The organism is Thioclava sp. F42-5 (assembly GCF_002213195.1).
Taxonomy (GTDB): Bacteria; Pseudomonadota; Alphaproteobacteria; order Rhodobacterales; family Rhodobacteraceae; genus Thioclava; species Thioclava nitratireducens.
In genome coordinates this window covers 55,669-273,732 of record NZ_NBNZ01000006.1, presented here as the reverse complement: position 1 = coordinate 273,732, position 218,064 = coordinate 55,669, and the positions used below count along the sequence as shown (strand labels likewise).

The following is a 218,064-nucleotide window of genomic DNA, read 5'->3' as shown; positions in this document are numbered from 1 at the left end:
AAAGTATCGAGAACGGCATCCGAAATGCGGTCACAGACCTTATCGGGATGCCCCTCCGAAACGGATTCGGAGGTGAAGACGTAATTCGCGCGTGCCATGAAAGGGTGCTCCGTTGTTGATATCCCCACCCCGTCAGGAAGCCGTTGGGGTGGTTCGGCTTTCTAGCTAGGAGCGCCTGCCGGTCGGGTCAATCGAAATACGCGTAAAGAGTGAAAGAAGCGCCAAAGCTGCAACAATCAGCGCGATGAACGGTGCGTCGCCCAGCTTGGAATAGAGCGTCGGCGGCAGGCTTGGCGGCAGCGCCACGTCGAGCTTGCCCATCCGGTCGAGTCCGAGGCTGGCCGTGATCCGCCCCTTGGCGTCGATCATCGCAGTGACCCCGGTATTGGCGTCGCGCGCAAGCGGCAGGCCCTGTTCGATCGTGCGGAGCCGCGCCTGCGCGAAATGCTGATAGGGCCCGCTGAGCGTGCCGAACCACGCGTCATTCGTGACCTGCAAGATCCAGTCGGGCCGCTGCGGGAAGCCGCGCAGATCCTGCGGGAAGATCGCCTCGTAGCAGATCAGCGGCGCAACATGGCCGAGCTTGCCCAGATCGAGCAGTTTCTCCCCCGGCCCGGACGAATAGCCATTGCCGACCTGTGCGGCGAAGGCGGTGATCCCGATCTTCGCCAGCGCATCGCCGAAGGGCATGTATTCGCCGAACGGCACGAGATGGGATTTGTCGTAAAGCGCCTCGATCCGGTCATCGGGGGTGATGACGGCGAGCGAATTGAAATAGCGGCTGCCTTCACTGCGCTGCACCCCCATCGCGAGCGGGATGCCATTCGCCGCCTCGGTCGACATCTCCAGCCCGCCCTGCGGATGGTCGAGCAGGAAAGGCACCGCCGTCTCGGGCCAGACGATCAGGTCGGGCTTGGGCTGACCGGGCGCGGGATCGGCCTTCGTCAGGTCCAGCAGGCGCTGGAAGAATTTCATCCGGTATTGCGGCAGCCACTTCAGGTTCTGCGGCGCATTGGGCTGCACCAGACGCAGGGTGATCGGCTCGGGCCTCGGCGCCACCGGCGCGTTGAGCCGCGCCACCCCGCCGAGCCACAGCCCGACCAGCACGACCAGCGCCGCGCCCACGATTCCGAGGGCGGCAGGCATCCGCATCCCGCGCGTCATCGCGGGTGCGCTCGCGATCAGCAAGGTGATCAGGCTCAGCCCCAGCGGCCCGACAAAGGCCGCCGCCTGCGCGACGGGCGAGCCGATCCAGATATGGCCGACCAGCACCCACGGAAACCCGGTGAAGACGTAAGAGCGCAGCGCATCCGAGGCCGCCATGCCAAGCGCGATCCCGAGCGCACGCGAGCGCGGCCCCTGCCCCGCATAGGCCCCGAGCCCGTATCCGATCGCCCAGAATGCGCCCATCCCTGCGGCCATCAGGACCAGCGCGAAAGGCGCCATCCAGCCATAGACATCGGCCTCGACCATGAAAGGCTCGACGATCCAGAACATCGCGGCCAGCGCATAGCCGAAGCCGGTGGCGAACCCGATCCAGATCGTGGAGGCGCGCCAGCGTTCGGCGGAGGCGAACCAGACTGAGGCCGCCAGCGCGGGCAGCGCGATCCACCACAGACCGAGCGGCGCCTGCCCGGCGGCGAACAGAACACCGAAAAGCGCTGCCAGAGCCAAGCTCTGCCAGCGCGGGCGCAACGGTGCGCGAAAGCCCTCTCGGATGGTCGCGATCATGGGCGCGTCATAGCCCGCTCACTCGGCGGGCGCCACTCCCGGCAGACGTACGCGCAGACGTTTGATCCGGCGCGGATCGGCATCGACCACCTCGTATTCGACGCCGTTCTCGGTCACCACGACCTCGCCGCGCGCGGGCACCCGGCCAAGCTGCATGAAAACCAGACCGCCCATCGAATCGATCTCGTCATCGGCCTCCTCGTCGGAGAGCCGCATCCCGATCTGCGCTTCGAACTCGTTGACCGGCGCGCGGGCCTGCACGACCCATTGGCCGGGCTTTTCCTCGCGCCAATAAGCGTCGTCGGCCTCGTCATGCTCGTCCTCGATCTCGCCGATCACCTGTTCGATCAGGTCTTCTAGCGTGAGCAGACCGTCGACCCCGCCATATTCGTCGATCACCAGCGCCATATGGGTGCGCTGCACCTGCATCTTCTGCAAGAGCACGCCGATCGGCATCGACGGCGGCACGTAAAGGAGCGGACGGATCAGCTTGCGCAGCGAGAACCGGCCATTGCCCGATCCGAAGCCGTATTCCAGCGCCAGGTCTTTCAGGTGGACGAGGCCCAGAGGCGTATCCAGCGTTTCCTTGAAGACCGGCAGGCGCGAATAGCCGTGCTGGCGGAACTTCTCCACCAGCTCGTCGCGGGTGATGGAGACCGGAACGGCCTCGATCTCGACTTTGGGAATGGCGACATCGCCCACCCGCATCTTGCGCAGGTTCCCCAGCCCCAGCGGCGCTGGCGCGGGTTTGGGCGGCATTTCTACCTGTGGGGCCTCTTCTTCCATTGGGCGTTGCCCGAAAAAGCGGCTGAGCAACCCGCGCGAAGCGGGCTCCGAAGACTGACCGGGTTCTGCGTTTTCCGAACTACCGGTATTGGCGGAGGTAACTCCGTCGGCGACCTGTCCCATTGTTCCTTTCCGAAAGATGACGCGGAATGCGCCTAGTCTTACACATATGGGTTACGAATTCCTACGCTTTCAAGAAGCCGGATTTCGATTTGTTCCATAACTTGCGCATCTTCGTCGCGAATATGGTCATAGCCCAACAGGTGCAGCACCGCATGGATGAGCAGATGCAGCGTGTGATCTTCGACGGATTTGCCTTGTTCTTCGGCCTCCCGGGCGCAGGTTTCATAGGCGATCGCGAGGTCGCCGAGCTCGATCTCACCGAAGACATCGGGCGCGGGCGGTTCGGGGTGCGCGCCGGGCTCTTCCGCGCCGCGTTCTTCGGCGGGCCAGCTGAGCACATTGGTGGGCTTCGCCTTGTCGCGATATTCGCCGTTCAGCTCGGCGATGCGCGCATCGTCGCAGGCGAGCACCGAGAGGCGGCAGAGCTCCGTCTCGATTCCGCGATCCTCCAGCACCAGTGACGCGGCGCGGGTCATCAGGTCTTCGAGCCCGACCGTCTCCCAGCGGGGGTCTTCGATCTCGAGGTCAATTTCCATCGGAATTCCCGCCCTCCGTGCCAAGCGTCAGATCGCCCACCTTCTGCCCGGCCTTGTCATAGACCAACACCTGCCCCCCATCGGTCACCACCACAGTATAGTTGCGCGCGAAGGTCACGGCCTTGGCCTGTGCGCCCTCGGGCAGCGTGATCGCGGCGGGCAGTTGCGGCAGCGGATTGGGTTGCTGCAAGCGGATGACAAGCAGCGCCACGATCGCTACAAGCCCGACGATCATCACCGCCGCAAGCGTGGTCACCAGTATCTTGAGAAAGCGAAGATCGGGTGGCAGCGTGGTGGCAGGCTCTTCGTCAGGCAGGTCGGACATGAATAAGGAAATCCTCAGCATCGAGATCGGACCCGGCATGGGTCCCCGCCTTGATAAGGCCTTGGCGGCGGCTGTGCCAGAGGAAGCGGCGCTCTCGCGCTCGCGCTTGGCGAAACTGATCGCGGAGGGCTCGGTCAGCCGCGAGGGCGTGGCCGTGACCGATCAGAAGACCAAGGTCGCCGAGGGCGAGGTCTATCAGATCGCGCTGGAGCCTCCGAAAGAGGTCGAGACCGTCGCGCAGGACATTCCGCTGGAAGTGCTGTGGGAAGACGATGACCTGATCGTCGTGAACAAGCCCGCGGGCATGGTCACGCACCCCGCGCCGGGCACGCCCGAAGGCACGCTGGTCAACGCGCTGCTGCACCATTTCGGCGGGAATCTCTCGGGGATCGGCGGCGAGGCGCGCCCCGGCATCGTGCACCGCATCGACAAGGACACATCGGGCCTGCTCGTCGTCGCGAAATCGGACCGGGCGCATCACGGGCTCGCCGCGCAATTCGAGGCGCATACGGTTCATCGCCATTACCGCGCGCTTTGCCATGGCGTCCCGCAGGCTTCCGATCCGCGCCTTCGCGGGCTCAACGGTGTCAGCTTCGAGCAAGGCGGCGTGCTGAAGATCGTCACGCAACTCGCCCGCCACAAGACCGACCGGCAGAAACAGGCGGTGGTGGCCCATGGCGGGCGGCATGCCGTCACCCGGGCCCGCACGATCGAGGATTTCAACGGAACGGCGGCGCTGATCGATTGCTGGCTCGAGACCGGGCGCACCCATCAGATCCGCGTCCATATGGCCTATGCGGGTCACGGGCTGATCGGCGATCAGACCTATGGCGGCAAGCGCAAGATCTCGGAAAAAGCGGTGGGCGCGGCTGCGGCAGAGGCCGTGCGCGCCTTCCCGCGGCAGGCGCTCCACGCGGCGACGCTTGGCTTCGTTCATCCCGTCACCGGAGAGGAACTGTCCTTCGAGGCGCCCCTGCCCGGTGACATGACCGACCTGATCGACGCGCTGCGCGCCGCCTCGATGCCCCCTGCAGGCGGCACCGCCCCGTGAACGTCTGGTGGGCGGAGCTTCTGACGCTGCTGTTTCACTTCGGCAGTCAGGCGCTCGCGCTGCTGCGCGTGTTCACCCGTCCCGACAAGCCGCCCGCGGTGCGCGCAAGCTGGACGGTGCTTATCCTGTCGGTGCCGTTCCTCGGCGTCATCCTCTATATCCTGATCGGGGAGACGCGGCTCAACCAGCGCGTCGCGCGCAAGCTGCAGGCGACGGTCGCCGCCCTGCCCGCCCCCGATCCGGTCGAGCCCGCAGACCTCGAAGCCATCTCCCCGGCCTATCGCGCAGCCTTCGCCCGGGCCGCCGCGATCAACGGCTACGCGCCGAGTAGCGGCGATGCCATCGCCTTCCTGCCCGACCCTGCCGATCAGCTCGAACCGCTGATCGCCGATATCGACGCCGCCAGCCGAAGCGTGCACCTCATCACCTATATCTGGCTGACAGACCTGACCGGCATCGCGATGGCCGAGGCGCTGACCCGCGCGGCCGAACGCGGTGTGACCGTGCGCGTCCTCGTCGACGGGCTGGGCGCGCGCGGCTTCATCAAGTCGCGCCACTGGAAGGCGATGAAGAAGGCCGGAGTGAAGACCGCGATCGCCTTTTCCTTCCGCTGGCCGCTGTTCAAGCTCGCGACGATGCGGATCGACCTGCGCAACCACCGCAAGCTCGCCGTGATCGACGGGCATGTGGCCTATACCGGATCGCGCAACATCGCCGACCCGGAGTTCCGCATCAAGGCGCGCTTCGCGCCGTGGAAGGATGTCATGCTGCGGATCGAGGGGCCGCTCGCCGCCCAGCACCAGCACATCTTCGCGACCGACTGGGTGACGCATAGCCGGGAGGAAATCTCGGACCTCGTGATCCCCACTCCCGCCGCGCCGACCGCGCGGCCCGGAACGGCGGTCGCCTTCGCCACGGGGCCGATGCTGGACACGCGCGGGGTGCCGGATGTGTTCCTTGCGGTGATCGGGGCCGCGCGCGAGACGCTGACCCTCTCCACCCCGTATTTCGTGCCGGGCGAGGAAATCGCTTCCGCCCTGCGCGCCGCCAAGCGCCGGGGGGTGCGGGTGCAGGTGATCGTGCCGAGACGCAACGACTCGCGCTTCGTCGCCCATGCCGCGCGCAGCTTCTACCCGGTGCTGGCCGAGGCGGGCGTCGAGATCTGGGAGCACGGGCCGGGCCTGCTGCACGCCAAGACCCTGCTGGCCGATGGCCGCGTCGCGATCCTCGGCTCGGCCAATCTCGACCGCCGCAGCTTCGAGCTGAATTACGAGAATTGCGTGCTGATCGAGGACCACGAACTCGGTCTCGAACTGGGCGAACGCCAGCGCCACTGGATCGCGCAGGCCCGCCGCGTCGGACCGGAGCGGATCGCGGAATGGCCCCTGCACTGGAAAATCATCAACAACCTGATGTCGGTGCTCGCGCCGATCTTGTGAAGCGTCAGATGTTTTTTTACACATCCGCGACGGAAATCCCGTTACGATACGTTGATCTTTCTATGCGACTGCGTCAGGGCGGCTTTCGGTGAACCAATCCGCACTGCCTTGCGTTTCTTGAAAGAACGGGGGGCGATCCCCATATCGAGCAGCCGCCAAAAGGGAGACATGGGAGACGATGACGAGCTACACGAACCTTCCGGCCCCGAGTCCTGAGCAGGGGCTGAACCGCTACCTTCAGGAGATCCGGAAGTTCCCGCTTCTGGAGCCGGAACAGGAATATATGCTGGCCAAGAGCTGGGCCGACCACCAGGACACCGATGCCGCGCACCAGTTGGTGACGTCGCACCTGCGTCTCGCCGCGAAGATCGCGATGGGCTATCGCGGTTACGGCTTGCCGCAGGCCGAGGTGATCTCGGAGGCGAATGTCGGTCTGATGCAGGCCGTGAAGCGCTTCGATCCCGAGAAGGGCTTCCGCCTTGCGACCTACGCTATGTGGTGGATTCGCGCCGCGATCCAGGAATACATCCTGCGCTCGTGGAGCCTCGTGAAGCTGGGCACCACCTCGGCGCAGAAGAAGCTGTTCTTCAACCTCCGCAAGGCGAAGTCCAAGATCGGCGCCTATGAAGACGGCGATATGCGCCCCGAGAACGTCAAACAGATCGCGTCCGATCTGAACGTGACCGAGGAAGAAGTGATCTCGATGAACCGGCGGATGTCGGGCTCGGACGCCTCGCTGAACGCACAGATCGGCGCGGGTGACGAAGGCGGGGCCGCGCAGTGGCAGGATTGGCTCGAAGACGAGGATGCCGATCAGGCCGAGGCCTATGCCGAGACCGAGGAGATGGAAGCCCGCCGCGAGATGCTGATGGACGCGATGGACGTTCTCAACGACCGCGAGAAGGACATCCTGATGCAGCGCCGCCTGCGCGACGATCCCGTCACGCTGGAGGAACTCTCGGGCGTCTATGACGTCTCGCGCGAGCGTATCCGCCAGATCGAGGTGCGCGCCTTCGAGAAGCTGCAGAAGCGGATGACCGAACTGGCACGGGAAAAAGGCATGAACGTGCCCGCGTAACCCGCGAACAGTAACGAGTGCGAAAGTATGTCGCCGCTCCCTTCCCGGGGGCGGCGATTTTCTTTGCGCCGCGCCGCATAAGCATTACCTTCGCCCCGGATACGAGCACGAGAAGAGGGAGAGAGACGATGCAGGTGTTGAACTGGGGAATCCTCGGCGCCGCGAAATTTGCGCGCGAACATATGGGCCGGGCGATCCACGCGGCCGAGGGCGCGCGGCTGGCGGCGCTCGCGACGTCGAGCCCGGAAAAAGCCGATCCCTTCAAGGCCTTCGCGCCCGATCTCAAGGTTCATGACAGCTATGACGCGCTGCTCGCCGACCCCGGCATCGACGTAGTCTATATCCCGCTGCCCAACACACTCCATGTGGAGTGGACGAAGAAGGCGCTGGCGGCAGGCAAGCATGTGCTGACGGAAAAGCCGATCGCGATGAAGGCCGAGGAGATCGACGGGCTGATAGACGCGCGCGACGCCGCCGGCAAGTTCGCGACCGAGGCCTACATGATCGTGCATCACCCGCAATGGCGGCAGGTGCGCGACTGGCTCGATGCGGGTGCAATCGGAGAGCTGCGCCACGCCGATGTGGCCTTCACCTTCAACAACCCCGACCCCACCAATATCCGCAACAAGGCGGATATGGGCGGCGGCTCGGTTCCCGATATCGGCGTCTATGCCTATTCCTGCGTGCGCTTCGCAGCCCGGGCCGAACCGGGCGATCTGCGCGCCGTCATCCATCGCGAGAACGATGTCGACACGTTCACGCAGGTCACCGGCGAGATGGTCAGCGACAAGGGCCGCTTCACCTATGGCGCGCTGACCTCGACCCGGCTGCATCCGCGCCAGGAAGCGGTCTTCCAGGGCTCTGAAGGTTTGATCCGCCTCACCTGCCCGTTCAACGCGAATGTCTTCGATCAGGCGGAGGTCACGCTGATCCGCAAGGGCAAGCCGGACGAGGTGGTCCGCTACCCGGGCGTGAATCAATATGTGATCCAGGTGGAGGCCTTCGTGCGTCATGTCACCGAGGGCGCGCCCTATGCGTGGACACTTGAAGATGCGCGCGGCACACAGGCGATGATCGACAAAGTGTTCGCCAGCGAACAGGGATAGCGCAGGCTCGCACAGGGAACAAAGCACGTGTGACGGGGTTCAGGACGAATGAAATCAGACAGTTCCCAAAGTGACGCGCAGGGCGGGTCCGACAACGGCAGCGGAAAAGCCCAGAACAACGCCGTGCGCGAACGGCACGAGGAGCGCTCGGTGAAGCAAGCCTCGCGCCTCTCCGCGCGGTTGATCTACGCCGTGATCCGGCATGACGGCGACGAAGAGCTGAACCGCCCGCTCACCTCTCTCGTGTGGTCGGGGCTCGCGGCGGGCATCCTGATCAGCCTCTCGGTCATCGCGCAGGCGAGCCTGCATGCGCGGCTGCCCGACGAAAGCTGGCGGATTCTGGTCGAGTCCCTCGGCTATTCGGCCGGGTTCATGGTGGTGATCTTCGGGCGGATGCAGCTGTTCACCGAGAACACGATCACCACCGTCCTGCCGGTGGTGGCCGAACGGTCGCTGACATGCCTGCTGAAAATGCTGCGGCTCTGGGCGATCGTGCTTGCGTCGAACATTCTTGGCTGCGCGATCGCCTCGGGGTTCCTGAGCATCCCCCATGTCATCCCCAACGAGATGACCGACAGCCTGCTGGCCGTGGCGCGCCACGCGACCGACGGCGACATGGGACAGAACTTCTACCGCGCGATGCCGGCGGGCATCATCATCGCCGCCGTGGTGTGGATCATGCCCGCGGCGCAGGGCAGTTCGTTCCTCGTGATCCTCGCGATGACATGGCTGCTCGCGGCCTCGGGCTCTGCGCACGTCGTCGCGGGCTCGGTCGAGGCGGGGCTGCTTGTCTGGAGCGGCCATATGAGCCTAACCGAGGCGATCAGCCGGTTTTTCTTCCCGGTTCTCGCAGGCAATGTCGCGGGCGGCACGGCAGTCTTCACGCTGCTGACATGGGGTCAGGTGAAGAACGAGGTGATCGGCGAGCACGACGAGGCAGACGACGAGTCCTGAGCCGCCCCGACCGAGTTTTTCAAACCATATGCGAAAACCGCCGGGCGCGCCTCAGCGCAGCTTCGGCGGCTTGCTCGGATCCATGCCGGGGGCGGAACCGGGCCGCAGTTCCTGCACCTCTTCCTCGACCGGCTCGGGGACATGCAGCACGAGCCCCTTGTCCAGCAGAAGCTGCGCGGCCTTGTCCTCAGGCTCGAGGAAGGTCACGTCCAACTCGCCCGCATCCAGCCCCGAGAAGGTCAGCGCCTCGCCCATTGCCTTGGCGATACCCGCGCGGAAATGCTCATGCGCGCCGATCACCGCGAGCACATGGCCCCGGTGGCCGTCCTCGTAGGTGACGCCGCCCAGCACGGCAGCCTGCGCGATCCCGGCAAGCTGGTCCAGCTTGGCCTCGAAGGCGGGCAGCAGCAGCGCGATCACCGCGGGCGACAGACCCGGAGCGGTGAATTCCACCGGACGGCCCTGCGCCTCCAACGGCGTATGCGCGAGCGTCTCGGTCAGCCAGTCCAGCGCCTCGGGCGGCAACAGCATCGCCGAGTCCGCAACACCGAGATTGACGCCCAGCCCGATATTCTCGCCCACCAGATGCTGCGCGATCACCCGGCCCGGCAGCGCCGCGTAGGGCTGCGGCCCGTCCGCGAATTCGCCGAGACGGTCTTCGGTATCGAAGACGAGAACGAACTCGCCCTCTTCGGTGGAGAACACCTGCGGCTTGATGTTTTCGTCCTCGGGCTCTTCTTCGAGCAGCAGGAACAGCTCGGCATCGGCGAGACGGTCGAACACGGCAAGGCGCTTGGCCTCGTTCTCCGGTTCGGCTTCCATCGCGGCATGGGCGCGGTCATAGGGGGTCATGTCAGCTCCTTCACCCGGGCGCGCAGGACCGGCAGCAGGTCGGCCTCGAACCACGGGTTTTTCTTCAGCCATCCCGTATTGCGCCAAGACGGATGAGGCAAGGGGAAGAGGCGCGGCGCGTGGTCCCGCCAGCCCAGCACGGCCTGCGTCACGTTGCGTGTGCCCAGATGCCAGCGCTGCGCGGCGCCGCCCACAAGAAGCGTCAGATCGACCGGGCCGATTTCCTCCATCACCCGGTCGCGCCACGTCTGGGCGCAGATTGCGGGCGGCGGCAGGTCGGCCCCCTTCGCGTCATAGCCCGGAAAGCAGAACGCCATCGGCGCGATCGCGATGCGCGAGACGTCGTAGAAGGTCTCGCGATCAACGCCCATCCAGTCGCGCAGCCGGTCGCCCGAGCGATCGTTGAACGGCACGCCGGTCTCGTGCACCCGGATCCCTGGCGCCTGCCCCACGATCAGCACGCGTGCGCCGGCGGCGAACCACGCGACGGGACGCGGCGAATGCCCGGTCGCGGTCGCGCGAAACCGCGCCGCGCAAAGGCGGCAGTCGCGGATCTCGTCTTGCACGGGGCGGGTCATCGTTTCTCCTCTAGTGTCAATGTGTTCGTCATTGCATAACCCTCCCACAACTGAACATAATGCTGCCCAAATCCAAGGTTAGGCGGGTTCTCACACTGCTGCCCCCGTGATTTAGTGGCGAGGCGCGCACAGATGGAGACCCGGGCCAAAAAGTAATGATCGTATTCGAGAACGTCTCCAAATCCTTCTGGACCGGCAAGCAGCGCAAGGTGATCCTCGAACGCGCCAGCTTCCGCGTGGAGCTGGGCCAGAGCCTCGGCATTCTCGCGCCCAACGGCACCGGCAAGACCACGATCATCAACATGATGGCAGGGCTGGAAAAGCCCGACGAGGGCGAGATTCGCCGCACCAGCCGGGTCTCGTTCCCGCTGGGCTTCATGGGCGGCGTCGTCTCGAAACATTCGGCGCGCGAAAACGCACGCTTCATCGCGCGGCTCTACGGGCTCGATCCCGACTATGTCGAGGCCTTCTCGCGCTGGCTGACCGGGATCGCGGAATATTTCGACCAGCCCGTGGGCACCTACAGTTCGGGGATGCGCGCGCGGTTCACCTTTTCCCTGCTGCTCGCGCTGGAATTCGACATATACCTGATCGACGAGGGGATGCCCTCGACCACCGATGTGGAGTTCAACCGCAAGGCCGGCTCGATCCTGCGCGACCGGCTGCGTAATTCCACCGTGGTCGTGGTCTCGCACCAACCCTCCACGATCGAGAAATTCTGCAATCGTGCGGCGGTGCTGCGCGACGGGCAACTTTACCAGTTCGACACTCTTGAAGAAGCGAAGCGGTTGTATGACTACCAGTCCTAAGGCCCCGAAATTCCGTATCCGCCGCGATGGGCCGGTGATCACGGGGAGCGACGGCTCGCTGCAGCTGGGGGCGATGCCGCTGAAATCGGGCCCCGGGACGACGGGAGAGCCGACCACGCCGCGCGCCTCCAACGCCTCTGCGGCCTCCGCCGCGCAAGCCGCACCCTCTTCCGACACGCCGGAACCGCAACGGCAACGGCAACGGCGGCACAGAGACAGCGATCCCTCCAGCATGTTCGAGCCGCAGGATGACGGGTTCGGCGATCAGAAATTCCCGACGGCGGAGCGCAACGGCGCCGAGGTGATCGATGCGGGCCAGCGCACCCCCGAGGAAGAAATCGACGCGATCCGCGCCGAGGGGCTGACCGGCCGCCAGTTGCGCCTCGCCCGCCGGATGGCGCAGAAACACGGCGTGCAGGCCAGTTCCGATTTCGAGGCCGTGCTGCTCCTGCGCCGCCGCGGGATCGATCCGTTCGACCGCTCGAATATCGTGGCGATGGTGAAACCCGGCGAGGCGGAAGCGACTTCGCGGGCGCTGGCGCGGACCGACGGGCCGGGCGCGGATACCCGCGTGAACCTGCCGCAGACGATCAAGAAAGGTCAGCTCCCCTCGACCGAGGTGATGACCGAGGATCGTCGCGCCGCCGAGATCCTGCGCATCCAGCGCGACATCGCCAAACGGCGCCGCCGCAAGCTGATGCTGCTGGGCGCGCGGCTGGGCTTCTTCGTGGTGCTGCCGACGCTGATGGCCGCCTATTACTATTTCGCGATGGCCACGCCGATGTATGCGACGAAATCGGCCTTCGTGATCCAGAAGGCCGAAGGGCTGGGCAATTCCGGGCTGGGGTCGCTCTTCTCGGGCACGCAGCTCGCCACCAATCAGGACTCGGTGACAGTGCAGTCCTATCTGCAGTCGCGCGATGCCATGAAACGGCTCGACCGCGATCAGGGTTTCAAGAAAATCTTCGAGGATCCGAGCATCGACCCGCTTCAGCGCCTGCCGAAGGATGCCACCGACGAGCAGGCCTACCGGCTTTACTCGAAAATGGTCGAGATCGGCTACGACCCTTCCGAGGGCATCGTGAAGATGGAGGTCATCGCCCCCGATCCGCAGAAATCGCAGCAATTCTCCGAGTCGCTGATCTCCTATGCCGAACAGCAGGTGGACCAACTGACTTCGCGGCTGCGCGACGACCAGATGAAGGGCGCGCGCGAAAGCTATCAGGATGCCGAGGCGAAGGTGTTCGCCGCGCAATCCAAGGTGCAGCAGCTTCAGGAGAAGGTCGGCGTCCTCGATCCCGTCAGCGAGAACTCGGTGGTGATGGGCCAGGTCGCCAATCTGGAAAACCAGTTGCAGCAGAAACGGCTCGAGCTGGGCCAACTGCTCGACAATGCGCGTCCCAACCAGGCGCGGGTTTCGGGTGTGCAGGGCGACATCAGGCGCATTCAGGCGCTTCTCGAAAAGACGCGTGGCCAACTCACGGCGGGGCGCCAGGCCACCGGGGGCGAGTCGCTCGCCGCCGTCACCGGCCAGTTGCAGATCGCCCAAGGCGAATTGCAGACCCGCCAGATGCTGCTCTCTGCCGCTGCGCAACAGATGGAAACCGCCCGGATCGAGGCCAACAAGCAGGTACGCTATCTGGAGATGGGCGTACGCCCCGTCGCCCCGGACGAGCCCACCTATCCGCGCGCTTTCGAGAACACGCTGTTGGCTTTCCTGATCTTCTCGGGCATCTATCTGATGCTGTCGCTCACAGCGTCGGTCCTGCGCGAGCAGGTCTCGAGCTGAGCTAGAGCGGCCCGTCACAGGCTGCGGAGAGAGAAATGAAAGACGTGAAAATCGGCGGGCTGACCGTCTCGAACGATCGCCCGCTGACGGTGATCGCGGGTCCGTGCCAGCTCGAAAGCCGCGACCATGCGATGATGATCGCGAAGGAAATGGCCCGCGCCTGCGACCAGGCGGGCGCGCAGTTCATCTTCAAGGCGAGCTACGACAAGGCCAACCGCACCAGCCTCAAAGGCAAGCGCGGCCTCGGCATCGACGCGGGACTGAAGATCCTTGAAGAGGTGCGCGCAGAGATCGGCTGCCCGGTACTGACCGACATCCACGACGCGGAACAGGCCCGCATCGCGGGCGCCGTCGTCGACGTAATCCAGATCCCGGCCTTCCTGTGCCGCCAGACCGATCTTTTGCTGGCCGCGGGCGAGACCGGCTGCGTGGTGAACATCAAGAAGGGCCAGTTCCTCGCGCCGTGGGACATGCCCAACGTGGCCGAGAAGGTCGCCTCCACCGGCAACGAGAAGATCCTGCTGACAGAGCGCGGCACCTCCTTCGGCTACAACACGCTGGTCGCCGATATGCGCGGCCTGCCCGAGATGGCGAAGACCGGCTACCCGGTGATCATGGACGCGACCCATTCGGTGCAGCAGCCCGGCGGTCAGGGCGGCTCCTCTGGCGGTCAGCGCGAATTCGCGCCGGTGATGGCGCGTGCGGCGGTGTCGCTGGGCATTGCGGGCGTGTTCATCGAAACCCATGAGGCGCCCGATAGCGCGCCCTCGGACGGGCCGAACATGATCCCGCTCAACCAGATGCCGAAGCTGGTGCAGACGCTGATGGAGTTCGACCGGATCGCCAAGGACGACCCGATCCGGCTGTAATCGCGTATGAGAAAGGGCGCGCGAGTGTTCCGCGCGCCCTGCCCTGTTCGCAAGGACCTGCCTCAGGCGTCGGCCACGACCTCGGCGCGCTGCTGGCCCAGCCCTTCGATCTCCAGCTCCACCACATCGCCCGGACGCAGGAAACGCGGGGTCTCCATCCCCATTGCGACGCCCGGAGGGGTCCCGGTCGAGATCACGTCGCCCGGATGCAGCGTCATGAATTGCGAGAGGTAGCTGACCAGCTTCTTCACGCCGAAGACCATCGTCTCGGTCGAGCCGTTCTGCATCACTTCGCCGTTCACGCTCAGCTTCATCGCCAGCTTCTGCGGATCGGCCACCGCGTCGCGCGTCACCAGATACGGTCCGAGCGGGCCGAAGCTGTCGCAGCTCTTGCCCTTGGTCCACTGGCCCGAGCGGTCCTTCTGGTAGCTGCGCTCGGACACGTCGTTGGCGAGCACGTAGCCCGCGACGTAATCCATCGCATCCTCTTCCGAGACGTATTTCGCAGGTTTGCCGATGACGATGCCCAGCTCGACTTCCCAGTCGGTCTGCTCGGCGCCGCGCGGAATCACGATCGGATCGTTCGGGCCCTGGATCGCGGAAGTGGCCTTCATGAAGATCAGCGGCTCCGGCGGCACCATCGCGCCCGATTCCGCAGCGTGGTCGGCATAGTTCAGCCCGATGCAGATCATCTTCCCGATGCCCGCGATCGGCGCGCCCAGACGCGTGCCTTCGGGCACAGCGGGCAGCTCGGACACGTCCAGCGAGCCGATCGCCGCCAACCCGTCATCCGAGAGCACCGCACCCCCGATATCGGCGACCTGGCCCGACAGGTCGCGGATCACACCCTGACCGTCCATCAGCCCCGGTTTTTCGGCTCCGATAAGCCCGTGACGCAGAAGTTTCATGTAATGTCCTCCATAATTTGGCGGCATCAAGCCTGTGCGGCGACGAAGATGCAAGAGTGTCAGGTGACATGCAGGATGAAAATCCCGAGCAGAACCAGAAGCGCGATCACCAGCGCAAACAGCACCAGCTCGGGCCAGTTGGTTCCTTGGCTGTCCGGGGCCTTGCCGCTTTCGATCGCGGCGCGCAGCATCCGCATGCGCACGAAGGCGAGGATCACCACGACCCCGCCGCTCAGCACCATCGCCAGATCGGACCATTGCGGAAGATCCGTCCGGGTCAACTTCGCCGCGGTGAGCCCGACCCCGACGATCGCGACGGCCGTGCGGAGCCACGCGAGGAAGGTCCGCTCGTTGGCGGCGTGATCCTTGAAGTTCTCGTTCACGGCCACTCTCGAGCCTGCCTTTCCATCGCATCTCGCGCGATCCGCTGCGACACGCCACGCAAGGCGGCGCGCACCGCGCGCTCCTGTATCGGAATCGCATCTGCGGCCCGATCGGTTCCCCTATCCCCGGAAGCGGTCTGCCGCCCTGCCCCTTGGGGAACCCCGCCCCGCTTTCAACTCATCTCACGGCAATCGTGAGCCGCGGATCACGAGATCGTTGCCCCGATCAGCGCTGCGGGAGCGCCTCGCGAGCGTCCCGCCAGCGGATTTCCGCCCGAAAAACAAGGCCCGGCTGGCGCGTGCGCTTTCCGCCGAGGAAAGCTCTCCGAGCGGCTCGTTCAACCAAGATCATCATCGCGTGAGGAGAGGTGGTCGCGCCCCCGTGACTGCATCATTCTGGGCGCTCGCGAACATCCGGCGCCCGCGCCACATGGTCGTGATCGTCCCTCGGCGGGCGTCGGTGCGCCCGACATCTGCATACATCTGAATGTTTGGAACAGATCACTCCGCCATGCATTGTTCGTGAAAACGACGTGAACAAGAACCGACCGACCGGGCTAAAGGGAGAATGGAACAGTGACGAGCATCCACGCGTCGCACCGGCTCGGCCCGGGTCAAACCTGACACCGGAGCCAGCCAATGCAAATCACCGAAACGCTCGGCCTGCTGCTCGCCCTCAGCTTCGTCATCTCGCTACTGGCGTTGACGATCCTGATCTGGGCGATCGCGAACAAGCAGGTCCACACGCCAGACGCCGACGATGCGCGGACCATCTTCGAGCCCGGCGAGGGCGCGGATACCGACGCGCCGAACGACCCTCACCACTTCAACGCGGCGCGCGCCGGTATCGACGCGAGTTCGTCCAGCGTCGTGATGTGGCTCATCGCGGCGGCGGTGTTCTGGCTGATCTACGGCTCGCTGCACGGGCTGGCCGCCTCGCTGGAACTGCACCTGCCCGATCTGATGTCGGGAACTGCGCAGATGACCTTCGGGCGGATGCGCACGGTGCACCTGAACTCGGTCGCCTATGGCTGGGCGAGCCAGGGCGGCCTCGCTGCCGTCTGCTGGATCCTTCCGCGTATCTTCCGCACCGAACTGCGCATGACGGGCCTTCTGAAGACCGGGATCGTGCTTTGGAATATCGGCCTCGCCGCAGGCGTGTTCGCCATCGCGAACGGCTGGACCGACGGGCTCGAATGGCTCGAGATTCCGTGGCAGATCGACATCGTCCTCGCAGCCGGCGCGGCCTGTTTCGTGGCCCCGCTGATCGCGACCGCGAAGCACCGCAACGTCCATCACATCTACGTCTCCGGCTGGTATTTCCTCGCCGCGGTGCTCTGGTTCCCGGTGCTGTTCGTCATCGCCAACATTCCCGGCGTCCATCACGGGGTCGAGCAGGCCACGATGAACTGGTGGTACGCCCATAACGTGCTGGGCCTCTGGTTGACGCCGCTGGGCGTGGGCGCGGCCTATTACTTCATCCCGAAGATCATCGGCAAACCGGTCTATTCCTACGCGCTCTCGCTGGTTGGCTTCTGGGCGCTGGCGCTGTTCTACAGCCAGGTCGGCATCCACCACCTGATCGGCGGCCCGGTCCCGACCTGGCTGGTGACGCTCTCGGTCGTCCATTCGGTGATGATGTTCGTTCCCGTGATCGCGGTGGCGATCAACCAGCACGTCACGGTGGCGGCCAATCTCTGGGCGCTCAAGGAGTCGATCCCGCTGCGCTTCATCTCCTTCGGGGCGGTGATGTACACGCTGGCCTCTTTCCAGGGCTCGATCGAGGCGCTGCGCTCGGTCAACACGATCACCCACTTCACCCATTACACGGTGGCGCACGCGCATCTGGGCGCCTATGCCTTCGTGTCGCTGGTGCTGATGGGCGTGATCTATCAGGTCGTGCCGCGCGCGACCGGGAAATACTGGCCCTTCCCGCGGATGATCGCATGGCATTTCTGGCTGAACGTGATCGGCTTCGCGATCTACTTCTTCTCGCTGACAATCGGCGGCGTGCTGCAGGGCCTTGCCCAGCTCGATGCGACGAAGCCCTTCGCCGACAGCGTGACCCTGCTCAAGCCCTATCTTGAAGGCCGTTCGCTCGGCGGCGGGCTGATGACGCTGGGCCATGTGCTGCTGGCGATCAACCTCATTGCGATCGGCTTTTCCAAGAAGACCCGTGAGACCGAAACCGACAACATGGTGGCTGCAGAATGAACCGCTATCTTCCTCTCGCAATCACGGCGCTGGCGATCCTCGCGCTCGCGACCCTGTTCCTGGTGATCGCGCCGGGCATGCAGATCAGCGCACAGGGACCGACGACGGGGCTCAAGCCTTACACCGAGGCCGAGGCGCGCGGCCGTGAGGTCTATGTCTCGCTGGGCTGCCTCTACTGCCACTCGCAGCAGCCGCGTTCGCTGGCACAGGCCCCCGATGCCGAGCGCGGCTGGGGCCGGGCCTCGGTCGCGGGCGACTACGCCTATGACGCCCCTCACCAGCTGGGCACGATGCGCACCGGGCCGGACCTGATGGATATCGGCGACCGCATGCCCTCGCAGGCATGGCAACTGACCCATCTCTATCAGCCCCGCGCGATCTCCAGCTGGTCGATCATGCCCGCCTATCCCTACCTCTTCACGCATAAGGACAAAGCCGGGCCTGACGATGTGGTGGTCAAGCTGCCCGCGAAATACGCGCCCAAATCCGGTGTGATCGTGGCCAAGCAGGATGCGCTCGACCTCGTGACGTATCTGCAAGGCATGACACGCCAATACGCTCCGCCGAAGGACGGTCTGCGCGACAACGGCTACGCGCTGATCGCCGAGAAGCAACGCGAAGCGACCGATGCCACCAAGGCCTCGAACTGAGACGACGGAGACAAGAATGACCGACAAGAAACCCGATCCCCGGCGTCCCGACGAGACTTTCGAGCCGTTCGAGGCAACCCGCCGCATCCCGTGGCCCGTCTATTCGATCGCGATCGCGCTCGCGATCTGGGGGGTGATCATGCTGGTCCAGACCAGCACCGCCGTTCAGGTCGCGGACAAGGCGCAAACCGAAGCGGCCAAGCAAGAGCCCACGAAACTCGCGCAGGCCGCCGCGCCCGATCTCGACGCGGGCAAGACGCTGTTCGCGGACAATTGCGCGACCTGCCATGGCGATGCCGGTGAAGGCGTCACCGGCGCCTTCCCCCCGCTGCACGGTTCTGACATCGTGAAGCTGGGCGGCGCCAAGGCGGTGACCCAGATCGTGATGCGCGGCATCGGTGGCAAGCTCAACGTCAATGGCGAGAGCTACGAGGGCGAGATGCCCGCCTTCGGCTCTGTTCTCAGCGACACCGAAATCTCCGAAGTCGCATCCTATGTGGCCACCGGGCTCAATGACGACGCCAAGACCATCAGCGCCCCGGAGGTCGCCGATATCCGCAAGGTGGCGGGCGACATGGACCCGCTCGATGGCGGCGCCGGCCTCGCGGGGCTGATCAACAACTTGCCCGCGCAGCCGGAATCCGCAGCTGCCGAGAAAGGCCCCGGGTCCGAGCGCGTCGCGCAGCTCGTCAGTCAGGGCTCGGGCACGGTCTGGGCCTGCGCAAGCTGTCACGGCGACAAGGGCGAAGGCACCGAGACCGTGCCGCGGCTGGCGGGCCTTCCGGCGCCCTATCTGGCCAAGCAGTTGCGCGACTTCCAGAAAGGCACCCGGCCCAACGACTCGATGGCCTATGTGGCCAAGGGGCTGAGCGATCAGGAAATCGTCGAACTGGCGAACTACTACGCCACGATGACCAGCCCCTCGGGCGCGAAGCCTTCTCTGGAAGGCGATCTCAAGCGCGGCGCACAGCTTGCCAAGGAAGGCGACTGGTCGATCGGCGTTCCGGCTTGCTTCACCTGCCACGGGCCCTCGGGCGTCGGCGTCGCGCCGAATTTTCCCGGGATCGCCGCGCAGCAGCCGGCCTATGTCGCGCATCAACTCGCGATGTGGGCAGGCGGCGCGCGCCATAACTCGCCGCTCGGCCTGATGGCGGGGATCGGCAAGGCGCTGAACGATGCGGATCGGCGCGCGGTGGCCGATTACCTCGCCTCGCTCGCCCCGATGCCGGCGATGGACAATACCGAACTGGCCGCGATGGAAAGCAACATCCCGGTGCGTGAAGGAGTGGATCAATGAGTAACAAGCACCCGTCCGACATCCCTCCGCGCGGAGAGACCGACCCCTCCCGCGGCAAGACGGCCCTGCGCGCGATCCTCGCGGTAGGCGGTGGCCTCGCACTGGTCGTGCTGGGCTCGCTGCTGGTAAATTTCGGCCTCGCACCCAGCTGGTTGACCGGCGCCACGCGTGACCAGAGCGAAGCCGAGGCCGCCGCGCAGCAAAGCGGCGGCGACACGCAGCAGGCGAAGCTTTTCACCCCGCCTGCGGAGAGCACCATTCCCGACGACGATTTCGGCAAGTCGGTCCGCCGAGGCATGGCGATTTTCAACGATACCGGCACCAACGCGCATGACTTCGTCGGAAACGACCTGTCCTGCTCGAACTGCCACCTCGACGCGGGCCGCCAGGCCTTCTCCGCGCCGATGTGGGCCGCCTACCCGGTCTATCCGAAATATCGCGGCAAGAACAAAATGGTGAACACCATGGAGGACCGCATCAAGGGCTGCTTCACCTATTCGATGAACGCGCAAGGTTCGCCCTCGGGGGGACCGCCGCCCTATGGCTCGGATGTCTATCGCGATCTGCAGGCCTATTTCTTCTGGATGTCGAAGGGTCTGCCCACGGGCGAGAAACCGGAAGGCGCAGGCTTCGGCAAGATCGACAAGCCCGCGAAAGAGCCCTCGCGCCAGCGCGGCGAAGCGGTCTTCGCCCAGAACTGCGCGGTTTGCCACGGCGCCGACGGTCAGGGTCAGAAGGACATCAACGGCAAGGTCGTCTTCCCGCCGCTCTGGGGGCCGAACAGCTTCAACTGGGGCGCGGGCATGCACAAGATCAACGCCGCCGCCGCCTTCATCAAGCATAACATGCCGCTGTCGGAGCCGAATAAACTGACCGTGCAGGAAGCCTGGGACGTGGCCGCCTTCGTCGACAGCCATCCGCGCCCGAACGACCCGCGGCAGATCGGCGACGTGACGGTGAAGGACGCCGTCGACAAATGGCACCACAACCATCAGGGCTTCTACGGCAAAGAGGTCGACGGCAAGCTGATGGGTCCGGGATATCCCTCCAGCGATCAGGCCTCGGCGCCTGCGCAAAACGAAAGTTCGGGAGGCTAAGCCTTTCCATTAGACCTCCTAGAACGGGCCGGCGCAGCAATGCGCCGGTCTTTTCCTTTTGAGCCCTTCCCGCGGCGGCCCGCGCTTGCCTTTGGCGATCTGCGCTGCAATATGTCTGGTGAAACATATCGAAGGAGGCCCCATGTCCCTGCCCCGCATCCTCGCCCTTGCGCTTACGACGGCGAGCCTCGCGCTACCCGCCCGCGCAGAGGAGGTCACGATCTTCGCCGCCGCGTCGATGAAGACCGCGCTCGATCAGGTAGCGAAGCTCTGGGAGACGAAGACCGGCGACGTGGCGCATATTTCCTTCGCCGGGTCCGGTGCGCTGGCCCGCCAGATCGCCGCCGGAGCACCGGCCGATATTTACATCTCCGCAAATCCGGGCTGGATGGAGACGGTCGCGAAGACGGGCCGCATCAAGGTGCAGGAGGATCTGCTGGCCAACCACCTTGTGCTGATCGCCCATGATCCAAAAGCGAAACCGGTGACGATTTCTCGCGATCTCGATTTCGACGCGCTTCTGAATGGCGGCAAGCTGGCCATGTCGCTGGTGAACGCGGTGCCCGCCGGGCAATACGGCAAGGCGGCGCTGGAGCATTACGGGCTCTGGTCCAAGGTCGAGCCCGAAGTCGCGCAGGCCGATAACGTGCGCGCGACACTTGCGATGGTGGCACTTGGCGCAGCACCCTACGGGATCACCTATGCGACCGACGCCGTGGCCGAGCCGCGCGTGCATGTCGTGGCGACTTTCCCCGAAGACAGCCACCCACCGATCCGCTACCCCGCCGCCCGCCTCACCGATAGCGACGCGGCGAAAAGCTTCTATGCCGAGCTGAAATCCGACGCCGCCGCGAAGATCTTCCACGAGCAAGGCTTCGAGACACTGAAATGAGCTGGCTGTCGTCCTCCGACTGGCAAGCAGTCTTTCTCTCGCTGAAAGTGGCAGGCTGGGCGACGCTACTGTCATTGCCGCCCGGGCTGTTCGTCGCCTATGCGCTGGCCCGCTGGCGCTTTCCGGGGCGCAGCCTCGTCAACGGGCTGGTGCATCTGCCGCTGATCCTGCCGCCGGTCGTCACTGGCTACCTGCTGCTGATAGGCTTCGCGCCGAACGGGGTGATCGGGGCGGCGCTGGCGCGGGTCGGGATCACGGTCGCCTTCTCGTGGCGCGGCGCGGCACTGGCCGCCGGGATCATGGCCTTTCCGCTGATGGTGCGCGCGATCCGGCTCGCGATCGAGGCGGTGGACCCGAAGCTGGAACAGGCGGCCTCCACCCTCGGGGCGTCGAAGTTTTCCTGCTTCGCCACGATCACCCTGCCCCTGATCCTGCCCGGCATCCTTGCGGGCGCGATCACCGCCTTCGCCAAGGCGATGGGCGAATTCGGCGCGACGATTACCTTCGTCTCGAACATCCCCGGCCAGACCCAGACCCTGCCGCTCGCGATCTATTCGCAATTGCAGGTGCCGGGCGGCGAGGTCGAGGCCGCGCGGCTGGTGGTGATCTCGGTCACGCTGGCGCTTGGCGCGCTGTTGGTCTCGGAGTGGCTGGCGCGTCGGATCGCGGCGCGGATCGCGGGACAGAACTGATGCTGGAAATCTCGCTCAGCCATCGCCTGCCGGCGCTCGATCTCGACGTAGACTTCACCGCGCCTGAGGGCGTGACCGCGCTGTTCGGCCCGTCCGGCGCGGGCAAGACGACCGTGGTGAACGCGGTCGCGGGGCTGCTGCGGCCCGACCGGGGGCGGATCGTCGTCAATGGAGAGGTGCTGCTCGAGACCGAGGCCGGGATCTGCCTGCCGCCCCACAAGCGACGCATCGGCTATGTCTTTCAGGACGCCCGGTTGTTCCCGCATCTGAGCGTCAGATCAAACCTACTCTACGGGCAGCGTTTCAACAAAACCAAGACCGCGCCGGAGTTCGACCGCATCATCGATATGCTCGGCCTCGGCGCGCTGCTGGAGCGCCGACCCGCCGCGCTCTCGGGCGGTGAGAAAAGCCGCGTCGCGCTTGGTCGCGCGATCCTGTCGAACCCGCGGATGCTGCTGATGGACGAGCCACTCGCCGCGCTGGACGCTGCGCGAAAATCGGAAATCCTTCCCTTTATCGAGCGGTTACGGGACGAAGTTAAACTTCCCATCCTCTATGTCAGCCACGCACCGGCCGAGGTCGCGCGTCTCGCCACCTCCATCGCGCTGATCGAGGCCGGCCGGCTGCGCGGCTTCGGCCCCGCGCGCGAGATTCTGTCCGATCCGACACTCGCCCCCGCGCTCGGGCAGCGCGAAGCGGGGGCGGTGATTTCGGGACGTGTCATGGCGCAGGAAGCCGACGGCCTGACCCGGATCGAAACCGCAGGCGGGCCGGTGCTGCTGCCATATCGGGAAGGTCAGCCCGGCCAATCGCTGCGGCTGCGAATCCATGCGGGGGACGTAACGCTTGCGGTTGCGCGGCCCGAAGGCCTCTCTGCGCTCAACATCCTGCCGGTGACGGTCACGGAGCTGCGTCCTGCGGCTCCCCCCAGCGTCTATGCCCGCCTGAAGATGGGCGACGAGCATCTGCTGGCCCGGCTCACCACCCGCTCGGTCGCGGCGCTTGGCCTGACCGAGGGGAAGAGGTGCCACGCGATCATCAAGGCGATGTCGGTGGCCTCCGAGGATGTGGGCTAGCAGGCTAGCGGGGCTTACCCCGCCAGCAGCGCCGCGTTGCCGCCCGCCGCGGTGGTGTCGACGCACAGATGCCGCTCGTGGAGGACATCGGCCTTCTGCACCGCGCCGGTGGTCAGCGTCAGGATCGGGCCCTCGCGCTTTGCAAGCGCTTTGACGAGGGCGCGCGTATCGTGGCCCCACCAGATGGCGCCCGCGATATCCTCAAGCGTTTCAAGCACTTCCGGGGCGATCTTGCCATCGGCACCGACGGCCACACCGCCCAGCTTCTCGACTTCCTTGATCTGCGCGACCTGCGCGGCTTCACCCGGCCCGAGGCACAGGATCGGCCCGCGCGAATAGCGACGCAGCGTGTTAGCCTCGCCCGTCGGGCCCGGCAGTTCCAGCGCCTCGAGCGGCCCCGCCGCCTCGGCCTTCGCCGCCGCTTTCGCAAGCTTTTTGCGCAGCGTGTCGAGATCGGCCTTGTGGCCCCATTCGCCGTTTTTCGACGATGCCTCAGGCGCCATCGCGAAGCGGGTCAGGTAAAGCGGTCCACCCGCTTTCGGCCCCGTGCCCGACAGACCTTCGCCCCCGAAGGGCTGCGAGCCCACGACCGCGCCGATCTGGTTGCGGTTGACGTAAAGGTTGCCGACATGCAGCGCGTCCGAGACCTCCTGCACGCGGTTGTCGATCCGGCTGTGCAGACCGGCGGTCAGCCCGTAGCCGGTGGCGTTGATCGCGTCGAACACCTTCTCGATATCCTCTGCGCGATAGGTCGCGATATGCAGAACCGGGCCGAAGACCTCACGCTCCAGCGCCTCGATGCCGGAGATTTTCACCAGCGTCGGCGCGATGAAATGGCCCTTCGACGGCGCATCGAGCTTGTGCAGCACGCGGCCCTCTTTCTCGGCCTTTGCAATATAGCCCGCGATATCCTCCTGAGCTTCGCTGTCGATCACCGGTCCGACATCGGTCGACAGATACCACGGATCGCCCAGCGACAGCTCGTCCATCGCGCCCTTGATCATCGAAATCAGGTTCTCGGCCACGTCTTCCTGCACATAGAGGCAACGCAGCGCCGAGCAGCGCTGACCCGCCGACTGGAAGGCCGAGGCGATGATGTCGCGCGTCGCCTGTTCGGGCAGCGCGGTCGAATCCACGATCATCGCGTTCAGACCGCCGGTTTCCGCGATCAGCGGCGCGGTCGGATCGAGATTGTCGGCCATCGCGCGGCGGATCATCTTCGCCGTCTCGGTCGAGCCGGTGAAGGCGATGCCCGCGATCTTCGGGTTGGACGACAGGGCTGCGCCCACCGTCTCGCCCTGACCCGGCAGCAGTTGCAGCACGTCGCGCGGCACACCCGCCTCATGCATCAGGCGCACGGCGATGGCGGCGACGAGCGGCGTCTGCTCGGCCGGCTTCGCGATCACGCCATTACCGGCAGCCAGCGCCGCCGAGATTTGTCCGGTGAAGATCGCCAGCGGGAAGTTCCACGGGCTGATCGCCGCGAAGATGCCGCGCGCCGTCGGGTCGCTCTCTTCGGCCTGCGCCGAATAATAATGCAGGAAGTCGACCGCCTCGCGCAATTCGCCCACGGCGTCGAGCTGGCTCTTGCCCGCCTCTTTCGCGAGCACCGCGAAGAAGGGGCCGAAGTTTTCCTCGTAAAGCTCCGCCACGCGACGCAGCACAGCGGCGCGCTCAGCGACCGGGGCAGCCCACGGACGCGCAGCGTCGATGGCGGCCGCGACACAGGCCTCGTCGGCCTCCGTGACCTTGGCCACCTCTTCGCCGGTCGAGGGGTTGATGACGGCCACGGCTTGCCCCGTCGCCTCGCCCGCCACCAGCGGACCCGCATCCGGGATCGCCACATTGCGGGCGGCGTCGATGCGCGCAAGCGTGCCCTCGTCGGTCAGATCGAAGCCCATGGAATTCTCGCGGGACTCGGCGAACACCTCCGAGGGAAGCTTGAGCATCGCCGAACGCTCGGCCGTCTCGAGTTGCACGAACGGGTCTTCCGCGATGGTCTCGGGCGCCACGTCCTCATCGACGATCTGGTGCACGAAGGAAGAGTTCGCGCCGTTCTCCAGCAGGCGGCGCACCAGATAGGCCAGCAGGTCGCGATGCGCGCCGACGGGGGCGTAGATGCGGCAGCGGGTGCCCTCTTCGCGGTGGACGATCTCGTGCAGACGCTCGCCCATGCCATGAAGGCGCTGGAACTCGTAGGGACGGCCCTCGGCCATCTCGAGGATCGCCGCGACCGAATGGGCATTGTGGGTCGCGAATTGCGGATAGATGCGGTCGGTGTAGCTGAACAGCTTGCGCGCATTGGCAAGGTAGCTGACATCGGTCGCCGCCTTCGTGGTGAACAGCGGGAAGTCCGGCAGGCCTTCGACCTGCGCGAGCTTCATCTCGGTGTCCCAATAGGCGCCTTTCACCAGACGCACCATGATCTTGCGGTCGAGCTTTTCCGCCAGCGCGCCCAGCCAGTCGATCACGAGGCTCGCGCGTTTGCCGTAAGCCTGCACGACCACGCCGAACCCGTCCCAGCCGGCAAGCTCGGGGTCGGACAGAACCTCCTTGATGATCTTGAGCGAGATCACCAGACGGTCCTGCTCCTCGGCGTCGATGTTGAGGCCCATGTTCCCGGCCTTCGCGGCCTTCGCCAGATCTTTGAGCACCGGCACGATCTCGGCCATCGCGCGCTCTTCCTTGGCGACCTCGTAGCGCGGATGCAGCGCCGAGAGTTTCACCGAGATGCCGGGATTTTCGGCCACAGGGCGGTCCTTGCAGACCTTCGTGATGGCGGCGATGGCGTCGGCGTAATCCTTCGCGTAGCGCTTGGCATCGCGCGCGGTGCGGGCGGCTTCGCCCAGCATGTCGTAGCTGTAGGTATAGCCGCGATCTTCGAGCTTCTTGGCTCGGCTCAGCGCGTCCTTGATCGTCTCGCCAAGGACAAACTGGCGGCCCATCTCCTTCATCGCGCGGCTGACGGCAGCGCGGATCACCGGCTCGCCCAGACGGCGCACGGCCCCGCGCAACACGCCTGCCATGCCGGGCTTTTCGTCTTCGAGCACGCGGCCCGTCAGCATCAGCGCCCAGGTCGAGGCGTTGACCATCGAGGACGAGGCCGTGCCCATGTGCTTGCCCCAGTCCGACGGTGCGATCTTGTCTTCGATCAGCGCGTCGATCGTCTCGGCATCGGGCACGCGCAGCATCGCCTCGGCGAGGCACATCAGCGCCACGCCTTCCTGCGTGGACAGGCCATATTCCGCGAGGAAATGCTCCATCAGCGTCGGTTTGGCTTCGGTCCGGATACGGCGCACGAGCTTCGCCGCGCGGGCGGAGATCTGCTTGCGATCACTCTCGCTCAGTTCGGCCTGGCCCTTTAGCCGCTCCAGAAGCGCGGCTTCTTCGGCGAATTTCGCCTGTGTCGTGAACTGATCGAACGTGTCGCCCATGCGATCCTCCCTTGAGTCTGATTGTCCGATACTATTCGATTTCCCCTAGGCGATTGGCGCAAAGATTTGCTAAGCGATGGTCTCTGGAACTTATTTTTGGAGACTCTGTAGCCCATGAGTGAAGAGATCGATGCGATCGACAGGCGAATCCTCAACGAGCTTATCGCCGATGCACGCCTTCCCGTGGCTGAGATAGCGCGCAGGGTCGGCTTGTCGAAGACGCCGGTGGCCGCGCGCATCCGCCAAATGGAGGAAACCGGGCTCATCAAGGGCTACCGGGCGATGATCTCACCGATCAAGCTGGGGCTGACCCATGTGACCTATATCGAGCTGAAATTGAGCGATACGCGCGAGACCGCGCTGAAGGCGTTCAACGCCGCGGTGCGCGCGATCCCCGAGGTCGAAGAGTGCTACATGATCGCCGGGGGCTTCGATTATCTAGTGAAGATCCGCGCCCGCGACATGGCCGATTACCGGCGGATCATGTCGGAAGAGCTGTCCACCCTGCCCCATGTCCATTCCTCGTCGAGCTATGTCGCGATGGAGACCGTGGTGGAGGCCAGCGCGCCGCCCTTGGAGTGAGGTTACAGAGGGCAGCGCCCGATCGCCGGGCGGGCGTCCCTCGTCATGTGGTCCGTACTTAATCGCGGCCAAATCCGGATGACCTCGATCCGCGCGCTGACGTCACCCAAGCGCCCGCCCGAGGGGGCGGTCGGGCGCTGCCCGGGCCGCTTCGCGGCTGTTCCGGGCAAGCAGATTGCGTTCGTTCAGATCGAGGCCCTCTCTACGCTTCCCTGTCCCTGCACGCGCATATTGGCAATAGTTGTCCACTTGGCACAGGGCGACCAGCCCCGGGCCGCGCCCGACCCTCACCACATTAGGCGCAATAGAAAAGGCGGCAGGTCTCCCTACCGCCTCTCGATCCGATCAGGTCGAACTCACTCGCCCTGTTTCTTGATCCGCCCGTCGAGCTTGGGTGCGACCGTCCCCTTGCCCTCGATATAGGTCATCACGTCATTGGCCATCAGGTTGCCGTTGCCGGCGTTCACGATGACCTTGCCGCCGCCGAGCGACGTGTAGCCGTCGCCGCCGCCCAGCATGTAATCGTTGGTCGCGACCTTGTAGACCTTGTCCTTGTCGAGCGGCTGACCGCCCACCTCGACCGAGACCACGCGCGACCCGGCCGGTGCGGAGGGATCGTAGACCACGCTCATGCCCGAGATCTGCGGGAAACGGCCCGCACCGTTCTCGACCTGGCTGAAGCCGTTCTCCAGCGCGCTCAGGAGCTGCGAGCCGGGGATCTCGGTCACCACCGTCTTGTTCCCGAAGGGCAGCTCGGTCAGCACGTCCTTGCGGGTGATCTTGTGGCCCGCATCATAGGTCGTGTCGCCCCGGATGCCGCCGCCATTGATCAGCGTCACATCGGCCTTGGTCGCGGCGCGCAGCGCATCGGCGATCAGATCGCCCATCGTGCTCTCCTGCGAGCGCACCACGTTGCGCCGCGAGTCCAGTTCGGTCTCCGACGTGCCGATCTGCTGGCCGAGATTGTCGTCGAGTTGCTGCTTGAAGCCGTTGACCAGCTTCATCGATTCCGGATCCGGCGTCACATTCGCGGTGTCGATCCAGCGGAAATCCGGGGTCCAGCTGATCTTGCGCTTGCCGTCCTTCTCGGAGATGTCGACGGTCAGATCGACCGGCATCAGGTAGCGCGCGTCGATCGAGGTCTCCACATAGGCCGTGATCCCGTCATAGAACATCGCATTGAGGTGGTCGTCGCCCGAGATGATGACGTCGAAATCCTTGCTCGCGATCAGGTCGCGGTCGTTCGACTGATCGGTCTGCACGACCCCGATCACCAGATCCGCGCCATCCTCGCGCGCCTTCTTGGCTGCTGCGATCGCGCTGTCCACGGTCGGCCCGAATTTCAGATCGCCCGAATTGGCGACCTCGGGCGTCGTGTCCTGCGCGACCGGAACGAGCGCGACCTTGAGACCGGCGATCTCTTTCATCATCACGCCGCCCAGACCCTGAACCGGCGAGCCGTCTTTCTGGGTGATGTTGATCGCGGCCCACGGGTATTTCGAGGCTTCCATCTTCTTCTCGAAATTCTGCGGGCCGAAATCGAATTCATGGTTGCCCGGCACCGCGATATCGAAGGGCACGATATTGGTCAGGTCGATCGTGTTCTGACCTTCGTCGATCCCCGACAGAAGCGAGGGCGAGAGCATGTCGCCATCGAAGACATAGAGCGTGTTGGGATTGTCCGCGCGCTCCTTCTTGGCGACCGCGTTGAGCCGGGCGAACCCGCCGCGCTCGCCGTCACCGTCGAAATTGTAGATATCGCCAACCCCGAGGATCGTGAGCTTCACCGTCTCGGCCTGAATGGGCCCGGCGGCGAGAAGCCCGGTGGAGGCGGCGCCCAGCATGAGGGCAGCCAGACGGCGCTTGAAATCGGACATTTCGGTCTCCCTGCGGAATGAATTTATTCATAGACCCCGAACGGCCGCATGGCCCGGGGCGTGGGAGAAAGCTTAGCCGCACTCTGTCATCGCGCAAACCTCAAGTCAGATGACCTCGCGTTCACGATCGGGCGCGCGCCTCTTTTCGCGTCACCCCGCGCAGATCAGCGCGCTGGGTACGCTTTCAGACCAACACGCCCGCCAAGCGCGCGAACAACGCATGCGCCGCCGCCTCGTCGATCAGGTCGACGGTGAATTGCGCGAAGGTCAGGCCGGTCTCCGGCGCGCTGGAGAACATGACGCGGACGTCCTCGCCCGACTCGGTGATCATGTCGAGCTGCCCGCCGAAGACGGTCGTGTAGCTTCCCGCGAACCCGGACATCATGGCCTCCAAAGCCTTGGCGCAGGCCACGATCTCGTCCGACGACCCTTTGACGGGCCGCAAGATCCGGTCGCTGGGGCCGATCCGCCCGGCAAGCTGCAGCCCCTCGGGCAACTCGATACCCAGTCGGAGCTGCGTGGTGGCGAGAAGCAGCGGGCTTTCCTGCTCCACCGGGGCCTCCCTCTCGGCCTCGGTTTCAGGCACGACGCCGCCGGTGACATTCGGCCCCGGCTTGAGCGCGGGCTCTCGAACGGGCTCGCGCGCAGGATCGCGAAGGGGTTTCGACGCCCGCGTGACACGACGTGGCGACACCTCGGGCGTGCGGTCGACGGGGTTCGGGTCCGGCCGATACTCGGGCTCGGCCCCGGGGGGCGCAACCGGCGCGACCGGCGCGCCCGAATTTGCGGGCTCGGAGCTGCGTTTACGCTCCCCGGGCGCGCGGAACGGCAAGATCGCCCCGCCATGTTCCGAGAGCAGCGGGGACGGCGCGTCATGGGCCCCGATCGCCAGATCCGCCTCGGTCTCGGGATCGAGCGCGTCGAGCCCGGCCACCGCGCGCCCTGTCATCGCCCCGAGCGCCGCGATCAGCGCCGCGCCGCCGCTACGCTGGAACGCTTCATCCGAAGTCTCGGCGGCACGCAACAGGTCGCGCGATCCGTGCAGAAATGCGATCCGCGAGAAATACGCCGCCGACTCGCGCTGAACCCGTGCCTTCAGCTTCGCCCGGTCCCTGTCGTTGCGCAGCTTGTCGCCACGCGAAATCGCGAGCAGGCAATCGGACGGGCGCGCAGACCCCAGACATTCGATCAGAGTCTTTTCGGTCAGCCGCCATGCCTGCGAGGCGATCGTGACCCAAATCATCACGTCGCAGGTGGCGATCAGGCCGACCTGTCCTTCGTTGAGATCCTCGGCGCAGGTCAGCGGCACCTCGACGAACTCGAACCCCTGCAGATGCGGCTGCGCGGAATAGACATAAATCTCGGAGGGCACGGCGCCGCCCTCTTCGACCTCCGCCGCGTCGATCTCCCGCCCCGTCGCGTCGCGCATCACCACGCCCGGCGTCGCACGGTAGCGCGCGACGACCGTGGGTCGCTCGGTCCGGCCCAGATTGTCGCCGATGCTGCGCGCGCGCAAAATCGCGTTGAGCACCGTGGACTTGCCGGAATTGACCTCGCCGCAGATCGCGACCCGCAACGGTGCGCGGACCGGATCGGGCGGTGCCTGATCGTGGCGGAGGTCTTGTTTGAAGATCATTTGCTTCCTTGTCCTCACGCCGCGCGGGATGCGGGCTTGCGCCGCGGCATCATCGTGCTGCTGACGGCGCTTTCGATCGCGCCGAGGTTGATCAGGCGCCGTTCCAGAACTTCCAGCTTGCTCTGGATGCGCGACGCCATCCGGCTTTGCTGGGCGGGATCACGCGCCAGCCGTTCCAACTCGGCCCGCTCCTGCTTGAGCTGCAGGGTCCGCTCGCGCACGACCATCTCCATCATCCGAACCATGACCCGCAGTCGCGACCCGCCCGCGGTCGCGCGCTCCACCAGCGTCTCGCCATAGGCTTGCAGGATCTTCTCCACCGCAGGGCGCAACTCTTCCGCCGCGACGACGCGCAGACCCTCGAGCGTCTTCTCGATATTCACGGTCGGTCCACGCCAGAAAGCCCAGCCGCGCTCCAACGCGAAATTGATCCGCAGCGCGCGCCGGGTCAGCGTCAAGGTCGAGGTGAAGGTGTCATGCGGCATATCCGCGAGGTCGATCTCTTCGCTGGGATCGTCGAACCGGTCCACGATGGTTGTGCGGCAGGCATGGATCGCATTGTCGAGCAGCACGTCGATCGCGGCCCGTGAGCGGGCGTAGCTTTTCGTCACTTCGCGTTCGAGCGCGATCTGCAACGCGGTCGTATCGGTCTCGAAGCTGCGCGGCGGACGGCCGTCGCGGATCCGATTGGTGCGCAGAACCTCCTCGAACCGGGCACGCTGACTGTTGACGAAATCCTCGATGCTCTTGTTGAGCCGCGTCTCCAACGCCGACCAGCCTCGGTTCAGCACGGATTCGATCTGGTGTTCGGCGCTCTCGACATGGTTTTCGAGCGCGCCGCGCAGCGCCTCCGTCGCCTCGATCTCGCCGGTCATCTCCTCGATCGCGGCCTCCGCCACGTCCGAGCGAATGCTCTCGATCTGCATCTGCAGCGTATCGCGTTCGCGGCGGGCGACGAATTGCATCCCCGACAGCTCCGCGCGCAAATCGCCCCGCAGCTGGGCGAGCTGCTGACGCCCCACCCCGCCATCGATCACGGCAGAGAGCACGTGTTTGACCTCTTCGACGCCCGAGGCCAGCAGAAGCCGATCGATCGGATCTTCGGGCACACGGCCGAAACGCGAATACAGATATTGCGCCAGCTCCATCGAATCCATCTCGGCGCGCGCCCAGGCGGCTTCCTCGTCGGAGCGCTGGGTGAGATCGGCGAGATAGGCACTGCCCGCGACGATCTTGAAGTCGATGTCGGGGATCGCCGCGCGCAGGCGGCGCGACACATCGGCAATCACGCGGGGCACTTCGACCGCGTAATCGTCCAACTCGTCGATCCGGTTGAGGAAGATCAGCACGTCCTTGTCGTCCTGCCGCGCGAGGATACGGATCAGGGCGAGGTCCACATCGGTCAGCGGCTGATGCGCCGAAAGCACCATGATGAACACGTCCGAGCGGTCGAGCGAGCGGCAGGTAAACTCGTCGCGCACGAGGAACGGGTCGTTCACGCCGGGCGTGTCGGTGATGATCGTCGGCACCTGAAACTCGGGTAAGCGCATGTAGATATGGGCGCTTTTCGTCAGCGCGGCGAACCGGCCAAGCGCCTCGCGATCCAGCCCGTCATCCGCGCCCGGCCCGGCACAGACATAGCGCTGCAACAGGTCGGGGGCGAGGAAGTCGTAGTCGTGCTGCTGCCCCAGAAGCGTGTGGTAATGCTTGCCGAGCCGCCGTTGCGCGCGCCGGCGCATCTGCTCGGACTGCTCGCGCAGGATGTCGGTATCGAATCCCGGCAGCAGCTCTTCGGTCAGTTGCCGGATGCGCGTGCCACCATTGATGATCTCGTCCCAATCGGCTTCCGAGAAGAACTCGAACCGGGCCCCCGTCACCGGATCTTCCGGCAGGTTGATGCGCATGTTCGTCACGACCGAGGTCCACGGATTCACGTCCGAGGGCAGGAAGTCATGCTGGTGCAGGAAGGCGTTGAGGAAGGTCGACTTGCCCGCCTTCACCTGCCCGATCACCGCCACGCGCGCCGCCCAGTCATGCAGCCGCAAGCGCAGATCGCGGATGCGCGGACGGGCGCTGCGTTCGACGGCGGTTTCCACCTGGTCGAGCGTGCCGTCGAGAAAGTCGAGTTCCTTACGCAGTTGCGGGGCGATCTTCATGGCGTGCTCCTCCTCGTCGCGTAGGCCGGCTCGGGTTCGTCCGCGGCTCTGGCATCGAGCCGGTCAAGCAGATGTTCGACATGGGCGAGGACATCTGCGGCATCGGTAAAGGCGTGACCCGCCGTGAGTTCCTCCCACAGCGCGCGGGCCGGGCCCGGCATCGAGGCGGGCTCTGCGGGCGGGTAGTCGGGCAGCGGCGAGTCGAGGATCAGCGGCTCGGCATCGGTCACCTCGGGCAGCTCCGCGCCCTCCGCCTTTATCAGGCGCGCCGAGCGCAGACGGCGCGGCTTGACCGGCATGCGCGGCTTCGGGAAAGCGATCACGTCGCGCTCGCGCACGAATTTGGCGACCGTCTCGTTGGTCTCTCCCGATGGTTGGCCGATCTGGCCGATCAGCCGCTCGATCTCGCGCCCGATCTGCGCGACGTCCTGCGCGTCGGTCAGTGCCGCCAGACGGATCGTCGGGAAAACCTCCCCCGCCTCGCGCTGAACCCGGCGCATCAGGCGCGCGCGGGTGCGTTCGTCGGGCAGACGGTCGCCATGGGTCACGACGAGCATCGGCTGCTCGAGAAGCGCCTGGGGCATCGCGTCCCAGACCGCCTTCTCGCTTTGCCGCCACGCCTGCGTAGCGTTGGTGCACCAGATCACGAGATCGGCATAGCGCAGCATCCGCTGCCAGCTTTCCATCGGCATGTTCGGGTCCGACGAACCGGGCGTGTCGATGATGTCGATCCGCTCGAGGATCGGCGCACCATGCGCGATCACGCAGTAGCGCGCCTTTTCCAGATTGAGCTGCGCCAGATCGCAAAGCGGGCGCGCGACCTCCTCCTTGTCGATCCAGATCTGCCCCCGGTCCCTGCCGTGCACCAGCCAGATCGGCGGCAGGGCGGTCGCGGTGACATGCGAGGGCAGCACCTTCTCGCCCAGCAACCCGTTGATGAGACTGGTTTTGCCAGCCGAGAATTCGCCCGCCACCAGCACCCGCAGCTTGCGCGGTTTCGCGGCTGCTTGCGGGCTCTGGGCACTCGTGAGGTCCGGCAAGGCAGGGCGTTCGCGTTTGCGCATCGAGTTCATGCCGAGAGCCTTTCCTTGTCGTGTCCCGCCGCGCCCGAGAGGCAGCGCTCGCGCACCGCCTTGCAGAACTGACCCTGATCGAAAACGAAGCGCTCCACGATCTCGCGGCTGCGCGCGATGGCGGGGTCGAAATACTCGGTCATCAGGTCTTCGATCAGCGGCGTGGTTTCCGCGATTATCACATCGCGGTAGCGCGCCTGTGCCGCGCCCTTGCGATTGAACCGCCAATAGCGACGCCACCACGCGCCCTGCATATCCAGCGTGATCATTCGCGCGAGCACCGTCGGCGCGCGATGTTGCGGCTGTTCGGGGAAGCGGCTCACATCGGCCTCGCGGATCACGCCGAACTCGGCAGCGAGGAAGCTGTCGATCCCGTCGCTGACCATGTCGAGCGCCGCCTCGCCCTTGCGCCGCAGCCGCGCGCAATTGGACGCGAAGGCGGTCTTCATCGCCATGCGCAGCGAAGTCGGATCATGGGTCCACGCGCCGATCTCGCCATAGGTGTCGATATGCGACTGCAGCGCCTCTAGCGCCGAGGCCACGAATTGCTCCTGCGCCCGGTCGAGCCGCTCGCGCAGCTCCGCACGAAGGTCCGCGGCATCACGGTTGAAGGCGGAGACGGCCTCTTCCTCGATCTCGGCAAGGCGCATCATCAGTTTGGACTCGCTGAGGATGGTGGAGGGATCAGCCACGCGGGCGACGCTATCCACGGTCTCGGCGCGCTCGATGATGCGCTCCAGCTCGTCCTGCACATCGCCAAGCACCGCCTGCCCCGGCCCGTCGACGATCCGCTTGACCACCGCCTGCATCAACGCACCGATCCCGGACGCTTCCATCGCCCGCTGGCGCAACTCGGTCTCGCTGGTGGGCGTGGGGCCGGTCATCTTCTCCAGCGCCGCGCGGCTGGCGGGCGCCATCTCGTTCACATCGCCCATAGCGCAATTGGCCCAGTAGCCCGAGCCGAACAGGATCTCGATCTCCTCGCCCAGCCCCATGCGCCCCAGCGTCTTGCGGATCGAGCCGCGGATCGCGGCCTGCGCCCCGCGCGGGTCTTCCAACTCGTCGATGCGGTTGACGAAGATCACCACCTCGCGCGCATCGATCGCGCAGATGATGCGCAGCAGCGCGAGATCCATCGTGGTCAGAGCCTGATGGGCGGAGAGCACGACGATACAGGCGCGGCTGTCGCCGATGGCATTGAGCGTTATCTGCTCGCGCATCATGAAGGTGTCGTTCACACCCGGCGTGTCGCGCAGACACAAGCCGCGCGGCAGATGCGGCAGATCGAGATAGAGATCGGCGGATTTCGTCAGATCGGCATAGGTGCCTTCGCTCGCGCCCTCGGCCAGATCGTCAGGATCGCCGTAGCAGATATATTGATCCAGCACCGCCTTATCGAGCGTCGGGAAGGCGCGGCTGGTGCCGAGAAGTTCCTCGAACTGCTCGCCAAGCCTCGCCTCGGTCGCGTTGCGCATCGCGGTGACCTGTTTGCGCACGCTCTCGGCCTCGGTCTCGAAGCCCGCGCGGTTGGCCATCTCGCCCAGACGCCCGCCGGTCGCCACAAGCCGATCCCATTCGTGACGGTCGAAGAAACGAAACAGCGCGCGCGTGTCCATCGGGCGGTGGCGCGCGTTCAGATGCAGCGCCGTGATCACCGAGGTCCAAGGGTTCACATCCGAGGGCAGCATCCCCGGCTTGCCGATCAATGCGTTGAGAAGTGTGCTCTTTCCCGCTTTGACCTGGCCGATGACGCTGACGGTCGGCTCGAACGCGTCGATCATCTCGAGCACGCTGTCGAGCTGGTCCTCGACGAAGCCGAGATCGGCGTCCGAGACATCCTTTACGGCCTGTTCGAGCTGGTCGAGCGTCTCCCAGTATGAATTGAGCGCCTCGAAACCGCGGCGATGCCAATCAAAGATGGAATTCGCTTCATACACGAGGGGCACTCCTTTCCGCAGGGGCGATGCGGTCTTGGGCGGAAACGGTTCGGCACACCCCATGCCGCCCGAGACCGCCAACGTTACAGGGACGGCGCGCGCCCCCTTCTTGGCGACGCACCGGCTGGGTCGGTTCGTGCTTAAGTTCTGTTGTGCACTCTTGTCCGAAATGCGGCAGAGATTATGGCAGAGCGACCATAATTGCCGTCCGGGGCAGCGCGCGGCGCATTTCCCCGATCACGATTTTTCGCCTGTTTTCTTTGCTTTGCTGGGTCGATGCGAAATATGTGACGCAAGGGAAGTCTCGTTTCGGCCCTATTTCCCTGCGTATTCACGAATTTGTGAGCGTTTCCGGTTATCGCGCGTTACCGCAGGTTTTCCGTGGATTGTTTACACATGATCCGTCTATCGCGCACCGTCATCAAAGCTTCACTTGATCCGACTCTCTTATTTCGTAAAACCTCGAAATATGGACGAGATGACACCCCAACGGCTCACCGTGCTGGGCCACGCGCAACGCCTAGCGATCTTCCGGCTGCTGATGCGCCGGTATCCCGACCGGCTGCCCGCAGGCGAAATCGGCGCGGCGCTGGGGCTGAAACCCTCCACGCTCTCGGCCTATCTCGCAGCCCTCGCCGAAGTCGGGCTGATCGGTCAGACGCGGGCCGGCACTTCGCTGCGCTACGGGATCGAGATGGAGACCGTGCGCAACCTCTTCGACGCGCTTCTGATCGACTGCTGTCAGGGACGCCCCGATATCTGCTCTCCCCTCACGCAACCCGATCCCAGCGGAGACAGCCGCATGACGCAATCTGCAACGGGCCGAAAATTCAACGTGCTTTTCATCTGCACCGGCAATTCGGCGCGCTCCATCCTTGCCGAGACGATCCTGCGAGACCGGGCGGGCGACCGGTTCAAAGCCTATTCGGCGGGCACGAAACCCTATTCAGAGCTGAACCCTTTCGCGGTGCAGGTGCTGCGCGACAAGGGCCATGACGTGGAGCCGCTGCGCGCGAAAAACATCTCCGAGTTTCAGGGAGAGGACGCGCCGGTACTCGATTTCGTCTTCACTGTCTGCGATCTCGCCGCCAACGAGGAATGCCCGCCCTGGCCCGGCCAGCCGATCAGCGGCCATTGGGGGATGCCCGACCCGGTAAAGGCGACCGGCACCGAGGCCGAACGCGCGCTGGCGTTCCAGCAGGCCTATGGCGCGCTTCACCGCCGGATCGAGGCCTTCGCCGCCCTGCCGCTTACCACGCTCGACCGCATCGCGCTGCAATCCGCCGTCGATGACATTGGCCGCAACTGAAGGACTGACCATGACCACCTACGCCCTCAATGGCCTCGGCCGCATCGGAAAACTCGCCTTGAAGCCGCTGCTGGAGTGCGGTGCGAAGATCGCATGGATCAACGACGCGGTGGGCGATGCGGCGATGCAAGCGCATCTGCTGGAATTCGACTCCGTTCATGGCCGCTGGGACGCGGAGTTTTCGAGCGACGCGAACAGCGTCACCATCGACGGCACCCGCCTGCCCTTCATCGGCACGCGCAACATCGAGGACCTGCCGCTGGACGGGGTCGACGTGGTGATCGACTGCACCGGCGTCTTCAAATCCGAAGCCGCGCTCGCCCCCTATTTCGCCGCCGGCGTGAAGAAGGTCGTCGTCTCGGCCCCGGTGAAGGACGGCCCGACCGCGAATATCGTCTATGGCGTGAACAATGACGCCTACGATCCGGCTGCGCATAGCATCGTGACGGCGGCCAGCTGCACCACCAATTGCCTCGCCCCGGTGGTGAAGGTGATCCACGAGAACCTGGGGATCAAGCACGGGTCGATCACCACGATCCATGACGTGACCAACACCCAGACCATCGTTGATCGCCCCGCGAAGGACCTGCGTCGCGCGCGTTCGGCGCTCAATTCGCTGATCCCGACCACGACCGGCTCGGCCACCGCGATCACGCTGATCTACCCCGAGCTGAAGGGCCGCCTGAACGGCCATGCGGTGCGCGTGCCGCTTCTGAACGCCTCGCTCACCGATTGCGTCTTCGAGGTCGAGCGCGAAACGCGTGCCGAAGAGGTCAACGCGCTGTTCAAAGCCGCCGCTGAGGGCGAGCTGCACGGCATCCTCGGCTACGAGACGCGCCCGCTGGTGTCGTCTGATTACACCAACGACATCCGCTCCTCGATCATCGACGCGCCCTCGACGATGGTCGTGAACGGCACGCAGGTGAAGGTCTATGCGTGGTATGACAACGAGATGGGCTATGCCTACCGGCTCGCCGATGTCGCACTGATGGTGGGAGCCTCGCTGTGACCGACCACCCCGCCAGCCGCCCCGAAGGCTTCTCCGCCTATATCGCGGTGACGGCGGCCTATTGGGCCTTCATGCTCACCGATGGCGCGCTCCGGATGCTGGTGCTGCTGCATTTCCACACGCTCGGCTTCTCGCCGGTGCAGCTGGCTTACCTGTTCATCCTGTATGAAGTCGCGGGGATGGTCACGAACCTCTCGGCGGGCTGGATCGCGGCGCGGTTCGGGCTGGTTTCGACGCTCTATGCGGGGCTGTCGCTGCAGGTCGTGGCGCTGATCGCACTGGCGCAACTGAACCCGGGTTGGGCGATTGGCGCCTCCGTCACGTATGTGATGATCGTGCAGGGCCTCAGCGGGGTCGCGAAGGACCTTGCCAAGATGTCCTCGAAATCGGCGGTGAAGCTGCTGGCGCCCACCGACAATGGCGGGCTCTTCAAATGGGTCGCGGTGCTGACCGGGTCGAAGAACGCAGTGAAGGGCGTGGGCTTCCTGCTGGGCGCGGCGCTGCTGGCGGCGCTCGGCTTCGATTACGCGGTGGTCGCGATGGCGGTGGTGCTGGCGCTGATCCTCGCCGCAATCGTCGTGGCGATGCCGCCGGGCCTGCCGCGCGGGCGCAAGGGCGCGAAATTCTCCGAGGTTTTCTCGAAATCGGCCAATGTGAACTGGCTCTCCGCGGCGCGGGTTTTCCTGTTCGGCGCGCGCGACGTCTGGTTCGTCGTCGGCATCCCGATCTATTTCTACGCGGTTCTGTCGGACGGGACAGACGCGGGCGACCGCGCGGCCTTCTTCCTCGTGGGCACCTTCATGGCGCTCTGGATCATCCTCTACGGCGCGGTGCAGGCCGCCGCCCCGCGCATCCTGAAGGCCAAATCCCGCCCCGAAAGCGCACTGATCGGGGCCGCGCGGCACTGGGCGCTGGCGCTGCTTGCCGTGCCTGCGCTCCTCAGCGCCGCCGTGCTGATCGACCCGACGCCATCGCTGTGGCTCAGCACCGTGCTGGTCGTGGGTCTGCTGGTCTTCGGCGCGATCTTCGCGGTGAATTCCTCGCTCCACTCCTATCTCATCCTCGCCTTCACGCAGGCCGAGCGGGTGACGATGGATGTGGGCTTCTACTACATGGCCAATGCGGGCGGGCGGCTGATCGGCACGCTGCTGTCGGGGCTGAGCTACCAGATGGGTGGGCTGGGTGCCGTGATGATCACCGCGACGGGGATGGTGGCCTTCAGCGCGCTGGCGGCGGGGCGGCTCTCAGCGCAAAGCCCCGCATAAGCCTGTGAGCGGAGATGGACATTCCCGGCTCTCCGCGCTTTTCTGAGCGGCGGAGGAAAGCGGCCCCCGCGCCGCTTGCAAAATGGGAGGAGAGCCGGTGCTGTCACGCGGCAAGGATTACGCGGCCACGCGGGCTGCGTTTCGATGGGACATACCCGAACGCTACAATATCGGCGTCGACACGTGCGACAAATGGGCCGCGCGCGAGCCTGACCGCGTCGCGCTGATCGAGGTCGAAGAGGATGGCTACGGCGCAGTGCGCGAGACCACCTTTGGCGCGTTGCGCGAGGCCTCGAACCGCTTCGCCAACGTGTTGGCCGGGCGGGGCGTAGGCGGCGATGGGCGCGAGACCGGCGACCGGGTAGCGATCCTGCTGCCGCAACGCCGCGAGACCGCCATCGCTCATATCGCGGCCTTCAAGGCGGGCTGCGTCTCGCTGCCGCTGTTCACCTTGTTCGGCCCCGAGGCGCTGCTGCACCGGCTGCGCGACAGCGGCGCGCGGGTGCTGGTGACCGACCCGGCGAGTTACGAGGTGATCGCCGCAATCCGCTCCGAATTGCCCGATCTGGAGACGGTTTTCGTCACCGATGGCGGCGGGACGCAACCGGAAGGCGCCGCGGATTTCGACGCCGCTCTCGCCGAGGCTTCGCCCAAGTTCACCCCCGTCGATACCAGCGCCGAAACCCCCGGCGTGCTCATCTACACCTCGGGCACGACGGGCAATCCGAAAGGCGCGCTCCATGCCCATCGGGTGCTGCTGGGCCACCTGCCCGGCGTCGAGATGAGCCACGATTTCCTGCCGCAGGCGGGCGACCGCATCTGGACGCCCGCCGATTGGGCGTGGATCGGCGGGCTCTTGGACGTGCTGCTCCCGGCGCTGCATCACGGTGTGCCGGTCGTGGCTTGCCGCTTCCGCAAGTTCTCGGCGCAGGCGGCGGCCGATCTGATCCGGCGTCTGGGCGTGCGCAACGCTTTCCTGCCGCCCACCGCGCTGAAGATGATGAAAGCCGACCCGGAGAGCCTGTCTTGGAGCCTCAATATGCGCTCAGTCGCCTCGGGGGGCGAACCGCTGGGCGCGCAACTCCTCGACTGGGGGCGCAAGGCGCTTGGCGTCACGATCAACGAATTCTACGGCCAGACGGAGTGCAACATGGTGGTCTCGTCCGCCGCGAGCCTTGATGCGCCCGAACCGGGTGCTATGGGCTGGCCGGTGCCGGGCCACGAGGTCGCGATCGTCGACAGCCAGACGGGTCAGATCCTGCCCGATGGCGAAGAAGGCGCGATCGCGGTGCGCGCGCCCGACCCCGTGATGTTTCTCGGCTATTTCAATCAGCCCGAGGCGACAGAGGCGAAATTCGTGACCGGCCTCGACGGGCGCTGGCTGCTGACCGGCGACCGGGGCGTCAGCGGCGCAGACGGCAGGCTGCGCTTCATCGGGCGCGACGACGACATCATCTCGACCGGCGGCTACCGTGTCGGCCCCGCCGAAATCGAGGATTGCCTGATCTCCCATCCGGCGGTGCAGATGGCGGGCGTCGTAGGGCAGCCCGATCCGCTGCGCGGCGAGATCGTCGCGGCCTTCGTCACGCTCTGCCCCGGCCATGCCGATACCGAGGCGCTGCGCGACGACCTTGCCGCCCATGTCCGCGCACGGCTCGCGAAATACGAATACCCCCGCGCGATCTACGTGATCGACGACATGCCCGTGACCACCACCGGCAAGATCATCCGCAACGCGCTACGCGCCCGCCTACCCAAGGAGCCCGCCCAATGAGCCCCGTCCTATTCGAGACCCGCGGCAACATCGCGATCATCACCCTCAACCGCCCCGAACGGCGCAACGCGATCAATGCCGAAGCTGGCCACGCTTTGGCCGAGGCGGTAGCCCGTCTGGAAGCGGATGACGCGCTACAGATCGGTATCCTTCGCGGCGAAGGCGCGGTGTTCTGCGCGGGCATGGACCTCGCCGCTTTCGCCGAAGGTAAGGTCGAGGAGTTACTATTTGCTGAAGGCGGTTTCGGCGGCCTGACCCAATCCCACCGCAGCAAGCCGATCATCGCCGCCTGTCACGGCGCGGCGCTCGCGGGCGGGTTCGAACTCGCCTTGGGCTGCGACATGATCGTGGCGGAAGACGGCTGCCGCTTCGGCCTGCCAGAAGTGCTGCGCGGTCTGGTTGCGGGCGCGGGCGGCGCGTTGCGGCTGGCGAGCCTCATCCCCCCGGCCCGGGCGCGCGAATTGCTGCTGACGGGGCGGCTTTTCGACACGGCGGAGGCGTGGGAGCTGGGCCTGATCGCCCGCCGCGCCGAGGCCGGGCAGGCATTTGACGCGGCGCTCGCGCTGGCCGAGGAGGTCGCGAAGAACGCGCCCTTGGCCCTGCGCGAAACCCTGCGGCTGTCGCGCGAGATCGAGCGCCGCGCGGTCGATCCTCTCTGGGAGGAGAACGCGCGGACCTTGAAGGCCGTGATGGAGAGCGAGGACGCCGCCGAAGGCGCGCGAGCCTTCCTCGAGAAACGCGCGCCGGAGTGGTCCGGGAGATAAGGGCCGCACCCGAGCCTTGGGGTGAGCCGCGTCTCGGAAGGGTTCCAGTGGAAGGCTTCAGCGGCGAACGCGCCGCGCGGCGCGGCGCACGGGGCGTCTGTGTTTGGCGAATAGGGACGCGCCCGAGCCTCGGGTGGGCGCTTCGTTCCCGTCGACGCTCGGCACTTTATCTCGCAAGCCCGGACGACGGTAATGCCCGCGATGACATCGCCAATGCGCCCTCTCGGGGGGAGGACCGGCCGCGGCCCGGGGCTGGTCGCCCCGTGCCAAAATCAGACCTGAGAGCGTTTCACAAAATGAAAAGGCCCGAGGCGCATCGCCCCGGGCCCCTTTTCTTAACTCCGAACGGTACTCGAAAGCGCCGCCCGGCCCTTATGTCTCCGCCGCGGCCAAGAACGCCTTTCGGCGTTCGACCCGCTCGCGGATCTTTTCGACATCGGCGATCGGCGTCGCGGCCAGCAGCGTCTTGGTATATTCGTGCTGCGGATTGGCGAAGATCTGATCGCGCGAGGCGTATTCCACCACCTCGCCCGCATTCATCACCATCACCTCATCCGCGAAATAGCGCACGACCGAGAGGTCATGGCTCACGAAGATATAGGACAGGTCGAACTCGTCCTGCAGGTCTTTGAGCAGGTTCAGCACCTGCGCCTGCACCGACAGATCGAGCGCCGAGACCGGCTCGTCCAGCACGAGGATCTGCGGGTTCAGCATCAGCGCGCGCGCAATCGCGATCCGCTGGCGCTGGCCGCCCGAGAACATGTGCGGGTAGCGGTTGTAGTGCTGCCGCTCGAGGCCGACCTTCTCCAGCATCTCCTCGGCGCGCTTGCGGCGCTCCTTGGCGGGGATGTCGGTATTGATGATCAGCGGCTCGGTCAGCACCTCGCCCACCTTCTGGCGCGGGTTGAGCGACGAATAGGGGTTCTGGAAGACGATCTGAACCTTGGCGCGCAGTTCGGACGTCACCTTGGTTTCCTTGATGTCGATCTTCTCGCCCTGGATATACAGATCGCCCGAATTGGCCGGGTCGATCAGCGTCAGGATACGCGCCAGCGTGGACTTGCCGCAGCCGGACTCGCCGACGATGGCCAGCGTCTTGCCCTGCTCGAGCGAGAAGGAGATGCCGTGCAGCGCCCGGATCGTCTTCGCCCCGCGCAGGAACCCGCCCGAGACGATGTAGTCGCGCGTGATGTCGCGCCCTTCGAGGATCACACTCATTGCACGCCCTCCCAGCCATCGGCGACGGTCAGCAGACGGTCCCCGGTCGCGTTCTCCGGCAGCGCGGCCAGAAGCGCGCGCGTATAGGGATGCTGCGGGTTCTCGAAGAGTGAGAGCACGTCGGCCTCCTCCAGTTTGCGGCCCTTGAACTGGACCGAGACCCGGTCGGCGGTCTCGGCCACGACGCCCATGTCATGGGTGATCATGATCAGCCCCATGCCGTATTCTTCCTGCAGGCTCATCAGCAGATCGAGGATCTGCTTCTGGATCGTCACGTCGAGCGCGGTCGTCGGCTCGTCGGCGATCAGCAGGCGCGGCTTGCAGGCGATGGCCATCGCGATCATCACGCGCTGGCACTGCCCGCCCGAGAGCTGGTGCGGATAGCTGTTCAGCCGCCGCTCCGGGTCGGGGATGCCGACCTGTTCGAACAGCTCCAGCGCGCGTTTGCGGGCATCCTTGCCCTTCAGGCCAAGATGACGCGTCAGCACTTCCTCGACCTGGAAACCACAGGTGAAGGAGGGGTTGAGCGAGGAGATCGGCTCCTGGAAGATCATCGAGATTTCCTTCCCGATGATCTGGCGACGTTCGCGGCCAGACATTTTCAGCATGTCGCGCCCGTCATAGGTGATCTCGTCGGCGGTGATCGTCGCGGTGGGCGGCAAAAGCCCCATCACGGCGAGCATAGAGACCGATTTGCCCGAGCCGGATTCGCCCACGATGGCGAGCACTTCGCGGCCGGAGACCTCGACATCGATCCCGTCCACGGCGCGGAAAGCGCCCTGAGCGGTGTCGAATTCGACGGTGAGATTGCGGATTTTCAGCAAGGACATTGGCTCAGCTCCGCTTCAGTTTCGGATCGAGCGCGTCACGAAGGCCGTCGCCCATCAGGTTGATCGCCAGCACCGTCACGAGGATCGCGATACCCGGGAAGGTCACGACCCACCATGCGCGCAGGATGAACTCGCGCGCTTCCGACAGCATCGTGCCCCATTCCGGCGTCGGCGGCTGCGCCCCCATGCCGAGGAAGCCGAGCGCCGCCACGTCGAGGATCGCGTTCGAGAAGCTCAGCGTGCCCTGCACGATCAGCGGCGCGAGACAGTTCGGCAGCACCGTACGGAACATCAGGCGCATATGGCCTGCGCCCGCGACCTGTGCGGCCATGACGTAATCGCGGTTCTTCTCGGACAGCACCGCGGCCCGCGTCAGGCGCGCGAAATGCGGCTGGTAGACGATGGCGATGGCGATCATCGCATTGATCAGGCCCGGGCCGAGCACCGCCACGAAGACGAGCGCGAGCAGCAGCGACGGGAAGGCGAGGATGATATCCATCACCCGCATGATCACGGTATCGACCCAGCCGCCGAACCAGCCGGCGAGCAGGCCGAGGAGCACGCCCACGGAGAGCGCGAGCAGCACGACCATCACGCCGATGAACAGCGAGAAGCGCGCGCCGAACAGCAGGCGCGAAAGGATGTCGCGCCCGACCGCGTCGGTGCCCATCAGGAACGTCCCGTTCGCGTCATGGGTCAGCGGACCGGCCAGAAGCGCGTCACGGAACTGCGTATCGGGATCGAAGGGCGCGACCAGCGGCGCCGCGATCGCGGCCAGCGCGATCAGCACGAACACCACCAGACCCAGAACGGCCCCACGGTTTTCCTTGAAATAGAACCAGAACTCGGCGAATTGCGCGCGGCGCGTGCCGGCCGGGATATCGGTTTCGATCACTTCGGACATGTCACTCACCTATGCCGGATACGCGGATTGATCAGACCGTAGAGCAGATCCACGATCAGGTTCACGAACATCACGATCAGCGCGATCATCAACAGCCCGCCCTGCACGGAGGGGTAGTCGCGCCGCGAAATCGAGTCGACCATCCATTTGCCGATGCCCGGCCAGGAGAAGATCGTCTCGGTCAGGATCGCGCCCGCCATCAGCATGCCGACCTGAAGGCCGATCGTGGTGATGACCGGGATCATCGCATTGCGCAGCGCGTGGACGCCCACGACGCGGCGCGGCGGCATCCCCTTGGCGCGTGCGGTGCGCACGTAATCCTCGCCCAGCACTTCAAGCATGGCCGAGCGGGTCTGGCGCGCGATCACCGCGAGCGGGATCGTCGCCAGCACGATCGCGGGCAGGATCAGGTGGCTCAGCGCCGAGGTGAGCGCGCCGGACTGCCCCGACATCAGCGCATCCCAGATCATGAAGCCGGTGCCGTTGGGGAAGTAATACATCAGCGAGATGCGCCCCGAGACCGGCGTCCATTGCAGAATGCCGGAGAAGAGGATGATGAGCAGCAGGCCCCACCAGAAGATCGGCATCGAATAGCCCACCAGCGCCGTGCCCATCGTCGCCTGATCGAACCACGAGCCGCGCTTGATTGCAGCCATCACGCCGATCGGAACGCCGATCACCACGGCGAGGAACATCGCGCAGACGCCCAGCTCCAGCGTGGCCGGGAAGAGTGCGAAGAACTCACCGAGCACGGGTTTGTGGGTCACGAGGCTGTCGCCGAGATTGCCATGGGCGAGTTGCCAGATGAACTCGAGATATTGCTGCCAGAGCGGGCGATCGAAGCCCAGCTGATGCGCCAGCTCGGCATGGCGTTCGGGGCTCAGCCCGCGCTCGCCTGCCATCAGCAGCACGGGATCCCCGGGCAGCACCCGAACGAAGCCGAAAGCCACGATCGTGATGCCGATCAGCGTAGGGATCAGCCAGAGGATCTTGCCGATTATGAAACGTAACATGTCACCGGTCCTGTTTGCGGTTCTCTGCGGAACCTTCGTGGAGCCCCTGCCCGCCGCACACTGTCGCGCCCGCGGTCATCGGTCTCCGATGTTTGGCCCCTGAAAGTATTGCGAGGCGCCCGGTCTCCCGGACGCCTCAATCAGACGGGTATTCTCAGGATCACTCCGAGATGTCCACCCCATAGAAGTCGTGACCGCCCAGCGGGCTCATCACGTAGCCGGTGACCTTCTTGGACATCGGCATGAACACGGTCGAGTGGGCGATGGTGTCCCACGGCGCCTGTTCCTTGAAGACTTCCTGAGCCTCTTTGTAGAGCTTGGTGCGCTCGGCCTGATCGTTGCTCTGACGTGCCTTGGTGATCAGATCGTCGAATTTCTGATTGCACCAGAAGGCACGGTTCGCACCGCTTTCGGCCGCCGAGCAGCCCAGCAGAACCGCGAGGAAGTTGTCCGGGTCGCCGTTGTCGCCGGTCCAGCCGAGAATCACCGCGCCGTCACGGCTCGGGTCTTTCGACTTCTTCAGGTACTCGCCCCACTCGTAGGAGACGATGTTCGCCTTCACGCCGACCTTGGCGAGATCCGACTGCATCAGTTCCGCGGTGCGGCGCGCGTTCGGCATGTAGGGCCGCTGCACGGGCATCGCCCAGATGTTCATCTCGAGATCCTTCACGCCGGCATCCTCGAGCATTTTCTTAGCCTGCTCAGGATCGTAGGCGTCGTCCTTGATGTCCTTGTTATAGGACCACATGGTCGGCGGGATCGGGTTCTTGGCAACCTGGCCCGCGCCCTGGAAGACCGCGTCGATGATCGCGTCCTTGTTGATCGCCATGTTCAGCGCCTTGCGGACTTCGACCTTGTCGAACGGAGCCTGCGTGGTGTTGTAGGCGAGGTAGGCCACGTTCAGACCGGGCTGCTCGTCGACCTTGATGTTCGAGTCGTCCTTGAGCGCCTGGATGTCGGCCGGCGCCGGGTACGGCATGATCTGGCACTCGCCCGCCTGCAGCTTCTGCATGCGCACCGCCGGATCGGGGGTGATCGCGAAGATCAGGTCGTCGACCGGGGTCTTGCCCTTGAAGTAGTCCGGATTCGCCTTGTAGCGGATCACGGCGTCCTTCTGGTAAGCCACGAAGGAGAACGGGCCGGTGCCGACGGGCACGTTGTTGATGTCGGCCTTGCGGTCTTCGCCGGCGAGCTTGTCGGCATATTCCTTCGACAGGATCGACGCGAAGTCCATCGCGAGGTCGGCGAGGAACGGCGCGTTCGGCTCGGACAGGGTGAACTTCACCGTGTAATCGTCGACTTTCTCGATCGATTTGATGATCGTCGGCATATCCATGCCGGCATAGTATTCATAGGAAACGCCCGGCGCGTAAGCGTAATAGGGGTTGTCCTTGTTGCCCTGACGGTCGAACGAGAAAATCACGTCATCGGCGTTGAAATCGCGGCTCGGGGTGAAGCCCTCGACCGAGTGGAATTTCACGCCCTTGCGCAGGTTGAACGTGTAGGTGAGGCCGTCATCCGAGACTTCCCAGCTTTCCGCGAGGCCCGGTTCGATCTCGGTCGTGCCCGGCTTGAATTCGACGAGCTGGTCATAGACGGGGTGCGAAGAGGCGTCGAACGTCGTCCCCGAAGTATAGGGCGCGGGATCGAAGCCTTCCGGCGACGCTTCCGAGCAGTAAACGAGCGTCTTGGCGCCGGCCCCGCCTGCGGTCATCATCACCGCGGCAGCCCCCGCCAAAAGCATCGAGCGAATGGTCATGGTCTGTCCTTCCTGTTGGTTGGTCTTTTCGTGTGTGCCGCCGCCCCCTCAACGGTCGCGCGGACGCGACATCGTGGGACGGTTCAAACACAAACTGGTGAGGAGTAAATCGTGCTTTGATCACGTGGTCAATGAATGCCGTGACGTCGCGGGTCACGAGCGGGTGAAGCTTTCGTGCGTCCGAGGCACGGGGTCACGCCGCAGCGCGCCGTTCGCCGCCTCAATCGAGCGGGATCACGTCCACCGCCTGCGCGCTTTGCTGACCGCCCGCCCCGCGCATCGCCCCGCGCAAAGGCGGCACGTCGTCATAGTCGCGCCCATAGCCGACGGTGATGTAATCCTCGCCCGCATATTGATCGTTCGTGGGGTCGAATTCGATCCAACCGGTCTCCGCGCCCGCCCATGCGCGCACCCAGGCATGCATCGCATCCGCGCCTTCCAGACGCGGTTGGCCGGGCGGCGGATAGGTTCGCAGGAAGCCCGAGACGTAGCCCGCAGGGATGCCCACCCCGCGCAGGCAGGAGATCATGATATGGCTGAAATCCTGGCAGACGCCGTGGCGGTTCGCGAAAGCCTCCGCCGCAGGCGTGTTGACATCGGTCGCGCCCGCATCGAAGCGCATCTCCCGGTGCAGCGCACGCCCCAATGCCTCGATCGCGCCACGCGCGGTCTGGCCCGGCTGCAACTGCGCCCGGGCGAACTCGGTCATCGCCTTGGTCGGCGAGGCGCGGCGCGAGGGCGCGAGGAAGTGATGCGGCGCGTCGGGCGCGAGGCTGCGAAATTGCGCGATCTCCTGCGCCAGTTCCTCGCGCGGCGACGACAGGTCCAGCCCCGGCTCCGCCAGCCCGCGCTCAATCTTGGCGTTCAGCGTCACTCCGATCTCGGCGACCGGCGCGTGCCAGACCGCCGAGGTCATGCCATTGCCGAAGAAATCGCGCGACTCGTGACGCTCGTCGGGCGGAGGATCGAAGCTGAGCACCCGCGATGTGACGGTTTGCAGCCCCGCGATGTCCGAGGGTAGCACCCGCAGCAGGGTCCGCGCATGATCCGATGGCGCGTTATACCTGTAGGTCAACTTCAGCTTCACCTCGTAACGCATAGGATCACCTCAGATATTTCTGCGACACGAGATCGGAGAGCCGGAACAGGTCCGACCGGATCTGCTGTAACATCTGCAGCGTGACCTCCTCGGGCTCGATCACCGAGAGCTGGGTGCGCAGCGGCATGAGCGCGCGCAGCAGATCGCCCGGACGCCCGGCGACCTCCGCACCGGGAAGTTCATCAAGAAGCGCTTTCAAACCGTTGATATGGAAAAGAATTGCGCGCGGATTGGCGGCGTCGAGCACCAGCAGGTCCAGCACCGTCTCCAAGTTGGTGCGCACCCGGTAGCGGCGCTGGTGGGTGATGACGCTGTCGGCCACCTCCACCGCCAGATCGAGCGCTCCTTCCGGTGCGTCCTCGGCGGTGAAACGGATCAGCAGCGCGGCCAGCCCGTCGGCGCGCTCCAGCGCCCGCCCGATCGACAGGAAGCGCCAGCCCTCGAAGCGATACATGTTCTCGTGCACGAGCCCGGAGAACCCCGTGATCTTGCGCAAAAGCACCCCCATCGCGCGGGCCGCATCGTCGCCGGGGCGCGCGGTATTCACCATCTCCCGGGCGGTCTTCGACAGATCCTTCAGCGCGAGCCAGCCATCGGTCGAGAACCGGTCGCGTACTTTCGACGCGCAGGCCTGCGCCGCATCGAGCCGCTGCAACAGCGCGTCGGGCACCGGTTGCGAGATGTCGAAGCCATGCGCTCCGAGAAATTGCGCAAGCCGTGCCAGCCGCGGGTCTTCCGGGCTGCCTGTCGCGGCGAGGCGCAGGTGATAGGCGCGGATCACCCGGATCGAGTCTTCGCAGCGCTCGATATAGCGGCCGAGCCAGTACAGGTTGTCGGCGGCGCGCGCAGGCAGCGTGCCGGGGATCTTGCGCCGGAAGGTTCCAGTCTGGCGCGGCGCGATACTTGCCGAGGGCACCGGCTTATCCGAGACGATCCAGACATCGGCCACCGCGCCGCCTTGCTGCATCGAGAGCGCGGTCGCATCGCCTTCTGGCCCGATCCGGGCATAGCCGCCCTTCATGAACTGCCAGCCCTGCGGCGTGCGCGCCGCAAATACGCGGACCGTCATCGGACAGGGCCGGATCGCGCCGCCGCCCTGCCCGTCGTCATGCCATGCGGGCGTCGTCGAAAGCGTCACCGCCTCCTGCCCCACGAGCTTGCCGCCCTCGGCCTCCAGCCAATCCGCGATCGGCGCCTCCGCCCCCGAACGGAACTGCCCGCCCAGCGCGGTCGCGGCATCCAGATCGAACGGGAGATCCACCGCCATCGCGGGGCCGATCATCATGTTGGCCGCATTGGCGCGCACATGGGCACGCTCGGACGCGCCGCCGCACCACCATGTCGCGATATTGGGCATGGCGAGCGGCTGACCGGTCAGCACCCGCGAGATCTTCGGCAGGAAAGCCATCAGCGCGCGGGTTTCCAGCACCCCTGCGCCCAGCGCATTGACCATCGCGAGATTGCCTTCGCGCACCGCCTCCATCAGGCCGGGCGTGCCGATCTGCGTGGCGGGATCGAACTCCAGCGGATCGACGAAGCCCGCATCCATCCGCCGCCAGAGGGCACCCAGCGGCTGTGGCCCCTCGATCGTGCGGACCATCGCCTCGCCGTTCTGGACCAAGAGATCCTCGCCTTCGAGAAGCGAGAGGCCGAGGTAGCGCGCGATATAGGTGTGCTCGTAATAGCTGTCATTGGCCGGGCCCGGCGTCAGGATCGCGGCGCGGCGCATATCTCCCTCGCCCCGCCCCGCCAGCGTCTCCAGCGCGGCGCGGAAATCGCCGAAGAAGGTGGCGAGCTTGTGGATATGATCGCGCGGGAAGCTCTCGGGGAAGATGCGCCCCGTGGCCATCCGGTTCTCCAGCGCGAAACCTGCCCCCGAGGGCGCCTGCGTCCGATCCCCCAGCACGAACCACGACCCGTCCGGCGAGCGCCCGATCTCGAAGGCGAGGAAATGCAGGTAGTTCCCCCCCTTGGGCTGCACCCCCACCATCGGGCGCATCCAGTGCTTATTGCCCGCGATGAGTTCCGGCGGCAGGTGTCCGTTGGAGACCAGCGTGCCAGGCCCGTAGAGATCGGCCATCACCGCCTCCAGCAAATCGGCGCGCTGTGCCAGCCCCTCGCAGATGCCGGACCACTCGCTTTCATGCAGCACGACGGGAATATGGCTAAGCGGCCATTCGCGTTCGGCCAGAACGTCGTTGGAATATTGCCGGTAATAGACGCCCGCGTCGCGCAGGTATTGATTGCCGCGCTCGAACCGCTGGGGGATTTCCCCCGGTTCGAGCTGCAGGAACTTCTCCACGAAGGGCCGCCAGACCCGCCGCATCGCGCCGGAGCGTTCGAACAGCTCGTCGGCCACGCCGGGCACAGGCGCATAGCCCGCCAGAAGTGGGTGCTGTTCGAGCGGGCTCGCAGCGTCGGGCGTATCGGGGCTTTGCATAGGGTCTCCGTTAGGCTCGGATCAACTCAGCCCGACAGGACGTCGCAGGTCAAGCGTCAGGGGAAACTCCGGATGCGGGGTCTCCGGTTCCGGACGATAGGCCCCCGGCGTGTGACCGTGCCCCTCGAAGCGCGCCAGTCGGCGGGCTTCCGCCTCGTTGCCGTTCACCGGGAAGGTATCGTAGTTGCGCCCCCCCGGATGGGCCACGTGGTATACGCAGCCCCCGATCGCCCTGCCCGTCCAGTCGTCATAGATGTCGAAGGTCAGCGGCGCATTGACCGGCAGCGTCGGATGCAGCGCCTCTGCAGGTTGCCATGCCTTGAACCGTACCCCGGCGACCGAGACCCCGCTCTCCTGCGTCCGCGCCAGCGGCACGGGGCGACGGTTGCACATCACCTTGTAGCGGTCCTGATGGAGCGAAGTCATTTTCACCTGCAGACGCTCCACCGAGCTGTCGGTATAGCGAACAGTACCGCCAATGGCGCCGGTCTCCCCCAACACATGCCACGGCTCCAGCGCCTGACGGATCTCGAGATGCACGCCTTCCGCCTCGATCTGACCGCAGAAGGGGAAACGGAACTCCGATTGCGCTTCGAACCATTGCGGATCGAGATCGAAACCGTGGCGGCGCAGATCGGCGAGCAGATCGGTGAAATCCTCCCACAGGTAATGCGGCAGCATGAAGCGGTCATGCAGCACCGTACCCCAGCGCACCGGACGCCCCTCTACCGGTGCATTCCAGCACCGCGCGATGATGGCCCGCAACAGAAGCTGCTGGGCCAGCGACATGCGCGGGTCCGGCGGCATCTCGAAGCCGCGAAATTCGACGAGGCCAAGTCGCCCCGTGGGCCCGTCGGGCGAGAACATCTTGTCGATGCAGATCTCGGCGCGGTGCGTGTTCCCGGTGACGTCGGTCAGCATGTTGCGCAGCAGCCGGTCCACCAGCCACGGCGGCGGGACGTTGCCTGCCTCGGGCGGATGGATCTGGCTCAGCGCAATTTCCAGCTCGTAGAGCGTATCGTGCCGCGCCTCGTCGATCCGCGGGGCCTGGCTGGTCGGACCGATGAACAACCCTGAGAACAGGTAGGACAGCGACGGGTGCCGCTGCCAGATCAGGATCAGCGATTTCAGCAGATCGGGGCGACGCAGGAAGGGGCTGTCGAGCAGCGTCTCCCCGCCGACAACCACATGGTTGCCGCCCCCCGTGCCGGTATGGCGCCCGTCGATCATGAACTTGTCGGCCCCCAGCCGGGACTGGCGGGCCTCCTCATAGATCGCCTCGGTGGTGGCGACGCAGTCCTCCCAGCTATGAGCGGGATGGATATTCACCTCGATCACCCCGGGATCGGGCGCGACCCGGATCACGTTGAGGCGCGGGTCATGCGGCGGGGCGTAGCCTTCGATATGGATCGGCAGCCCCATCGCCTTGGCGCTTTCCTCGGCGGCGGCGATCAGTTCGAGATAGTCCTCCAGATCCTCGGTCGGCGGCATGAAGACGCACAGCCGCCCGTCGCGCGGCTCGACCGAGATCGCGGTGCGCACGACGCCGTCGATCGTATCCAGATCCTGCTCCACGATGGTCTGGCCCGGCTCGGCCGATTGCGCCTCGGAGACGGGCTGGCTGTGTTCCTCGGTGGGCTTGTCGACCAACCCCTTCGCGACGGCCTTCTCCATCTCGGCATGGAAATCGGGCAAATCGCCTTTGGGCAGCGAGGTATCGGTGACGTAGTGATAGGGATATTGCGCGGGCGGGACATAGGGCAGCGCGCCCAGCGGCAGACGGAACCCGGCAGGGCTGTCCCCGGGGATCAGGAACAGCTTGCCGCGCCGGGTCTTCCACTTCTCCGAGCGCCAGCGATGGCCGGGCTGCGCCTTGGCCTGCCAGCGCTGCACCGGCAGGATGTAGCCCGTGGGCGTCTCCAGCCCGCGATTGAAGACCCGGGCGAAACGGGCGCGATCCTCGGGGTTCTTCAGCTTGCTGTCTTCGGGCGTGACGTTCTCTGGCAGGTTGCCTTCCTTGAGCATCCATTCAGCCGGGTCTTCATAGGCGGGCTGCGCGTGATCGGGCTCGATCCCCAAATGCTCCGCGATGCCGCGCATCAGCGTGCCGGCTTCCTCCGGGCCCGCGCCGGTCTTGTCGCCCTCCTTGGCGATCAGATCTTCGTCGCGCCAGATCGGCTTGCCGTCGCGCCGCCAGTAGAGCGAGAAGGTCCAGCGCGGCAAGCTTTCGCCCGGATACCATTTGCCCTGCCCGTAATGCAGAAAGCCCCCCGGCGCGAAGCGGTCGCGCAGTCGCCGGATCAGCTCATCGGCCAGCGCGCGCTTTTGCGGGCCCACGGCGGCGGTGTTCCACTCGTCGCTCTCGAAATCGTCGATGGAGACGAAGGTCGGCTCTCCCCCCATGGTCAGGCGCACATCGCCCGCCTTCAGGCTTTCATCCACCTTGCGCCCCAACGCATTGAGCCGCTTCCATGCCTCGTCGGAGAACGGCTTGGTGATGCGTGGATGTTCGGCCACCCGGTCCACCGTCATGTCGAAGGCGAAACTCACCTCCGGGCTGCCGACCGAGGAAAAGCCCCCCGAGATCGGGGCGGCGTTGCGGAAATGCGGAGTGGCGGCCAGCGGGATATGGCTCTCCCCGGTCAGAAGGCCCGATGTCGGGTCAAGCCCGATCCAGCCCGCGCCGGGGATGAACACTTCGCACCACGCGTGCAGGTCGGTGAAGTCGTGGTCGGTGCCAGACGGCCCGTCGAGCGCCTCCAGATCGGGCTTCAGCTGGATCAGGTAGCCCGACACGAACCGCGCCGCGAACCCCAGATGCCGCAGCACCTGAACCAGTAACCACGAGCTGTCCCGGCACGAGCCAGAGCGTTTCTCCAAGGTCTCCTCGGGCGTCTGCACGCCGGGATCCATGCGGATCGTGTAATCGACGACCTTCGAGATATGCGCATTGAGCGCGACAAGAAAATTGACCGTCCCTTTGATCGTGTAGTCGATCTCGCCGATGAACTGCGCCAGACGCGGGCCTTCCGGCTCGGGCGTGCGGTAGATCGACAGATCGTCGCGCAGCTCCTCGGGATAGTCGAAGGGCCATTCCTCGGCATATTCCTCGGTGAAGAAGTCGAACGGGTTGTAGACGGTCATATCCGCCGTGAGGTCCACTTCGATCTTCAGCTCGGTCACCGGCTCGGGAAAGACGAAGCGCGCGAGCCAGTTGCCATAGGGGTCCTGCTGGTGATTCACGAAATGCCCGCCGGGCGAGACCTTGAGCGAATGCGAGATCACCCGGGTGCGCGAATGCGGCGCGGGACGCAGGCGGATGATCTGCGGGCCGAGCGTCACCGGGCGGTCATATTGGTAATGGGTCAAGTGATAGATGCTGGCATGGATCGCCATAAGTCTCGCTCCCGCAATAGGATGTCGCGTTTCTTCACGATGACGGAGCGAGGCCACCGGTGAAAGGAACAATTTCGAAAAATACGCCCTGCCCCTGCTTATTGCGAAATCGAACGCCCAATAATGAGGCAGGAAGCGCGCCGGCAAATTATTTCCGATTATTTCACTCAGGCATTGACGCCTTCGTGAACCGCCGTTACCTCTTCGCTCACGAAAACGCGAATGGAGACTTCAATGACCCGGACCCTCGCCCTCGCCCTGATGGGCACGGCCCTCGCCACGCCGACGCTTGCGGATGTGAACATCTACTCCCACCGCCAGCCCGAACTGATCCAGCCCGTGCTCGACGCTTTCACCGAAGAGACCGGGATCGCGGTGAACATCGCCTATGTCGAGAAAGGCATGGTCGAGCGCCTCAAAGCCGAGGGCGACCGCTCCCCCGCCGACCTGGTGCTGACCGTCGACATCGCGCGGCTGAGCGAAGTGGTGAATGCCGACGTGACGCAGGCGGTCGAGGCCCCGGCGCTGCAAGACGCGATCCCGGCCGAATTCCGCGATCCGGAGAACCACTGGTTCGGCCTGACCTCGCGGGCGCGCATCGTCTATGCCTCGAAAGAGCGCGTGGCCGATGGCGAGGTGACGACCTATGAAGACCTCGCCTCCGAGAAATGGAAGGGCCGCATCTGCACCCGCTCCTTCACCTCGGATTACAACGTCGCGCTGACCTCCGCCTATCTCGCCCATCACGGCGAAGAGGCGACCAAGGAATGGCTCGAAGGGCTGAAAGCGAACCTCGCCAAGACGCCCGAGGGCAATGACCGCAGCCAGGTGAAATCGATCTGGGCGGGCGAATGCGACATTTCGCTGGGCAATACCTATTACATGGGCCAGATGCTCGCCGATCCCGAGCAGGCGCAATGGGCCAATTCCGTGCGCATCACCTTCCCGGTCTTCGAGGAAGGCGGTACCCATATGAACGTCTCGGGCATGGCGATGACCAAATCCGCGCCAAACCGCGACGACGCGCTCAAGCTGATGGAATTCCTCGTCTCCGATGAAGCGCAGGAAATCTACGCCCAGACCAACCACGAATTCCCGATCAAGCCGGGCGTTGCGCGGTCCGAGCTGGTGCAAAGCTGGGGCGAGTTCACGCCCGACACGCTGGACCTCGCGAAGCTGGCGGAACTGCGCCCGACCGCGCTGAAGCTGATCGACGAGGTCGATCTCGACGGCTGATCGCAAGCGTGCCTCCGAAAAGAGAAAGCGGCGTCCAGAAGGCGCCGCTTTTTTCATTCTCGCAAAGGAGCGAACCGAACCGTTTACTGGGCGGCGATCTGCAACGCTTCGTCGGGGCCGATGCGCACGCCGTCGATGGCAGCCATCTGCTCCAGATCCTGCTCGTAGCGGCGCTGCAGCGAGACCCGGTCGAGCGCGTCGAACTCCGCAATCGGCGTGCCCTGCGGCTGATGCTCGTGGAACCGCGCCAGACGGCGTTTCTGCTTCGGCCCGATCACGACGCCCGAATGATGCAGACGCTGCATCATCGCAATCACCGTATCGGAATGGTTGGGTTCGGCATCGGGCGCGGGCTCGAGCGACGCGCCCGGCACCAGCGCCGCCAGCGCCTCGCCGATCTGCGAGCCATGCGGCAAGACGATGATCTCGCGGGGATCGAGCCCCGCCTTCAGATCACGCACCACGTCGACCCAGCGACGCGGGCGCGCCATCAGGCGCGGCGTCAGCTCGGCGAAGGGCTTGAGCGGGCGGCGGGCGGCGAGGTCACGCCAGAGCGCCGGGTAATAGTCTTCGTAGCTCGGCGCGTAGAGCACCACGCGACCGACCGTCCCGGCCAGCGCTGCGCGAAACCGCTCGGCCCGTTCCTGGGCTCGGGCGAAGAGGTGATAGAGCCCCGCCGCCGCATCGCCGATCAATTGCGAATCAAGATGGACACGGCCACTGGCTGCTGCACCGATCACGGCCTGCCCATAGCCTGCGCGGGCCAGAGCGTCCTGTCCGCAGCCAAGCGTGCGGGCCATCCTGCCACTCATCCCCCCCGAAGCGGGCGCTGCAATGAAAACGTGATGCTGGTTCATGTCTGGGTGTCCTTCCCTGCAGCAATTTGTCTAAAGACCGAATGTGGCCAAATGTGGCCGGTGGCTGGAAAGCTTCGGGGCGAACACACGCATAGGTATTGTTGATTTGGTGCGCCTCACCGTCATCCACCCCCATATCTGGACATCGCCGCGCCACCGCGCCAAGGTCGCGCAGAACCCACGAAGGAGGCGAGCATGGCGCGCAAGATCATCATCGACACCGATCCCGGACAGGATGACGCGGTGGCGATCCTGCTGGCTCTGGCCAGCCCCGAGTTGGAAGTCCTGGGCATCACCTGCGTCGCTGGAAACGTGCCGCTGCCGCTGACATCCAAGAACGCGCGCGTGGTGTGCGAACTTGCCGGACGCACGGATGTGCCGGTCTATGCGGGCTGCGACCGGCCGCTCGCGCGCGAACTGGTCACGGCGGAATATGTCCACGGCAAGACCGGGCTCGACGGGATCGAACTGCCCGCGCCTCAGATGCCGCTGCAGGACCAGCACGCGGTCGACTTCCTGATCGAGACCCTGCGCGACCATCCCGCCGGCAGCGTGACGCTCTGCCCGCTGGGCCCGCTCACCAATATCGCGACCGCCTTGCGCCGCGCCCCCGATATCGCCGAGAAGATCGCCGAGATCGTGCTGATGGGCGGCGCCTATTTCGAGGTGGGCAACACCACGCCCGCCGCCGAGTTCAACATTCATGTCGACCCGCAGGCCGCCGAGATAGTGTTCACATCCGGCGTGCCTCTGGTGGTGATGCCGCTCGACGTGACGCATAAGGCGCTCACCACCCGCGCCCGCGTCGAGGCGTTCCGCAATCTCGGCACCCGCGTCGGCCATGCGGTCGCCAGCTGGACCGATTTCTTCGAGCGCTTCGACATGGCGAAATACGGCTCCGAGGGCGCGCCGCTGCACGATCCCTGCGTGATCGCCTATCTGCTCAAGCCCGACCTGTTCACGGGGCGGCATATCAATGTCGAGATCGAGACGACGTCGGAGCTGACCATGGGCATGACCGTCGCCGATTGGTGGCGCGTGACCGACCGGGCGCCGAATGCGATGTTCATGGGCGATCTGGACGCGGAAGGGTTCTACACGCTCCTGACCGAGCGCATCGCGCGGCTGTGACAGCTGGGGGGGGTGCTGCCCCCGCGCTGACGGCCCTTCGCTTGCGCTTCGGGCGTTCGCCGGGGCGCCTTCCACTGGAAGGCCGCTGATCCCGCCTCACCCCCCGGGATATTTGGGCCAAGCCGAAAGTGACTGCCTGCGCATGAGAAAGGGGGCCGAAGCCCCCTTGCCCGTCTTACTTGTCTTCCACCGTCGCCTTGACGATGTAATCGGGATCCTCGACCACGCCGTTGCGCGCCGCGTCGCCCTTCTTGATCTTGTCGACCACATCCATGCCGCTCACGACATGACCCACGACGGTATATTGACCGTCGAGATGGGGCGCGGGGGCGAACATGATGAAGAACTGCGAATTTGCCGAGTTCGGATCGGCGGAGCGGGCCATGCCCACGATGCCCCGCTGGAAGGAGATGTTCGAGAATTCCGCCGGAAGGTCGGGCAGATCGGAGCCGCCCATCCCGGCCATCGAGGTATCTCCGCCCTTCTTGCCGAATTGCACATCGCCCGTCTGGGCCATGAAGCCGTCGATCACGCGGTGGAAGACGACATCGTCGTATTTGCCTTCCTTGGCGAGCTTCATCAGGCGCTCGGCGGCTTTCGGGGCCTTGTCGGTGAGCAGGTCGATCACGACCTTGCCTTCGGTCTGACCGCCGATCTGCAGCACGAGCTTCGGCCCGCCGGTATCCGGCACGCCAGAGCTGTCTTGCGCGAAGGCGGCGGGCGCCGAGACGACGAGACTCGCGGCGGCGGCGAGGACGGTGCGGCGCAGGATATTACGCATCGGCGGCCACCTTCACCGAGATCATCCGGTCGGGGTTCGCCGGCGGCTCGCCGCGCGCGATCTTGTCGACATGCTCCATCCCCGAAATCACGCGGCCATAGACCGTGTATTGACCGTTCAGGAAGTGGTTGTCCTTGAAGTTGATGAAGAACTGCGAATTGGCCGAGTTCGGGTTCTGCGAGCGCGCAGCGCCCAGCGTCCCGCGATCATGCGGCAGCTTCGAGAATTCCGCCGGAAGGTCGGGATATTGCGACCCGCCCGTGCCCGCACGGCCCGGATTGTAGTCCTTTTCCATATTGGCGTTCGCGACATCGCCGGTCTGGGCCATGAAGCCCTCGATCACGCGGTGGAAGGCCACGTTGTCATAGGCGCCGTCACGGGCGAGTTGCTTCATGCGCTCGGCATGTTTCGGGGCGACGTCGCTGAGCAGCTCGATCACGACCGGCCCGTCCTTGAGCTCGATGATGATCGTGTTCTCGGGATCCTTGATATCGGCCATTGGGTCCTCCGTTGAAATTTGGGCCGACCATAGGAGCGAGGCCCTTGCGCGGCAAGGACAAAGCGCCGCAGTTCGGTCCGCCGTGTTGACGCGACCCATCGCCGCAGGCAAGAAGAACGCAAGCCGCGGGAGCGGGCCACATTCGCGATGGCCCCCTGCGCAGATTGGGAGAGTGATATCATGGCTTGGAAAACCCTCGACGAGGTCGATCTGGACGGCAAGGTCGTGCTGGTGCGCGTGGATATCAACGTGCCCGTGGAGAACGGAAAAGTGACCGACGCGACGCGGATCGAGAAGATCGTGCCGACCGTGCAGGACATCATGTCGAAGGGCGGCAAGCCGGTGCTGCTGGCGCATTTCGGGCGCCCCAAGGGGCAGGTCGTGCCGGAGATGAGCCTCGAGCCGCTGGTGCCCGCGCTGGAGAAGGCGTTCGGCTTTCCGGTGAAATTCGCAAAGGACTGCATCGGCGGCCCCGCGAAGGAAGCCGTGGGCGCGCTGCAGAAGGGCGAGGTTCTGCTGCTGGAGAACACCCGTTTCCACGCCGGCGAAGAGAAGAACGACCCCATGCTGGCCGCCGAGATGGGCGCGCTTGGCGAGGTCTATGTCAACGACGCCTTCTCGGCCGCGCACCGGGCGCACGCATCGACCGAAGGCATCGCGAAGATCCTGCCTGCCGCGGCCGGTCGCCTGATGGAGGCCGAGCTGAAAGCCCTCGAGGCGGCGCTTGGCGATCCCGAGCGTCCGGTGACGGCAGTCGTGGGCGGGGCGAAGGTCTCGACCAAGCTCGACCTGCTCGGCAATCTGGTGGCGAAGGTCGATCACCTGATCATCGGCGGCGGCATGGCGAACACCTTCCTCGTGGCGCAAGGCATCGACGTCGGCAAATCGCTGGCCGAGCGCGACATGGCCGACACGGCGAAGGAGATCATGGAGAAGGCCAAGGCTGCGGGCTGCAAGATCCACCTGCCCGTCGACGTGGTCGTGGCGCGCGAGTTCAAGGCGGGGGCCGAGAACGAGACCGTGGCCAATGACGCCTGCCCCGCGGATGCGATGATCCTCGATGCCGGACCGAAATCGGTCGAGGAAATCAGTAAGGTATTCGAGAACTCGCGCACGCTGATCTGGAACGGCCCGCTCGGCGCCTTCGAGATCGCACCCTTCGATGCGGCGACCAATGCGGCGGCGGCGACGGCGGCCGAGCTGACGCGCGAGGAGAAGCTGATCTCGGTCGCGGGCGGCGGCGACACGGTGGCCGCGCTCAACAAGGCCGGTGCGGCGAAGGATTTCTCCTATATCTCTACCGCTGGCGGTGCCTTCCTCGAATGGATGGAAGGCAAGGTCCTGCCCGGCGTGGCGGCGCTCGACCAGCAAAGCTGAGCCGCGCGCCCTGAAAACGGGCGGGAGACAGGAAAGAGCAAACGGATCGGGCCGGGGCTGCGAAAGCACCCCGGCCTTGTCTTTTCGCGCAGCGTTTCAAGGCGCGCGAGGGCGGGGCCGGCGAGGACACGCCAAAATGCGCGCCGTTTCGATATGTTAGCGTCACCAGCGTTGCATCGCCCCGGCGCGGAAACTATCCCTTCAGACGACCCTATATCCCGCAGGAGGAATTCCCATGTCCAACGCCAAGCAGACCGAGCAGATGCGCGAGGGCAACGGCTTCATCGCGGCCCTCGACCAGTCGGGCGGCTCCACCCCCAAGGCGCTGCGGCTCTACGGCATCGAGGAAGATGCCTATAACAGCGAAGACGAGATGTTCGACCTGATCCACCAGATGCGCTCGCGGATCATCAAATCCCCCGCCTTCACCGGCGAGAAAGTGGTGGGCGCGATCCTGTTCGAGCAGACGATGGATCGTGACATCGACGGCACCCCCACCGCCACCTATCTTTGGGAAAAGCGCGGCGTGGTGCCGTTCCTGAAGATCGACAAGGGCCTCGAGGCCGAGGAGCACGGCGTGCAGCTGATGAAGCCGATCCCGAACCTCGACGCTCTGCTGGAGCGTGCCGTGAAGGCGGGCATCTTCGGCACCAAGGAGCGCTCGGTGATCTCCGCGGCCAATGTCGGTGGCATTAAGGCGATCGTCGATCAGCAGTTCGAGCTCGGGATGCAGGTGCTCAGCCACGGACTCGTGCCGATCCTCGAGCCGGAAGTGACGATCTCGATCTCCGACAAGGACGAGGCCGAGCAGATGCTGCTGGCCGAGATCCTGAGCCATCTCGACGCAGTGCCCGAGGGCAAGCAGGTGATGCTGAAGCTCTCGCTGCCGACCGAGCCGAACCGCTACAAGCCGCTGGTCGACCACCCGAAGGTGCTGAAGGTCGTGGCGCTCTCGGGCGGCTATTCGCGCGACGAGGCGAACGAGAAGCTGGCCAAGAACACCGGCATGATCGCGTCCTTCTCGCGCGCGCTGACCGAGGGCCTCTCGGCCCAGCAGTCGGACGAGGAATTCAACGCGATGCTGGAAGATGCGATCACCTCGATCCATGCGGCGTCTGTGGCCGGGTAAGATCGGTTACCGATCAGGGGGCGCTGCCCGATTCATAGCTGCCGGTTGGACACCTCCGACGCCGTGTCGGAATGGAGGCAACGGCATGCGCATACCCGCTGCCGCGCCGATGGGATCGGTGGGCAGACGATGAACGCTGAGAGGGCGCGGAACCTACCGCGCCCTCTTTTTCTTCCTACCAGACCTAAGGCGCGGCAGCCCCTTTTCATTCTCGGCGAGCCTCCATGCGAAGCCCGCGCAAAGCGGGTCTGTCGTGTCTCTTGCGGCGCGTTCGCCTTGGGGTTCGCACCGGTGAAACAGCGCAGGGCGCTGGCGTGGTCGCCGCCGCCACGCATATCCACTCCCCTTGCACCGCGATTCCGCGCGGTTTCGTTTCTCCGATCGAGACGGCGGCAAATTCAGCGGCGTTTTTAGGGAAGCCTTAAGGCGGCGTTGCTATGCCTCGTGTGACCGCTTTGTTCCCGGCCCAAGAAACACGAGGTCTCGTTCATGCAACCGACTCCCGATGCCTCCGGCTCGACGTTACGGGGCTGGCGCCTCCGCAACTTCCCCGATTGCGCCGCGATCTCGGTCGCGAGGCTCCGGTCATCTCTTTCCGCGCGCGCTTTCCGAGACGCCTTCGAATTCCGACTGAGGTTTCAATAGATGACACGCAGTATTCTGGTGGTCGACGACTCCCTGTCGGTCCGACAAATGATCGCCACGACCTTGAAGAGCGCTGGCTACGACGTGGCCACTGCGGTGGACGGGCAGGACGCGCTGGACATCAGCCGGACCCGTAGCTTCGATGCGGTCATCACGGACCAGAACATGCCCCGGCTCGACGGGCTGGGGTTCTGCCAGGCATTCCGGGCACGACCCGCCAACCTCGGCGTGCCGATCGTCTTCCTGTCGACCGAAACCGCAGCCGCGATCAAGGACAAGGCCCGCGCGGCGGGAGCCATCGGCTGGATGGTGAAGCCGTTCGACCAGCAGAAACTCCTTTCGGTAATCGGCAAGGTGGTGGGGACATGATGGACGAAGACTCTCTCGACACCTTCCGCGCGGAGGCCGAGAGCCTCGTGGAAAGCCTGGAGCAGCAGTTGCTGGCCTTGCAGGACGCCCCGGGGGACCGTGCGCTGATCGACGGGGTTTTCCGCGATCTGCATACCCTCAAGGGATCCGGCGCGATGTTCGGGCGCACCGACATCGCCGGTTTCCTGCATGACTTCGAGACGGCATTCGTTGCTGTACGTGAGGGGACGGTGCCGGTGGACGAAGACCTGATCACGATCAGTCTCGCGGCACGCGATCACGTTGCCGGCCTGCTATCCGGGGCTGCGCGCGATGACGGCAACGCCATCCTCAAGCGGCTCGCCGACCATCTCACCTCCGACGCTCCGCCGGGCGCGCCCGGCAGGCACCTGCGTTTTTTCCTGCCACCGGACACGCCAACGCTGGGCGGCCGACCAGAACTGGTACTGGAGGAATTGCAATGCCTTGGCGCGGCGCAGATCCTTGCCTTGACCGACGAGATTCCGCCCCTCGATGCGCTGGACCCGCTGCAGCTCTACCTCGGATGGGAGGCGTGGATCGCCTCAACCGCGACCGAGGACGATATCCGCGGCGTCTTCCTGTTCCACGAGAACGGCCTCCGCCTCGAACTCGAGTCGTCGGAGCCGGCGGGCCCCCTGCCCCCGCAACGCGCGAGCCAGGAATCTGCGGCTCCGGAACAGGAACCCGCAACCGATCCGGCGCCGGCCCGGCCCGCGGAGGGGGCTAGCCGCGGCTCCGGTGCGCTCATGCGGGTGCCGGCCGAGCGCCTCAACGACATGATGGACCGTGTCGGGGAACTGGTGATCGCAGAGGCCCGGCTGATCGAACTGGCCTCACAGTCCGGCGACCCCGGGCTGATCGCGGTGGCCGAAGACATTCAGCGCCTGACCACGGCGATGCGCGACACGACGATGTCGATCCGCATGACCCCGATCGGCGCGATCACGGGACGCTTCCGCCGGCTGGTCCATGATCTGACCGGCAGTCTGGGGAAGTCGCTCACTTTCACGGTCGAGGGCGAGGAGACCGAGCTGGACAAGACCGTTGTCGAGCGGTTGACGGACCCGCTCATGCATATCATCCGCAACGCCGCCGACCACGGCCTGGAGGATGCGGCGACCCGGCGCGCGATGGGTAAGCCCGAGACCGGAGAAATCCGGCTGAAGGCCCGCTACTCCGGGGCCGAGGTGCTGATCTCGCTTGGCGACGACGGACGCGGTCTCGACCGTGCCGCGATCCGCGACCGGGCCGTGGAGCGCGGGCTGATCGCCGAAACCGCCGAGCTGAGCGACGACGCGCTCTTCCAACTCATCTTCGTCCCGGGCTTCTCGACAGCGGCCACGGTGACTGAGTTGTCGGGGCGCGGAGTCGGCATGGACGTGGTGCGGCGCACGATCGAGGCGCTGCGCGGGACGCTCGAGGTCACGAGCGAACCCGGCCACGGCACGACGGTTACCCTGCGCCTGCCGCTGACCCTCGCCATCGTCGACGGTCTGCTGATCGAGGTGGCGAACGAACGTTTCGTGATCCCGCTGGCCGCAGTCGATGAAATCGTCGAGCTTCCCGCCGAGATGGCCATGCCCGACAGCGGCAACGCATTTCTCGACATTCGCGACAGCCTGGTGCCCTTCCTGCGCCTGCGCCATCTGCTGGACAGCCCCGGCGCACCCGGCCCGCATCAGAAGGTGATCGTCGTGACCAGCAGCGATGGCCGCGTCGGACTGGTGGTGGACCGCATCATCGGCACCAATCAGACCGTCATCAAGCAGCTCTCGCCGCTGCATGCCGGGCTCAAGGCATTCTCCGGCGCGACGATCCTGGGCGATGGCGCGGTGGCGCTGATCCTCGACGTCCCGCAACTGGTCGCGCGCGGCCATAGCGAGGCCGAAACCGGTCAGGAGGCGGCATGACCCTGAACAGCGACCCCCGCGCGCTCGACGGTGATCTCGTCACCTTTCACCTCGCCGGTGAAACACTGGCGGTCCCGACAGCGCAGCTACGCGAGGTACTCGAACCGGGCGCCATGACCCGCGTGCCCGGTGCGCCCGATTTCGTCGCCGGGTTGATCAACGTTCGCGGCGCCGTGGTGCCGCTCGCCGACCTGCGGGTTCCGCTGAGAATGCCGCGCGCCACCGGGGGGATCGCGGCCCGTGTTCTGGTCCTCGATCTCGATCTCGAAGACCAGCGCAGCATTGTCGGCATCCTCGCCGACAGCGTGCATGAGGTCACGCGCATCCCGCCCGAATCCATCGAACGCATACCTCCGGTCGGCAGCCGCTGGCCGCCCCGCTACGTCGCCGCCGTCGGACGCTGGTCCGGCCGCTTCGTCACGATACCCGACCTGTCGACGATCTTCGGCGATTTTCTCATCGGGCGAACCGCCCAACCAGAAAGGCCCGGCGCAACGTCCGCGGGGTCCACACCGCAACCGGAGCATGCCTGATGCGATTTACCTTGAAACTCAAACTGGCCGCCACATTCATTCTTCTGATTGCCCTCGCTGGCACTGGCCTCGCATTCGCGATCCGCGATCTCGGACGCCTCAACGATCGTTTGGGCGAGCTGGTCAACAACTCCGCGCGCAGGATCGAATTGTCCCAGCAACTGAATGCTGAGCAGTTGCGCATCCAGCGCAACGTGCGGGAATATCTGCTGAGCGAACGCGCTTCCATGCGGACCGAATTGCGCAGCGAACTCGCAGCCGGGCGAAAGGCCCATGACGCGTTGGTCACCGACCTGCTTGCCCTGGCAACACCCGAGGGAAAGGCGGAAATCGCCACCTATACCGACATCAACGCCAAGCTGCGCGACATCAACAATCGCGCGATGGTCATGGCCGACAACGACGGGGCTTTGTCGGGCTACCGGCTCGTGTCGAGCGATGGACAAGCCCAGTGGACCGAAATGCAGACAAGCCTCGACGCAATTCTGGCTTCCAACCATGCCATCATGGCCGAGGCGATCCGGAACACCGATGCGCTCTACGCCAAAGCGCGACAGACCGTGATCGGGTTGATGATCGCCGCCGTGGTGCTCGGCGCCCTGACAGCCACGTGGATCGTGATGACGATCTCGCGCGGGCTGAATCGCTCGATCGAACTGGCGCGCCGCGTCTCGGACGGCGATCTGACGCAAACGGCCACGTTGCGCGGCAACGACGAGGTGACCGATCTGCTGCGCGCGCAGAACATCATGGTCGAGAAGCTGCGCGACATCGTCGGCGAAGTTACCGGCGGTGCCAGCAACGTCGCCTCGGGCGCCGGCGAGATGGCGAGCACGTCAGAACAACTCAGCCAGGGCGCGACCGAGCAGGCCTCTTCGACCGAGGAAGCGTCGAGCTCGATGGAGCAGATGACCGCCAGCATCAAGCAGACGGCCGAGAACGCGTCCGAAACCGAGGGCATGGCCAAGAAATCGGCCGAGGACGCCCGGGCTTCGGGCTTGGCGGTGTCGCGCGCCGTAACTGCGATGCAGACCATTGCCGAGCGCATCATGGTGGTGCAGGAAATTGCGCGCCAGACCGACCTCCTGGCTCTCAACGCGGCGGTCGAAGCCGCGCGCGCAGGTGAACATGGCCGAGGCTTCGCCGTGGTCGCTTCCGAGGTGCGTAAGCTGGCGGAGCGCAGCCAAACCGCGGCCGGGGAGATCAGCGGACTGTCTTCGGACACGGTCAAGGCTGCCGAGGATGCCGGCCGGATGCTCGACGGTCTGGTCCCCGACATTGAACGCACCGCCGAACTGGTCAGCCAGATCAGCGGCGCCAGTCAGGAACTGGCCACCGGCGCCACACAGGTGAATCTGGCGATCCAGCAGCTGGACAAGGTCACCCAGGAAAACACTTCGGCGTCCGAGCAGTTGTCGTCGACCGCCGAAGAGCTGTCGGCTCAGGCCGAGACGCTGCGCGCGACGATGTCGCTGTTCCGGCTGGCTGACGGGATGGCCGCTCCCGCTGGGCACGCGGCGTCGTCCACGTCCACCGGCCGCAAACCGCAACGACGGGCATCGGCCGCGCAGCCCAAATCGCCACCCAAGTCCGGTGGTTTCGATTTCGACATGACCGTCAGCGAGGACGAGCTGGATGCTCAGTTCACCCGGGCCGGCCGCAACGCTGCATGATCAGACACAAGTCCCACAGCAAGGATGCGAAGACATGACACAGAACCACCGTACCGTCGTCACCTTCGGACTGGCGGACACGCTTTTCGCTCTGCCCGTTGCGCCCGTGGTCGAAATTCTGGACGTGCGGCCAATCACTCCACTGCCCCGAACGCCCGCACATCTGCTGGGGCTGATCGACCGGCGCGGCGCTTCGGTACCGGTGATCGATCTGCGCCGTCTTCTGGGACGCCCCGACTGCGATGACGCGCCAGATACGCGGATCATTGTCCTGGGGCTGCGCGGCGATGGTGACGCCGATCACAGTGTCGGGCTCCGGGTCGACCAGGTAATCGAGGTGACAGAGCTCGACGAGGCTGTCACCCGGCCGCTGGCCGAGGCGGATTTGCTGAAATGGCACGAATCTATGGTGGCCGGCATCGGTCGGCGTGACGGCGCCTTCGTGACAGTGCTGGATGTCGAAGGGCTCTTCGCGGACGACGTCGCTGTTCTCGCGTCAGCCGCGCTCGCCGCCTGACAATGGTAGACGCGGCAACCAGCACCAGCCACGCCAGGCTCGATCGGTTCCGCGACCTCGTTCACGAGGTCAGCGGCATCCGGTTGCGGGAGTCTAAAAACGTGATGATCGAGTCGCGCCTGCGCAAGCGTATGGTCGCGCTCGGCCTCCCCACGCTGGACGCATATCTCGGTCACCTGTTCGACGATGGAGCAATGCGCGAAGAATTGCCCCGGATCATCGATCTGATAACCACCAACAAGACCGACTTCTTCCGGGAGCCGGCACATTACCGCTTTCTGGAGGAGCGTATCATTCCCGAATGCCTCGCGCCTGCGCCCGCTGGACGGACGGTCCGGTTCCGGCTCTGGAGCGCGGCAGCCTCGACCGGGGCCGAAGCCTGGTCGGCGGCAATGCTGCTGGCCCGCGCGGCACAGGCTGATCGCCGGCTGGATTGGGCCATACTCGGCACCGACATCTCTCACCGGGTGCTGCAGATCGCGCAAAACGCCGTCTTTCCGCTATCGGATCTGGAGCCGGTCCCCCCGGCATTGCGCGACGCCTATCTCATGCAGGGCAGGAAAGGCCCGGTTCGGCAGGCACGAATTGTGCCGGAACTCCGTGCGCGGGTTCGGTTCGCGCCGATGAACCTGATGGAGATACCCTATCCGATCGAAACCGGTCTGGACGTTGTCATGCTGCGCAACGTCCTGATCTATTTCGACCCGCCGACGCAGCACCGGGTGCTCGCCGCGCTGGCCCGACACCTGCGTCGCGGCGGCTACCTGATCGTCGGCCATTCCGAGTCCATGATCGTACAGGTGCCTTCGCTCGTTCAGATGGCCCCCGGCGTGTTCCGCAACGAAGGAGCAACATGATGGCGCAGATCAAGGTTCTGATCGTCGATGACAGCGCCTCCGCGCGAAAGGCGCTGTGCGAACTTCTGGGCGCGGATCCGGCCATTCGGGTGACCGCGACCGCCCGCGATGCTTTCGACGCGGCCGAGAAAATGCGCGATGCGCTGCCCGATGTGATGCTGCTGGATCTGGAATTGCCGCGTATGAATGGGCTGACTTTTCTCGCCAAGATAATGGCACAGCACCCGCTGCCCGTCGTCGTCTGTTCGAGCCATACCGATGCCGGCTCGCATGCCGCGATGCGCGCGCTGGAAATTGGGGCCCGCGAGGTCGTGGGCAAGCCGCGCCTGACCACGCCCGAGGCCCGGCAGGAAGCACAGATCCGGCTCTCCGATGCCGTACGCGCCGCTGCGAAGGCAGGCGGACTTCGCGGCTTCGGCGATCGCGCGTCCGCCCGACTGAAGGCAGAGCCGACCCAGCTCTCGCCTGGGCCGAAACTTACGGCCGACGTCATCCTGCCTCCGCCACGTCCCGGCGCGCCGATCCCCTCCGGCGTCGGGCCGCTCGTGGTGATCGGCGCTTCGACCGGGGGGACGGAGGCGCTGGCGACGCTGCTTCCGCGGCTTGCCCCGACGACGCCACCGGTCGTGATCGTCCAGCACATGCCGGAGAAATTCACAGCGGCCTTCGCCCGGCGGCTCGATGGTCTCTGTTCGGTCAGTGTCAGCGAGGCGGTCGATGGCGACCGCCCCGTCCCGGGCAGCGTGCTGATCGCACCGGGCGATCGCCACCTCATTCTGCGGCGGCAAGGCGCGGGCTATCGCGTGGGGATTCTCGATGGGCCCTATGTCGCACGGCATCGACCTTCAGTGGATGTTCTGTTCCGCTCGGCGGCGATCGCCGCCGGGCCGGCGGCGCTGGGGATCCTGATGACGGGCATGGGCGATGACGGCGCGCGCGGGCTGGCCGAGATGCGGGCGGTCGGCGCCCAGACCATTGCTCAGGACAAGCCGACCTCGGTCGTGTGGGGGATGCCCGGTGAGGCGATGCGCATCGGCGCCGCTGAACGGGCGGTTCCGCTGCAGGGGCTGGCGACGGAGATCGCGCGGTACGAGATGCGGGTCGGTGCGGCATGACCGATGATATCACGCGGTCGCTTGCCGCCCTCCGAACAGTTTCGGCGCAGCTGGCGGGCGAGTTGGAAACCGTCTTCCTGAATGCATCGACCGCGCTATTCGCACGGCTCGACGATCTCGGTACGATGCAGACCATGCTGGGACGCGTCTCCGAGGCGTCCGGCCAGGAGGGATTGAAACGGGTCGACGAGGCAGCGCGCGACGTCGGGACGCTCCTCGAAAAGGTCGAAGCCCAGTTCGGCATGCTCGACGAGGCGGCCGAAATGCTGCTCGGCAATGCCGCAGAGATCCGTGCTCTGATCCCCGCTCAGGTCCGCAGAATTCGGCTTGCGCGAATGATCGCGACCAATGCCCTCGTCGTCAGCCGCGCCATGAACGAGGGGTCGCTGGCGCGCTTCGCCACGGAGGCCCGGACAATCCTCGACAGGATCGATCGCGCGGTGGCAGAGCTGGGGGAGGAACTGGCGCAGGGCGACCGGCAGCTGGCCCACCTCGCCCCGGAGATCCGCGGCATGAAACGGACCGCGCAAGACATCGGGGATGTTCGAAGGGAAATCTCTGCTCTGCTCCGTGCGCTGCGTGGCAATTCCTTGCCGCTCCGGGCCGTGGAACAGGTCGGAGAAGCGCGGCAACGTCTCGGATCCGCCCTCCAAAGCGCGGTGACCCATCTTCAATGCGGTGACGCGGCACGGCAGAGGCTGGAACATGTCGAGGCGATGGCGGCGCGCGGCGAGGCCGGTCCGGCGGGCGTAAAACCTGCCGCCCGGGCGCTCGCGCAGCGACAGCTGCACGCGGCGATCGACGACTTGGGGATGGGCATCGAGGCCGCCCTGCCGGAGTTCGATCGGATGGGAGTGCAGGTCGAAAACGCGCGCGTCGAACTCGCCGGCATCGCCGAGGCTCCCTTGGCAAGATCACTGGCCGGCGTGGCCGAACGCGCCCGCCGGCTGGCGACCGGGGCAGAGCAACTTGCAGCGCAGCGTGATCGGATCGCGCCGGACATGGCCGCTCTCTCGGCCCTTTACGCCCGCAGTGCCGCGTCCGCCGCGGAAATATCCCGTCTCGACGAACGCATCCAGCTGCTCGGGATAAACGCGACCCTGGTCTCCGGCCGACTGGGGCCGGACGGCGGAGCGACGCTCGAAGTGTCGGAGCAGCTGCGCGACTGCACACTCGAGATCGCGGCCGGGATCGCCGGGATCGTCCGCCTGGCCCTGTTGCAGGAGTCGAGCGCCGCGGTCTTCCTTTCCCCGGACGAGCAGAGCGGCGCGGATATCTCTGCGGTCAGGGCCATGGAGAGCCTCGCGGCAGAACTCGGCGCCGCGTTGGACGGCATGACAGATATGGTCCGCGCCGACCGCGATGGTCCCTTGCGGGATAGCCGGGCCGCGTTGGTGCGCTTGCTGAGCGAAGCACGATCGGCGCTTCCCCCGAACACGAACAATGTCTTCCAGGGCGAGATTTCGAATGACATCGCCAGCTTTTTGGAAGCGGTCGAGGCGAGTTACACCATGCCCGCAGAGCGCGAGGTGCATGCCGGGGTCTTCCCGTCATCCTCGGCGGATTTCGTATCCGTGGCACAGGAGGCCGAGGACATCTTCTTCTGAGGTATCCGCATATTCAGTCACCGGTTCCAGCGCCCGGACGCTGAAGCGTATCGTGCGCCGATTTCGCCAGCGTGTCCTCGGTGCAGCCAGTGTCGTAGAGACAGACGTGACGGGCGCCGGTCACCGTGTGCGTTTCCAGCCATTCAAGGATGTAATCACCGATAGTCTTCACGATAGCGACGAGGGCCTGCCCCCCGCGCATCGGCGGCGGGGGACGCGGTGATGCCGAAGAGCCGAATCTTCTTCGATCCGATCGCCTCGATGAATCCGGAGATGCTCACATGCGCGCGTTTCCATTAGCGCCTGCGTAGCCAGATGCGCGGGTGGGAACAAGTTTGTGCGCAACCAAGGGCGGTGCATGCGAGACAATTCGCCGACGCGCAACTCTGCGCGGAATCTTTGCAGAATTGATCGCAGGGGGGATTCCAATGACGAATCACATGTGACATGATTCGAGATACAGGGCCCGGCAGAGGTCAGGACGCGGCTCCGGGGGACGGAGCGCGGCCGATACGGAAGAGAGAGGCAGGACAATGGTTATGAGACGCCCCACGATCGGGCCTCTGATTTTCGTGACCGTGGCGGTGGTGCTCGGCGCCTATTTCGCCTTTGCCGCCGTACAGGGACGCTACGGCATTCTCAGCCGCGTGCAGATCGAAGCGGAGATCGACGCCAAGCGCGCCGAGCGCGATGCGCTGCGCGCCAAGGTCGACCGGATGGCCAACCTGACCCATCGCCTCTCCGACGATTACCTCGATCTGGATCTTCTCGACAGTCAGGCGCGCGAAGTGCTGGGCGCGATGCGCTCCGACGAGATCGTGATCCGCTGAGAGGCTACTCGGCCTGCCCGTTTTTGCGGCACAAACATCGCTCGAAAACTGCCTCACCGGCCCTAGTTGAAACGTGAGCGCCATTCCCGCCCTGCGATGCCGCGGGGTCATTGCCTTCGGCCCGGCATTGCTGTAAGGAATGGTTTAACGCTAAACTATTCCGGCCAAGGGAGGTCTGACCAATGGCAGCACGGAAAGGCTCGGCGAGCGGCGCCAAAGCGGGCGCGAATGTCTCGGCCGAGGAACTCAAGCAATATTACCACGACATGCTGCTGATCCGGCGCTTCGAAGAGAAGGCCGGTCAGCTCTACGGCATGGGTCTGATCGGCGGCTTCTGCCACCTCTATATCGGGCAGGAAGCGGTGGTCGTCGGCCTCGAGGCTGCGGCGAAGGAAGGCGACAAGCGCGTCACCTCCTATCGCGACCACGGGCACATGCTCGCCTGCGGGATGGACCCGAAAGGCGTCATGGCCGAGCTCACGGGCCGCGACGGCGGTTACTCGAAGGGCAAGGGCGGCTCGATGCACATGTTCTCGAAAGAGAAGCATTTCTACGGCGGCCACGGCATCGTCGCGGCGCAGGTACCGATCGGTGCGGGCCTCGCCTTCGCGGATAAGTACAAGGGCAACGACAACGTCACCTTCACCTATTTCGGCGACGGTGCGGCGAACCAGGGTCAGGTCGCAGAGACCTACAACATGGCGCAGCTCTGGGATCTTCCGGTCGTTTTCGTGATCGAGAACAACCAGTACGCGATGGGCACCAGCGTGAAGCGCGCGACCAAGTCGCCCGACTTCTACGAGCGCGGCATCGCCTACGGCATCTCCGGCGAGGAAGTCGACGGGATGGACGTGCTGGCGGTGAAGCAGGCTGGCGAGAAGGCCGTCGCGCACTGCCGCGCGGGCAAGGGCCCCTACATCCTCGAGATCAAGACCTATCGCTATCGCGGCCACTCGATGTCGGACCCGGCGAAATACCGGACCCGCGAAGAAGTGCAGAAGATGCGCGAAGAGCGTGACGCGATCGAGCAGGTCCGTCAGCTTCTCCTGACCGGCAAGCACGCGACCGAGGACGAGCTCAAGCAGGTCGACAAGGATATCAAGGCGATCGTCAACGGCGCCGCCGATTTCGCCAAGGAGAGCCCGGAGCCCTCCGTGGATGAACTTTACACCGACATCTACACCGATGTCGCGCCGCAGAACGCCTGAGGGGGGAAAGACAGATGGCAACCAAGATTCTGATGCCCGCGCTCTCGCCCACGATGGAAGAGGGCACGCTGGCGAAATGGCTCAAGAAAGAGGGCGACGAGATTTCGGCCGGTGACATCATCGCCGAGATCGAGACCGACAAGGCCACGATGGAATTCGAAGCGGTCGACGAAGGCACGCTGGGCAAGATCCTCGTCGCCGAAGGCACCTCCGGCGTGAAGGTCAACGACCCGATCGCGGTACTGCTGGAAGAAGGCGAAGACGCCTCCGCCGCGGAAGAGGCCGAAGCGCCCGACACCGGGTCGGACGCCGCCGAGAGCGACGACAGCGACGAACCCGCGAAAACTCCGGCCAAGGCGAAGTCCTCGGACGACGGCGACGACATGCCCAAGCCCGACACCACGCCGGATTGGCCCGAAGGCACGCCGATGAAGACGCAGACCGTCCGCGAGGCGCTGCGTGATGCGATGGCCGAAGAAATGCGCGCCGACGACACCGTCTTCGTGATGGGCGAGGAAGTCGCGGAATACCAGGGCGCCTACAAGGTCACGCAGGGCCTGCTCGACGAGTTCGGCGACCGCCGCGTGATCGATACGCCCATCACCGAGCATGGTTTCGCCGGTCTCGGCGTCGGTGCGGCCTTCGGTGGCCTGCGCCCGATCGTCGAATTCATGACCTTCAACTTCGCCATGCAGGCGATGGACCAGATCATCAACTCGGCAGCGAAGACGCTCTACATGTCGGGCGGCCAGATGGGCGCACCGATGGTGTTCCGCGGTCCGAACGGTGCTGCGGCCCGCGTGGCGGCACAGCACAGCCAGGATTACGGCGCATGGTATGCCCATGTTCCGGGCCTGAAAGTCGTGCAGCCCTACTCGGCGGCCGATGCGAAGGGTCTACTGAAAACCGCGATCCGCGATCCGAACCCGGTGATCTTCCTCGAAAACGAGATCCTCTACGGGCGGAGCTTCGAGGTACCGGATCTGGAGGACTTCACGATCCCCTTCGGCAAGGCGAAGATCTGGCGCGAAGGCGCGGATGTCACCATCGTCAGCTGGGGCATCGGTATGAGCCACGCGCTCGAAGCCGCGGACAAGCTCGAGAAAGAGGGCATCGACGCCGAAGTGATCGACCTGCGCACCCTGCGCCCGGTGGATTACGACACGGTGCTCGCCTCGGTGCGCAAGACCAACCGCTGCGTGACCGTCGAGGAAGGCTTCCCCGTCGCGAGCTTCGGCAACCACCTGTCGGCCGTGATCATGGAGCGCGCCTTCGACTGGCTCGACGCCCCGGTGATCAACTGCACCGGCAAGGACGTGCCCATGCCCTACGCGGCAAACCTCGAGAAACTGGCGCTCGTGACCTCGGACGAGGTCGTCGATGCGGTCAAAAAAGTCACCTACCGGTAAGGGGATAGCGCAATGGCAACCCAGATTTTGATGCCCGCCCTGTCGCCCACGATGGAGGAAGGCACGCTCGCGAAATGGCTCGTGAAAGAGGGTGACGAAGTCTCCTCGGGCGACATCATCGCGGAGATCGAGACCGACAAGGCCACGATGGAATTCGAGGCCGTGGATGAAGGCACGATCGGCAAGATCCTCGTCGCCGAAGGCACCTCCGGCGTGAAGGTCAACGACCCGATCGCGGTGCTGCTGGAAGAGGGCGAAGACGCTTCCGCCGTGGACGAGGCCGAAAGCCCTGCCCCGGCCGCGGCTCAGGCCGAAGCGGCCGAGGACGCGGAAGAGACCAAGGAAGCCGACAACGCGCCCGCCGAGAAAAGCGGCGCGAAAGCCGGCGGCTCGAAAGGTGCGGGCGCCGCGCCGAAGACCGAGAAAGCGCCTGCCGCGCCGCAGGATGCGGATGGCAAGCGCGTCTTCGCCTCGCCGCTCGCGCGCCGCATCGCCGCCGACAAGGGCGTCGATCTGGCCTCGCTCAAGGGCTCGGGCCCGAAGGGTCGCATCGTGAAGGCCGATGTCGAAGCCGCCGAAGGTGGCAAGGCAGCCCCGGCCAAGTCGGACGCGCCGAAATCCGCGGATGCGAGCCCCGTTCCGGCGCCCGCGCCGACGGTATCCTCCTCTGCCATCGCCAAGATGTACGAGGGTCGCGAGTACGAGGAGATCGAGCTCAACGGGATGCGCAAGACCATTGCCGCGCGCCTCACCGAGGCCAAGCAGACGATCCCGCATTTCTACCTGCGTCGTTCGGTCAAGCTCGACGCGCTGATGAAATTCCGCTCGCAGCTCAACAAGCAGCTCGAGGGTCGTGGCGTGAAGCTGTCGGTCAACGACTTCATCATCAAGGCCTGCGCGCTGGCGCTGCAATCGGTGCCGGATGCGAATGCGGTCTGGGCCGGCGACAAGGTGTTCAAGCTGAAGCCCTCGGACGTGGCCGTCGCGGTCGCGATCGAAGGCGGGCTGTTCACGCCGGTGCTGAAAGATGCCGAGGCGAAATCGCTCTCGACGCTTTCGGCGGAGATGAAAGACCTCGCGACCCGGGCCCGCGACCGCAAGCTCGCGCCGCATGAATATCAGGGCGGCAGCTTCGCGATCTCCAATCTCGGCATGTTCGGGATCGAGAATTTCGACGCGGTCATCAACCCGCCGCATGGCGCGATCCTCGCCGTCGGTGCAGGCATCAAGCAGCCGGTGGTGAATGACGAGGGCGAGATCGAGGTGGCGACCGTCATGTCGATGACGCTTTCTGTCGATCACCGCGTGATCGACGGCGCGCTCGGCGCGGAGCTTCTCAAGGCGATCTGCGAGAACCTCGAGAACCCGATGCTGATGCTGGCCTGACCGGTCCGCACGTTTCGAGACTTTGAAGAGGGGGGCGCTGCCCCCCTCTTCGCATTCGCGAACTCGCCCCGGGGAGATTTTCACCAAGGAAACGATGCGCAGTCATTCGAGAGGCCTGGAGGCTTTTCGCGAGGCAACAAAAAAGCGGGGCCGAAGCCCCGCCTCTCTATTCCATCTGAGCTTTGCTCAACTGCCGTGCAGCAGCTGGTCCATCTCGCTTGCCGGACGCTCGCAGCCCGCCTCGCCGACGATCTTCGCGGGAACGCCGGCCACGGTCTTGCAGCAAGGCACGTCCGAGAGGACGACCGACCCCGCCGCGATCCGGCTGTTGTCGCCGACATGGATATTGCCAAGCACCTTCGCACCGGCGCCGATCAGCACGCCATTGCCGATCTTCGGGTGACGGTCCTCGTCTTCCTTGCCGGTGCCGCCCAGCGTCACCGAATGCAGCATCGAGACATTGTCTCCCACCACGGCCGTTTCGCCGATCACGATCGAATGGGCGTGGTCCATCATGATGCCGCGGCCGATCTTCGCACCGGGATGGATGTCGACGCCGAAAAGCTCCGAAGCGCGCATCTGCACGAAATAGGCCATGTCGCGACGCCCGTTCGTGAACAGCCAATGCGCAATCCGGTAGCTCTGCAGCGCCTGGAACCCCTTGAAGAACAACAACGGCTGGATCAGGCGGTGGCAGGCCGGGTCGCGCTCATGCACGGCGACGAGATCGGCGCGGGCCGCCTGCCCCAGATCGGGATCGGCCGCGAAAGCTTCCTCGGCGATCTCGCGCAGGATCTGCTCGCTCATCTCCGCCGAGGCCAGCTTCATCGAGAAACGGTAGGCCAGCGCGCGTTCCAGCGTCGGGTGATGCAACAGCCCCGCATGGATCAGCGCGCCCAGAAGTGGCTCGTCACGCACCGCTGCCCGCGCCTCGTCGCAAATCTGCGTCCAGACCGGATCGACGGTTGCAACCTTTGCCATCTGCTTGTTCATCGGATTACTCCCTCTTCGCGCGCAAGAACCTAACACATAGGTTTTTCGGCGGATAGAGGAAGGGGCGTTCGATCATTTCGGTTTACGGGCTGTCGCATGGATTGCCACGTGGCGAGCCCCGCGCAGACGCAGCCTAGCGCGGACAGATAGCGTGGATCGCCCGGCCCTGCCCGCGCCCGCGGCATCCTCAGCGCCATGCTCAGGATCGCGCCATTGCCCCAGCAGGGGTGCACACGACGCAACCTCTTGCAGTACCGATCGGCCGCATGGACTTGATCGAAAAGCCGGTGGAGTCGCTCCATGCGGCGCTCCTCCGGCCATAGCATCACCGCCCGTGCAAGCGTTATCAGATCGCCGTCGAGCACCGCGCGCATCTTATCCCGTCCAGATCAGCCGCGCCGGTAGTCCCGGCCCGAACACATCAGAGATCTGCGCCACCTCGAAGGTCGGCGCCGCGATCATCCCGTCCTCCGCGCGCTCCGCAGCGCCATAGGTCCATTCCGGCGTGCTCACGATCACTTCGCGCCGGATCGTCTGCCCTTCGAGAACCCGCACCCGGTAGCGCTCGGACGCCTCCCCCAAAGGCACGTCCAGCGCCTCCCAGTCGTCGCCCCCGATCCGCGTCCGGCGCACCCAACTCAGCCGCAGATCGCCGCCCTGCGCCCCTGCGCGCAAATGACAAGGCGACAGTGGCCGCAACCCGATCCCCGCGAAGGCCTGAACCGTGTGAATATAGGAAGGGTCGTCATAGCCCCGCCCCGCCGGCCCCACGCGGTAGTGGCGCGCCAGATTACGTGCCGAGGGCGCGACCTCGATCTGGCGCAGTGCCCCGTCGAGCATCACGACGACCGAACCCTCCGGCCAGGCATCGGGCATCACCGCGTCGCTGCCCGCCTGCCCTCGCAGCCGGGTCGAGATATCCCATACCCCCGGCTCTACCGGCTCGGCGGTGACGAACTGGAAGATCTCCCACCGATCCGACGAGCCATCGCCGATCGCCATCGCGTTGAGCCCAGCGAGCACACTGGCCTCGCTGGCGCTGTGCAATTCCCCTGAGAGCATCTTCACCCGCAAGCCCGGACCACGGTCCCACAGACCGCTCTGCGCGCGCGGCAGGATCGCCTGCGTCACCCCGACCGCCGCCTGCGTCTCAACCTTCGTGTTGAGCGCATAGCCCGCATCCTCCAGCGCCGAATAGAGCGCGGCCGCCCCCGGCCAAGGGCTTGCAGTGACCGCAAGATGCGGCGCGTAAGGATCTTCCGCCCCGGTCAAAAGCGGCAGATCGAGAAACACAGGCGTCACCGGCACCGGGGGCGTGAAGCTCCCGATCCGCGCGACCTCGTCGGTCTCTTCCGAGGGGTCGTAAATTCCCGACTCCGCTCGCACGGCCTCCACACGGATCGCTTCAGCGCGTTCCATCCGGTCGATCCGGTAGCGCAGCGCGCCCTCCTCGGTCTGCAGCACCACGACATCCCCCGGCCCGAGCCATCCCATCGAAGGCGGGAGCGTGAACTGCACCGTATCGCGCGCCACGCGCGCCTCCGCGAGCCAGCGATGGACGACACGAATTCCCTCGGCCCGAGTCAATGCCAGGGGCGCCTCGCTCGCGGAGGCTGGGCCATCCATCTCATCAGGAAAGATCGCCTCCACCGCGCGGGTCTCGAAACTGCCATCGGCCTCGACATAGGCGAGCCGGACCCGTCCCGCGATCTCTGCCTCCGGGACGCGCCGCGTCTCGAGGCTCTGATCCTCACCATCCAACGCCAGCAGCGGAGGCAAAAGCTCCGCATCCACCGACGCATCGCGCATCCGGAACACCAGCACCCCGTCGCGCTCCACCGCATCGAAGCCGTAGATCAAGCTCAACGACTGCAATGCCCCGCGCGGCGTGATCCCACCGGGCATCGCATATCCGCGCACCACACCGTGCAGCGCGCTCACGTCGAATACGGAAACGCCCGCAAGCGCACATATCTCGCCCACCACATGCGCCAGAGGCTGGGCCGTCGCCCGCCCCGAAATCCAATGTCCGCGCGCGTAATTCGCAGCATCTTCCCACAGGTCCGGCAACCCGGGAAATTGCGGATAAGGTCGCACGTCCCAAGCCCAGACATGAGCGTGCGACATATCCACCATCGGGCCGCCATAGAACTCCGAGACCGGGTTGCGCGCGTCATCCCCCCAATAAGATGTCATCGCCCGCAGATATTGCATCTGCATGTAGTCGTCCCGCCGCCCGTCCGAGTAATGCGGCAGCGCACTTTCCGAGCTTTTCGGATCGAGGAACTTGTTGGGCTCGTTGGTGCCCTTGTCGATCGCGGCGCAGCCCATCTCCGTAAACCAGATCGGCTTCGAGCGCGGCACCCAGGCCGTCGGCTCCTCAATTCGCACGCCGCCGATCCGCTCGTGATGGTCATGCTCCCACCAGCCGCGAATGTCCTTGTAGCGCCAGACCCAGGGCTCTCCGTGATCGCCATCGGTGATCTGCGTGCGGATCTGCGCGTCGCGATGCTCGGGCGAGGCGTAGTACCAGTCGAACCCCTCCCCGCCCTCGACATTCGACTGCAGGTAATCGAGATCGTAGATAGTGCCCCAATGCGCGTCCGCGTGGTGCTCGCCCTCCCGCCAATCCGACAGCGGCATGTAATTGTCGATCCCGATGAAGTCGATATCGTCATCGGCCCAGAGCGGATCGAGATGGAAAAACCGGTCGCCATTTCCCGGCTGGTAGCCGAAATACTCGGTCCAATCCGCCGCGTGGCCGATTTTGCACTCTGCCCCGAGCACCGCACGCACGTCCCGGGCCAACTGCACCAGTTGCGCCACCGCCGGGAAACTGTTGCCCGGCCTTCGGATCTGCGTAAGTGACCGCATTTCGGACCCGATGCAGAACGCCTCCACCCCGCCAGCCAGTTTGCACAGATGCGCGTAATGCAGAATGAAGCGCCGGAACGACCATTCCTCCGGCCCGCTATAAGTAACAGTCTCGCCCGACGCCGCAAAATCGGTCACCTGCGCCGCCCCAAAGAACGTCACCACCTCATCGACGGCAGCCGCCGCCCCATCCGGCGACCCGGCACGCCCCGGCGCCTCGGATGTCGTGATCCGCCCCCGCCACGGCAGCTTCGGTTGGCTCCGCGCATCGCTCCACGGATCGGGTAGCGCGTTACCCTCCAGCTGATCCATCAGGATGAACGGATAAAACGTCACCGCCTTGCCCGCCGCATGCAGCGCCGCAATCGCCTCGATCACCGCCGCATCCGCAGGCGTGCCTCCATAGATCGAGTGCCCGTCGAGCTTCGGCACCTCGTCGACATCGCGTCGTTCAGCCCCGGAAACGCACCAACGCATCTCCCTGCCCTCGCGCCCGCGATCACCGACCTTCGGCCGCACCTGACACCGGTCGCAACGCAGATCGTCCCCAAACCAAGACACGACCAGCGACACGGCACCGCAACCGGGCAGTTCCTCGTCGAGCATCTCGACGCTCGCGGCAAAATCCGTTCCGCCATGCGGCGCATGCTGGTTTACCGGCTCCGCCGCAGTGTCGATGCCCCATCCGCTGAAGAACGATAGCGAGGAGCCGGTCGGATACATCAGGTCCGACCCGGTGCCGTCCCCTCGCAGCTCCGCTTCGCTCACCCGCCGCGTCGCGAGCGAATACTCCCCCGTCCCCGGGATCAGCGCCACCGCCTCGATCGTCTGCGTCAGATCGGGCGCGCCGCGCACGCCTTTTCCCTGCGCCGGCCGCACCACCTCGAAGGTGAATTGCGGCACCCGGTTGCCAAACGGCTTGAGCTGCAGGTTTTCGAAGACGACATAGGCGATCCCGCGATAGCTCGGCACCGCGCCTGCACCCTCGACCGCCTCGATTTTCGGATCGGGCTGCTGATCCTCGGACCCTGTGTAGACCCGCATATTCAGATCGGACGGATCGAGCTCGGTCCCATCCGCCCAGATCCGACCGACGCGCAGGATCTCCCCCTCGCCCAGAGCCATCGCGAGGCTCACCGAATAGCTATATTCGATAAAGGTCGGCTCGCCCTTGCCGCCGCCGCTCTTGTGCTTTGTTTCGATGAAACGCGTGGCCCAGATCACCTGACCTGCCACCCGCATGCGTCCCCAGTGCAGCCCGAGCCCATCGCCCTCGGACGCGCTCGTCAGGCGCAGCCGATCTACCCGGCCGGTCTCGACCGAGCCTGAACCGCCTCCCAGCAATTGCTGATCGATGGCCCGGCCCAAGGTCGCCCCGACCGCGCGTCCGATCACCGCGCCGGAGAGTCCCAGTATCGTGCCTCCGAACCCGGCCCCGATCGCGGCCCCTGCCGCTGACAGCAAAATCGTCGCCATTCTCCGGCTCCTTCATCGAAATTGAAAACGCGCCACGATGCGGCGCTGCCACGGCAGGCTGAGCGCACTCTCGCAGACCCCGTGCCCGGCATAGGCGTGAATGAAAGTTGGCTCCGCGCCGACCGCGCCCGCGATCCCGAGATGTTTCGCGACCGCTCCCGCGCGCATCCGGAACAGCAGCACATCGCCCGACCGCTCCACGCCGTTCCACGCCGCCATCTGCGCGCTCAGACCGCGGAAGAACGCCTCATCGCACCCCGCCTCCCCCCAGTCCGGCGTATAGGCCGGGACGCCATCCGGCTCGCAGCCGTAAAGCTCCCGCCAGACCGCCCGCAGCAAGCCCAGGCAGTCGCAACCGACACCGCGATGCGAGCCTTGATGCAGGTATGGCGTGCCGACCCAAACCCGCGCGATCGCCACCGCCCGCGCCGCCCGCTCCTCTGCGGTCACTTGAACAGGCTCCCACCCGTATTTCCGCCACCCTGCACCGGGTAGGAGGTCAACCAATCCTCGCCGGGAATATGCGGAAAGCCACGGAAATTCAGAAAGTTGGCGAACTTGCCCTTACAGGTCTCGGCCCGCTTGTCGCAGCCGGCCTCAAGTCGCACCACATCGCCCAACGCCACATCCGCGCCGATCCGCGCCCACAGTTCGATCTCGCGCCCCGCATCGCGTACCCGGTCCACCTTGATTACGCCGACCAGCCCTGCCGCGGCCCCCGAGATCACCCGAAACCGACCCTTCTCGAACCATCGCTCGGCAAAGCCACCCAAGCTGTCGAAGCCGAACACGACCGAGCCCTCGACAAAATCCACCGGCCCCTCGTGAAAGTAGCCCAGCTGCCCGGTATCGAAACGACACGCGCCATCGCCCAGCACCGCCGAACAGCGCGGATGATAGATCCGGCCCTTCTCGGCGCCCAACGCCTCGCTCAAACCCCGCAGTTCCGCCGTGAACGCCCCGGCCCCGCGCGCGATCTCGCCGAGATGCCCGCGAAACAACAGCGCACGCTGGCTCACATCCGCCCAGTTCACGATCCATGCGCGCACCTCGGCCCCATCATATCGCCCGGCCAGAATATCCGCTTCAGAGATCGCCTCCGAACTCAGCGCGCCATACACCTCCGAGTTATCCACGGCCAAGCCAGTACCCTGTGCGACCGCCTTCGCCGTCATCCCGCTCTCCGGCTCGAACGCGATCCCGTCGAAAACCAGCCCTCCGTCGTGATCGGTGAAGCCAAGCACCACGCCATCGCGCCGCGTCACCGCCCAGGCCCGCGCGATCGTCGTTGTCCCGCTCTCGAGATGCGCCCGCAGCGCCTCCGGATAGCCGCTCATATCCGCACCTCCACGACCGGCACCTGCGGCATGTCACCCGCCTGAAAGCTCTGGACCGAAACCTGCACCGCCTCTGTGTCGAACCGCACCGGAACGTCGAACTCGAACCCGGCGGTGATCGGCGCGCCGTCGGCGGGCGGATCGACGAACGTCACTTCGCCGGTCTCCAGATCGACGGCCCAATCCACCGCTTCCGCCTGATAGCCGCCCTGAACACCCAGCTTCACCGTGCCCGCGACCGGCTTGGTGATCGGGCGGCGATACTCCGACCCGCCCGAGGCATAGAGCTTCGAGAGCGTGAACACCCGGCTCACCCCGTCGCCATGCCCGATCAGCTGGTCCTCGTAACCGACCGCCTGCGAGGGCGAACAGCTTTTGAAATCTGCCCAATCCTTCCAGCGAAACCCGTGCAGCTGCCCCCCGCGCGCCTCGAAGAAGGCCAGCAGTCGCTCCACGTCATCCAGCGACCGAAGCCCCACCCCCGCATCATAGCGCCTGCGCGAATGAGCCCAGGGGCTGTTGCGCTCCTCGAACCCGTTGGTCAGCGTCACGATCTCCGTGCGCCGCTCGGGCCCGCCCACCGAGCCAAAGCTCAGATTCGCGGGAAATCTCACCTCGTGAAATGCCATATTCGCCCCCTCAGCGATTGCGCTCGCCACGCGCCAGCGCCCGGCTGACCTGCGCCGCGATCTGGCTCGACGAGCGTTGGAACCCGGCCACATCCGGCGTCGTGACATTCATCACCACATTGACCGCGCGGCCCCCGCCCTGCGCAGCCACACCCAGCCGCCCATCGGCCCCGCGGGTCAGCGGCATGATCGCCTCAGGCCCGGCCTCCCCCATCAGCCCGGTCGCACCGCGCATCGCGAAACGGGTCGGGCTCGACACAACACCGCCCTTGGCGAACGCCCGCACGCGCCCCTGGCTGAACGCCCCGCCATCGGCAAAAGGAAACAGCCCGCTCACCAACCCGTTCACCCCGTTCGCCACCGCCCCGCCGACAGCCTGCTGCACCGGCTTCATCGCGACGTTGTAGACGCTGTCGGCCATGCTGCGCGCAACTTGCCTCAGCGCATCCGACAGACGCATCCCGTCGAACACGACCCCGTCGAAAGCGCTTCGCAGCCCCCGCCCGAACGCATGGCTCAACGTGCTCACCTCGCGCCCGGTGAAAGTCAGGCTCTCACGCATCGCGGACAGTTCCTGATTGAACACCTCCGCCATCGCACTCGCGCCGCCAAGCGAGCGCTCCAGATCGGCGGCCTGCGCGCCCAACCCGTCCAGATCATCCGTATCGATCATTTCAATCCCTCCATCCTCGTCGGCGCATCGGGAAACCGCGCCAGCAATTCATCGAGCCGCGCGCGCCCCATCGGGCGTGCCACCGCGCCGCCCGCGCCCAGCATCAGCGCCAGCTCTGCCGGGCTCAGCGCCCAGAACTCCGCCGGTCGCAGCCGCAATTCCTGCACGCCCGCCCGCATCAGCCCCGGCCAGTCGAGCCCGCTCACGCTCCCCCCTCGCCGGGGACCGAGAAGGCCCGCGCCAGCAGCTCCGCCGCCTTGCGCGCAGCCCCCAGAGGGCCGCCACCGATCTCGACTGAGCGCAGATCGCCCGCACAGCCCTGCCAGCCGCCGCCGCGCAGCCCTGCCACGATCACCGCCAGCACGTCGCGGCTCGAAAACCGTCCCGCCTCGAACCGCTCGACCAACGCGATCATCCCGCCCGTCTCGCCGATCTCGGCCTCCAGTTCCGCCAGGGCGCCCAGCGTCAGTTTCGCCACATACCGCTGGCCGTTCAGCGCCAACTCGACCTCTCCTGCCCACGGGTTCGCCATCAGATCGCCGTGAAGCTCAGAGCACCGGCAGACGCCATTGCGACCTCGTAAGTCGCTTCGCCGTCATGGCTCCCCGCATAGTCGATCGAGGTGATCATGAACGGCCCCTGCACGATGCCGAAATCCGGGATGATCACCTGGAACTGCGGCACCTCGCCATCGAAGAAGATCTGCCGCGCGCGCTCGTCGGTGCCCGCATCCTTGAACACGCCAGAGCCCGAGATCGCGGCCGAGCGCACCCCCGCGCCCCCCAGCAACTCGCGCCAGCGCCCCTCGCTTTCCAGCGAGGTCACATCGACCGTTTCCGCGTTGAAGGTGATACGCGTGGCGCGCAGCCCCGCGATGGTCTCGAATGTCTGGTCCCCGTTCAGGTCCAGTTTGATCAGAAGGTCCTTACCGTTCTGCGCAACCATGGATTTTCTCCGCTTTTCGATATTTTGTTTCCGACAGAGCGACAATCGACCGGCCGAAAAGTTGCAAATGTGAAAGTGTACTCAGCCCTCGACCCGCGCGCGGAAGGTCAGATCGAGCCGCCGCGACGCCCCCTTGTCGACCCGCCGGGCGCGCGCCTTGAGGAACCACAGCCCCACCACGCGCCCTCGAGTCAGGCTCAACGGCACCTCAAGAAGCGCATCCGAGATCGCCGCGCCAATCTCCTTGGCTGCATGAAACCCGGCCTCGTCGCTGACAACCGAGACGGTGAAATCATGCACCGCCCCGTCGCCCGTCATGTCCGAGGCATCGCGCGCGTTCTCCGGCCCGAGGCTCACATAGGTCCCGCTTGTCGTCCCCGCAGGCGCGGCGTCATAAACCGCCGCCCCGACGAGCGCCGTCACGGCCGCATCGCTCTGCAAGCGCGCATAGACCGCCTCCTGCAAGGCGGCTCCGATCGCGTAGCTCATGCCACCACCTCCTCACGCGCGAAACAGGTCAGGTAATGCGCCCCGGCATCCGCCTCCGCCACCGCGAGGATCCGGAACACCCGCGTGCCCTCGCGAAACCGCTGCTCCGGCTTCGGTCTGCGCGGCGAGCCCTCGGGCGCGGCCCGCACCGTGATCTTCCACGGCACCGAGGCGAGCGTCACGAATTCACCCGCGCGCTCCACCCCCGTCCCCGGTTTCATCTGCGTCCAGAGGATGCCCAGCTCGGTCCAGGCTTCGATAAAGCCACCCGCCCCGTCCGGCACCCGCTCTGGCGTCTCCAGCACCAGCGCTCGGTTCAGAAACGGCGCCTTCATCGCCGACCTCCCAACAGGCGCACCGTGCGCCAGCGCTCGATCAGCGCGCCAACGCCATAGGGCATCTCTCGCCCGCCCGCGCCCTCGTCCCGGCGCTCATAATATTGCGACGCCAGCAGAAAGACCGCCTGCGCCAGATCGGTCGGGAGATCGGCCCAACTCGCCCCAAACCCAGCCGTGAACCGAACTTCTGCCACACCGCCCGCCGGGATCGACGGCAGTTCGCCGCCACAGGCCGCCAGTCGCGGGCGCTGCAGATCCGCGACCAACCGATACCCCTCCGGCGCGACCACCGTGATCACCTCAGCCGCATCGACCAAGCGGACCTCAGTCACCGCACTCACCGGAGCCACCGGCAATGGCTGCGCCACTGCATCGCGCCACGCCTCAAGGCTCAGCGCGAAATCCCGCGCCAGCAGCACCTTAGCGGTGCGTCCTTCGATCGCCGCCATCGCCGCGCGCAGGTAGCGCTCCAGCGCCGCATCCTCTTCCACCACATCCGAAAACCCGGTGCCGAGCCGCAGATGCGCTCGAAATTCCGCGACGGGCAGCGCGCTCGCCGCCGCCACCGTCTCTTCAGTCAACATCATGACATTCCTCCGCAATTCGCGTGGTTGCACCCCCGGCCGGGGATGCCGCCAATCATGTCGGGCGCGAGCCCCGCCGCCGCTCGAACGGAGGGAGCAGCTAGGCGACGGCCGTCAGCCCCGCGCCCGTCCCGAGACCGGCATCCCGGCCCCGGGAACCGGAAGGCGGAGCCCCCCGATCCCGCTCACGCATCTCAGGCGAGCGCGAATTTCAGCAGCTTGATCGCGGCGAAATCGCTGACATCGCCGCCGACGCGCTTGGAGGCGTAGAACAGGACATGCGGCTTGGCGGAGAAGGGATCGCGCAGCACCCGCAGATCCGGGCGTTCCGCCACCGTGTAGCCCGCCTCGAAATCGCCGAAAGCGATCGCGAAACTGTCCGACGCGATATCCGGCATGTCCTCCGCGATCAGCACCGGATAGCCCATCAAGCGTGCAGGCTCGCCCGCGGCCAGACCATCGGTCCACAGGAACCGCCCATCGGCATCCTTCATCTTGCGCACGGCGCCTGCGGTCTTCGAATTCATCACGAAGCTCGCATTGGCGCGGTATTCCGCCTCCAGCGCATAGACCAGATCGACCACCGCATCGGCCGGGTTCGCGCCCGAGAAATCCCCATCCGCGCCCGTCGCGACATAGCCGAGCGAGCCCCAGGTCCACGACCCGTTGCCGACCTGCGGATGGGTCAGAAAGCCCGTCGGCTTGTCCACCCCATCGCCCGAAATGAACGCCGCCGCCTCGGCGCGGGCGAATTTCTCAGCGATGCGCTGCGCCAGCCAGGTCTCGACATCGAAGGCGCTGTCATCGAGCAGCCGTTGCGACGCTTTCGGCATCGCGGCCAGCTCGTGCAGCGGGATCGAGATCCGATCGATCTGCGGCGTCGCAGTCTCGCTCAGCGCCGCACTCTCGGTGGCCCAACCCGAGCCCAACTCGCTGCGATCGACCAGCACGTCGAAAGAGGTCGCCTCGACATTGACCACATTCGCGATCTGGCGGATCGAGGCCGTCGAGGTCAGCACCGAGCGGATCGTGTCGGAGGTCTGCGGGTCAACCAGATAGCCACCTTCAGCCGCGACCGAGCTGTTGAGCGCCTTCCCCTCGAGGCTCAGCCCCCGCAATGCGTCGTCATCCCCCGAACGCAGGTAGGCCGCAAAGGCCTTCTGATGCGGCGCCTCCTCGTTCGCGGCGGCGGAAAGGGCGGGACGCCCGGCAGTCATGGATTTGCTCTGCAGCATGGTCAAACGCTCGTCTTGTTGTTGCATCTTCACTTCAACTTCATCGCGGAAGGCTCTGACTTCCTTTACGAAACCGGCCAGCGCGGATTGCACCTCCGTGGCCGGATCGGGGCCTTCGGACATACCCGTCCCGGCCCGAGACTTGCTCTCGGTCTTCATCGTCACTCCATCTCCAATGGGATCTCTCGCCCGCCCGCCTCAGCGACCGGCCAGTTCCGCCGTGGCACCGCGAAGCGCCGCGGCCAGATCGCGCAGATCACGCGCGAGGCTTTCGCCCTTCGCCGCCACCCGCGCCTCGCGAAGCATCGGGAAGGTCACCAGCGACACTTCCCAAAGCTCCAGTTCCGCAAGCAGCCGCCGGCCTTTTGCGTCCTTCTCGGCGGCGACCGTGCGATAGCCGATCGACAGCCCGTCGATCGCCCCCGCCGCAATCAGCGCCGCCGCCTCCCGCGCCCGCGCCACGCCGGGCAACAGCCTGCCCTTGACGTAGAGCCCGCGCGCGTCTTCCCGGATATCGTCCCAGATCCCGATCGGCTGCGCCGGGTCGTGCTGCCAGAGCATCTTCACCGTACCGCCCCGTGCCAACAGCCGCTCCAACCCTTTCGCGTAAGCGCCTTTGCAGACGACGTCGCCACCTTGATCGGGCAGACCGAACAGGCTCGCATAGCCCTCGATCACCGTCCCATCGGTCAGTTGAACGGGGTGCGCCTCGTTCGCGCAGAACTTCAATTCCAACCCGTAATCATGTGTATTCATGTCTATTTCCCTATTTCAAACCGACCTCGACGAGGCTGAGCACCGCCTGCGTCAGGATCACTGCCACCACGCCATAGACCGCCATCCAGAGCCGCCGCTCCAGCCGTTCGATCATCGCTTCGATCCGACCGAGCCGCTGTTCGACCTGCGAAAATTGCAGCTCCATGATCTTCTCGGTCGCCTGCATCCGTTCCTCGTGGACGGCAAAGGGCGCCTTGAGGTATCGCGATCCACCATCGGCCATCTCAGCCCTCCACCGCGTCCACGGGCACAGGCGGCAGGCCCAGCAGCGCGCGCTTCTCGGACGCGGTCAGGAAGGAGACCTCGCCGATCCGCTTCCATTGCTGATCGCGTTCGCTCGCCAAGGCCGGGATCTGGTCGAGATCGGGCCTCAGGCTCACCCGCTCGCCCGTCCATGTCGACAGCCACCACGCAACATCCGCGGCCACCTTGGTCGCGAGCGGCAGCACCGTGAGCCGATAGAAGGCCCGGTGCGCCTCGGCGTAATTGGCGTAGGTCGCATCGCCGGGGATTCCCAGCAGCATCGGCGGAACCCCGAAGGCCACCGCGATCTCACGTGCCGCGGCCAGCTTGGTCTCGTGAAATTCCATATCGGACGGTGAGAACCCCATCGGTTTCCAGTCGAGACCGCCCTCCAGCAACATCGGCCGCCCCGCGTTGCGCGCGCCCTGATGATGCGTCTCCATCTCGAAGACGAGCCGGTCATACTGGTCAGGCGACAACGTCCCCTGCCCATCGGCGCCCTTGTAGACGATCGCCCCGGAAGGCCGCGCAGCATTGTCCAACAGCGCCTTCGACCAGCTCGACGCACTGTTATGGACGTCCACGGCCACCGCCGCCGCCTGCATCGGCGACAGTCCGTAATGATCGTCCTGCGGATGAAACGCCCGCAGATGGCAGATCGGATCGGGGCTTCCGATCATATCGAACCGATGCTTGCGCCCGGCCACCGTGTAGTCATAGGCGACCGGCCAGCCATCCGAGCCCGGCACGATGCTCATCCGATCCGCGCGCAGCACGTGCAGCTCGCGCGGCAGCCCCGGCTCCACCGCCACCGCCTCCAGGTAGCCGTTGCCCGACAGCAGCATCTGCCCGTAAAGCGCCTCGAAGAACGCACTCTTGCCCTGCGCCGCGTTGGGCCGCGCGATCAGCTCGAGCACGGGATGGACGTCGTAACGCCGCTCCGCATCCTGGCAAACAAGCGGCAAGGCAGCCGCGGCCTCCGCGATCAGCTTCACGCAACGAAATCCGACCGGGTTGCCCGTAAACCCCGACCGCGTCAGCGAACCCACATCGCGAGGCGACCACACCACACGCCCCGACCCGCTCGCCATCGCCACGATCCGTCCCGTCGCCGAGGCCTTCACCTCCGACCGCCCCGCGCTTTCGGATTTGCGAAAGATGTTCCAACCCATTCCCGTCTCCTTCTCGCGGCCCCGTCGCGGACCGGCTGGCAAAGAAAAAGGGCCGGGGAATGCCCCAGCCCTTGCTCTCGAATTCGATTGTTGCGCGCCGGGGGTTTTGCACCCCCGGACCCCCGCAGGATATTTCGCCCAAGCCGAAAGAGGCTCAGAGCCCCCGCAGCTGCGGCCTGCGCCAATGCGCGGCCGGCTCGAGGATCAGTTCGGTGATCGCCCAGACCAGCGCATCCACGCGGTCGGGCGAGCCCTTGCCCTGATAGCCCTGCAGTCCCATCCGACACATCTGGTCTTCGAGCGCATCGAGATCCGACGATCTCAGATGCGCCACCCGGCCCTGTTCATAGAGTGCCGCCACAGGTTCCGCGCGCGCCGATTTGCCCCGGCTGGCGCGCAACGCCTTGAACGGGATCAGCGGGTCGATCTGGCGCAGCACGCTCTCGATCAGATCGCCGCCTTGATTGACCTCGGCCACCAGCTTCTCCGCGCCCCAGCGCTCCATCGCTGCGATCCCGGCGCGGGCCCAGTCCATCGGCTTGCCGCGAATGCTGGCATCCTCCAGCACCACCGCGCGCCAGTCCTGCACCGGGCCTTGGGTGCGCGCCCCCACGACCACGATCCCGCATTCGTCAGAGGCCGCCTTGCCGCTGACCGACGGATCGAGCGCCACCACGACCCGGTCCAGATCACCGGGATGATTGATCCGCGCCCGCTCCAGCATCGCCGTCGTCCAGAGCGCGCCCTCGACATCCTCCAGGAGCACCCCGTCCAGCTCCTGCCGCCCCAACCGCGTCCCGGCATAGCGCGCCCGGACCTCGGCGAGGAAACTCTCCGCCAGATGCGCCCGGTTCGCCTCGGTCGGCGCATGGCTGACCACGGTCGATTGCGTCTCCAAAATCTGTTTCAGCACGCCCACATTGCGCGGCGTCGTCGTGATCACCTGCTGCGGATGATCGCCCAGACGCAGCGCGAATTGCAGCATGTCCCAGACCTCCTCCGCCTTCTTCCATTTCGCCAGTTCGTCGACCCAGGCCGCGTCGAATTGCGGCCCCCGCAGCGCCTCGGGCTCATGCGCGGAAAACGCCTGCGCCGTGGCCCCGTTCGGCCAGACGAGCCGGCGCCGGGTCGCTTCCCAGACTGGTCTGCGGTCGGGCGGAGAGCAGGCGAGTATCCCGCTCTCCCCCATCACCATCACGTCGCGCACCTGATCGAAGGTCTCGCCGACCAGCGCAACACGTCGCGCCCTTCCGGGGTCGAGCGGGCGTGCGCCTTCCACCTGCGCACGCACCCACTCGGCCCCGGCCCGCGTCTTGCCCGCGCCGCGCCCACCCATGATCACCCAGCTTTTCCAATCCCCTTCGGGCGGAAGCTGATGATCGAGCGCCCAGAACTCGAAGATCCAGGGCAGCGCGAGCAATGCATTGTCATCAAGCCCGTCGAGAAACGCCTCGACACTCTCAGGCGTCGCGGAGGCGAGCCAGGCGGCGCCCGATTTCAACTCTGGCGGCATCGAAGTCGAGCGCGCCATCCCGCCCGGCGGCGACGCCTGCCAACTGTCTGCGGAGTTTCTCGACACGCGTTCGTTCCTCCATCACCAAATGAAAAGCGGTGCGGAGGTCCTTGACCGCCTGCACCGCCGCTTTCGCCTCGGATATCTCGCCGCACCGCACCCCCTGCAGCGCCTGCGCCAGTTCCTCGGCCACGTCACGATAGAGCGCTTCGGTCTGATCCAGAAGATCGACCGGCGCCCCCGCCTCGTTCATCATGTTGTCTTGCGTCACGTACGAACCCACCCGTTCCAAGTTGGTCCGTTCGAGAGACATGAAAAAACGCCGTCGGGTTGCCCCGCGGCGCTTGCCCACTTCTCCTAGCGTGCCAAACTCCTACCCGAGAGCGTTCGCAGAGTCAAGCTCTAAATTCCGGGTTGTGCGGCGTGGGCAAAAAAGAACCCCGGCGAAAACCGGGGTTCTTTACGTGATATCAGTTACTTGATGCGTCTTCCTGACGCTGCTTCTCGATCTCGCGCCACTTCGCCACGTTCTTGTTATGCTCTTCGATCGTGCTCGAGAAGGCATGCCCGCCAGACCCATCTGCCACGAAGAACAGGTAGTCGGTCGAATCGGGATGCAACGCCGCCTCGATCGCCGCCTTGCCCGGGTTCGCGATCGGTCCGGGCGGCAGCCCGTCGATGACATAGGTGTTGTAGGGCGTCGCCTTGCGCAGCTCGGACTGCCGCAGCCCGCGGCCCAGCACACCCTTGCCTTCGGTCACGCCGTAGATCACCGTCGGGTCGGTCTGCAGCTTCATGCCCTTTTCGAGACGGTTGATGAAGACGCTTGCCACTTCGGGGCGCTCAGCGGGCACGCCGGTTTCCTTCTCGACGATCGAGGCCATGGTCAGCGCCTGCTGCGGATCGTCATAGGGCAGCCCCTCGGCACGTCCGTCCCAGGCATCGGCGAGGATCTTCGACTGCCGCTCGGACATCAGATCGATCAGCGCCTGCCGGTCGGCCCCGCGCGTCACCTCGTAGCTGTCGGGCGCGAGCGTGCCTTCCCCCGGCACCCCGTCGATCTTGCCCGACAGGAAGCTCGCTTCCTTAAGCCCCTGCACGATCTGCCAGCTGGTCACACCATCGACGACGGTCACGCGGGTACGCACATCGACGCGGTCGGCCTTTTCCTCGAAGCCTTCGGGCGGCTTTTCGCTCTCGGGATTGTATTCCGCGACCTTCTGGTAATCGCCCGTGGTCGGGTCCAGCTCGCGCAGCAGCACCTCGTTGCCGTTCACGCCGATCCGGAACACCAGCTCCGAGCCGCAGGTCGAAGGCCCGCCAGATGTGATCTGCCCCACGATGGATTGCATCGAGGTGTTCGGCTCGATCAGGTAGGAGCCGAATTTCAGCTTGTCGGCCTTCTCCTCATACTGCGCACCGGTGCGGAAGAGATAGGAAGAGGAGATAGCCCCCTTCTCCTTCAGCTTCGACGACACGCCCTGCAGGCTTTCGCCCGGCGCGACGCGCAGGCACATCGCCTCCGCAAGCGGGCCGGGCTCGACATATTGGTTCTTCGCCCAGGCGACCAAACCGCCAAGCGCGACGAGAATGACGATCAGCAGCGTCAGGAAATTCGAGACGATGTTACGCCACATCAGCTATCCACCTTGCCCATCACGAGGCTCGCATTGGTGCCACCGAAGCCGAAGCTGTTGGACAGCGCGACGTCGATCTTGCGCTTGACCGCGGTCTTCGGCGCGAGGTCGATCACGGCCTCTTCCGGCGGATTGTCGAGGTTCAGCGTCGGCGGTGCGATCTGATCGCGGATCGCGAGGATCGAGAAGATCGCCTCCACTGCGCCAGCCGCACCCAAAAGGTGGCCGACCGAGGACTTGGTCGAGCTCATCGTGGCTTTCGACGCCGCATCGCCCAGCAGGCGCTGCACCGCCCCCAGCTCGATCACGTCGGCCATGGTCGAGGTGCCATGCGCGTTGATGTAATCCACCTGATCGGGGTTCAGATCGGCCCGCTCCAGCGCCGCTTTCATCGCGCGGAAGCCGCCATCGCCATCCTCGGACGGCGCGGTGATGTGATAGGCGTCGCCCGACAGGCCATAGCCCAGCACCTCGGCATAGATCTTCGCGCCGCGCGCCTTGGCGTGCTCGTATTCCTCCAGCACGACGCAGCCCGCGCCCTCGCCCATCACGAACCCGTCGCGATCGGCATCCCATGGACGGCTCGCGGCCTCCGGCTCGTTGCCGCGCTTGGTCGAGAGCGCCTTGCAGGCGTTGAAGCCCGCGATACCGATCTCCGAGATCGGGCTTTCCGCACCGCCGGCGACCATCACATCGGCATCGCCCAGCATGATCAGACGCGCGGCATCGCCAATGGCATGCGCGCCGGTCGAGCAGGCGGTGACGACCGCATGGTTCGGCCCCTTGAAGCCAAACCGGATCGAGACCTGCCCCGAGACGAGGTTGATCAGCGCGCCCGGGATGAAGAACGGGCTGACACGGCGGACACCCTTTTCCTTGATGAGAACTGCGGTATCGGCGATCGAGCTGAGCCCCCCGATCCCCGAACCGATCATCACGCCGGTGCGCAGGCGACCCTCTTCATCCTCGGGCTCCCAGCCGGAATCCTTTACGGCCTGCGTCGCAGCCGCCATCCCGTAGAGGATGAAATCGTCGACCTTGCGGCGCTCTTTCGGCTCCATCCAGTCGTCGGGATTGAACGTGCCGTCGGAGCCGTCGCCCAGCGGAATTTCGCAGGCGTATTTCGTGGTCACGTTGGACGCATCGAAGCGCGAGATCGTCCCCGCCCCCGACTGACCCGCGATGAGCCGCGACCAGGTCTCCTCGACCCCGCAAGCCAGCGGCGTGACCATCCCCAGACCCGTGACAACTACCCGGCGCATGCGTGACCTCTTTCTCAGCAAAATATCTTGCCAGACCTGATACACGCGGGCGCGCAAAGGCGCAATCACAACCCAAAGCGGCAGGCGGGTTACCGTCCGGCGAATGGCTGCAGTTCGGACGGGTTTCCGCCGCGTCGCGCGACCGGTTCAGGCTGGCACGCAGACTTCAGCTTGAGCGCCTCGACCCGCGTGTCCGGCGCGGCAAAGGGCGGCGCCGAGGCGCGGAGTTCGAAGGAGGGCTGCGCCAGCAGAACCCGGTTGCGCCCGCGGTTCTTCGCCGCGTAGAGCGCCCCGTCCGCCCGCGCATAAAGGCTCCGCAGTTCCTCGCCGCACTCCCATTCGGCGACCCCGATGGAGACGGTGACCCGCAGACCAGGCGCCTGCTGCCCCTCGAAACCCAGCGCGGCCACGGCGGCGCGAAGCCGCTCCGCCGCCTCGAGGCCCTCGGTCAGCCGCGCGCCGGGCAGGATCACCGCGAATTCATCGCCACCGATCCGTGCCAGCGTGTCCTCCAGCCGCAATTGCGCGCGCATCTTGCGCCCCGCGCGGCGCAGCACCAGATCGCCGAGCGCATGCCCACCGCGATTGTTGACCTGCCTGAAATGGTCGATATCGATCATCAGCGCGGTGAACGGGACCCCCTCGCCCATCCCCTGGCTAAAGGCTTGCTGAAACCGCCGCGACAGCATCTCGCGATTGAAAAGCCCGGTCAGCCCGTCCCGCATCGCGCGGTTGAGAAGTTTCCGCTCCACGGCACGCCGCGCATGATCCGTCCGCTCCAGCGAGACCGCCATCAGGATGATCAGGCCGACATTCACCCCCACGATCGTCGCGAGCAGCAGCAGCATTTCCGCGCGCGTGGCCAATTCGGGATCGGCGAGCAGGTAGAAGGTTCCCAGAAGGATCGGCGCGACCACGCCCAGCAGCATCTGCGCCCGCGCTTGCCGGCCCGACGCGTGTTCGTTGAGCAGCACCCGCATCACCCCGCGGTCGCCGCGGCAGATCACCCCGGCATAGGCCAGACAGAGGATCGCCACCGAGGCGCCGAGCGACATCTCCCCCGACAGATGATCGTGGACGAAAACATGCGAGAACAGATACATCAACGCGCCACCGAAAACCGTCATATGGGCAACGGTGCCGATCAGGTAGGCCCGCGCCTCGACCGCAAAAAACGCCGCCGCCGTCATCGCGAGAAGCGTCGCGGCGCTCGGCTCGATCACGGGTACGCCGTCCCACCGGTACAGCGGCGCGAGCGCGGGCACGCCCCGCCCGAGGCAAAGCAGCAGGCTCGCCGCGGCCAGCCCACGCGCCCCGATCCGTACCTCCCGGCCACAGGAGAGCGCCCCCGCCAGAGCCAGCACCGCGCCCGCCGTCCCGGTTCCCATCCCGATCCACCCGTTCAGCGCGCGCAACGGCTCCGGGCCGACGCCCGACTGAACGGCCAATCGGGAGATCAGACCCAAAGCGGCAAGCGTCGCCGCGAAAGACAAAAGGGGGCGGACCGCAACCTGCGCCCGGCGAAAGACTGACATGTGACTACCAAGATCTGCACGGGCATTGAGCGTTTGTCGTAAAGCGCCCGCGATAGGATCAGGAGACGGCCCAATTCGTTAACAAACGATTAACACCCACTCTCAAGAGCCGCGTTTTCGTTCACATCTTCCTTAATATATGTCTTATGACATAAAATAACTGGCAAGCATCTCGTGGCGCGGCGGCCCATGCCCAAGAGTCGAGCGGATCAGCGCCACGTGATCGGGGCCGAATCCCGGCAAGCGCACCGCCCCCTCGCGGGCCATGAATCGCCCCAGCCGGGCCAAATCCCCTGCTCCTGCCCGCTTGCCGAACCGTGCCAGCGTCACATGCGGGCGGAAGCGTCGCCGCGGCAGGTCGATCCCCGCCGCTCGCGCCGCCGCCATCACCGCACGGTGCCAGCGGAGCAGCTCGGGATCGGCCTGTACACCCAGTACCAGCGCCTCGGGCCGCGCCGGGCTGCCGAAGGTCTCCAGCCCTGCCAACACCACCTCCGGCCCCGGCGCCCAGTCGATTTCGCGCAACCTGTCGTCCAGAGCCTCCAGCTGTCCGACGTCGATCTCGTCGAGAAAGGCCAGCGTCAGGTGGAGGTTCTCCGGTTGCACGATCCGCCCCGCGGCCAGATCGGCCTGCAACCGCTCGATCGCCTCGATATGCTCCTCGGGCAACTCGATCGCGACGAAACTCCGCATGCAATCCTCCCCGACACCCGCGCGTCTGGCGCAAAAGAAAAGCGGCGCTCCGGTTTCCCGAAGCGCCGCCCTTAACTCTCTCTCAGCGTCAGCCGTTAAGGCTTACTGCGCTTCCGAGATGAATTTAACCGCATCGCCGACGGTCTGAATGTTCTCGGCGGCGTCATCGGGGATCTCGATGCCGAACTCTTCTTCGAAGGCCATGACCAGCTCGACCGTATCGAGGCTGTCCGCACCGAGGTCGTCGATGAACGAGGCGCTCTCAGTGACCTTGTCCTCTTCCACGCCGAGATGCTCCACGACGATCTTCTTCACGCGATCAGCGATGTCGCTCATGTCAATTCCTCAAAGTTTATAGGGCCTAGCCCGTTCATGCTTGCTCGTTTACGAGCGTCTCAACCCGCGCGCCCCGGGTCAACCCGAAGACCGCAATTCAGAGCCGTGGCTGTTACGCCCGGCTCGTCTGCAGCGCTCTTAGCGATTGCCGTGGCCCATGGCAAGACGTTTCTCCACCCTAACAAAGGCGGCCATGCCGTTGGGTCACAAAGACGTCAGGCCATCGTCCCGCCGCCGTTGACATGCAGCACCGCGCCGGTGACGTAGCCCGCCTCGGGGCTCGCGAGATAGCGCACGGCGGCAGCGATTTCTTCGGGCGTGCCCATGCGCCCGGCCGGGATGCCCGACAGGATCGCGTCTTTCTGAGCATCGGTGAGCTTGTCCGTCATCGGCGTCTCGATGAAGCCCGGCGCCACGCAGTTCACCGTCACGCCGCGAGTCGCGACTTCCTGCGCGAGCGATTTCGACGCGCCGACGAGACCCGCCTTGGCTGCGGCATAGTTCACCTGGCCGGGATTGCCGGTCTGGCCGACCACCGAGGTGATGTTGATGATCCGGCCCCAGCGCGCCTTCATCATCGGGCGAAGAACCGCGCGCATCAGGCGGAACGCCGCCGTCAGGTTCACGTCGATCACCGATTGCCAATCCTCGTCCGACATCCGCATCACCAGCTGGTCGCGCGTGATTCCGGCATTGTTCACGAGGATGTCCAGACCGCCCATCGCATCGATCGCCGCTTTCGGCAGCGCCTCGACGCTTTCGGGATCGCTCAGGTTGGCCGGGCAGACATAGGCACCCTCGCCCAGCTCGGCGGCCAGCGCTTCGAGCGGCTCGACCCGCGTGCCCGACAGCGCCACGGCCGCGCCGCCCGCATGGAGCGCTCGCGCGATCTCGGCTCCGATCCCGCCGGAAGCTCCGGTCACCAGCGCGCGCTTGCCTTTCAAATCGAACATCATGCTACCTCGTTTCTAAGTCGACGCTCTCTTATCAGCGAATGTGTCGTTAGGGAACTCCAAGTGCCACACGCCAAGGTTGCGCCCGCCGGAATAGGCGCTCCGCCGCGTGCGACGCCACATGGAAAGGCCGTCCGGTTCGATGGCGACCCCGGACGGCCTCGCCTTCCTCTTGGCGGAAATATCCCAGGGGGTCCGGGGGAGGATCCCCCGGCTCAGCCCTCAGTCCTTCAGCGCGGCGACCTCTTCCGGCGTGCCGATCGCCCGGCAGGTGATGTCCTTGGCGATCCGCCGGACCATCCCTGCGAGCGCCTTGCCCGCGCCGATCTCCCAGATTTCGTCGACGCCCTGAGCGGCCATCCACGCGACGCTCTCGCGCCAGCGCACCGAACCCGTGACCTGCTCAACCAGAAGTTCGCGGATCAGGGCCGGATCACTCACCGCCTCTGCACGGACATTGGCGACCAGCGGCACCACCGGCGCCTTGATCTCGACCTGCGACAGCGCGGCGTCCATCGCATCGGCGGCGGGCTGCATCAGCGCGCAATGGAACGGGGCAGAGACCGGAAGCATCACGGCCCGCTTCGCGCCCGCTTCCTTGGCGAGCGCCGTGGCCCGCTCGACCGCCGCCTTGTTGCCCGAGATCACCACCTGGCTCGGATCGTTGTCGTTTGCAGCCTGACAGACCTCGCCCTGCGCCGCCTCGGCAGCGACTTTCGACGCCGCCTCGAAATCGAGCCCGAGGATCGCGGCCATCGCGCCGACGCCAACCGGCACCGCCGATTGCATCGCGTCGCCGCGCACGCGCAGCAGGCGTGCGGTGTCGGGCAGGCTCAGCGACCCCGCCGCACAAAGCGCGGAATATTCGCCCAGCGAGTGACCCGCGACATAGGCCGCATCTGTGACCGCAAAGCCCTCGGCTTCCAGCGCCCGCAGCGCCGCGATAGACGTCGCCATCAGCGCGGGCTGCGCGTTGGCGGTCAGCGTCAACTCGTCCTGCTCGCCTTCCCAGATGAGCGCGCTCAGCTTCTGCCCGAGCGCCTCATCGACCTCTTCGAAGACCGCTTTCGAGGCGGGATAGGCGTCGGCCAATGCCTTGCCCATGCCGATGACCTGTGCGCCCTGACCGGGAAATACGAATGCGCGGCTCATGCCTGATCCTCCTGATTGATCTTTGGTTTCCCTTAGCGAGAAGGGCGCGGCGGGGCAAGTTCGCTGCCCTTGGGCACCCCTGCACCGCCTCTCACGCTTTACCGATGATCCGCGCCGGATTGCCCGCGACCGTGGCACCCGCCGGCACGTCGCGCGTCACGACGGCCCCCGCGCCGATCAGCGCGCCATCGCCCACCGTGATCCCCGGCAGGATGATCGCCCCGCCGCCGATCCAGACATCCGCGCCGATCCGCACGGGCCGCCCGAATTCCAACCCGGTCCGGCGCGTCTCCGGATCGCGGGGATGATCGGCGGTCAGGATCTGCACCTTCGGACCGACCTGCGTCCGGTCGCCGATCATCACCGCGACCACATCGAGGATGACACATCCGAAATTCAGAAAGACTCCGGCGCCAAGCCGGATATTGCTGCCGTAATCGCAATGGAACGGTGGGCGGATGCGCGTCCCCTGCCCCACTTCCGCGAACAGCTCCGTCAGCAGCGCGTGGCAGTCCGCGGCACTATGCGCGACGGTCGCGTTGAAACGGTCCATCCACGCCACTGCCCGCGCCATATCGGCTTCGATCTCCGGCCCTTCGGCGCGATACAATTCGCCCGCCAGCATCTTGTCCTTTTCCGATCGCATGATCCCTCCCCGCCATCTCGCCGGACGATCCTGCCCCAGCTACGCGCAAAGAAAAAGGGGCGCTCGATGCGCCCCTTCTCCTCAGTCCAGTTCGAGATGCGCGACCCCGTCGGAGCGCCGCCCGATCGAGCGCCCATCCGCGCCGATGGTCGCGCGCACGCGCCGCCGCATCGAGGAAAACGCAGCACTTTCAACGACATCCACCGGCTCGTCCAGCGCAATTTCGATGTCGTAAAGGGTCTCGCCCTTGCGCCGCAGCGCATGGACGCGGCCGCTCACCGGATGGCCCAGATAGCGCCCGCGCACCGCATCGCCCAAGGCATAGCCCTTCGCGTGTGCAGCCGGTTCGGCACGTCGCAGCGCCGCCACCATCGTGTTCCAGTCGGCATGACCCGCCGCCTGCGCGGTCAACTCATACGCCTTCGACAGCGCAACCGGATTGCCCGCCTGCGCCATCGCCTCGGCCAGACGGCGCGCCTGCGCCTTTACGTCTTTCACTGCATTTACAGTCATCGTTTCGTCTCCACGGGGATGATCCACCGCTTCGGGGCCCGCATTGCCGAAGAGCCCCCGAAAGTAAGGAGAGCGATCGTGAACCGGATTTCACCAAGGGAAACGCCCCGCGGGCGGCAGGCATCCGGCAGCCAAGGCCGAGAGATGGGCGGCGCGGACGCATCTGTCAAGGGACGCAGCCTTACCCGGCGTCCGGCGATGCGAAAGCGCCATAGCAGACGCCCCGAATGCGAAAGGGGCGCCCGACCGGACGCCCCTTCCCATCACTGTCCCTCTCCCGTTCAGCAGGAGTAGTAGTACTTGTATTCCACCGGGTGGGGGGTGTGCTCGAACGCGTACACTTCTTCCCACTTCAGTGCGATGTAGCCCTCGATCTGGTCCTTGGTGAACACGTCACCGGCCAGCAGGAACTCGTGATCCTTCTCGAGCGTCTCGAGCGCTTCACGCAGCGAGGCGCAAACGGTCGGGATCGAGGCCAGTTCTTCCGGCGGCAGATCGTAGAGATCCTTGTCCGAGGACGGGCCCGGATCGATCTTGTTCTTGATGCCGTCGAGGCCGGCCATCAGCAGAGCCGAGAAGCACAGATACGGGTTCGCCGACGGATCGGGGAAACGGGCTTCGACGCGCTTTGCCTTGGGGGATTCCGCCCACGGAATACGGACACAACCCGAGCGGTTGCGGGCCGAGTAGGCGCGCAGAACCGGAGCCTCGAAGCCCGGGATCAGACGCTTGTAGGAGTTGGTCGACGGGTTGGTGAAGGCGTTGAGCGACTTCGCGTGCTTCAGGATACCGCCGATGAACCACAGGGCTTCCTGCGACAGGTCAGCGTATTTGTCGCCTGCAAACAGCGGCTTGCCGTCTTTCCAGATCGACATGTTCACGTGCATGCCGGTGCCGTTGTCGCCGGTGATCGGCTTCGGCATGAAGGTCGCCGATTTGCCATAGGCGTGCGCCACGTTGTGGATGACGTACTTGTACTTCTGGATGTCGTCGGCCTGCTTGGTCAGCGTCCCGAAGATCAGGCCCAGCTCGTGCTGGCACGAGGCCACTTCGTGGTGGTGCTTGTCGACCTTCATGCCCATGCGCTTCATGGTCGAGAGCATTTCCGAACGCAGGTCCTGCGCGTCATCCACCGGGTTGACCGGGAAGTAGCCGCCCTTGACGCCCGGACGATGGCCCATGTTGCCCATCTCGTAATCGGTGTCGGTGTTCCACGCCGCGTCGATCGCGTCGACCTCGTAGGAGACCTTGTTCATCGAGACCGAGAACTTCACGTCGTCGAACAGGAAGAATTCCGCTTCCGGACCGAAGAAGGCCGTATCACCGATGCCCGAGGCAACGAGATAGGCTTCGGCCTTCTCAGCGGTGCCGCGCGGGTCGCGGGCATAGGGCTCGCCGGTGTCGGGCTCGACCACGGTGCAGTGCACGCACATGGTCTTCTCGGCGTAGAAGGGGTCGATATAGACCGAGGACGCGTCCGGGATCAGTTTCATGTCGGACTGATCGATCGACTTCCAGCCGGCGATCGAGGAGCCGTCGAACATGAAGCCTTCTTCGAAGAAATCTTCGTCCACTTCGGTATGCATCAGCGTCACGTGCTGCAGCTTGCCGCGCGGATCGGTGAAGCGCACGTCGACGTATTCGACGTCTTCGTCCTTCATCAGTTTGAGAGCGTCCTTGATGCTCATGTCACATTACCCTTTCGTTGAGCTTGGGTTGTCCCTGGACCCGCAACGGGGTCCGCCGGGAATGCCGGAGGTTACAGCGCGTCGTCGCCCGACTCGCCGGTGCGGATACGGATCGCCTGCTCCATCGGAGAGACGAAGATCTTGCCGTCGCCGATCTTCTCGGTGCGCGCGGCGTTCGTGATCGCCTCGATGGCGGCGTCGACGAGATCGTCGGGCAGCACCATCTCGATCTTCACCTTGGGCAGGAAATCCACGACATATTCGGCGCCGCGATAAAGCTCGGTATGGCCCTTCTGGCGTCCGAACCCTTTCACCTCGATCACCGAAAGGCCCTGAATCCCAACTTCCTGAAGCGCTTCCTTCACTTCATCGAGTTTGAAGGGCTTGATGATCGCCTCCACCTTTTTCATGCCGCCGACTCCTCCGTCAGGTCTTCGTTCCGACCCCCTCAGACCACTTTCCCAAAGCCCCCGCAATCGGCTAGGCTGGCGGAGCGCGGTTTTGAGGTCGGATATCCGAAAAGCGCGCCCGCAATTCGTGCAAGTAGCACAAAAATGCAGCAGTTTGAAAACGATTCCTTCGAAGACCCCGGGGACCATGCCTGAAATCCTGACCGCCAGCCAAATGCGCGAACACGAACAGACCGAGATCGCGCGCGGCGCGGTCACGGGGCTCGAGCTGATGGAGCGTGCCGGGGAAAGCGTGGTCACGGCGATTTTCTCGCGTTGGTCCGATCCGGGGCCTGCGCAGGCTGTGGTGCTGTGCGGGCCGGGCAATAATGGCGGCGACGGCTACGTGATCGCGCGCCTACTGGCCGCGCGCGGCTGGGGTATCGCCTGTTACGCCTATGGCGATCCGGCTCGTCTGCCCCCCGATGCGAAAGCCAATCACGACCGCTGGGCGCAGATCGGGGACGTGCTGCCATGGGACGATGCTGCGATCGAAGGCCGCATCGACGATATGGAGAGCGGGCTGGTGATCGACGCGCTGTTCGGCACCGGCCTGACCCGTCAGATGCCCGAGGACACGGCGAAGACATGGCGCGGGATCTATCCGCGGCGCTTTTCCAATCCATCGGGACCGCGTCCGCATTTCATCGCCGTCGATATCCCCAGCGGCATTTCCTCGGATAGCGGGCGCAATCTCGGGGGGGCATTCCCTGCCGACCTGACGGTCAGTTTCCACCGCGCGAAATGCGGCCATTACCTCGATCCGTCCGACGGGCCCGACCGCCCCGGCGGTGGCGCCTCGATGCGCGGTGCGCTGGTGGTCGCCGATATCGGCCTGCCGCAGGATGCGATCCCCGCGGCTGCGCGGCTGATCGACCGCCCCTCGAATTTCCTGATGAAGCGGACGGGCCACAAGTTCAGCCACGGCCACGCGCTGGTCCTGTCGGGTGGCGCAGGCAAAGGCGGCGCTGCGCGGATGGCTGCACGCGCCGCTCTGCGGGTCGGCGCGGGGCTGGTGACGCTGGCCTGCCCGCCCAAGGCGCTGGCCGAGAACGCCGCCCATCTCGACGCGATCATGCTGAGCGCCCTGCCCGACGCCTATAGCCTGCGCGGGATGCTGGGCGATGAGCGCCTCAACGCGCTCTGCCTCGGGCCCGGTCTGGGCATGTCCCGCGCACAGGAGATGGTGCCGGCGGCGCTTTTGGGCAAACGCGCGACGGTGCTCGATGCCGATGCGCTCAGCGCCTTTTCCTACGACCCGAGCCTGCTCTTCGGCCAGCTCCACGAGGCCTGCGTGCTGACCCCGCATCCGGGCGAGTTCAAACGGCTCTTTCCCGATCTGGCCGAAAAGCTGTCAGGCGACGATCCGACCTATTCCAAACTGGACGCCACCCGCGAGGCGGCTGCGCGCGCGGGCTGCACGGTGCTGCTCAAAGGGGCGGACACCGCGATCGCGGCACCGGACGGGCGCGTGGCGCTGCATTCGGCGACGCAGGACCGCGCGGCCCCGTGGCTCGCGACGGCGGGCGCGGGCGATGTGCTGGCGGGGCTGATCGCGGGGCTTCTTGCGCGCGGGTTCCAACCGTTCGACGCCGCGACCACTGCGGCATGGCTTCATGTCGAGGCGGCACGCAGCTTCGGTCCGGGTCTGATCGCCGAAGACCTGCCCGAAGAACTCCCGAAAGTGTTGCGCGCCCTGATGGCGCGGGACGCTGACCGCGACTGAGCCGCGCCGTCGGGGGGCACGCGGCGCGAAAGTTTCGGGCGGCGAAAGGCAGAGGCCCCTCGCCGCCCGTTGCAGCTTATTGCGCCATCTGCTCGCGCGATTGGTTCTGGTTGCCGTTGCGCGCGCCCGGTGCCGTGTCCGTCGCATCCGCCGGAGCGGTGGCCGGGGCCATGGCGGCTTCGGGAGTGTCGACTGCGTCGGTCCCAGCGGGCCCCGTCATCATATCGCACCCGGCCAGAGCGGCGGTCGCGCCCAGAATGATAAGCCAGTTCTTCATCCGTCTCTCCTTTTGTTGCAGTTCATCTAAGCTCCAATCCGCGGCGCGATTCCTTGATGTTGATCAACGTGCTAGGCGCAAAGCGCGAATTTCCTGCAACTTCGTGTGGAAAGACGCTGAAAAGGCTGGCGCAACACGGTTTTTCGCCCCCGCGGCCCTCGCATCCGAACCTCACCCCGACTAAGCTCTCCCCTGCGACAGGGAGACGAGACGCGATGAACGAACACTCGAAGTCCGGAAAGCGGATCGAGATAGAGGGCGTAGTGGCGCAGGGCAAATTGCAGCGCCTGCTGGACGCGCTGCCGCCGGAGCTGCGCACCGAGATGATACCGCTCTGGCAGAGTATCCGTTTCGCGCCGGGCGACGTGCTGATCGAGGATGGCGAAGTCGCAGACCGGATCGGCTTCGTCGCGGACGGGTTTCTCGCGATGTCGAAAACGCTCCAGGATCGGCATCGCCACATCATCGGGCTGATCACGCCGTCCGACATGTTCGGACGCGCCTTCAACGGCCCGTCGGGCTACCGGATCGAAGCGCTCAGCGATGGCGCGGTCCTGACCTGCGACCGGCAGAAATTCGAAGCGATCCTCGCGCGTTCGCACGCGGCGGAGCGGCTGTTCCTGCTGAGCATCCTCGACGAGCTCGACGCGGCGCGCGAATGGGTGATGGTGCTCGGCAGTTCGAAAGTCGTCGAGCGGCTCGCCTCGCTCCTGATCATCCTGAGCCGCCACAAATACCGCACTCTCGAAAGCTGCGCGCAGGACAACATCAGGCTCGGCCTGCATATCCATATCAAGCGGGTCGATATCGCCCATTTGCTGGGCACCTCGCCTGAATCGCTGAGCCGGGCGTTTCATCAGCTCGAACGCGAGGGCGCGATCCGGATCGTTACACCCTACGATATCGAGATCTCGAATCTCGGAACGCTCGTCGATATTTCCGGCAATTCACTGGAGATGCGCGAGGCCTGAGCGCACTCAGCTCGCCAGAAGCTCCTCCAGCCCCGCGGCCAGCGCGTCGAGATCGTTGAGCCGGAACTGGCGGGTGTTCAGTATGTCGATCAGCCCGTCCTTCTGGAACTGGTGCAGAGACCGGCTGACGGTCTCCTGCGTCGTGGCGAGCAGATCGGCGATGTCCTGACGCGGCAGCAGCATGGTCAAGACGCCGCCGCCATCGGGCAAGGCCTGCCAAGGCATGATATGGCGCGACAGCAGAAGAAGCGCGCGCAGCCGCGCCGCCGGCGCGAAGGCGCCGAGAAGCCAGCTCAACCGCCGCGCCTTCTCGACCCAGCTTTCCGCCTGACGGCACAGCGCCCGGCGCAGTTCGGGCTCCTGATCGATGAGCTGCGCGAAAGTCGCGGCTTCGAAGAGACACAGATCCGTATCGATCACCGCTTCGATCGCGGTGTCCCGATGGCCGTTGAGAAGCTGGCCGATGCTATCGCCCGGGCTGACGAGACCGGTGATCTTGCGCCGCCCGGAGAGCGAATGACTCTGCATCCGCAGCATGCCGCGTTGCACCAGCGCGATGTGCTCGCAGCTGACGTCTTCTTCGCAGAGCCGCTCATTGGCCGCGCAGGAAATCTTGCGCGCCCGTTCGGCGACCCTCGCCAGAGCACGATCCGATAGGGATCCGCAGACGCCTTGGTTGCGAGCGGTGCAACCCGCGCAATGCAAGATTGCCTCTGCATTTCGCAAAGGTGCCGTCATCGCAATCTCCAAAAGGGTTTACCCACACTCTTCGCAGCCACGCTGCGCACTCGTCCTACGGTGCACGATCGAGCTAAGCAAATGGCATACGCCCCTGTCAACACACGCGCTTGATCGTGAGCGGTAGCATCGAAATGCTACCACGAATGTGACGGCGAAGCGCATCACCCCCCTTGATACCGGCGGATATCGGTCGAAATCGCGTGCGGATCAGGCCTCGACGCCTGCGACCGCGGCGGCCATTTCCACGCCATCGACATAGATCACCTCGGGCGTCTCGAATTCCAGCACAAAGAGCCGCGCGCGACCTTGCCCCAGCGTGACATAATGCCCGTCGACGACCGATTGCGCAGGCAGAAGCGCCTCGCGCTTGCCGTAAATCACCTGCACCCGCCAGTCGCGCATCATCAACTGCGCGCCCTGTGCGATGATGAGCGGCGCGCCGGGGCGATCATGGCCAAGCGCGCCGGGCGAGATGCGGATCAGCGCGCCCACGTAATCGCCGGCCCGCAGCGCCTTGAGCCTGCAGGTCCCGCTACGGGTCACGATCCGGTCGCCGGGCTCGAGAAACTCCACGGGAATCGCTCCGTCCAGCGTGTAGACCCGTGCCCCGGCGGCGATCCCGGCGCTGAGATCCGGCTTCGGTTTGCGCATCTCCAAAGGCGAGGTGCGCGCTGCCACCTCCGGACCGGCCGGGCCCGGAAGAGCGTGACGTGGATTGGATTCGATGATCTGGCGGAGCATGGCCATGCCATTCCCCCGCCGTGGTGCCTGTCCCATGGCGATACCTGCTCTTGCCCACTCGTAACCTCGGCCTCTGGCGTGCCGTTGCGTAAAGGCTAACTCTCACCAACGCGTTAAGACGAGCAAAATCGCATCTTCCTCTTTCCGTACCCGCAAGCTGTTGCTATTACGCCCCTGATGCGGGTGTGGCGGAACTGGTAGACGCACCAGATTTAGGTTCTGGCGCCTTTGGCGTGGGGGTTCGAGTCCCTTCACCCGCACCACTCCCAACCTCCGGAATTTCCTACCATACCCTCGCCTTCTCCCGCGTGTACGCTAGTTTAAGATGGCTGCGCGGGCCGAATTGCCCCCGCTTGGATGACCGATTGCGTGGGAGAGGTGATGGTCGAAAGCCCGCAAACACCGCCTCGGCGGCCAGCCGAAGACACGTCGCCGGGCTTGGGTTCGCAGACATCCCTTCCCATCCGCGGGCTCACCCGCGACACGATCGCCACCGATCCGAATTTCTTCGCCGCGCAGCAGGCGGTGGCGGCAATGCTGCTCGACGTGCAGGCGCAGACACCGCGGATCGCGCGCCACATGGCTTCGCATCGGCGCTGGCTCGTGAGCCAGACCAGTTTCGCGCTGGCGATGAGGGCGAAGATGGAGCCCGGCGCGCCGGAACTGACGCCGGGACGGCTTCTCGCGGCGCTGACGCCTCATGTCGAGATCAACCGCAAGACGCTGAGCCAGTATCTGGGCGAGATGGAGGCGCATGGGCTGCTCGCCCCGCCGGACGAGCACAAAGGCGACGGGCGGCTGCGCCCCGTGACCACCACGCCCCTGGCAGAGCAAGGGATGCGGCGCTGGTGCGAGGGCCACCTGCACTGTCTCGATATCCTTGATGGCGGCGCGCGGCTGGACGCGGCCCGGCGCGACCCCGACCTCGCCTTCGCGATGCAGCGGCAGATGGTCGAGATCATCCGGGTCGATCCCGAATGGCACGCCCCGCCCGCGGCGATGGCGCATTTCCTCGGCTCCGACACGGGCGGGATGATGCTGCATGCGCTCACGCGGATGCTGCGCGATCTGCGCGAAACGGACGGGCGCATCTACCTCGAACAGGTCAGCATCGCCGATTTCGCCGCGCAGTTCCTGATCTCGGTCTCGAAGATCAAGCGCATGGTCCAGAAAGCCGAAGAGGCGGGCAACCTGGGATGGGAAGAGCCGCGCCGACGCGGCAGGCTCTGGCTCTCGCCCGATTTCATCCGCGCCCACTTCCGCCGGCAGGCAGTGAAGTTCGAAGCGGTCGAGCGCGCCTATCGCGCTGTCGCGTGAAAGTCACAGGCGGGTTGCGCGGGCGGGTGACGGGCGATCTGTCCGAAAATGACCGCTGAATTTCAAACACTTCTCGGTTAGGCTTACCTCTCGGGAAGATCGTGTCATTCTCGCTTCGGATCCGCGAACAAGGGGGCGGACCCTCCGAAGCTGCGGAAGATCACGACGGTGCGCCGGTTTGGCGCAATCCCGGTTTCGCGGCCGGAGCGACTTCGTGGGGTGGTGCGCCCCGGCCGCAGCTTTCCGAGCCCGCGCGCACCAGACGTTCATCGCATCGCCCGCCGCGCCAACCGCTGCACCTTCCTCCGTCGCGTCAGCGCCCCCCTGCCCGCTCCCTATCCCGGGTTCCTGCCCTCGCCCACGCGTACACCCTGCCCGGGCGTCATTTCACCGCTCGCAGGCCGCTCTGCGGCCCCTTTTCGCCTTGCCACCATGGCTGAGGCTCAATAGAAGGACGCCTGAAATTCGAGAACCGGCCGCGATCCGCGCGGCGCCCAGAGACAAAGGACAAACCATGCAGGTCACCGAGACCCAGAACGACGGCCTCAAGCGCGGCTACGAGATCACCATCACCGCCAAGGAACTCGACGAGAAGGTCACCGCGAAGCTTTCCGAAGCGCAGCCCGAGATCGAGATGAAAGGCTTCCGCAAGGGTAAGGTGCCGATGGCGATGCTGCGCAAGCAATTCGGCCCGCGCATCCTCGGCGAAGCGATGCAGGAATCGGTCGACGGCGCGATGAGCGAGCATTTCGACAAGACCGGCGACCGCCCCGCGATGCAGCCGAAAATCGAGATGAAAGACGGCGAGAACTGGAAAGAGGGTGACGACGTGGTCGTGACCGTCGAGTACGAAGCGCTGCCCGACATCCCGGACGTCGATCTTTCGGGCGTCAAGCTCGAGCGTCTGGTCGTGAAGGCCAACGAAGGTGAAGTGAACGAAGCGCTGGAAAGCCTCGCGGCAACCGCGAAGAACTTCGAAGCCAAGGATGGCAAGGCCGAGAACGGCGATCAGGTCGTGATCGACTTCGAAGGCTTCGTCGACGGTGAAGCGTTCGAAGGCGGCAAGGGCGAAGGCTACCCGCTGGAGCTCGGCTCGGGCTCGTTCATCCCCGGCTTCGAGGAGCAACTCGTTGGCGCGAAAGCCGGTGACGACGTCGAAGTGACCGTGAAATTCCCCGAGGAATACGGTGCGGAGCATCTCGCGGGCAAGGAAGCGCTGTTCAAGTGCAAGGTCCACGAAGTGAAGGCGCCGAAGGCTGCCGAGATCGACGACGAGATGGCCAAGCAGTTCGGTGCCGAAGACCTCGCCGCGCTGAAAGCCCAGGTCGCCGAGCGTCTCGAAGCCGAGTACCAGGGCGCCGCACGTCAGGTGATGAAGCGCGGCCTGCTCGACCAGCTCGACGATCAGGTGAAGTTCGACCTGCCCCCCTCGCTCGTGGAAGCCGAGGCCAAGCAGATCGCGCACCAGCTCTATCACGAAGAGAACCCGGACGATCACGGCCATGACCACGGCGAGATCGAGACCACCGAGGAGCACACCACCCTCGCCGAGCGCCGCGTGCGTCTTGGCCTGCTGCTCGCCGAAATCGGCCGCAAGCAGGAGATCGAGGTCTCCGACGCCGAGATGACGCAGGCGATCATGAACCAGGCACGTCAGTACCCGGGTCAGGAGCGCGCCTTCTTCGAATTCGTGCAGCAGAACCCGCAGATGCAGCAGCAGCTGCGCGCGCCGATCTTCGAAGACAAGGTCGTCGATTACATTGCCGGTGAAGCCAAGGTGGACGACAAGGAAGTCACCAAGGAAGAGCTGCAGAAAGAGATCGAGAAGCTCGACGAGCTGTGATCTCCGGGCGCTCAGCCCAAAATTAGCGAAGGCCGCCTTTCGGGGCGGCCTTTTGCGTTTCCGGGCGTGGTCCGGCGCGGAGCGCGGTCGCGCCGCATCACTCTGCGCCCGGCACCTTCAGGAATTTAGCGTTCGGAATGAGCGAGGGCAGCCCGGTCGCGGTCGCCACGTCGCGCAGGGTCTGCGCGGCCCGGTCGACCTGTAGGGACGCCGTGCGTTCCGCCGCCGGGTTGCCGGGTTCGATCCGGTCATGGATCGCGCTGCGCAGTACCTCGCCCACCGAGGCAAGCCGGTCGCGCGCGCCCTCGGGATCGTGCAGGTACAAAAGCCCGCCGGTCACGAGGATCGTGTGGGTCAGCGCGAAGTGGAGGATCGAAAACAGCCGCATCTCGGGGCCTCTTCAGGTTGCTTGCCCTCCGAGGTTCCCCTGCAAAAGCGGCGAATTTTGGGCCCGCTTCGGGCCAGCCGCGCTCAGCGTTTGCGCGAGGGCGCGGGCGCCACGGCATCGGCCACTGCCGCATTGCGCGCGCCCAAGGGAAGCGGCGCGCCAATGGTGCTGTCCTTCGCCGTCTGATGCTCCGCCTCGGAGTTGATCTCCGCGCCCACCAACACCGCCGTCGTCGAGAGCCAGATCCACATCATCAGCACCACCACCGCGCCGATCGAGCCATAGGTGCTCGAGTAATTCGCGAAGTTCGAGGTGTAGAAGGAGAACGCCGCCGAGACGATCAGCAGGAGCAGCGAGGCAACGATCGCCCCCGGGACGACCCAGATCCAGCGCGGCGCGTTGCGCGCGGGTGCGTAGCGATAGAGAAGCATCAGCATCCCCATCAGCACCAGTGCCATCACCGGCCAGCGTCCCCAGCGCAGCACCGCGTCGAAGGCGCCGCCCAGCGGGATGAAATCCAGCGCGACCGGCAGCACCGCCGCCACGAGGATCAGCGCACAGACCATCACGACCCCGGTAATCGTCATGCCCAGCCCGAAGAGATTGAGCTGCACGAAGCTCCGCCGCTCCCTCTCGCCATAGGCCACGTTGAGCGCCCCGATGATCGCCTTCACACCGCCATTGGCCGACCAGAGTGCCAGCAGAATGCCGAAGATCGAGGCGAGACCGAGCGCGTTGGAACTCGACCCGATCAACTGCTCGAGTTGGGTGCGGATCAGGCTCAGCGCCTCGGGCGGGACGACGTTCTTCAGCGCGTCAAGATCCTGCAGCATGGTCTGGCGGTCCGCGAAAATGCCGTAGATCGAGACGGTTGCGGTCAAGGCCGGGAACAGCGCGAGCAGCGCGTAGAAGGTCACGCCAGCCGCCACGGCCAGCACGCGATCCTCGTCAATCTGGCCATAGGCGCGCGCGGCGATGGCCTTCCAGCCTGCGCGGGGGATTGCGAAGGGGCTTTCTGCCTGACGTCCTAGCGCGCGATCGGCGGGCCGGTCGTAGCGGTCGGTGCGGGTGGCGGGAATATGCCGCGCACTGCGGCCTTCGGTCGGGCCGTGGATCGCGGCCTGCCGATCCTCCTGATAACGCCGCCACATGAGGTAGGCGCCGAAGCCCAGAAGCCCCGCCTGAACGAGCCTGTCGCGTGTGCTAGATGTCGCGTCGCGTGGGCTTCGCCCCGGTCGTTTCGTCATGCGCGTCCCCTGTTTTCAAAGCTCTGTAGGCTATTTAGGGGCCAACGCCGGATTGCGGTACGCGGTTCCGGGATCTGCGCCGCGCGTCTCGGCCCGAATATGTCTTTAGACATAATTCGCTGAACCATCTGCACAGGCAAGCATGAAAAAACCGCGCCCCGGAAGGCGCGGTTCTCTGTCTTTCGACTGAAGGGTCTGAGCGACCGATCAGGCGTTGTTGTCGTCTTCGGCCGACTCCGGGGTGGCAACGGGGCCGCCCTCGTCGTCGTCGGAGGTCGCGCCGCCGATATCGTCGAACAGTTCGGCGATCTCAAATTCGGCCGCAGCCTCTTCCTCGGCCGCCACGTCCTGGATCGACTTGCCCGACGCCTGCAGTTCGGCCTCTTCGGGCGAACGTGCGACGTTGAGCTGGATCTCGGCGACGACTTCGGGGTGCAGGTGCACTTCGACGTCATGCAGGCCGAGAACCTTGATCGGCTGGCGGATGATGACCTGCTTGCGGTCCACCGAGAAGCCCTGCTCGGAGGCGATGTTCGCCGCGTCACGGGTGGTGACCGAACCGTAGAGGTTGCCGCCGTCCGAGGCCGAACGGATCACGACGAAGGTCTCGCCGTCGAGCTTCGACGCCAGAGCTTCGGCTTCTTTCTTGGTTTCGAGGTTGCGTGCCTCGAGCTGGGCCTTGCGCTCTTCGAAAGCTTTGATGTTGCCTTCGTTGGCGCGCAGCGCCTTGCCCTGCGGCAGCAGGTAGTTGCGGCCGAAGCCGTCCTTGACGGTGACGACGTCACCCATCTGGCCGAGCTTGGCCACGCGTTCGAGAAGGATCACTTCCATCGGTCGGTCTCCTTATTTCACGGCGTAGGGGAGCAGGGCGAGGAAACGGGCGCGCTTGATTGCGCGGGCCAGTTCACGCTGCTTCTTCGCCGAGACGGCGGTGATGCGGGCGGGGACGATCTTGCCGCGCTCAGAGATGTAGCGCTGCAGAAGACGGGTGTCCTTGTAGTCGATCTTCGGCGCGTTCTCACCCGAGAACGGGCAGACCTTGCGACGGCGGAAAAACGGTTTTGCCATGGTGTCTACTCCTGTCTACCGATCAACGGCGCTCGCGACGGTTGTCGCGCTCGTCGCGTTTCTGCATCTGGACCGAGGGGCCCTCTTCGTGCTCGTCGACCTTGATGGTCATGACGCGCATCACGTCGTCGTGCAGACGGGCCAGACGCTCCATTTCCTGCACGGCGGCCGACGGGGCGTCGGTGCGCAGGTAGGCGTAGTGACCCTTGCGGTTCTTGTTGATCTTGTAGGCCATGGTCTTCACGCCCCAGTACTCGGAATCGACGACTTTGCCGCCGTTGTCCGACAGGACCGTGGAGAAATGTTCGACAAGGCCTTCGGCCTGCGCGTTGGACAGATCCTGACGCGCGATGAGGACATGCTCGTAAAGCGGCATGCGAACTCCTGTATTTCGAGGCGGCTTCAACGTTGGGCGATGATACTTCCGCATCCCAACACGAGAGGCTCCGCCGGTTCATAGCAAACGCGGAAGATGCGGCCTTATACGGGATGGGCGCAGGGATGCAAGGAAAAATCCGGGGGCCTGCGGGGCGCATTTCCGCCCTGCCCTGCCCGGCTCAGTCCAGCTCACCCGCGGCGAGGATGGGTCCGGGCAGCGGGCCATGTTCGCTCGCCAGGGATTCCTGAACGATCACCACGGCGGGCGCGTCCCCGTCGACATCGACCGAGAGCGTAACCGGCTTGCGCCCGTCCCATTCGGCGATTCCGGTCAGGCTGGTGACGATGTTCTTGTAGGTCACCGTGCGCCCGGCATTCTCGCCGCGCAGGATGTCGACCGTGGCCGAGGGCTTGTAGCGCACGAGCTGCACCATTGCGGGCGTCTCCAGCGCGTCGACCGGGGTCAGCTCGATCTCGTAATGATCGCCCTCACCGGTGATTTTCAGATCGACCTCGGGATGGACATCGGTCTCGCGCAGGATCGCATTGTTGAGCGCCGCTTTCTGCGGTCCGACCAGCGTCTCGCGGCCGGCGATGATCATCTGCGGCGTGTAGACCGTGCGCTCACCGGCGGCAATCGCATAGGATTTCTGGCGCGCGGAGAATTCCGGCTTTCCGAAGGGATCCTTCCAGCCGAGGTAGTCCCAGTAGTCGACATGCAACGCCAGCGCGATCACGTCGTCGCGGTCGGCAAGCTCCTTGAGAAGCGCGTCCGCCGGCGGGCAGGACGAACAACCCTGCGAGGTATAAAGCTCGACCACGACGGGGTTTTTCTCCTCGTCGTCATTCGGGTCGGGATTCGCGGGCGCAGCCTTGGCGGAGGGCTCGGATTTGGCAGGCGCCATCTGATCGAGCAGCGCCCCGGACGCATCGAGACGCATCCCAGGCGGCGCATCTGCCGCCCCTTGCGCATAAGCGATTAACGCGGAGCTGACCAGCCCCACGGCACATGCAGCTCCGATCGCGGTCAAACGTCCTGCGCGCACTCGAAAAATTCTCCTCAATTCGCCGTCTTTATACTTAGCGTTTCTGCTCTGGCCATGCCTAATCAATGTTTTGAGAGTTTTCTTTCTGTCCGAACGCGCAAAACGATATAAATCAAACGTATCCGGCTCGGGATTGGATCAAAGTGACGCGAGGTCGCCTGAGAGGCCGCTTTTGTGTGCAACGGTATACAAAAAATGGTCCGACCCTCTTGAACGGATCGCGCGCTTGGGGCAAACACACGCCAGCGACACCCTTAGGACCCTTGAAGGGAGGCCATTCTCATGCCCATCGTTACCGGTAAGGATACCGCGAAGACCCGCCGCGAACTCAGCGTCGGCTCGAAGACCTATGCTTATTACTCGATCCCCGCCGCCACCGAGGCTGGCCTGGGTGATTTCTCGAAGCTGCCCGCCTCGCTGAAGGTGGTTCTGGAGAACCTTCTGCGGTTCGAGGATAACGGCTTCACGATCTCGACCGACGACATCAAGGCCTTCGGCGAATGGGCCGAGAAGGGCGGCAAGAACCCGCGCGAGATCGCCTACCGCCCCGCCCGCGTGCTGATGCAGGACTTCACCGGCGTTCCCGCCGTGGTCGACCTCGCCGCGATGCGTGATGGCATCAAGGGTCTGGGTGGCGACGCGCAGAAGATCAACCCGCTCGTGCCCGTCGACCTCGTGATCGACCACTCGGTCATGATCGACGAGTTCGGCAACCCGCGCGCGTTCCAGATGAACGTCGATCGCGAATACGAGCGCAATATCGAGCGCTACAAGTTCCTCAAGTGGGGCCAGACCGCGTTCGAGAACTTCCGCGTGGTTCCGCCGGGCACCGGCATCTGCCACCAGGTGAACCTCGAATACCTCGCCCAAACCGTCTGGACCGACAAGGATCAGGACGGCACCGAAGTCGCCTATCCCGACACGCTCGTGGGCACCGACAGCCACACGACCATGGTCAACGGCGCGGCCGTTCTCGGCTGGGGCGTGGGCGGTATCGAAGCTGAAGCCGGCATGCTCGGCCAGCCGATCTCGATGCTGATCCCGGAAGTCGTGGGCTTCAAGCTGACCGGCGCGATGGTCGAAGGCACCACCGGCACCGACCTCGTGCTGAAAGTCGTCGAGATGCTTCGCGCCCATGGCGTGGTCGGCAAGTTCGTCGAATTCTACGGCGACGGCCTCGACCACCTGCCGCTGGCGCAGCGCGCGACCATCGCCAACATGGCCCCCGAATACGGCGCGACCTGCGGCTTCTTCCCGGTCGATGACGAAACCCTGCGCTATCTTGAGCAGACGGGCCGCGACAAGGACCGCATCGCGCTGGTCGAAGCCTATGCCAAGGAAAACGGTATGTGGCGCGACGCGGATTACGCGCCGATCTACTCCTCGACGCTCGAGCTGGACATGAACACCATCGTTCCGGCGATCTCGGGCCCGAAGCGTCCGCAGGACTATGTCGCGCTGACCAAGGCGGCCGACGCATTCGAGAACGTCGTGGCCGACTATCGCGGCATCGACATCTCGGAAGACGCCAAGGACATGGCCGACGAAGGCCCGGCCGCGACCAAGTCGGTCTCGATCGGCAAGACCGCCAAGGTCGAAGGCGAGGATTACGAGCTGCGCGACGGCTCGGTGGTGATCGCCTCGATCACGTCCTGCACCAACACTTCGAACCCCTACGTGCTGATCGGCGCGGGCCTGGTGGCGCGGAAAGCGCGTGAACTGGGCCTCAACCGCAAGCCCTGGGTGAAGACCTCGCTGGCACCTGGCTCGCAGGTCGTGTCGGAATACCTCGAAGCCGCTGGCCTTCAGGAAGACCTCGACGCGGTTGGCTTCAACCTCGTGGGTTACGGCTGCACCACCTGTATCGGGAACTCGGGTCCGCTCCAGCCGGAAATCTCGAAGGCGATCAACGACAACGACCTGATCGCGACCTCGGTGCTCTCGGGCAACCGGAACTTCGAAGGCCGGATTTCGCCCGACGTGCGCGCCAACTACCTCGCCTCCCCGCCCCTCGTGGTGGCCTACGCGCTGGCTGGCGACATGAACATCGACCTGTCGAGCGAGCCGATCGCCCAGACGCCGGATGGCAAGGACGTCTACCTGAAAGACATCTGGCCGACCGACAAGGAGATCGCCGATCTCGTCGAGAAGGTCGTCACCCGCGAGAAGTTCCAGTCGAAATACGCCGACGTCTTCAAGGGCGACGAGAAGTGGCAGGCTGTGGAAGTCGAAGGCGGCGAAACCTATGACTGGCCCGCCAGCTCGACCTACATCCAGAACCCGCCCTACTTCAAAGGCATGTCGCCGGAAGCAGGCACGATCTCGAACATCAAGGGCGCGGGCATCCTCGCCGTGCTGGGCGATTTCGTGACCACCGACCACATCTCGCCGGCGGGTTCGTTCAAGCCCGACACCCCGGCCGGGAAATACCTGGTCGAGCGTCAGGTCGCGCCGAAGGACTTCAACAGCTACGGTTCGCGCCGTGGCAACCACGAAGTCATGATGCGCGGCACCTTCGCCAACATCCGCATCAAGAACGAGATGCTGGACGGCGTCGAGGGCGGATTCACCAAGGGCCCCGACGGCGAGCAGACCACGATCTTCGACGCGGCGATGGCCTATGAGAAAGCCGGCAAGCCGCTGGTGATCTTCGGTGGCGAGCAATATGGCGCAGGCTCCTCGCGCGACTGGGCGGCGAAGGGCACCAACCTGCTCGGCGTCAAGGCCGTGATCGCGGAGAGCTTCGAGCGTATCCACCGCTCCAACCTCGTCGGCTTCGGCGTGATCCCCTTCGAGTTCACCGAAGGCCAGACCCGCAAGGATCTGAACCTGACCGGCGAAGAAGAGGTTTCGATCGAAGGTCTGGAAGGCGAAATCAAGCCGCAGTCGATCGTGCCTTGCACCATCACCTACAAGGACGGCACCACCAAGGAGATCAAGCTCAAGAGCCGGATCGATACCGCGGTGGAGATCGAATACCTCAAGAACGGCGGCGTGCTGCACTACGTGCTGCGCAACCTCGCCAAAGCCTGAGGCTGACGGTCACAGAATTGGAAAAGGCCCCGCGAGCGCGGGGCCTTTTTCGTTCGGGAGGAGCGATCCGACTTTCGCCCGGGTGTCCAGCCCGGGCCGCGCCCGACCTCCCCGCCGGGAGGGCGCGACTGCACTGCACCACTGAGACTAGGCCGTCGGGGCGATGGAGAAATAAAGTTCCCTCGCCCACGTCTCACGAGCGCCCACCCGAGGTCAGGCGCGGCCCTCAGCGCGCGATTCCCGCCATTCGCCCGGTCTGTGCTATACTCGGCCCCTCACGAAGGGAGGACGACGCGATGAACAGACGCGAGATGTTGGCCCTGACAGTCGGAGCGATGACGGCGGGAGGCGCGTTGGGAGGCGCGCGGCCCGCGAGGGCGGAGGCGGTGATGGGCGATGGCGGGCTCTACCGGCAGCCCTTCTTCCACGAAGGGTTCCTCGATCTGGGAGAGGATCTTCAGGAGGCTGCGGATCAGGGCAAGGGGCTGATGGTGATCTTCGAGCAGCGCGGCTGTCCCTATTGCCGCGAGATGCATCTGGTGAATTTCGTCAAGCCAGAGATTACCGGGCTGATCGAGAAGAGCTATCTGGTGGTGCAGCTCGATCTCTGGGGCGCGCGCGAGGTCACCGATTTCGACGGCGAGGCCTTGGAGGAGCGCGCGCTGGCGCAGAAATGGGCGGTGAACTTCACGCCGACGCAGGTGCTGATCCCCGCCGCGAATGCGGGCGCGCAGAGCCTGCGCGAAGCCGAGGCATTCAGAATGCCGGGCTATTTCAAGCCCTTCCATCATCTGGCGGGACTCGAATACGTGGCCAGCGGCGCCTATGCCGATCAGCCGTTCCAGCGCTTCCTGCAGGACAAGTTCTCTGAACTCAGCGCTAAGGGCATCGACCCGGACGTCTGGTAAGAGCCAAATGAAAACGGCCCGCGCGATTGCACGGGCCGTCTCAAACCGTCACACGGGCTCAGCTTACGCGAGCGCGAGGTTACCTGCCGACTGGCGGCCGTCACGGCCGGTTTCCAGATCGTAGGTCACTTTCTGACCGTCATCGAGACGCTGGATGCCAGCGCGCTCAACGGCGGAGATGTGAAGGAAGATGTCCTTGCCGCCATCGTTCGGTGCGATGAAGCCATAACCCTTGGTGCTATTGAACCATTTCACGGTGCCTTCGGCCATCGTGAGTCTCCTATTAAATTATGCTGCCTGCGAAATGCGTCAGCTCGGCGTAGTCAGTTCTTGAAAGCAAACTGAAGCCGTAAGGAGACAGTGCATCTGGGAATCAAACGTAGCGAGAGAAGACATAAGGCGAACGGGCGAAAATTGCAATCGTCAAAGCGGGCGCGCCTCCTTGCGCACCCAATATCTTCGACGGCGACGCGCGGCTTCCCGCCGACGCCGGTCCGGGCGAGAAATCGAAGAGATTTTGGACCTTTGCCAAGGCGCCCGCGTTACTCCCTAGCGAACACAGAGATCTTCAGTCGATGAAGACCCAGGAGGACCCCCATGACAGCAGCTCCGCTTGGCCCCGGCCAACTCAACGCAATCGACCATGGCGGCTCGGGTCGGCCCGTGGTCCTGATCCACGGCTGGCCGCTCTCGGGCAAGGCGTGGGAACGGCAGGTCCCGGCCCTGCTCGACGCCGGCCACCGCGTCATCACCTATGACCGCCGAGGCTTCGGTCTGGCGGAAAAACCCACTGAGGGCTTCGATTACGACACGCTCGCCGCCGATCTCGATGCCCTCATCACGGCGATGGATCTGCATGACGTGACACTGGTGGGCTTCTCGATGGGCGGCGGCGAAGTCGCGCGCTACATCCGCAATCACGGCGAAGGCAGGCTGCGCGCCGCTGTGTTCGCCTCCGCCGTGACCCCCTATCTGATGCAGAGTGACGACAACCCCGACGGCCCGCTGACCAAGGAGGCCGCCGAGGAGATGGAGCAGGGCCTGCGTGATGGCCGCGAGACCTTCTTCCCGCAATTCGTCGAGACTTTCTACAGCGCCGGCGGCGAGCTCAAGGCCTCGGACGAGGATTGCGAAAAGGCGGTAACGCTGTGCAACCAGTCCGACCAGAGCGCGGCGCTCGGCTGCATGGAAGCGTTCGGCACGACCGATTTCCGCGCCGACCTAGAGGCCGTGCGGGTGCCGGTTCTGGTGATTCACGGCGACAGCGACGAGATCGTTCCGCTCGAAGGCTCGGCCGCGCGGACCTACAAGGCGATCCCCGACAGCCAGTTCTTCACGATCAAGGGCGCGCCGCATGGCTGCAACGTCACCCATTCGGAAGAGTTCAACATCGCGCTGATGGAGTTCCTGAAGTAACGCACCCGGGCTTCGGCCTTCTATCAGTCCGGCCCGCGATCCCTTGCGGGCCGGGTTTCTATTGTCTAAAATGTTCATGTTTTGTTTTCACCACCCCTCTCTGTCGCTGCGACCCGATGACCACGCCCCACCCTTTCCCCCTGCGCGAAGGCCGCACCCATGAGGTTTGCGGCATGGGCACCACGAGCTTCGCCTGCGCGGTCTGCGCCAGCACCACGGGACCGATCCTCTGGGTGAACGAACGCCATCGCCGCGAAGGGCTCAATCCGCGCGGTCTGGTGAGCTTCTTCGACCCGGCGCGGCTTCTGCTGGCGCGCGGCAAGGACCAGACCGACACGCTCGCGGTGATGGAAGAGGCGCTGCGCGACGGCTCGGTGCCGCTTGTGATCGGGGAATTGCCGCGCGAGATCGGGCTGACGGTGGGGCGGCGGCTGCAACTGGCCGCCAAGGAGGGCCGCGCGACGGGACTGTGCCTGATCCTGCCCGATGGCGGATCGAACGCGGCGGAGACGCGCTGGCACGCGATGCCGATTTACGACAAGCTGCTGCGCGAGGGCGTGGACTCGCCGCGTCTGCGCTGGCGGCAGCTGAAGAACAAATCCGGCCCCTGCCGCGCCTGGGAGGTGGAGTGGAACGCGAAGACCCGCACGCCCGAGATCCTGTCGGTCAATGACTGCGCACCGTCGAGCGTGCCGGTGTAGCCCTATGCCTCAGAGGTCGAGCTTGTCCTCGATCGCGCCGATCTGGGCGACCGGATCGACGGGCCACTGGCTGATATTCTGCAAGCCGCGATCTTCCAGCACCTCGCTGCCCGGATGATCCGCCAGCCACGCCTCGATCTGTGCATCGCGGGCGCGCAGGAGTGCGGCGAATTGCGGTCGGTAGAGCGTGACCATCGCGCTCAGCCACAGGTTCACCGCCCAGTTCGGATGCGCCAGTTCGATCGCGAAATGATCGAGCAGCCGGATCATGTCCTCGGCGCGGTAGAGGCATTCGTCCGTCACCCAGCGATTGGTGGTGAAAATGCGGATCGCCCGGCCCTTCGCATCCACGCTGATCGCGCCGATATGGACGAAGCGCGCGGACCTGTCCTCGGGGATTTTCGCACCGGGCAGATCCCACGGCTCCAACCCCGGAATGATCCCTTCGGGGCGCATGAACAGGTGGAAATGCCCGTTCTCTCCCTCGGCCATCTCGCGCGCGTCATGGGCATGGTAGAAATAGTGGCAATGCGTCTCGGTATCGAAGACATCGCCCTGCGGGTAGCGCGACCAGACAAGGAAATCCCCCTGCCCGCGCAGCACTTCCGAGACGACGCTCATTCCCGATTTCGCCAGAACCGTCTCGCATTCGAGCACGGTCTCGGCCGCGTCATGCATCTCTTCCAGTCGGGCACGAGGCAGCCCCTCGATCCCCGGATCGGCGATGCGCAGCGTGGGCGCTGGCGTCGCCGGGTTGGCACTGTCTGGTGACATCTCGGAGGATGTTTCGGGTCGAGTCATCGGTCTCTCCTCATGCGAACGGGGCCAGCCTAGGCGCTGACCCCGTCCTTGTCATCGCGGCATCTGCGCTCAGAGCGGCTCCATGCCGAGCATCTCACGCACAGCCGGTTCACGCGAGGTCTTCAGACCAATCTGGCGGCCTTCCTGCACGGCGATCTCGTTTGGAACGCCTTTCGAGGCACGGTAGAGCGCCCACATCGCGCCCACGCGGTTCGCGCTCTCGCAATGCAGCAGGATCGGGTAGTTCGCCGGGTCTTCGACGATCTTCGCGAATTCGGCGACCTGTTCCTCGGTCGGCGCCTTGGTCGGCACGGAGATCTGGATATAGTTCATCCCGGCCTTCTGCACGAGATCGCCCTCGTTCGGCGCGCCCTCGTCAGGCTTGAGCAGACTCACGACGGTCTTGAAGCCGAGCATCTTAAGCATCGGGATGCCCGTCGGGTCGATGAAGCCACCGGTGCCGACATAGGGCGTCGCGCGCAGGTAGTTGTCGACGATCGGGGGCATCTTGTCGCCATAGGGCGCCTGCGTGGCCTTGACGGTAGTGTCATAGGGCCCGCTGGCGATCGGTGCCGCGTCGTTGCCCGCATCCGCAGCCTTTGCCGCCGAGGGGGCGCAGGGGTTCGCCGCGACGGGCGCGCAGGGGTTGGCCGCCGCCGGAGCGCAAGGGTTGGCCGGAGCGCAGGGGTTCGCGACCGCCGGCGCACAGGGGTTGGTCGCCTGCGCGCTGGAGGTGGCGGGAACCGCGGCGCTCATCGCGACCGCCGTCACCGGCACCATCGCGGCGCGCATCAGGCTCTTGCGTTTCTTGTGCAGTTTCATGGACTTTGTCCTCCCTAGGCTATCGTCCGTGTTAATACTGGTTACCCACGCGCGTTTGCTGATGTCAGGGCGAACTCGTCGGCCTCGTCATCCGGGGCGCATACCTCTTCGGCGGTGAACGGACCGCCACGCGACCGCTCGAGGATCGTGCCGAGGCGGAAGCCCACAGCGGCGATGATGATCAGCGCCAGCAGGATCACCCATTCCGGCAGCCCGAAGAGCTGCGGCAGGGTCTGCGCCGTCGGCCCCTGACCTGCGAGGTAGAAATCCTTGATCGGGTCGAACACCCAGGCGAAGACCGAGGTGCCGAGCACCATGCCGATCGCGAAGACCACCGCGTCGATCCGGCCCGAGGCCACACCGACCACGGAGGTGCCCGGGCAGTAGCCGCCCACAGCAAATCCCGCGCCGATGAAGACACCGCCCAGCAGGATCGCCCAGAAGAAGAGCGTCGGGATGAAGACCGCGGCCGGGCCCATCCAGCCCATCGTCCGCAGCACGTAGAGCCCCACGGCGCAGACGATCACCGCGGTGAACATCACCTTGAAGACCGAGAAGTCGCGCAGCGTGAACTGCCCCGTCAGCTTGCGCGGAGAGCCGAAGCCCGCCGCTTCCAGCGCATAGCCGAACAGGATGCCCGACAGGAGGCCCGAGGCTATGCCGCTATCGTAAAGAGGGATGCTCATTGCCAGATCCTCCGCATCATCATGGAGACGGCGAAGCCCGCCGCGAAGAAGCCGATCAGGAAGACGAAGCCCGCCACGGCGAGCGTCGCGCTGCCCGACAGACCCAGACCCGAGGTGCAGCCGCGCGCCAGACGCGCGCCGAAGCCCACCAGCGCGCCGCCCAGCAGCGCATAGACGAGGCGATTGCCGGAACTGGTGCGCGGCCCGCGCTCCACCTTGACCGAGATCCGGCCCGCGCCTTTGGCGCCGAGCCACGCCCCGATCAGGACGCCCACCACTTCCCAGGTGATCCAGCTCAGAAGCGGGCTGCCTGCAGCCATGAAAGGACCGAAATAGGAATTGCTGGCGGTCGCCTGCGGGGCGATCCAGTCATTGGCCTGCGCCGCGAAGCGGGTCACGAAGCCGGATGCGCCGAGCCCGTGCCCGGTCACGATGAAGGTCAACAGCAACGCGAGGCCGAGCGCAGTGCCGGCGGCGAGCGGTGACCAGAACGGTTTTGGAGCGTCTCTCATGAAAACCTCCGATCCTCCCATAATCATATTCAAAGATGATGATACAACACACCCGAACCGTTTCAACATTTTTAACCGCTGCAATGCGGCAAATGACATATTGTCGGAAAGCACCCTACCCGCCCGCCAGAGAAAACCACCGAAAGCCAAAGCCTTGCCCCAATCCCCCGTCTCCTTCACCGCGACGATTGATCGCGACGGTCGCTGCGAATTGGCGCGGTCGGGGGCGCGGCTTTTTCCCTATTGGAGCTTTACCAAACCGGTGATTGCGGCTCTGGCGCTGATGCTCGAGGCCGAGGGGGGGCTCGACCTGCGCGCGCCGCTCGACCTGCCGGAGCTGCCTGGTGGCATCACCCTCGCCCGTCTGCTCGACCACAGCGCGGGCCTGCCCGATTACGGCACCCTGCCCGACTATCACGCCGATGTCGCCGCCAGACGCGCACCGTGGCCGCGCGATCTGCTGGTGGCACGGGTTTTGGCGCAGCACTCGCGCGACGAGTGGCGCTATTCCAACCTCGGTTACATGCTCGCCCGCGAGGCGATCGAACGGGCAGCCTGCCGGAGCCTCGCGGAGCTGGTACGAGACCGGATCGCTGGACCGTTGGGGCTTGAAAGCGTGCGGCTCGCGGAGGAGCCTGCCGATTTCGTAGAACTTCACTGGCCCGAGGCGCGCGACTACCATCCCGGCTGGGTCTATCACCGCACGCTGATCGGCACGGCGGGTGATGCGGCGCGGCTGTTGCGCGGGCTGAGCGATCTGCTCTCGCAAGACGCATTCGCCCGCATGACCGCCTGTCGCGAGGTGGGCGGCGCGCTGCCGGAGCGACCTTGGACGCGGCATGGCTACGGGCTGGGGCTGATGTGCGGCGACTGGGGCGAGACGCGCGTTTTCGGCCATTCCGGCGCGGGGCCGTTCAGCGCCAACGCCGTCTATCACTGCCCCGAGACGGGCCGCACCGTCGCCGCCTTCACGCATGGCCCCTTCGAGGGGCCGGCGGAGATCGCAGTGGCAAAGCTCGTGGCGGGGCGGTGAGGGCTGCGCCCGGCGCTGGGGGGGCGCATGCGCTCCCTAGGTGGATTTCCGTTTATCGCTCCACCTCTCCCTAACTTGCGTTCGCGCGGCTCCGGTGCAGATGCGCCCTCCCGGAGGGAGGGTTGCGCGCCGCCCGGGCTGACCGCCCGGGCGAAGGCACGGTTTCAGACGCGTCCGAAGCCTCCGGCGCATACCTCGTCGCCAAAAAGAAAGGCGGCAACCTCCGTCGCCGCCTCTCCCAAGATACCGGGAAATCTGATCTCACACGCCGCTGTCGAAGGGCTCGAACGCCTCGGCGCGGGCACGCTTCCAGCGCTTGAGATAGCCGAAGCGGTCGTCATCCTCGCGCAGAAGGAACCCTTCGGGCATGTAGTGATAGATCTCGTCGCCCACTTTGAAATCCCGCTCGCGGTCGCGCACCAGCAGGTGATGCGGCAGGAACTGGCCCGGATGGGTGAGGCCCGCAGCCCCCGTCATTTCGGCCAGCGCCTTCATCGTGTTGCGGTGGAAATTGGCCACGCGTGTCGCCTTGTCCGGCACCACCAGCGCGCGCTGACGGATCGGATCCTGCGTGGTGACGCCGGTCGGGCAGCGGTTGGTGTGGCACGACTGCGCCTGAATGCAGCCGATCGAGAACATGAAACCGCGCGCCGAATTCGCCCAATCCGCCCCGATCGCGAGCACCTTGGCGATGTGGAACGCGGTGACGACCTTGCCCGAGGCCCCGATCTTCACCTGATCGCGCAGCCCCGCACCGCGCAGCGTGTTGTGCACGAAGCTGAGCCCTTCCACGAGCGGGAAGCCCATGTGGTTGGCGAATTCCAGGGGCGCGGCACCGGTGCCGCCTTCCTTGCCGTCGACGACGATGAAATCGGGCGTGATACCGGTCTCGAGCATCGCCTTGACGATGCACATGAACTCGCGGCGATGCCCGACGCAGAGCTTGAAACCCACTGGCTTGCCGCCCGACAGTTCGCGCAGTTCGCCAATGAATTCCATCATCTCGATCGGCGTCGAGAAGGCCGAATGCGAGGCGGGCGAGATGCAGTCGCGATCCATCGGGATGTCGCGCGCCTCGGCGATCTCGGGGGTGATCTTCGCGGCCGGGAGCATGCCGCCGTGGCCCGGCTTCGCACCCTGGCTCAGCTTCAGCTCGATCATCTTGACCTGCGGGTCCTGCGCGCGCTTGGCGAATTTCTCGGGGTTGAAGCTGCCATCGTGATTGCGGCAGCCGAAATAGCCCGAACCCACCTCGAAGATCAGATCGCCGCCCTCCCGGTGATAGCGCGAGATACCGCCCTCACCGGTGTCATGCGCGAAGCCGCCCATCTTCGCGCCTCTGTTGAGCGCCATGATCGCGTTCGCCGAGAGCGCTCCGAAGGACATCGCCGAAATATTGTAGATCGACGCCTTGTAGGGCTGTTTGCAGGTCTCGCCGCCGATCTCGACGCGGAAATCGCTATCCTCGATGTGGCGCGGCTTCACCGAATGGGTGATCCACTGATAGCCAGATTCCGACACACGCATCCGCGTGCCGAAGGGCTTGGCGTCCTCGATATCCTTGGCCCGCTGGTAGACGATCGTGCGGGTGGCACGCGAGAACGGCACCTCCTCGTCGTCGCCTTCGATCAGGTATTGCCGGATCTCGGGGCGGATTTCCTCGAAGAAGAAGCGCAGATGGCCGAGGATCGGATAGTTCCGGGTGATGGCGTGGCGGCCCTGGATCAGGTCGTAGATGCCGACCAGCGTCAGGAAACCGAAAAGGATCGCGGCGACCAGAAACCAATCTGTCAGGATCAAGCCGGAAAGCGCGAAGAGCGTCAGCAGGGCTGACAGGACGAGCGGAGAAAACCGTATGAAACGCGTGAACATGCCCCCTCCCGCGGGGTTTTTTGTCTTGTGTTCGCTTTGCCCGCCCACTCTAGCGTGCGCGGGTTCTATGTCGAAGAACAATTACGCCCGCAACCCCGGATCGGACCAGATAGCCGCCTCGAGCGCATCGAGCCCGTCGGTCAGCGCGGCGGGGCCCGGTTGCAGAATGAGGGTCGATTTGACCTCGTGCAGCCGGTTTCGCGCAACAGCCGGAACGTCCTGCCAGCCTGGCCTTGCGGAAACTTTCTCGGGGCGGAATTTCTTGCCGCACCAGGAGCCCACGATGACCTCAGGCGCGGCTGCGATCACTTGTTCGGGAGCGACGATGCGATCCTTGGCTTTGCCCTCTTTCGCCAGCTCGGCGAAGACATCGCGCCCACCCGCGATCTCGATCAGCTCCGACACCCAGCCGACGGCGGAGATCAGCGGCTCGTTCCATTCCTCGAACCAGACGCGCGGACGGCTCGGGCGCGGCTTCGCGGCGATCTCCGCCAGACGCGTCTCGTAGCCTGCGGCCAACAGTTCCGCCCGCTCGGTGCAGCCCACCAGCGCGCCCAACGTGCAGATCATGTCGAGGATGCCGGCGACCGAGCGCTGGTTGAACGCGTGCACGGCGACGCCCTCGCGCACCAGCCCCGCGACGATGTCGGCCTGAAGGTCCGAGAACGTCAGGACGAGGTCCGGCTCCAGCGCAAGGATCTTCGGTAAATCGGCGGAGATGAAAGCGGAGACGCGCAGCTTTTCCTGCCGTACCCGTTTGGGCCGCACCGCGTAGCCCGAGACGCCGACGATGCGCGCGTCCTCGCCCAGAAGGTAGAGCGTCTCGACCGTTTCCTCGGTCAGGCAGACGATGCGTTCAGGAGGAAATGCCATCAGATCCCCAATGTGGAAAGTGGTTGGAAAACAGCGCCTTCCGACGTGATTTTAAAGTGCGCGCGGATGTGGAAGACCTGCGCGAGAAGCGTCTCGGTCAGGACCTCGCCGGGCGGTCCATCCGCCACAAGCCGCCCGCGATCCATCACCCAAAGCCGGGTGCAATGGCGCGCGGCCAGCCCCAGATCATGCAGTGAGGTGACGACGGCGCCGCCCGCCTGCGCGTGGGCGCTGAAGACCTGCATCGTCGCGATCTGCGCCGCCGGATCGAGCCCGGCGATGGGCTCGTCTGCGAGGATCAGCGGGCTTTCCTGCGCGAGCGCCCGGGCGATCAGCACCCGCGCCTGCTCGCCGCCCGAGAGCTGCGTGGCGGCGCGGTCTCGGTAAGTGTCGAGCCCCATCCGGCGCAGCGCTTCTTCCACCGCCGCCGCCCCGCGCGTCGCCTGATCGCGGCCATGCGGCAACCGCCCCAGCGCGACGAGATCGGCAACCGACAGCCCCCAGGCGATTTCGCGCGCCTGCGGCAGCCACGCCGCCGCCCGCGCCCGCGCCATCGGATCGAGCGCCGACAGCGAGCTGTCCCCGCGATGCGACAAGAGCCCCATCGCACCGCGCAGCAGCGAGGTCTTGCCCGCGCCGTTGGGCCCGATCAGCCCGATCAGCTCGCCCGGCGCGACCTGCGCCGAGACGTGATCGACGACCGGGCATTCGCCCCGCAGAACGGTCAGGTTTTCCAGCTTCAGCATCAGCCCTCGTGCCCCATCTTGCGGATCATCGACAGGAAGAACGGCGCGCCGACCAGCGCGGTCAGCACCCCCAGTTTCAGGTCGCGCTCAGGCGCGATCACCCGCGTCGCGATATCGGCCAGCGTCAGCATCGCCGCCCCGCCAAGCGCCGAAGCCGGAAGCAGCCGTGAGGGCCGCGCGCCCACGGATTTGCGCAGCAGATGCGGCACGACGAGGCCGACGAAGCCGATCGCACCTGCGACCGCCGTGGCCGCACCGACCATGAGCGCGGTCCCGAAGACGACCTGAAGCCTCAGTTTTTTCAAAGAGATACCAAGCGAAGCTGCAGCATCCTCCCCAAGGCTCAGCGCATCCAGCCCGGCCCCTGCGCGCAGCAGGATCAAAGCGCCCACGATCAGGAACGGCAGCGCCAGGGCGACATGGGTCATCGACCGATCGGCAAGCGAGCCCATCATCCAGAACACGATCTCGGCCGCGGCATAGGGCGACGGAGCGAGGTTCAGCACCAGCGCGGTCGCCGCCGCCGCCAGCGCGGAGACGGCGATGCCTGCAAGGATCAGAACCAGCGCCCGGCCCTCGCGCCCGGCAAGGATCAAGATCAGCGCGACGGCCACGCCCGCGCCCGCCAGAGCGGCGAGCGGCAGGGCCAGGGCGAAGAGCGCGTAGAGCCCGGTCTGGATCGCGATGACCGCGCCAAGCGCCGCTCCGGCAGAGGTGCCGATCAGCCCAGGCTCGGCCAGCGGATTGCGCAGGAAGCCCTGCATCGCGGCGCCAGACAGCCCCAAGGCCGCGCCGACACCGATACCGAGGATCGCGCGCGGCAGGCGCAGCTCGCGCATCACCAAGCCCGCCGCGCCATCGCCGGAAATGAGCGCGGATATCCCGTCGAGCGGCGAAATCCCCGACGGTCCGATCAGCAGCGACGCTGCGAAAAGCACCGCGCAGAAGGCTGAGAGGAAAATGAGGATCGCGCGATAACTCATTGCGTTAACTTCTCTTTCTCGATCTTGCGCCCAAGCGTCGCCAGTTGCCCTACCGCATTCAGCATCGCCGGTGCGCCGCAGGTCCAGCTCGCATCGCGCAGGCCCCGCACGACCGGAAGATCGCGCAGCACCGGGTGCGCCAGCACCTCCTGCGCGCGGCTCGTGCCGGTGCCGCCTTGCGAGCCCCCCACGACCACCAGATCGGGGCGATCCATCACCAGATCCTCCAGAGGCAACCGCCCGCCCCAGTCGAGCCCCGGCCCGCTGACGACGTTCTGAAACCCTGCCATTTCAAGGATTTGCCCTTCAAGGGTCCGCGGCCCGTAGCCATAGCCCGAGGGCCCGATGATCGCAGCTTTCAGCCCCGGCGCGGGTGTCTGGATCGCCGCCAGCCGCGCATCGAAATCCGCGAGCATCTTCGCCGCGCGACCGGGATGGCCAAGAAGCTTCCCCATCGTCTCGATCCGGCCGCGGATCTCGGGCAGCGAGGTGCCGGGCGGCAGTTGCTCGACCCGGATCCCGAGCGTGCGCAACATGCGGATCGTGTCGGGGTTCGACCACGTATCGGCCAGCACGAGATCGGGATGGAGAATGGAGATTTCCTCGGCACGACCGTAGTTTACGGGAAGGTCTTCAACCTGTTTCCAGTGCACCGACATCGACGGGTCGGTCGCGAAATGGCTGACCGAGACGATCTGCGACGGATCGGCCAGCGCCAGCGCCAGCTGATCGGTGCAGAGGTTCATGGAGACGACCCGCCGCGGCACATCTCCCGCAGGCTCTTCCGCCCATGCGGAGGAGGTCGCCGCCAGGGCGGCGAAAAGGGCGGCGCAAACCGCCCCTTTCAGATCAGAACCGCGCACGCAGCCCCACATAGGCGGCGCGACCCGAGGTGCCGTAGCCCGGCCAGAGCTGGTAATCGGTGTCGGTCAGGTTCTCGATGCGCAGATAGGCCTCCTTCTGGTTGCCCAGATCGTAGGTCATCTGCGCGTTCAGCAGGCCGTAATCGGGCTGGCTCTGACGATCGGTGACCACACGCATATCGGCGGCGAGCGTGATCTTGTCGGTCACCTGCGCGTCGATGCCCGCGGTCAACGTATGACGCCCGAAGGCCGAGTTCCACGTCGATCCCGACGACAGCCCGTCGGGGTTCTTCCAGTCGAGATAGGTGTAGCCGAGGCTGTAGTTGATCTTGCTGGTGATCGGCCCTTTCAGCCCCAACTCCAGCCCCTGCCGCTTCGCGGTGCCCGAGGTCTGGTAGTAGGTGCCGTCGTAGTCGATCAGGTCGTCCACCTCGATATGGAACAGCGTCGCGGTCAGCTTATGCGCACCGAAGTCACGCTCGACGCCGAGATCGTAGCTCAGCGATTTCTCGGGCTTGAGGTCGGGATTGCCCACGTAGCCGTCATAGAGTTCATAACCCGACGGCGCGCGGAAGCCATTGCCGATCGACGCCCGGTAGAGCGTCGCGGCGTCGGCCTGCCACGTCACGCCCAGACGACCCGTGGTGTTGCCGCCGAAATCCGAGTGATCGTCGTGGCGCGCGGAGGCGGTCACGTTCACCCCGTCCATCGGCGAGAAAGCATATTCACCGAAGATACCCGTATCCGCCGTGAGGACGTGGCCCGAGACATAGGTGCCTGTATAGGTTTCCAGCGTGCGATCCGCCCCGAAGGTCAGCCGCCCCGGCCCGAGATCCGTCGAGGCTTCCCAGTCCAGTTTGCGGCGCTTGCCCTCGTAGCCATAGTCATAGACCGGATACCAGCGCGAGGTCGTGTAATAGGTCAGACCGAGCTCGTGATCGAGCGGGCCGGTCGCGAATTTCGCGAAGAGACGTCCGCCCCGCTCCTTGTGGATCGTGTATTCCCCGTCGTCGGAGGGCGGCGAGGTGAAGGCATTGTCGAACTCGCCCCGATCGTTCTGCGCGAACCCGTTGAAGCCGATCAGCAGATTGTCGGAGATGCGCTTCTGCGCGCGCAGGCTGACACGGTCGGCGCGGTAGCCGTCCTTCTCGGTATTGCCGTTCTTCTTGTCGGCGGCCGAGAAGCCTGCAGTGTAAATTTTCGACAGCTGAATCGCGAGCTCGTCATCGCCCTTCTTCCAGCCGAAATTATAGGCCGCATTCGCGGTGTGGTAGGAGCCGAGCTCGAGCTTGACGCTTTGGCTCACGCCATCCTCGGTCGGGCGCGGCGTGTCGAGGTTGATCACACCGGCGACCGCCTGCCCGCCATAGACCGCCGATTGCGAGCCGCGCATGATCTCGACCCGGTCGTAGTTGAACGTGTTGAACCGGCCCAGGTCGGGCAGCACCTGCGTCGCGGACGGATCGGAGACGTCGATCCCGTCCACCATGACCTTCACGTAGTTCTGCGACACGCCGCGAATGGTGAAGCCGGTCTGCGCGCCCATCGGCCCGCGCGACAGGATGCCGACGCCCGGCGACTGCGCGATCAGGTTGGCGAGACGGGTCTGGCCCGAACGCTCCAGCTCCTTGCGCGACAGCACGGTGACCGCCTGCGCGGTCTTGTCCGACGATTGCGGCTCGAGCGCGCCGTGATAGATCACGATCTCATCGAGTTGGTAAGGTTGCGCATCTTGCGCGAGCGCGGGGCCTGCCAGCGCTGTGGTGAGCATCAGGCCCACGGTCAAACGGGTGCGGATCATATCCAATTCCCTCGTGCCGCGACTCTGCGGTCGCGTGAACTTCGTATTGCAAGTCTTTGGAAATTTTGAATTTCCGCCGACGGTGAAAAATGTCACCACTGACGGAAGACCGCCTCCGCTGCGCGCCCCGCACAGGCAGAAAGGATGAGCGCCTCGGCAGGTCTCCTGGCTCGCGGGTCCTGGTTCCGGCTGGCCTTCCCGGGTCTCCCCAGTGGCTCAGTCAGCCGTCACTCGCCGCTCACAGTTGCGGGGGCAGCCCCGGAATGAATGCACGCATCGCACCGGGTTCCCTTTTCATCCGCTTTCGCGGAACCGAAGTGCCCCTGCTGTGCCGCGCGCGCCGCACTGAGTCAAGAATATTTCAGCTTTCCACAGCGCGTCGGCAGCGCCGGTTGAACCGGATCGAGGATAGCAGCGCGAGACCGATCAGCCCGGCCCCGATCAGGCCGGTGATCACCTCGGGCACTTCCACCAGCGTCTGCGCGAACATGACGACGGAGAGGATCAGGATCGACCAGAAGGCCCCGTTCTCGAGATAGCGGAATTCGCTGAGCGTGTTGCGCTCCACCAGCATCAGGGTCATCGAGCGCACGTACATCGCGCCGATCCCCAGACCGATCGCGATCAGAAACAGGTTCTGGGTCAGCGCGAAGGCCCCGATCACCCCGTCGAAACTGAAGGACGCATCGAGCACTTCGAGATAGAGAAACGCGCCGAGGCCCGCCTTGGCCGTCTCGGCGGCGATATTCGTCCGGTCGAGCACGTGGCTGAGCACCTCGACGCCGAGAAAGGTCGCAAGGCCGCAGATGGAGGCGAAGAGGAACTCGTCCTCGCGCCCCTCCGGCAGAATCCAGGTGAAAAGCAGAACGACGACCAGCACGAAGCCGATCTCCAGACCCCGGATCGACGCGAGCGCCCGCAACCGGCGCTCCAGCGCGCGGATCCAGTCGACCTCCTTGCCCTCGTCGATGAAATAGGTGAGCGCGACCATCATCAGGAAGGCGCCACCGAAGCCCGCGATCGACAGATGCGCGTCCTCGATGATCTCGGCATATTCGGCCGGGTGTTTCGCAGCCAGAAGAACCGCATCCCACGGTCCGATGCCGGCGGCGATCACGACGATCAGAAGCGGGAAGAGGATACGCATCCCGAACACCGCGATCAGGATACCCCATGTCAGGAAACGACGCTGCCATTTCGGCGTCATCTGGTGCAGCTTGTTGGCGTTGACGATGGCGTTGTCGAAGCTCAGCGAGATTTCCAGCACGGCCAGCACGGCAGTGATCATCAGGAAAGAGACCGCGCCGCCAAGCCCTCCGGTCTGGGCGAACCCCAGCGCGAAGGACCCGACCAGCCCTGCCACCGTGACGGCGATGGCCCAGGAAAAATAACGATACATGATGGTCATGCTGGCTCCGGCTGCATGAGGCCTCACTTAGGCTTCGCCCCCTGTCTTCGCAAGGGAGCGCACTGGCAGAGTTGGTCTGTGTGACCCTACGGCGTGGGGCGGGTCGGCGGGAAAACGCGGCGCAAGATACCCTGCGCACGGCGGGTCGCGCCCGCTAGAGCCCGACCTCGTCGAGCCAGCCCTTGATCCGCGCCTCGTTCACCCCGAGATCGGATTTCCCGTAGACGAGGTGCCCGCGGATCTGCAGCGTATCGCCTTCGATCCAGAGCGTGGTGACATCGGGAAAGCCCCAGACGGCCGAGCGCGTCACATAGGCCGCGTAGCCCTCGTCGGCGCTGCCCGCGACGCGCTTGGTGCGCGCGGTGCCCCGGATGATCTTGTCGAGCGCGGCCATCTGCGCCGGCGGATCGGAGACGTCGCGCACGGCCTGAAACCCGCCTGTCTCCGGGTGGTCACCGGGCGCTTTCGCCAGCCCGTCGACATCGAAGCGCGCCGGATCAATCGGGGCGAGACGCACCCACCCGTCGGCCGCCACCACGACGGCGAGCCCGAGCGCGAGGATCGTCACGGCCCGTTTCATGCCGCCCTCTCCCGCATCGCCCAGCCCGCAAGGGCGATCAGCTCGGTCGCGACATGGGCCCCGGCGATCGCCGTCACCCCGGTCGGATCGTAGGGCGGAGAGACTTCGACCACGTCGCCGCCGATCAGGTTGATGCCCTTCAGCCCGCGCAACAGCTCTGCCGCCTGCCAGCTCGCCAGACCGCCCCAGACAGGCGTACCGGTGCCGGGCGCGAAGGCCGGGTCCAGACCGTCGATGTCGAAGGTGAGGTAGCAGGGTCTATCACCCACCACCGCGCGGATGCGTTCGAGCGTGGGACCGATCCCTTCGCGATGCACGCTCGGCGCATCCACGATGTTCACGCCCAGCGTGTCGGGATTGTCGGTGCGGATGCCGACCGAGACCACATTCTCCGCCCGCACGACGCCCGATTTGATCGCCTTGTAGAGGAAAGTGCCATGGTCGATCCGGTCCATGTCGTCATCGGCCCATGTGTCGGAATGGGCGTCGATCTGGATCAGCGCGATCTCGCCATGCGCGGCGACTGCCGCGCACAGGATCGGCAGCGTGATGAAGTGATCGCCGCCGAGCGTGATCGGCACCACACCCGCCCCGAAGATCGCGCCGAGATGCGCCTCGATCCGGCCCGGTACCTCGGGCACATTGGCATAGTCGAAGGGCATGTCACCGTAATCGACGATCGCCAGCTCGGAGAGCGGGTCATAGCCCCAGCCATAGGGCGCATCGAAAGCCTGCAGCGTCGAGGCTTCGCGGATCGCGCGCGGCCCGAACCGCGTGCCGGGGCGGTTGGTCACCGCCTGATCGAAGGGGATGCCGGTCACGGCGATCTGCGCGCCTGCGAGGTCTTTCGTGTAGCGCCGCCGCAGGAAGCTGGTCGCGCCACCGAAGGTATTCTCGAAGCTCAGACCGCGCGCATCTACGCGCGTAAAGGCCTGATCCACTTGGGTTTTCGCATCTTCCAGAGCCATGGTGCCCTCCCTTTCGCCCGCGAAATCTGCGCCAGCCCTCGCGGGAGGTCAAGTTGCCCCGCAAGGCGACGAGGGACGTGTCCGAACCCGCGCACTCCGACAAGGGCCCGCCTGGGGCGATCCGGGCCGGGCAGCGCCCGCAACCGCGCGAACCGGGCGCAGACGACCGAAGCTCTCATTCGCTCACGCAACCGTGTGTCGCGACTTCACCGAATGGACGCGCCCGCCGCGCCGGCCCGGCAGCCACGCTTCACCCAACCGATATTGGCCCGCGTGACAACGGCGCGGCAAAATCTCGCCTCGGCGCGAAAATTTCCAATGAATGTGACATAGGTCAAACTTGCGAGGCAAACTTATCTATATCACCGCCGCGTGAGCTGGAGGAGTTACGATGCGTTTGACCACTCGAACCAATCTCGCGATGCGTGTGCTGATGTTCTGTGCGGTCAATCCGGACCGCACCGTGCGCAAACACGAGATCGCGGAAGCCTGCAATGCGTCCGAGAACCATCTGGCGCAGGTGATCAACACCCTTGCGCATGAGGATTTCATCACCACCCTGCGCGGCCGCGCCGGTGGCATGAAACTTGCGCGCCCACCCGAACAGATCGGTGTCGGCAACGTGCTGCGCGCCTTCGAGGCCCGCCTGCCTTTCGCGGAATGTTTCGACACCGAGACCAACACCTGCCCGCTGCGCGACGCCTGCCTGTTCCGCGATGCGCTGAGCGAGGCGCTCGAGGCGTTCTACGGAACGCTCGACCGCAAGACCATCGCCGATCTGGTCGAGAACAACACCGCTCTGGAGGCGATGCTCAGCCTGCCCGGCCTGCAACCCATCCCGATCTGCACGGCGGCGCGAGCTGCGCGATAGCCCTTTGAAACAAGGCTCCGCGCAGGCGGCCCCGATAGGTCCGAATTCTTGACGCACTCGCGCCAAAATCCGCGCTTTCGTGTCGGCGACGTCACAGTTTCATGACGGTCGCTCACGCCAATGCGACCAAAAATCAGTTTCGCTTGACCGACCCTTTTCTCGGCGAGAGCCTGTGGCTACTTGTCGCAGCAACGGGAAGACCCCGCTAGAACGCGACTCATCACAAGGCTTAGGTCATGCAACAGCAATCGGGCAATCAATCAGGCCAGCAACAGCAAGGCGGCACGAACCGCCCTGGCCAGCAACAAGGCCAAACGGGCAATACGACCCAACAGAACGGCACCGTATTCGACGATTGGGCGTCCATCTGACGCCCTCTCTCGCGCCGCGATGATAGCGGCCCAGGCAGGCCCCGCAACCGGCATCTTCATCCATCGACGGTTTTCGCGCCGCCCGCCATTCGATCTCTCCTTCGCGCTGCTCTTGCGTGGCGCGAAGCCCAGCTTCAGACTGCGATGATCCGCCAATCCGTCGCGCTGCCCTTGCCGCGCGGCCCGAAGGACCGTCCGGCACGATGAGCACCTCTCTCACCTCCATCAAGGGGATCGGCCCCGCCACCGCCGAAGGCTTCATGCGCGCCGGGATCACCTCGGCGGAAAAGCTGCGCGAGATCGGGGCGGACGCCGCCTATGCCGCCTGGATCGAGGTCGGGAACCCCGCCCATTTCATCGGTTACTACGCACTGCACATGGCGCTGCAGGGTCGGCCGTGGAACGACTGCCGCGGGGCGGAGAAGGCCGCATTCCGCAAGAAATTCGACGCGCTCAAGGCGCGGATCGCAGCGGAGGACAGCTCCGCGCCTTCCGCAAAAGAAAAGGGCCGCGCCCGGCTGGACGCGGCCCTCTCGGAAATTGGTCTGATCGCGAAACGCTAGATCAGCCGACGATCTCGAGACCCGAGAAGAAGAACGAGATTTCTTCCGCAGCGGTTTCCGGAGCGTCGGAGCCGTGCACCGAGTTCTCACCCACGGAGAGCGCGTATTCCTTGCGGATAGTGCCCTCGTCGGCTTCCGCCGGGTTGGTCGCGCCCATCACTTCGCGGTTCTTGGCGATCGCGCCTTCCCCTTCGAGGACCTGAACGACGACCGGCTCGGACGCCATGAATTCGCACAGTTCGCCGTAGAAGGGGCGCTCTTTGTGCACTTCATAGAACTTGCCGGCCTGTTCCATGGTCAGCTGGATGCGCTTTTGCGCGACGATGCGCAGACCCGCTTCCTCGAACTTGGCATTGATCTTGCCAGTGAGGTTGCGCTTGGTCGCGTCGGGTTTGATGATGCTCAGCGTGCGTTCGATGGCCATGTGTGACCCTTTCCTTGTGTTCGCGGGCCGGAAAGCCGGTCCGAAATATCCCGCGCCTGCTATCATGCAGGGGCTGGCTTGAAAAGCCCTCATGGGCGGGCCCGGGGCGAGTCTAGCGCGGTTTCGTGACCGTTTGGTCAAGGCAGACCGGCGGGCCGCCGGGCGTCACGCGCCGAAGGGCGCCTCCGGCGGGGATATTTTTTGCCAAGCCGAAGGGGCGCGGCGCGCAGCAGCGATTGACTGTCGCGCGCCCCTGCGCCAAGTCAGGCCCCATGTTGCGCATCTCCGATATCTCTTTTTCGATCGAAGGCCGTCCGCTCTTTGCGAACGCCTCCGCTACGATCCCCGAAGGCCACAAGGTCGGCCTCGTCGGCCCCAACGGCGCGGGCAAGACCACGCTGTTTAGGCTGATCCGGGGAGAGCTGACGCTGGATGGCGGCGAGATCGCCCTGCCCTCGCGCGCCCGCGTCGGCGGCGTCGCGCAGGAGGTGCCGTCTTCTTCGACCTCGCTGCTCGACACCGTGCTGGCCGCCGATGAGGAACGCGCCAGTCTTCTAGCCGAGGCCGAGACGGCGACCGATCCGCATCGCATCGCCGAAGTGCATGCGCGGCTCGCTGATACCGACGCATGGTCGGGCGAGGCGCGGGCCTCCGCCATCCTGAAGGGGCTCGGCTTCGACATGGAGGCGCAGAAGCGCCCCTGTTCGGATTTCTCCGGCGGCTGGCGGATGCGCGTGGCGCTGGCGGGCGTGCTCTTCGCGCAGCCCGATCTGCTGCTTCTGGACGAACCGACGAATTATCTCGATCTCGAAGGCGCGCTCTGGCTGGAAAGCTACCTGATGCGCTACCCGCATACGGTGATCGTGATCTCGCACGACCGCGATCTGCTGAATCGCGCGGTGGGCTCGATCCTGCATCTCGAGGACAAGCAACTGACCCTCTATCAGGGCGGCTACGACACCTTCGCGCGCACCCGCAGGCTGCGCCGCGAGGCGCAGGCCGCGCAGGCCAAGAAGCAGGACGCGCGCCGCGCCCATCTGCAAAGCTTCGTCGATCGGTTCCGCGCGAAGGCCACCAAGGCCAAGCAGGCGCAGGCGCGGGTCAAGATGCTCGAGAAGATGGAGCCGATCACCGCGCCGGAAGAAGCGGCCAAGCAGGTCTTCACCTTCCCCGAGCCCGAGCAGCTCTCGCCGCCGATCATCGCGATGGAAAGCGCCGCTGTCGGCTATGGCGGCCCGGCGATCCTGAAGCGTCTCAACCTGCGTATCGATCAGGACGACCGGATCGCGCTTCTGGGTCGAAATGGTGAGGGGAAATCCACGCTTTCCAAGCTCTTGGCGGACAAACTTCAGGTGATGGAGGGCAAGATCACGCGGTCCTCCAAGCTTCGGATCGGCTATTTCGCCCAGCATCAGGTGGATGAGCTTGACCTGAAGGAAACGCCGCTCACCCATCTCAAGCGCGAGCGTCCCGACGAGCATCCCGCCAAGCTGCGCGCGCGGCTCGCGGGCTTCGGCCTCGGCGCGGATCAGGCGGAGACGGCGGTGGGCAAGCTCTCGGGTGGACAGAAGGCGCGGCTGTCGCTCCTGCTGGCGACGCTCGACGCGCCGCATCTCTTGATCCTCGACGAGCCGACCAACCACCTCGACATCGAGAGCCGCGAGGCGCTGGTGACTGCGCTCACCGAATATTCCGGCGCGGTGATCCTTGTCAGCCACGACATGCACCTGCTGGGTCTGGTCGCGGACCGGCTCTGGCTGGTGAAAGGCGGCGAGGTCGCGCCCTATCAGGGCGATCTGGAAAGCTACCGCGCCGAGCTGCTGGCGCCGCCGCCCGAAGACAAGCCCGCGAAGCCCGCAGCACCGAAAACGGCCAAGCCCTCCCGCGATGCGATGACGGCAATGAAGCGCGAGGTGCGCGACTGCGAAGCCCGGGTCGAGAAGCTTAGCGGCATGCTGGAGAAGCTCGACGCGAAACTCGCCGATCCCGCGCTTTACGAGCCGGAAAAGGCAAAGGACCTCGCGGTCTGGCAAGCGAAGCACACCGAGGCGACGCAGGCGATGGAGAAGGCCGAAGCACTCTGGATGGCGGCCTTGGAAAAGCTGGAAACCGCTGAGCAAAATTAAGATCGTCGAAGGGGCCGCCCGCCCCTTCCTCTTGACCCAAATATCCCCGCCGGAGGCGCCTGCCCTTTCGGCAAGCGCTTCGGCTCACAGCTTGTAGATGCCTTCGAATTTCCGCGTGAGATAAGCCAGCAGCGGCGTCTCGGTCGGCTCGGCCCCGCAGGCATGCCGGATCGTCTCGCGCGGCGTGCGCAACCCGCCGTGGACGCGCAGGTTTTCGTCGAGCCATTGTTTCGCGGGCGTCGCATCGCCCTCGGCGAGGGCTGCGTCGATCCCGGGCGTAACCGCGCGCATCGCCTCGTCCAGACAACCGGCATAGACATTGCCGAGCGCATAGGTCGGGAAATAGCCGAACAGCCCCACCGACCAGTGTACATCCTGCAGGAAACCCTGGCTGGGCTTGGTGACCTTCACGCCGAAATCCTGCTCGAAGCGGGCATTCCACGCCTCTTCGAGATCGGCGACCTCCATCTTGCCCGAGATCAGATCGCGCTCCAGATCGAAGCGCAGCATGATGTGGAGGTTGTAGTTCAACTCGTCCGATTCCGTGCGGATGAAGCCCATGTCGACGCGGTTGACCAACGCGTGGAAGGCCTCCGCATCCATGCCGAGATCGCCGAACGCATCGGTCATGCGCTGGTGCAGCCAGCCGGTGAACGGGGCCGAGCGGCCAAGCTGGTTCTCGTAGATCCGGCTCTGGCTCTCATGCACGCCCATCGAGACGCCATGGCCCAGCGGCGTGAAGCGATAGGCCGGGTCGATCGCCTGCTCGTAGGTGGCGTGGCCGACCTCGTGGATCGTCGAGTAGATATTGCCGAACGGGTCGCTTTCGGAGATGCGCGTCGTGATGCGCGCATCATCGCCACCGCCCGAGGAGAACGGGTGGACCGACATATCCAGCCGCCCGCGCGTCCAGTCATAGCCGAAGGCGGAGGCGCATTTACGCGCGAGCCGCAGCTGGGCGTTCTCGGGGAAGACCTTGTCGAAGGGCTGCGGCGAGACCTCCGAGCCCAGCACCCGGTCGCGCAGCTCCACCAGCGGGCCGCGCATCCGGTCGAAGACGGTGGCGATTTCCTTGGACGTCGCACCCGGCTCATAGTCGTCGAGCAGTGCGTCGTAGAGATTGCCCTCGGACAGGCATTCCGCCTCTTCGCGCTTCAGGCGCACAACCTCTTCCAGCGTCGGCAGGAAGGCGGACGCGTCCTCGTTGGCGCGGGCCTCGGCCCAGATGCCCTGGGACAGAGAAGTCAGCCGTGCCATCTCGGTCGCGAGGCGCGCCGGGATACGGGTCGCGCGGTTGTAGCTGCGCCCGACCAGATCGAGGATGCGCGCGCTCACCGCGTCGTCGGCCTCGGCGCGGACCAGCCAGTCTTCGATACGCGGATCGGTGCGGCGCGCATGCAGCACCGATTCCAGCGCCGCGGATTCCTCGGCGCGCTGATCGGCGGCGCCGCGCGGCATCATCACTTCCTGATCCCAGCTCAGCAGCCCGGCGATATTGCCCAGCGCTTCGGTTTCGCGCTGATGCGCGAGCAGGTCCTGATAGGCGCTCATACGCGGCCCTCCCGGATGGAACGAACAAGGGGGAAGCGCGCCATGTGACGCGCGCGGATCACGAGGACCCATGTAATAACGGCGCCGAACTGATGGATGAGACCCAGCCACCAGTAATTCACCAGCTCAAGCGCGGTGGTGATGCCCAGCACCATCTGGAAGAAGATCATCGCGGCCATCAGCGCGAAGGCTTCCTTGGTGCGCGGATGGGCCGAGCTGCGCGCGCGCCATGCGGCATAAAGGCCCGAGGCGAAGACGAGATAGCCGACCATCCGGTGCATGAATTGCACCAGCGCCGGGTTCTCGAAGAAGTTGCGCCAGATCGGCGTGTAATCGAAGCTCTCCGACGGCAGGAACTGTCCGTTCATCGAGGGCCATGTCGGGAAAGCGAGCCCGGCATCGATGCCCGCGGTCAGCGCGCCGAGAAGGATCTGCACGAAAACCAGCCCGATCAGCACCGAGCCGATCCGGGTCAGGCGCGGTTCGGCCAGACGCCGCGCCTGCAAAAGCGCCGATTCCGGGCGCGAGAGTTGCAGCGCGAACCAGGAGATCAGACCAAGGATGATGAAAGCGAGGCCGAGATGCGTGGCCAGACGATAAGAGGCGACCGACGTCATCCGCCCCACGAGGCCCGAAGACACCATCCACCAGCCGATCGCGCCCTGCAAACCGCCCAGTATCCCGAGACTGAACAGTCGACCCGTCCAGCCGGTCGGGATTTTCTTGGTCAGCCAGAAGCCGATGAAGCCGATGAACCAGACCATGCCGATCAGGCGGCCCAGCTGCCGGTGCCCCCATTCCCACCAGAAGATGCCCTTGAACTCGGACACGGTCATGTTCGGGTTCATGTATTTGAACTGCGGGCTCTCTTTGTAATGAGTGAATTCCGCCTGCCAGTCCGCATCGCTCATCGGGGGGACCGCCCCCGAGATCGGGTCCCAGCGCGTGATTGACAGACCGCTATCTGTGAGGCGCGTGGCCCCGCCTACCGCGATCATCGCCACGACCAGCGTGAACAGCACAAAGAGCCACATCCGGATCGCCCGGCGCGCGCCGCGCGGCTTGGCGTCGATCATCCCGCCCTTGGGCTCGGCCCGTTTGGCACTGCCCTCGGCTCCGACTTCCTCGAAGATGCTGCGTTTTTCGGCCATGCGTGCGGACCCCCGGCTTGTCTGTCGGCTTTTCTCGGCAAGAATTTGCGCGAGGGCAAACTAGGCCGCCCCCTTACCGGGGGCAAGGGGGCGGGAGAGCGCGGGATGCGCGGGCCGAGGCCACTTAGGCGTGATCGCGATGCGTCAGTCGAGATCTTCGCGGACGATGCGATCTTGCGAGACGCCGAGCTCTTTCAGCGTGGCCTCAAGCTCGTCCACCATTTCGTGGGGGCCGCAGACATAGAACTTGCCGCTCTCCTTCTCGACATAGGGCGCGAGGAAGCCGCGATCGATCTTGGCGGTTTGCACGCCCGCGCCGGGATCGTCCTGCTTGGTCACGGTCCAGACGGTCTCCAGCCCCGACATCGCCTCGAACTCGTCGCGCAGGATGATGTCGTCCTCGGTCTTGTTGGAGAAGATCAGGCGGCAACCCTCCAGCGAACCTTCGCGGGCCAGTCGGGCGCGCAGGATCGAGATGAAGGGCGTCACCCCCGCCCCGCCTGCGATGAAGGTGCCGGGGCCCTTGTCCTTGATAGCGCCCCACGGGTCGGAGACTTCCACCGCCTCGCCGGGCTTGAGCGTCGCGATCTGCTCTGTCACGCCGCCATGGTCCGGATAGGACTTTATGACGAATTCCAGCGTGTCGCCGTCCACCGGGTTCGTGAAGGTGAAGGGACGCTTCTCGTCGGTCCAGCCCTCCCGGGTGAGGTTCAGCTCGACCGCCTGACCGGGGTCGAAGTCGAACCCGTCGGGGCGGGGGAAGACGAGGTGATGCGTGTCATGGGTGACGGGGCTGATACTTTGCAATTCGAGACGGGTGCTCATGAACGGCTCCTTTCGTTGAAGAGCGAACGCGAGGCTTTGCGCAGGCGTTCCCATCCGATCCGCGGAATGCGCAAAGAAAAGGGCCGCGCGATTGGATGTCGCGCGACCCTTGGGGATTTCGAGGGGTAGCGGCGCGATCAGAAGCCGAGCGCCGCGCGGATCTGATCGACCACCCCTTCCACGAGTTGCGGATTGTCGCGGGCGCTTTGCACCGCCGTGCGCAACTGCGCCTTCGTGGCCTCGGGCAGCTCGGACGTATCGACGATGTCGATCACCCTGTCGGCGTCGAACCCTTCCACGGTCAGCGCCTTCGCGGCGCTCATCACGCCCTGGCCCTGCACCGGCGTCTGGGTATCGCCACCGCTCGCGGCGCCTGCGGGGGCTGCCGCCTGCGTCGCATTGGTGGCGGCGGCCGCGGCGTCGGCGGCGGCATTCGCGGCTTGGCTGGCGGCCTCGGCGGCTGCTTGCGCCGCAGAACTCGCCCCCTCGATCGCGGTCTCGCTCGCATCGGCCTGCGCGCCGCTGGCGGCGGACGCCGCCGCGTTCGCAGCCTTCGCGGCCGCTTCCGCTGCCGCCGTCGCGGCCTTCGCGGCATCGGTGGCGGCGGCACTGGCCGCATCGCTGGCGGAATTCATCGTGGCTTTCGCAGCCTCGTTCGCAGCCGAAGCGGCGTCCTTGGCGGCGCTGGTCGCGTCGCTCGCCGCCTGCTTGGCTGTATCGGTCGCTTTCGAGACGGTATCGGCAGCGCCCTGGGCGGCATCGGAGGCAGCAGTTTGCGCCTGATCGGCCCCCTTCTTCGCGGCCTCTTTCGCGGCATCCGCCGCATCCGACGCCGCGTTCGAGGCGGCATCCGTCGCGCCTGCCGCCGTGTCCTTCATGCTTTCCGCGGCATCCGAGGCGGCCTGCGTCGCCTTGTCGGCCGCGTCGGAAGCGGCTTGGGTCGCCTTGTCCGCGGCGGCCTTCACCGACTCGCTTGCGGATTTCACCGCATCGCTGGCCTTGTCGGCCATGGTCTTTCCGGCGCTCTCGGCGCTCGTAGCGGCCTTCGACGTCGCATCGGTCGCTTCGGTTCCGTCCGAGATATCGGTATTCAGGATGATCAGTCCGGCGGCCACCCCCAGCACCACGATCACTGCTGCCACAAGCTTGTTCATCACGCTATTTCCCTTGATTGTCTTGCTCTGCGGGCCCTCTTCGCCCGACCACGATCTTCGAACGCAGCGGCCCGCGAGGCCCGCGATCGCGCGGCAAACGCCTTGGCCCTGCCCGGCGGGACACAACGCAGATCCTCCCTGCCCGGTTCCCGTGCCTTTGCGGTTGAATACGGCGGCACTCGGGACTATCTTTTCCGCCCGAAATTACTCAATGGCTACAGAAGGATTCCCACCATAGCCCGCAGACCCCACAACGCCCCGCCGACCCGTGATACCGGCCCCCGAGTGAACGGACGCATTCGCGCGCCCGAGATTCGCCTGATCGGTGCAGAGGGTGAGAATGTCGGCGTGGTTTCCCCGCGCGAAGCGATGGCCATGGCCGAAGAGGCCGGGCTCGATCTCGTGGAGATTTCGCCCAACGCCAACCCGCCCGTCTGCAAGATCATGGATTTCGGCAAGTTCAAATACGAACAGCAGAAGCGCGAAGCCGAAGCCCGCAAGAAGCAGAAGACGATCGAGATCAAGGAAGTCAAATTCCGCCCGGGCACCGATGTGCACGACTATGACGTCAAGATGCGCAACGTGGTGAAGTTCCTCGAGAACGGCGACAAGGTGAAGGTCACCCTGCGCTTCCGCGGCCGCGAGATGGCGCACCAGGATCTGGGTCTCGAGTTGCTCAACCGCGTCCGGAGCGACGTGGGCGAGTTGGGCAAGGTCGAGAACATGCCCAAGCTCGAAGGCCGCCAGATGGTGATGATGATCGCCCCGGCTAAATAAGCGGCCGAGCCTTCCGAGACGGTTTGAACCCTCCCCTCACCGGGAGGGTTTTTTCATGGCCCGTGGCGGGCGGCGGGCGCATCTCGAGGGGGTGAAAAATTAAAGCGCCGCGGGAGGGAGACCCGCGGCGCGTTTGGGGAAAGACGAGGGAGAACGTCTGTTCCTCTGGTCGGGTTCTGTGCGGCGTCGACCGCGTCAGGGAGATCAAGAACCCGATGCACTTGTGATATGGGAGTATCCGTGTGCTGAACTTGACTTAGGTCAAAACTCATCGCGTTTGAACTGCGACAAACTGTTCCAATGGTCACGTTTCTGGCAGGCTCGGTGAGGCGGGCGTGAGGAGAACCACACCCGTCGCCGATCCACCCTCCTGCAAGGCTGTATTTTCGGCCTCTGAGAGCACACGACGCGCTCACGCAAGCACCTCGCCCCGCGCCGTCATTGGGGGGCTTTTTTCGCGGTCTAATCCGCTGTCGCGCGCGCTCCGCCGCGATTGCCCCGGTTTCGCCATTCCCATCGCGCGAAATCGCCCCGTTCGGAGGCGACATCGATTCCCGGACGCGCGGGTTCGCGTGGCCTTTATCGCGTCGCCCCCTGCATGCTAGTTGCAACGAAAGGCAGTTTCGAGATCGACATGGGCAAGCAACGAGTGATCCGGCGCAGGATGGAGGCGCAAACGGGCAAGCCCGCGCTGCTCGACGCGGTGGGCTGGACCGACGAGACCGATCTCGGTCCCCGTCACCATCTGCGCGCCTTCTTCGCCGCCCCTTCGCAGGCCGAGGATCTGAACCTCGACCCGGTGCCCGGCGCCGCGCATCTGGCCGAGGCGCGCAATGTCGCGGGCGCGGTGATGGGGATCTATGAACCGACCGCGCCGGGACCGATCCAGGCCGCGATGGCCGGGCCTGATGGTCCGGAATTGCGTGAGATCACCCCTGCCGCGCCAGATTGGGACATGTTCGAGGGCCGCAACTGTCTGTTTGGGCTTCGGCTGGAGGAAAGCGTCGAGACGGTGCTCGATTGGCTCTGCTGGCATCACGACCATCACGGCGCAACGGGCGCGGTGATCGTGAACCGCGCGCCCGAGAGCAGTCCGGCAGGTAGCGGCGAAGCTTTCGCCGACGCGCTGGAGGCGGGCATGGCGCTGCGCGAGTTGGACCTGCCGGTCGCGATCCTTGAAAGCCCGCTGCCGCTCGGCAAGCCGGGGATGGGGCCGGAGAACCATGTCTTCCTCGCCCCGGACGCGCCCGGCAAGGACCGGATGGAGCCGCCCGCCCCCGATCCGCAGCTGAGCCCGCTGGGCCAGGCGCTGATCTTCGAGATCGCGAAATGGCGGTTCTTCGCGAAGGCGGCCTCGGTGCTGGTGCTCGACGTGACCGATCTTCTGGCGGCGCGCGAGCCGGGCCAGCCCTCGGCTTTCGAGGCCACGCAACAGGCCGAGAACGGCGTGATCCTTCTGGTGGGCCGCCGAATCTACCCTTGGCGCGTGCGCAACGATCAGCCCGCGCGCTTCCCCGACCATATCTGCCGTCAGTTCGACGCCCGGCGCGGCATCGCGCGCTGGGGCTGCGCGCCGGCCAAGGCCGGACTGGACAATACGTGGCGGCTGCTGCGCGTCAGCTATTGCCGCCCCGATCCGGGGCTGACCTATGGCTTCTGGCGCGCGATGGCGCTGCGGGTGCCGGGCACCTCGCCCGCGGAACTCGCGCCCAAGACCTCGCTGGTGGAAGACCCGCGCCTGCTGCAGATGTCGCGCGATGTCTGGGGGTTCAAGCCGGTGCGCCCACCGGTCTCGAAGGTGAAGGACGCGCCCGCGCAGGCGGTCGAGGCGGGCCGCACCGCCATCGTCACCACGATGAAGAACGAAGGCCCCTTCATCCTCGAATGGATCGCCTATCACCGCGCGATCGGGGTGGATGATTTCCTCGTCTATACGAACGACTGCACCGACGGCACCGATACGATGCTCGATCTGCTGCAGGCCAAGGGCTACGTCCAGCACCGCGAGAACCCGTTCCGCACGATGGTCGATATGAAGCCCCAGCACGCGGCGCTGGCGGCGGCGGAGACCGAGCCGGTGATCACCAAGGCGGGCTGGTCGATCTGCATGGATGTGGACGAGTTCATCAATGTGAAGATCGGCGACGGTACGCTGAAATCGCTGTATCAGGCGATGGGCGAGGCGAACATGATCTCGCTTACCTGGCGGCTGTTCGGCAATAACGACGTCCACGCATACGAGGACAGCTTCATCACCGGGCAATTCACCCGCTGCGCCCCCGAGATCGTGCGCAAACCGCATCAGGCCTGGGGCTTCAAGACGCTGTTTCGCAATATCGCGCTCTACAAGAAGCTGGGCGTTCACCGCCCCAAGGGGCTGAACCCGGACCTCTGGGATCAGGTGAACTGGCTCAACGGCTCGGGCCAGCCGATGCCGCGCGAGATGTTCCGCAATGGCTGGCGCTCGACGCTCGACACCTATGGCTATGACTGGGTGCAGCTGAACCATTACGCGGTGCGCTCGGCCGAGAGCTTCCTCGTGAAGCGCGCCCGCGGCCGGGTGAACCATGTCGATCGCGATCAGGGGCTGAACTACTGGTTCCGGATGAACCATAACGCGGTCGAGGATCGCTCGATCCAGCGGATGCTGCCTGCGGCCCGCGCCGAGTTCGACCGGATGATGGCCGATCCCGAGATCGCGGCGGCGCATCACCACGCTGTCGCCAGCCACCGTGCGAAGATCGCGGAGCTGATGGCGCGCCCCGACCAGCGGGAGTTCTACGAGACGCTGACATCGGAGCGGTTCGAGGCGCTCTCGCGGATGCTGCATGTCTTCGGCTCTGCCGTGTTCAACACCGGCCCGCACGTAATTCCCGACGACCTGCATGCCCGAAACCTGCCCGCGGATTTCTTCTTTACCGTCGAAGCTCCGGACGAGGCCGCGCACTAGGCGCGCCGCCTTTACCCAAGCGCGCCCTGACCTAGCTTTCCGGTCAAAGGAAAGGATACCAAACATGGCACGCATTTTCGTCATCGGCGCGACAGGCGGCGTCGGGCATCGGCTGGTCCCGCTTCTGATCGACGCAGGCCACGAGGTTACGGCGCTGCACCGCAAACCCGAGCAGGCCGACAGCCTGCGCGCGATGGGAGCCACACCCGTTCAGGGCGATCTCATGGAACTCACCGCGGGCGATTTCGAACCGATGTTCGAGGGACAGGACGCGGTCGTCTTCTCGGCGGGGGCTGCAGGCTCCGGGCTCGAACGCACCACCCGGATCGACGGCGACGCGCCGCTCGACGTGATCGCCGCGATGAACCGGATGAGCGTGCCGCGGCTCTACCTCGTCTCGGTCTTCCCCGATGCGGGGCGCGGCAAAGAGATCAAACCGGGCTTCGAGCATTACATGCTGGCGAAGAAAACCGCCGATGCTGCCGTGGTCGCGAGCGGGCTCGACTATGTCATCCTGCGCCCCGGCACCTTGATGGATGAGGATGGCGACGGGCGCGTGGCGCTGGCCCATGCGCTGAATTACGGCTCGGTCGCGCGCGGCCATGTCGCGGCGGTGCTCGCGGCCCTGATCGACACCCCCGAGGTGAGCCGTGAAATCCTCGAGCTGACCGACGGCACCGAAGAGATCGCTGCAAGCGTGGCAGCCCTGCCGCGCCGCGTCACCGTGTGATCCCAACCACTTGCGAGCGCGCGCGGCCCCTCTAGAGTGGCGCAATGCGTGCGCTCGCGATCACATCCGTCAAGAATGAAGGCCCGTTTCTGCTGGAATGGCTGGCCCATCACCGCGCCATCGGCTTTACGGATTTCCTTGTCTTTTCCAACGACTGCGACGACGGCACCGATGCGATGCTGGATCGGCTGCAGGAGATCGGCTGGCTGACCCATGTGCCCAATCCCGGCCCGTGGAAGGAAGGCCCCCAATGGGCCGCGCTCAAACAGGCCGATGCCCATCCGCTGGTGGCCCAGGCCGACTGGATCGCGGTGATCGACGTTGACGAATTCGTCACCATAAAGACCGGCGAAGGCACGCTGGACGCGCTGATCGAGGCCGTGCCGCAGGCCACCGCCTTCGCGATGACCTGGCGGCTCTTCGGCAATTGCGGCGTCGTCGCGTTCGAGGACCGCCCCGTCACGCAACAGTTCACTCGCTGTGCGCCGCCCGACATGCTCTGGCCGTGGCGCGCCTCGATGTTCAAGACGCTGTTCGCCAATACCGGCGCCTATGCCAAGCTCGGCGTCCACCGCCCCCTTGCACCACAGGACGACAAGCTGGCAGGCACGCTCTGGGTCGACGGATCGGGCCGCAAACTGCCGCCGCACTATCAGCGCCAGAAGCTGTTCACCCCACCGGGTAGCGCGCCCTACGACCTCGTGCAGCTCAACCATTACCCGCTGGGGTCGATGGAAGGCTACCTCGTGAAATGCGACCGGGGCCGGTCGAACCGGCGGGCCGGCGACTTCGACATGTCCTACTGGGTGGAGCGCAATTTCTCGGAGGTGGAGGACGATTCGATTCGTCGCCACGATGCGGGCACGCAGGACGCTCTTACAGAGCTGAGCGCCGATCCCGAGCTGACCCGCCTGCACAATGCGGCAGTTCTGTGGCGCAAGGAGCGGGCCCGCACGCTTTTGCGCGAAGAAGCCTACCGCGGGCTTTTCGGCCGGCTTCTCCTGTGCCCGCCGAGCCGCCCGCTCTCGCCTCAAGCCGCTAAGCTCATGGTGCGCCTTGCAAAAGCGGCCGCGGCCGAAAACCCGTAAACAAACATCCGAAAATGGGCCAATTGTCGCCTGTTAAGAAATGTGGCGGCAGATTCCTCGCTTGGCTCCTATTTGTGCCCCTTTCTTGCGGTGATACGTTGGGAGAGCAGAATTGGCGGTGTCCCGCCCGCATCCGCAACCCGCGAGATGCGCACGAAAGCTGAAAGAGGCGAAGGTGAGCAAGGCAGACACGGAGTGGCGCGCACGGCTGGAAGAGATCGCGGACGAGACCGGCTATTACGAGCCGCTCGGCGCCGATCACGAGGTGCTGTTCCATGACGACTCGCCCGTCCTGATCGTCAGCTTCGAGACCCGAGCCCAGATCGAGGCCGATGCCGACGAGGCCCTGCCCTTCGGCTACAAGATCGCCCGCGACGAAGGCTGGTCCGCGCTCAGCGTGATCGCTTCGGACGAAAGCTGGTTCCGGGATTCGGCGGTCTATGCCTATTTCGACCGACTCGTCGACGAGGCCTTCTTCGAAGATTTCGACCGGGTAGTCTTCTACGGTGCGGGCCCCGGCGGCTACGCGGCGGCGGCTTTCTCGGTCGCGGCGCCCGGCGCCACGGTGGTCGCGCTCGCCCCGCAGGCGACGCTCGATCCGACGCTCGCGGGCTGGGACGACCGTTTCCCGCAGACCCGCCGCATGTCCTTCACCGATCGCTACGGCTTCGCGCCCGAGATGCTCGACGGCGTAGCGCAGGCGTTCATATTCTATGACCCGTTCGAGCGACTCGACGCGATGCACGCAGCACTGTTCGCGCGGCCTTGCGTATCCTTGATGCCCTGCCGGCATATCGGCCCGGCCCCGGCGACGGCGCTGCTCGACATGGATATTCTCGACGAGGTGCTGATCGCCGCTGGCGCTGGCAAGCTGACCCCGTCGCTGTTCTGGACTTTCTTCCGCGCGCGGCGGCTGTCGAGACGCTATGTCTTCCGCCTGCTCGACCACCTGCGGAGGGCGCGCCGTCCGGTACTGGAGGCGATCATGTGCCGCGCGGTCGGGACGAGCCAGAACCGCCCGAAATTCCGCAATCGCTACGAAGCGCTCGCACAGAGGCTCGCCGAAGAAGGGATCGAGTTGCCCGAGCCGTTGCAACGCGCGGGCGCCGCCTGAAACCCCGAACAGTATTGCAGACATGTAAAAAGGGCGCGCCCCGGCGGGGGCACGCCCTTTTTCAATACGTGGCGCTTCGGCGCCCCGGACCGGGTTCAGATGTAGAAACGGTCGCGGAACACGTGGCGCACGATGCCGTCACGGGTCAGACCCATATCGGCAAGCTCAGCGTCGCTTTTCGCGTCGAGCGCGCGGATTTGATCTTGGCGCGACTGGCGCTCCATGTAGGCGACGAGGCCTTGTGCGATTGCTTGGCCCATACGAGCGAAGATCGATTGTCCGCCATGGGCGGTGGTAACGAATGCCATGGAAACCTCCTGAGGGTTTAGCGTACAGGTTCGTTTCCTCCCTTGGCGATGAACTTAGGTCAGCCTCGCTGCCTCTACTACCGCCATCTGCGCATCCCCGCCATGCATATGCTGCAGCGCGGCATGCGCGCACCCTCTGGATTCGCGCGCGACCTCGGGCTAAGGACTTTTCCCATGAACTCGATCACCCTGCCCCGCCCCGATGACTGGCACCTGCATCTGCGCGATGGCGCGATGCTGGAAGGTGTCGCCCCCGAAACCGCCCGCGATTTCGCCCGCGCGATCATCATGCCGAACCTCGTGCCGCCGGTGGTGCGCGGGGACGATGCCGCCGCCTATCGTGAGCGCATCCTGAAGGCGCTGCCGGAAGGGAGCGATTTCGAGCCGCTGATGACGCTCTACCTGACCGAAAAGACCGACGCGGAAGACGTGGCCAAAGCCGCAGCCTCCGGGCTGGTCAAGGCGGTGAAGCTCTATCCGGCGGGCGCCACGACGAACTCCGATTCCGGTGTGCGCGATTTCGACAAGGTGCGCGGCGTGCTGGAGAAGATGGCCGAGATTGGCCTGCCGCTTTGCGTCCATGGCGAAGTGACCCGCCCCGAAGTCGACATCTTCGACCGCGAAGCCGTGTTCATAGAAACCGTGCTCGACCCGATCCGGCGCGCGACGCCCGGTTTGCGCGTGGTGATGGAGCATATCACCACCAAGGACGGCGTCGATTACGTCTCCTCGCAGGGCGAGGACATGGGCGGAACGATCACCACGCATCACCTGATCATCAACCGCAACCATATCCTCGTGGGCGGGATCAAGCCGCATTACTACTGCCTGCCGGTCGCCAAGCGCGAGACGCATCGGCTGGCGCTTGTCGCCGCCGCGACCTCGGGCAATCCGCATTTCTTCCTCGGCACCGACTCTGCGCCGCATGTCGACGCGGCCAAGGAAAGCGGCTGCGGCTGCGCGGGCTGTTTCACCGCGACCAACACGATGCCGCTTCTGGCGCATGTGTTCGAGGCCGAGGACGCTCTCGATAAACTCGAGGCCTTCGCCTCGCGCAACGGCCCCGCCTTCTACCGGCTTCCGGTCAACGAGGCGACGCTCACGCTCGAGAAGACCGACCAGCCCAACAACTGGCCCGCCAAGATCGAGACCGGCGCGGGCCCCGTCACTCTCTTCGATCCGGGTTTCCCGGTCCATTGGCATGTAAAACGCTGATCTTCGCCTTGGCGCAAATATCCCCGCCGGAGGCTCCCAGGCCCGCCGGCGGACGCTCCGCGGGGGATATTTAGACCAAGCCGAAGCCAGTCTTGATAAGGACGAGATGATGATCCCCAGCTCCTTCCCCAGCAAAGAAGAAATCGCCCGCCTGACCGCGCGGATGCTTCTGGAAATCGAAGCGGTGCATTTCAACGCCGACGAGCCCTTCACGCTCGCCTCCGGCCTGCCCTCGCCGACCTATATCGATTGCCGCAAGCTGATCTCCTTCCCGCGTATCCGCTCGACGCTGATGGATTTCCTCGCCGTGACGGTGATGCGCGAAGCCGGCTTCGAGGCGTTCGACAATATCGCGGGCGGCGAGACGGCGGGCATTCCCTTCGCCGCGATGGTGGCGGAGCGTCTGGCGCTGCCGATGACCTATGTGCGCAAGAAGCCGAAGGGCTACGGGCGCAACGCGCGCATCGAAGGCGCGATGACCGAGGGCCAGCGCGTGCTCTTGGTCGAGGATCTGACGACCGATGGCGGCTCGAAGTTGAGCTTCGTCGATGCGATCCGCGACACCGGCGCGACCTGCGGCCATACCGCGGTGATCTTCTATTACGGAATCTTCCCCGAGACGGTCCCGAACCTGCGCGAGCATGGCGTCGAGCTGCATCACCTGTGTACCTGGTGGGACGTTCTGGCCGAGGCGCGCGAACAGGGCAGCTTCTCGAAAGAGACGCTCGACGAGGTCGAAGCCTTCCTGAGCGATCCGCGCCCGTGGCAGGACGCGCGCAAGGGCTGAAACGGCCCGAGATTTCTGTGGATGAAGCTGTGGATGCTCTGGGGAGCATTTTCGCCCGCGACTCTCGCTAATCGCGCCCTCTCGCGAAATGTGGTAGGTTCGGTCGCGACCGCACACTATAAATTCCGAAGACTCCGCTGAAACAGCGGGGTTTTCCCCAATCTTATCCAGATTCCTATTCCCCCCGACTGCGGTTAAAAGACCGCCTGAGGGACGGGGACACCGAGGCAGGAACATGAACGATCAGGCACAACGCCCCGATGAGGGGCAGCCCGGAAATTTGCCCGCAGAGGGCACCGTGCTGCCCCATAATATCGAAGCCGAACAGCAGCTTCTGGGTGCGATCCTCACGAATAACGACATCTTCGACCGGATCGCTTCCGTCATCAAACCGGAGCATTTCTACGAGCCGGTCCACCAGCGAATCTACGAGGTCGCGGCGGCGAAGATCCAGAAGAACGCGCTCGCCTCGCCGGTGACGCTGAAAGCCTATCTCGAGGACGATGCGGGCCTTCAGGAACTGGGCGGGCCAGCCTATCTGGCGCGTCTGGCGGGGGCGGCAATCTCGGCCTATGCGGCGCGCGACTACGCGCTGATGATCTACGAGATGGCGGTGCGGCGCGGGCTGATCGAACTGGGTCAGGATATCTCGTCGCGCGCGGGCAAACCGCAGATCGACGACGATCCGAAAGAGCAGATCGCGGCGGCCGAACAGCGGCTCTACACCTTGGCCGAAGAGGGTCAGGCGCAGAAGGGCTGGACCTCGTTCCTGTCGGCTGTGACCGAGGCCGTGCAATCGGCCAATGCCGCCTATCAGCGCGATGGCGGTCTGGCGGGCGTCTCGACGGGGCTGCGCGATCTCGACAAGAAGCTCGGTGGCTTCCACCCTTCGGATTTGCTGATCCTCGCGGGGCGTCCCTCGATGGGGAAAACCTCGCTTGCGACCAACATCGCCTTCAACATCGCCAAGGCCTACAAGAAGGGCATGCGCCACGACGGGGTCGAGGGCGCAATCGAAGGCGGCGTTGTCGGGTTCTTCTCGCTCGAGATGAGCGCGGAACAGCTGGCCGCGCGTATCTTGTCCGAAGCCTCCGAAGTGCCCTCCGAGCGCATCCGGCGCGGCGACATGACGGAGAGCGAATTCCGCCGCTTCGTCGAGGCCGCGAAAGCGCTGGAGAAATGCCCGCTCTATATCGACGATACGCCCGCCCTGCCGATCGGTCAGGTCGCCGCGCGCTGCCGCCGGCTGAAGCGGACGCACGGGCTCGACGTGGTGATCGTCGACTACCTGCAGCTGCTGCGCGGCTCGGGCCGGGGCGATAACCGTGTGCAGGAGATCGGCGAGATCTCGATGGGTCTGAAGGCCATCGCGAAGGAATTGAACATCCCCGTGGTCGCGCTGTCGCAGCTGTCGCGGACGGTGGAAAGCCGCGAGGACAAGCGCCCGCAGCTTTCCGATCTTCGGGAATCCGGCTCGATCGAACAGGATGCCGACGTGGTGATGTTCGTCTATCGCGACGAATATTATCACGAACGCCTCAAGCCACCGGAAGACGACCCGAAATTCGCCGAATGGATGCAGAAGGCCGAGCGCGTGCACGGCAAGGCCGAGGTGATCCTCGGCAAGCAACGTCACGGGCCGATCGGCACGGTGGAATTGGCCTTCGAGAGCCAGTTCACGCGCTTCTCGGATCTCGCCAAGCCTTGGCAGGGCGACGGCAGCGAAGGGTTCTGATCGGGGTAGCGGGGGGCTCTGCCCCCGTCCCTTGCGGGCCTCCCCCGGGATATTTGCGCAAGCCCGAAGGACGCCCTCCGAGATAGGAATAATCGAGCAGAAACGAGAAAGGGGGGCGAGCGCCCCCCTTTTTTACTGTCGGTCGGTTTTGACGCGTGCTGCGCTCAGTAGAGGCCGCCTGCCGAGAGCGAGCCGAAATCGGCCTTCTTCTTCGGAATGACCTTCTGCTGACCCGTCGAGGTGGTGACCGTGGTAGAGCCCGCGTCGTCACGCTCCCCCTGCGCGAAGAGCGGCAGGTTGGAGCCCATCGCGAAGCCGCCATCGACGACCAGCGAGCCGAGGCCCGACATGTCCTGACCGGGGCGCAGATATTCGGCTTGGACGAATTCGCCGGTGGCGGAGTCGGACAGACGCTCGCCGGTATAGCGGTTGAACTTGGCCCAGGTGCCACCCGGCGGAACCTTGAACTTCGAGCCGCCGAATTCCTTGATCGCCTCGCGCATGAACTCGTTGAAGACCGGGACGCAGAGTGTACCGCCATAAGCGTGACGGCCCAGCGAGCGCGGGTTGTCGTAGCCCATGTAGCACGAAGCCACGATGTTCGAGCTGAAGCCGGTGAACCAGACGTCTTTCGCGTCGTTCGTGGTGCCGGTCTTGCCCGCGATCGGAACCGGCAGGTCGACGCCGTAGCCGGAGCCGCGCTTCACCACGCCCTCCATCAAGGAGATCATCTGGTAGGCGGTGATCGGGTCGATGATCTGGTCGCGGTGGCTGACGATCTTCGGGCCCTGCCCCTCGGGCAGGTTCGGATCGTCGCAATTGTCGCAGCTGCGCTGGTCGTGACGGTAGATCGTGCGGCCGTAGCGGTCCTGCACGCGGTCGACCAGCGTCGGCTCCACCCGCTCGCCGCCATTGGCGAACATCGCGTAGGCCGAGATCAGGCGGAACATCGTGGTTTCCTGCGCGCCGAGCGCGTTGGCGAGGAAGCGGCGCATATGGTCGTAGACGCCGAATTTCTCCGCATAGGCGGCGACCGTGTCCATGCCGATTTCCTGCGCGATCCGGATCGTCATCAGGTTGCGCGAATGCTCGAGACCGGTGCGCATCGGCGTCGGGCCGTAATACTTGTTCGAGGCGTTCTTCGGGCGCCACATGCCCTGCGGCGTGTTCACCTCGATCGGCGCGTCGACCACGATCGTCTCGGGCGAGAAGCCGGAATCAAGCGCCGCCGCGTAGACGAAGGGTTTGAAGTTCGAGCCCGGCTGGCGCATCGCCTGCGTCGCGCGGTTATATACCGAAGCCTGATAGGAGAAGCCGCCCTGCATCGCCAACACGCGGCCGGTATTCACGTCCATCGCCATGAAGGCGCCTTCGACCTTCGGCACCTGGCGCAGCGTCCAGCGGATGAAGGAGCCGTCGCTATCGCTCGTCATCGCACGGACCTCGACCACGTCGCCGGTCTCCAGAAGATCCTGCGCCTGTTTCGCGCGCGGGCCGAGCTTGCCGTCATCTTTCAGCTTGCGCGCCCAGGTCACGTCTTCCGGCGGAATCCAGTGGCCGTCTTTGTCTTCCTCGATACCCTCGATGCCGATCCGGGCCGAACCGCCCTCGAAGCCCAGCACCACGGCCGGATGCCATCCCTCGATGTCGCGCGGCGCCTTGGCGGTCGAGACATCGTCGAGCGCGGCGCGCCAATCGGCCTCTTTCTTCAGCTTGTCCTCGGCGATCTTCGCGCCGGTGCCGCGCCAGACGCCCTGCTCGCGGTCGTATTTCTCCAGCGCGTGCTGCAGCGCCTTCGTCGCATGGGACTGAAGATCGGGGTTCACGGTCGCGCGGATGGTCAGGCCACCGCCGAAGAATTCCTCTTCGCCAAAGCTTTTCGACAGCTGGCGGCGGATTTCGTCGGTGAAATAGTCGCGCGGCGGAAGCTGTGCGCGGAACGGGGCGTAATCGCCGTTCTGCACGGATTTCAGCGGCTTGTTCTGCTCCGCTTCCATCGTCGCCTTGTCGATGCGGCCATCCTCGTACATCCGGCGCAGCACATAGTTGCGGCGATCCACGGCGGTTTTGTAGTCGCGCACGGGATGCAGATCGGCGGGCTTCTTCGGCAGCGCCGCGAGATAGGCGGCCTCGCCCACCGTCAGATCGGCGAGCGGCTTGTTGAAATAGGTCTGCGCCGCGGCGGCGACTCCGTAGGAGTTCTGGCCGAGATAGATCTCGTTGAGATAAAGCTCGAGGATACGGTCCTTGCTCAGCACATGTTCGATGCGCGAGGACAGGATCAGTTCCTTGATCTTGCGCTCCACCGAGCGGTCCGAGGACAGAAGCAGGTTCTTCGTCACCTGTTGGGTGATCGTCGAGGCCCCGCGCACGTCGCGCCCGCCCGATTTCACGGCGGTGAACATCGCCGCGGCGATCCCGCGCGGGTCGAAACCGGGGTGGATGTAGAAATTCTTGTCCTCCGCCGAGACGAACGCGCCCTTCACCCGGTCGGGAATGTCGCGGATCGGCACGAAGAGGCGGCGCTGCTCGGCGAATTCGTCAATCAGGCGGCCGTCGCCGTTATAGATGCGCGAGATGGTCTTGGGGCGGTATTGCGCAAGCTGGTCGTAGCTCGGCAGATCGCGCGAATAGATCCAGAAGATCGCCCCGATGGTGAGCGCCGCAAAGAACAGCCCGGTCACAACCCAGGAAAACACGCCGCCGATCGAGCCGAGAATGAAACGGATCACAGATACACCCCTTGCCTCGGGGCAGTTTACCCCATCGCGCCAGCCTATACATCGCGCCTTCGTGACGGTCAAAGTAATGTGCGCTCACGCTTCCGAGAAGACGCCGCGTGGTCATAATCTCGCCGAATGGGCGGATGACCGCGCGTCAGACCAGGAAAAACACGCGATTACTGGCGCAAAAGCTTCGCCTCGGCGGCATCGGCCTGCGCCCAGGTCTCGACACCCTTGGTGATCGCCGCAGCCATCCGGGCGCGCCAGTCGGGGTCTTTGAGCCGCGCCCGATCGGCAGGCGACGACAGGAAACCCAGCTCCACGAGGACGGACGGAATATCGGGTGATTTCAGCACCGAGAAATTCGCGCCCTGCACCGGGCGTTTGTGCATATGCAGCCCCGCTCCCTTGATCGCGCCCGCCAGCACCTGCGACAGCCGGACCGAGCGCGGCTGCGTGTCACGCCGCGCCAGATCTACGAGGATATGGGTGATCGCATCGCCCTGCCCGTTCAGATCGACACCTGCAAGGATATCGTCGCGGTCGTGGCGCTGGACCAGCTTGCGCGTGGCCTCGGTTTCGGCGTGATCGTCGAGCCGGTAGATCGTGGAGCCCGTCGCCCGCCCCTCGGCGATGGAATCGGCATGGAGCGAGATGAAGATATCCGCCCCCGCCGCACGCGCGACCGTCACGCGGGTCTCGAGCGGCACGAACACGTCCTGATCGCGCGTCATGACCACCTGCATCCCCGCGCGGCGCATCGCGTCGCGCAGCTGACGCGCGAAGCCGAGCACGATATCGGCCTCATGCGCGCCGCCATCCTCCGCACCCGGATCGATGCCACCATGGCCGGGATCGAGCACGACCTTCAGCGGCCGCGTCCCATCCTGACGGCGGTGCGGCGCGGGTGTCGGCGCGGGCTGCGGCAAGTCCCAGAGCGCGGAATCGGCTGCCCCCTTGCGCGGGGTGAACTTGGCAGCGGGCACTTTCTTTAGAGTCAGCGCGATTTGCGGATCGCCCTTGGTGCGCTCTTCGGAGCTCACGAGGCGCATCGGATGGGCCAGTTCGGCCACCATCCGCGACCAGCCGGGCCGGAACTTGCCCCAGCGCAGACCTTTGATCGCATCGCTGCCTTTCAGCAGATTTTCAGGTGGGTTGGCCCCGAAATTCAACTCGCGGAAGTCGATGACCAGCCGGTATGGATCGGCCAGCAGAAAGGCGCGATACGGCACCGGCTGGCTGATCCCGAGCGTGATCGCGAGCTTGTCTCCGCTTTGCGCGATCTGGCTGCGCGCGGGTGCGTATTGCGCCAAGGCCGACAGATCCTGCGCGCGCGCAGGCAGAGCCAGCGCGAGAGACATCGCGAGAAGAAGAATGAACCGCCCGATCATACGCGCCCCGTTTTTATGCGCTTTCGTTTTGCGGGCACTATAGCGGCCGGGTTCGCGCGGAGCAAAGGGCGAATGGGGCCGCCCTTGGCACGGGCGACCAACCCGGGCCGCGCCCGACCCTCCCCCATGGCAGGGCGCAATGGCGATGTCACCTCGCGCATGACCAACTTGCGGGCTTGCGGGATAAAGCGCCCGGCCACCAACGATACGACGCGCCCACCCAAGGGTCGGGCGCACCCTTCATCGCAACCTCAGCGGTTCTCCATGAAGCTCCGCAGCCGTTTGATCCCCTCGGCGACCCGCTCGGGGCTTTGCGCGTAGGAGAAGCGGATGGTCTGGGCGCCGCGATGGGGGTCGAAATCCATCCCCGGCGTGACCGCCACCCCGACGCTCTCGAGGATTTCCGCGGCGAAAGCGGCGCTATCCTCGGTCAGCTCCGACACATCGGCATAGAGGTAGAACGCCCCGTCGGGCGGCGCGATCCGGGTGAAGCCCATCTTCGGCAGCTCTTCGAGCAGCATCTGCCGGCTCTGCCCGTAGCGCGCGACATTCTCGGCCATCTCGTCGAGGCTCTCGAGCGCGCCCAGAGCCGCGACCTGACTCGCATGAGGGGCGCAGATGAACATGTGCTGCGCGAGACGCTCCACGGTGCGCAGATGGCTTTCCGGCACCACCATCCAGCCCACACGCCAGCCCGTCATCGAGAAATATTTCGAGAAGGAATTGATCACGAAGACGTCGTCGCTGATCTCCAGCGCCGAGACCGCACGACCCTCATATTGCAGCCCGTGATAGATCTCGTCCGAGATGAAAGCGATGTCGCGGGCCTGACAATGCTCGATCAGCGCCTGCAGCTCCGGCTTGCCCAACATCGTGCCCGACGGGTTGCCCGGCGAGGCCACGATCAGCCCGGCCAGATCGTCCGGGATTTCCTCGGGCGTCGGCTGGTAGCGGTTCTGCGCCTCGGTCGGAATGCCCATCGGCTCGATCGAGAGCGCCTTGAGGATCTGGCGGTAGCTCGGATAGCCCGGCTCGCCCAGCCCCACCTTGTCGCCTACGTCGAACAGCGCCGTGAAAGCCAGCTGGAACGCCCCGGAAGATCCCGAAGTGATGACCACGCGCGCGGGATCCAGATCGATGTCGTACCAGCGCTTGTAGAGCTTCGCGATCCCCTCGCGCAGATAGGGCAGCCCCAGCGCAACGGTGTAGCCCATCGGCTGGCTCTCCAGCGCCTCGGCCAGACGACGCTTGGCGGCTTTCGGTGCGGAAGTTCCCGGCTGGCCCACTTCCATATGCACGATGTCGCGGCCCGCAGCCTCCGCCTCGGCTGCCATGCGCAGCACATCCATCGCGATGAACGGTTCCACCTGCCCGCGTTTCGACTGCCGCATCCTGCCAACTCCTTGCCGCTTGAGATTTCGCCCAAGGGGTTAGGCCGAAGCCGCCCGAGCGTCAATGCGCCCGCATTTCGCCCTGCGCGATAACGCCCACTTGATCCCGCGCGTCCGAGCGGTCAGTTTGCTTGCGAACCAACAGGACCCGATCCAAAGGAAATGCCCATGCTCCGCACGCTTCTGGCCGCGACCGCCTTCGCCGCGCTCGCCACGGCCGCCCCGCTCACCCCGGCAGCCGCCCAGGATTTCGACTTCGCCAATATGTCCGACAGCCAGAAATCCGCATTCGGCGACGCCGTGCGCGAATATCTGATGGCGAACCCGCAGGTTCTGGTCGAGGCGATCAACGAGCTGGAGGCCAAGCAACAGGCCCAGCAGGCCGACAATGACAAGAAGCTCATCCAGACCAATGCGAAGGACATCTTCGAGGACAGTCACAGCTGGGTCGGCGGCAATCCCGATGGTGACATTACCATGGTCGAGTTCATGGATTACAAATGCACCTACTGCAAGAAAGCCTATAGCGAGGTCTCGGACCTGATCTCGAAGGACGGCAATATCCGCTTCATCGTCAAGGAATTCCCGATCCTCGGCCAGCAATCCGAACTGGCGGCGCGCTTCGCGGTGGCGACGAAGCAGATCAACGGCGACGACGCCTATGCGAAGATGCACGACACGCTGATGACCGCGCGGGGCGACCTGACCGTCGAGAGCCTGAGCCAGATCGCGAAGGATCAGGGTCTCGATCCGCAGCCGATCCTGAAGCAGATGAACGACGACTCGGTCACCGAGGTTCTGCGCCAGAACTACCAGCTGGCACAGCGCATGGCGATTTCGGGCACCCCGGCCTTCGTGATCGGCGGCCAAATGCTGCGCGGATATGCCCCCGAAGCCGCGATGGCGAAAATGGTCGCCGAAGAGCGCCAATCCGAGTGATCCGCACCTGAAGAACGCCGTGCAAAGCCTTCTTCAGGTTAATTTTTCGAGATTGTCAGCGCCGCCCGATTCGATCACGATCCGGGCGGCGTTTTCCTGTCGTTTGCCGTGACTCTCCACAGCTTTTGCGCGTTAGGCGGTCCTCGGTGGGTCGCGCATCGCGGCGGCGCGGCGCACCAGCGCCAGCAAGGTAAAAATGCCCCCCATAAAAGAACCGGCGCGATGACGCGCCGGCTCTCATGTCGCTTTCCGTCTCGGGGCCTTACGAGGCCGGGACGACGTAGACGATCGCGCGGTTGTCGGGATTCACGAAGACCGTGCGGTCGTTAATGTTGCCGTAGGCATAGGTGCTGTCGGGCACCGGCGTCAGCGTCACCACGTCCGGGACGACCTTGCCGGTCGCAACCTCGCCTTTCAGATAGACCGGTGCGACAGGGTGCTTCTCGACCCAGGTGATCGTGGTGGGTTCGGGCTTGGCGGCAGCGCCGACACCTGCGGCACCGACGAGCGCGCCGACCACGGCCCCCACGGGACCGCCCACGGCCGCGCCGGCCGCACCACCCGCGGCAGCACCGGTCAGCGCCGCGGCCCCCTGAGCGTCCTTGCTGGCGTTATCGCCCGGGACCTGAATCTGGTTCACCGTCACCGATTGCGGGTTCGTCGACAGAAGCGCCATCTGGCCGTCAACCATCACACCCAGCTGGCTGGCAGGGGCATAGCCGTTCATGCCGTCATAGGTAACCTGGCAGATCGTGCCGTCGGGCAGGCAGCCTTCGACCGGAATGGTCGAGCCGGCCATCACGGTCGCAACGGTTTTCGACGACGCTTCGACCCCTGCATGGATCGTCACGTCGCCCTGCGCCGTCGCCATAAGCGGCGGGCTGGTTTCAGCAAAAGCGGTGCCGGCGATCATCGTGGTGCTGGCAGCAGCAGCGAGAATAGTAGCGAGTTTGCGGGTCATTGGACTTACCTCCGTTATTACCCTGACCGTCATCAGCGACGGCCTCTCTCCGTTTGTGGAGAGGGAAATGTGGAGGGGGCCAAATCGTTCCGCGCCCACCTCATCACGCCAGCGTGAGGTGGGGCGAATTCAGGAGGCCGGAGGCGCTTTTCCGCTTACTCGGCGGCAGCTTTCTCCGCTTCGATCTCTGCTGATTTTTTCTCAACCAATTCAACGATATGGTCGATCATGTCCGCGTTGGACTGCTTGTGATCCTGCTTGCCGGCCATGTAAACCATGCCCGATCCGGCCCCGCCGCCGGTAAAGCCGATATCGGTCATCAGCGCTTCGCCGGGACCATTCACGACGCAGCCGATGATCGACAGCGAGATCGGCGTCTTGATGTGTTCGAGCCGTTGCTCGAGCTCTGCGACGGTCGCGATCACGTCGAACCCTTGCCGCGCGCAGGACGGGCAGGAGATGATCTGCACGCCGCGGGTGCGAAGCCCGAGCGATTTCAGGATCTCGAAACCGACCTTCACCTCTTCGACCGGATCGGCCGAGAGCGAGACGCGCAGCGTGTCGCCAATGCCCATCCACAGCAGGTTGCCCAGCCCGATCGCGGATTTCACCGTGCCGGAGGTCAGGCCGCCCGCCTCGGTGATGCCAAGGTGGATCGGCGCGTCGGTGGCCTCGGCGATGCCCTGGTAGGCTGCGGCGGCGAGGAACACGTCCGACGCCTTCACCGAAATCTTGTATTCGCGGAAATCGTGATCCTCGAGAATGCGGATATGGTCCATAGCGCTCTCGACCATCGCCTCGGGGCACGGCTCGCCGTATTTTTCCAGCAGGTGCCTCTCGAGAGAGCCCGCATTCACGCCGATCCGGATCGAACAGCCGTGATCCTTGGCGGCGCGCACGACCTCGGCCACGCGCTTCTCATCACCGATATTGCCGGGATTGATGCGCAGGCAGGCAGCTCCCGCCTCCGCCGCTTCGATCGCGCGTTTGTAGTGGAAATGGATGTCGGCAACGATCGGCACCGGGCTCTCGCGGCAAATCTCGCGCAGGGCGCGGGTGCTCGATTCATCCGGGGTCGAGACACGCACGATATCCGCGCCGACATCGGCCGCGCGGATCACCTGATCGAGCGTCGCGCGCACGTCCGAGCTGTCGGTATTGGTCATCGTCTGCACCGAGATCGGCGCATCGCCCCCCACGGGGACATTGCCGACCATGATCTGACGGGACTTGCGGCGATAGATATTGCGCCACGGGCGGACCGGGTTGAGAGACATGCAAACGCTCCTTCGAGACCTCGGCTCCTGATACGCCAAGGCCCGCTGCGGTGCAACGGGCCGGGGCGGATCGTGATCTGCGGATTATTGCTGGTCGGTTGCGGCCTGCGTCGCAGCATCGCCCGCATCGGCCACGGCGATCATCTTCGCGAGGTCCTTGTCCTGCGAGAGATTGGCGACCGGATAGGTCTCGTCGAGCGCAGCCGAAGACAGCTTGATGTTCTTGGTGACCTGGCCGCGCTTGCCGACCGGGCCATGCGTCACGCCGTTGACCGCGAAATAGATCGCGCCGGATTCACCCGTGCGCATCGTCGGCGGCTCTTCGAGCTTGGGCAGCACGTAGCGTTCGCCCGCATCCATGACCTTCTCGAACAGCGTCGCGCCATCGGCGGATTTGATCCGCACCCAGGACGGGCGCACGGCCAGCACGACGACGTCGGGCTGATCGGCTTCGAGCGCCTTGGCGACGGCGGATTGGATGTTGTTCTCGGGGCCCGCCGCGGAGGCGAGCTGCGTGCCTTTGGGCGCATCGTTGTTCTGCGCCAGACCGATCAGATTGGGCGTCAGGCCCGGAGCGGCTGCGCCCACCCCCTGCCCGGCCAGCGCGCCGGTCGCATTGGGGTCGATCGAGGCGATCGGCCCGTCACGCGAGACCAGCACCGGCGCGTCGAGCGCAGCCGGGCGGTAGATGCGTGCGGAGCGCTCGGGCTGGTTGACCTCGGGCAGCGTGTCATCGGCCTGCGCCATCTCCGGCCCGTCCTTGACCGAGTCGAGCGGGTCGAGATCGGCCATCACGCCGGGCGCCTGATCCACCGGGGTCAGCTGCACGCGCTGCACTTCCTGCAGCACGGTCCAGCCGCCATAGCCGATCCCGCCACCGATCAGCGCCAGCACGAACAGCGCACCGACCGCGCGCGGTTCGATCTTGCTCCAGATCGATTCCTTGCGCGGAATGAAAGCGGGATTGGCGAGCGCCTCGGCCATGTCCTTCGGGTCGCGCTGCGGCTTGGGGCCGGAGGCGGCCTCCGACATGCCGTGGGCGGGCGAATAGCCAGCCTCGTTGCAGAAGCGCTGGAACGACCATTCCGGGTCGAGACCGAGGTAACGTGCATAGGAGCGCACATAGCCCGCGATGAAGGAGGGCGTGTCGAAAGCTTCCACATCGCAGGCTTCAATGGCCGCGATATAGGCTGCCTTGATCCGGAGTTCGCGCTGAACATCAAGGAGCGATTTGGCGAGCGTCGCCCGCTCGCCGCGCATCACATCGCCAAGACGAAGTTCGAAATCGTCAAACCCTTTAGGTTTGACTTCGTCCTCCGTCGAAGGTTTAGCCCTTCGCCCGATCATGCTGCCTGTCCCTGCCGTTTTCCCGCCTGCGTCGATTCGGAGCCAATAGCCCCTTCGATTAACAAAGGCTTATCACAAGCAAGCGAGCCGCGCACGCGCCTATGTCGCTCAGGCGCTCGCTTCGGCGCGATTTAGCTCACAGCGCGCCCAAAGCGCATCCATGCCCTTGACCAGAGCGTCAATCATACCGGTGTCGTGCACCGGCGAGGGCGTAAAGCGCAGACGTTCGGTCCCGCGCGGGACGGTCGGGAAGTTGATCGGCTGGACATAGACGCCGAACTCGTCGAGCAGCATGTCCGACAAGGCCTTGGTATGCTTGGGATCTCCGATGATCACAGGCACGATATGCGAGCCGTGGTCGATGATCGGCATACCCATGCCCTTCAGGCGCATCTTGAGAATCTTCGCGTGCAGCTGCTGCTTGTCGCGCAGCTCCTGACCGCCCTCGCCTTTCAGGAAAGCGATCGACGCGGCAGCGCCAGCCGCGACCGCCGGCGGGATCGAGGTGGTGAAGATGAAGCCCGGCGCATAGGAGCGCACCGCGTCCACCATCTTGGCCGAAGCCGCGATATAGCCGCCGAACACACCGAAAGCTTTACCCAGCGTACCGTTGAAGATGTCGATCCGGTCCATCTCGCCCAGCTTCTCGGCGATACCGGCGCCGCGCGGGCCATACATGCCGACCGCGTGCACTTCGTCGAGATAGGTCAGCGCGCCGAATTCCTCGGCGAGGTCGCAGATGTCCGAGATCGGGCCGAAATCGCCATCCATCGAATAGACCGACTCGAAAGCGATCAGCTTCGGCGCGGCGGGATCGTCGGCGGCCATCAGTTCGCGCAGATGGGCGACGTCATTGTGGCGGAAGATACGCTTGGCGCCACCGTTGCGGCGGATGCCTTCGATCATCGAGGCGTGGTTCAGCTCGTCCGAATAAATGATCAGGCCGGGGAACAGCTTGGGCAGCGTGCTCAGCGTCGCGTCATTGGCGATATAGGCCGAGGAGAAGACCAGCGCGGCCTCCTTGCCGTGCAGATCGGCGATCTCATGCTCCAGCCGCTTGTGATAGACCGTGGTGCCGGAAATGTTGCGCGTCCCGCCCGAGCCTGCGCCGGTGGCGTCCAGCGCCTCGTGCATCGCCGCCAGCACAGCCGGATGCTGGCCCATGCCCAGGTAGTCGTTGCCGCACCAGATGGTGATGTCCTGCTTCGATCCGTCCGGCTTGGTCCAGACGGCATGGGGGAAATTGCCCTTCTCGCGCTCGATGTCGATGAAGACGCGATAGCGGCCTTCCTCGTGCAGCTTGTCAATCGCCTGATCGAGTGCGCGGTCGTAATCCATCTTATGCTTCCCTTGCATGACTGTTCGCTGGGTCTGCCCTAGAGGGCTCCACAAAGCGCGACATTGATAAATGTCAAATTCCTCTCCCTGAAGCGTAAAAATGTCGCAGATAGTCATGAAAAGCAAACATTCACTTTTCGCAATTTGTCGCACCCTTGCGTCACCCCCTCTGGACAGTCTCGCGCGCGGCCCTAGGCTGTGGCAAAAATAAAGGAGGCCTGCATGGCACTGAACGAGGTTCTCACCGAAATCGACAATGGTCTGGACGCCGCGATGGACCGTCTTTTCGAGTTGCTGAAAATCCGCTCGATCTCGACCGATCCGGCCTATCGCGAAGAGACCCACGAAGCCGCGGAATGGCTCGTCAAGGAGTTGAAATCGCTTGGCTTCGACGCGGAGCTGCGCCCGACCACGGGCCATCCGATGGTGGTCGCGCATTCCAAGGGCGACGGCCCGCGCCTGCTGTTCTACGGCCACTATGACGTGCAGCCGGTGGACCCGCTGGAGCTGTGGGACACGCCCCCCTTCGAGCCGCGCATCGAGGACACCGAGAACGGCCGCGTCATCCGTGGCCGCGGGGCCTCCGACGACAAGGGTCAGCTGATGACCTTCATCGAGGCCTGCCGCGCCTACAAGGCCGTGAACGGCGAATTGCCTGGCAATCTCGTGATCTTTCTTGAAGGCGAGGAAGAATCGGGCTCGCCCTCGCTGGTGCCCTTCCTCGAGAACAACCGCGAGGAACTGACCTGCGATCTGGCGCTGATCTGCGACACCTCGATGGTCTCCCCCGGCGTGCCCTCGATTGCGGGCAGCCTGCGCGGGATGCTGAAGGACGAATTCACCCTGCACGGTCCGCGCATCGACCTGCATTCGGGCCATTACGGCGGCCCCGCGCTGAACCCGCTGCGCGAGATTTCCAAACTGATCGCGAGCTTCCATGACCACAAGGGCCGCGTCGCCGTCGAGGGCTTCTACGAGGGCGTTCACGAAGTGCCTCAGGAGCAGCTCGAGGCCTGGAAGACCTGCGGCTTCGACGAGGAGGAATACCTTCACCACGCCGGGATGACCGTGCCGCACGGCGAAGAGGGTTACACGACGCTGGAGCAGCAATGGGCACGTCCGACGCTGGAGATCAACGGTCTCTGGGGCGGTTATCAGGGCGCGGGCTCGAAGACCGTGATTCCGGCCGAGGCGCATTGCAAGATCACCTGCCGCCTGGTGGGCGACATGGACCCCGCCCATGTGCGCAAGGTTCTGCGTAAACATGTCGAGGACCGCCTGCCCGTCGATGCGCGCATCACCTGGGACAACGATCTCGATGGCGCGCCGGCCTCCGTCATGGACACCTCGCGCCCGGAATTCGAAGCCGCGCGCCAGGCGCTGAGCGACGAATGGAACCGCGAGGCGGTTATCGTCGGCATGGGCGGCTCGATCCCGATCGGCTATTACTTCAAGTCGATCCTCGGCATGGATGCGATGCTCGTCGGGTTCGCCAATGACGACGACGCGATCCACTCCCCGAACGAGAAATACGACGTCAAAAGCTTCCACAAGGGGATCCGCTCCTGGGCGCGGATTCTCGACCGGATTGCGAAATAAGCCTGCGGCGAGGGCTTCGCGGCCCTCGCACAGCCGCGCTTCAGTCACCGGCCATTCGCCTCTCGCGAATGGCCGGAACCGTTTCAACTCCCGGATCGCGCCGGCGGCGGCCTCTACTGCCCGTCCCGCGCCGCCTGCACCGCCTGCATCCGCTCGGGCCATGTCGAGCGGATGAAGCCGAGGATGTCGAGGATTTCCGCATCGCTCAGCGTTCCGCCGAAACCCGGCATCCCACTCGGGAAATCGGCGACCCCACGCGCGGCCAAAGCTACCGCCCCGCCCTGCTTGACGTAATCGAACAGCAAGGCGGTCTCGTGGTGCCAAGTGTGGCCGGTGGCATCATGCGGCGGCGCCGGCAGAACCCCATCGGGCCCCGCCTCGCGCCAGTCCGGCTGCCCCTCAAGATCGGCGCCATGACAGCTCGCGCAATGGGTCGCGTAAAGCTGCTTGCCCCGAGCGATATCGCGCCCTTCAAGCGAGCTGGCGACCGCCGGAGACAGGGCAACGCCCCCTGTGATCGCGAGGCTGAGAAGGAATATCCGCCCCATCACGCCACCTTGATCCAGGACGTCATCCCCGCCGCCGCATGGGCCAGCATGTGACAGTGCAAAAGCCACTTGCCGGGGTTGTCGGCGGTGAAGGCGATCTCGTGGCTGCGCCCCGGGATCGTCAGCACCGTGTCGCGCATCGGGCCGAGGCTTCCATCCTCGCGCAGCTCGCGGAAATGCATTCCGTGCAGGTGCATCGCATGCGGGAAAGCGGTATCGTTGACGAAGCGCAGCCGCACCGGTTCGCCCTGCGACAGCTTCGCGAATGGCGTATCGCCCATTCCGGCCTGACCGGCCAGCGTCCAGAAATTGCCGCTTTGCATCAGGGCCTGCATCCGGTTGCGTGACATTCGGCCCATTGCGCCGCCCTCGATCTTCATCTCCAGCGGACGGGCCTGTGTCAGATCGGGCGGGTCCATGTTCGGATTGGGCGGCAGGACCGCAGGCGGATCGCGCCGCGTTCGGCTGGCCTCGCCCGAGATCGCGAAGCCGACCTGACGCTGCCATTGCTGATCATTGCCGAGCCGCTCGATCGCGGCCTCGGCGCCATCGCTGGTCACATCTACGATCAGGTCCACGCGCTGCGCAGGCGCGAGCACCAGTTCCTCGGGAATAGCCTCCGGCGCGGGCAGCGGCATCCCGTCGAGCGCCACCTGCCAGCCCGAAAGCCCGGTCAGGCGCAGCACGAAAATCCGCGCATTGGCGGCATTGATCAGCCGCAGGCGTAACCGTTCATGGCGCTTCGCCGTCAGGGTCAGGGCGTAATGCCCGTTGGTGCCCACGAGATTGCCGAAACGCCCGCCGTGGCTGAGGTCCATCGGATGGGTGAAATCCGGCTCCAGCTGCGCAGTATCGGGGTCGAGCAGCCAATCGTCGAGCAGCAGAACCTCGTCGCGATCGACATCCGGCGCCTCCGGCTCCTCGACGATCAGCGCACCGGAGAGACCGCGCGCGACCTGCTCCATCGACTTGGTATGCGCGTGATACCAATAGGTGCCCGCGTCCGGCACACGGAAATCATAGTCGAAGGTCTGGCCGGGCGGCACCGCGTCCTGCGTCAGCCCGGCCACGCCATCCATCGCATTGTCGATGCGGATGCCGTGCCAATGCACCGAGCTTGGCACGGCGAGCTTGTTGACGAAGCGGCGTTGCAGCCGCACCCCTTGGGCCACCCGAAGCTCCGGCCCGGGCAGCGTGCCGTCATAGGACCAGACCTCGGTCTGCGGATAGCCCTCGGGGGCGATCTGGGCCTTGGCCACCTGTGCGGTGAGCAGCGTCGGGGCGGTGGCCGCCCCTCCTGCACGCGCGGTCAGCGCAGACGCACCCATCCCGGCGAGAACCGCACGGCGGGTCAGTTGGAAGTTCCGCATCTCACTCGATCCCGTTGGCACGCTGCAATTCGCGTACGTAAGCGACGATATTCGCGACATCGCCGCGGGTCAGGCCCTCTTGCGGGGGCATGTTGCCGAAGCGCCAATGATGCGCCCGCACCCCGGTCTGAACGGCGGCCTGGAAGGCCATGTCGCCGTGATGGGAGGGTTCGTAGATCTTGTGTACGAGGGGCGGGCCGAAGCCCATCTTGCCCGTGGCATTCGCGCCATGACAGGCGGCGCATGTCGCATCAAATGCGCGTTTGCCCATCTGGGCCTGCTCGGAGAGCGTGTTCGGCAGGGAGACAGAGACAAGCGGTTCGCCCCGTGCGGGCGCAGCCTCCGCCTCGGTCGCGGTGTCGGGCTGCAGAACGAGCCAGCCGCCCGCAGCGAGGGCCGCGACGACGACGGCAGAAAGTATGTAGCGTTTCATCAGGGTATCCTGTTCGATCATGCGTCCTTTGCACGGACGCGACAGACGAGCCCCCTCGGGGGCCAGCGACGGTGTGATCGATCAGATACGGGGCGGAGGAAGGTCGAGTTGCGGCTCATGCGCCAAGGGTGCGGGCGTCTCCGCAGGACGGAGCGTCATCGACAGGTCGGCGCGGCTCAGAGAGAATTCCGGCGCATGATCGAGCCCGGCAGAGACCATCATCTGGGCATGGGGACAGGACTGGTCCTGCATCGGTCCCGCATCGTGATGGGTGTCGGGACAGGCCGCACAGTCGCTCATGGCGACCATGTCCACCGCGTCCATCGCGCGTGCATGTGTCATCGCGGCAGCGGGCGCGCCCAACTGCGACAGACCGATCAAGCAGACCAGTGCGATCATCACGATATGCAGCGCTTTGCGCATGGCTCTCCCGGTTTCTCCCTGCCCTCTATCTGGTGGGCTCTGACGCAGCTGTCAATTCCCGCGCAGTCCCATCAGGTCGTCGAGGATCGCGCAATCGGGCGCATCGTCGCCGTGGCATTGCGCGATCAAATGTTCGAGCCGCGCCTCCAACGCAGCGAGCGACGCGATCTTCTCGCGCACCGCTTCGAGGTTTTCCTGCGCCAGCGCGCGCACATCGCGGCTGGCCCGTCCCGCATCGGCGCTCAGCGCAAGAAGGCGGCGACATTCCTCGAGCGAGAACCCAAGGTGACGCGCCTGCGCCAGAAGCCGCAGCTGCTCCACGCAGCTTTCCGAGAAATCCCGGTAGCCATTGGCCCGCCGATCCGGCGAAATCAGGCCGATATCCTCGTAATAGCGGATTGTTTTGACCGGCAGCCCGGCCTGCGTCGCGGCGGTTCCGATATTCATGAGCGCGTGCCTCCTGCGACACATATAAACCTTCCAGCGGCTGGAGGCAAAAGTCACGCTCGCGTGAGAAGTACGGGAACGGCGCCACGCGATCGAAGGTTGGCGTGGAAAGATCAATCAGGCTCTTGACCCTCCAGCTACTGGAAGCCCTATCTGATGGGGCGAAGTTGCCGAAAGGATGAACGGATGACACCGCAGCACGCCCATCATACCAAGGAAACCACCGACGCAATCACGCGCGATCCGGTTTGCGGCATGACGGTCGACCCGAATGCCGACAAACCCAGCGCCGAGCATGACGGGCACCTTTACCATTTCTGCTCGCAGGGCTGTCACGACAAGTTCGTGGCCAAACCGAATGACTACATCAAGGCGACCGACCCTGTCTGCGGCATGTCGGTCGAGCGCGCGACGGCGAAGCATATGGCCAAGCTCGATGGCGAGCGATTTTATTTCTGCTCCGAAGGCTGTCAGCACAAGTTCGAGGCCCGGCCCGAGGATTATCTGGGCGCGCGCCCGGCGGCGAAGCCGATGCCCGAGGGCACGCAATATACCTGCCCGATGCATCCCGAGATCGTGCAGGATCATCCCGGAGATTGCCCGAAATGCGGCATGGCGCTGGAGCCGATGAGCCCCACGGCCGATAGCGGCCCGAACCCCGAGCTTGTCGATTTCCGCCGCAGGCTCTGGATCATGGGTCCGCTGGCGGCGGCGGTCTTCGTGCTGGAGATGGGCGCGCATATCGGGCTGCCCGTCGCGGACTGGATCGGGCCGAAAGCCTTCCTCTGGCTGCAATTCGCGCTGGCGACGCCGGTTCTGTGGTTCGCGCGTCCCTTCTTCGTGCGTGGCTGGAAATCGGTGGTGAACGTCTCGCCAAACATGTGGACGCTGATCGCGCTGGGTACGCTCGCGGCCTACCTGTTTTCGCTCGCGGGCCTTCTGCTGCCGGGAATCTTCCCGGCAGAGATGCTCAACGAACACGGGCTTCCCCCGGTCTATTTCGAAGCCTCGGCGGTGATCCTCGTGCTGGTGCTGATCGGCCAGATCATGGAGCTTTCCGCGCGTGAGAAGACCGGAGATGCGATCCGCGCGCTGATGGACCTCGCGCCGAAAACCGCGCGTCGCGTGGGCGAAAACGGTGACGAGGACGTGCCACTCGATCAGGTACAGACGGGAGACAAGCTGCGCGTGCGCCCGGGCGAGACCGTGCCGGTCGATGGGGTGGTCACGGAAGGCTCCTCCGCCATCGACGAGAGCATGATCACGGGCGAGCCGGTCCCGGTCGAGAAAGCCCAGGGCGATGCGGTCACCGGCGGCACGCTGAACAAGCAGGGCAGCTTCGTGATGGAAGCGCAGGCCGTGGGCTCGGAAACCACGCTCTCACGGATCGTCGAGATGGTCGGCAAGGCGCAACGCTCGCGCGCCCCGATCCAAGGCTTGGCCGATCGCGTGGCGCTTTACTTCGTGCCCGCCGTCGTGGCCTGCGCCATCCTCGCCTTCATCGCATGGCTCGCCTTCGGGCCGACCCCGGCCTTGGGCTATGCGACCGTGGCTGCGGTGTCGGTGCTGATCATCGCCTGCCCCTGCGCGCTGGGTCTCGCCACGCCGATGTCGGTGATGGTGGGCACCGGGCGCGGCGCGAGTGCAGGCGTGCTGATCCACGATGCCGAGGCGCTGGAACGCTTCGCCAAGGTCGACACGCTCATCGTGGACAAGACCGGCACGCTGACCGAGGGCAAGCCCGCGCTGACCGATGTGATCGCGGACGGGGCCTCGGAGGAAGAGGTCAAATCGCTCGCCGCCGCGCTGGAACGCGGATCGGAGCACCCACTTGCCGAGGCCATCGTGCAAGGCGCGGAAGGTGCGCCCAAACTCGAGGCCGAAGGCTTCGAGGCGGTGACCGGAAAGGGCGTCACGGGCCGCGTCGACGGCGCGCAGATCGCGCTCGGCAATGCGGCCCTGATGAAGCAGATCGGCGCGGATACCTCCGCCCAGTCCGACACGGTCGAGCGTCTGCAATCGGACGGCAAGACGGCGATGTATCTCGCCCGCGACGGTGCGGTGATCGGCGTGATCGCGGTGGCCGACCGGATCAAGGAGACCACCGCCGACGCCATTCGCGCGCTCCACGACGAGGGGCTGCGAATCGTCATGGCCACCGGCGACAGCGAGGGCACCGCGCGGGCCGTCGCACGCGAGCTGGGCATCGACGAGGTCCATGCCGGGGTCTCGCCCGAGGACAAGGCCGCGCTGGTCGACAAGCTGCGCAAGGACGGCGCCTCCATCGCGATGGCCGGTGACGGGGTAAACGACGCGCCTGCGCTGGCGACCGCCGATGTCGGCATCGCCATGGGAACCGGCGCGGATGTCGCGGTGGAGAGCGCCGGGCTGACGCTGGTCAAGGGCGACCTGACCGGCATCGTCCGCGCGCGCCGTCTGGCCGAGGGCGTGATGCGCAACATCCGCCAGAACCTGTTCTTTGCCTTCGCCTACAACACCGCGGGTGTGCCGATCGCGGCGGGCGTGCTCTACCCGGTCTTCGGCCTGCTGCTCTCGCCGGTGATCGCGGCGCTCGCGATGAGCTTCTCCTCGGTCTCGGTGATCGGTAACGCGTTGCGGCTGCGGAGGCTGAAGCTGTGACATTCCCGAAGAAAGATGACAGGGTAACGCAAAACTCCGGAGGACTCATGACACGCTTTCTAAGCATTCTCGCCCTCGTGGCGCTGCCCACCCTCAGCTACGCGCACGGGGATGGCAGCGCGGATGGGGACACGCATGACATGATGTCGGGCGATCACATGATGATGGACGATGCGGAGATGGGCGACCACGCGCATATGGGCGCCGGCGAGGACATGCCCGCCCATGACGACCACATGATGCCGGACGAGGCCCATGCCGACGGGCAGATGCCCGGGATGCAGGCAGCGGGCGCGATTACCGAGCCGGGTCAATCCGCTTTCGCTGCGATCCAGGAGATCGTGGCCCATCTGCTCGCCGATCCCGACACGGATTGGAACCGCGTCGATATCGAGGCGCTGCGCCAGCATCTGATCGACATGAACAATGTCACCCTGCACGCCAAGGTCAGCGAGAGCGACATCGAGGGTGGTGCGCGCTTCGAGGCTACCTCGGACGATCCTGCGGTTACCGCCTCCATCCGCGCAATGGTGCCCGCCCATGTCGCGACGATGAACGGTATTCGGGGCTGGGAAATGAGAGCCGAGGAAATCCCCGGCGGCAGCGCGCTCACCGTGACCGGGGCGGATGCCCAGAAAATCCGCGCGCTCGGCTTCATCGGCATCCTGACGGTCGGCGCGCATCATCAGCCGCACCATCTGGCGATGGCGAAGGGCGAGATGACGCAGGGGCATTGAGCCCTCTCAGGTGACACGGAACGCGAAAGGCTGCCGAGGCATCGCCCGGCAGCCTTTTCTTTTGTCCCTCGCGCCTCAGCGCTCGGTCAGCTTCAACTCGATCCGGCGGTTCTGGGCGCGCGCCTCGGGCGTGTCGGCGGTGTTCACCGGGTCGAACTGCGCGAACCCGGCAGCGGCGAGCCGATCCGGCGGGAAGCCGAGGCTGTCCACCATGTATTTCACCACCGAAAGCGCGCGTGCCTGACTCAGTTCCCAGTTATCCTTGAACTCGCCCTGCCCCGACAGCGGCGTGTCGTCGGTATGGCCGTCGACGCGGATGATCCACGGGATGTCGCTCGGGATTTCCCCGCGCAGCTGATCGAGCAGCGCCGTGACCTGCTTGATCTGCGCGCGGCCCGCATCCGACAGCGTGGCCGAAGCCGGCGCGAAGAGCACCTCGGAGGAGAAGACGAAGCGGTCGCCTTCCACCTTCACGCCCTGCTTGCCCTTCAGAAGCTGCGACAGCTTGCCGAAGAATTCCGAGCGGTAGTTCTGCAAATCCTTCGCCTTGGCCTCTGCTTCCTTGCGCAGTTTCTCCTGCAGATCGGCACGTTTCTTTTCCTCCGACGCCGCGCGGGCGAGCGCCGCGTTCAGCTGTTGTCCGAGGTTGTCGAGCTGCACCTTGGCCTCGGCATCCTTCTGCTGCGCCTCGTCGAGCACATTCTGAAGCTGCGCAAGCTGGCTGCGCAAAGCCGCGACCTGCTGATTGAGCAGCGCCACCTTCTTCTGCGCGCCCTCCGAGATCGCCTGCTGATCGGCCAGCGCCTTCTGCGCAGTGGCCTTCAGCGCGGCCTGCTTCTCGGCCTCCGAGAGCTGCTTGCCCAGCTGCTTTTCCAGATCGGCCTTCGCGGTCTGCGCGGCGGCGAGCTTGGTCAACGTGTCCTCGGCCTTCTTGCGTGCCTCTTCGAGTTGCAGCGTCATCGCCGCGACCTCGTCGCCCGATTTCGTCAGCTTGTCGCGCAGATCGGCGATGGTTTCCTTGCTCAGCCGGATCTCGTCGGCCTTGGCGCTCGCATCCTGCTGGGCGGCGTTGCGCTCGCCCACGAGTTGCGCGACGCGGGCCTCGAATTCTGTAATCTTCTGTTTCGCATCCGCCAGCGCGGCCTTCCGGTCATCGAGCTGCGAGGTCAGCGTGGCGATCAGCGAATCCTGCTGATCGGCCTTGTCCTTCGCGTTCTCCAGCTCGCCCGTCAGTTGCTGCGTCTTCGTCTGTTGCAGCGACAGCGCCTTGGCGAGGTTCGAGACCTGCTCGTTGAGCTGGATCAGCTCGCCTTCCTTGGTGCTCAGCGTGTCGCGCAGAACCGATTGCACGATCATGAAGATCGACAGCACGAACATCAGGACCAGAAGAAGCGCCGTCATCGCATCGACGAAACCCGGCCAGATGTTGGTCGAGAACCGATTGCCGCCGCGCCGTGCCAGAGCCATAAATTACTCCTCGCGATGCGGTTTGTAGCCGAGGATCGCCCGGGTAAGACCTGCGAAATCATGGCGCAGCTCGGCCATGCTTTCCTGCCGCCCGGCGCTGACTTCCTCTAGCATCCGCATCATCTGCTGATCGATCGAGCGCAGCCGCATCCGGGTCTCCATCAGCGCCTCTGCCTCGGGGGCCCCTTCGGCCGTGCGCTGCGCGAGATGATCGAGCGCGCCGATCAGCCGCTCCTGCCCCTCCGCCATCTGCTGCAGCGCGCCTTGCTGGCGGTTGCGCGCATCCATCTCCGCCGAGAGCCGTTCCGACAGGTCGTGGATCGCGTTCGACAGATGCGCGATGCGCGCCTCGGTCTGCACGCGTCCGGCATCGGAGCGCACGAACAGCGTCTGAATCTGGTCCATCTGCTCGGACATGTGATCGAGGACGCCCGCCACCATAGAGCTTTCGCCATCGCCCCCTTCAAGCGCGGTGAAGGACAGCCGCGTGATCGAAGAAATCCATTCCTCCAGCTCGCGGTAGAAGCGATTCTGACCGTGGCTCGCGAACAGTTCCAACAGCCCGATCACCAGCGAGCCCGCAAGACCCAGAAGCGACGAGGAGAACGCCGTGCCCATGCCGCCCAGCTGCGCTTCGAGCCCCGTCATCAGATTGTCGAACACGCCGATCGCGCTCTCGCCTTCCTTCGGTGCGAGCGCGCGGATCGTCTCCACCACGGCAGGGACGGTGGTTGCGAGGCCGTAGAACGTCCCCAGAAGGCCGAGGAAGATCAGCAGGCCTGCGATATAACGGGTGATGTCGCGCGCCTCGTCGATCCGGGTCGCGACGGATTCGAGGATCGAGCGGCCGGAGGAGGACGACACCGCGCGGCGCGCCTCGCGCGAGCCCAGAAGGGCTGCGAGCGGCGCCAGCATCGACGGCGCGCGCACCTGCGGACGGCCCGGACGATCGGCGGCGAAGCTCTCGATCCAGTTCACCGCCTTGACCAGCTGCACCACCTGCCAGAAGCAGGCGAGGATGCCGAAGACGAAGACCGCGAGGATCACCCCGTTCAGCCAGGGATTGGCGAGGAAAATCGGGAAGATGCGCGAATAGGCGAAGTAGCCTCCCGCAGCGACCAAGCCGAGCACCAGAAGCATCAGGATCACCTGACGCACGGGTTGTGAGAATTGCGGCTCCAGCCGGATCGGCTCTTGCATCATAGCCCCTCTTGCCTGTTTGCGCAGAGCCTAGCGACGGCGCAGCCCTTCGCCAAGGCCTATCGCGACAAGACACGCAGCCGTGCCACCAATGCATCAAGATGGGGGTCGGGAATGCCCAATTCGTGAAGATGCTGGGCAGTATTGAACAGATAATCACGGTTCGGACCGCGCCCGCCGGTGGCAGAGGCGATGATCCGGGCCTGCTCGTCATCGCTGAGGCCTCCGCAATATTGGTCGTGATGGCGGTCGATCACGTAGGTCACGGCGCGCACGCGCCGCCCGTCATCCAGATCGACATCAATTTCTCGTTCCAGATAGGCCGCGGTCACCAGCTCGCGCTCGCGCAGGTAGGTCATGACCTCGTCTTCCTGTCCGGGCTTCACCGCGAAGGCGAGCCCCGCGCAGGCGCCCTGCCCCTCGTCGAGCGCCAGCACCAGTCCCGGGGCCTCGGGCGTGCCGCGATGCACCAGCGAGCGCATGCAGAAGCTGCGCTCCCAACCCGGCGCGCGGGCAAGCATCCGTTCGTCGAAATCGAAGCCGGGGTTCCAGATCAGCGAGCCGTAGCCGAAGACCCAGATCCTGTTGTCGTCGCTCTGGTCCTGCATGGGCTCAGGGCTTACATGGGGTTCACCCGTTTTGCAAAGAGGCTACGATGCGCAAACTGATCATTCTGGTGCTGGTCGCGACGCTGGCCTATTGCGGCTACTGGTTCTACGGCGCGCACAAGATCGAGAACGGCGCGCGCGACATGCTCGCACAGGCCCGGCAGGAAGGTTGGGGCGATGCGCAATCGGTCTCGCTGGCGGGCTTCCCCTCGCGCTTCGATCTGACCTTCGACAAGCCGGAACTGAAGGATCGGGGCGGCCTGTGGCGCTGGAGCGCCCCCTTCGCGCAAATCTTCGCGCTGGGATATGAGCCCAACAAGGTGATCGCCTACCTGCCCTCGGGCCAGATGCTGCATCTGGGCGACAAGACCTACCGGCTGACGCAAGACGACATGCGCGCCTCGATGACGGTGGGCTATTCGACCGCGCTGCCGCTGGAAAACGCGGTCGCCGTGGTCGCGTCCCCCGTGCTGACGCCCCAGGGGGCCGCCAAGCCGGAGCTTTCGGCCGATCAGCTGCGCCTCGCCATCGCGCGCAAGGACAAGGCGCAGGGCGCGATCGGCGCCTCGGCCCAAGCCGCCGATCTGGTGATGCCCGCCGCCGCCTATCGTCTGGGCGCGGAAGCCAAGAAACTGAAACTGCCGGCCGATCTGCTCGAGCGGATCGACCCGAAGGGCACGCTGCCCGACACGATCACGCGCCTCCATTTCGACGCGCTCATGGGCACGCGGGAGCCGATCGACCAAAGCGCGCTGGAGGCAGGACTGCCGGGTCTGATGACCTTCGCGATCTCGGACCTGTCGCTGAGCTGGGGCGATAACGACGTCTCGGTCGAGGGCAACCTGACCGTCGATCCCTCTGGCTATCCAGACGGCACGCTGACGATCCGCTCTGCCTCGTGGCGCAACTGGGTCGGCATCGCGCAGGGCATGGGGCTGATCGGAAAGGACGAGGTGAAACTCGTCACCGGGATAGGCGCAATGCTGGCCGCGAAGAACCCCGACGGCGCGCTGGAAGTGCCGCTGATTTTCAAGGACGGGCAGATGAGCCTCGGCCCGGTGCCGCTGGGCCCCGCACCGCAACTGGTCGCGCAACGGCAGTGAAACACGGGGCGGGCAGCAGGGCGCGGACCGCCTGCCCGCGTGCGCCTTACGCGTCTTTCTTCGGCGCGCCGCGACCGAAATCGGGCGCATCCGTATCCTGACCCGCCTCGATGATGCCGCGACGGATCGCGCGCGTGCGCGTGAAATAGTCGTGCAGCATGTCGCCATCGCCCATGCGGATCGCGCGTTGCAGCATGAACAGCTCCTCGGTGAAGCGGCCGAGGATGTCGAGCGTCGCTTCCTTGTTGGTCAGGAAGACGTCGCGCCACATCGTAGGGTCCGAGGCCGCGATCCGGGTGAAATCGCGAAAACCCGTGGCGGAATATTTGATGACTTCCTCGTGGGTTACACGACGAAGATGATCCGCCACGCCCACCATCGTGTAGGCGATCAGGTGCGGCGTGTGCGACACGACCGACAGGACGAGATCATGGTGATCGGGCGCCATCTCGTCGGTATTGGCACCCATCGCCTCGACCAGCGTTTTCAACCGGGTCAGCGCCTCGGAGTCGGTGTCTTCGATCGGCGTGAACAGCCACCAGCGATTGGCGAACAGCGTGGCAAAGCCCGAGCGCGGGCCGGATTGCTCGGTCCCCGCCAGCGGGTGGCCGGGGATGAAATGCACACCGTCGGGCATATGCGGGCCGACCGCGTCGATCACCGCGCGCTTGACCGAGCCCACATCGGTGACGGTCGCGCCGGGGGCGAGATGCGTGGCGATCTCTTCGGCGATCTTGTCCATCGCACCGACCGGCACGCAGAGCACAACCAGATCGGCGCCCGCGACCGCCTCGGCGGCGGTCTCGTAGACGGCATCGACCAGCCCGATCTCCAGCGCGGTGTCACGCGTCTCGGCAGAGCGCGCGTGACCGACGATCTCGCCCGCCAGACCCTTCTCACGCATCGCATGGGCCATCGACGAAGCGATCAGGCCGAGCCCGATCAGCGCGACCCGCTGGTAGAGTTGGCTCATCTGGGCACCTCGATCCCGCCTGCCTTGAAGACGCCGATCAGATGGGCCACGCGGCGACACGAGGGCTCGTCGCCCACCGTGATGCGCAGGCAGTTGGGCAGGTTATAGCCCGCGACCCGGCGCACGATGATGCCTTCGGATTTCAGATAGGTATCGCAATCGGCCGCTTCCTGCTCGGAAGCCAGACGCGCAAGGATGAAGTTCGCCGTTGAAGTATCTGACGGAACTCCTTTTTCCGCCAACGCTTCTGCGAGCCACGCGCGCAGGCGCGTATTGTCGTCGCGGCATTTCGTGACCCAGTCCTGATCGCGCACGGCGGCCTCTGCCGTCTCCTGCTGCGCGGTCGAGAGGTTGAACGGACCACGGATACGGTTGAGCACGTCGATCACTTCGCGCGACCCGTAGCCCCAGCCGACGCGCAGCCCGCCGAGGCCGTAAATCTTCGAGAATGTCCGCGTCATGAAGACGTTGGGCAGGCGTGTCGCCAGCTCCGCCCCGCCGTCATAGCCTTCGACATATTCTGCATAAGCGCCGTCGATCACCAGCAGCGCGCCTTTCGGCAGGCCCGCCGCCAGCCGCTCCAGCTCCGCCAGCTGGATCATCGTGCCGGTCGGGTTGTTCGGATTGGCGAGGAAGACGAGCTTGGTCTTCTTGGTGCAGGCGCTCAAGATTGCATCGACATCGGTCGTGCGGTCGCGCTCTTTCACCTCGATCGGCGTGCCGCCCGCGGCCATGGTCGAGATGCGATACATCAGGAAGCCGTGCTCGGTGAAAATCACCTCGTCGCGCGCGCCGACATAGGCCTGGCACAGGAAGTGGATGATCTCGTCCGAGCCCACCCCGCAGATGATCCGGTCGGGATCGAGCTTGTGCACGTCACCGATGGCCGTGCGCAGCTTGCCGTGGTCGGTCGAGGGGTAACGATGCATCGAATGGGCGCATTTCGCGAACGCGTCCTTGGCCTTGTCCGAGGGGCCGAACGGGTTCTCGTTCGAGCTGAGCTTCACGGCATCGGTGCGCCCCGCCACATGGGAGGCGCCGCCCTGATAGAGCTCGATGTCCATAATACCGGGCTGGGGGCGAATATGCGTGGTCATTGTGCACTCCTGAATCGTGGCCCGAGTTCTATCCGCCATGGCGCGACAGGGCTAGTGAGAAGATCACCCGCATAGCAGACGCGGCAGGGATGCAACGGATGTCATAGCACGTCGATGAGAGATGTATTGCCCACGGATGCCGGAGGGCAGCGCCCGACCGCCGGGTGGGCGCGCTTCATTCAGCGGTTGCCCCTTTATCTCACCACATCCGCACGACCTCGCCGCGCGCGATGAGGGAAGAGCGCCCGCCCGAGGGGGCGGCCGGGCGCTGTCCGGGCCGCTGCGCGGCTGTTCCGGACAAAAGCCCCCCTCGCCCATCGCCCAAAATAAAAAGGCCGCGCCCCGGGGGCACGGCCTTTCCAAATGATCGGCGAAGACTGAGGGATCAGTTCTTCGCGTAGAATTCGACCACGAGATTCGGTTCCATCTGAACTGCGAAGGGCACGTCGGACAGAGCCGGGGTGCGCACGAATTTCGCGGTCAGTTTGTTGTGGTCGGCTTCGATGTAATCCGGAACGTCACGCTCGGGCGACTGAACGGCTTCGAGAACCAGAGCCATCTGCTTGGACTTCTCGCGGACTTCCACCACGTCGCCTTCTTTCAGGCGGTACGAGGGGATGTTCACTTTCTTGCCGTTCACGAGCACGTGGCCGTGGTTCACGAACTGGCGCGCTGCGAAGACGGTCGGGACGAACTTGGCGCGGTAGACCAGCGCGTCGAGGCGGCGCTCGAGCAGACCGATCAGGTTTTCACCAGTGTCGCCCTTCACACGCTCGGCTTCGGCGTAGATGCGGCGGAACTGCTTCTCGGTCAGGTCGCCGTAATGGCCCTTGAGCTTCTGCTTGGCGCGGAGCTGGATACCGAAGTCGGACAGTTTGCCCTTGCGGCGCTGACCGTGCTGGCCGGGGCCGTATTCACGACGGTTGACGGGCGACTTGGCGCGGCCCCAGATGTTCTCGCCCATGCGGCGGTCGATTTTGTACTTGGCAGACGTGCGTTTGGTCACGGCTGATCTCCTTCTTTAGCGTTTAGAAGGGCGTTGTCCTCCTCCGGGCCTTGCGGCGACCGGCGACAGGTTTCCTCTTGCGAGGTCCACCAACACCAATGAATAACCCCGGCAACTCGCGTTACCGGGATGGCGGGCTTATACATCGGCGCGCGCGGGTGTCAACCACTCCGGGCGAGACATCCGGGGAACGCGAACGATCCGGCCCGCCAGACTGTCTCACTACCCACATCTCCGCCCACGAGGCGGCCGCCTGCCCGCCCCAGAAAATTTCCCATCAGGCTCCCGACGCTGCGTTCCGTCACGGTTTCGTGAGTAAATTTTGGCTTTCGCCCCCTGTTCAGAGCAACAATTCGCCCCATGATGGCGCTAACGGGGCGCGTGCCGGATGCGCGTCCCGGCGTTGTCCTGCCGGAGGTCGGCACGGGCGGCGCGCGGGAGTGAGGCGTTGCCCGCTCCACCGGGAGGAACCCCATCCGGCCTTAGGAGGATTACAATGAAAAACATTCGTCGCTCGACGTGCGGAACCGCCGCGCGTCTCGCCGGAACCAGCGTTCTCGCGCTCGGCCTGATTGCAGGTGCCGCGCAGGCCCAGAACATCACCGCCGACAGCTTCGGCGCCGACTTCTCGGCCATGAGCCAACTCAAGGACATCGCGTCCAAGGGCAAAGGCAAGGTCGGCGTGCTGCTGCCCGACACCGCCAGCTCCGCCCGCTACACCTCTTTCGACGAGCCCTACCTGAAGAAAGCCTTCGAAGCGGCGGGCCTGTCCTCGGACGACCTGATCATCACCAACGCGCAAGGCTCGGAAGCCGACCAGCTCACGCAGGCGCAGACCGATATCAGCCAGGGCGCAACGGTTCTGCTGATCGACCCGATCTCCTCGGGCGGCGGTGCCGCTGTCGAGAAATACGCGAAAGAGCACGGCGTCGCGGTCATCGACTATGACCGGATCACGCTTGGCGGTTCGCGCGACTACTATATCAGCTTCGACAACGAATATGTCGGCGAGCTGATCGGCAAGGGCATGGAACAGTGCCTGAGCGATTGGAACATCGAGAAGCCGAATATCCTCGTGATGGCGGGCTCCCCCGATGACAACAACGCCACGCTGTTCAAGCAGGGCTACATGAAGGTGCTTCAGCCGAAATTCGACGACGGCAGCTACACCAATGCGGGCGAGCCCGCGGGCACCTGGGACCCGTCTGTCGCACGGACCACCTTCGAGCAGCAGTTCACCGCGCATCAGGACATGAACGCCGTCGTCACCCCGAATGACGACAACGCCAACGCGGTCATCTCCTATCTCAAGACGCTGAACGTGCCGGCGAAAGCCTTCCCGACCACCGGTCAGGATGCGACCGTCACCGGCCTGCAGAACGTGCTCACCGGCTACCAGTGCGGCACCGTCTACAAGCCGATCTATCTCGAAGCCCAGGCGGCCGCCGCACTCGCGCTCTACATGCGCGCCGGTGAAAACCCGCCCGACGGTCTCGTCAACGGCAAGGTCAATGACAGCCAGGGCGGCATGGACGTGCCCTCGATCCTGCTCAAGCCGATCTGGGTCACCCCGGAGAACATGGCCGACACCGTCGTGAAAGACGGCTTCGTCGACACCTCCAAGCTCTGTGCGGGCGACGCGGCTGACGCGTGCAAATCCGCTGGCATCGGGAACTGATAGCTGATGATGGACACGGGCAACGGCACCGGGTCCCAAGCGGAGGATCGCGACGCGATCCTCCGCATTCGGGGTCTGGAAAAGAGTTTCGGCGCAGTGCAGGCGCTCAGCGGGGTCGATTTCGACGTGCGCCCCGGCGAGGTGACGGCACTGGTCGGTGACAATGGCGCGGGCAAATCCGTGCTGACGAAAACCATCGCCGGCATCCATGAAGCCGATGGCGGCGTGATCGAATGGGAAGGCAACGAGGTCCGCGTCCGCTCGCCGCGCGACAGTGCGGAGCTGGGCATCGAGGTCGTCTATCAGGATCTCGCGCTGTGCGACAATCTCGACGTCGTGCAGAACATGTTCTTGGGTCGCGAAATCCTGACCAACGGGATGCTCGACGAGGACGCGATGGAGCGCGCCGCGGCAGAGACGCTGCAAGGACTGCGCGTGACCACGCTGCGCTCGATCCGCGCGCCGGTCTCGGCGCTCTCGGGCGGTCAGCGGCAATCGATCGCGGTCGCCAAGGCCGTGATGTGGAATTCCAAACTGGTGATCCTCGACGAGCCCACGGCGGCGCTCGGCGTGGCCCAGACCGGTCAGGTGCTGCAACTCGTGCGTCGCCTCGCCGATCAGGGCCTCGCGGTGGTGATGATCTCGCACAACCTCAACGACGTCTTCGCAGTTTCCGACCGGATCGCGATCCTGCGTCTGGGCGAGATGGTCAGCCAGGGCCCGATCGAGGAATACGACACCCAGCGCGTGGTCGAGCTGATGACCACGGGCAAATCCGACCATGTGGTCGAGCCGGGCGCGATGCGCGCCGCCGCCTCGATCGCGGCAGAGAACGCCAAGGACGTCGCGGCGCAACGCGAGGCATCGGGCGAAAGCGGCCCCTCTGCCGTGGTGGGCGCCACGACCGAGGATCAGAGCTTCTCGAGCTACCTCTCGCGCACCTGGGCGAAGATCAAGGCAGGCGAAAGCGGCGTGCTCCCGGTTCTTCTGGGCTTCGTGCTGATCTCGCTGATCTTCCAGCTGCAGAACCCGAAATTCCTCTCGCCGGGGAACATCGTGAACCTGCTCGTCCAGGGCTCGGTCTTCATGATGATCGGGATGGGACAGGTTTTTGTCCTCTTGCTGGGCGAGATCGACCTTTCGCTCGGCTTCGTGGCCGGGATCGGGGCGACAGTGGCGACACTGCTGGTGGCACCGGGCTCCGACTGGCCCTGGTGGGCGGCGGTTCTGGCAGGTCTGGCGGTGCCGGCGGTTCTGGGCATCTTCCAGGGCTCGCTGATCACGCGCCTGAAACTGCCCTCTTTCGTCGTCACGCTGGCGGGCCTTCTGGGCTTCAACGGTCTGATGATCCAACTGCTGGGCGCCGGGGGGACAATCCCTGTCGCGAGTGACACGATCAACAACTTCGCCAATGGCACGCTGAGCCCGCTGATGGGCTGGCTGATGACCGGCGCCGTGGTTCTCGTCTTCGCGATCCTCACCTTCAGCAAGGATGCGAAACGTCGCAAGAGCGGCCTCGTCGCTCCGCCAATGGGCCTCACCATCGCGAAGATCGCCGCGGCCGTGATCGCGGGTATCGTGCTGGTGACGATCTCGAACATGAACCGCGGCGTCGCACGCTTCCCGCTCTCGGGGATGCCGTGGGTGATCCCGATCGTCTTCGCGGTGCTGCTGGCATGGTCCTTCCTGCTGGGACGGCTGAAATTCGGCCGCTATGTCCTCGCAATCGGCGGCAATGCCGAGGCTGCGCGCCGGGCGGGCATCAACCTGCGCCTGATCCGGACCGCAGCCTTTACGCTGGCGGCGACGACGGCGGGTCTGGGCGGCATCATCTACGCCTCGCGCCTGCGCTCGATCTCCACCAGCTTCGACGGCGGCACGATCGTGCTCTATGTCGTCGCGACCGCAGTGATCGGGGGCACCTCGCTGTTCGGCGGGCGCGGCCATCCGATCCACGCGATCCTCGGCGGCGTCGTGATCGCGGCAATCGTCAACGGCATGGCGCTTCTGGGTCTGCCGGCGGCGGTGCAGCTGATGGCGACGGCGGCGGTGCTGCTCGCGTCGATCACGGTCGACGTGGTAGTGCGCCGGCGCGGCGAGACGACCCGCTAAGCCAAGCGAAACCCCTTGAAAACGAAACGCGCGCGAGACATCTCGCGCGCGTTTTTCATGAGGGCCAGCGCCCTGCCCGACGCCGAGCCGCGCGCCCCACCCGCGCCCGTTCGGCCCCACACGAGAGAAATCGCAAACCACCAGAAATTCCGTCGAAAAACCGCTTGTCTCCCCCCGAGACGATCCCTATACGGGTCCGCGGAGACGTGGCCGAGTGGTCGAAGGCGCTCCCCTGCTAAGGGAGTAGGCCCGGAAGGGTCTCGAGGGTTCGAATCCCTTCGTCTCCGCCATTACACATTCCAGTTATGCCTGCCGGGTTTCGGCCAGGCGATTGTTCGGCCCAAATTCCGCGAGAGCGGCAGGGTCACGACCGGTCTTGGGGCGTTGGCAGCCCTCATAACCACACCCGAGATCGACGTGGGCGAACCGCGGTCCCGCTTCGTCTCCCTCACCTTTGCATTTCAATGGCATAGCTCCCCCGGCGCGTCTGATCGCGGTCCTTGACCAACGCCGGCCTCGAAGACCCGAGCCCAAGCAAAAAACTACCTGCGCATCCGAACGACATTCGGCCCGGCGATCTGCTCGCCGGGCCGAATGCCATTTCGCTAAGCCCTGCCCGAACCGGCGGGCCTCCTCAGCCCTGAAGGTCTTCGGGCAACAGCGCCTCGGGGATGTTCTGATAGCAGACCGGGCGCAGGAAGCGTCTGATCGAGAGCGTGCCGACGCTGGTCGCGCCGAAATTTGTCGATGCCGGATACGGCCCGCCATGCACCATCGCGTCGCAGACTTCGACACCGGTGGGGAAGCCGTTCGCCAGCACCCGGCCCGCCTTGCGCTCGAGCACCGGCAGCAGGCGGCGTGCGAGATCGGCGTCGGCGTCATCCATCTGCAAGGTCGCGGTCAGCTGGCCCTCGAAGCTGCGTGCGACCTTCACCATTTCGTCGGCATCCTTGACGGTCACGATCAGGCCGAGCGGGCCGAACACCTCCTCGGAGAGAGCCGCGTTCTCCAGCCAGTCGGCGGCGGAGACGCGGAACAGGTAGGGCTTCGCCTCGCGCCGGTCGCAGACCTGGGTCAGCAGCTCCTGCACGCCGCCGGATTCCTGCATCCGCGCCGCGCCCTTGCGATAGGCTTCGGCGATGCCGTCGGTCAGCATGACCTGCGCGCCGCTCGCCTCGAGGGCGGCCAGCGCGGATTTGACGAAGGCTTCACCCGCGTCGCCCTCCAACACCACCGCGATGCCGGGATTGGTGCAGAACTGGCCCGCGCCCATGGTGAGCGAGGCTGCCCAGCCGACGCCCAGATCCTCGCCGCGCGCCGAAGTCGCTTCGGGCAGCAGGAACATCGGGTTGACCGAGCCCAGCTCGCCGAAGAACGGGATCGGCTCGGGACGCTGGGCACACAGATCGTAGAGCGCCTTGCCGCCCGCCAGCGATCCGGTGAAGCCCACGGCCTTTATCCGCGGGTGCTGCACCAGCGCCTGCCCCACATCATGCGAGCCACCCTGGACGAGGCTGAACACGCCCTTGGGCATGTTGCATTTCTCGGCCGCGGCCTTGATCGCTTCGGCCACGATCTCGCCGGTGCCGGGATGCGCCGGATGGCCCTTCACGACGACCGGGCAGCCCGCCGCGAGAGCCGCGGCTGTGTCGCCGCCCGCGGTCGAGAAGGCCAGCGGGAAGTTCGACGCGCCGAAGACCGCGACGGGGCCGATTGGACGCTGGATCATCCGCAGATCGGGGCGCGGCAGCGGCTGGCGGTCGGGGAGTGCTTCATCGTGACGCCGGTCGAGGTAATCGCCCTTTCGGATATGATCGGCAAAGAGGCGCAACTGGCCAACGGTTCGGCCGCGCTCGCCGTTCAGGCGCGCCTCGGGCAGACCGCTTTCCTGCGTCCCGATCTCGGTGATCGCCTCGCCGCGGGCGTCAATCTCGTCGGCGATGGTGTCGAGGAATGTCGCCCGGGTCTCGCGGCTCGAATAGCCATAGTCCCAGAACGCCTCCTCCGCCGCCTCGCAGGCAGCATTCACCATCTCGACCGTACCCATGCAGAACTCATGCGACGGCCCTTCGACAGGCTCCGATGTGAATTTCGGCTCGGTCTCGATCCAGTCGCCTGCGATCAGATGCTTGCCATGCGGGGTATAGGTCATTTCGGTATCCTTCAGAATTCGAAGTCTTCAACAGCGGTGCGGCGGCCCAGCAGGAACGCGTCGGCCACATGCACCATCGGCGCAAGATCCACATCGGATGCGCCTTGCCGCACCAGCCCTGCCATGCGGGCGTAGAGCGCGGGGTATTCTTCCATGATGCTCTCGGCACCCTCGGCTTTCGTACCGCCGATCTCAAGCACATTGCCGCCCAAACGCAGCGCCATCGCCCCGGCATCGGTGTCGATCTCGATATCCCAGGTCTGCGGGCCTTCCTGACGCCAGTCGAAATCCGCCTCGATGGAGCCGGTAAAGCTCAGCCGCGCGGCGATGGGGGCCTGCCGGTTGGCGGGAAATTCCAGCTCTGCGGCCGTAAGGTGAACCGGCGCGGGAAGAATTTCGGTCAGGATCGAGAGTGCGTTGATGCCCGGATCGAAGACGCCCATGCCACCGGGCTCGAACACCCATTCCTGCCCGGGATGCCATTTGCGCACGTCCTCGCGCCAGATGATCCGGCCCGAGTGAACCTTGCGATCCGCGAGCCATGATTTGGCGGCCGCCACCGCATGGGCCATGCGCGAATGCCATGTCGCGAACAGCGTGAGGCCCCGCGCGGCGGCCATCGCCTCGAGCGCATGCACCTCGGCCAGGGTCGCGCCGGGCGGCTTTTCGAGCATGACATGCCGCCCGGCCTCAAGAGCTGCACGCGCCGCGAGGAAGCGCGGCACGGGCGGCAGGCAGAGGCTCACAACTTCGATTTCGGGATGGGAGGAGAGCATCTCCTCGATCCGGGTGTAGGCTGGCACCCCCTCGACCGTGCCATGCCGCGAAACCGTCGCTGCCAGTTCCCAATCCGGGCTGGCGGAGATGGCGGGCACGTGTTGATCCAAGGCGATCTTGCCGATGCCGACGAGCGCGAGTTTCATCAGTGACTGTCCTTTCCGACCGGGTTGCCGCGGCAGCCGACGAGGAAATCGAGGTCCGCCCCGGTATCCGCGCCCATCACATGCGCCTGATGCAGCCACGCATAGCCACCTTCCGGCCGCTCATGGCTCGGCTGCCACTTGGCAAGCCGCTCGGCCAGTTCCGCGTCCGAGATTTCGAGCGTCAGGCTGCGGTTCGGCACGTCGAGCGCGATCATGTCGCCGTTCTGCACGACCGCCAGCGGACCACCGGCGGCGGCCTCGGGCGAGGTGTGCAGCACGACCGTGCCGTAAGCCGTCCCCGACATCCGTGCGTCCGAGATTCGCACCATGTCGGTGATGCCCTTCTTCAGCACTTTCGGCGGCAGGCCCATATTGCCCACCTCCGACATGCCGGGATAGCCCTTGGGGCCGCAATTCTTCAGCACCATCACGCAGGTCTCGTCGATATCGAGCGCGTCGTCGTTGATCTTCGCCTTGTAGTCATCGATATCCTCGAAGACGACGGCGCGCCCACGGTGGGTCAGAAGATGCGGGCTCGCGGCGGAGGGTTTGAGCACCGCCCCTTTCGGCGCGAGATTGCCGCGCAGCACCGCGATGCCGCCCTGATCGGTCAGCGGCTTGTCGGCTGGCAGGATCACGTCCTCGTTCCAGTTCACGACGTCCTTGACCTCGTCCCAGATCGCCCCGCCCGACACGGTCAGCGCGTCCTTGTGCAGCTGCCCCGCCTCGCCGAGACGCTTCAGTACGACCGGCAGACCGCCCGCGTAGAAGAATTCCTCCATCAGGTATTTGCCCGATGGCATCAGGTTCACGATGGTCTTCACATCGCGCCCGCAGCGGTCCCAGTCGTCGAGCGTGACATCCACGCCGACCCGGCCCGCCAGCGCCAGCAGATGCACCACCGCATTGGTCGAGCCCCCGATCGCGCCATTGGTGCGGATCGCGTTCTCGAAGGCCTGCTTGGTCATGATGTCAGAGGGCTTCAGATCGTCCTTCACCATCTGCACGATGCGCCGCCCCGAAAGCTGCGCCATCACGCGGCGGCGGCTATCCACCGCCGGGATCGCGGCATTGCCCGACAGCGCCATGCCGAGCGCTTCGGCCATGCTCGCCATCGTGCTTGCCGTGCCCATCGTGTTGCAGGTGCCCGAGGAGCGCGACATCGAGGCTTCGGCTTCGAGGAACTCTTCCTGCGTCATCTCGCCCGCCTTCACGGCTTCGGAGAATTTCCACAGATGCGTGCCCGAGCCCACGCGCTCGCCCCGGAAATAACCGTTCAGCATCGGCCCGCCAGTGACGACGATGGACGGAATATCGCAGCTCGCCGCCGCCATCATCAGCGATGGCGTGGTCTTGTCGCAGCCCACCAGCAGCACCGCCCCGTCCATCGGCTGGCCACGGATCGTCTCTTCGATCGCGAGGGCCGCGAGGTTGCGAAACATCATCGCGGTCGGGCGGAAGGTGTTCTCGGAGGCCGAGAAGACCGGCACTTCGACCGGGAAGCCACCGGCCTCCCAGATGCCCGCTTTTACCTTCTCGGCCAGCTCGCGCAGGTGGCCGTTACAGGGCGTCAGATCGGACCATGTGTTCAGGATGCCGATGATCGGGCGACCGTCGAACAGGTCATGCGGATAGCCTTGGTTCTTCATCCAGCCGCGGTGGTAGATCGTGTCGCGCGTATTGCCGCCATACCATTCCTGCGAGCGCAGTTTGCGGGGCCAGGGGGCGGGGGTGAAAGCCATGTCGGACCTCAGAGGCTGGCGACGGCCACGGGGGCCGACGCGTCGGAATTGCGGGCGAGCGGATTGCGGAGCGCGAGACCGAACTGTGGGCATTCGATCTCGAAGACGTCCCCCGGCTCGGCGCTGATCCCGTCGGCGAAGCTGAGCGTGGCGGTGCCGAAGAAATGCACATGCACATCGCCCGGATCGCGGAACGGCGCGTATTTGAAGTGGTGATGTTCGAGATTGGCGATCGTGTGGGACATGTTCGCCTCGCCCGACAAGAAGGGTTTTTCCCAGACGGTCTTGCCACCGCGCAGGATGCGGCTGGTGCCCTCTACGCTGTCGGGCAGATCGCCCACCAGCATCTCAGGACCGAAGCTCGCCGGGCGCAGCTTGGAATGGGCGAGCCACAGGTAGTTCCCGCGCTCAGTGACGTGGTCGGAGAACTCGTTGCCCAGCGCGAAGCCCACGCGGACCGGCTGCCCGTCGGGCGCGATGACGTAGAGCCCCGCGACCTCCGGTTCCTCGCCACCGTCGAGCGCGAAGCTCGGCGAGGTCAGCGCAGCGCCCGGCGCGACAGCGGCCAGACCGTTGCCCTTGTAGAACCACTCGGGCTGAACACCCACGGAGCCAGCGGCGGGCTTGCCGCCCTCCAGCCCCATGCGGAACATCTTCATGCTGTCGGTCATCTCCTCGGTGACCTTGGTGTGCATCGCGTCGCGGGTGGAGGCGGAGCCTAGATGGGTCAGCCCCGTCCCCGTCAGATGCAGATGCGCGGCATCGGGATGATCGAGCGGCACCAGCATGCGCCCCTCGGCATAGGCGGCCTCCAGGTCCACCTCGTCCCCCTGCCCGCGCGCGGCGATCTCGGCAGCCAGATCATGTCCGGCGGCGATGGCGGCCAGCGCCAGATCGCGCGTGGTGGAGACACCCGGCACCAGATGCGCGGGGCCGTCTTCACGCACGGCCACGGCGCGCGATCCGTCGGCAAGGGTCAATTGCGAGAGCAACATCTCAGGCTTCCTTGTTCTTGTTGTAGACATCGAAGAAGACGGCGGCGAGCAGCACGAGCCCCTTGATGACCTGTTGGTAATCGATGCCGATCCCGAGGATCGACATGCCGTTATTCATCACGCCCATGATGAAGGCGCCGACGACCGCGCCGATGATCTTGCCCGAACCGCCCGACATCGAAGCGCCCCCGATGAAGACCGCCGCGATCACGTCGAGCTCCACCGCGAAGCCCGCTTTCGGGGTCGCGGTGTTCAGACGCGCGGCAAAGACGAGACCGGCGAGCGCGGCCAGCAGGCCCATGTTCACGAAGGTCAGGAAGGTCAGCCGCTCGGTGCGGATGCCCGACAGCTTGGCAGCCTTCGCATTGCCGCCCACCGCGTAGACCCGGCGGCCCAGCGTGGTGCGTTCGGTCACGAAGACGTAGATGATCGTCAGGATCACCATCGACAGCAGCACGTTGGGCAGGCCGCGGAACCATGCGAGCTTCCATGTCACGAAGAGAAGGGCTGCGGCGACGATGGCGTTGCGCAGCACGAAGAGGCCAAGGGGTTCGCCCTCGATCCCGTAGCGCGCATCGCGGGAGCGCGCACGGACGCCCAGCCACACCAGCAGCACCACCGCGGCGACACCCACCGCCAGCGCCAGCGAATTGGGGCGGCCCACGCCGAACGGGTCCGCGATGAACCCGGTCGAAAGCGCCTGGAACGATTTCGGGAACGGCCCGATGGACTGTCCTTCGAGCAGCCAGAGCGACAGCCCGCGGAACACCAGCATCCCCGCCAGCGTCACGATGAAGGACGGGATTTTCCAATAGGCCACGAAATAACCCTGCACCGCGCCGATCGCCATGCCCATGACGAGGCACGCCGGGATCGCCACCGCGACCGGCAGGTCCATAGACACGATCAGCACGGCGGCGAAGGCCCCGATGAAGCCCATGACAGAGCCGACCGAGAGGTCGATATTGCCCCCCACGATCACCAGCAGCATGCCCAGCGCCATGATGATGATGTAGCTGTTCTGCAGGAACAGGTTGGTGATGTTGACCGGTTTGAGCAGCGTACCGCCCGTCACGATCTGGAAGAACAGCATGATCGCGATCAACGCAAACAGCAGTCCGTATTCGCGGATGTGGCGCGCGATATAGGCGCCGATCCCAAGGCCACCGGAGGGCTCGGAATTCGCTTGTTCGATCTGGTCCATGACTTTCCCTATTCCCTAACGATCAAGGACATGATGCGCTCCTGGCTCGCCTCGTCGGCGTTCAACTCGCCCACGAAGCTGCCCTCGTTCATCACGTAGATCCGGTCGGACATGCCCAGGAGTTCCGGCATCTCCGAAGAGATCATGATGACGGCCTTCCCGGCCGCGCTCAGTTCGTTGATGATCCCGTAGATTTCGTATTTCGCACCGACATCGATGCCGCGCGTCGGCTCGTCGAGGATCAGCACCTCCGGCTCGGTAAAGAGCCATTTCGCGAGCACGACCTTCTGCTGGTTGCCGCCCGAGAGGTTCATCACCTTCTGGAACACCGAAGGCGTGCGGATATTGAGGTCGCGGCGGTATTTCTCGGCCACCTCGGTTTCGCGATAATCCTCGACAACGCCGTTCTTCGCCACCGCGCCGAGATTGGCCAGCGTGGTGTTGCGCTGAATGGTCTCCTCGAGGATCAGCCCGAGGCTCTTGCGGTCCTCTGTGACATAGGCGAGCCCAGCCGCGATGGCGCGGTCGACGGTCGAGACATCGGCGGGCTTGCCGTGGATCAGCACCTCGCCCGAGATGTCGCGCCCGTAGCTGCGCCCGAAGACGCTCATGGCAAGTTCCGTGCGGCCCGAGCCCATCAGCCCCGCGATGCCCACTACCTCGCCGGCACGGACATGCATCGACAGGTCGCGGATCATCTGGCGGTCGCGGTGTTCGGGGTGGCGCACGTTCCAGTTCTTCAGCTCGAACAACACTTCGCCCGCGCGCCGTTCCCGGTCGGGGAAGCGATGCGCCATGTCGCGGCCCACCATGTCGCGCACGATGCGGTCCTCGGTCAGATCGCCGCCGCGCGCGTCAATGGTGGAGATCGTGGCGCCATCGCGGATCACGGTCACGCTGTCGGCCACGCGCTTCACCTCGTTCAGCTTGTGGCTGATGATGATCGAAGTCACGCCCTGCGCCTTCAGCTCCAGCAGCAGATCGAGGAGCGCCTGACTGTCGGATTCCGACAGGGCCGCAGTCGGCTCGTCGAGGATCAGCAGGCGCACGTTCTTCGACAGCGCCTTCGCGATCTCGACAAGCTGCTGCTTGCCCACGCCGAGGCTGTCGACCAGCGTTCCGGGCGCCTCGCGCAACCCGACCTTCTTCAGCAGGCCCTCGGTCTGCTGGAAGGTTTCCTGCCAGTTGATCACGCCGCTCTGGGCGCGTTCATTGCCGAGGTAGATGTTCTCGGCAATCGACAGAAGCGGCACGAGCGCCAGCTCCTGGTGAATGATGATGATGCCGCGATCCTCGCTGTCGCGGATGTCGCGGAATTCGGCAGCGGCGCCGTCATAGACGATCTCGCCGTCGTAGCTGCCTGCGGGATAGACGCCTGAGAGCACTTTCATCAGGGTCGATTTTCCCGCGCCGTTCTCGCCGCAGATCGCGTGGATTTCGCCCTCGCGGACCGCGATCGAGACGTCGTCGAGCGCTTTCACACCAGGAAAGATCTTGGTGATGTTGCGCATTTCAAGAAGGGTGGTCATCCGACCTCTCCGGCGTCAAATCGGGGGGAATTGGCCGCCCCGAAGGGCGGCCAGCGTGGCAAGTCGGGGCAGGCCCGGCTTATTCGATCTGATCCTTGGTGTAGTAACCGGAGTCGATCAGAACCTTTTCCCAGTTCGATTTGTCCACCGGCACCGGCTGGAGCAGGAAGGACGGGATCACCTTGACGCCATTGTCATAGGTCTCGGTGTCGTTGATCTCGGGCTCGCCGCCCTTGAGCATCGCGTTGACCATACCGACGGTGACTTTCGCCAGTTCGCGGGTGTCCTTGAAGATGGTCGAATACTGCTCGCCCGCGAGGATCGATTTCACCGAAGGGATCTCGGCGTCCTGACCGGTGACGATCGGCATCTTCATGTCGCCGGACCCGTAGCCCACGCCCTTGAGCGAGGACAGAATGCCGATCGACAGCCCGTCATAGGGAGACAGAACCCCTTGCACCTTCTTGTCGGTGTAGTTGGCCGAGAGCAGATTATCCATGCGAGCCTGTGCGACCGCACCGTCCCAGCGCAGCGTGCCGACCGTGTCCATGCCCATCTGGCCCGAGGGGATCACGATATCACCCGAGTCGATGAGCGGCTGCAGCACCGACATCGCGCCGTTGTAGAAGAAATAGGCGTTGTTGTCGTCCGGCGAGCCGCCGAACAGCTCGACATTCCACGGCTTCTGATCGGGGAAACGCTCTTCGAGGCCCTGCACCAGAGAATTGGCCTGCTCGACGCCGACCTTGAAGTTGTCGAAGGTCGCGTAATAGTCGACATCCGGGGTGTCGCGGATCAGGCGGTCGTACGCGATGACCTTGATATCGGCGGCCTTCGCGTTGGCCAGCGCGTTCGACAGCGTGGTGCCGTCGATCGCGGCGATCACCAGAACGTCCACGCCCTTGGTGATCATGTTCTCGACCTGGGCGAGCTGGTTGGGAATGTCGTCTTCGGCGTATTGCAGATCGGTGTCGTAGCCTGCGGCCTGGAACTGCTCGACCATCGAGTTGCCGTCGGAAATCCAGCGGGCCGACGATTTGGTGGGCATCGAGATGCCGACAGTTTCGGCCCAGGCTCCGGTCCCGAGCAATGCGGTGCCGATCGCCAGCGCTGCGGCGGCGGTTTTGATTTTCATGGTGTCCTCCCTATGACGGTGCGCGGTCCGTCGATCTCCTCGCGCAGCCCGATACCGGGCGTGGAAGAGACACTAGCAATGTCGGTGCATGATGATAAAATTACATTCAACGCGATCTGCATACCAATATTGATATGTCACTTTCCCACCTGATGTTGAAACCGGCGCAGCTGCGCCTGATCCGCGCCGTCGCTGAATCCGGCCAGTTGCAACTCGCCGCCGAAAGCTGCGCGATGACCCAGCCGGCCGCGTCGCGGATGCTGGCCGAGGTGGAGCGCCGCGTCGGCGCCCCCCTCTTCAACCGTCTGCCCACCGGGATGGAGCCGACCGAGATCGGGCTCACCGTCCTGCGCCGCGCCCGCGCGGTTCTTCGCGAACTGGAGAGCATGAGCTCCGACATCGAGGCGCTGCGCCACGGCCACGCCGGGCGGGTGCGGATCGGCGCGGTGACCGGCCCGGCGGTGGGCTATCTCGTGCCCGCGATCCGCGCGATCAAGCGCGCCTCGCCCGAGACCGACATCTCCGTGGAGGTTCTGCCTTCGCGCGATCTTCTGGGCTATCTCGCGGCGGGGGAGATGGATTTCATCCTCGCCCGGGTTCTGCCCGAATTCGACAGCGCGCTGTTCGACATCACGCCGATGCGCGACGAGAAGGTCGTCTTCCTCGTGCGCTCCGATCACCCGCTGGCGCGCGCGCCCATCGTGACGATGACCGAGCTGGGCGAGTATGAATGGATCATGCAGCAGCGCGGCGCGCCGATCCGGGAGGCCACCTTCGAGGCTTTCGCCGCGCTCGGCCTGTCCGAGCCGCGCGACTGCGTGAACAGCCCCTCGCTTCTGTTCACCATCGCCTATCTCGCGCAGAGCGACGCGGTCGCCTCGGTCTCGGAAGAGGTCGCGCAACTGCTGATCCGCGCGCCGGTGAATGCGAGCTTCAAGATCCTGCGGATGCACCATCAGCTAAGCGTGTCGCCCTATTACCTGCTCTGCCTCAAGCGGCGCCCGCTGTCGCCACTCGCGCTCAGACTGCGCGACGAACTGTTGCGGCTGGCGGCGGAGTAGCAGCTGCGCCGATGCCGACCAATTTCCGGTAACGCCTTGCCAAGCCCAGAACATTCCGCAATCTTGCGCGCGATTACGGGCATTTTTGCCAAATATGACTCCGGGAGGCTCTACCATGATCATTTCGCGTCGCGCGGCCCTTTTGGGCGCTGCCGCTGTTTCGCTTTGCAAGCCCGCTCTGGCGCAGAATGCCGACTGGCCGAGCCAGCCGCAGCACGTATTCGTGGGCTTCCCCGCGGGCTCTTCGCCCGACCTGCTGGCACGGATCGTGACCGAGCCACTGGCCGACAAGCTGGGCCAGCCCATCGTGATCGAGAACAAGCCCGGCGCGGGCGGCGTGATCGGCATCCAGCAGATGCTGAACGCGCAGGATCAGAAGAACACCTTCGCCACCACGATCAACGGCCCGCTGACCACCGCACCGCGCCTGACGCCGAATCTCGGCTATGACGTCGCCAAGGATATCGCGCCGGTCACGCTGATCGCGACCTCGCCGCTGGTGCTTGTCGTGGCTGCCGATTTCCCCGCCGACGATCTCGCGGGCTTCGTGAAAGCCGCCGGGAAAGAGCCCGAGGCGCTGGCCTACGGCTCGGTCGGCAAGGGCTCGGGCGCGCATCTGACGGCAGAGCTGTTCTCCGACCGCGCCGGCGTCGAGATGCTGCATATCCCCTTCACCTCCTATGCCGAGGTCACCACCGCGATCATCGCGCACGAGATCGATTGCGGCTTCATGGCGCCCTCGGCTGCGATGCAATATGTCGAGGCGGGCAAGCTGAAGATCCTCGGCATCACCTCCGAGAAGCCCTTCGCGCAGGCCCCGGGCGTCCCGGTAATGGCGGGTCAGGCCGGTCTGCCCGACGATTTCCGCGCCGAGCTGTGGAACGCCTTCATCGCCCCCGCTGGGACGGATCCTGCGATCATCGACACGCTCAACACCGATATCAACGCGATCCTCGCGGATGACGCCGTGCAGAAGCGGCTGCTGGACATGGGCTGGCAGGCGGCGGGCGGCTCGCCCGAAGATCTGAAACAGCGCATCGCCGAGGACACCAAGGTCTGGGGCGCGGTGCTCGACCGGATCGACGCGAAGAACTGATCGATGAAGCGCGACATTCCTGATTTGGCGGGTGGCGTCCTTCTGGCCGCCATCGGCCTCTTCGTCACCCTCTACGCGGTGGATCACTACGAGATCGGCTCGCTGCGCCGGATGGGACCGGGGTTCTTCCCGGCGCTTCTTGGCGGCGTGCTGGCGGTCTTGGGGGTGATGATCGCCCTACCCGCCCTCGCCCGGCGTGGTGAGGCGATCCGCATCGCGTGGAAGGAATGTCTCGCGGTGCTGGCGGCGATCCTCGTCTTTGCCGCGGGCCTCGACCGCGTGGGGCTGGTGCCGGTGACGTTGGCCAGCGTACTGATCGCGACGCTGGCCGCTCCCGACCGCCGGATCGGCTGGCGCATCGCGCTCGCGATCGTCGTCACGCTCCTGTCGGTCGCGGTGTTCTCCTTCGGATTGAAAATGACCGTCCCGCTCTGGCCGGGACGATGAGAGGCATCTGGCTATGAGCGGTTGGGACGGGTTCCTTCACGGGCTGAGCGTCGCGGCGCAACCCGACGTGCTGATCTATTGCGTCTTCGGCGTGCTCCTCGGAACCTTCGTGGGCGTCCTGCCCGGGATCGGCGCGATGGCGACGATCTCGCTGCTGCTGCCGATCACCTATTACCTGTCGCCCGAGGCGGCGCTGGTGATGCTGGCCGGGGTCTATTACGGCTCGCAATATGGCGGCGCGGTGGCCTCGATCCTGCTGCGCCTGCCCGGGACGCCGCAATCGGCGGTGACAACGCTCGACGGCTATCCGCTGGCCCAGAGCGGCCGCGCGGGCGTGGCGCTTTTCACCTCGATGATTTCCAGCTTCTCCGGCTCGATGATCGGGATCGTCGTGTTGATCCTGCTGTCGGGCGCGTTGGCGCGGGCAGCGATCGCCTTCGGTGCGGCGGAATATGCCGCGATGATGATCCTCGGCCTCGTCGCCGCCTCGACGGTGGGGGCGAAATACCCCGCAAAGGGGCTGGCGATGGTGGTGCTGGGGCTGATCCTCGGCTGCATCGGCACCGATGTGAATTCCGGCGTTCAACGTTTCACCTTCGGCCAGACCGAGCTGATGGACGGCGTCAACCTCGTGGCGCTCGCAATGGGCCTGTTCGGGGTGGCCGAGGTGATCGCCAATATCCACGTCGCCGAGCGTACCGGCGTGCCGCCCAGCGTCGCGCTGCGCGAGCTGTTGCCCAGCCGGGCAGAGCTGCGCCGCATCCCCTTCCCCGCCCTGCGCGGCGCCAGCCTCGGCAGCTTCTTCGGCGCGCTGCCCGGCACCGGTTCGACGATCTCTTCCTTCCTCGCCTATGCTGCGGAACGCCGGATTTCACGCCGACCCGAGCAGTTCGGCACCGGCGCGATCGAGGGGATCGCGGGGCCCGAGGCCGCCAACAACGCCGCCGCGATCAGCGCCTTCGTCCCCACGCTCGCGCTTGGCATCCCGGGCGATCCGATCATGGCGCTGATGCTGGGCGCGCTGGTCATCCACGGCGTGCAGCCCGGCCCACTGATGCTCGATGCAAGGCCCGACATGTTCTGGGGCCTGATCGCGAGCTTCGGCATCGGCAACCTGCTGCTCCTGATCCTGAACCTGCCGCTGATCGGCATCTGGGTGTCGATGCTGCGTATCCCGTTCCGCTGGCTCTATCCGGCGATCCTGATTTTCGTCTGCCTCGGCGTCTATTCGGTGCGGGGATCCAGCTTCGACATGTTCGCCGTCGCCGCGATCGGGTTGGTGGGCTACGCGCTCTCGCTGGCCCGGTTCAACCCGGCGCTTCTGCTGCTGGGCTTCGTGCTGGGCCCGCTGATCGAGACCAACCTGCGCCGCGCCCTGCTCATCGCCCGCGGCGACCCGATGGTCTTTCTCGAGCGCCCGCTCGCCGCGGCTTTCATGATCGCAGCTGCGGGGCTGATCGTGATGTCGCTGGTGCAGGTGATCCGGCGCCGCGCGCGTTCAGTCGGCGGCTGATAGCCCACCGTGCAAGCTCGGCACGAAAGGCGAACATTTCAAGTTCTCATTTCGTTCCTATTCCGTTAACTTTCTCCCACGGACCGGAACGGGGGACAGGGAATGCCAGAGGCAGGCTATCTCGACAAGCTGAACGACAACCAGCGGGCCGCGGTGGAATTCGGCGTCGGCGGCGAGGCGCTCTCGCCGCCGCTTCTGGTGATCGCGGGGGCCGGGTCGGGCAAGACCAATACGCTCGCCCACCGGGTCGCGCATCTGCTGGTCAACGGCGCCGATCCGCGACGCATCCTGCTGATGACCTTCTCGCGCCGCGCCGCGACCGAGCTGACGCGTCGGGTGGAACGGATCACCGCGCAGGCCATGGGCACAGCTGTCGCCGCCGAGGCCCTGACATGGGCCGGGACGTTCCACGGCATCGGCGCGCGGATCCTGCGCGAGCATGCGCTGTCGATCGGGCTTCATCCGGAGTTCTCGATCCATGACCGCGAAGACAGCGCCGATCTGATGAATCTCTGCCGTCACGGGCTGGGCTTTTCGAAAACCGAAAGCCGCTTTCCCGCCAAGGGCACCTGCCTTGCGATCTATTCCCGCACGGTGAATGCCGAAACGCCGCTGGGCGAGGTGCTGCGCGACAGCTTTCCGTGGTGCGCGCAGTGGCAGGAGGAGCTGAAGCAACTCTTCGGCGCTTACGTGCAGGCCAAGCAGGCGCAGAACGTGCTCGATTACGACGACCTGTTGCTGGCCTGGGCGCAGGTCATGGCGGATCCGGGGTTTGCCGCGCATATCGGCGGGGCCTGGGACCACGTTCTGATCGACGAGTATCAGGACACCAACCGTCTGCAGGCGCGTATCCTGAAGGCGCTGAAACCGGACGGGCGCGGCTTGACCGTGGTCGGAGATGACGCCCAGTCGATCTATGCCTTCCGGGCCGCCACCGTGCGCAACATCCTCGATTTTCCCGACAGTTTCGACCAACGCGCCGATGTCATCACGCTCGACCGCAACTACCGCTCGACCCAGCCGATCCTCGCCGCAGCCAACGCGGTCATCGGCCTCGCGAAAGAGCGGTTCACCAAGGATCTCTGGACCGAGCGCGCCTCGGGGCCGAAACCTCAGCTGGTGACCGTCCAGACGGAGACCGAGCAGGCGCGTTTCATGGTCGATCGTATTCTCGAGAACCGCGAGACCGGCATGAAGCTCAAGGAGCAGGCGGTGCTGTTCCGCACTTCCAGCCACTCGGTGCAGATCGAGGCCGAGCTGACGCGGCGCAATGTGCCTTACGTGAAATTCGGCGGGCTCAAGTTCCTCGACAGCGCGCATGTGAAAGACCTGCTTTCGTTCCTGCGGCTGGCACGCAATCCGCGCGACCGGGTGGCGGGGTTCCGGGTGCTGCAACTGATGCCGGGCATCGGGCCCAAGGCGGCGGGGCGCATTCTGGACGCGCTCGACCTCGCCCCCGATCCCCGCGCAGCGCTTGCCGATGTCGCGCCGCCAACCCGCGCCGGAGCGGACTGGGAAGGCTTTGTCGAGGCCATGAGCACGCAGGCGGCATGGCCCGCAGCACTTGGCCTTGCCCGCGCATGGTACGACCCGCATCTCGACCGGCTGCACGAGGATGCCGAGGCCCGGCGCGCCGATCTGCTGCAACTCGAACAGATCGCGACCGGCTACCCGTCGGCCGAGGCGTTCCTGACCGACCTCACGCTCGATCCGCCCGACGCCACCAGCGATCAGGCGGGCGTGCCACTCAAGGACGAGGATTACCTGATCCTGTCGACCATCCACTCGGCCAAGGGGCAGGAATGGAAATCGGTCCATCTGCTGAACGCCGTCGACGGCTGCATGCCGTCAGACCTCGGGACCGGTTCGAGCCACGAATTGGAGGAGGAGCGGCGGCTGCTCTACGTCGCGATGACGCGGGCGAAGGATCAGTTGACGCTGGGGCTGCCGCTGCGGTTCTACGTCACGCAACAGACCCGCAACGGCGACCGGCATGTCTATGCGATGCGGACGCGGTTCATCCCGCGGGAAATCCTGCACCATTTCGAGTCCGTTCACTGGTCGCCGGTGCAACATGGCGGGGCGGCCCAACGCCCTGCCCCCGCCCCCATCGACGTCGCAGCGTCGATGCGACAGATGTGGAGCTAAGCTCCGGTGAGGTCCGCCCTGCCCGTCCGGACATCAGGGCGGACCCTTCGCTTCGGCTTCGCCTCGCTTACCACAGGGCGGATTGTTCACCGCCGAGCTTGGAATTGCTGAGGGGGCGATACTCCTCGACGAAGGAAGCGATTTCCGGGGCGTCAAAGAGCGACAGATACGCATCGGCCCAAGCCAGTTCGAAGCTTTTCAGCTTTTCGTCGCCGGTGGCGAAGGTCTGCTCCTCGCCGGCCTTCTCGGCGACCATGTCGAGGTTGTCGAAGGCGGCCGGGATGAATTTGACCGCGCGATGGATCGCGCCGTCGCACATGTCGAAGGTCGGATAGCCATCACCTTGCAGAAGCGCCGCGCCGACTACGAGCGGGGCGACGGCGTGAAGCTGATAGTGCAGCGCGCGGGGACCGCGCTCCATCTCCCATTTCAGCGCGCCGTCCTCGTCGGCCTGACAGGCGACGAGCGCGAAGCTCGTATTGGCCCAGGCCTTGAGGTAATCGTCGCCCGCAGCATTGCCGACGGCCGCCGCGGCGAGCCCTGCCCAGGCGCGCAGGTTGTTCTGACTCGCCATGTCCGGCGCTTCGGTGTCGAACCACTTGGCAGTGTGACGCGCCCGCGCCTTCAGCCAGTCCTCGATCGTTTTCGCCTTGTCGGGATCGACCTCCGTCGCGGATTCGGCCTGAAGATAGGCCAGCGCCATCGCGCCGAAGCGCGACGGGGAGGAGAGATTGGCGTTCATGCTCTGAAGATCGCTGAGCGCATCAGCTTTCGCCCAGACGCTAAGCGCGTCCACCACGCAGGCGGCGGCGTCCTCGGCGCCGTCCCCGCCCTTGGCGGCCTTGTTGGCCTTGCCGGTGAGATCCACGATGAAATCGTCGATCGGGCCCAGCGCCTCGTTCACCGCCGCGTTCGAGGCTTTGTCGATGTCCGAACGGTCCTTGCTGTCGTCCGTGTAGCGGCTGCCATAGTCGAGAGAGACGACGGGCTCTGGCACGTTCATGCAGGTGACGTCGCTTGCGTCCTGCGCCCAGAGGGCGGGCGCCGGCAAGGCAGCGACGAGCGCCCCGATGATGAGAAATCGTTTCATGACTCTACTTTCGTGTCTCGCGTTACTGAATGAGGCGCGCCGTGGCGGCGGCCGTTTCGTTGCCCGCACGGGCGGCGGCGAGAAGCAGTTTCCGCGACCGCTCCATGGATTGGTCGACGCCAACCCCGTAGGCATAGGCCTGCGACAACAGATACATCGCGTCGGCGTTGCCCCCGTCTGCCGCGCTTTGCAGCAGCGAGGCGTAGCGCTCTGCCGTGTCCTCGGGTGCGTCGCTTTCGCGCACGATCCGGGCCAGTTCGAGCTGTGCCGCGGCATTCCCCTTCTTTGCGGCCTCGGCGTAAAGGGCACGGCGATCTACCTTCGCATTAACGATCTCGCGCACTTTCGGGTCCGAATATTCGAGGAAATTGAAGATATCGGCGATGTCCTTGGGCGCCGCGATCTTCAGCAGTCGGACCGTCATCGCAGCCGTCTTCTCGGTGCTCATCTCGATCTTGCCGTCCTGGCGCAGCGACAGAAGCCGGCGCAGCGCAAGGGGATAGCCACGGTCTGCGGCGGCGCGGTAAAGCTTCATCGCGCGCGCCTTGTCGTCCTCGGACGACCCCATTTCGCGCAGGGCGTCGGCAACGGCCACGTCTTCCCACCCGTCGCCTTCGGAAACCGCGCTCGCGATCTTGAGCCAATGATGCGCCCCATCCTTGGCGTCGATCTTGCGCAGGACATGCGCATAGTCGAGCGCCATGGACGTCGTGCAGTCGATGGTGCTGCGAATGCGGGCCCGGTAGGTCGCGACATCGCCGGCCTTCTTGAGATAGGGCAGCGCGAAGAGCATGGCCTTCACGTCCCCGTTTCGCGCGATGGCGTCGCGATAGGTTCGCCATGCCGTGTCGGAATCCATGATACCGTGATCGATCAGAACCCCGATCGCGGTGCCGTTGCCGTTCTTCGCAAGGTCGCGGGCAAGCGAGATCATCCGTTCACGCTGGGTCTTGTCGAGTTCGGTGCGGCTTCCCAGCACAGAGAGGTAGAGCGTCTTCGCCCCCGTCTCTCCCGCGTCGATGGCCTGCGCCAGAAAATCCTCGGCGGCGCCGACATGGCCGCGATTGAGCGCGAGTTTCGCTTCCGCCGTGTAGAGCGCGCCACCCGAGGCCTCTGTCATCCGGCGCATCTTGTCGCCCGCGCCTTCGGGGTTCACGTCATGGAAATTGGCCAGCGACCGCGCGCGCATGTTGATCGCCTGCGATTGCAGCCGGGCCACCGTCAGCGGATCGTCTTGGGGGTTCACCGCGTCGAGCTGGCTCGGAGTGAGTTCGACCGTCGAGTCGCCGGCGAATTCTTCCATCTTCGTCCAGTATTTCGACTCCGAGAGGATCGGGGCATCCCGTGACCGGCACTGGAAAATGGCCTGGAGATCCTGCATCGGTTCGGTCTTGCCGTCGATATAGACCGCGTCACGCAGCTCCGAGACGATGTTGAGCAGGTCCTGCTCGCCGTCGGCATCGCGGATCTTGATCTCCGCAAGGTGCATCCGGGCCGCCGAGAGCGTCGGATCGATCTTCAGCGCCTCGGCGTAGAGCTTGGCGGCACGGTCCTCGCCGGCCCACCGCCCCTGCTGTTCGAGGACGAGATTGCCGCGCTGTGCATAGGCCCAGGCGGGGGTACCCGGCGCGTCGATCATCCGGTCCAGCGCATCCGCAAGACGCGCCCGCCCGCCGGGCTCGTTTTTATGGGCGCGGGCGATGTTCACGAGACGGATCCGCGCAGTTGGGTCGCCGTAACCGGCGGCCTCCTCGTAAAGCGCGCGGGCTTCTTCGGGATCACGCTCGGTCAGGGCACCGCGTTCGAGGATGCCCCCGAGGCGCAGCATCGCGTAGGGCAGATCGAAATCCGCCGCCTGACGCAGGCTCTTCATCATCAGGTCGTTGTCCCGGTCGACCTCGGTCGCCTCGCGGTTCATTTCGGCAAGGTTCCAGGCGGCGTTGGCCCCGCCCAGTCTGGCCGCGAAACGGTACCAGTCCTCGGCCAGCTTCGGATCTGGTGCGACGACCTCGCCGTCGCGGAAGATCGCGGCAATGCGGTTCACGCGGTCGCACAGAAGCGGATCGAGATCGCCCAGCAGGTTCCCGAGCGCCATGGTCACGGCCACGTTGGGCGCGATGTTCCAGTCGTCGATCTTCTGCTTGTATGACAGCTCAACCATGCGCAGCAGCGAGCTACTGTCGCCCGCATAGGCGGCCTGACGCCAGAGTGCGATGGCCCGCTTGCGATCGCGCGCGACACCGGTGCCGTTATAGAGCAGTTCCGCCGCCGTGCGTTTGACCGAAGCCGATCCGGCCGGCGCCATGTCGAGCAGGCGCTTGACCAGACCTTCATCCGCGAGATCCTGCATCCGGCCCGCAGCGACGAGAAGGTCGATGCGGTCCAGAAGAAGGTTGGTCTTGTCGTAGCCGTCCCCGGACTTGAGCAGGCGCTGGTCCGCCGCCTCGATGACGTCGAACCAGCGTTTCGCGTCGTTCTGGCGCAGCAGCCGCAGGTCGCGGCGGATCAGCCTCACGTCGCGGTCGCCCAGTGGCCCGCCGTCATAGTCCTTCCACCTTTCGGTCAGGACGTGCTGCGGAGGCCGGGGGCTGCAGGTATCGCTGCCAGCCTCGACCTGGGGAGGATCGAACGGCACCGAGACCGGTTTTGCATGGACCGATCCGGTCTGGGCAATCAGGCCCAATGCTATGGCGGAAAGGATGCGTGTCAGAGACATGGTGATCTTCTCCAGGACGAGGCGTGTCAGTTTCAGTTCGCGTAGGTGCTGTCGGTGGCGGTCAGCGCGCCGTCGGCGCCGACGATCACCGTGGTCGCGGTACCGCGACGCAGCTCCAGCGGATCGAGGCTCGAGAGCGTCTCACCGTCCTGACGCAGCTCGAAGGTCAGGGTCAGCGGCGCCTTCAGGCCGACTGCCCCTTCAGTGCCGGGCGCTACATCGGACAGTGCCGCCGTTTTCGCCTCGGTTGCATAGAGATCGAAAGTCTTCATGTCGCTCAGGTTGTAGAGCAGCAGATCCGCCTGCGCGGGGCTTTCGGTTATGTCGTCCTTGATCATCGGTTCGTCCTTGACCGAAGACAGGATGGTGTAATGGGTGCTGGCGCCCACCTCGACGGAGCGTTCCTCGTCGCCAACGGTGAGGTCCACGTCGCCGGGGGAAACCTCGACATAGGGGGTCAGGCCCGCATCCGAGGTCTCGAGCCGCGTACCGTCGATCGACACCGAATCCGCATCGGGCGCGATCACGCGCAGGAAGGAGGCATCCGGCGAGGACGGCTCGGGGTAGAGCCCTTCATCCTGCGCGGCCGCGGGCAGCGCGGTCAGCAGCGCGACAGGGAGGGAAAGCAGAAGCGTTCGCTTGTTCATCATGTCTGGGATCCTTTCAAGGTACATGTGGAGAGCGTGGCGTCCTTCTCGGCCGGCTGGTCGAGTTCGACGCGCACATGGGTGTAGTCCTTGCGCCAAAGCGGGCGCGCATACTCGTAAAACCAACGGGTCGGCCCCACGCGCTCGGAGCGCTGGATCGTCGTGGAGCCGGTGAGACCATCGTCATTCGAGAACTTGAGCGTGGCGCGCACACCGTTCGCCCGGCCGGTATCGACACCGAGATAGCTCTCGGGCGTCCAGCTGTTGGCGGGCAGGTCCGCGGTCAGCACGTTCGGGTCGGGATTGGCGGTCTTGAGAGGCGTGCAGTCGGCGCCGGCCGCCGCGATCAACTCGCGCAGGGGGCGTTCGCCGAACCCGCCGAGATTGTTGTAGATCGGGTTTTCCCAGATCAGCACGCGCGGCTTGTTCTCGCGGAAATCCTCCGACAGCAGGTAGGAGGTGATCGCGCCGAACTGGTTGCCGCCGGTCACCGAGTAGTTCGCGACCTGTGCCTGGGTCTCGTAGGACAGGGCATCTTCGAAGCTGAACATCTTCTCGGCGGACATCGAGGTGCCGACCAGCGCGATCGGCGGACCGGCGCTGTCGGCCGCGAAGATATCGCCCGCGTCGCCGCTGCCGCCGCCTTTTTCGGTGGCCTTGAACCGTTCGGTCCGCGGAACCGGCAAGCCGTCGCGGCAAAATTTCTGAATATGGCGCCGCAGCGCGGATTCGACCGGTTTGGTGCCCGTCGAGGTCAGCTCGATCTTGGTCGTTTTCATGTCGTCGAGCGATGGCGTCTGGTGAATCGTGTCGGCGATCGCCTTCGCCACGGAATGCGCGCCGTCCGGCGACCAGTGGAAATCGAGGCCGATGAAAGGCTGGCGATCGTCCGGCAAGGTATTCATCGCCGTGACGGTGTCGATGGCGGTGACATTCGCGTCGGCCAGCCGCGACAGGAACGCCTTGTACCCGGCCTGGGCGAGCGCCTTGTCATAGCCGTAATCCGCCGCTTCGGGCGGCAGGTGCTCCGGCATCGCGAGGCTCTTGGTCGGAATCGGCACGTAGATCAGCTTGGTGCCCCTCTCGGCCAGCACCCGCGACAGCGTGCCCACGGTTTTCGCGGCCGCCGCAGAGAGCGGGTGATAGGTCCGCATGTTGAGGTTGAGGCGGTAGAAAAAGCCGTCGCTGCCTTCGAGAACCGGCAGGTTATCCGCCGTGGCGAGCCCGTGGCAGTCATAGGCCGACTTCTGCTGTGCCAAGGCCGATCCGGTCCCGGCGGCCAGCAACCCGGCGGCAAGTGCGAGTGAACGGAGTATCATTGCGTTTCCTTCTCGGTATCGTCGGAACGGGCGTCGAGCTGCGCGAGGATCGACTTTGCGGCCGTGCGCGTGCCCAGTTCATCCGCGTCCGAAGCGGCATGGGTGAGGATGGAATGCAGACGTTCGGGCGCGACGAGGTCCGGGTTCTGCAGGGCCTTGGAGCCGATCTGGATCGCTGCGGCGCCGTCGCCGGACTCGGCCAGCTCTAGCAGCAGGTCGCGGGCACGCTCGGGATGGTAGCCGAAGGGCTTGCCGGACTCGTAAAAGCCCGTCAGCGCCTCGCGCGCCTTGGTGTAGCCCTGCACCGCCAACGTCCGGATCGCGTTCTCGAGATGGTGGAGTCGCTTGTCCGAGACGTCGAGATCGGGCCGCTCGAGGATGCGGATCAGCGGCCCCAACGCGTAGTCGCGCCCGGTGAACACCGCAGAGGCGTAATAGAGCGCCGCGTCTCCGACGACGCTCGGATCGTCGAGCGCCATCAGCCGGTTGGCATAGCGGAACGCGGCCAGCCCGTCGCCCGCATCCGCGAGCGCGCGCATCTCGGCAAAGCTGAGATGCTGGTCGTGCAGCATCCGCTTGCGGTCGTGCTGCAGCTTCCAGGTCGGCAGGTCGGCGGTCTCGGTGACGCGGTCGTCGATCACCGCCTGCCCGAACACCGGTCCGGCCAATACGACCGCGAGCAGGCCCGCCATGGTCGTCGCAAGACGCGGATCACGCATTTCCGGCCTCCTTTCCGTCGATGTATCTCGGCTCGCCGAGATAGCGGATCGGGAATTCCCAGATCACCCGCGCGGGCGGCGCATCGTCCAGTTTCGGCTCGGACAGGAACGCGTTCATCGGTTCGATCGGGCCGCGGCCTTCCTCGGCGAGGTTAAGGATGTCGCGCCCCAGCGCGATCTTGAGGGCGGGCACGAAGCTCCAGGACTTGTTGGCGCTGTAGCTCGTGCCGACCAGAACCGTGTCGATCGGCGCATCGTCGGAGGCGAAGATGCCCTTCTTTTCCGCGCCTTTCTCTTCGGCGACATAGGGCGTCACCCGCTCGGGGCCAAGCCCCACGCTCGGCGCGAAATCGTCGGTGGTGACGAAGGACACCAAGTCCCCCATGAACTCCTTGGGCCGCGCCGGGACCTTCTTGAACACCGTGTCGCCATGGGAAATCTTGCCCGATTGCGCCACGGCCTTGGCCACCCTCGCAGCCCCCTGCGGGGTCCAGTGCGTGTCGCGCGTCAAGAAGACCGGATCGGGCCCGGCATCGGCCAGCGCGGGCCGGGTATCGACGGTCGTGACGCCCTCATCGGTCAGCGCCGCGCGGAAGGCGCGATACTGGTCCTCCATCGCCTGCCCCGCCTGTTCGCCGCCGTGGTCGCGGTAGATGTCGATCTTCGCGGGCACCGGCACGACGACGAGCTTGGTCCCCAGCGCGTTGAGCTGCGCCTTGACGTCGGCGACGACCCCGGCGGCGGTCTTGATCTCGGACGGCGTGGCGCGATCGAATTCCTCATCGGTGAAGAGCCAACCGTCATCGCCCGCCGTCACGCCGTCACGGCCTTCGCCGATCAGCTCGTAGCGCGCAGCCCCGATCAGGCCGACCGCAGTCTTGCGGTGCGGCTGCGCCTTTCCGTAGAGCGCGCCGAGCGACGTCGCAGCCTTGCCGCTCACGAAGTCGCCCTTGACCGTTCCGGGCAGCCCCTTCTCGAAGATATCCACGTTCACGAACAGCGCGTAGCCGAGGAACAGGATCGGCACGCTGGTGCGTATGGCTTTCAGCATCATCTGCATGGGTCCGGTCCTTCAGAATTGGAAATAGAGGAAGGGCGAGAAGCTTTGCTCGGCCAGCTTCAGGATGGTCAGCGTCGCCAGCACGGTGACGGCCATCGGCGGCACGATGGCGCTCGTGGCGGTCAGCGTGCCGTCAGGGCGCGGCGAGAGCGGGCCGTCGACCATACGGGCCAGCCAGGGCTCGAGGATGGCGACGCCGATCGCGATGACGAGCACCGCGACGCTTTCGCCGGTGATCTCGAAGGCGGCATCCGGCGACAGCCCGATCCCGTTGGCCCCCAGCATGCCGGCGAAGACCTGTCCCGCCTCGACGATCGAGGTGGCGCGGAAGATCACCCAGCCGATGAGCACGACCAGAAGCGTGCGCAGCAGCGCCGCGGTGGAGCGCGACTTGACCCAGCCGGAATAGCGTTCCCACATCAGCCAGCCGCCGTGCCAGGTGCCCCAGATCACGAAGGTCCAGGCCGCGCCGTGCCACAAGCCACCCAGCACCATCACCGTCATCAGGTTGACGTAAGTGCGTGCCGGGCCGATGCGGTTGCCGCCGAGCGGAATGTAGAGATAGTCGCGCAGCCAGACCGACAGCGAGATGTGCCAGCGCCGCCAGAACTCGGTGATCGAGCGCGAGATATAGGGCGTGTCGAAATTCTCGATGAAGCGGAAGCCCAGCATCATGCCCAGCCCGATCGCCATGTCGGAATAGCCCGAGAAGTCGAAGTAGAGCTGCATCATGTAGGCGATCGCCCCGCCCCATGACAGCGTCAGCGACGGATCGGGCGTCGAGAAGGCGAGATCGGCCAGAGGCGCCACCGCATCGGCCAGCAGCACCTTCTTCGCCAGTCCGACGAAGAAGCGCATCATGCCGTCCGAGAACATCTCGACCGAGTGGGTGCGGTGCCGGAACTGATGCGCGAGATCCTTGTAGCGCAGGATCGGCCCGGCAATGAGCTGCGGGAAGAGCGCGATGAAGGCCGCAAAGTCGAGCGGGTGCACGTCATCGGGCGCATCGCCGCGATAGGTATCGACGATATAGCTCACCGACTGGAACACGTAGAACGAGACGCCGATCGGCAGAAGGATCTGCCAATGCACGCCGATGGCGTCGGGCGTGGTCCCGAACAGCGCGGTCAGGCTGTCGATGAAGAAATTGAAATACTTGAAGAAACCCAGCACGGCTAGGCAGCCGGCGACGCCGATGCCGGTCCATATCTTCGCCATCCGCACATTCGCGGCATGGCGGATCGCCCGGCCGGTGAGCCAGGTCCAGGCGGTGGTGCCGACGAGCAGCAGCAGGAAATCCACCCGCCACCACGCGTAGAACACGTAGGAGACCGCGAGCAGCGTCAGCGACTTCCAGCGGCTCGGCGTCAGATAATAGAGCGCGAGCGCCAGAGGCAGGAAGAGAAACAAAAAGGTTTCGGATGAAAAGACCATCAGGTAGCGCCCTCTCCGGAACAGGTGTCAAAAGCTGCGCGCGCGGCATCGCGGCGCAGAGGTGCGGGATCGAGCGCGCGCACGCCGGAGACGCTGAGATCCCCCGCGCCGCCATCAGCGCTCGCGCGCAGGAAATCGGGCGTCAGCGCGTCGAGATCGCCCGACAGAAGCCGGGGGCGCTGATCCGTGAAATCGTTGTCATGCAGGCGCAGGTCGGCAAGGCCGGTCGCGCGGATGCCCATCCGGTTGCCCGCAAAGCGGCTGTCGGTGATCAGCACCCGCGTTTCGGGGCGCTGGCGGTCTATCATCAGTCCGGGGCCTCTATTGTCGGCAAACCGGCTCTCGTTGAAGATCGTCGTGCCCGCACCGCGCTCGGCGAAGCCGGCGCCTTTGTTTCCCGAGACCTCGATCCGGTCGAAGAGAACGCAGGTCGCGCCTTGCGCCATCGTCGCGCCGGAACCGTCGAAGCCCCGCACGGCGACATCGCGAAGCTGAAGCGCGCGGCTGTTGTCATCCACGCGCATGCCCTTGCCCTGCCCGCCATCGAGCGCGACATTGACGAGCCGCATTTCGGAGACGCCCGAAAGGTGCAGCGCCTGCTCGCCCCCGGTATCGCGGACGGTCAGATCGGTGATCGTGCCCCCGTCGATATCGCGCAGCATCAGGCCGCTGCCCCGCGCGTCGGCAATCTCGGTATCGGTGAGGTTCACCCCGTCGAGATCCTGCAGGACGACGCCGCGCAGATCAGTGAAACTGTTCCCGGTCATCGCGGCCGGGCTGCCGAAACTGAGCAACCCGCGCCCGCCGAGAAACAGTCCGGCGCTATAGGCCCGGTCGCCATAGCCGAGGCCGGTCAGCGTGGCATCTTTCAGCGACAGGCTCTGCGGTCCGAGTGCTGCGACAAAGGGGCGGAACCCCGCAATATCGGGATGCACGTCGGGGCCCGCGGCGATGGTGGCGTGATCGACGTCGAGTGCGCCGAAAGAGATCAGGTAGCTGCCCTCGCGACGCGAAAGGTCCAGCCGATCGCCCTCGGACAGCGAAAGCGACGCGCCTTTCAGCACCACGATGGGCATCGAGGCCACAAACCGGTCATCCTTGCGGATCAGCGCATCGGGATGGCCGGAATCCGCCAGCAGGTCGTCGAGCATGGCCAAGGTCACATCGCCCTGGTTGAGGTAGATCGCCGAGCCGCCGCCCGGCGTATCGCCCAGAAGCTCCGTGTCGATTTCGACCCCGGCCCCGGCGGCAAGCTGGGTCAGCGCCAGGCGCACGTTGGACACCGACGCGCTGACCGCCTGCTGAGCAGCCGCCGGCGCGGTGAGCGCCAGCGCCAGCCCGCAGGACAGGCCAAGACAACGCAGGTGTTCACTCACGTGCATCGCGCGTTTCCTTCGATGTCTCTTCGGCCTCGTCTTCCGAGAGGTCGATTTCGTAAAGGCTCAGCGCCCCGTCGCCGGTGTTCCAGACCTCGACCGACGAGCCGGGGCTTACGTTGATGCTATGACCCTGGCTGCAGGCATGGGTCGGCCCGCCGTTCTTCCAGTGGCCGCGACCGCTCGACACAGCGAGCAGCTTTCCACCCGGGGTCGGCCCGCGGAAGGTCGCGGTCTCGCCCGCGTCGAGGGTGAGACGCGACACGGCGGGGAAGGCCTCGCCGCCCTGCCCGATATCTTCGGTTGCGACCTCGGGATGGCGCGCCACTTCGCTGCGGTTCTGGGCCTTGAGCTCGGCGACGGCGTCTTTCACCTTCTGGGCGTTGCTGTGATTGGTCACGAGGAGCGCGTCGGGCGTGTCGACGACGATCACGTCCTCCATGCCGATCACGGTGACCAGCTTGTCGCCCGCGCGGATCAGCGAGTTGCGGCAGTCGAGGGTCAGGGCCTGTCCGGTCGAAACGTTGCCGTCTTCGCCCTTGGGGCTGATCGAATGGATCGCGGTCCAGGCCCCGACGTCGTCCCAGTCGACCTCGACGGGGGCGACGGCGACGCGGTCGGAGCGTTCGAAGATCAGCCGTTCGGTCGGCTCGTTCGCGGCCTCGGCGAAATGCGCGCCGTCGAGGCAGAGGCCGGTTTCGGTCTTTTTCGCGCCGTCGAGCGCGGCCAGAACGGCGGCCAGCGTCGCCGGGTCGTATTTCTCGAATTCCTCGATCAGGACGTCGGCGCGCATCAGGCTGATGCCCGACGCCCAGAACGTGTCGCCCGATGCGACGAGCCGTTGGGCTTTCTCCAATTCGGGCTTCTCGATGAAACTGGTGACCTCGTGGAGGCCTTCCTGGCCATCGACCAGCGCGCCGCCGGAGATATAGCCGAACCCGGTCTCGGCATATTTCGGCACCACGCCGAACAGCACGATCCGGCCCTGCTGCGCGCCCTCGCGCATCTGCTTTACGACCGTGTTCATGTCGCCTTCGATCTTGTGATCGGACGGCAGGACCAGAAGCAGCGCCTCGGGATCCTCTTCCGCCAGCGTCAGGGCAGCGGCGAGAACCGCGGGGCCGGTATTGCGGCCCATCGGCTCCCCCAGAAAGCGCCCGGTGACGCCGATCTCGGCCAGCTGATCGCGCACCAGACCCTCCTCGGAGGCGGCGGCGACCAGCAACGGGTCAGCGAAATCGTCATCGAGATGGCGCGCCACGGTGCTTTGCAGGAACGTCGGACCGCCATTGCCGTCGATGGACTGGAATTGCTTGGGCTGGGCGACGCGGGACATCGGCCACAAGCGGGTCCCCATCCCTCCAGACAGAACTACGGGATTAACGACACTATTCATGACTGGTCTCCAATTGCTTTGATACTACGGGTAAAGGCGCGCGCTTCTCCGAGCGCGTCGCGGGAAAGGCTGCCCCAATCGACCCCGAAGGCATCGCGGCTGACGCTGAGCGCGGCGACCTGCCCCGCCTCGTCGGGCGAAAGGTCGATCGATGGGACGAGATTGGCGCGCACCAGCCCGTCGGAGCCGACAGCGCCCGGCGCGCGGAACCCGTCGCCGAGGGTCGCACGGAATTCGGTCCCGTCAGGCAGGGTCACGTTGACGCCGCCGGTCTGCTGCACTTCGAACAAAAGCTCCTGCGGCAGGCGCGCCTCGATGACCAGCGGCGCATCCGGAGCGGAGATCTCGAAGAGCGGCTCGCCGGCAAGAACGGTGCTGCCCTCGGCCACGGAAATCGGATGGACGGTGCCTTTGGTCGGCATGGCGATCGAAAGCGTCTCCCCGTCCACCGTGTCGAGCGCGAAGAGCACATCGCCCGGACCGGCATCGGGGTTGATGAAGCTGATCTGACCGTCGGCGGTCGCCCGGATCGTCTGGCCCTGCGCGACCACGCGGCCCGGGGCGGCGATATCGGTCGTGAACAGACGCGCTTGCATCAGGCTGACGGCCAGCGCGATGAGCGCGACGCTCAGGGCAAGCACGACGAGCGTGCCGAACGCGCTGCGCAGCCGCTTGCGGAACCCGGGCTTCGGCGCCGCTCCGGTGCCGCCCTTGGGTTGCGCGAGCGATCCGCTGCGGATCAGCCCGCCGGAGCTGGTCAGGTCACCCGAGATATAGTCATTCAGGATTTGCCGCAGCTGCGGCGAGTGATCGCCCGTCGGCTCGGTGAAGACCAGTACGCTGGAATTGTCGCCTTCCACCATGACCCGCGCGGTCGGCACGAGCGCCACCTGAAAGCCGGGAAAGTCGAAGATCAGGTGGACGATCTTTTCCGTGCCGTCGATCCGGCGGTCTATCAGGCCCGAGACCTGCGCCTCGGTCAGCGACAGACCGTCGCCTGCGTAGCGCCGTCCGTCGATGACCGCGGAAAACGGGATATCGATCAACGGGTGTTCGTTTCCGGCCGAAAGCGGCGCCGGTGAAGTATCGGGGGCGTGTGTCATGGTGCGTCCTGTCGGTCGTTTAGAGAAGTCCGGTCGAGAGCGCCGCGGCGAGGGTTAGCCACCCCAGCGCAAGGACCTGCATGTAAGTGGAAGTGGCCGAGCGCAGCCGCGCTCCGAGAGGCATGCGCGCCGCGGCTTTCTTGGCGGCCTGGCGCGTCCATTTCTGCCGGTCGAGACGGAACAGGGCCGAGCTCTTGACCGACGCGCCGAGGATCTGGCCGAAGTAGAGCAGCGGCGCGTAGATGATCGGGAAGCCGCCGCCCCGGAAGGTCGAGAGCATCCAGCAGAAGACGTAGCGGGTGAACATCACCCAGGCGATGTAGGCGGGGATCACCGCGGGCGTCGCGAAGAGCGCGGTCAGCGCGATCGAGATCGGCCCGAACAGCGTCGTCCAGATCGACACGCGCTGGTCGAGGATCGACCACCAGGTGAAGAACCCGATCCGCGACGGGCCCAGCGCCACCGCGCGGCCATTGGTGCGCAGCATGTTGCCGAACCACCGCTTCATCAGCGCCACGGCGCTTTCGACGAAGCCCGGCATCGGCTGCTCCTCGTAGGAGACGCAGCGCACGTCGGGCAGATAGGTCATCCGGTAGCCGCGGCTCAGCAGCCAGAACCAGGTCGATTTGTCGTCGCCGGTCAGGAAGTTGATCCGACCGAGCCGCCAGTGATCGATATGGTCCGACTGAACCTGTCGGATGAAGCTCGGGTCCACCGCCAGGTCGGCGCGGAAGACGGACATCCGGCCCGTCAGCGTCAGCACCCGGCCGCCGAACGCCATCGAGGACATCATCATCTGGCGCTGCATGAAGCGCAGATCGAACCAGTTCCGAAAGAGCCAGTCATCCGGGATCTCGACGGATTCGTCGGTGGTCAGCGCCCCGACCCGTTCGTCGGTGAAGAAGGGCGCGGAGCGCTCGACGATGTCTGCTGGCACGGCGCTGTCGCCATCGACGAACAACATGATGTCCTCGCGTCGCGGGGCCTCGCGCTGCATCAGCCGCAGCGAGCGGGCGATGGCGTCGCGCTTCCCCGTTCCCGGGATCTGGTCGATGATGAAGCGCACCTGCGGCATGTCGTGCCTGCGCGCCTCGAAGAGATCGCGCAGCACCCTGAGGTCGGCGCCATCCACCACCGAGGCGACGATGGTCGCGCCGCCGGGCGAGCGGCGGGCCGCCTCGAAGATCGAGCTGTAGACGCGGCTCGTGACGCCCGGCTCGATCTTGTAGGTCGTGACCATGAAATACGCGTGCGCCGGAACGGGGCGGCGCGCATAGGCGGCCTCGGCCCGCGCGCGGCGCCGGGGATAGAGCACCCGGACATAGGCGGTCGCGCGCAGGAAGTTCAGTGCCGCCCATCCATACCGCCACAGGCCGATCACCCCGAGCACCACGATGGCACTATCGGCGGCAGCCAGGCTGGTGTCGCGCACGGCAAGGCCCAATGCGACGAAAGCCGCGATATAAATGAGATGACCCAGCATTGCGGATTACCAGCAGATGCCCTGATAGCCAGCGTCGCTGACGAGGTTCGGGTCGATGCGGCCGAGATCCACCACGCGGCGGTTCCCCAGCGTCTCCTTCAGGCGGGCGGTCACCTCGGGATACTTGTTGCCCACGACGATGACCTCGCTGTCTTCGATCAGACGGTCCAGATCGTCTTCCATCCGTTCGAAGAGGTCGGGCACGACGGCGTTGCCGCGGCCGGCGGCGCCGGGATCGTTGGCGAAGGCTGTGGCGACATAGGGATCGTAGATGCGCACGTCCTGACCGCTTTCAATCAGCCGCGCGGCCAGGTCGGCCAGCGGGCTTTCACGCAGATCGTCGGTGCCCGACTTGAAGCTTACGCCGACGAGACCGACGGTCTTCTTCGAAGCGGAGCGCACCATGGCCTCGGCGCGCTCTATCTGCGCCTCGTTCGCCTCGAGAATGGCGTTCAGAAGCGGCGTCGCGACGCCCGATGTCTCGCCCACCGCCTTGAGTGCGCGCACGTCCTTGGGCAGGCAGGAGCCGCCGAAGGCGAAGCCGGGACGCAGGAAGGCCGGCGACATGGCGACCTTGGTGTCGCTGCACAGGACCGCCATCACCTTCTGACCGTCGAGGTCGTTGGCCTTGGCGATGTTGCCGATCTCGTTGGCGAAGCTGATCTTCGCCGCGCGCCAGCTGTTCGAGGTGTATTTCACCATCTCGGCGGTGCGAATATCGACCTTGTTCATCTCGCAGGGAAGATCCTGGTTGATCTCGGTCAGGACCTGTTCGGTCTGCGCGTCGAGGCTGCCGAACACGATCAGGCCGGGATCGGCGTAATCCTCGATCGCGGTGCTTTCGCGCAGGAATTCCGGAAAGTAGCCGACGCCGAAATCGCGCGCTGCGAGCTTGCCGGAGGCGCGTTCGAGCGTGGGAATGCAGATCTCTTCCATGGTGCCGGGGACGATGGTCGAGCGCATGATGACCGTGTGGCGGTCTGGCTTGTTGGCGATCGCCTTGCCGATGTCCTGACAGACGGAGACCACGAAGGTCAGACCGACCGAGCCGTCGGGCGCCGAAGGCGTGCCCACGCAGACGAAGGAGGCGTCGGTCTTCGCGACGGCCTCCGCCGCGTCGGTCGTGGCCCTGAGCCGACCGCTCGCAGCCATCTCGGCCACCAGCTCGTCGAGCCCTTTTTCAACGATGGGCGCGCGGCCCGCATTCAGTCCATCGACCTTGCTCTCGTCGAGATCGACCGCAATCACTTCGTGGCCGTCACGAGCAAGGCAAGCCGCTGACACGACGCCCACGTAGCCGATCCCGAAAACACTGATCTTTGCCATAATTCTTTTCCTTCTCCCCTCGAAACGGGCGAATCGAAACGTGTAATGGGCAGGGGTACCGCCCGGTTCGACCCAAGGGATAAAGGAAGATTCGCAGCCCTTTCAGTCGGGAATACGGGCGAAGAGCGGAGGAATTTCGGAAAGGGGTCGGGAGCTTCCTGACCCCCCGTGTGGGGCAAAAACCCACCCGGGAGGTCGGACGGGCTCAGACGAGCCAGCCCCGCGCGCTCGCCATCCGGATCAGCGCGGGCCGGTCCGCGAGGCCAAGCTTGTTCATGCCACGCGCGCGGTGGCTGTCGACGGTCTTTCGGCTGAGGCCGATCTGGTCCGCGATATCGCTGTTGGAATAGCCTTTGGCCCAGAGCCGCAGCACATATTCCTCGCGCTCGGTCAGCGCCTTGCCCTCGGTGGGGCCCGGCATCTCGCCCTCGGCGGAGCGCGAAAGACCGCGGTCGACCAGGCTGCCGCCCGCAAGGGTGACGCGGATCACCCGCATCAGCGCGGGGCCCGAGATCGATTTCGCCACGACGGAGCTGAAGCCGATCCGCATGCAGAAGCTGACAAGCTCCTTTGTCGGCTGCGACGCAACGGCGATCAGCGCCAGCGAGGGACAGGCGGCCAGCATCTGCGGGACCAGATCTTCAAGGTTCGGTGTAAACTGCGGATCGATAAGGAGAACATCCCAGTCGGGATCGCGCAGGCGTTCTATGTCGGTGGCAGAAAGCGCGTCGCCATGCGTCCCCGTGTCGTCGAATGTCGACGCCGCGAGGTCGAGCACCGCTGACGCGAAAATCGGACTTTGGTCGGCCACGCCGATCCGGATCGGACTAACGCTTCGCATCTTCCACTAGACCCGGTTACACCGCCCAGGCGTTGCGCCGCGCAAAGGTTTCGAGTTCGCGCGCGCATGTGAGACCCATCTTTGACAGGGCGCGGTACTTATGCGTCTCGACGGTCTTGCCGCTGATCAGAAGGTCGTTTCCGATGGCGCGACAGCTCTTGCCGTCGACGAGCCCGCGCACGACCTCCCGCTCCCGGCTGGTGAGGGCTTCGGTGCCGACCAGAATGGGCGCGCTGGAATCGCTGCGCGCTTCGGCATAGCACCCGTCGACATACAGACTTCCCATGGAGACCGAGAAAACCGCGTCGATGAGCATTTCGATATTGCCGCTGCGGGAGACGACGCCGTCGTAATCCGACTGCAGACACTGGCGCGCGATCTCGAGTGCAGTTTCCGGCAGGTAGGCGATTGCGGCGACCGGACCGGCGGCCTCGCGGACGGCGCTCAGGGTCTCGGCAGGGTCCGCAGAGGTCTGGCTCGGGTCGAACACGACCACGTCGCAGGTCTCCATCGGGACGTCCTTCGAGGTCAATGCGGAGGGCACATCTTTGCATTCGCTGACAACCGCGATGCTTCCATCCGCAGCGAAGCTCCGCTCCACAGCATCCGCGAGAATGGCGTTGTCGTCGATGAACAGAACACGGGGGGTTTCGGTTGCGTTCGTGAAGTTGGCCATGTTGAGTTCTCCCGCTCACTTCGGTTAACAGCGAATTTACGGTCCGTTAACAGGTGCTTTGCGGGTTAGTTCCGTCACGACTGACGGTCTTTTCGAGCGCTCAGCGGGAACCTGCCGCCGACTTTCGCGAAGGTTCGGATATTGTTGGCAAAGTTCGTTTCATGGCTCTCGGCGCGTTATCGCCTGAAGATTTTGTGACTACCGTTATGGTTGTATTAATTCCCGAAACTCAACCGAGTTCCCCTGCTATCATCGCGATTTCTCGTTGAGGCGCCTCGTCCGAAACCAGCCCCATCGCGTCAAAACACACGTCGAAAGCGAGGCCCAAAAGAGACTGTGCACGGACGCGTGTGAAAGTCTCCTTCCCGCATGCTCGCGCGGCAGCGTCGTTGCGAGGCCTTCGCGGCGATACGCACGGGGCCTGAATGCACTGTGGCGCTCTTTGCGGGCGCCTATGTCGCTGCGCGACATCGGAGTGACGCTTATGCCCATTTCGAGCTCCGGAATTCGTCGTAGGGGCGAGGCTGTTTCAATCCGGGTACGCGCCCGGTCGCCACGAGGTTCATTTTCCGCCTCGAACTTCCCGGAGGCCATCATGGCACGCCAGACAAAGCTCATCCTCTGCCCCATCAACCTGCGCCACGCCCAGGTCGAACATCATGCCTACATGGAAGCCGTAGAGATGGCGCGGCGG

General features: G+C 65.3%; 194 protein-coding genes, 2 tRNA genes and 2 riboswitches (1 of these 198 only partly in view). Of the genes, 72 read left to right on the top strand and 124 right to left on the bottom strand.

Translation table 11 applies throughout. The features are described 5' to 3' along the window. The 5 genes from B6V74_RS16135 to B6V74_RS16115 all read right to left on the bottom strand — a co-directional run. Positions 1-98 (bottom strand): S-adenosylmethionine synthetase N-terminal domain-containing protein (locus tag B6V74_RS16135; RefSeq protein ID WP_146694571.1); only part of this gene is annotated, 98 nt, incomplete at its 3' end. 7 nt (positions 99-105) lie between these two features. Beyond that, positions 106-155: riboswitch (SAM-SAH riboswitch) on the bottom strand. 10 nt (positions 156-165) lie between these two features. Next, positions 166-1,731, bottom strand: coding sequence for an apolipoprotein N-acyltransferase (gene lnt / locus B6V74_RS16130; RefSeq protein ID WP_088723385.1), 1,566 nt, complete (start codon positions 1,729-1,731; stop codon positions 166-168). Between the two features lie 18 nt (positions 1,732-1,749). Continuing rightward, positions 1,750-2,490, bottom strand: coding sequence for a hemolysin family protein (locus B6V74_RS16125; RefSeq protein WP_306461393.1), 741 nt, complete (start codon positions 2,488-2,490; stop codon positions 1,750-1,752). A gap of 188 nt (positions 2,491-2,678) precedes the next feature. Beyond that, positions 2,679-3,176 (bottom strand): rRNA maturation RNase YbeY, encoded by a 498-nt coding sequence (gene ybeY / locus B6V74_RS16120; protein WP_088718516.1) that lies wholly within the window; start codon positions 3,174-3,176, stop codon positions 2,679-2,681. Continuing rightward, a complete protein-coding gene (locus B6V74_RS16115) occupies positions 3,166-3,501 on the bottom strand; it encodes a DUF6476 family protein (RefSeq protein WP_088723384.1) in 336 nt (111 codons plus the stop codon). The genes ybeY and B6V74_RS16115 overlap by 11 nt, the downstream gene beginning before the upstream one ends. On the opposite strand from B6V74_RS16115, the gene B6V74_RS16110 reads away from it, so the two are divergent. The 5 genes from B6V74_RS16110 (at position 3,500) to B6V74_RS16090 (ending at position 9,129) form a co-directional block, all read left to right on the top strand. Then, a complete protein-coding gene (locus B6V74_RS16110) occupies positions 3,500-4,552 on the top strand; it encodes an RluA family pseudouridine synthase (RefSeq protein ID WP_088723383.1) in 1,053 nt (350 codons plus the stop codon). The genes B6V74_RS16115 and B6V74_RS16110 overlap by 2 nt on opposite strands. Next, a complete protein-coding gene (gene cls, locus B6V74_RS16105; RefSeq protein WP_075774966.1) occupies positions 4,549-5,991 on the top strand; it encodes a cardiolipin synthase in 1,443 nt (480 codons plus the stop codon). Before B6V74_RS16110 ends, cls begins: the two co-directional genes overlap by 4 nt. Before the next feature lie 178 nt (positions 5,992-6,169). Next, positions 6,170-7,069: an RNA polymerase sigma factor RpoH gene (rpoH, locus tag B6V74_RS16100; protein WP_075774967.1), complete on the top strand. Its 900-nt coding sequence runs from the start codon at positions 6,170-6,172 to the stop codon at positions 7,067-7,069. Between the two features lie 128 nt (positions 7,070-7,197). Beyond that, a complete protein-coding gene (locus B6V74_RS16095) occupies positions 7,198-8,175 on the top strand; it encodes a Gfo/Idh/MocA family oxidoreductase (RefSeq protein ID WP_088723382.1) in 978 nt (325 codons plus the stop codon). Positions 8,176-8,223: 48 nt separating this feature from the next. Beyond that, positions 8,224-9,129 carry a formate/nitrite transporter family protein gene (locus B6V74_RS16090; RefSeq protein ID WP_143597854.1) on the top strand — a complete coding sequence of 302 codons (906 nt, stop codon included), beginning with the start codon at positions 8,224-8,226 and terminating at the stop codon, positions 9,127-9,129. 51 nt (positions 9,130-9,180) lie between these two features. Here B6V74_RS16090 and B6V74_RS16085 read toward each other — a convergent pair whose 3' ends face one another. Together B6V74_RS16085 and B6V74_RS16080 are read right to left on the bottom strand one after the other, a co-directional pair. Beyond that, positions 9,181-9,981, bottom strand: coding sequence for an SseB family protein (locus B6V74_RS16085; protein WP_075774969.1), 801 nt, complete (start codon positions 9,979-9,981; stop codon positions 9,181-9,183). Then, entirely contained in the window at positions 9,978-10,559 is a 582-nt protein-coding gene (locus B6V74_RS16080; protein WP_088723381.1) for a uracil-DNA glycosylase family protein, read from the bottom strand. Before B6V74_RS16080 ends, B6V74_RS16085 begins: the two co-directional genes overlap by 4 nt. A 155-nt stretch (positions 10,560-10,714) precedes the next feature. Between B6V74_RS16080 and B6V74_RS16075 the strand changes: the two genes are divergently transcribed. The 3 genes from B6V74_RS16075 to kdsA are packed head-to-tail and all read left to right on the top strand — an operon-like array spanning position 10,715 to position 14,026. Continuing rightward, complete coding sequence (locus B6V74_RS16075) at positions 10,715-11,368, top strand: ATP-binding cassette domain-containing protein (RefSeq protein ID WP_075774971.1); 654 nt, start codon at positions 10,715-10,717, stop codon at positions 11,366-11,368. Further along, positions 11,352-13,157, top strand: a complete 1,806-nt coding sequence (locus B6V74_RS16070) for a capsule biosynthesis protein (protein ID WP_075774972.1) — start codon at positions 11,352-11,354, stop codon at positions 13,155-13,157. The genes B6V74_RS16075 and B6V74_RS16070 overlap by 17 nt, the downstream gene beginning before the upstream one ends. 35 nt (positions 13,158-13,192) lie before the next feature. Further along, positions 13,193-14,026 (top strand): 3-deoxy-8-phosphooctulonate synthase, encoded by an 834-nt coding sequence (gene kdsA, locus B6V74_RS16065; RefSeq protein ID WP_088718509.1) that lies wholly within the window; start codon positions 13,193-13,195, stop codon positions 14,024-14,026. 62 nt (positions 14,027-14,088) lie between these two features. Here kdsA and B6V74_RS16060 read toward each other — a convergent pair whose 3' ends face one another. Together B6V74_RS16060 and B6V74_RS16055 are read right to left on the bottom strand one after the other, a co-directional pair. Further along, positions 14,089-14,934, bottom strand: coding sequence for a fumarylacetoacetate hydrolase family protein (locus tag B6V74_RS16060; RefSeq protein ID WP_088723380.1), 846 nt, complete (start codon positions 14,932-14,934; stop codon positions 14,089-14,091). A gap of 59 nt (positions 14,935-14,993) precedes the next feature. Further along, the gene (locus B6V74_RS16055) at positions 14,994-15,323 is read right to left on the bottom strand and encodes a DUF202 domain-containing protein (RefSeq protein WP_240496886.1); all 330 of its coding nucleotides are present in this window, start codon (positions 15,321-15,323) and stop codon (positions 14,994-14,996) included. A gap of 633 nt (positions 15,324-15,956) precedes the next feature. Between B6V74_RS16055 and B6V74_RS16050 the strand changes: the two genes are divergently transcribed. The 7 genes from B6V74_RS16050 (at position 15,957) to modC (ending at position 23,235) form a co-directional block, all read left to right on the top strand. After that, on the top strand, positions 15,957-17,531 hold the full coding sequence (locus B6V74_RS16050; protein ID WP_240497129.1) for a cbb3-type cytochrome c oxidase subunit I: 1,575 nt from the start codon (positions 15,957-15,959) through the stop codon (positions 17,529-17,531). Further along, positions 17,528-18,181, top strand: coding sequence for a cbb3-type cytochrome c oxidase subunit II (locus tag B6V74_RS16045; RefSeq protein WP_088723379.1), 654 nt, complete (start codon positions 17,528-17,530; stop codon positions 18,179-18,181). The genes B6V74_RS16050 and B6V74_RS16045 overlap by 4 nt, the downstream gene beginning before the upstream one ends. A gap of 16 nt (positions 18,182-18,197) precedes the next feature. Continuing rightward, positions 18,198-19,478, top strand: a complete 1,281-nt coding sequence (locus B6V74_RS16040) for a c-type cytochrome (RefSeq protein WP_168184242.1) — start codon at positions 18,198-18,200, stop codon at positions 19,476-19,478. Continuing rightward, the gene (locus B6V74_RS16035; RefSeq protein ID WP_088718506.1) at positions 19,475-20,575 is read left to right on the top strand and encodes a c-type cytochrome; all 1,101 of its coding nucleotides are present in this window, start codon (positions 19,475-19,477) and stop codon (positions 20,573-20,575) included. Before B6V74_RS16040 ends, B6V74_RS16035 begins: the two co-directional genes overlap by 4 nt. Before the next feature lie 142 nt (positions 20,576-20,717). Beyond that, positions 20,718-21,467 carry a molybdate ABC transporter substrate-binding protein gene (modA, locus tag B6V74_RS16030; protein ID WP_088723377.1) on the top strand — a complete coding sequence of 250 codons (750 nt, stop codon included), beginning with the start codon at positions 20,718-20,720 and terminating at the stop codon, positions 21,465-21,467. After that, positions 21,464-22,159 carry a molybdate ABC transporter permease subunit gene (gene modB / locus B6V74_RS16025; RefSeq protein WP_088723376.1) on the top strand — a complete coding sequence of 232 codons (696 nt, stop codon included), beginning with the start codon at positions 21,464-21,466 and terminating at the stop codon, positions 22,157-22,159. Before modA ends, modB begins: the two co-directional genes overlap by 4 nt. Next, positions 22,159-23,235 (top strand): molybdenum ABC transporter ATP-binding protein, encoded by a 1,077-nt coding sequence (gene modC / locus B6V74_RS16020; RefSeq protein WP_088723375.1) that lies wholly within the window; start codon positions 22,159-22,161, stop codon positions 23,233-23,235. Before modB ends, modC begins: the two co-directional genes overlap by 1 nt. 14 nt (positions 23,236-23,249) lie before the next feature. Here the strand turns inward: modC and putA are convergent, their stop codons facing one another. Next, positions 23,250-26,669 (bottom strand): bifunctional proline dehydrogenase/L-glutamate gamma-semialdehyde dehydrogenase PutA, encoded by a 3,420-nt coding sequence (gene putA / locus B6V74_RS16015; RefSeq protein WP_088723374.1) that lies wholly within the window; start codon positions 26,667-26,669, stop codon positions 23,250-23,252. A gap of 114 nt (positions 26,670-26,783) precedes the next feature. Here putA and B6V74_RS16010 point away from each other — a divergent pair, with 114 nt between their 5' ends. Further along, complete coding sequence (locus B6V74_RS16010; RefSeq protein WP_075774978.1) at positions 26,784-27,251, top strand: Lrp/AsnC family transcriptional regulator; 468 nt, start codon at positions 26,784-26,786, stop codon at positions 27,249-27,251. A gap of 356 nt (positions 27,252-27,607) precedes the next feature. Here the strand turns inward: B6V74_RS16010 and B6V74_RS16005 are convergent, their stop codons facing one another. The 5 genes from B6V74_RS16005 to B6V74_RS15985 all read right to left on the bottom strand — a co-directional run bounded on the left by B6V74_RS16005 (position 27,608) and on the right by B6V74_RS15985 (position 35,930). Further along, a complete protein-coding gene (locus B6V74_RS16005) occupies positions 27,608-29,128 on the bottom strand; it encodes a bifunctional UDP-sugar hydrolase/5'-nucleotidase (RefSeq protein WP_088718501.1) in 1,521 nt (506 codons plus the stop codon). 184 nt (positions 29,129-29,312) lie between these two features. Then, on the bottom strand, positions 29,313-30,764 hold the full coding sequence (locus tag B6V74_RS16000; protein WP_088723373.1) for a GTPase: 1,452 nt from the start codon (positions 30,762-30,764) through the stop codon (positions 29,313-29,315). A 14-nt stretch (positions 30,765-30,778) separates the two neighbouring features. Further along, the gene (locus B6V74_RS15995) at positions 30,779-32,920 is read right to left on the bottom strand and encodes a dynamin family protein (protein WP_088723372.1); all 2,142 of its coding nucleotides are present in this window, start codon (positions 32,918-32,920) and stop codon (positions 30,779-30,781) included. Then, entirely contained in the window at positions 32,917-33,993 is a 1,077-nt protein-coding gene (locus B6V74_RS15990) for a dynamin family protein (protein ID WP_075774982.1), read from the bottom strand. Before B6V74_RS15990 ends, B6V74_RS15995 begins: the two co-directional genes overlap by 4 nt. After that, the gene (locus B6V74_RS15985) at positions 33,990-35,930 is read right to left on the bottom strand and encodes a dynamin family protein (RefSeq protein WP_075774983.1); all 1,941 of its coding nucleotides are present in this window, start codon (positions 35,928-35,930) and stop codon (positions 33,990-33,992) included. Before B6V74_RS15985 ends, B6V74_RS15990 begins: the two co-directional genes overlap by 4 nt. Positions 35,931-36,399: 469 nt before the next feature. Here B6V74_RS15985 and B6V74_RS15980 point away from each other — a divergent pair, with 469 nt between their 5' ends. The 5 genes from B6V74_RS15980 (at position 36,400) to B6V74_RS15960 (ending at position 42,051) form a co-directional block, all read left to right on the top strand. Beyond that, positions 36,400-37,239 (top strand): helix-turn-helix domain-containing protein, encoded by an 840-nt coding sequence (locus tag B6V74_RS15980; protein WP_088723370.1) that lies wholly within the window; start codon positions 36,400-36,402, stop codon positions 37,237-37,239. Between the two features lie 10 nt (positions 37,240-37,249). Next, on the top strand, positions 37,250-38,248 hold the full coding sequence (locus B6V74_RS15975; protein WP_088723369.1) for an ArsJ-associated glyceraldehyde-3-phosphate dehydrogenase: 999 nt from the start codon (positions 37,250-37,252) through the stop codon (positions 38,246-38,248). Beyond that, positions 38,245-39,513, top strand: coding sequence for an organoarsenical effux MFS transporter ArsJ (gene arsJ, locus B6V74_RS15970; RefSeq protein WP_088723368.1), 1,269 nt, complete (start codon positions 38,245-38,247; stop codon positions 39,511-39,513). The genes B6V74_RS15975 and arsJ overlap by 4 nt, the downstream gene beginning before the upstream one ends. A gap of 97 nt (positions 39,514-39,610) precedes the next feature. Further along, complete coding sequence (locus tag B6V74_RS15965; protein ID WP_240497128.1) at positions 39,611-41,287, top strand: AMP-binding protein; 1,677 nt, start codon at positions 39,611-39,613, stop codon at positions 41,285-41,287. Then, a complete protein-coding gene (locus B6V74_RS15960) occupies positions 41,284-42,051 on the top strand; it encodes a crotonase/enoyl-CoA hydratase family protein (RefSeq protein ID WP_088723366.1) in 768 nt (255 codons plus the stop codon). Before B6V74_RS15965 ends, B6V74_RS15960 begins: the two co-directional genes overlap by 4 nt. 372 nt (positions 42,052-42,423) lie before the next feature. Here the strand turns inward: B6V74_RS15960 and B6V74_RS15955 are convergent, their stop codons facing one another. The 8 genes from B6V74_RS15955 to B6V74_RS15920 form a co-directional block, all read right to left on the bottom strand. Further along, the gene (locus B6V74_RS15955; RefSeq protein ID WP_075774989.1) at positions 42,424-43,269 is read right to left on the bottom strand and encodes a dipeptide ABC transporter ATP-binding protein; all 846 of its coding nucleotides are present in this window, start codon (positions 43,267-43,269) and stop codon (positions 42,424-42,426) included. After that, positions 43,266-44,099, bottom strand: a complete 834-nt coding sequence (locus B6V74_RS15950; RefSeq protein WP_075774990.1) for an ABC transporter ATP-binding protein — start codon at positions 44,097-44,099, stop codon at positions 43,266-43,268. The genes B6V74_RS15955 and B6V74_RS15950 overlap by 4 nt, the downstream gene beginning before the upstream one ends. A gap of 4 nt (positions 44,100-44,103) precedes the next feature. Continuing rightward, positions 44,104-45,003 carry an ABC transporter permease subunit gene (locus B6V74_RS15945; RefSeq protein WP_075774991.1) on the bottom strand — a complete coding sequence of 300 codons (900 nt, stop codon included), beginning with the start codon at positions 45,001-45,003 and terminating at the stop codon, positions 44,104-44,106. Positions 45,004-45,008: 5 nt separating this feature from the next. After that, positions 45,009-46,016 carry an ABC transporter permease subunit gene (locus B6V74_RS15940; RefSeq protein ID WP_075774992.1) on the bottom strand — a complete coding sequence of 336 codons (1,008 nt, stop codon included), beginning with the start codon at positions 46,014-46,016 and terminating at the stop codon, positions 45,009-45,011. A gap of 160 nt (positions 46,017-46,176) precedes the next feature. Continuing rightward, positions 46,177-47,775 carry an ABC transporter substrate-binding protein gene (locus B6V74_RS15935; protein WP_088723365.1) on the bottom strand — a complete coding sequence of 533 codons (1,599 nt, stop codon included), beginning with the start codon at positions 47,773-47,775 and terminating at the stop codon, positions 46,177-46,179. 220 nt (positions 47,776-47,995) lie between these two features. Continuing rightward, on the bottom strand, positions 47,996-48,874 hold the full coding sequence (locus B6V74_RS15930; RefSeq protein ID WP_088723364.1) for a transglutaminase family protein: 879 nt from the start codon (positions 48,872-48,874) through the stop codon (positions 47,996-47,998). A gap of 4 nt (positions 48,875-48,878) precedes the next feature. Continuing rightward, a complete protein-coding gene (locus B6V74_RS15925; RefSeq protein ID WP_088723363.1) occupies positions 48,879-51,314 on the bottom strand; it encodes a circularly permuted type 2 ATP-grasp protein in 2,436 nt (811 codons plus the stop codon). Between the two features lie 21 nt (positions 51,315-51,335). Continuing rightward, positions 51,336-54,710, bottom strand: coding sequence for a transglutaminase family protein (locus B6V74_RS15920; RefSeq protein WP_088723362.1), 3,375 nt, complete (start codon positions 54,708-54,710; stop codon positions 51,336-51,338). A 234-nt stretch (positions 54,711-54,944) separates the two neighbouring features. On the opposite strand from B6V74_RS15920, the gene B6V74_RS15915 reads away from it, so the two are divergent. Beyond that, on the top strand, positions 54,945-55,946 hold the full coding sequence (locus B6V74_RS15915) for a Fe(3+) ABC transporter substrate-binding protein (protein WP_240497127.1): 1,002 nt from the start codon (positions 54,945-54,947) through the stop codon (positions 55,944-55,946). Between the two features lie 83 nt (positions 55,947-56,029). On the opposite strand, the gene B6V74_RS15910 is transcribed toward B6V74_RS15915, so the two are convergent. Beyond that, complete coding sequence (locus B6V74_RS15910; RefSeq protein WP_088723360.1) at positions 56,030-56,746, bottom strand: hypothetical protein; 717 nt, start codon at positions 56,744-56,746, stop codon at positions 56,030-56,032. A gap of 252 nt (positions 56,747-56,998) precedes the next feature. On the opposite strand from B6V74_RS15910, the gene B6V74_RS15905 reads away from it, so the two are divergent. Then, positions 56,999-57,934 (top strand): nucleoside hydrolase, encoded by a 936-nt coding sequence (locus tag B6V74_RS15905; RefSeq protein ID WP_088723359.1) that lies wholly within the window; start codon positions 56,999-57,001, stop codon positions 57,932-57,934. Between the two features lie 175 nt (positions 57,935-58,109). On the opposite strand, the gene B6V74_RS15900 is transcribed toward B6V74_RS15905, so the two are convergent. After that, on the bottom strand, positions 58,110-58,715 hold the full coding sequence (locus B6V74_RS15900) for a peptidylprolyl isomerase (RefSeq protein WP_075775000.1): 606 nt from the start codon (positions 58,713-58,715) through the stop codon (positions 58,110-58,112). After that, entirely contained in the window at positions 58,708-59,214 is a 507-nt protein-coding gene (locus B6V74_RS15895; RefSeq protein ID WP_075775001.1) for a peptidylprolyl isomerase, read from the bottom strand. Before B6V74_RS15895 ends, B6V74_RS15900 begins: the two co-directional genes overlap by 8 nt. A 180-nt stretch (positions 59,215-59,394) precedes the next feature. Here B6V74_RS15895 and B6V74_RS15890 point away from each other — a divergent pair, with 180 nt between their 5' ends. The 10 genes from B6V74_RS15890 (at position 59,395) to B6V74_RS15845 (ending at position 70,967) form a co-directional block, all read left to right on the top strand. Then, positions 59,395-60,591, top strand: a complete 1,197-nt coding sequence (locus tag B6V74_RS15890) for a phosphoglycerate kinase (protein WP_088723358.1) — start codon at positions 59,395-59,397, stop codon at positions 60,589-60,591. 235 nt (positions 60,592-60,826) lie between these two features. Next, on the top strand, positions 60,827-61,720 hold the full coding sequence (locus B6V74_RS15885) for a fructose bisphosphate aldolase (RefSeq protein WP_088718484.1): 894 nt from the start codon (positions 60,827-60,829) through the stop codon (positions 61,718-61,720). A gap of 645 nt (positions 61,721-62,365) precedes the next feature. Continuing rightward, positions 62,366-62,734 (top strand): response regulator, encoded by a 369-nt coding sequence (locus B6V74_RS15880; RefSeq protein ID WP_088718483.1) that lies wholly within the window; start codon positions 62,366-62,368, stop codon positions 62,732-62,734. Beyond that, on the top strand, positions 62,731-64,665 hold the full coding sequence (locus B6V74_RS15875; RefSeq protein WP_088723357.1) for a chemotaxis protein CheA: 1,935 nt from the start codon (positions 62,731-62,733) through the stop codon (positions 64,663-64,665). The genes B6V74_RS15880 and B6V74_RS15875 overlap by 4 nt, the downstream gene beginning before the upstream one ends. Continuing rightward, positions 64,662-65,198: a chemotaxis protein CheW gene (locus tag B6V74_RS15870; protein WP_075775006.1), complete on the top strand. Its 537-nt coding sequence runs from the start codon at positions 64,662-64,664 to the stop codon at positions 65,196-65,198. The genes B6V74_RS15875 and B6V74_RS15870 overlap by 4 nt, the downstream gene beginning before the upstream one ends. Beyond that, complete coding sequence (locus B6V74_RS15865; RefSeq protein ID WP_088723356.1) at positions 65,198-66,871, top strand: methyl-accepting chemotaxis protein; 1,674 nt, start codon at positions 65,198-65,200, stop codon at positions 66,869-66,871. Before B6V74_RS15870 ends, B6V74_RS15865 begins: the two co-directional genes overlap by 1 nt. A 34-nt stretch (positions 66,872-66,905) precedes the next feature. Beyond that, a complete protein-coding gene (locus tag B6V74_RS15860) occupies positions 66,906-67,388 on the top strand; it encodes a chemotaxis protein CheW (protein WP_088723355.1) in 483 nt (160 codons plus the stop codon). 2 nt (positions 67,389-67,390) lie between these two features. Beyond that, on the top strand, positions 67,391-68,245 hold the full coding sequence (locus B6V74_RS15855) for a CheR family methyltransferase (RefSeq protein ID WP_088723354.1): 855 nt from the start codon (positions 67,391-67,393) through the stop codon (positions 68,243-68,245). Beyond that, a complete protein-coding gene (locus B6V74_RS15850; protein WP_088723394.1) occupies positions 68,245-69,360 on the top strand; it encodes a chemotaxis response regulator protein-glutamate methylesterase in 1,116 nt (371 codons plus the stop codon). The genes B6V74_RS15855 and B6V74_RS15850 overlap by 1 nt, the downstream gene beginning before the upstream one ends. Beyond that, positions 69,357-70,967 carry a hypothetical protein gene (locus B6V74_RS15845; RefSeq protein WP_088723353.1) on the top strand — a complete coding sequence of 537 codons (1,611 nt, stop codon included), beginning with the start codon at positions 69,357-69,359 and terminating at the stop codon, positions 70,965-70,967. The genes B6V74_RS15850 and B6V74_RS15845 overlap by 4 nt, the downstream gene beginning before the upstream one ends. Positions 70,968-70,980: 13 nt before the next feature. Here B6V74_RS15845 and B6V74_RS19025 read toward each other — a convergent pair whose 3' ends face one another. Beyond that, positions 70,981-71,139 carry a hypothetical protein gene (locus B6V74_RS19025; protein WP_168184241.1) on the bottom strand — a complete coding sequence of 53 codons (159 nt, stop codon included), beginning with the start codon at positions 71,137-71,139 and terminating at the stop codon, positions 70,981-70,983. A 361-nt stretch (positions 71,140-71,500) separates the two neighbouring features. Between B6V74_RS19025 and B6V74_RS15835 the strand changes: the two genes are divergently transcribed. The 4 genes from B6V74_RS15835 (at position 71,501) to B6V74_RS15820 (ending at position 75,800) form a co-directional block, all read left to right on the top strand. Then, positions 71,501-71,797: a septum formation initiator family protein gene (locus tag B6V74_RS15835; RefSeq protein ID WP_075775013.1), complete on the top strand. Its 297-nt coding sequence runs from the start codon at positions 71,501-71,503 to the stop codon at positions 71,795-71,797. A gap of 182 nt (positions 71,798-71,979) precedes the next feature. After that, positions 71,980-73,005 carry a pyruvate dehydrogenase (acetyl-transferring) E1 component subunit alpha gene (pdhA, locus tag B6V74_RS15830; RefSeq protein WP_075775014.1) on the top strand — a complete coding sequence of 342 codons (1,026 nt, stop codon included), beginning with the start codon at positions 71,980-71,982 and terminating at the stop codon, positions 73,003-73,005. A 14-nt stretch (positions 73,006-73,019) separates the two neighbouring features. After that, entirely contained in the window at positions 73,020-74,414 is a 1,395-nt protein-coding gene (locus B6V74_RS15825; protein WP_075775015.1) for a pyruvate dehydrogenase complex E1 component subunit beta, read from the top strand. A gap of 12 nt (positions 74,415-74,426) precedes the next feature. Then, positions 74,427-75,800, top strand: coding sequence for a pyruvate dehydrogenase complex dihydrolipoamide acetyltransferase (locus B6V74_RS15820; RefSeq protein WP_088718476.1), 1,374 nt, complete (start codon positions 74,427-74,429; stop codon positions 75,798-75,800). 186 nt (positions 75,801-75,986) lie between these two features. Here B6V74_RS15820 and cysE read toward each other — a convergent pair whose 3' ends face one another. From cysE to B6V74_RS15675, 29 genes are all read right to left on the bottom strand, one after another. Then, entirely contained in the window at positions 75,987-76,793 is an 807-nt protein-coding gene (gene cysE, locus B6V74_RS15815; RefSeq protein WP_075775017.1) for a serine O-acetyltransferase, read from the bottom strand. Between the two features lie 375 nt (positions 76,794-77,168). Continuing rightward, complete coding sequence (locus B6V74_RS15810; RefSeq protein ID WP_088723351.1) at positions 77,169-81,143, bottom strand: glycoside hydrolase/phage tail family protein; 3,975 nt, start codon at positions 81,141-81,143, stop codon at positions 77,169-77,171. 12 nt (positions 81,144-81,155) lie between these two features. Beyond that, positions 81,156-81,593, bottom strand: a complete 438-nt coding sequence (locus B6V74_RS15805; RefSeq protein ID WP_206185214.1) for a peptidase — start codon at positions 81,591-81,593, stop codon at positions 81,156-81,158. After that, positions 81,590-82,480: a DUF2163 domain-containing protein gene (locus B6V74_RS15800; protein ID WP_088723350.1), complete on the bottom strand. Its 891-nt coding sequence runs from the start codon at positions 82,478-82,480 to the stop codon at positions 81,590-81,592. Before B6V74_RS15800 ends, B6V74_RS15805 begins: the two co-directional genes overlap by 4 nt. After that, a complete protein-coding gene (locus B6V74_RS15795; RefSeq protein ID WP_088723349.1) occupies positions 82,477-83,109 on the bottom strand; it encodes a DUF2460 domain-containing protein in 633 nt (210 codons plus the stop codon). The genes B6V74_RS15800 and B6V74_RS15795 overlap by 4 nt, the downstream gene beginning before the upstream one ends. A 10-nt stretch (positions 83,110-83,119) precedes the next feature. Next, a complete protein-coding gene (locus B6V74_RS15790) occupies positions 83,120-83,782 on the bottom strand; it encodes a phage tail tape measure protein (protein WP_088723348.1) in 663 nt (220 codons plus the stop codon). Then, positions 83,779-83,988 (bottom strand): rcc01693 family protein, encoded by a 210-nt coding sequence (locus tag B6V74_RS15785; protein WP_088723347.1) that lies wholly within the window; start codon positions 83,986-83,988, stop codon positions 83,779-83,781. The genes B6V74_RS15790 and B6V74_RS15785 overlap by 4 nt, the downstream gene beginning before the upstream one ends. Then, positions 83,985-84,314: a gene transfer agent family protein gene (locus B6V74_RS15780; protein ID WP_088723346.1), complete on the bottom strand. Its 330-nt coding sequence runs from the start codon at positions 84,312-84,314 to the stop codon at positions 83,985-83,987. Before B6V74_RS15780 ends, B6V74_RS15785 begins: the two co-directional genes overlap by 4 nt. Next, complete coding sequence (locus B6V74_RS15775; RefSeq protein WP_088723345.1) at positions 84,314-84,727, bottom strand: phage major tail protein, TP901-1 family; 414 nt, start codon at positions 84,725-84,727, stop codon at positions 84,314-84,316. Before B6V74_RS15775 ends, B6V74_RS15780 begins: the two co-directional genes overlap by 1 nt. An 81-nt stretch (positions 84,728-84,808) precedes the next feature. Further along, on the bottom strand, positions 84,809-85,216 hold the full coding sequence (locus tag B6V74_RS15770; protein ID WP_088723344.1) for a DUF3168 domain-containing protein: 408 nt from the start codon (positions 85,214-85,216) through the stop codon (positions 84,809-84,811). Then, a complete protein-coding gene (locus B6V74_RS15765) occupies positions 85,213-85,551 on the bottom strand; it encodes a head-tail adaptor protein (RefSeq protein ID WP_088723343.1) in 339 nt (112 codons plus the stop codon). The genes B6V74_RS15770 and B6V74_RS15765 overlap by 4 nt, the downstream gene beginning before the upstream one ends. Then, positions 85,548-86,141: a hypothetical protein gene (locus B6V74_RS15760; RefSeq protein ID WP_088723342.1), complete on the bottom strand. Its 594-nt coding sequence runs from the start codon at positions 86,139-86,141 to the stop codon at positions 85,548-85,550. Before B6V74_RS15760 ends, B6V74_RS15765 begins: the two co-directional genes overlap by 4 nt. Before the next feature lie 191 nt (positions 86,142-86,332). Then, positions 86,333-87,532, bottom strand: a complete 1,200-nt coding sequence (locus tag B6V74_RS15755; RefSeq protein WP_088723341.1) for a phage major capsid protein — start codon at positions 87,530-87,532, stop codon at positions 86,333-86,335. Between the two features lie 39 nt (positions 87,533-87,571). Continuing rightward, positions 87,572-88,129: an HK97 family phage prohead protease gene (locus tag B6V74_RS15750; protein WP_206185213.1), complete on the bottom strand. Its 558-nt coding sequence runs from the start codon at positions 88,127-88,129 to the stop codon at positions 87,572-87,574. Between the two features lie 10 nt (positions 88,130-88,139). Further along, the gene (locus B6V74_RS15745; RefSeq protein WP_088723339.1) at positions 88,140-88,373 is read right to left on the bottom strand and encodes a hypothetical protein; all 234 of its coding nucleotides are present in this window, start codon (positions 88,371-88,373) and stop codon (positions 88,140-88,142) included. 1 nt (position 88,374) lies between these two features. Beyond that, on the bottom strand, positions 88,375-89,565 hold the full coding sequence (locus B6V74_RS15740) for a phage portal protein (protein WP_088723338.1): 1,191 nt from the start codon (positions 89,563-89,565) through the stop codon (positions 88,375-88,377). A gap of 154 nt (positions 89,566-89,719) precedes the next feature. After that, positions 89,720-91,078, bottom strand: coding sequence for a terminase family protein (locus tag B6V74_RS15735; RefSeq protein ID WP_088723392.1), 1,359 nt, complete (start codon positions 91,076-91,078; stop codon positions 89,720-89,722). Then, positions 91,026-91,391: a hypothetical protein gene (locus B6V74_RS15730; RefSeq protein ID WP_240496882.1), complete on the bottom strand. Its 366-nt coding sequence runs from the start codon at positions 91,389-91,391 to the stop codon at positions 91,026-91,028. Before B6V74_RS15730 ends, B6V74_RS15735 begins: the two co-directional genes overlap by 53 nt. 157 nt (positions 91,392-91,548) lie before the next feature. Further along, positions 91,549-92,715, bottom strand: coding sequence for an endolytic transglycosylase MltG (gene mltG, locus B6V74_RS15725; protein ID WP_075775032.1), 1,167 nt, complete (start codon positions 92,713-92,715; stop codon positions 91,549-91,551). Continuing rightward, a complete protein-coding gene (gene fabF / locus B6V74_RS15720; RefSeq protein WP_075775033.1) occupies positions 92,715-93,977 on the bottom strand; it encodes a beta-ketoacyl-ACP synthase II in 1,263 nt (420 codons plus the stop codon). Before fabF ends, mltG begins: the two co-directional genes overlap by 1 nt. Before the next feature lie 89 nt (positions 93,978-94,066). Beyond that, positions 94,067-95,512: a GGDEF domain-containing protein gene (locus B6V74_RS15715; protein ID WP_088723337.1), complete on the bottom strand. Its 1,446-nt coding sequence runs from the start codon at positions 95,510-95,512 to the stop codon at positions 94,067-94,069. A 144-nt stretch (positions 95,513-95,656) separates the two neighbouring features. After that, positions 95,657-96,205 carry an RNA 2',3'-cyclic phosphodiesterase gene (gene thpR / locus B6V74_RS15710; RefSeq protein WP_088723336.1) on the bottom strand — a complete coding sequence of 183 codons (549 nt, stop codon included), beginning with the start codon at positions 96,203-96,205 and terminating at the stop codon, positions 95,657-95,659. Between the two features lie 102 nt (positions 96,206-96,307). Continuing rightward, positions 96,308-96,541, bottom strand: a complete 234-nt coding sequence (locus tag B6V74_RS15705; protein ID WP_075775036.1) for an acyl carrier protein — start codon at positions 96,539-96,541, stop codon at positions 96,308-96,310. A 215-nt stretch (positions 96,542-96,756) separates the two neighbouring features. Then, positions 96,757-97,494: a 3-oxoacyl-[acyl-carrier-protein] reductase gene (gene fabG / locus B6V74_RS15700; RefSeq protein WP_075775139.1), complete on the bottom strand. Its 738-nt coding sequence runs from the start codon at positions 97,492-97,494 to the stop codon at positions 96,757-96,759. Positions 97,495-97,716: 222 nt separating this feature from the next. Continuing rightward, the gene (fabD, locus tag B6V74_RS15695; RefSeq protein ID WP_088723335.1) at positions 97,717-98,646 is read right to left on the bottom strand and encodes an ACP S-malonyltransferase; all 930 of its coding nucleotides are present in this window, start codon (positions 98,644-98,646) and stop codon (positions 97,717-97,719) included. 91 nt (positions 98,647-98,737) lie between these two features. Further along, positions 98,738-99,292 carry a sugar O-acetyltransferase gene (locus B6V74_RS15690; RefSeq protein ID WP_088723334.1) on the bottom strand — a complete coding sequence of 185 codons (555 nt, stop codon included), beginning with the start codon at positions 99,290-99,292 and terminating at the stop codon, positions 98,738-98,740. A gap of 81 nt (positions 99,293-99,373) precedes the next feature. Beyond that, a complete protein-coding gene (locus tag B6V74_RS15685) occupies positions 99,374-99,805 on the bottom strand; it encodes a glyoxalase superfamily protein (protein ID WP_088723333.1) in 432 nt (143 codons plus the stop codon). A 281-nt stretch (positions 99,806-100,086) separates the two neighbouring features. Continuing rightward, positions 100,087-101,493 (bottom strand): type I glutamate--ammonia ligase, encoded by a 1,407-nt coding sequence (glnA, locus tag B6V74_RS15680; protein ID WP_075775040.1) that lies wholly within the window; start codon positions 101,491-101,493, stop codon positions 100,087-100,089. Between the two features lie 71 nt (positions 101,494-101,564). Next, entirely contained in the window at positions 101,565-101,903 is a 339-nt protein-coding gene (locus B6V74_RS15675; RefSeq protein WP_075775041.1) for a P-II family nitrogen regulator, read from the bottom strand. Positions 101,904-102,090: 187 nt separating this feature from the next. Between B6V74_RS15675 and B6V74_RS15670 the strand changes: the two genes are divergently transcribed. Then, a complete protein-coding gene (locus B6V74_RS15670) occupies positions 102,091-103,668 on the top strand; it encodes an NAD(P)H-hydrate dehydratase (RefSeq protein WP_088723332.1) in 1,578 nt (525 codons plus the stop codon). 76 nt (positions 103,669-103,744) lie between these two features. Here B6V74_RS15670 and B6V74_RS15665 read toward each other — a convergent pair whose 3' ends face one another. Further along, on the bottom strand, positions 103,745-103,945 hold the full coding sequence (locus B6V74_RS15665) for a hypothetical protein (RefSeq protein WP_088723331.1): 201 nt from the start codon (positions 103,943-103,945) through the stop codon (positions 103,745-103,747). 215 nt (positions 103,946-104,160) lie between these two features. On the opposite strand from B6V74_RS15665, the gene B6V74_RS15660 reads away from it, so the two are divergent. Continuing rightward, entirely contained in the window at positions 104,161-104,916 is a 756-nt protein-coding gene (locus B6V74_RS15660) for a Crp/Fnr family transcriptional regulator (protein ID WP_168184240.1), read from the top strand. Between the two features lie 6 nt (positions 104,917-104,922). On the opposite strand, the gene B6V74_RS15655 is transcribed toward B6V74_RS15660, so the two are convergent. Further along, a complete protein-coding gene (locus B6V74_RS15655; RefSeq protein WP_088723329.1) occupies positions 104,923-105,654 on the bottom strand; it encodes a Crp/Fnr family transcriptional regulator in 732 nt (243 codons plus the stop codon). A gap of 210 nt (positions 105,655-105,864) precedes the next feature. Beyond that, positions 105,865-106,404, bottom strand: a complete 540-nt coding sequence (locus B6V74_RS15650; protein ID WP_157771585.1) for a Hint domain-containing protein — start codon at positions 106,402-106,404, stop codon at positions 105,865-105,867. Positions 106,405-106,577: 173 nt separating this feature from the next. On the opposite strand from B6V74_RS15650, the gene B6V74_RS15645 reads away from it, so the two are divergent. The 3 genes from B6V74_RS15645 (at position 106,578) to tig (ending at position 109,558) form a co-directional block, all read left to right on the top strand. After that, positions 106,578-106,661: transfer RNA gene (locus B6V74_RS15645), tRNA-Leu, on the top strand. Positions 106,662-106,779: 118 nt separating this feature from the next. Then, positions 106,780-107,715, top strand: a complete 936-nt coding sequence (locus tag B6V74_RS15640; RefSeq protein ID WP_088723328.1) for a hypothetical protein — start codon at positions 106,780-106,782, stop codon at positions 107,713-107,715. Positions 107,716-108,229: 514 nt separating this feature from the next. After that, on the top strand, positions 108,230-109,558 hold the full coding sequence (gene tig / locus B6V74_RS15635; RefSeq protein WP_075775047.1) for a trigger factor: 1,329 nt from the start codon (positions 108,230-108,232) through the stop codon (positions 109,556-109,558). A 97-nt stretch (positions 109,559-109,655) separates the two neighbouring features. Here the strand turns inward: tig and B6V74_RS15630 are convergent, their stop codons facing one another. The 6 genes from B6V74_RS15630 to B6V74_RS15605 form a co-directional block, all read right to left on the bottom strand. Further along, positions 109,656-109,946, bottom strand: a complete 291-nt coding sequence (locus tag B6V74_RS15630) for a hypothetical protein (protein ID WP_088723327.1) — start codon at positions 109,944-109,946, stop codon at positions 109,656-109,658. Positions 109,947-110,029: 83 nt separating this feature from the next. Next, the gene (locus B6V74_RS15625; RefSeq protein ID WP_077701246.1) at positions 110,030-111,193 is read right to left on the bottom strand and encodes a YihY/virulence factor BrkB family protein; all 1,164 of its coding nucleotides are present in this window, start codon (positions 111,191-111,193) and stop codon (positions 110,030-110,032) included. 207 nt (positions 111,194-111,400) lie between these two features. Next, the gene (gene rplI, locus B6V74_RS15620; protein ID WP_088723326.1) at positions 111,401-112,024 is read right to left on the bottom strand and encodes a 50S ribosomal protein L9; all 624 of its coding nucleotides are present in this window, start codon (positions 112,022-112,024) and stop codon (positions 111,401-111,403) included. 12 nt (positions 112,025-112,036) lie between these two features. Then, on the bottom strand, positions 112,037-112,261 hold the full coding sequence (rpsR, locus tag B6V74_RS15615) for a 30S ribosomal protein S18 (RefSeq protein WP_038073027.1): 225 nt from the start codon (positions 112,259-112,261) through the stop codon (positions 112,037-112,039). 22 nt (positions 112,262-112,283) lie between these two features. After that, positions 112,284-112,637: a 30S ribosomal protein S6 gene (rpsF, locus tag B6V74_RS15610; RefSeq protein WP_075775050.1), complete on the bottom strand. Its 354-nt coding sequence runs from the start codon at positions 112,635-112,637 to the stop codon at positions 112,284-112,286. Positions 112,638-112,818: 181 nt separating this feature from the next. Then, positions 112,819-113,685 carry a DUF1223 domain-containing protein gene (locus tag B6V74_RS15605; RefSeq protein ID WP_240497126.1) on the bottom strand — a complete coding sequence of 289 codons (867 nt, stop codon included), beginning with the start codon at positions 113,683-113,685 and terminating at the stop codon, positions 112,819-112,821. Between the two features lie 282 nt (positions 113,686-113,967). Here B6V74_RS15605 and acnA point away from each other — a divergent pair, with 282 nt between their 5' ends. Continuing rightward, entirely contained in the window at positions 113,968-116,718 is a 2,751-nt protein-coding gene (gene acnA / locus B6V74_RS15600; protein ID WP_075775052.1) for an aconitate hydratase AcnA, read from the top strand. Positions 116,719-117,014: 296 nt separating this feature from the next. After that, positions 117,015-117,626, top strand: coding sequence for a thioredoxin family protein (locus B6V74_RS15595; protein ID WP_088723325.1), 612 nt, complete (start codon positions 117,015-117,017; stop codon positions 117,624-117,626). Positions 117,627-117,689: 63 nt separating this feature from the next. Here the strand turns inward: B6V74_RS15595 and B6V74_RS15590 are convergent, their stop codons facing one another. Then, on the bottom strand, positions 117,690-117,896 hold the full coding sequence (locus B6V74_RS15590; protein WP_075775053.1) for a cold-shock protein: 207 nt from the start codon (positions 117,894-117,896) through the stop codon (positions 117,690-117,692). A 327-nt stretch (positions 117,897-118,223) separates the two neighbouring features. Between B6V74_RS15590 and B6V74_RS15585 the strand changes: the two genes are divergently transcribed. Both B6V74_RS15585 and B6V74_RS15580 read left to right on the top strand, forming a co-directional pair. Next, positions 118,224-119,042 (top strand): alpha/beta hydrolase, encoded by an 819-nt coding sequence (locus B6V74_RS15585; RefSeq protein ID WP_075775054.1) that lies wholly within the window; start codon positions 118,224-118,226, stop codon positions 119,040-119,042. A 116-nt stretch (positions 119,043-119,158) separates the two neighbouring features. Next, complete coding sequence (locus tag B6V74_RS15580; RefSeq protein WP_088723324.1) at positions 119,159-119,743, top strand: hypothetical protein; 585 nt, start codon at positions 119,159-119,161, stop codon at positions 119,741-119,743. A 9-nt stretch (positions 119,744-119,752) separates the two neighbouring features. On the opposite strand, the gene B6V74_RS15575 is transcribed toward B6V74_RS15580, so the two are convergent. From B6V74_RS15575 to B6V74_RS15555, 4 genes are all read right to left on the bottom strand, one after another. Beyond that, the gene (locus B6V74_RS15575) at positions 119,753-120,544 is read right to left on the bottom strand and encodes a hypothetical protein (protein WP_146694570.1); all 792 of its coding nucleotides are present in this window, start codon (positions 120,542-120,544) and stop codon (positions 119,753-119,755) included. A gap of 69 nt (positions 120,545-120,613) precedes the next feature. After that, complete coding sequence (locus tag B6V74_RS18820; protein ID WP_146694569.1) at positions 120,614-121,366, bottom strand: protein tyrosine phosphatase family protein; 753 nt, start codon at positions 121,364-121,366, stop codon at positions 120,614-120,616. A 41-nt stretch (positions 121,367-121,407) separates the two neighbouring features. Then, complete coding sequence (locus tag B6V74_RS15560) at positions 121,408-122,052, bottom strand: DUF6691 family protein (protein WP_088718449.1); 645 nt, start codon at positions 122,050-122,052, stop codon at positions 121,408-121,410. Next, a complete protein-coding gene (locus B6V74_RS15555) occupies positions 122,049-122,564 on the bottom strand; it encodes a YeeE/YedE thiosulfate transporter family protein (RefSeq protein WP_088718448.1) in 516 nt (171 codons plus the stop codon). The genes B6V74_RS15560 and B6V74_RS15555 overlap by 4 nt, the downstream gene beginning before the upstream one ends. 154 nt (positions 122,565-122,718) lie before the next feature. On the opposite strand from B6V74_RS15555, the gene B6V74_RS15550 reads away from it, so the two are divergent. Next, positions 122,719-123,597 carry a serine hydrolase domain-containing protein gene (locus B6V74_RS15550; RefSeq protein ID WP_240497125.1) on the top strand — a complete coding sequence of 293 codons (879 nt, stop codon included), beginning with the start codon at positions 122,719-122,721 and terminating at the stop codon, positions 123,595-123,597. 261 nt (positions 123,598-123,858) lie between these two features. Here the strand turns inward: B6V74_RS15550 and B6V74_RS15545 are convergent, their stop codons facing one another. From B6V74_RS15545 to speB, 9 genes are all read right to left on the bottom strand, one after another. Further along, entirely contained in the window at positions 123,859-125,469 is a 1,611-nt protein-coding gene (locus tag B6V74_RS15545; RefSeq protein ID WP_088718446.1) for an FMN-binding glutamate synthase family protein, read from the bottom strand. Positions 125,470-125,550: 81 nt separating this feature from the next. Next, positions 125,551-126,342, bottom strand: a complete 792-nt coding sequence (locus B6V74_RS15540; RefSeq protein ID WP_206185211.1) for a cobalamin-binding protein — start codon at positions 126,340-126,342, stop codon at positions 125,551-125,553. After that, positions 126,342-127,088 (bottom strand): ABC transporter ATP-binding protein, encoded by a 747-nt coding sequence (locus B6V74_RS15535; RefSeq protein ID WP_088723320.1) that lies wholly within the window; start codon positions 127,086-127,088, stop codon positions 126,342-126,344. Before B6V74_RS15535 ends, B6V74_RS15540 begins: the two co-directional genes overlap by 1 nt. Then, positions 127,088-128,071: an iron ABC transporter permease gene (locus B6V74_RS15530; RefSeq protein ID WP_088723319.1), complete on the bottom strand. Its 984-nt coding sequence runs from the start codon at positions 128,069-128,071 to the stop codon at positions 127,088-127,090. The genes B6V74_RS15535 and B6V74_RS15530 overlap by 1 nt, the downstream gene beginning before the upstream one ends. Further along, on the bottom strand, positions 128,068-128,817 hold the full coding sequence (locus B6V74_RS15525; RefSeq protein WP_168184239.1) for an ABC transporter substrate-binding protein: 750 nt from the start codon (positions 128,815-128,817) through the stop codon (positions 128,068-128,070). Before B6V74_RS15525 ends, B6V74_RS15530 begins: the two co-directional genes overlap by 4 nt. Positions 128,818-128,920: 103 nt before the next feature. Then, positions 128,921-130,735 (bottom strand): TonB-dependent receptor, encoded by a 1,815-nt coding sequence (locus B6V74_RS15520; RefSeq protein WP_088723317.1) that lies wholly within the window; start codon positions 130,733-130,735, stop codon positions 128,921-128,923. A 137-nt stretch (positions 130,736-130,872) separates the two neighbouring features. Continuing rightward, positions 130,873-131,067: riboswitch (cobalamin riboswitch) on the bottom strand. A gap of 29 nt (positions 131,068-131,096) precedes the next feature. Further along, on the bottom strand, positions 131,097-132,143 hold the full coding sequence (locus B6V74_RS15515) for a DUF475 domain-containing protein (protein ID WP_075775064.1): 1,047 nt from the start codon (positions 132,141-132,143) through the stop codon (positions 131,097-131,099). A 154-nt stretch (positions 132,144-132,297) separates the two neighbouring features. Beyond that, positions 132,298-132,723 (bottom strand): DUF1499 domain-containing protein, encoded by a 426-nt coding sequence (locus B6V74_RS15510; RefSeq protein ID WP_088718440.1) that lies wholly within the window; start codon positions 132,721-132,723, stop codon positions 132,298-132,300. Further along, positions 132,720-133,691 (bottom strand): agmatinase, encoded by a 972-nt coding sequence (speB, locus tag B6V74_RS15505; RefSeq protein WP_088723316.1) that lies wholly within the window; start codon positions 133,689-133,691, stop codon positions 132,720-132,722. Before speB ends, B6V74_RS15510 begins: the two co-directional genes overlap by 4 nt. A 391-nt stretch (positions 133,692-134,082) precedes the next feature. Here speB and B6V74_RS15500 point away from each other — a divergent pair, with 391 nt between their 5' ends. Together B6V74_RS15500 and B6V74_RS15495 are read left to right on the top strand one after the other, a co-directional pair. After that, on the top strand, positions 134,083-134,562 hold the full coding sequence (locus B6V74_RS15500; protein ID WP_075775067.1) for an Rrf2 family transcriptional regulator: 480 nt from the start codon (positions 134,083-134,085) through the stop codon (positions 134,560-134,562). A gap of 574 nt (positions 134,563-135,136) precedes the next feature. Further along, a complete protein-coding gene (locus B6V74_RS15495; protein ID WP_088723315.1) occupies positions 135,137-135,496 on the top strand; it encodes a TfoX/Sxy family DNA transformation protein in 360 nt (119 codons plus the stop codon). 1 nt (position 135,497) lies between these two features. Here B6V74_RS15495 and ndk read toward each other — a convergent pair whose 3' ends face one another. Then, the gene (gene ndk, locus B6V74_RS15490; protein WP_075775069.1) at positions 135,498-135,920 is read right to left on the bottom strand and encodes a nucleoside-diphosphate kinase; all 423 of its coding nucleotides are present in this window, start codon (positions 135,918-135,920) and stop codon (positions 135,498-135,500) included. 272 nt (positions 135,921-136,192) lie between these two features. Between ndk and B6V74_RS15485 the strand changes: the two genes are divergently transcribed. Beyond that, positions 136,193-138,046: an ABC-F family ATP-binding cassette domain-containing protein gene (locus tag B6V74_RS15485; protein WP_088723314.1), complete on the top strand. Its 1,854-nt coding sequence runs from the start codon at positions 136,193-136,195 to the stop codon at positions 138,044-138,046. An 84-nt stretch (positions 138,047-138,130) separates the two neighbouring features. On the opposite strand, the gene B6V74_RS15480 is transcribed toward B6V74_RS15485, so the two are convergent. From B6V74_RS15480 to B6V74_RS15465, 4 genes are all read right to left on the bottom strand, one after another. Further along, on the bottom strand, positions 138,131-139,597 hold the full coding sequence (locus B6V74_RS15480) for a carboxypeptidase M32 (RefSeq protein ID WP_088723313.1): 1,467 nt from the start codon (positions 139,595-139,597) through the stop codon (positions 138,131-138,133). Next, complete coding sequence (gene ctaA, locus B6V74_RS15475) at positions 139,594-140,748, bottom strand: heme A synthase (protein ID WP_088723312.1); 1,155 nt, start codon at positions 140,746-140,748, stop codon at positions 139,594-139,596. The genes B6V74_RS15480 and ctaA overlap by 4 nt, the downstream gene beginning before the upstream one ends. A 144-nt stretch (positions 140,749-140,892) precedes the next feature. Further along, positions 140,893-141,573, bottom strand: a complete 681-nt coding sequence (locus B6V74_RS15470) for an FAD-binding oxidoreductase (protein WP_088723311.1) — start codon at positions 141,571-141,573, stop codon at positions 140,893-140,895. Positions 141,574-141,710: 137 nt separating this feature from the next. Beyond that, positions 141,711-142,727 carry a hypothetical protein gene (locus B6V74_RS15465; protein ID WP_088723310.1) on the bottom strand — a complete coding sequence of 339 codons (1,017 nt, stop codon included), beginning with the start codon at positions 142,725-142,727 and terminating at the stop codon, positions 141,711-141,713. A gap of 234 nt (positions 142,728-142,961) precedes the next feature. On the opposite strand from B6V74_RS15465, the gene infC reads away from it, so the two are divergent. From infC to B6V74_RS15440, 5 genes are all read left to right on the top strand, one after another. Continuing rightward, complete coding sequence (gene infC / locus B6V74_RS15460) at positions 142,962-143,504, top strand: translation initiation factor IF-3 (protein ID WP_075775147.1); 543 nt, start codon at positions 142,962-142,964, stop codon at positions 143,502-143,504. 634 nt (positions 143,505-144,138) lie between these two features. Beyond that, positions 144,139-146,454, top strand: a complete 2,316-nt coding sequence (locus B6V74_RS15455) for a glycosyltransferase family 2 protein (protein ID WP_088723309.1) — start codon at positions 144,139-144,141, stop codon at positions 146,452-146,454. A gap of 64 nt (positions 146,455-146,518) precedes the next feature. Further along, positions 146,519-147,184: an SDR family oxidoreductase gene (locus B6V74_RS15450; RefSeq protein WP_088723308.1), complete on the top strand. Its 666-nt coding sequence runs from the start codon at positions 146,519-146,521 to the stop codon at positions 147,182-147,184. Between the two features lie 44 nt (positions 147,185-147,228). Next, a complete protein-coding gene (locus B6V74_RS15445; RefSeq protein WP_088723307.1) occupies positions 147,229-148,272 on the top strand; it encodes a glycosyltransferase family 2 protein in 1,044 nt (347 codons plus the stop codon). Positions 148,273-148,447: 175 nt separating this feature from the next. After that, positions 148,448-149,386 (top strand): phosphoadenosine phosphosulfate reductase, encoded by a 939-nt coding sequence (locus tag B6V74_RS15440; RefSeq protein ID WP_240497124.1) that lies wholly within the window; start codon positions 148,448-148,450, stop codon positions 149,384-149,386. A 95-nt stretch (positions 149,387-149,481) separates the two neighbouring features. Here the strand turns inward: B6V74_RS15440 and B6V74_RS15435 are convergent, their stop codons facing one another. Further along, on the bottom strand, positions 149,482-149,694 hold the full coding sequence (locus B6V74_RS15435; protein WP_075775077.1) for a DUF1127 domain-containing protein: 213 nt from the start codon (positions 149,692-149,694) through the stop codon (positions 149,482-149,484). 174 nt (positions 149,695-149,868) lie between these two features. Between B6V74_RS15435 and pyrC the strand changes: the two genes are divergently transcribed. The 3 genes from pyrC to B6V74_RS15420 all read left to right on the top strand — a co-directional run bounded on the left by pyrC (position 149,869) and on the right by B6V74_RS15420 (position 153,431). After that, the gene (pyrC, locus tag B6V74_RS15430; protein WP_088723306.1) at positions 149,869-150,909 is read left to right on the top strand and encodes a dihydroorotase; all 1,041 of its coding nucleotides are present in this window, start codon (positions 149,869-149,871) and stop codon (positions 150,907-150,909) included. A gap of 109 nt (positions 150,910-151,018) precedes the next feature. Further along, positions 151,019-151,696, top strand: coding sequence for an orotate phosphoribosyltransferase (locus B6V74_RS15425; protein ID WP_075775149.1), 678 nt, complete (start codon positions 151,019-151,021; stop codon positions 151,694-151,696). Positions 151,697-151,931: 235 nt separating this feature from the next. After that, positions 151,932-153,431, top strand: a complete 1,500-nt coding sequence (locus tag B6V74_RS15420; RefSeq protein WP_088723305.1) for a replicative DNA helicase — start codon at positions 151,932-151,934, stop codon at positions 153,429-153,431. Positions 153,432-153,595: 164 nt separating this feature from the next. Here the strand turns inward: B6V74_RS15420 and B6V74_RS15415 are convergent, their stop codons facing one another. The 3 genes from B6V74_RS15415 to B6V74_RS15405 all read right to left on the bottom strand — a co-directional run bounded on the left by B6V74_RS15415 (position 153,596) and on the right by B6V74_RS15405 (position 158,936). Next, entirely contained in the window at positions 153,596-156,163 is a 2,568-nt protein-coding gene (locus tag B6V74_RS15415) for a PBP1A family penicillin-binding protein (protein WP_088723304.1), read from the bottom strand. 167 nt (positions 156,164-156,330) lie between these two features. Continuing rightward, the gene (locus tag B6V74_RS15410; protein WP_088723303.1) at positions 156,331-157,545 is read right to left on the bottom strand and encodes an N-acetylmuramoyl-L-alanine amidase; all 1,215 of its coding nucleotides are present in this window, start codon (positions 157,543-157,545) and stop codon (positions 156,331-156,333) included. A gap of 251 nt (positions 157,546-157,796) precedes the next feature. Next, a complete protein-coding gene (locus B6V74_RS15405; RefSeq protein WP_088723302.1) occupies positions 157,797-158,936 on the bottom strand; it encodes an aminotransferase class I/II-fold pyridoxal phosphate-dependent enzyme in 1,140 nt (379 codons plus the stop codon). 168 nt (positions 158,937-159,104) lie between these two features. Between B6V74_RS15405 and B6V74_RS15400 the strand changes: the two genes are divergently transcribed. Continuing rightward, on the top strand, positions 159,105-159,875 hold the full coding sequence (locus B6V74_RS15400) for a DsbA family protein (protein WP_088723301.1): 771 nt from the start codon (positions 159,105-159,107) through the stop codon (positions 159,873-159,875). Between the two features lie 262 nt (positions 159,876-160,137). On the opposite strand, the gene B6V74_RS15395 is transcribed toward B6V74_RS15400, so the two are convergent. The 4 genes from B6V74_RS15395 to hemA form a co-directional block, all read right to left on the bottom strand. Continuing rightward, positions 160,138-160,836: a DUF1236 domain-containing protein gene (locus B6V74_RS15395; RefSeq protein ID WP_075775084.1), complete on the bottom strand. Its 699-nt coding sequence runs from the start codon at positions 160,834-160,836 to the stop codon at positions 160,138-160,140. 155 nt (positions 160,837-160,991) lie between these two features. Beyond that, entirely contained in the window at positions 160,992-162,113 is a 1,122-nt protein-coding gene (ispG, locus tag B6V74_RS15390) for a flavodoxin-dependent (E)-4-hydroxy-3-methylbut-2-enyl-diphosphate synthase (protein ID WP_075775085.1), read from the bottom strand. A gap of 84 nt (positions 162,114-162,197) precedes the next feature. Next, positions 162,198-163,460: a helix-turn-helix domain-containing protein gene (locus B6V74_RS15385; protein WP_075775086.1), complete on the bottom strand. Its 1,263-nt coding sequence runs from the start codon at positions 163,458-163,460 to the stop codon at positions 162,198-162,200. Between the two features lie 108 nt (positions 163,461-163,568). After that, the gene (gene hemA, locus B6V74_RS15380; protein WP_075775087.1) at positions 163,569-164,798 is read right to left on the bottom strand and encodes a 5-aminolevulinate synthase; all 1,230 of its coding nucleotides are present in this window, start codon (positions 164,796-164,798) and stop codon (positions 163,569-163,571) included. Between the two features lie 222 nt (positions 164,799-165,020). Between hemA and B6V74_RS15375 the strand changes: the two genes are divergently transcribed. Beyond that, on the top strand, positions 165,021-166,397 hold the full coding sequence (locus B6V74_RS15375; protein ID WP_088723300.1) for a dipeptidase: 1,377 nt from the start codon (positions 165,021-165,023) through the stop codon (positions 166,395-166,397). A 113-nt stretch (positions 166,398-166,510) separates the two neighbouring features. Here the strand turns inward: B6V74_RS15375 and B6V74_RS15370 are convergent, their stop codons facing one another. From B6V74_RS15370 to B6V74_RS15350, 5 genes are all read right to left on the bottom strand, one after another. Next, the gene (locus B6V74_RS15370) at positions 166,511-166,945 is read right to left on the bottom strand and encodes a c-type cytochrome (protein WP_088723299.1); all 435 of its coding nucleotides are present in this window, start codon (positions 166,943-166,945) and stop codon (positions 166,511-166,513) included. Then, entirely contained in the window at positions 166,945-168,315 is a 1,371-nt protein-coding gene (locus B6V74_RS15365) for a multicopper oxidase family protein (RefSeq protein ID WP_088723298.1), read from the bottom strand. The genes B6V74_RS15370 and B6V74_RS15365 overlap by 1 nt, the downstream gene beginning before the upstream one ends. Position 168,316: 1 nt before the next feature. Further along, positions 168,317-168,748: a cytochrome c gene (locus tag B6V74_RS15360; RefSeq protein ID WP_088723389.1), complete on the bottom strand. Its 432-nt coding sequence runs from the start codon at positions 168,746-168,748 to the stop codon at positions 168,317-168,319. 81 nt (positions 168,749-168,829) lie between these two features. Beyond that, complete coding sequence (locus B6V74_RS15355; RefSeq protein WP_088723297.1) at positions 168,830-169,171, bottom strand: hypothetical protein; 342 nt, start codon at positions 169,169-169,171, stop codon at positions 168,830-168,832. 51 nt (positions 169,172-169,222) lie between these two features. Next, positions 169,223-169,618 (bottom strand): MerR family transcriptional regulator, encoded by a 396-nt coding sequence (locus B6V74_RS15350; RefSeq protein ID WP_088723296.1) that lies wholly within the window; start codon positions 169,616-169,618, stop codon positions 169,223-169,225. A 186-nt stretch (positions 169,619-169,804) separates the two neighbouring features. On the opposite strand from B6V74_RS15350, the gene B6V74_RS15345 reads away from it, so the two are divergent. Next, positions 169,805-172,258, top strand: coding sequence for a heavy metal translocating P-type ATPase (locus B6V74_RS15345; protein ID WP_088723295.1), 2,454 nt, complete (start codon positions 169,805-169,807; stop codon positions 172,256-172,258). Between the two features lie 47 nt (positions 172,259-172,305). Continuing rightward, positions 172,306-172,995, top strand: a complete 690-nt coding sequence (locus tag B6V74_RS15340; RefSeq protein WP_088723294.1) for a hypothetical protein — start codon at positions 172,306-172,308, stop codon at positions 172,993-172,995. Between the two features lie 75 nt (positions 172,996-173,070). Here the strand turns inward: B6V74_RS15340 and B6V74_RS15335 are convergent, their stop codons facing one another. Genes B6V74_RS15335 through B6V74_RS15325 form a run of 3 tightly spaced genes read right to left on the bottom strand, consistent with a single transcriptional unit; the run spans position 173,071 to position 176,270 of the window. Further along, a complete protein-coding gene (locus tag B6V74_RS15335; protein WP_088718418.1) occupies positions 173,071-174,462 on the bottom strand; it encodes a peptidoglycan -binding protein in 1,392 nt (463 codons plus the stop codon). Between the two features lie 3 nt (positions 174,463-174,465). Beyond that, on the bottom strand, positions 174,466-175,662 hold the full coding sequence (locus B6V74_RS15330) for a biopolymer transporter ExbB (RefSeq protein ID WP_088719347.1): 1,197 nt from the start codon (positions 175,660-175,662) through the stop codon (positions 174,466-174,468). 59 nt (positions 175,663-175,721) lie between these two features. Next, positions 175,722-176,270 (bottom strand): gamma-glutamylcyclotransferase, encoded by a 549-nt coding sequence (locus tag B6V74_RS15325; RefSeq protein ID WP_199224640.1) that lies wholly within the window; start codon positions 176,268-176,270, stop codon positions 175,722-175,724. Between the two features lie 47 nt (positions 176,271-176,317). On the opposite strand from B6V74_RS15325, the gene B6V74_RS15320 reads away from it, so the two are divergent. Next, complete coding sequence (locus B6V74_RS15320) at positions 176,318-177,373, top strand: DUF2125 domain-containing protein (protein WP_088718417.1); 1,056 nt, start codon at positions 176,318-176,320, stop codon at positions 177,371-177,373. Between the two features lie 46 nt (positions 177,374-177,419). Here B6V74_RS15320 and B6V74_RS15315 read toward each other — a convergent pair whose 3' ends face one another. From B6V74_RS15315 to rpsD, 3 genes are all read right to left on the bottom strand, one after another. Then, on the bottom strand, positions 177,420-178,346 hold the full coding sequence (locus B6V74_RS15315; protein ID WP_075775097.1) for a prephenate/arogenate dehydrogenase family protein: 927 nt from the start codon (positions 178,344-178,346) through the stop codon (positions 177,420-177,422). Continuing rightward, on the bottom strand, positions 178,343-179,443 hold the full coding sequence (gene hisC / locus B6V74_RS15310) for a histidinol-phosphate transaminase (protein ID WP_075775098.1): 1,101 nt from the start codon (positions 179,441-179,443) through the stop codon (positions 178,343-178,345). Before hisC ends, B6V74_RS15315 begins: the two co-directional genes overlap by 4 nt. 385 nt (positions 179,444-179,828) lie before the next feature. Next, the gene (gene rpsD / locus B6V74_RS15305) at positions 179,829-180,449 is read right to left on the bottom strand and encodes a 30S ribosomal protein S4 (RefSeq protein WP_075775099.1); all 621 of its coding nucleotides are present in this window, start codon (positions 180,447-180,449) and stop codon (positions 179,829-179,831) included. A gap of 496 nt (positions 180,450-180,945) precedes the next feature. Between rpsD and B6V74_RS15300 the strand changes: the two genes are divergently transcribed. The 3 genes from B6V74_RS15300 to B6V74_RS15290 all read left to right on the top strand — a co-directional run bounded on the left by B6V74_RS15300 (position 180,946) and on the right by B6V74_RS15290 (position 184,529). Further along, a complete protein-coding gene (locus tag B6V74_RS15300; RefSeq protein ID WP_075775100.1) occupies positions 180,946-182,127 on the top strand; it encodes a substrate-binding domain-containing protein in 1,182 nt (393 codons plus the stop codon). Positions 182,128-182,133: 6 nt separating this feature from the next. Continuing rightward, positions 182,134-184,239, top strand: a complete 2,106-nt coding sequence (locus B6V74_RS15295) for an ATP-binding cassette domain-containing protein (RefSeq protein ID WP_088723293.1) — start codon at positions 182,134-182,136, stop codon at positions 184,237-184,239. Positions 184,240-184,439: 200 nt separating this feature from the next. Beyond that, positions 184,440-184,529: transfer RNA gene (locus B6V74_RS15290), tRNA-Ser, on the top strand. A gap of 344 nt (positions 184,530-184,873) precedes the next feature. Here the strand turns inward: B6V74_RS15290 and B6V74_RS15285 are convergent. From B6V74_RS15285 to chvE, 7 genes are all read right to left on the bottom strand, one after another. Further along, positions 184,874-186,391, bottom strand: a complete 1,518-nt coding sequence (locus B6V74_RS15285) for an aldehyde dehydrogenase (NADP(+)) (protein WP_088723292.1) — start codon at positions 186,389-186,391, stop codon at positions 184,874-184,876. A gap of 11 nt (positions 186,392-186,402) precedes the next feature. Further along, positions 186,403-187,314 carry a Gfo/Idh/MocA family oxidoreductase gene (locus B6V74_RS15280; RefSeq protein WP_075777072.1) on the bottom strand — a complete coding sequence of 304 codons (912 nt, stop codon included), beginning with the start codon at positions 187,312-187,314 and terminating at the stop codon, positions 186,403-186,405. Next, entirely contained in the window at positions 187,314-189,056 is a 1,743-nt protein-coding gene (araD, locus tag B6V74_RS15275; RefSeq protein ID WP_075777071.1) for an L-arabinonate dehydratase, read from the bottom strand. The genes B6V74_RS15280 and araD overlap by 1 nt, the downstream gene beginning before the upstream one ends. 8 nt (positions 189,057-189,064) lie before the next feature. Continuing rightward, a complete protein-coding gene (gene araD1, locus B6V74_RS15270) occupies positions 189,065-190,051 on the bottom strand; it encodes an AraD1 family protein (protein WP_088723291.1) in 987 nt (328 codons plus the stop codon). Between the two features lies 1 nt (position 190,052). Then, positions 190,053-191,255, bottom strand: coding sequence for a multiple monosaccharide ABC transporter permease (mmsB, locus tag B6V74_RS15265; RefSeq protein WP_075777069.1), 1,203 nt, complete (start codon positions 191,253-191,255; stop codon positions 190,053-190,055). A gap of 8 nt (positions 191,256-191,263) precedes the next feature. After that, positions 191,264-192,784, bottom strand: a complete 1,521-nt coding sequence (gene mmsA / locus B6V74_RS15260) for a multiple monosaccharide ABC transporter ATP-binding protein (protein ID WP_088723290.1) — start codon at positions 192,782-192,784, stop codon at positions 191,264-191,266. 79 nt (positions 192,785-192,863) lie between these two features. Next, positions 192,864-193,919, bottom strand: a complete 1,056-nt coding sequence (gene chvE, locus B6V74_RS15255; RefSeq protein WP_075777067.1) for a multiple monosaccharide ABC transporter substrate-binding protein — start codon at positions 193,917-193,919, stop codon at positions 192,864-192,866. Positions 193,920-194,053: 134 nt separating this feature from the next. Here chvE and B6V74_RS15250 point away from each other — a divergent pair, with 134 nt between their 5' ends. From B6V74_RS15250 to B6V74_RS15230, 5 genes are all read left to right on the top strand, one after another. After that, entirely contained in the window at positions 194,054-194,980 is a 927-nt protein-coding gene (locus B6V74_RS15250; protein ID WP_075777066.1) for a LysR family transcriptional regulator, read from the top strand. 115 nt (positions 194,981-195,095) lie between these two features. Beyond that, complete coding sequence (locus B6V74_RS15245) at positions 195,096-196,076, top strand: tripartite tricarboxylate transporter substrate binding protein (RefSeq protein ID WP_075777065.1); 981 nt, start codon at positions 195,096-195,098, stop codon at positions 196,074-196,076. A gap of 3 nt (positions 196,077-196,079) precedes the next feature. Further along, complete coding sequence (locus tag B6V74_RS15240; RefSeq protein WP_075777064.1) at positions 196,080-196,523, top strand: tripartite tricarboxylate transporter TctB family protein; 444 nt, start codon at positions 196,080-196,082, stop codon at positions 196,521-196,523. Between the two features lie 13 nt (positions 196,524-196,536). Then, a complete protein-coding gene (locus tag B6V74_RS15235) occupies positions 196,537-198,036 on the top strand; it encodes a tripartite tricarboxylate transporter permease (protein ID WP_088723289.1) in 1,500 nt (499 codons plus the stop codon). A gap of 102 nt (positions 198,037-198,138) precedes the next feature. Further along, on the top strand, positions 198,139-200,184 hold the full coding sequence (locus tag B6V74_RS15230) for an ATP-dependent helicase (RefSeq protein ID WP_088723288.1): 2,046 nt from the start codon (positions 198,139-198,141) through the stop codon (positions 200,182-200,184). A 67-nt stretch (positions 200,185-200,251) separates the two neighbouring features. On the opposite strand, the gene B6V74_RS15225 is transcribed toward B6V74_RS15230, so the two are convergent. The 14 genes from B6V74_RS15225 to B6V74_RS15160 form a co-directional block, all read right to left on the bottom strand. Continuing rightward, on the bottom strand, positions 200,252-201,274 hold the full coding sequence (locus B6V74_RS15225) for an alginate lyase family protein (RefSeq protein ID WP_158275098.1): 1,023 nt from the start codon (positions 201,272-201,274) through the stop codon (positions 200,252-200,254). A gap of 22 nt (positions 201,275-201,296) precedes the next feature. Continuing rightward, positions 201,297-203,990 (bottom strand): SEL1-like repeat protein, encoded by a 2,694-nt coding sequence (locus tag B6V74_RS15220; RefSeq protein ID WP_088723286.1) that lies wholly within the window; start codon positions 203,988-203,990, stop codon positions 201,297-201,299. A 32-nt stretch (positions 203,991-204,022) separates the two neighbouring features. Further along, positions 204,023-204,640, bottom strand: a complete 618-nt coding sequence (locus B6V74_RS15215; RefSeq protein ID WP_075777059.1) for an alginate O-acetyltransferase AlgF — start codon at positions 204,638-204,640, stop codon at positions 204,023-204,025. After that, positions 204,637-205,956: a hypothetical protein gene (locus B6V74_RS15210; protein WP_088723284.1), complete on the bottom strand. Its 1,320-nt coding sequence runs from the start codon at positions 205,954-205,956 to the stop codon at positions 204,637-204,639. Before B6V74_RS15210 ends, B6V74_RS15215 begins: the two co-directional genes overlap by 4 nt. Further along, positions 205,953-206,675, bottom strand: coding sequence for a hypothetical protein (locus B6V74_RS15205; RefSeq protein ID WP_075777057.1), 723 nt, complete (start codon positions 206,673-206,675; stop codon positions 205,953-205,955). The genes B6V74_RS15210 and B6V74_RS15205 overlap by 4 nt, the downstream gene beginning before the upstream one ends. Further along, on the bottom strand, positions 206,668-207,735 hold the full coding sequence (locus tag B6V74_RS15200) for a hypothetical protein (protein WP_088723283.1): 1,068 nt from the start codon (positions 207,733-207,735) through the stop codon (positions 206,668-206,670). The genes B6V74_RS15205 and B6V74_RS15200 overlap by 8 nt, the downstream gene beginning before the upstream one ends. A 12-nt stretch (positions 207,736-207,747) precedes the next feature. After that, on the bottom strand, positions 207,748-209,169 hold the full coding sequence (locus B6V74_RS15195) for an MBOAT family protein (protein ID WP_088723282.1): 1,422 nt from the start codon (positions 209,167-209,169) through the stop codon (positions 207,748-207,750). Next, positions 209,169-210,551 carry a right-handed parallel beta-helix repeat-containing protein gene (locus B6V74_RS15190; protein WP_088723281.1) on the bottom strand — a complete coding sequence of 461 codons (1,383 nt, stop codon included), beginning with the start codon at positions 210,549-210,551 and terminating at the stop codon, positions 209,169-209,171. Before B6V74_RS15190 ends, B6V74_RS15195 begins: the two co-directional genes overlap by 1 nt. After that, positions 210,538-211,941: a sugar phosphate nucleotidyltransferase gene (locus B6V74_RS15185; RefSeq protein ID WP_088723280.1), complete on the bottom strand. Its 1,404-nt coding sequence runs from the start codon at positions 211,939-211,941 to the stop codon at positions 210,538-210,540. Before B6V74_RS15185 ends, B6V74_RS15190 begins: the two co-directional genes overlap by 14 nt. Then, complete coding sequence (locus B6V74_RS15180) at positions 211,938-213,044, bottom strand: HlyD family efflux transporter periplasmic adaptor subunit (RefSeq protein WP_088723279.1); 1,107 nt, start codon at positions 213,042-213,044, stop codon at positions 211,938-211,940. Before B6V74_RS15180 ends, B6V74_RS15185 begins: the two co-directional genes overlap by 4 nt. Positions 213,045-213,063: 19 nt before the next feature. Beyond that, positions 213,064-214,527, bottom strand: coding sequence for a glycosyltransferase (locus B6V74_RS15175; RefSeq protein WP_088723278.1), 1,464 nt, complete (start codon positions 214,525-214,527; stop codon positions 213,064-213,066). Between the two features lie 6 nt (positions 214,528-214,533). Next, positions 214,534-215,853: a nucleotide sugar dehydrogenase gene (locus tag B6V74_RS15170; protein WP_088723277.1), complete on the bottom strand. Its 1,320-nt coding sequence runs from the start codon at positions 215,851-215,853 to the stop codon at positions 214,534-214,536. A 205-nt stretch (positions 215,854-216,058) separates the two neighbouring features. After that, on the bottom strand, positions 216,059-216,694 hold the full coding sequence (locus B6V74_RS15165) for a response regulator transcription factor (RefSeq protein ID WP_088718385.1): 636 nt from the start codon (positions 216,692-216,694) through the stop codon (positions 216,059-216,061). Positions 216,695-216,710: 16 nt separating this feature from the next. Beyond that, positions 216,711-217,370 (bottom strand): response regulator transcription factor, encoded by a 660-nt coding sequence (locus tag B6V74_RS15160; protein WP_088723276.1) that lies wholly within the window; start codon positions 217,368-217,370, stop codon positions 216,711-216,713. A 595-nt stretch (positions 217,371-217,965) separates the two neighbouring features. Between B6V74_RS15160 and B6V74_RS15155 the strand changes: the two genes are divergently transcribed. Then, positions 217,966-218,064, top strand: partial view of a universal stress protein gene (locus B6V74_RS15155; protein WP_075777047.1) — the 5' portion only. It continues 318 nt past the right edge of the window; only the first 99 of its 417 coding nucleotides appear in the window; it begins with the start codon at positions 217,966-217,968; the stop codon falls past the right edge of the window.

Bases quoted from the DNA above. Each gene is read 5' to 3' on its own strand.
- fabF (WP_075775033.1), bottom strand. From the start codon at position 93,977: ATGCGCCGGGTAGTTGTCACGGGTCTGGGGATGGTCACGCCGCTGGCT.
- araD (WP_075777071.1), bottom strand. From the start codon at position 189,056: ATGGCTTTCACCCCCGCCCCCTGGCCCCGCAAACTGCGCTCGCAGGAA.
- B6V74_RS15495 (WP_088723315.1), top strand. From the start codon at position 135,137: ATGAGCACCTCTCTCACCTCCATCAAGGGGATCGGCCCCGCCACCGCC.
- B6V74_RS15230 (WP_088723288.1), top strand. From the start codon at position 198,139: ATGCCAGAGGCAGGCTATCTCGACAAGCTGAACGACAACCAGCGGGCC.
- B6V74_RS15845 (WP_088723353.1), top strand. From the start codon at position 69,357: ATGACCGATGATATCACGCGGTCGCTTGCCGCCCTCCGAACAGTTTCG.
- pyrC (WP_088723306.1), top strand. From the start codon at position 149,869: ATGAACTCGATCACCCTGCCCCGCCCCGATGACTGGCACCTGCATCTG.
- B6V74_RS15510 (WP_088718440.1), bottom strand. From the start codon at position 132,723: ATGAAACGGGCCGTGACGATCCTCGCGCTCGGGCTCGCCGTCGTGGTG.
- B6V74_RS15320 (WP_088718417.1), top strand. From the start codon at position 176,318: ATGCGCAAACTGATCATTCTGGTGCTGGTCGCGACGCTGGCCTATTGC.
- B6V74_RS15915 (WP_240497127.1), top strand. From the start codon at position 54,945: ATGACCCGGACCCTCGCCCTCGCCCTGATGGGCACGGCCCTCGCCACG.
- B6V74_RS16005 (WP_088718501.1), bottom strand. From the start codon at position 29,128: ATGTCCGATTTCAAGCGCCGTCTGGCTGCCCTCATGCTGGGCGCCGCC.
- B6V74_RS15640 (WP_088723328.1), top strand. From the start codon at position 106,780: ATGGTCGAAAGCCCGCAAACACCGCCTCGGCGGCCAGCCGAAGACACG.
- B6V74_RS15975 (WP_088723369.1), top strand. From the start codon at position 37,250: ATGACCACCTACGCCCTCAATGGCCTCGGCCGCATCGGAAAACTCGCC.
- modC (WP_088723375.1), top strand. From the start codon at position 22,159: ATGCTGGAAATCTCGCTCAGCCATCGCCTGCCGGCGCTCGATCTCGAC.
- B6V74_RS15590 (WP_075775053.1), bottom strand. From the start codon at position 117,896: ATGGCCGAAGGCACCGTGAAATGGTTCAATAGCACCAAGGGTTATGGC.
- B6V74_RS15340 (WP_088723294.1), top strand. From the start codon at position 172,306: ATGACACGCTTTCTAAGCATTCTCGCCCTCGTGGCGCTGCCCACCCTC.
- B6V74_RS16040 (WP_168184242.1), top strand. From the start codon at position 18,198: ATGACCGACAAGAAACCCGATCCCCGGCGTCCCGACGAGACTTTCGAG.
- B6V74_RS15330 (WP_088719347.1), bottom strand. From the start codon at position 175,662: ATGCAAGAGCCGATCCGGCTGGAGCCGCAATTCTCACAACCCGTGCGT.
- B6V74_RS15540 (WP_206185211.1), bottom strand. From the start codon at position 126,342: ATGGCATTTCCTCCTGAACGCATCGTCTGCCTGACCGAGGAAACGGTC.
- B6V74_RS15580 (WP_088723324.1), top strand. From the start codon at position 119,159: ATGACCACGCCCCACCCTTTCCCCCTGCGCGAAGGCCGCACCCATGAG.
- B6V74_RS15235 (WP_088723289.1), top strand. From the start codon at position 196,537: ATGAGCGGTTGGGACGGGTTCCTTCACGGGCTGAGCGTCGCGGCGCAA.
- rpsR (WP_038073027.1), bottom strand. From the start codon at position 112,261: ATGGCAAAACCGTTTTTCCGCCGTCGCAAGGTCTGCCCGTTCTCGGGT.
- B6V74_RS15500 (WP_075775067.1), top strand. From the start codon at position 134,083: ATGCGTTTGACCACTCGAACCAATCTCGCGATGCGTGTGCTGATGTTC.
- B6V74_RS15250 (WP_075777066.1), top strand. From the start codon at position 194,054: ATGTCACTTTCCCACCTGATGTTGAAACCGGCGCAGCTGCGCCTGATC.
- B6V74_RS15555 (WP_088718448.1), bottom strand. From the start codon at position 122,564: ATGAGAGACGCTCCAAAACCGTTCTGGTCACCGCTCGCCGCCGGCACT.
- B6V74_RS15910 (WP_088723360.1), bottom strand. From the start codon at position 56,746: ATGGCCCGCACGCTTGGCTGCGGACAGGACGCTCTGGCCCGCGCAGGC.
- B6V74_RS16085 (WP_075774969.1), bottom strand. From the start codon at position 9,981: ATGACCCCCTATGACCGCGCCCATGCCGCGATGGAAGCCGAACCGGAG.
- B6V74_RS15585 (WP_075775054.1), top strand. From the start codon at position 118,224: ATGACAGCAGCTCCGCTTGGCCCCGGCCAACTCAACGCAATCGACCAT.
- mmsA (WP_088723290.1), bottom strand. From the start codon at position 192,784: ATGACCACCCTTCTTGAAATGCGCAACATCACCAAGATCTTTCCTGGT.
- B6V74_RS15980 (WP_088723370.1), top strand. From the start codon at position 36,400: ATGGACGAGATGACACCCCAACGGCTCACCGTGCTGGGCCACGCGCAA.
- B6V74_RS15450 (WP_088723308.1), top strand. From the start codon at position 146,519: ATGGCACGCATTTTCGTCATCGGCGCGACAGGCGGCGTCGGGCATCGG.
- B6V74_RS15280 (WP_075777072.1), bottom strand. From the start codon at position 187,314: ATGAAACTCGCGCTCGTCGGCATCGGCAAGATCGCCTTGGATCAACAC.
- B6V74_RS15655 (WP_088723329.1), bottom strand. From the start codon at position 105,654: ATGACGGCACCTTTGCGAAATGCAGAGGCAATCTTGCATTGCGCGGGT.
- B6V74_RS15295 (WP_088723293.1), top strand. From the start codon at position 182,134: ATGATGGACACGGGCAACGGCACCGGGTCCCAAGCGGAGGATCGCGAC.
- B6V74_RS15790 (WP_088723348.1), bottom strand. From the start codon at position 83,782: ATGATCGATACGGATGATCTGGACGGGTTGGGCGCGCAGGCCGCCGAT.
- B6V74_RS15355 (WP_088723297.1), bottom strand. From the start codon at position 169,171: ATGCGCAAAGCGCTGCATATCGTGATGATCGCACTGGTCTGCTTGATC.
- B6V74_RS15705 (WP_075775036.1), bottom strand. From the start codon at position 96,541: ATGAGCGACATCGCTGATCGCGTGAAGAAGATCGTCGTGGAGCATCTC.
- B6V74_RS15405 (WP_088723302.1), bottom strand. From the start codon at position 158,936: ATGCGGCAGTCGAAACGCGGGCAGGTGGAACCGTTCATCGCGATGGAT.
- B6V74_RS15775 (WP_088723345.1), bottom strand. From the start codon at position 84,727: ATGGTTGCGCAGAACGGTAAGGACCTTCTGATCAAACTGGACCTGAAC.
- B6V74_RS15920 (WP_088723362.1), bottom strand. From the start codon at position 54,710: ATGGCGATCCATGCCAGCATCTATCACTTGACCCATTACCAATATGAC.
- B6V74_RS15515 (WP_075775064.1), bottom strand. From the start codon at position 132,143: ATGACCATCATGTATCGTTATTTTTCCTGGGCCATCGCCGTCACGGTG.
- B6V74_RS15685 (WP_088723333.1), bottom strand. From the start codon at position 99,805: ATGACTGTAAATGCAGTGAAAGACGTAAAGGCGCAGGCGCGCCGTCTG.
- B6V74_RS15895 (WP_075775001.1), bottom strand. From the start codon at position 59,214: ATGGCCGATATCAAGGATCCCGAGAACACGATCATCATCGAGCTCAAG.
- hemA (WP_075775087.1), bottom strand. From the start codon at position 164,798: ATGGATTACGACCGCGCACTCGATCAGGCGATTGACAAGCTGCACGAG.
- B6V74_RS15930 (WP_088723364.1), bottom strand. From the start codon at position 48,874: ATGCGTTACGAGGTGAAGCTGAAGTTGACCTACAGGTATAACGCGCCA.
- B6V74_RS16060 (WP_088723380.1), bottom strand. From the start codon at position 14,934: ATGAAACTTCTGCGTCACGGGCTTATCGGAGCCGAAAAACCGGGGCTG.
- B6V74_RS15385 (WP_075775086.1), bottom strand. From the start codon at position 163,460: ATGATCGGGCGAAGGGCTAAACCTTCGACGGAGGACGAAGTCAAACCT.
- B6V74_RS15745 (WP_088723339.1), bottom strand. From the start codon at position 88,373: ATGGCCGATGGTGGATCGCGATACCTCAAGGCGCCCTTTGCCGTCCAC.
- B6V74_RS15370 (WP_088723299.1), bottom strand. From the start codon at position 166,945: ATGGGGCGGATATTCCTTCTCAGCCTCGCGATCACAGGGGGCGTTGCC.
- B6V74_RS15770 (WP_088723344.1), bottom strand. From the start codon at position 85,216: ATGAGCTACGCGATCGGAGCCGCCTTGCAGGAGGCGGTCTATGCGCGC.
- B6V74_RS15925 (WP_088723363.1), bottom strand. From the start codon at position 51,314: ATGCAAAGCCCCGATACGCCCGACGCTGCGAGCCCGCTCGAACAGCAC.
- B6V74_RS15795 (WP_088723349.1), bottom strand. From the start codon at position 83,109: ATGGCATTTCACGAGGTGAGATTTCCCGCGAATCTGAGCTTTGGCTCG.
- glnA (WP_075775040.1), bottom strand. From the start codon at position 101,493: ATGAGCATCAAGGACGCTCTCAAACTGATGAAGGACGAAGACGTCGAA.
- B6V74_RS15960 (WP_088723366.1), top strand. From the start codon at position 41,284: ATGAGCCCCGTCCTATTCGAGACCCGCGGCAACATCGCGATCATCACC.
- B6V74_RS15195 (WP_088723282.1), bottom strand. From the start codon at position 209,169: ATGGTCTTTTCATCCGAAACCTTTTTGTTTCTCTTCCTGCCTCTGGCG.
- B6V74_RS15470 (WP_088723311.1), bottom strand. From the start codon at position 141,573: ATGAGCACCCGTCTCGAATTGCAAAGTATCAGCCCCGTCACCCATGAC.
- B6V74_RS15905 (WP_088723359.1), top strand. From the start codon at position 56,999: ATGGCGCGCAAGATCATCATCGACACCGATCCCGGACAGGATGACGCG.
- B6V74_RS15990 (WP_075774982.1), bottom strand. From the start codon at position 33,993: ATGAACTCGATGCGCAAACGCGAACGCCCTGCCTTGCCGGACCTCACG.
- B6V74_RS15855 (WP_088723354.1), top strand. From the start codon at position 67,391: ATGGTAGACGCGGCAACCAGCACCAGCCACGCCAGGCTCGATCGGTTC.
- B6V74_RS15875 (WP_088723357.1), top strand. From the start codon at position 62,731: ATGATGGACGAAGACTCTCTCGACACCTTCCGCGCGGAGGCCGAGAGC.
- B6V74_RS15420 (WP_088723305.1), top strand. From the start codon at position 151,932: ATGAACGATCAGGCACAACGCCCCGATGAGGGGCAGCCCGGAAATTTG.
- B6V74_RS15735 (WP_088723392.1), bottom strand. From the start codon at position 91,078: ATGCCGCCAGAGTTGAAATCGGGCGCCGCCTGGCTCGCCTCCGCGACG.
- hisC (WP_075775098.1), bottom strand. From the start codon at position 179,443: ATGACCACGCATATTCGCCCCCAGCCCGGTATTATGGACATCGAGCTC.
- B6V74_RS15765 (WP_088723343.1), bottom strand. From the start codon at position 85,551: ATGAAGGCGCCGTTTCTGAACCGAGCGCTGGTGCTGGAGACGCCAGAG.
- B6V74_RS15865 (WP_088723356.1), top strand. From the start codon at position 65,198: ATGCGATTTACCTTGAAACTCAAACTGGCCGCCACATTCATTCTTCTG.
- B6V74_RS16035 (WP_088718506.1), top strand. From the start codon at position 19,475: ATGAGTAACAAGCACCCGTCCGACATCCCTCCGCGCGGAGAGACCGAC.
- B6V74_RS15800 (WP_088723350.1), bottom strand. From the start codon at position 82,480: ATGAGCGGCTATCCGGAGGCGCTGCGGGCGCATCTCGAGAGCGGGACA.
- lnt (WP_088723385.1), bottom strand. From the start codon at position 1,731: ATGATCGCGACCATCCGAGAGGGCTTTCGCGCACCGTTGCGCCCGCGC.
- B6V74_RS15360 (WP_088723389.1), bottom strand. From the start codon at position 168,748: ATGAAACGCTACATACTTTCTGCCGTCGTCGTCGCGGCCCTCGCTGCG.
- B6V74_RS15205 (WP_075777057.1), bottom strand. From the start codon at position 206,675: ATGCGTGATCCGCGTCTTGCGACGACCATGGCGGGCCTGCTCGCGGTC.
- B6V74_RS16050 (WP_240497129.1), top strand. From the start codon at position 15,957: ATGCAAATCACCGAAACGCTCGGCCTGCTGCTCGCCCTCAGCTTCGTC.
- B6V74_RS15545 (WP_088718446.1), bottom strand. From the start codon at position 125,469: ATGTTCACGCGTTTCATACGGTTTTCTCCGCTCGTCCTGTCAGCCCTG.
- rpoH (WP_075774967.1), top strand. From the start codon at position 6,170: ATGACGAGCTACACGAACCTTCCGGCCCCGAGTCCTGAGCAGGGGCTG.
- modA (WP_088723377.1), top strand. From the start codon at position 20,718: ATGTCCCTGCCCCGCATCCTCGCCCTTGCGCTTACGACGGCGAGCCTC.
- B6V74_RS15780 (WP_088723346.1), bottom strand. From the start codon at position 84,314: ATGGCGAACCCGTGGGCAGGAGAGGTCGAGTTGGCGCTGAACGGCCAG.
- ispG (WP_075775085.1), bottom strand. From the start codon at position 162,113: ATGTCTCTCAACCCGGTCCGCCCGTGGCGCAATATCTATCGCCGCAAG.
- B6V74_RS15425 (WP_075775149.1), top strand. From the start codon at position 151,019: ATGATCCCCAGCTCCTTCCCCAGCAAAGAAGAAATCGCCCGCCTGACC.
- acnA (WP_075775052.1), top strand. From the start codon at position 113,968: ATGCCCATCGTTACCGGTAAGGATACCGCGAAGACCCGCCGCGAACTC.
- B6V74_RS15165 (WP_088718385.1), bottom strand. From the start codon at position 216,694: ATGCGAAGCGTTAGTCCGATCCGGATCGGCGTGGCCGACCAAAGTCCG.
- B6V74_RS15660 (WP_168184240.1), top strand. From the start codon at position 104,161: ATGAACGAACACTCGAAGTCCGGAAAGCGGATCGAGATAGAGGGCGTA.
- B6V74_RS15730 (WP_240496882.1), bottom strand. From the start codon at position 91,391: ATGTCTCTCGAACGGACCAACTTGGAACGGGTGGGTTCGTACGTGACG.
- rpsF (WP_075775050.1), bottom strand. From the start codon at position 112,637: ATGCCGCTTTACGAGCATGTCCTCATCGCGCGTCAGGATCTGTCCAAC.
- B6V74_RS15180 (WP_088723279.1), bottom strand. From the start codon at position 213,044: ATGACACACGCCCCCGATACTTCACCGGCGCCGCTTTCGGCCGGAAAC.
- rplI (WP_088723326.1), bottom strand. From the start codon at position 112,024: ATGGAAGTGATCCTTCTCGAACGCGTGGCCAAGCTCGGCCAGATGGGT.
- B6V74_RS15675 (WP_075775041.1), bottom strand. From the start codon at position 101,903: ATGAAAAAGGTGGAGGCGATCATCAAGCCCTTCAAACTCGATGAAGTG.
- B6V74_RS15350 (WP_088723296.1), bottom strand. From the start codon at position 169,618: ATGAATATCGGAACCGCCGCGACGCAGGCCGGGCTGCCGGTCAAAACA.
- B6V74_RS15560 (WP_088718449.1), bottom strand. From the start codon at position 122,052: ATGAGCATCCCTCTTTACGATAGCGGCATAGCCTCGGGCCTCCTGTCG.
- B6V74_RS15935 (WP_088723365.1), bottom strand. From the start codon at position 47,775: ATGACCATTCGCTCGATGCTTTTGGCGGGGGCTGCCGCGGTGATGATG.
- B6V74_RS15625 (WP_077701246.1), bottom strand. From the start codon at position 111,193: ATGACGAAACGACCGGGGCGAAGCCCACGCGACGCGACATCTAGCACA.
- B6V74_RS15210 (WP_088723284.1), bottom strand. From the start codon at position 205,956: ATGATACTCCGTTCACTCGCACTTGCCGCCGGGTTGCTGGCCGCCGGG.
- cysE (WP_075775017.1), bottom strand. From the start codon at position 76,793: ATGAACAAGCAGATGGCAAAGGTTGCAACCGTCGATCCGGTCTGGACG.
- B6V74_RS15870 (WP_075775006.1), top strand. From the start codon at position 64,662: ATGACCCTGAACAGCGACCCCCGCGCGCTCGACGGTGATCTCGTCACC.
- mltG (WP_075775032.1), bottom strand. From the start codon at position 92,715: ATGTGGCGTAACATCGTCTCGAATTTCCTGACGCTGCTGATCGTCATT.
- B6V74_RS15535 (WP_088723320.1), bottom strand. From the start codon at position 127,088: ATGCTGAAGCTGGAAAACCTGACCGTTCTGCGGGGCGAATGCCCGGTC.
- kdsA (WP_088718509.1), top strand. From the start codon at position 13,193: ATGAAAGACGTGAAAATCGGCGGGCTGACCGTCTCGAACGATCGCCCG.
- fabG (WP_075775139.1), bottom strand. From the start codon at position 97,494: ATGTTCGATTTGAAAGGCAAGCGCGCGCTGGTGACCGGAGCTTCCGGC.
- chvE (WP_075777067.1), bottom strand. From the start codon at position 193,919: ATGAAAATCAAAACCGCCGCCGCAGCGCTGGCGATCGGCACCGCATTG.
- B6V74_RS16090 (WP_143597854.1), top strand. From the start codon at position 8,224: ATGAAATCAGACAGTTCCCAAAGTGACGCGCAGGGCGGGTCCGACAAC.
- ybeY (WP_088718516.1), bottom strand. From the start codon at position 3,176: ATGGAAATTGACCTCGAGATCGAAGACCCCCGCTGGGAGACGGTCGGG.
- B6V74_RS16110 (WP_088723383.1), top strand. From the start codon at position 3,500: ATGAATAAGGAAATCCTCAGCATCGAGATCGGACCCGGCATGGGTCCC.
- B6V74_RS15630 (WP_088723327.1), bottom strand. From the start codon at position 109,946: ATGCGGCTGTTTTCGATCCTCCACTTCGCGCTGACCCACACGATCCTC.
- B6V74_RS15890 (WP_088723358.1), top strand. From the start codon at position 59,395: ATGGCTTGGAAAACCCTCGACGAGGTCGATCTGGACGGCAAGGTCGTG.
- B6V74_RS15520 (WP_088723317.1), bottom strand. From the start codon at position 130,735: ATGATCCGCACCCGTTTGACCGTGGGCCTGATGCTCACCACAGCGCTG.
- B6V74_RS15435 (WP_075775077.1), bottom strand. From the start codon at position 149,694: ATGGCATTCGTTACCACCGCCCATGGCGGACAATCGATCTTCGCTCGT.
- B6V74_RS15240 (WP_075777064.1), top strand. From the start codon at position 196,080: ATGAAGCGCGACATTCCTGATTTGGCGGGTGGCGTCCTTCTGGCCGCC.
- B6V74_RS15160 (WP_088723276.1), bottom strand. From the start codon at position 217,370: ATGGCCAACTTCACGAACGCAACCGAAACCCCCCGTGTTCTGTTCATC.
- B6V74_RS15345 (WP_088723295.1), top strand. From the start codon at position 169,805: ATGACACCGCAGCACGCCCATCATACCAAGGAAACCACCGACGCAATC.
- B6V74_RS15465 (WP_088723310.1), bottom strand. From the start codon at position 142,727: ATGAACAAGCTTGTGGCAGCAGTGATCGTGGTGCTGGGGGTGGCCGCC.
- B6V74_RS15445 (WP_088723307.1), top strand. From the start codon at position 147,229: ATGCGTGCGCTCGCGATCACATCCGTCAAGAATGAAGGCCCGTTTCTG.
- B6V74_RS15220 (WP_088723286.1), bottom strand. From the start codon at position 203,990: ATGTCTCTGACACGCATCCTTTCCGCCATAGCATTGGGCCTGATTGCC.
- B6V74_RS16010 (WP_075774978.1), top strand. From the start codon at position 26,784: ATGAGTGAAGAGATCGATGCGATCGACAGGCGAATCCTCAACGAGCTT.
- B6V74_RS15950 (WP_075774990.1), bottom strand. From the start codon at position 44,099: ATGTCCTTGCTGAAAATCCGCAATCTCACCGTCGAATTCGACACCGCT.
- ndk (WP_075775069.1), bottom strand. From the start codon at position 135,920: ATGGCCATCGAACGCACGCTGAGCATCATCAAACCCGACGCGACCAAG.
- B6V74_RS15365 (WP_088723298.1), bottom strand. From the start codon at position 168,315: ATGCGGAACTTCCAACTGACCCGCCGTGCGGTTCTCGCCGGGATGGGT.
- B6V74_RS15825 (WP_075775015.1), top strand. From the start codon at position 73,020: ATGGCAACCAAGATTCTGATGCCCGCGCTCTCGCCCACGATGGAAGAG.
- B6V74_RS15395 (WP_075775084.1), bottom strand. From the start codon at position 160,836: ATGACCCGCAAACTCGCTACTATTCTCGCTGCTGCTGCCAGCACCACG.
- tig (WP_075775047.1), top strand. From the start codon at position 108,230: ATGCAGGTCACCGAGACCCAGAACGACGGCCTCAAGCGCGGCTACGAG.
- B6V74_RS16070 (WP_075774972.1), top strand. From the start codon at position 11,352: ATGACTACCAGTCCTAAGGCCCCGAAATTCCGTATCCGCCGCGATGGG.
- B6V74_RS15900 (WP_075775000.1), bottom strand. From the start codon at position 58,715: ATGCGTAATATCCTGCGCCGCACCGTCCTCGCCGCCGCCGCGAGTCTC.
- modB (WP_088723376.1), top strand. From the start codon at position 21,464: ATGAGCTGGCTGTCGTCCTCCGACTGGCAAGCAGTCTTTCTCTCGCTG.
- B6V74_RS16115 (WP_088723384.1), bottom strand. From the start codon at position 3,501: ATGTCCGACCTGCCTGACGAAGAGCCTGCCACCACGCTGCCACCCGAT.
- B6V74_RS15485 (WP_088723314.1), top strand. From the start codon at position 136,193: ATGTTGCGCATCTCCGATATCTCTTTTTCGATCGAAGGCCGTCCGCTC.
- B6V74_RS15400 (WP_088723301.1), top strand. From the start codon at position 159,105: ATGCTCCGCACGCTTCTGGCCGCGACCGCCTTCGCCGCGCTCGCCACG.
- B6V74_RS16080 (WP_088723381.1), bottom strand. From the start codon at position 10,559: ATGACCCGCCCCGTGCAAGACGAGATCCGCGACTGCCGCCTTTGCGCG.
- B6V74_RS15190 (WP_088723281.1), bottom strand. From the start codon at position 210,551: ATGCACGTGAGTGAACACCTGCGTTGTCTTGGCCTGTCCTGCGGGCTG.
- B6V74_RS16075 (WP_075774971.1), top strand. From the start codon at position 10,715: ATGATCGTATTCGAGAACGTCTCCAAATCCTTCTGGACCGGCAAGCAG.
- B6V74_RS15285 (WP_088723292.1), bottom strand. From the start codon at position 186,391: ATGACCTATACCCCGCATGGCAAGCATCTGATCGCAGGCGACTGGATC.
- B6V74_RS15335 (WP_088718418.1), bottom strand. From the start codon at position 174,462: ATGGCTCTGGCACGGCGCGGCGGCAATCGGTTCTCGACCAACATCTGG.
- B6V74_RS15715 (WP_088723337.1), bottom strand. From the start codon at position 95,512: ATGTCAGTCTTTCGCCGGGCGCAGGTTGCGGTCCGCCCCCTTTTGTCT.
- B6V74_RS15885 (WP_088718484.1), top strand. From the start codon at position 60,827: ATGTCCAACGCCAAGCAGACCGAGCAGATGCGCGAGGGCAACGGCTTC.
- B6V74_RS16045 (WP_088723379.1), top strand. From the start codon at position 17,528: ATGAACCGCTATCTTCCTCTCGCAATCACGGCGCTGGCGATCCTCGCG.
- B6V74_RS15575 (WP_146694570.1), bottom strand. From the start codon at position 120,544: ATGACTCGACCCGAAACATCCTCCGAGATGTCACCAGACAGTGCCAAC.
- B6V74_RS15690 (WP_088723334.1), bottom strand. From the start codon at position 99,292: ATGCGATCGGAAAAGGACAAGATGCTGGCGGGCGAATTGTATCGCGCC.
- B6V74_RS15880 (WP_088718483.1), top strand. From the start codon at position 62,366: ATGACACGCAGTATTCTGGTGGTCGACGACTCCCTGTCGGTCCGACAA.
- B6V74_RS15665 (WP_088723331.1), bottom strand. From the start codon at position 103,945: ATGAAGAACTGGCTTATCATTCTGGGCGCGACCGCCGCTCTGGCCGGG.
- B6V74_RS15530 (WP_088723319.1), bottom strand. From the start codon at position 128,071: ATGAGTTATCGCGCGATCCTCATTTTCCTCTCAGCCTTCTGCGCGGTG.
- B6V74_RS15860 (WP_088723355.1), top strand. From the start codon at position 66,906: ATGACACAGAACCACCGTACCGTCGTCACCTTCGGACTGGCGGACACG.
- B6V74_RS16000 (WP_088723373.1), bottom strand. From the start codon at position 30,764: ATGATCTTCAAACAAGACCTCCGCCACGATCAGGCACCGCCCGATCCG.
- B6V74_RS15945 (WP_075774991.1), bottom strand. From the start codon at position 45,003: ATGTCCGAAGTGATCGAAACCGATATCCCGGCCGGCACGCGCCGCGCG.
- B6V74_RS15750 (WP_206185213.1), bottom strand. From the start codon at position 88,129: ATGAATACACATGATTACGGGTTGGAATTGAAGTTCTGCGCGAACGAG.
- thpR (WP_088723336.1), bottom strand. From the start codon at position 96,205: ATGCGGAGTTTCGTCGCGATCGAGTTGCCCGAGGAGCATATCGAGGCG.
- B6V74_RS15670 (WP_088723332.1), top strand. From the start codon at position 102,091: ATGCCTGAAATCCTGACCGCCAGCCAAATGCGCGAACACGAACAGACC.
- B6V74_RS16095 (WP_088723382.1), top strand. From the start codon at position 7,198: ATGCAGGTGTTGAACTGGGGAATCCTCGGCGCCGCGAAATTTGCGCGC.
- B6V74_RS15325 (WP_199224640.1), bottom strand. From the start codon at position 176,270: ATGCAGGACCAGAGCGACGACAACAGGATCTGGGTCTTCGGCTACGGC.
- speB (WP_088723316.1), bottom strand. From the start codon at position 133,691: ATGGCTCTGGAAGATGCGAAAACCCAAGTGGATCAGGCCTTTACGCGC.
- ctaA (WP_088723312.1), bottom strand. From the start codon at position 140,748: ATGGCCGAAAAACGCAGCATCTTCGAGGAAGTCGGAGCCGAGGGCAGT.
- B6V74_RS15760 (WP_088723342.1), bottom strand. From the start codon at position 86,141: ATGATGTTGACTGAAGAGACGGTGGCGGCGGCGAGCGCGCTGCCCGTC.
- B6V74_RS15995 (WP_088723372.1), bottom strand. From the start codon at position 32,920: ATGAAGATCGCCCCGCAACTGCGTAAGGAACTCGACTTTCTCGACGGC.
- B6V74_RS15200 (WP_088723283.1), bottom strand. From the start codon at position 207,735: ATGCAGATGATGCTGAAAGCCATACGCACCAGCGTGCCGATCCTGTTC.
- B6V74_RS15820 (WP_088718476.1), top strand. From the start codon at position 74,427: ATGGCAACCCAGATTTTGATGCCCGCCCTGTCGCCCACGATGGAGGAA.
- pdhA (WP_075775014.1), top strand. From the start codon at position 71,980: ATGGCAGCACGGAAAGGCTCGGCGAGCGGCGCCAAAGCGGGCGCGAAT.
- B6V74_RS15810 (WP_088723351.1), bottom strand. From the start codon at position 81,143: ATGGCGACGATTTTGCTGTCAGCGGCAGGGGCCGCGATCGGGGCCGGG.
- mmsB (WP_075777069.1), bottom strand. From the start codon at position 191,255: ATGGACCAGATCGAACAAGCGAATTCCGAGCCCTCCGGTGGCCTTGGG.
- B6V74_RS15955 (WP_075774989.1), bottom strand. From the start codon at position 43,269: ATGAGTGTGATCCTCGAAGGGCGCGACATCACGCGCGACTACATCGTC.
- B6V74_RS15215 (WP_075777059.1), bottom strand. From the start codon at position 204,640: ATGATGAACAAGCGAACGCTTCTGCTTTCCCTCCCTGTCGCGCTGCTG.
- araD1 (WP_088723291.1), bottom strand. From the start codon at position 190,051: ATGTTGCTCTCGCAATTGACCCTTGCCGACGGATCGCGCGCCGTGGCC.
- B6V74_RS15455 (WP_088723309.1), top strand. From the start codon at position 144,139: ATGGGCAAGCAACGAGTGATCCGGCGCAGGATGGAGGCGCAAACGGGC.
- B6V74_RS15315 (WP_075775097.1), bottom strand. From the start codon at position 178,346: ATGAGCCAACTCTACCAGCGGGTCGCGCTGATCGGGCTCGGCCTGATC.
- B6V74_RS15175 (WP_088723278.1), bottom strand. From the start codon at position 214,527: ATGCTGGGTCATCTCATTTATATCGCGGCTTTCGTCGCATTGGGCCTT.
- B6V74_RS15740 (WP_088723338.1), bottom strand. From the start codon at position 89,565: ATGGGTTGGAACATCTTTCGCAAATCCGAAAGCGCGGGGCGGTCGGAG.
- B6V74_RS15940 (WP_075774992.1), bottom strand. From the start codon at position 46,016: ATGTTACGTTTCATAATCGGCAAGATCCTCTGGCTGATCCCTACGCTG.
- B6V74_RS15245 (WP_075777065.1), top strand. From the start codon at position 195,096: ATGATCATTTCGCGTCGCGCGGCCCTTTTGGGCGCTGCCGCTGTTTCG.
- B6V74_RS15650 (WP_157771585.1), bottom strand. From the start codon at position 106,404: ATGGCCATGCTCCGCCAGATCATCGAATCCAATCCACGTCACGCTCTT.
- B6V74_RS15225 (WP_158275098.1), bottom strand. From the start codon at position 201,274: ATGAAACGATTTCTCATCATCGGGGCGCTCGTCGCTGCCTTGCCGGCG.
- B6V74_RS15755 (WP_088723341.1), bottom strand. From the start codon at position 87,532: ATGAAGACCGAGAGCAAGTCTCGGGCCGGGACGGGTATGTCCGAAGGC.
- B6V74_RS15410 (WP_088723303.1), bottom strand. From the start codon at position 157,545: ATGATCGGGCGGTTCATTCTTCTTCTCGCGATGTCTCTCGCGCTGGCT.
- B6V74_RS15375 (WP_088723300.1), top strand. From the start codon at position 165,021: ATGGCACTGAACGAGGTTCTCACCGAAATCGACAATGGTCTGGACGCC.
- B6V74_RS15595 (WP_088723325.1), top strand. From the start codon at position 117,015: ATGAACAGACGCGAGATGTTGGCCCTGACAGTCGGAGCGATGACGGCG.
- putA (WP_088723374.1), bottom strand. From the start codon at position 26,669: ATGGGCGACACGTTCGATCAGTTCACGACACAGGCGAAATTCGCCGAA.
- B6V74_RS15185 (WP_088723280.1), bottom strand. From the start codon at position 211,941: ATGAATAGTGTCGTTAATCCCGTAGTTCTGTCTGGAGGGATGGGGACC.
- B6V74_RS15480 (WP_088723313.1), bottom strand. From the start codon at position 139,597: ATGAGCGCCTATCAGGACCTGCTCGCGCATCAGCGCGAAACCGAAGCG.
- B6V74_RS15170 (WP_088723277.1), bottom strand. From the start codon at position 215,853: ATGGCAAAGATCAGTGTTTTCGGGATCGGCTACGTGGGCGTCGTGTCA.
- B6V74_RS15525 (WP_168184239.1), bottom strand. From the start codon at position 128,817: ATGAACCTCTGCACCGATCAGCTGGCGCTGGCGCTGGCCGATCCGTCG.
- B6V74_RS15850 (WP_088723394.1), top strand. From the start codon at position 68,245: ATGGCGCAGATCAAGGTTCTGATCGTCGATGACAGCGCCTCCGCGCGA.
- B6V74_RS15835 (WP_075775013.1), top strand. From the start codon at position 71,501: ATGGTTATGAGACGCCCCACGATCGGGCCTCTGATTTTCGTGACCGTG.
- B6V74_RS18820 (WP_146694569.1), bottom strand. From the start codon at position 121,366: ATGAAACTGCACAAGAAACGCAAGAGCCTGATGCGCGCCGCGATGGTG.
- fabD (WP_088723335.1), bottom strand. From the start codon at position 98,646: ATGAGCCGCGCATTCGTATTTCCCGGTCAGGGCGCACAGGTCATCGGC.
- B6V74_RS16125 (WP_306461393.1), bottom strand. From the start codon at position 2,490: ATGCCGCCCAAACCCGCGCCAGCGCCGCTGGGGCTGGGGAACCTGCGC.
- B6V74_RS15300 (WP_075775100.1), top strand. From the start codon at position 180,946: ATGAAAAACATTCGTCGCTCGACGTGCGGAACCGCCGCGCGTCTCGCC.